The organism is Microbacterium sp. NPDC058342 (assembly GCF_042723935.1).
Classification (GTDB): Bacteria; Actinomycetota; Actinomycetes; order Actinomycetales; family Microbacteriaceae; genus Microbacterium.
In genome coordinates this window covers 633,620-802,143 of sequence record NZ_JBHXID010000002.1, presented here as the reverse complement: position 1 = coordinate 802,143, position 168,524 = coordinate 633,620, and the positions used below count along the sequence as shown (strand labels likewise).

General features: G+C 69.8%; 157 protein-coding genes, 8 tRNA genes and 1 other RNA gene (1 of these 166 cut by a window edge). 57 read left to right on the top strand and 109 right to left on the bottom strand.

Going from position 1 to position 168,524, the window contains the following annotated elements; all coding sequences use genetic code 11:
• Window positions 1–503 precede the first annotated feature (503 nt).
• The 4 genes from ACFWHT_RS13790 to galU all read right to left on the bottom strand — a co-directional run bounded on the left by ACFWHT_RS13790 (window position 504) and on the right by galU (window position 3,059).
• Window positions 504–576, bottom strand: a tRNA-Ala gene (locus tag ACFWHT_RS13790).
• 27 nt (window positions 577–603) lie between these two features.
• Window positions 604–1,473 carry a hypothetical protein gene (locus ACFWHT_RS13785; protein ID WP_378829456.1) on the bottom strand — a complete coding sequence of 290 codons (870 nt, stop codon included), beginning with the start codon at window positions 1,471–1,473 and terminating at the stop codon, window positions 604–606.
• A gap of 66 nt (window positions 1,474–1,539) precedes the next feature.
• The gene (locus ACFWHT_RS13780; protein WP_378829503.1) at window positions 1,540–2,139 is read right to left on the bottom strand and encodes a GNAT family N-acetyltransferase; all 600 of its coding nucleotides are present in this window, start codon (window positions 2,137–2,139) and stop codon (window positions 1,540–1,542) included.
• 38 nt (window positions 2,140–2,177) lie between these two features.
• Window positions 2,178–3,059 (bottom strand): UTP--glucose-1-phosphate uridylyltransferase GalU, encoded by an 882-nt coding sequence (gene galU / locus ACFWHT_RS13775; protein WP_378829455.1) that lies wholly within the window; start codon window positions 3,057–3,059, stop codon window positions 2,178–2,180.
• Window positions 3,060–3,119: 60 nt separating this feature from the next.
• Between galU and ACFWHT_RS13770 the strand changes: the two genes are divergently transcribed.
• Genes ACFWHT_RS13770 through mscL form a run of 3 tightly spaced genes read left to right on the top strand, consistent with a single transcriptional unit; the run spans window position 3,120 to window position 4,436 of the window.
• Window positions 3,120–3,716 carry a 5-formyltetrahydrofolate cyclo-ligase gene (locus ACFWHT_RS13770; protein WP_378829454.1) on the top strand — a complete coding sequence of 199 codons (597 nt, stop codon included), beginning with the start codon at window positions 3,120–3,122 and terminating at the stop codon, window positions 3,714–3,716.
• Between the two features lie 12 nt (window positions 3,717–3,728).
• Window positions 3,729–4,001, top strand: a complete 273-nt coding sequence (locus ACFWHT_RS13765) for an FmdB family zinc ribbon protein (RefSeq protein WP_378829452.1) — start codon at window positions 3,729–3,731, stop codon at window positions 3,999–4,001.
• 27 nt (window positions 4,002–4,028) lie between these two features.
• Window positions 4,029–4,436: a large conductance mechanosensitive channel protein MscL gene (gene mscL, locus ACFWHT_RS13760; protein WP_378829451.1), complete on the top strand. Its 408-nt coding sequence runs from the start codon at window positions 4,029–4,031 to the stop codon at window positions 4,434–4,436.
• A gap of 62 nt (window positions 4,437–4,498) precedes the next feature.
• Here mscL and ACFWHT_RS13755 read toward each other — a convergent pair whose 3' ends face one another.
• Window positions 4,499–4,684, bottom strand: coding sequence for a hypothetical protein (locus ACFWHT_RS13755; protein WP_378829450.1), 186 nt, complete (start codon window positions 4,682–4,684; stop codon window positions 4,499–4,501).
• Window positions 4,677–8,384 carry an AAA family ATPase gene (locus ACFWHT_RS13750; protein WP_378829449.1) on the bottom strand — a complete coding sequence of 1,236 codons (3,708 nt, stop codon included), beginning with the start codon at window positions 8,382–8,384 and terminating at the stop codon, window positions 4,677–4,679. The genes ACFWHT_RS13755 and ACFWHT_RS13750 overlap by 8 nt, the downstream gene beginning before the upstream one ends.
• Before the next feature lie 169 nt (window positions 8,385–8,553).
• Between ACFWHT_RS13750 and ACFWHT_RS13745 the strand changes: the two genes are divergently transcribed.
• The gene (locus ACFWHT_RS13745) at window positions 8,554–9,081 is read left to right on the top strand and encodes a methylated-DNA--[protein]-cysteine S-methyltransferase (protein WP_378829447.1); all 528 of its coding nucleotides are present in this window, start codon (window positions 8,554–8,556) and stop codon (window positions 9,079–9,081) included.
• A gap of 68 nt (window positions 9,082–9,149) precedes the next feature.
• Here the strand turns inward: ACFWHT_RS13745 and ACFWHT_RS13740 are convergent, their stop codons facing one another.
• Window positions 9,150–10,772, bottom strand: coding sequence for a cation acetate symporter (locus ACFWHT_RS13740; protein WP_378829446.1), 1,623 nt, complete (start codon window positions 10,770–10,772; stop codon window positions 9,150–9,152).
• Window positions 10,769–11,116, bottom strand: coding sequence for a DUF485 domain-containing protein (locus tag ACFWHT_RS13735; RefSeq protein WP_378829445.1), 348 nt, complete (start codon window positions 11,114–11,116; stop codon window positions 10,769–10,771). The genes ACFWHT_RS13740 and ACFWHT_RS13735 overlap by 4 nt, the downstream gene beginning before the upstream one ends.
• 115 nt (window positions 11,117–11,231) lie before the next feature.
• On the opposite strand from ACFWHT_RS13735, the gene ACFWHT_RS13730 reads away from it, so the two are divergent.
• The 3 genes from ACFWHT_RS13730 (at window position 11,232) to ACFWHT_RS13720 (ending at window position 12,627) form a co-directional block, all read left to right on the top strand.
• Window positions 11,232–12,080, top strand: coding sequence for a LuxR C-terminal-related transcriptional regulator (locus tag ACFWHT_RS13730; protein ID WP_378829443.1), 849 nt, complete (start codon window positions 11,232–11,234; stop codon window positions 12,078–12,080).
• Window positions 12,081–12,170: 90 nt separating this feature from the next.
• The gene (locus ACFWHT_RS13725) at window positions 12,171–12,512 is read left to right on the top strand and encodes an Lsr2 family protein (protein WP_378829501.1); all 342 of its coding nucleotides are present in this window, start codon (window positions 12,171–12,173) and stop codon (window positions 12,510–12,512) included.
• A gap of 38 nt (window positions 12,513–12,550) precedes the next feature.
• Window positions 12,551–12,627: transfer RNA gene (locus tag ACFWHT_RS13720), tRNA-Arg, on the top strand.
• A gap of 16 nt (window positions 12,628–12,643) precedes the next feature.
• Here the strand turns inward: ACFWHT_RS13720 and ACFWHT_RS13715 are convergent.
• The 3 genes from ACFWHT_RS13715 to ACFWHT_RS13705 all read right to left on the bottom strand — a co-directional run bounded on the left by ACFWHT_RS13715 (window position 12,644) and on the right by ACFWHT_RS13705 (window position 15,227).
• Window positions 12,644–13,141: an HNH endonuclease gene (locus ACFWHT_RS13715; protein ID WP_378829441.1), complete on the bottom strand. Its 498-nt coding sequence runs from the start codon at window positions 13,139–13,141 to the stop codon at window positions 12,644–12,646.
• Between the two features lie 314 nt (window positions 13,142–13,455).
• Window positions 13,456–14,271, bottom strand: a complete 816-nt coding sequence (locus ACFWHT_RS13710) for a M23 family metallopeptidase (protein ID WP_378829439.1) — start codon at window positions 14,269–14,271, stop codon at window positions 13,456–13,458.
• Between the two features lie 254 nt (window positions 14,272–14,525).
• On the bottom strand, window positions 14,526–15,227 hold the full coding sequence (locus ACFWHT_RS13705; RefSeq protein WP_378829438.1) for a metal-dependent transcriptional regulator: 702 nt from the start codon (window positions 15,225–15,227) through the stop codon (window positions 14,526–14,528).
• 119 nt (window positions 15,228–15,346) lie between these two features.
• Here ACFWHT_RS13705 and serC point away from each other — a divergent pair, with 119 nt between their 5' ends.
• Window positions 15,347–16,456, top strand: a complete 1,110-nt coding sequence (gene serC / locus ACFWHT_RS13700; RefSeq protein WP_378829435.1) for a phosphoserine transaminase — start codon at window positions 15,347–15,349, stop codon at window positions 16,454–16,456.
• A gap of 31 nt (window positions 16,457–16,487) precedes the next feature.
• Here serC and ACFWHT_RS13695 read toward each other — a convergent pair whose 3' ends face one another.
• Both ACFWHT_RS13695 and ACFWHT_RS13690 read right to left on the bottom strand, forming a co-directional pair.
• Window positions 16,488–17,003, bottom strand: coding sequence for a DUF3027 domain-containing protein (locus tag ACFWHT_RS13695; RefSeq protein WP_378829433.1), 516 nt, complete (start codon window positions 17,001–17,003; stop codon window positions 16,488–16,490).
• Window positions 16,987–17,367, bottom strand: coding sequence for a cold-shock protein (locus ACFWHT_RS13690; protein WP_378829430.1), 381 nt, complete (start codon window positions 17,365–17,367; stop codon window positions 16,987–16,989). The genes ACFWHT_RS13695 and ACFWHT_RS13690 overlap by 17 nt, the downstream gene beginning before the upstream one ends.
• A 100-nt stretch (window positions 17,368–17,467) precedes the next feature.
• Here ACFWHT_RS13690 and ACFWHT_RS13685 point away from each other — a divergent pair, with 100 nt between their 5' ends.
• The 6 genes from ACFWHT_RS13685 to ACFWHT_RS13660 all read left to right on the top strand — a co-directional run bounded on the left by ACFWHT_RS13685 (window position 17,468) and on the right by ACFWHT_RS13660 (window position 24,218).
• Complete coding sequence (locus ACFWHT_RS13685) at window positions 17,468–17,743, top strand: multidrug ABC transporter ATPase (RefSeq protein ID WP_378829428.1); 276 nt, start codon at window positions 17,468–17,470, stop codon at window positions 17,741–17,743.
• Window positions 17,744–17,746: 3 nt separating this feature from the next.
• Window positions 17,747–19,432 (top strand): helicase-associated domain-containing protein, encoded by a 1,686-nt coding sequence (locus ACFWHT_RS13680; RefSeq protein ID WP_378829425.1) that lies wholly within the window; start codon window positions 17,747–17,749, stop codon window positions 19,430–19,432.
• Between the two features lie 30 nt (window positions 19,433–19,462).
• The gene (locus ACFWHT_RS13675; RefSeq protein ID WP_378829423.1) at window positions 19,463–21,103 is read left to right on the top strand and encodes a DNA repair helicase XPB; all 1,641 of its coding nucleotides are present in this window, start codon (window positions 19,463–19,465) and stop codon (window positions 21,101–21,103) included.
• Window positions 21,104–21,378: 275 nt separating this feature from the next.
• Window positions 21,379–22,071, top strand: coding sequence for a response regulator transcription factor (locus tag ACFWHT_RS13670; RefSeq protein WP_378829421.1), 693 nt, complete (start codon window positions 21,379–21,381; stop codon window positions 22,069–22,071).
• A 14-nt stretch (window positions 22,072–22,085) separates the two neighbouring features.
• Window positions 22,086–23,816, top strand: a complete 1,731-nt coding sequence (locus ACFWHT_RS13665) for a sensor histidine kinase (protein ID WP_378829418.1) — start codon at window positions 22,086–22,088, stop codon at window positions 23,814–23,816.
• A 114-nt stretch (window positions 23,817–23,930) separates the two neighbouring features.
• Window positions 23,931–24,218, top strand: a complete 288-nt coding sequence (locus ACFWHT_RS13660) for a WXG100 family type VII secretion target (RefSeq protein ID WP_378829416.1) — start codon at window positions 23,931–23,933, stop codon at window positions 24,216–24,218.
• 62 nt (window positions 24,219–24,280) lie between these two features.
• On the opposite strand, the gene groL is transcribed toward ACFWHT_RS13660, so the two are convergent.
• The 4 genes from groL to ACFWHT_RS13640 all read right to left on the bottom strand — a co-directional run bounded on the left by groL (window position 24,281) and on the right by ACFWHT_RS13640 (window position 27,921).
• On the bottom strand, window positions 24,281–25,897 hold the full coding sequence (groL, locus tag ACFWHT_RS13655; RefSeq protein ID WP_378829414.1) for a chaperonin GroEL: 1,617 nt from the start codon (window positions 25,895–25,897) through the stop codon (window positions 24,281–24,283).
• A 129-nt stretch (window positions 25,898–26,026) separates the two neighbouring features.
• Complete coding sequence (locus ACFWHT_RS13650) at window positions 26,027–26,611, bottom strand: LytR C-terminal domain-containing protein (protein WP_378829412.1); 585 nt, start codon at window positions 26,609–26,611, stop codon at window positions 26,027–26,029.
• A gap of 62 nt (window positions 26,612–26,673) precedes the next feature.
• Window positions 26,674–26,931, bottom strand: coding sequence for a DUF3263 domain-containing protein (locus ACFWHT_RS13645; protein WP_378829410.1), 258 nt, complete (start codon window positions 26,929–26,931; stop codon window positions 26,674–26,676).
• A gap of 9 nt (window positions 26,932–26,940) precedes the next feature.
• Window positions 26,941–27,921 (bottom strand): DUF2332 family protein, encoded by a 981-nt coding sequence (locus ACFWHT_RS13640; protein WP_378829408.1) that lies wholly within the window; start codon window positions 27,919–27,921, stop codon window positions 26,941–26,943.
• A gap of 50 nt (window positions 27,922–27,971) precedes the next feature.
• On the opposite strand from ACFWHT_RS13640, the gene msrB reads away from it, so the two are divergent.
• Both msrB and ACFWHT_RS13630 read left to right on the top strand, forming a co-directional pair.
• Window positions 27,972–28,376: a peptide-methionine (R)-S-oxide reductase MsrB gene (gene msrB / locus ACFWHT_RS13635; RefSeq protein ID WP_378829405.1), complete on the top strand. Its 405-nt coding sequence runs from the start codon at window positions 27,972–27,974 to the stop codon at window positions 28,374–28,376.
• Window positions 28,373–28,933 carry a nitroreductase family protein gene (locus ACFWHT_RS13630; RefSeq protein ID WP_378829403.1) on the top strand — a complete coding sequence of 187 codons (561 nt, stop codon included), beginning with the start codon at window positions 28,373–28,375 and terminating at the stop codon, window positions 28,931–28,933. The genes msrB and ACFWHT_RS13630 overlap by 4 nt, the downstream gene beginning before the upstream one ends.
• Here the strand turns inward: ACFWHT_RS13630 and ACFWHT_RS13625 are convergent, their stop codons facing one another.
• The gene (locus ACFWHT_RS13625) at window positions 28,934–29,875 is read right to left on the bottom strand and encodes a DMT family transporter (protein ID WP_378829401.1); all 942 of its coding nucleotides are present in this window, start codon (window positions 29,873–29,875) and stop codon (window positions 28,934–28,936) included.
• Between the two features lie 61 nt (window positions 29,876–29,936).
• Between ACFWHT_RS13625 and ACFWHT_RS13620 the strand changes: the two genes are divergently transcribed.
• The gene (locus tag ACFWHT_RS13620) at window positions 29,937–30,590 is read left to right on the top strand and encodes an SOS response-associated peptidase family protein (protein WP_378829399.1); all 654 of its coding nucleotides are present in this window, start codon (window positions 29,937–29,939) and stop codon (window positions 30,588–30,590) included.
• 20 nt (window positions 30,591–30,610) lie between these two features.
• On the opposite strand, the gene ACFWHT_RS13615 is transcribed toward ACFWHT_RS13620, so the two are convergent.
• Window positions 30,611–30,683, bottom strand: a tRNA-Thr gene (locus ACFWHT_RS13615).
• A gap of 57 nt (window positions 30,684–30,740) precedes the next feature.
• Entirely contained in the window at window positions 30,741–31,658 is a 918-nt protein-coding gene (locus ACFWHT_RS13610; RefSeq protein WP_378829396.1) for a DsbA family protein, read from the bottom strand.
• Between the two features lie 267 nt (window positions 31,659–31,925).
• Between ACFWHT_RS13610 and ACFWHT_RS13605 the strand changes: the two genes are divergently transcribed.
• Both ACFWHT_RS13605 and ACFWHT_RS13600 read left to right on the top strand, forming a co-directional pair.
• Window positions 31,926–33,029: an ABC transporter ATP-binding protein gene (locus tag ACFWHT_RS13605; protein WP_378829394.1), complete on the top strand. Its 1,104-nt coding sequence runs from the start codon at window positions 31,926–31,928 to the stop codon at window positions 33,027–33,029.
• Window positions 33,030–33,126: 97 nt separating this feature from the next.
• Window positions 33,127–34,434, top strand: coding sequence for a DUF4032 domain-containing protein (locus tag ACFWHT_RS13600; protein ID WP_378829393.1), 1,308 nt, complete (start codon window positions 33,127–33,129; stop codon window positions 34,432–34,434).
• On the opposite strand, the gene ACFWHT_RS13595 is transcribed toward ACFWHT_RS13600, so the two are convergent.
• The 6 genes from ACFWHT_RS13595 to ACFWHT_RS13570 form a co-directional block, all read right to left on the bottom strand.
• Window positions 34,431–35,138, bottom strand: a complete 708-nt coding sequence (locus tag ACFWHT_RS13595) for an HAD family hydrolase (RefSeq protein ID WP_378829391.1) — start codon at window positions 35,136–35,138, stop codon at window positions 34,431–34,433. The genes ACFWHT_RS13600 and ACFWHT_RS13595 overlap by 4 nt on opposite strands.
• Window positions 35,138–35,938 carry a carbohydrate ABC transporter permease gene (locus tag ACFWHT_RS13590; RefSeq protein WP_378829388.1) on the bottom strand — a complete coding sequence of 267 codons (801 nt, stop codon included), beginning with the start codon at window positions 35,936–35,938 and terminating at the stop codon, window positions 35,138–35,140. The genes ACFWHT_RS13595 and ACFWHT_RS13590 overlap by 1 nt, the downstream gene beginning before the upstream one ends.
• A gap of 46 nt (window positions 35,939–35,984) precedes the next feature.
• Window positions 35,985–36,911, bottom strand: coding sequence for a carbohydrate ABC transporter permease (locus tag ACFWHT_RS13585; protein ID WP_378829386.1), 927 nt, complete (start codon window positions 36,909–36,911; stop codon window positions 35,985–35,987).
• 33 nt (window positions 36,912–36,944) lie between these two features.
• A complete protein-coding gene (locus ACFWHT_RS13580; protein ID WP_378829384.1) occupies window positions 36,945–38,237 on the bottom strand; it encodes an ABC transporter substrate-binding protein in 1,293 nt (430 codons plus the stop codon).
• A gap of 85 nt (window positions 38,238–38,322) precedes the next feature.
• Window positions 38,323–39,168 (bottom strand): hypothetical protein, encoded by an 846-nt coding sequence (locus ACFWHT_RS13575; protein ID WP_378829382.1) that lies wholly within the window; start codon window positions 39,166–39,168, stop codon window positions 38,323–38,325.
• An 11-nt stretch (window positions 39,169–39,179) separates the two neighbouring features.
• Window positions 39,180–40,067 (bottom strand): hypothetical protein, encoded by an 888-nt coding sequence (locus ACFWHT_RS13570; protein ID WP_378829381.1) that lies wholly within the window; start codon window positions 40,065–40,067, stop codon window positions 39,180–39,182.
• A 149-nt stretch (window positions 40,068–40,216) separates the two neighbouring features.
• Between ACFWHT_RS13570 and ACFWHT_RS13565 the strand changes: the two genes are divergently transcribed.
• Window positions 40,217–41,245, top strand: a complete 1,029-nt coding sequence (locus ACFWHT_RS13565; RefSeq protein ID WP_378829380.1) for a LacI family DNA-binding transcriptional regulator — start codon at window positions 40,217–40,219, stop codon at window positions 41,243–41,245.
• Window positions 41,246–41,271: 26 nt separating this feature from the next.
• Here the strand turns inward: ACFWHT_RS13565 and ACFWHT_RS13560 are convergent, their stop codons facing one another.
• Together ACFWHT_RS13560 and ACFWHT_RS13555 are read right to left on the bottom strand one after the other, a co-directional pair.
• Complete coding sequence (locus tag ACFWHT_RS13560) at window positions 41,272–41,973, bottom strand: MgtC/SapB family protein (RefSeq protein ID WP_378829378.1); 702 nt, start codon at window positions 41,971–41,973, stop codon at window positions 41,272–41,274.
• 8 nt (window positions 41,974–41,981) lie between these two features.
• Window positions 41,982–43,016 (bottom strand): hypothetical protein, encoded by a 1,035-nt coding sequence (locus tag ACFWHT_RS13555; RefSeq protein WP_378829375.1) that lies wholly within the window; start codon window positions 43,014–43,016, stop codon window positions 41,982–41,984.
• A 201-nt stretch (window positions 43,017–43,217) separates the two neighbouring features.
• On the opposite strand from ACFWHT_RS13555, the gene ACFWHT_RS13550 reads away from it, so the two are divergent.
• Both ACFWHT_RS13550 and ACFWHT_RS13545 read left to right on the top strand, forming a co-directional pair.
• Complete coding sequence (locus ACFWHT_RS13550; protein ID WP_378829373.1) at window positions 43,218–44,609, top strand: FAD-dependent oxidoreductase; 1,392 nt, start codon at window positions 43,218–43,220, stop codon at window positions 44,607–44,609.
• The gene (locus tag ACFWHT_RS13545) at window positions 44,606–46,087 is read left to right on the top strand and encodes a mannitol dehydrogenase family protein (RefSeq protein ID WP_378829372.1); all 1,482 of its coding nucleotides are present in this window, start codon (window positions 44,606–44,608) and stop codon (window positions 46,085–46,087) included. Before ACFWHT_RS13550 ends, ACFWHT_RS13545 begins: the two co-directional genes overlap by 4 nt.
• On the opposite strand, the gene ACFWHT_RS13540 is transcribed toward ACFWHT_RS13545, so the two are convergent.
• From ACFWHT_RS13540 to ACFWHT_RS13520, 5 genes are all read right to left on the bottom strand, one after another.
• Window positions 46,071–46,712 carry an NAD(P)-dependent oxidoreductase gene (locus ACFWHT_RS13540; protein WP_378829370.1) on the bottom strand — a complete coding sequence of 214 codons (642 nt, stop codon included), beginning with the start codon at window positions 46,710–46,712 and terminating at the stop codon, window positions 46,071–46,073. The genes ACFWHT_RS13545 and ACFWHT_RS13540 overlap by 17 nt on opposite strands.
• 64 nt (window positions 46,713–46,776) lie before the next feature.
• Complete coding sequence (rlmB, locus tag ACFWHT_RS13535; protein WP_378829368.1) at window positions 46,777–47,781, bottom strand: 23S rRNA (guanosine(2251)-2'-O)-methyltransferase RlmB; 1,005 nt, start codon at window positions 47,779–47,781, stop codon at window positions 46,777–46,779.
• Window positions 47,774–49,186 (bottom strand): cysteine--tRNA ligase, encoded by a 1,413-nt coding sequence (gene cysS, locus ACFWHT_RS13530; protein WP_378829366.1) that lies wholly within the window; start codon window positions 49,184–49,186, stop codon window positions 47,774–47,776. Before cysS ends, rlmB begins: the two co-directional genes overlap by 8 nt.
• A gap of 50 nt (window positions 49,187–49,236) precedes the next feature.
• A complete protein-coding gene (gene ispD, locus ACFWHT_RS13525; RefSeq protein ID WP_378829364.1) occupies window positions 49,237–50,418 on the bottom strand; it encodes a 2-C-methyl-D-erythritol 4-phosphate cytidylyltransferase in 1,182 nt (393 codons plus the stop codon).
• A gap of 77 nt (window positions 50,419–50,495) precedes the next feature.
• A complete protein-coding gene (locus ACFWHT_RS13520; protein ID WP_179410198.1) occupies window positions 50,496–50,978 on the bottom strand; it encodes a CarD family transcriptional regulator in 483 nt (160 codons plus the stop codon).
• Window positions 50,979–51,133: 155 nt separating this feature from the next.
• Between ACFWHT_RS13520 and ACFWHT_RS13515 the strand changes: the two genes are divergently transcribed.
• Complete coding sequence (locus tag ACFWHT_RS13515) at window positions 51,134–51,628, top strand: DNA modification methylase (protein ID WP_378829362.1); 495 nt, start codon at window positions 51,134–51,136, stop codon at window positions 51,626–51,628.
• Window positions 51,629–51,697: 69 nt separating this feature from the next.
• Here ACFWHT_RS13515 and ACFWHT_RS13510 read toward each other — a convergent pair whose 3' ends face one another.
• Both ACFWHT_RS13510 and ACFWHT_RS13505 read right to left on the bottom strand, forming a co-directional pair.
• Window positions 51,698–52,381, bottom strand: coding sequence for a response regulator (locus tag ACFWHT_RS13510; RefSeq protein WP_378829361.1), 684 nt, complete (start codon window positions 52,379–52,381; stop codon window positions 51,698–51,700).
• A complete protein-coding gene (locus ACFWHT_RS13505; RefSeq protein ID WP_378829358.1) occupies window positions 52,378–53,604 on the bottom strand; it encodes a sensor histidine kinase in 1,227 nt (408 codons plus the stop codon). The genes ACFWHT_RS13510 and ACFWHT_RS13505 overlap by 4 nt, the downstream gene beginning before the upstream one ends.
• A gap of 185 nt (window positions 53,605–53,789) precedes the next feature.
• On the opposite strand from ACFWHT_RS13505, the gene phoU reads away from it, so the two are divergent.
• Window positions 53,790–54,494: a phosphate signaling complex protein PhoU gene (gene phoU / locus ACFWHT_RS13500; protein WP_378829356.1), complete on the top strand. Its 705-nt coding sequence runs from the start codon at window positions 53,790–53,792 to the stop codon at window positions 54,492–54,494.
• A gap of 103 nt (window positions 54,495–54,597) precedes the next feature.
• Here the strand turns inward: phoU and ACFWHT_RS13495 are convergent, their stop codons facing one another.
• On the bottom strand, window positions 54,598–55,341 hold the full coding sequence (locus tag ACFWHT_RS13495; RefSeq protein ID WP_378829354.1) for a phosphoglyceromutase: 744 nt from the start codon (window positions 55,339–55,341) through the stop codon (window positions 54,598–54,600).
• Window positions 55,342–55,521: 180 nt separating this feature from the next.
• Between ACFWHT_RS13495 and ACFWHT_RS13490 the strand changes: the two genes are divergently transcribed.
• Window positions 55,522–56,343 carry a class I SAM-dependent methyltransferase gene (locus ACFWHT_RS13490; RefSeq protein WP_378829352.1) on the top strand — a complete coding sequence of 274 codons (822 nt, stop codon included), beginning with the start codon at window positions 55,522–55,524 and terminating at the stop codon, window positions 56,341–56,343.
• Window positions 56,344–56,393: 50 nt separating this feature from the next.
• Here the strand turns inward: ACFWHT_RS13490 and ACFWHT_RS13485 are convergent, their stop codons facing one another.
• The 4 genes from ACFWHT_RS13485 to ACFWHT_RS13470 form a co-directional block, all read right to left on the bottom strand.
• Window positions 56,394–57,326 carry a hypothetical protein gene (locus ACFWHT_RS13485; protein ID WP_378829350.1) on the bottom strand — a complete coding sequence of 311 codons (933 nt, stop codon included), beginning with the start codon at window positions 57,324–57,326 and terminating at the stop codon, window positions 56,394–56,396.
• Between the two features lie 64 nt (window positions 57,327–57,390).
• Complete coding sequence (locus ACFWHT_RS13480; RefSeq protein WP_378829348.1) at window positions 57,391–58,485, bottom strand: YgfZ/GcvT domain-containing protein; 1,095 nt, start codon at window positions 58,483–58,485, stop codon at window positions 57,391–57,393.
• A 1-nt stretch (window position 58,486) separates the two neighbouring features.
• The gene (locus ACFWHT_RS13475; protein ID WP_378829346.1) at window positions 58,487–59,089 is read right to left on the bottom strand and encodes an FABP family protein; all 603 of its coding nucleotides are present in this window, start codon (window positions 59,087–59,089) and stop codon (window positions 58,487–58,489) included.
• Between the two features lie 143 nt (window positions 59,090–59,232).
• Window positions 59,233–59,526, bottom strand: a complete 294-nt coding sequence (locus tag ACFWHT_RS13470) for a hypothetical protein (protein ID WP_378829345.1) — start codon at window positions 59,524–59,526, stop codon at window positions 59,233–59,235.
• Window positions 59,527–59,596: 70 nt separating this feature from the next.
• Here ACFWHT_RS13470 and ACFWHT_RS13465 point away from each other — a divergent pair, with 70 nt between their 5' ends.
• The 7 genes from ACFWHT_RS13465 to pstB all read left to right on the top strand — a co-directional run bounded on the left by ACFWHT_RS13465 (window position 59,597) and on the right by pstB (window position 67,614).
• Entirely contained in the window at window positions 59,597–60,274 is a 678-nt protein-coding gene (locus ACFWHT_RS13465) for a DNA-binding response regulator (RefSeq protein WP_378829344.1), read from the top strand.
• Between the two features lie 40 nt (window positions 60,275–60,314).
• Window positions 60,315–62,480 (top strand): RNA degradosome polyphosphate kinase, encoded by a 2,166-nt coding sequence (locus tag ACFWHT_RS13460; RefSeq protein ID WP_378829342.1) that lies wholly within the window; start codon window positions 60,315–60,317, stop codon window positions 62,478–62,480.
• Complete coding sequence (locus ACFWHT_RS13455) at window positions 62,477–63,415, top strand: NUDIX domain-containing protein (protein WP_378829340.1); 939 nt, start codon at window positions 62,477–62,479, stop codon at window positions 63,413–63,415. The genes ACFWHT_RS13460 and ACFWHT_RS13455 overlap by 4 nt, the downstream gene beginning before the upstream one ends.
• 133 nt (window positions 63,416–63,548) lie before the next feature.
• Complete coding sequence (locus ACFWHT_RS13450) at window positions 63,549–64,649, top strand: phosphate ABC transporter substrate-binding protein PstS (RefSeq protein WP_378829338.1); 1,101 nt, start codon at window positions 63,549–63,551, stop codon at window positions 64,647–64,649.
• 95 nt (window positions 64,650–64,744) lie between these two features.
• Complete coding sequence (gene pstC / locus ACFWHT_RS13445; RefSeq protein ID WP_378829336.1) at window positions 64,745–65,722, top strand: phosphate ABC transporter permease subunit PstC; 978 nt, start codon at window positions 64,745–64,747, stop codon at window positions 65,720–65,722.
• Between the two features lies 1 nt (window position 65,723).
• A complete protein-coding gene (pstA, locus tag ACFWHT_RS13440; RefSeq protein ID WP_378829334.1) occupies window positions 65,724–66,806 on the top strand; it encodes a phosphate ABC transporter permease PstA in 1,083 nt (360 codons plus the stop codon).
• A 28-nt stretch (window positions 66,807–66,834) separates the two neighbouring features.
• Window positions 66,835–67,614, top strand: coding sequence for a phosphate ABC transporter ATP-binding protein PstB (pstB, locus tag ACFWHT_RS13435; RefSeq protein ID WP_378829332.1), 780 nt, complete (start codon window positions 66,835–66,837; stop codon window positions 67,612–67,614).
• Between the two features lie 27 nt (window positions 67,615–67,641).
• Here the strand turns inward: pstB and ACFWHT_RS13430 are convergent, their stop codons facing one another.
• The 5 genes from ACFWHT_RS13430 to ACFWHT_RS13410 form a co-directional block, all read right to left on the bottom strand.
• On the bottom strand, window positions 67,642–68,523 hold the full coding sequence (locus tag ACFWHT_RS13430) for an aminodeoxychorismate lyase (protein WP_378829329.1): 882 nt from the start codon (window positions 68,521–68,523) through the stop codon (window positions 67,642–67,644).
• Window positions 68,524–68,677: 154 nt separating this feature from the next.
• Complete coding sequence (locus tag ACFWHT_RS13425; RefSeq protein ID WP_378829327.1) at window positions 68,678–69,307, bottom strand: DNA-directed RNA polymerase subunit beta; 630 nt, start codon at window positions 69,305–69,307, stop codon at window positions 68,678–68,680.
• 21 nt (window positions 69,308–69,328) lie between these two features.
• Complete coding sequence (locus tag ACFWHT_RS13420; protein WP_378829325.1) at window positions 69,329–70,072, bottom strand: anti-sigma factor domain-containing protein; 744 nt, start codon at window positions 70,070–70,072, stop codon at window positions 69,329–69,331.
• Entirely contained in the window at window positions 70,069–70,668 is a 600-nt protein-coding gene (gene sigK / locus ACFWHT_RS13415) for an ECF RNA polymerase sigma factor SigK (RefSeq protein WP_378829323.1), read from the bottom strand. Before sigK ends, ACFWHT_RS13420 begins: the two co-directional genes overlap by 4 nt.
• Window positions 70,669–70,701: 33 nt before the next feature.
• Window positions 70,702–72,405, bottom strand: coding sequence for a cytochrome c biogenesis protein DipZ (locus ACFWHT_RS13410; RefSeq protein ID WP_378829320.1), 1,704 nt, complete (start codon window positions 72,403–72,405; stop codon window positions 70,702–70,704).
• A gap of 151 nt (window positions 72,406–72,556) precedes the next feature.
• Between ACFWHT_RS13410 and ACFWHT_RS13405 the strand changes: the two genes are divergently transcribed.
• The 3 genes from ACFWHT_RS13405 to ACFWHT_RS13395 all read left to right on the top strand — a co-directional run bounded on the left by ACFWHT_RS13405 (window position 72,557) and on the right by ACFWHT_RS13395 (window position 74,354).
• Window positions 72,557–73,213 carry a fasciclin domain-containing protein gene (locus tag ACFWHT_RS13405; protein WP_378829318.1) on the top strand — a complete coding sequence of 219 codons (657 nt, stop codon included), beginning with the start codon at window positions 72,557–72,559 and terminating at the stop codon, window positions 73,211–73,213.
• A 180-nt stretch (window positions 73,214–73,393) separates the two neighbouring features.
• Window positions 73,394–73,466 (top strand) — tRNA-Lys (locus ACFWHT_RS13400).
• A 60-nt stretch (window positions 73,467–73,526) separates the two neighbouring features.
• Complete coding sequence (locus tag ACFWHT_RS13395; protein WP_378829316.1) at window positions 73,527–74,354, top strand: serine hydrolase domain-containing protein; 828 nt, start codon at window positions 73,527–73,529, stop codon at window positions 74,352–74,354.
• A gap of 5 nt (window positions 74,355–74,359) precedes the next feature.
• On the opposite strand, the gene ACFWHT_RS13390 is transcribed toward ACFWHT_RS13395, so the two are convergent.
• Window positions 74,360–74,887 carry a CGNR zinc finger domain-containing protein gene (locus ACFWHT_RS13390; RefSeq protein ID WP_378829314.1) on the bottom strand — a complete coding sequence of 176 codons (528 nt, stop codon included), beginning with the start codon at window positions 74,885–74,887 and terminating at the stop codon, window positions 74,360–74,362.
• A 25-nt stretch (window positions 74,888–74,912) separates the two neighbouring features.
• On the opposite strand from ACFWHT_RS13390, the gene ACFWHT_RS13385 reads away from it, so the two are divergent.
• The gene (locus ACFWHT_RS13385) at window positions 74,913–75,122 is read left to right on the top strand and encodes a hypothetical protein (protein ID WP_378829312.1); all 210 of its coding nucleotides are present in this window, start codon (window positions 74,913–74,915) and stop codon (window positions 75,120–75,122) included.
• A 21-nt stretch (window positions 75,123–75,143) separates the two neighbouring features.
• Here the strand turns inward: ACFWHT_RS13385 and ACFWHT_RS13380 are convergent, their stop codons facing one another.
• From ACFWHT_RS13380 to ACFWHT_RS13325, 12 genes are all read right to left on the bottom strand, one after another.
• The gene (locus tag ACFWHT_RS13380; RefSeq protein WP_378829309.1) at window positions 75,144–75,683 is read right to left on the bottom strand and encodes a DUF1697 domain-containing protein; all 540 of its coding nucleotides are present in this window, start codon (window positions 75,681–75,683) and stop codon (window positions 75,144–75,146) included.
• Window positions 75,680–76,273 carry an isochorismatase family protein gene (locus tag ACFWHT_RS13375; protein WP_378829307.1) on the bottom strand — a complete coding sequence of 198 codons (594 nt, stop codon included), beginning with the start codon at window positions 76,271–76,273 and terminating at the stop codon, window positions 75,680–75,682. The genes ACFWHT_RS13380 and ACFWHT_RS13375 overlap by 4 nt, the downstream gene beginning before the upstream one ends.
• A 74-nt stretch (window positions 76,274–76,347) precedes the next feature.
• Window positions 76,348–76,419 (bottom strand) — tRNA-Thr (locus ACFWHT_RS13370).
• A 72-nt stretch (window positions 76,420–76,491) separates the two neighbouring features.
• Window positions 76,492–78,045, bottom strand: coding sequence for an alpha/beta hydrolase (locus ACFWHT_RS13365; RefSeq protein ID WP_378829304.1), 1,554 nt, complete (start codon window positions 78,043–78,045; stop codon window positions 76,492–76,494).
• Complete coding sequence (locus ACFWHT_RS13360) at window positions 78,042–79,199, bottom strand: DNA polymerase III subunit delta' (RefSeq protein WP_378829302.1); 1,158 nt, start codon at window positions 79,197–79,199, stop codon at window positions 78,042–78,044. Before ACFWHT_RS13360 ends, ACFWHT_RS13365 begins: the two co-directional genes overlap by 4 nt.
• Window positions 79,200–79,255: 56 nt before the next feature.
• Window positions 79,256–79,879 (bottom strand): dTMP kinase, encoded by a 624-nt coding sequence (gene tmk / locus ACFWHT_RS13355; protein ID WP_378829300.1) that lies wholly within the window; start codon window positions 79,877–79,879, stop codon window positions 79,256–79,258.
• Window positions 79,876–82,722, bottom strand: coding sequence for a type I DNA topoisomerase (gene topA / locus ACFWHT_RS13350; RefSeq protein ID WP_378829298.1), 2,847 nt, complete (start codon window positions 82,720–82,722; stop codon window positions 79,876–79,878). The genes tmk and topA overlap by 4 nt, the downstream gene beginning before the upstream one ends.
• A 115-nt stretch (window positions 82,723–82,837) precedes the next feature.
• Window positions 82,838–83,164, bottom strand: coding sequence for a helicase (locus ACFWHT_RS13345; protein WP_378829295.1), 327 nt, complete (start codon window positions 83,162–83,164; stop codon window positions 82,838–82,840).
• A 31-nt stretch (window positions 83,165–83,195) separates the two neighbouring features.
• A complete protein-coding gene (locus tag ACFWHT_RS13340; protein WP_378829293.1) occupies window positions 83,196–83,561 on the bottom strand; it encodes a TadE family type IV pilus minor pilin in 366 nt (121 codons plus the stop codon).
• On the bottom strand, window positions 83,558–83,761 hold the full coding sequence (locus ACFWHT_RS13335; RefSeq protein WP_378829291.1) for a DUF4244 domain-containing protein: 204 nt from the start codon (window positions 83,759–83,761) through the stop codon (window positions 83,558–83,560). The genes ACFWHT_RS13340 and ACFWHT_RS13335 overlap by 4 nt, the downstream gene beginning before the upstream one ends.
• 42 nt (window positions 83,762–83,803) lie before the next feature.
• Window positions 83,804–84,712 (bottom strand): type II secretion system F family protein, encoded by a 909-nt coding sequence (locus ACFWHT_RS13330; protein ID WP_378829500.1) that lies wholly within the window; start codon window positions 84,710–84,712, stop codon window positions 83,804–83,806.
• On the bottom strand, window positions 84,709–85,713 hold the full coding sequence (locus ACFWHT_RS13325) for a TadA family conjugal transfer-associated ATPase (protein ID WP_378829290.1): 1,005 nt from the start codon (window positions 85,711–85,713) through the stop codon (window positions 84,709–84,711). Before ACFWHT_RS13325 ends, ACFWHT_RS13330 begins: the two co-directional genes overlap by 4 nt.
• Before the next feature lie 373 nt (window positions 85,714–86,086).
• Here ACFWHT_RS13325 and acs point away from each other — a divergent pair, with 373 nt between their 5' ends.
• Window positions 86,087–88,054 (top strand): acetate--CoA ligase, encoded by a 1,968-nt coding sequence (gene acs / locus ACFWHT_RS13320; protein ID WP_378829288.1) that lies wholly within the window; start codon window positions 86,087–86,089, stop codon window positions 88,052–88,054.
• A gap of 55 nt (window positions 88,055–88,109) precedes the next feature.
• On the opposite strand, the gene ACFWHT_RS13315 is transcribed toward acs, so the two are convergent.
• Both ACFWHT_RS13315 and ACFWHT_RS13310 read right to left on the bottom strand, forming a co-directional pair.
• Window positions 88,110–88,568, bottom strand: coding sequence for a RidA family protein (locus ACFWHT_RS13315; RefSeq protein WP_378829286.1), 459 nt, complete (start codon window positions 88,566–88,568; stop codon window positions 88,110–88,112).
• The gene (locus ACFWHT_RS13310) at window positions 88,565–88,822 is read right to left on the bottom strand and encodes a hypothetical protein (RefSeq protein WP_378829283.1); all 258 of its coding nucleotides are present in this window, start codon (window positions 88,820–88,822) and stop codon (window positions 88,565–88,567) included. Before ACFWHT_RS13310 ends, ACFWHT_RS13315 begins: the two co-directional genes overlap by 4 nt.
• 79 nt (window positions 88,823–88,901) lie before the next feature.
• On the opposite strand from ACFWHT_RS13310, the gene ACFWHT_RS13305 reads away from it, so the two are divergent.
• The 4 genes from ACFWHT_RS13305 to ACFWHT_RS13290 all read left to right on the top strand — a co-directional run bounded on the left by ACFWHT_RS13305 (window position 88,902) and on the right by ACFWHT_RS13290 (window position 93,426).
• On the top strand, window positions 88,902–91,502 hold the full coding sequence (locus ACFWHT_RS13305; protein ID WP_378829281.1) for a transglycosylase domain-containing protein: 2,601 nt from the start codon (window positions 88,902–88,904) through the stop codon (window positions 91,500–91,502).
• Entirely contained in the window at window positions 91,499–92,437 is a 939-nt protein-coding gene (locus ACFWHT_RS13300; RefSeq protein ID WP_378829279.1) for a metallophosphoesterase, read from the top strand. Before ACFWHT_RS13305 ends, ACFWHT_RS13300 begins: the two co-directional genes overlap by 4 nt.
• 51 nt (window positions 92,438–92,488) lie before the next feature.
• A tRNA-Pro gene (locus tag ACFWHT_RS13295) sits at window positions 92,489–92,565 on the top strand.
• An 87-nt stretch (window positions 92,566–92,652) separates the two neighbouring features.
• Window positions 92,653–93,426, top strand: a complete 774-nt coding sequence (locus tag ACFWHT_RS13290; RefSeq protein WP_378829277.1) for an HAD-IIB family hydrolase — start codon at window positions 92,653–92,655, stop codon at window positions 93,424–93,426.
• 157 nt (window positions 93,427–93,583) lie between these two features.
• On the opposite strand, the gene ACFWHT_RS13285 is transcribed toward ACFWHT_RS13290, so the two are convergent.
• The 6 genes from ACFWHT_RS13285 to ACFWHT_RS13260 all read right to left on the bottom strand — a co-directional run bounded on the left by ACFWHT_RS13285 (window position 93,584) and on the right by ACFWHT_RS13260 (window position 100,466).
• Window positions 93,584–94,843: an alpha-hydroxy-acid oxidizing protein gene (locus ACFWHT_RS13285; protein WP_378829275.1), complete on the bottom strand. Its 1,260-nt coding sequence runs from the start codon at window positions 94,841–94,843 to the stop codon at window positions 93,584–93,586.
• A gap of 25 nt (window positions 94,844–94,868) precedes the next feature.
• Window positions 94,869–95,609 (bottom strand): FadR/GntR family transcriptional regulator, encoded by a 741-nt coding sequence (locus tag ACFWHT_RS13280; protein WP_378829273.1) that lies wholly within the window; start codon window positions 95,607–95,609, stop codon window positions 94,869–94,871.
• 60 nt (window positions 95,610–95,669) lie between these two features.
• Window positions 95,670–96,299 carry a thymidine kinase gene (locus ACFWHT_RS13275; protein ID WP_378829271.1) on the bottom strand — a complete coding sequence of 210 codons (630 nt, stop codon included), beginning with the start codon at window positions 96,297–96,299 and terminating at the stop codon, window positions 95,670–95,672.
• Between the two features lie 10 nt (window positions 96,300–96,309).
• A complete protein-coding gene (gene mqo / locus ACFWHT_RS13270; protein WP_378829498.1) occupies window positions 96,310–97,740 on the bottom strand; it encodes a malate dehydrogenase (quinone) in 1,431 nt (476 codons plus the stop codon).
• Between the two features lie 90 nt (window positions 97,741–97,830).
• Window positions 97,831–98,904 carry an aspartate-semialdehyde dehydrogenase gene (locus ACFWHT_RS13265; protein ID WP_378829269.1) on the bottom strand — a complete coding sequence of 358 codons (1,074 nt, stop codon included), beginning with the start codon at window positions 98,902–98,904 and terminating at the stop codon, window positions 97,831–97,833.
• Window positions 98,905–99,179: 275 nt separating this feature from the next.
• The gene (locus ACFWHT_RS13260) at window positions 99,180–100,466 is read right to left on the bottom strand and encodes an aspartate kinase (RefSeq protein WP_378829267.1); all 1,287 of its coding nucleotides are present in this window, start codon (window positions 100,464–100,466) and stop codon (window positions 99,180–99,182) included.
• A 132-nt stretch (window positions 100,467–100,598) separates the two neighbouring features.
• Between ACFWHT_RS13260 and ACFWHT_RS13255 the strand changes: the two genes are divergently transcribed.
• Both ACFWHT_RS13255 and ACFWHT_RS13250 read left to right on the top strand, forming a co-directional pair.
• On the top strand, window positions 100,599–101,789 hold the full coding sequence (locus tag ACFWHT_RS13255) for an AAA family ATPase (protein WP_378829265.1): 1,191 nt from the start codon (window positions 100,599–100,601) through the stop codon (window positions 101,787–101,789).
• Window positions 101,786–102,439 carry a hypothetical protein gene (locus tag ACFWHT_RS13250; protein WP_378829263.1) on the top strand — a complete coding sequence of 218 codons (654 nt, stop codon included), beginning with the start codon at window positions 101,786–101,788 and terminating at the stop codon, window positions 102,437–102,439. The genes ACFWHT_RS13255 and ACFWHT_RS13250 overlap by 4 nt, the downstream gene beginning before the upstream one ends.
• On the opposite strand, the gene ACFWHT_RS13245 is transcribed toward ACFWHT_RS13250, so the two are convergent.
• The 10 genes from ACFWHT_RS13245 to ffs all read right to left on the bottom strand — a co-directional run bounded on the left by ACFWHT_RS13245 (window position 102,431) and on the right by ffs (window position 114,522).
• On the bottom strand, window positions 102,431–103,354 hold the full coding sequence (locus tag ACFWHT_RS13245) for a DMT family transporter (protein ID WP_378829261.1): 924 nt from the start codon (window positions 103,352–103,354) through the stop codon (window positions 102,431–102,433). The two genes, ACFWHT_RS13250 and ACFWHT_RS13245, sit on opposite strands and share 9 nt — an antisense overlap.
• Window positions 103,351–103,944, bottom strand: a complete 594-nt coding sequence (gene recR / locus ACFWHT_RS13240) for a recombination mediator RecR (RefSeq protein ID WP_378829258.1) — start codon at window positions 103,942–103,944, stop codon at window positions 103,351–103,353. The genes ACFWHT_RS13245 and recR overlap by 4 nt, the downstream gene beginning before the upstream one ends.
• The gene (locus tag ACFWHT_RS13235) at window positions 103,944–106,391 is read right to left on the bottom strand and encodes a DNA polymerase III subunit gamma and tau (protein WP_378829256.1); all 2,448 of its coding nucleotides are present in this window, start codon (window positions 106,389–106,391) and stop codon (window positions 103,944–103,946) included. Before ACFWHT_RS13235 ends, recR begins: the two co-directional genes overlap by 1 nt.
• Window positions 106,392–106,437: 46 nt before the next feature.
• A complete protein-coding gene (locus ACFWHT_RS13230) occupies window positions 106,438–108,930 on the bottom strand; it encodes a glycoside hydrolase family 65 protein (RefSeq protein WP_378829254.1) in 2,493 nt (830 codons plus the stop codon).
• Window positions 108,931–108,972: 42 nt separating this feature from the next.
• The gene (locus ACFWHT_RS13225) at window positions 108,973–109,713 is read right to left on the bottom strand and encodes a beta-phosphoglucomutase family hydrolase (RefSeq protein WP_378829252.1); all 741 of its coding nucleotides are present in this window, start codon (window positions 109,711–109,713) and stop codon (window positions 108,973–108,975) included.
• A 54-nt stretch (window positions 109,714–109,767) separates the two neighbouring features.
• Window positions 109,768–110,991 carry an acetate/propionate family kinase gene (locus ACFWHT_RS13220; protein ID WP_378829250.1) on the bottom strand — a complete coding sequence of 408 codons (1,224 nt, stop codon included), beginning with the start codon at window positions 110,989–110,991 and terminating at the stop codon, window positions 109,768–109,770.
• Window positions 110,988–113,105 (bottom strand): phosphate acetyltransferase, encoded by a 2,118-nt coding sequence (gene pta, locus ACFWHT_RS13215; protein ID WP_378829248.1) that lies wholly within the window; start codon window positions 113,103–113,105, stop codon window positions 110,988–110,990. The genes ACFWHT_RS13220 and pta overlap by 4 nt, the downstream gene beginning before the upstream one ends.
• 41 nt (window positions 113,106–113,146) lie before the next feature.
• Entirely contained in the window at window positions 113,147–113,779 is a 633-nt protein-coding gene (locus tag ACFWHT_RS13210; RefSeq protein WP_378829246.1) for a hypothetical protein, read from the bottom strand.
• Window positions 113,776–114,366, bottom strand: a complete 591-nt coding sequence (locus ACFWHT_RS13205) for a rhomboid family intramembrane serine protease (RefSeq protein WP_378829244.1) — start codon at window positions 114,364–114,366, stop codon at window positions 113,776–113,778. Before ACFWHT_RS13205 ends, ACFWHT_RS13210 begins: the two co-directional genes overlap by 4 nt.
• 59 nt (window positions 114,367–114,425) lie before the next feature.
• An RNA gene (gene ffs / locus ACFWHT_RS13200) (signal recognition particle sRNA small type) lies at window positions 114,426–114,522 on the bottom strand.
• A gap of 87 nt (window positions 114,523–114,609) precedes the next feature.
• Between ffs and ACFWHT_RS13195 the strand changes: the two genes are divergently transcribed.
• From ACFWHT_RS13195 to ACFWHT_RS13185, 3 genes are read left to right on the top strand one after another with little or no spacing between them, the layout of a single operon-like run.
• Window positions 114,610–115,620 carry an AAA family ATPase gene (locus ACFWHT_RS13195; protein ID WP_378829242.1) on the top strand — a complete coding sequence of 337 codons (1,011 nt, stop codon included), beginning with the start codon at window positions 114,610–114,612 and terminating at the stop codon, window positions 115,618–115,620.
• A 10-nt stretch (window positions 115,621–115,630) separates the two neighbouring features.
• The gene (locus ACFWHT_RS13190; RefSeq protein ID WP_378829240.1) at window positions 115,631–116,815 is read left to right on the top strand and encodes a DUF58 domain-containing protein; all 1,185 of its coding nucleotides are present in this window, start codon (window positions 115,631–115,633) and stop codon (window positions 116,813–116,815) included.
• Window positions 116,808–119,018 carry a DUF3488 and DUF4129 domain-containing transglutaminase family protein gene (locus ACFWHT_RS13185; protein ID WP_378829238.1) on the top strand — a complete coding sequence of 737 codons (2,211 nt, stop codon included), beginning with the start codon at window positions 116,808–116,810 and terminating at the stop codon, window positions 119,016–119,018. Before ACFWHT_RS13190 ends, ACFWHT_RS13185 begins: the two co-directional genes overlap by 8 nt.
• Before the next feature lie 30 nt (window positions 119,019–119,048).
• Here the strand turns inward: ACFWHT_RS13185 and ACFWHT_RS13180 are convergent, their stop codons facing one another.
• Genes ACFWHT_RS13180 through ACFWHT_RS13150 form a run of 7 tightly spaced genes read right to left on the bottom strand, consistent with a single transcriptional unit; the run spans window position 119,049 to window position 126,479 of the window.
• Complete coding sequence (locus ACFWHT_RS13180; RefSeq protein WP_378829236.1) at window positions 119,049–120,404, bottom strand: beta-N-acetylhexosaminidase; 1,356 nt, start codon at window positions 120,402–120,404, stop codon at window positions 119,049–119,051.
• Window positions 120,401–121,183 carry a sugar phosphate isomerase/epimerase family protein gene (locus ACFWHT_RS13175; RefSeq protein WP_378829234.1) on the bottom strand — a complete coding sequence of 261 codons (783 nt, stop codon included), beginning with the start codon at window positions 121,181–121,183 and terminating at the stop codon, window positions 120,401–120,403. Before ACFWHT_RS13175 ends, ACFWHT_RS13180 begins: the two co-directional genes overlap by 4 nt.
• Window positions 121,180–122,184, bottom strand: a complete 1,005-nt coding sequence (locus ACFWHT_RS13170) for a Gfo/Idh/MocA family protein (RefSeq protein WP_378829232.1) — start codon at window positions 122,182–122,184, stop codon at window positions 121,180–121,182. Before ACFWHT_RS13170 ends, ACFWHT_RS13175 begins: the two co-directional genes overlap by 4 nt.
• Before the next feature lie 29 nt (window positions 122,185–122,213).
• On the bottom strand, window positions 122,214–123,086 hold the full coding sequence (locus tag ACFWHT_RS13165) for a carbohydrate ABC transporter permease (protein ID WP_378829230.1): 873 nt from the start codon (window positions 123,084–123,086) through the stop codon (window positions 122,214–122,216).
• Window positions 123,079–124,035, bottom strand: a complete 957-nt coding sequence (locus tag ACFWHT_RS13160) for a carbohydrate ABC transporter permease (protein ID WP_378829227.1) — start codon at window positions 124,033–124,035, stop codon at window positions 123,079–123,081. Before ACFWHT_RS13160 ends, ACFWHT_RS13165 begins: the two co-directional genes overlap by 8 nt.
• Before the next feature lie 5 nt (window positions 124,036–124,040).
• Window positions 124,041–125,360 carry an ABC transporter substrate-binding protein gene (locus ACFWHT_RS13155; protein ID WP_378829225.1) on the bottom strand — a complete coding sequence of 440 codons (1,320 nt, stop codon included), beginning with the start codon at window positions 125,358–125,360 and terminating at the stop codon, window positions 124,041–124,043.
• Between the two features lie 36 nt (window positions 125,361–125,396).
• On the bottom strand, window positions 125,397–126,479 hold the full coding sequence (locus ACFWHT_RS13150; RefSeq protein ID WP_378829223.1) for a substrate-binding domain-containing protein: 1,083 nt from the start codon (window positions 126,477–126,479) through the stop codon (window positions 125,397–125,399).
• Window positions 126,480–126,641: 162 nt separating this feature from the next.
• Here ACFWHT_RS13150 and ACFWHT_RS13145 point away from each other — a divergent pair, with 162 nt between their 5' ends.
• Entirely contained in the window at window positions 126,642–127,799 is a 1,158-nt protein-coding gene (locus tag ACFWHT_RS13145; protein ID WP_378829221.1) for a mandelate racemase/muconate lactonizing enzyme family protein, read from the top strand.
• A gap of 152 nt (window positions 127,800–127,951) precedes the next feature.
• Window positions 127,952–129,610, top strand: a complete 1,659-nt coding sequence (locus ACFWHT_RS13140) for an Ig-like domain-containing protein (RefSeq protein ID WP_378829219.1) — start codon at window positions 127,952–127,954, stop codon at window positions 129,608–129,610.
• A 61-nt stretch (window positions 129,611–129,671) separates the two neighbouring features.
• Here ACFWHT_RS13140 and ACFWHT_RS13135 read toward each other — a convergent pair whose 3' ends face one another.
• The 9 genes from ACFWHT_RS13135 to ACFWHT_RS13095 form a co-directional block, all read right to left on the bottom strand.
• Window positions 129,672–130,559, bottom strand: coding sequence for a rhodanese-related sulfurtransferase (locus ACFWHT_RS13135; RefSeq protein WP_378829217.1), 888 nt, complete (start codon window positions 130,557–130,559; stop codon window positions 129,672–129,674).
• A gap of 72 nt (window positions 130,560–130,631) precedes the next feature.
• Window positions 130,632–130,716, bottom strand: a tRNA-Ser gene (locus ACFWHT_RS13130).
• 56 nt (window positions 130,717–130,772) lie between these two features.
• Window positions 130,773–132,026: a GNAT family N-acetyltransferase gene (locus ACFWHT_RS13125; RefSeq protein ID WP_378829214.1), complete on the bottom strand. Its 1,254-nt coding sequence runs from the start codon at window positions 132,024–132,026 to the stop codon at window positions 130,773–130,775.
• Window positions 132,027–132,063: 37 nt separating this feature from the next.
• Window positions 132,064–133,293, bottom strand: a complete 1,230-nt coding sequence (locus ACFWHT_RS13120) for a multidrug effflux MFS transporter (RefSeq protein ID WP_378829496.1) — start codon at window positions 133,291–133,293, stop codon at window positions 132,064–132,066.
• 232 nt (window positions 133,294–133,525) lie between these two features.
• Complete coding sequence (locus ACFWHT_RS13115) at window positions 133,526–134,683, bottom strand: cystathionine gamma-synthase (protein ID WP_378829212.1); 1,158 nt, start codon at window positions 134,681–134,683, stop codon at window positions 133,526–133,528.
• A 104-nt stretch (window positions 134,684–134,787) separates the two neighbouring features.
• Window positions 134,788–136,182: a cystathionine beta-synthase gene (locus ACFWHT_RS13110; RefSeq protein WP_378829210.1), complete on the bottom strand. Its 1,395-nt coding sequence runs from the start codon at window positions 136,180–136,182 to the stop codon at window positions 134,788–134,790.
• 104 nt (window positions 136,183–136,286) lie between these two features.
• On the bottom strand, window positions 136,287–137,255 hold the full coding sequence (locus ACFWHT_RS13105) for a carbohydrate ABC transporter permease (RefSeq protein ID WP_378829208.1): 969 nt from the start codon (window positions 137,253–137,255) through the stop codon (window positions 136,287–136,289).
• Window positions 137,255–138,598 (bottom strand): carbohydrate ABC transporter permease, encoded by a 1,344-nt coding sequence (locus ACFWHT_RS13100; RefSeq protein ID WP_378829206.1) that lies wholly within the window; start codon window positions 138,596–138,598, stop codon window positions 137,255–137,257. The genes ACFWHT_RS13105 and ACFWHT_RS13100 overlap by 1 nt, the downstream gene beginning before the upstream one ends.
• 144 nt (window positions 138,599–138,742) lie before the next feature.
• Complete coding sequence (locus ACFWHT_RS13095; RefSeq protein ID WP_378829203.1) at window positions 138,743–140,071, bottom strand: ABC transporter substrate-binding protein; 1,329 nt, start codon at window positions 140,069–140,071, stop codon at window positions 138,743–138,745.
• A 247-nt stretch (window positions 140,072–140,318) separates the two neighbouring features.
• Here ACFWHT_RS13095 and ACFWHT_RS13090 point away from each other — a divergent pair, with 247 nt between their 5' ends.
• Window positions 140,319–141,326: a LacI family DNA-binding transcriptional regulator gene (locus ACFWHT_RS13090; protein WP_378829201.1), complete on the top strand. Its 1,008-nt coding sequence runs from the start codon at window positions 140,319–140,321 to the stop codon at window positions 141,324–141,326.
• Between the two features lie 101 nt (window positions 141,327–141,427).
• Here ACFWHT_RS13090 and rplL read toward each other — a convergent pair whose 3' ends face one another.
• Window positions 141,428–141,811, bottom strand: coding sequence for a 50S ribosomal protein L7/L12 (gene rplL / locus ACFWHT_RS13085; protein ID WP_094262145.1), 384 nt, complete (start codon window positions 141,809–141,811; stop codon window positions 141,428–141,430).
• Window positions 141,812–141,859: 48 nt separating this feature from the next.
• Window positions 141,860–142,348, bottom strand: coding sequence for a 50S ribosomal protein L10 (rplJ, locus tag ACFWHT_RS13080; protein WP_378829199.1), 489 nt, complete (start codon window positions 142,346–142,348; stop codon window positions 141,860–141,862).
• 323 nt (window positions 142,349–142,671) lie between these two features.
• Between rplJ and ACFWHT_RS13075 the strand changes: the two genes are divergently transcribed.
• A complete protein-coding gene (locus ACFWHT_RS13075; protein WP_378829197.1) occupies window positions 142,672–143,349 on the top strand; it encodes a YqaJ viral recombinase family protein in 678 nt (225 codons plus the stop codon).
• A 78-nt stretch (window positions 143,350–143,427) separates the two neighbouring features.
• Here the strand turns inward: ACFWHT_RS13075 and ACFWHT_RS13070 are convergent, their stop codons facing one another.
• Window positions 143,428–144,315: a LysR family transcriptional regulator ArgP gene (locus ACFWHT_RS13070; protein WP_378829195.1), complete on the bottom strand. Its 888-nt coding sequence runs from the start codon at window positions 144,313–144,315 to the stop codon at window positions 143,428–143,430.
• Between the two features lie 71 nt (window positions 144,316–144,386).
• Here ACFWHT_RS13070 and ACFWHT_RS13065 point away from each other — a divergent pair, with 71 nt between their 5' ends.
• Window positions 144,387–145,061 carry a LysE/ArgO family amino acid transporter gene (locus tag ACFWHT_RS13065; RefSeq protein WP_378829192.1) on the top strand — a complete coding sequence of 225 codons (675 nt, stop codon included), beginning with the start codon at window positions 144,387–144,389 and terminating at the stop codon, window positions 145,059–145,061.
• A gap of 4 nt (window positions 145,062–145,065) precedes the next feature.
• On the opposite strand, the gene ACFWHT_RS13060 is transcribed toward ACFWHT_RS13065, so the two are convergent.
• The 6 genes from ACFWHT_RS13060 to ACFWHT_RS13035 form a co-directional block, all read right to left on the bottom strand.
• A complete protein-coding gene (locus tag ACFWHT_RS13060; RefSeq protein WP_378829190.1) occupies window positions 145,066–145,863 on the bottom strand; it encodes an amino acid ABC transporter ATP-binding protein in 798 nt (265 codons plus the stop codon).
• Entirely contained in the window at window positions 145,850–146,512 is a 663-nt protein-coding gene (locus tag ACFWHT_RS13055) for an amino acid ABC transporter permease (protein ID WP_378829188.1), read from the bottom strand. The genes ACFWHT_RS13060 and ACFWHT_RS13055 overlap by 14 nt, the downstream gene beginning before the upstream one ends.
• Window positions 146,513–146,515: 3 nt before the next feature.
• Entirely contained in the window at window positions 146,516–147,331 is an 816-nt protein-coding gene (locus ACFWHT_RS13050) for an amino acid ABC transporter substrate-binding protein (protein ID WP_378829185.1), read from the bottom strand.
• 169 nt (window positions 147,332–147,500) lie between these two features.
• Window positions 147,501–148,190, bottom strand: a complete 690-nt coding sequence (rplA, locus tag ACFWHT_RS13045) for a 50S ribosomal protein L1 (protein WP_378829183.1) — start codon at window positions 148,188–148,190, stop codon at window positions 147,501–147,503.
• Between the two features lie 11 nt (window positions 148,191–148,201).
• Window positions 148,202–148,633 carry a 50S ribosomal protein L11 gene (gene rplK, locus ACFWHT_RS13040; protein WP_311256703.1) on the bottom strand — a complete coding sequence of 144 codons (432 nt, stop codon included), beginning with the start codon at window positions 148,631–148,633 and terminating at the stop codon, window positions 148,202–148,204.
• Window positions 148,634–148,771: 138 nt separating this feature from the next.
• Window positions 148,772–149,725: a helix-turn-helix transcriptional regulator gene (locus ACFWHT_RS13035; RefSeq protein ID WP_378829494.1), complete on the bottom strand. Its 954-nt coding sequence runs from the start codon at window positions 149,723–149,725 to the stop codon at window positions 148,772–148,774.
• Between the two features lie 126 nt (window positions 149,726–149,851).
• Between ACFWHT_RS13035 and ACFWHT_RS13030 the strand changes: the two genes are divergently transcribed.
• On the top strand, window positions 149,852–150,247 hold the full coding sequence (locus tag ACFWHT_RS13030; RefSeq protein WP_378829180.1) for a VOC family protein: 396 nt from the start codon (window positions 149,852–149,854) through the stop codon (window positions 150,245–150,247).
• A gap of 68 nt (window positions 150,248–150,315) precedes the next feature.
• On the opposite strand, the gene nusG is transcribed toward ACFWHT_RS13030, so the two are convergent.
• From nusG to ACFWHT_RS13015, 3 genes are all read right to left on the bottom strand, one after another.
• On the bottom strand, window positions 150,316–151,335 hold the full coding sequence (gene nusG / locus ACFWHT_RS13025) for a transcription termination/antitermination protein NusG (RefSeq protein ID WP_378829177.1): 1,020 nt from the start codon (window positions 151,333–151,335) through the stop codon (window positions 150,316–150,318).
• A gap of 41 nt (window positions 151,336–151,376) precedes the next feature.
• Entirely contained in the window at window positions 151,377–151,646 is a 270-nt protein-coding gene (gene secE / locus ACFWHT_RS13020) for a preprotein translocase subunit SecE (RefSeq protein WP_378829175.1), read from the bottom strand.
• Window positions 151,647–151,687: 41 nt separating this feature from the next.
• Window positions 151,688–151,760: transfer RNA gene (locus ACFWHT_RS13015), tRNA-Trp, on the bottom strand.
• A gap of 222 nt (window positions 151,761–151,982) precedes the next feature.
• On the opposite strand from ACFWHT_RS13015, the gene ACFWHT_RS13010 reads away from it, so the two are divergent.
• Both ACFWHT_RS13010 and ACFWHT_RS13005 read left to right on the top strand, forming a co-directional pair.
• Complete coding sequence (locus ACFWHT_RS13010) at window positions 151,983–153,797, top strand: HSP90 family protein (protein WP_378829173.1); 1,815 nt, start codon at window positions 151,983–151,985, stop codon at window positions 153,795–153,797.
• Window positions 153,798–153,859: 62 nt separating this feature from the next.
• On the top strand, window positions 153,860–156,655 hold the full coding sequence (locus tag ACFWHT_RS13005) for a hypothetical protein (RefSeq protein WP_378829170.1): 2,796 nt from the start codon (window positions 153,860–153,862) through the stop codon (window positions 156,653–156,655).
• A gap of 115 nt (window positions 156,656–156,770) precedes the next feature.
• On the opposite strand, the gene ACFWHT_RS13000 is transcribed toward ACFWHT_RS13005, so the two are convergent.
• The 4 genes from ACFWHT_RS13000 to gabT all read right to left on the bottom strand — a co-directional run bounded on the left by ACFWHT_RS13000 (window position 156,771) and on the right by gabT (window position 162,600).
• Window positions 156,771–158,132 (bottom strand): NAD-dependent succinate-semialdehyde dehydrogenase, encoded by a 1,362-nt coding sequence (locus ACFWHT_RS13000; protein WP_378829168.1) that lies wholly within the window; start codon window positions 158,130–158,132, stop codon window positions 156,771–156,773.
• Window positions 158,133–158,151: 19 nt separating this feature from the next.
• Complete coding sequence (locus ACFWHT_RS12995; RefSeq protein ID WP_378829166.1) at window positions 158,152–159,621, bottom strand: NAD-dependent succinate-semialdehyde dehydrogenase; 1,470 nt, start codon at window positions 159,619–159,621, stop codon at window positions 158,152–158,154.
• 156 nt (window positions 159,622–159,777) lie between these two features.
• Window positions 159,778–161,166, bottom strand: coding sequence for a flavin monoamine oxidase family protein (locus ACFWHT_RS12990; protein ID WP_378829164.1), 1,389 nt, complete (start codon window positions 161,164–161,166; stop codon window positions 159,778–159,780).
• Between the two features lie 75 nt (window positions 161,167–161,241).
• On the bottom strand, window positions 161,242–162,600 hold the full coding sequence (gabT, locus tag ACFWHT_RS12985; RefSeq protein ID WP_378829162.1) for a 4-aminobutyrate--2-oxoglutarate transaminase: 1,359 nt from the start codon (window positions 162,598–162,600) through the stop codon (window positions 161,242–161,244).
• 98 nt (window positions 162,601–162,698) lie between these two features.
• Between gabT and ACFWHT_RS12980 the strand changes: the two genes are divergently transcribed.
• Window positions 162,699–164,201, top strand: a complete 1,503-nt coding sequence (locus ACFWHT_RS12980; protein ID WP_378829159.1) for a PucR family transcriptional regulator — start codon at window positions 162,699–162,701, stop codon at window positions 164,199–164,201.
• Between the two features lie 47 nt (window positions 164,202–164,248).
• On the opposite strand, the gene ACFWHT_RS12975 is transcribed toward ACFWHT_RS12980, so the two are convergent.
• Complete coding sequence (locus tag ACFWHT_RS12975) at window positions 164,249–165,700, bottom strand: helix-turn-helix domain-containing protein (protein WP_378829157.1); 1,452 nt, start codon at window positions 165,698–165,700, stop codon at window positions 164,249–164,251.
• A 150-nt stretch (window positions 165,701–165,850) separates the two neighbouring features.
• On the opposite strand from ACFWHT_RS12975, the gene aceB reads away from it, so the two are divergent.
• Window positions 165,851–167,521, top strand: coding sequence for a malate synthase A (aceB, locus tag ACFWHT_RS12970; RefSeq protein WP_378829155.1), 1,671 nt, complete (start codon window positions 165,851–165,853; stop codon window positions 167,519–167,521).
• A gap of 39 nt (window positions 167,522–167,560) precedes the next feature.
• Window positions 167,561–168,524, top strand: partial view of an isocitrate lyase gene (locus tag ACFWHT_RS12965; protein ID WP_378829153.1) — the 5' portion only. The gene runs 632 nt beyond the window's last position; the window shows 964 of its 1,596 coding nt (coding positions 1–964); it begins with the start codon at window positions 167,561–167,563; the stop codon falls past the right edge of the window.

The following is a 168,524-nucleotide window of genomic DNA, read 5'->3' as shown; positions in this document are numbered from 1 at the left end:
CAACCCCACAGGGCTGGACGAGGATAATTTGGCATTTGACAAGTGCACGCTGTTGAGTTCTCAAGGATCGGACGCACCCACACACCCACCAACCAGGCAGGACGCGCAGGGCAACTTCACAATCTTATCCGCCCCGGCCAGGCTGTCAAATCGACGCACCGTGAGGACCAGGGCTGGACCGCAGCCCCGCTTCCGAGGCAACCGTTCCATCTTATCCGTCTCGGCGAGCCTGTCAAATCGACGTTCCCGGCGGGACTGCCGCGCTCCCCGGGCCAGAGGCCCGTTCGCATCACCAGGTGATCCGAGGAGTGAGGCTGGTTCGCTGCTTGGAGGGGAGCCAGGCCTTCCGGCCTTCCGCTCAACCGCTTGGGGCGAACAGGTAATAACTTACGCGGATCCCCACCGCCCGGCAAATCACCGGCGCATCCCGGGCGTGTCACGCGGCGGGACGCCCCGGAACGCGCAGAAGCCCCGGGCGACTGCCCGGGGCTTCTGCGATGCTGTGGACCTAAGGGGATTCGAACCCCTGACCTCCTCGATGCGAACGAGGCGCGCTACCAACTGCGCCATAGGCCCGTGAACCTCAGCTAGGTTATCACGCACTCAGCCGGTCGCTCGACGCGCGAGCATCCGGCGCACGTGCTCCTCGATCTCCGCATCGTCGACCACGCCCATCCTCGCGTAGGGCGACTCCGCCGAGCGGGCCGCCTCGGCGCTCGTCGGCAGCGGAGCCGGCGCAGGCGGAGCCAGCTCCTCGGCGCGGCGACGCAGTTCGGCTCCGCGCTCGGCACGCCGGCGCTCCTCCTGTGCGTCGATCTGCGCCCGTGCAGCCTGCGCGCGCGAGCCGGCGACCGCGACCATCGGCTGCGGCAGGGGACGCGGTGTCCACTCGGCCGGGCCCTGGTCGTGCAGCGGCGGCGACATCCGCTCCGCCGTCACGGAGGTGCGCTCCTGCCCGACCCGCAGCCCGGCGCGCTGCGCCACGCGCGCCATCTGGACGAGTGCCGCGACGGCGAGCGCCGACAGGACGATGCCCGACGCACCCAGCAGCCACGAACCGAAGGCGAGGTACTGCCAGAGACCGAGCGCCGTCATGGTCGCGGCGATCACGACGACGATCGAGGCGGTCAGCCGCAGACGTCGACGCGCCCTGGCCTGACGGATGAGCGGGTCACGGCGCGTGGCCGCCAGTTCCCGGCGCAGGCGCTCGAGCTCCGCGTTCTCCTTCTCGGTCTGCATTCTCCGGGCAAGGCGCTGCTGCTGCAGAGCCGTGCGCGTCGTCAGCTCCAACCGCACCTCCTCGGGCGTCTCGCTGGTCTCGGCGAGCACTCGCAGCGCCTGGTTGAGTCGCACGGCGTTGCGCTCGGCGGCGTAGTACTGGTGGCGACCGCGCCAGCTGGGCAGGAAGTACAGCGCCCACAGCAGCACGGCGACGACGACGATCACGCCCCCACTCAGCACCGGCCCGTCCATAGTGACCACGGTAGGCGACCGATCACCCGCGGCGCGGTTCGTCGGACGCGTGTCGCGCCGACGATCTCAGATCCCGGCGGGAACCGCTCCCGCGTCGGGGGGAACGCTGCCCTGCACCCAGCGGGCCAGCACTCCCCCGGGCACGTCCTCCCGCGTCAGTGCGAAAGCGTGGTGGTCACGCCAGTCGCCGTCGATGTGGATGTAGCGACGCCGCAGGCCCTCGTAGCGGAACCCGAGTTTGTGCACGACGCGCAGGCTCGCCTGATTCTCCGGTCGGATGCAGATCTCCATCCGGTGCAGACCGTAGCGCTGGAACGCCGCATCCGTGGCAAGTGCCACCGCCGTGGGGGTGATCCCCCGCCCGGCGAAGCGCTCGCTGACCCAGTAGCCGATGGTCGCCGAGCACAGCGAGCCGCGCGCGACGCCCCAGATGTTGAGCTGTCCGGCGACCTCGCCGTCGTACTCCATCACGAAGGGGAAACCGGTGCCGTCCCGGTGCTGCTGCAGCAGTCGGCGGATGCTGACGCGCATGTCGAAGGTGGAGACGCCACCGGGGATCGTCGCCTCCCAGGGCTGGAGCCAGGAGCGGTTCGTGAGCAGCTCGCGCTGGAGAACGCGGGCGTCGCGTGTGCGGATCAGCCGCACGCCGACGGGACCGTGCTGCATCTGGTCGGACGTGTCGAGAGGCATGGCGTTTCCGTCGGCTAGACGCGGCCGGCGAAGTCCTGGAGCCAGGGCCGCAGCTCCGCACCGAGGTCGTCGCGATCCACGGCGAGCTGGACGATGGCCTTGATGTAATCGACCCGGTCGCCGGTGTCGTAGCGGCGACCGCGGAACACCACTCCGACCACGCCAGGACCGTCAGGGTCGGTGGCGAGCTCCTGCAGAGCATCCGTCAGCTGGATCTCACCGCCTTTGCCCGGCGGGGTGCGCTCGAGGATCGGGAAGACGGCCGCAGGCAGCACGTAGCGGCCGATGACGGCCAGGCGCGAGGGCGCGTCCTGCGCGCTGGGCTTCTCGACGAGGCCCGTCACCCGCACCGTGCCGTCCTCGCCGGCGTCGTCGACGGCGGCGACGCCGTACAGGTGGATGCTCTCCTCCGGCACCTCCATGAGCGCCACGACCGCCGCGCCGGTGCGCTCGTGCGCCGCGATCATCTCCGTGAGCAGCGGGTCCCGCTCGTCGATGAGGTCGTCGCCCAGCATCACCGCGAACGAGCTGTCACCGACGTGGGTGCGGGCGCGCAGGACCGCATGCCCCAGGCCCTTCGGCTCACCCTGCCGGACGAAGTGGATGTCGGCGAGGTCGCTCGACTTCATGACCCGTTCCAGGCGACTGTGGTCGCCCTTCTGCTGCAGCCTGACCTCGAGCTCCGGCACGGAGTCGAAGTGATCCGAGATCGCGTTCTTGTTGCGTCCGATGATGACGAGGATGTCGTCGATGCCTGCGCTGACCGCCTCTTCGACGACGTACTGGATGGCCGGCTTGTCGACGACCGGCAGCATCTCCTTGGGCATCGCCTTGGTCGCCGGAAGGAAGCGGGTCCCCAGCCCCGCCGCCGGGATGACCGCCTTCATCTTCTTCATCCGGTCAGCATAGCCGCGGCGCCCGCAGGGCCGGAGGGATCGCCACCGTATGATCGAGGGATGCCGACCGAAGCAGAGCAGCAGAAGCGGGCGCTTCGAGCAGAGCTGCGCGAACGCAGGCAGCTGCTCTCCGATGCGCAGCGCGAGACGGCCGCCGCGGGCATCGCCGCGCAGCTGGACGATCTCATCCGTGCTCACGACGCGCGCTCGGTGTCCTGCTTCCTGTCGACGACGACCGAACCGGGCACCCGTGACTTCGTGCGCGAGGCGGTCCTCCGCGGCATCCGGGTCCTGCTGCCGATCACGCGGGCCGACGGCCTGCTCGACTGGGCCGTCGCCGACGAGACCGGCGAGACCGCCGAGGGCATGTTCGGCCTGCCGGAGCCCACCGGCGAGGTGCTGGGTCCCATCGCGGTGGGTGACGTGGACCTCATGATCATCCCCGCCGCGGCGGTGGATCGTGCGGGCACGAGGCTGGGCTGGGGTCGAGGCTTCTTCGACAAGACGATCGGATCGATGCAGGGATGCCCTCCCGTGTACGCGGTGATCTATGATTCCGAAGTACTCGATTCGCTGCCGCGCGAGGTCCACGACCAGCCCGTGGATGGCATCGTCACCCCGACGCAGACCATCACGCTGTCGCCCGCGCGGAACTGACAGGAGCGCTCCATGCCCACCTACGCCTACGCCTGCACCGCCTGCGAGCACCGCTTCGACGCCGTGCAGAGCTTCTCGGAGGACTCGCTGACCATCTGCCCCGAGTGCGGCGGCGCGCTGCGCAAGCAGTACGGCGCGGTCGGGGTGACATTCAACGGCTCGGGCTTCTATCGCACCGACTCGCGCGGAGATGCTGGTGCGAAGGCGGGGACTTCGGCATCATCTAAGGCGGATTCTTCGACCGGCTCCAATCCGGCGCCCGCGAAGGCCGCGACCTCGAGCTGAGGCCGCTCAACACCCAAGGGGGAAGTCATGCTCAAAGGTTTCAGGGAGTTCATCACCAAGGGCAACGTCATCGACCTGGCCGTGGCCGTCGTCATCGGCGGCGCGTTCACGGCGATCGTGACGGCCGTCGTCGACAGCATCATCAATCCGCTGGTCGCTCTCTTCTACCAGCCGGGAGACGATGGCAAGGTCGGGCCGGAGCTCACCGGCATCTACGGCCAGTCGGTCACCTTCCCACTCGGGAACCTCATCACGGCCGTGATCAGCTTCCTCGCCGTCGCCCTCGTCGTGTACTTCGTCTTCGTCGTCCCGATGAACAAGTACAAGGAGCGTCAGGCCGCGAAGAACCCGGCCGTCGAGGAGGACACCCTGCCCACCGAGCAGGAGCTGCTCATCGAGATCCGCGACCTGCTCCGCAAGGACGAGGTGGCCTGAGAGGTCGCTCACATTCAGAACGCCCTGCTCCTCCGGGAGCGGGGCGTTCTGTCTTCTGCGCGTCAGTAGTGCGGAGGGACTTCCCTCAGCATCCGCTCGTCGTTGGGCCCGCGATCGCCCTCGGTCGCCGCCGCGACGCGTCGGTCGCGCTCGTGCGGTTCGGCCGTGGTGCCCTCCACCGGCGTCAGCCGGGCGCGGCGAGCGCCCGGAACGCGCACGATCCGCTGCCGTTCCTCCCGGTCAGTCATCGAGATCGAGCGGCTGGGTGTCGTGGTCGGCGCGGACGGCGTCCTCCCCGATTCCGAGCACTGTGGCGATCCGCCTGGCGACCGTCGACGGATCGCTGTACAGATCGAAGGCGTGCACGCGCACGTAATGCCATCCGAGCCGCCGCAGCACCTGAGGACGCAGACGCAGGCTCTCGCGCAGCGATTCGTCCCGCGACTCCGGGTCGGACTCGATGACGACGGCGCGGCCGTCGTGCTGCGCCACGAGAGGCAGCAGGCCGCGGTAGTCGACGTCGACCGAGGCGCCGAGCCGGCGCAGCTCGCGAGCGAGCGCAAGGGTGAGCGGGTCGGCCAGGTCTTCGAGGCGCGCCTCACGGCCACGGGCTGCCAGGCTTCCGAGGATCGACATCAGCGTGGATGCACCGTGCTCGAGACGTCCTTCGTCGAAGGCGGAGGGGCGGATGCAGGAGACGATCACCATCGACCGGCGGGCGCGGGTCATGCCGACCGTCAGCAGCCGCTCGCCGTCCTCCTGCGACAGGTCGCCGAAGTCGCTGAGCACACGGCCGTGCTTGGTCAGGCCGAAGCCCAGGGAGAAGATCACGCGATCGCGGCTCTCGGCCACGGACTCCTCGAGCGTCAGCACCGCGAACGGCTCCGCTGTGGCGCGGCCCACGAAGTCGGCCACGTCGGAGCGCCCGGCGAAGGCCGATGCCACGGCCGCGCGCACGCGCTCCGCGTGCCGCCGGCTGGCCGTGACGACCATGAGGGACTCCGCGGGACGGTTCACGGCGTGCTCGACGACGAGGGTCACCACGCGGGCGACTTCGGCATCCGGGCTCTCCACCGCACCGGTCTCGGGATCGGGCGCGCCCACGCCGCGCTCGACATAGTCGACCGTCAGGCTCCCGCGGCCGAGATACGAGCCCGCCCACGGAAGGGAGACGATCTCCCCACCGTAGAAGGCGTCGTTGATCAGTTCGGCGAGGTCCTCCCCGCCGGCGCGATAACTCCGGGTGAGGGTGCACACCGGGAACAGCTCCGCGAGGCGCTCGAACACCGAGACGTCGTCGAAGGGCACCTCCGCCTCCCACTCCGCATCCGGGAGCGTGGCGACGGTGAACGGTGTCGGCCGCTGCGTGACCGGGTCGCCGAAGGCGACGACCTGACGCGCCCGGCGTATGGCCGGCGTCGCCTCGGTCAGGTTCACAGCGGCGGCATCCACCAGCAGCACCGCGTCGAACTCGATGGAATCCGGGATCTCGGGCACCTCGTACGGCGAGGCGATCCAGACCGGCGCGAGGACGCGCACGAGATCGGGGGCCGCCGACACGATCTCGGCCGTGCTGGCCTCGCCCTGCTTCAGAGCGCGGCGCAGGTTGGTCGCCTGCTCGGGTTCATCGACGATCGCGATGCGCCACTGGTTGGCGAGCGTCCAGGCCAGCAGCGGCCCCGCCATCGCGGTGTGAGCCTCATCGACGAGGCGGAAGTCGCGCTCCAGCCGATCGACCACCGAGGTGTTGGCGCCCAGAAGCGAGCGGTCGTCCTGCAGCGCCCGCTCGAGCAGCGACTGCCACCAGGCGAACTCCAGCTCGTCGGCCACCCGGTCCTCGGGCACGTGGCGCACCGACAGATCCGACAGGAGCGGGCGCAGCCCCATCTCGGTGAGCGAGTCGCGGATCTGGGTGCGCTCGACGAGGTTGTCGAAGACGGCGGAGCGAGCGGCGAGCCCCGACAGCGTGCGCACCAGACGCGCCACCGGCAGCGTCGCCAGCGGCTCCTTGCGCCCGAGCGCGGCATCCAGGTCGGCGAGCTGCGCCGACACCCGCTGCCAGGCGACGTGGACGTCGGAGAGGCCGAGGGGCACCTGCGGCGCGACGCCGGCGTCGACGTATCGCTGCCACTGGGCGCGCTGCTGCTGGATGCGCAGGAGCGCCTCGTGCATCTCCGGGACCTGCGCGCCGGGACGGACGTACTCACGCGCCAGATGCTTGAGCCGGCGACGATTCGCCGACGACATGCCCGGAGCGTCGCGGCGAGACCCGTGTGCCTGGATCAGCTCGCCCAGTGGGCGCTCGAAGACGGTCGGGCTGAAGCGGTCGAGCGAGTCGCGGATGCCGCGCAGGAGCTGCAGATACTCGCCGAGCTCGTCGATCGTCGCGAACGGCCGCATGCGCGTCTGCGCGATGAGCTCGTAGCCGCGCTCGAGCAGCGCGGGCACCGCCGTGCCGTGCAGTTCTCCGGCGAGCGCGTGTGCGGCCTGCGCGGCCTCGGTGCTCTCGAAGCTCACCCCGTACCAGGGCGAATCGTCGGGTCCGAAGCGGAACTCCCCGAGCCTGGCCGCCCGGGTCAGCTCCTGCGCGGCCGCGCCGCGGTCGTCGGCGAGTCGCTCCAGCGTCTGGACGGTCAGCCGGGCTCCGGTGGACGGCGGCACGGGCAGCGAGGCGAGTCTGGTGAGCTGACGCGTCGCGTCGAGCACGGATGCGCCGGTGCGCCCGACCGGTTCGGTCAGCGCCCGGCGATAGTCGCGCAGCACGGTGCGCAGTCGCACCAGAGCCTCATCGACCTCGGTCGCCTTGGGCTGCGTCGACTTCTCGTTGCGCGCGATGGCTCGGATCAGATCGCGTCGTACGCTCATGGGCGAGACGGCGAGCCCCTCCAGTCCGATCCCGGCGAGGCGATGGCGCACCCCGTCGAGCGTGGAGCGCCGGGTCGACACGACCAGCACGCGCTTGCCCGCGCGCACGAATGCGCCCAGCGCATTGATCACCGTCTGCGTGCCACCCGTGCCCGGAAGCGTGGAGACGACCAGCGACTGTCCGTCGGCGATGCGCGCGAGCACCTTCTCTTGCTCGGCGTCCGCATCCAGCAGCAGCATCTCGGCGGCGGGCGCCCGATCGTCCGGACCGCTCACGACGGGCGCCGCACGCCGGGTCGAGATCTGTTCGCGGTCTGAGGCGTGCCCGCCGATCGCATTGAGGACGGGATGATCGAGATCGACCATGTCCCGCACCATCGCCCCGGCGACATCCGCGAACGTCGAGACCACCAGTCGCGGATGCACGGCGAAGGTGTCGATGGAGTGCGTGAGCGCGCGCAGCTGGTCGATCACCGGCTGCGGCTTGAAGATGCCGCCGTCGTAGGCGAGGGCGGCCAGGCCCGACGCGTCGAGGGTGAGGCCGAAATGATCGCGCGCGGCGCGGACCAGTTCAGGATTCACCTCGAAGGCGCCCTGCAGCTTGAGTTCGAAGTCGGCGTGATGACGGCGGATCGCGAGCGGACGCAGCAGGACCGGCGCGGAGAACTCCGCACCGCCGACGCGCCAGCGCGCGAGCCCGACCGCGAGCCGGACCGCGTCGATGCCGCGTACCGTGCGCAGCTCGGTGCTGCGGGCCGTGATCCGCTCGGCGGCCATCCGCGCGCTGCGCAGACCCACCTCGTCCCGGAACAGGTTGGACAGCAGCGTCGAACGGCCGGTGATGAACTGGGGCAGGCTCCCGGGATGCGCCCTGGAGATGTCGATGCCCGATTCGGGGGTGTCGTCGAAGGTGACCAGCGGCGACGCCCCGCCCAGATCCGCCGCCTCGGCCCGCAGCGTGGTGCGTCGAGCCTCCGCAGCGTGAGCGATGTCGATTCCTGTGGACGAGTCGCTCAGCTCTCCGAGGTGCACCGCGGTGTCCTCTCCCGCGTCCTCGGCGCGCTTCGCTTCACGTCGCCACACACTGCAAGCCTAGGCGCGACACGCGCGGCGGCCGGTATTGCCGGGCGGTTTCGCCCCGATTCGGGCGGGCGGTGCCATACGTCCTCCACATCCGCGGTTTCGTCTCGCTTGTCCACGGATGCCGGGATCGGCGGGCCCGCCGCGCGGGGGCACGAAGGATGATGGGGACATGACCTTTCGCCACGACTTCATCCCGACCCCGTTCGGGGACGCTCTGGCCGTCTTCTCGGATGCGGGGATCGTGAGCTTCGATCTGTCGGAGTCCGAGGACCCGAGCGTTCCCTGGCTGCTGGAAGGGGTGAGCCGACGGCTGGGCGAGACTCCGGAGTACGCCCCGGGCACCGCCGACGAGCTGGCGCACCTGCTGGACGCCTACTTCGAGGGCAGGCCGATCCGCTTCGACGAGCAGGTGCCCTTCGACTGGCGGCTGGTCGACGGCTTCGCGCGGGCGGCCCTGCAGGCGGTGTGCGACATCCCGTGGGCGGAGACGATGAGCTACGGCGAGGTGGCCGTCGTCGCGGGCAGCCCCGGAGCCGCCCGGGCCGTGGGCACGGCCTGCCGGCTGACGCCGTTCTCGGTGATCGTGCCGGTGCACAGGGTGATCCGCTCCGACGGGTCCCCGGGTCACTACGGCGCCCATCCGGAGAGGAAGCGCTTCCTGCTCGATCTCGAGCGCGAATCGGCGTCGGGATCGTGAACGAGGCGGAGCCCGGCGAGTAGGCCGCCGGGCTCCGCTGGTGCGTGATCGAGGTGAGCGACGCGCCTCTAGTGCTCCACCGCCTTCTCGGCGCCGTACCCGGTGAGCGAGCGCACCTCCATCTCGGCGGCGAGCGCCTTCGACTCCGCCGACTTCGCCGTGATCGTCCCGATCCAGCCGAGCAGGAACCCCAGCGGAATGGAGATGATCCCGGGGTTGCTGAGCGGGAAGATCGCGATGTCGATCCCCGGGATCATCGACTTCTCCCCGCCGGAGAACACCGGCGAGATGACGATGAGCCCGATCGCGGCGATCAGTCCGCCGTACATGCTCCAGACCGCTCCACGCGTGTTGAAGCGCTTCCAGAACAGCGAGTACAGGATGGTGGGCAGGTTGGCGGATGCCGCGACGGCGAACGCCAGCGCCACGAGGAACGCGATGTTCTGTCCCTGCGCACCGATACCGCCGATGATCGCGAGGATGCCGATCACGATCACGGTCCGTCGCGCGACCTTCACCTCGCCCGCCGAATCGGAGGCGCCCGTGCCGTCCTTGCCCCGCTTGATCACGTTCGAGTAGATGTCGTGAGCGAACGATGCGGCGGCGGTGATCGTCAGGCCGGCGACGACCGCCAGGATCGTGGCGAAGGCCACCGCGGAGATGAAGCCCATCAGCAGCGGTCCGCCCAGGGCCTGAGCGAGCAGCGGCGCCGCGGAGTTCACTCCACCGGGTGCCGCGGCGATCTTCTCGGGGCCGACGAGCGCACCGGCGCCGTAGCCGAGCACGAGGGTGAGCAGGTAGAACAGACCGATCAGCCAGATGGCCCAGACGACCGAGCGGCGAGCCTCCTTGGCGGTGGGCACCGTGTAGAACCGCATGAGCACGTGCGGAAGCCCCGCGGTGCCGAGCACGAGGGCCATGCCCAGCGACAGGAAGTCGAGCGGGTTGGCGCCGTACTGCAGTCCGGGCCCGAGGATCTTCTCTCCGGCGGGCGCGTTCGCCACCGCCTCCTCGAGCAGGCTGTTCAGGCTGAAGCCGTGCAGAGCCATCACCCAGATGGTCATCGCGATCGCACCCGCGATCAGCAGCACGGCCTTCACGATCTGCACCCAGGTCGTTCCCTTCATGCCGCCGATGAGCACGTAGAGGATCATCAGCACGCCGACCACGGCGATGACGATCGATTGACCGACCTTGTTGTCGATGCCGAGCAGCAGCGACACGAGCCCGCCGGCTCCGGACATCTGCGCGAGCAGGTAGAAGAAGCAGACCGCGAGCGTCGTGAGCGCCGCCGCCATGCGCACCGGACGCTGCTTGAGGCGGAAGGCCAGCACGTCGGCCATCGTGAACTTGCCGGTGTTGCGCATGAGCTCGGCGACGAGCAGCAGCGCGACGAGCCAGGCGACGAGGAACCCGATCGAATAGAGGAATCCGTCGTACCCGTTCAGCGCGATCGCTCCGCAGATTCCGAGGAACGACGCCGCGGACAGGTAGTCGCCGGCGATCGCGAACCCGTTCTGGGTTCCGCTGAAGGACCGGCCCGCCGCGTAGTAGTCCGCCGCCGTCTTGTTGTTGCGGCTGGCACGGATGACGATGAACAGCGTCACCGCGACGAACGCGCCGAAGATGGCGATGTTCAGGACCGGGTCGTTCTTGGTGGCCTCCGCCGCCATGGGGACGATGCCGCTCATGCGCCGGCCTCGGCCTTCTCGAGCTCTTCGCGGATCTCGGTGGCGACGGGATCGAGCTTCCGATTGGCGAAGGACACGTAAGCCATCGTGATCGCGAACGTGGTCACGAACTGGCCGAGGCCGAACAGCAATCCGACGGTGATGTCACCCCAGACGCGCTGGCTCATGAAATCCGTCGCGAAAGCAGCGAGCAGGACATAGGCGAAATACCAGAGCAGAAAGAAGACGGCGAGAGGGAAGACGAAAGACCGCTGCATTCGCTTCAGTCCCTGGAAACGCGCCGATTCCTCGACGGATATGTAATCGATCCCCGTCGGGGGCGCACCGTCGTTCAGATGTGTCATGAGGCCTCCTTGCCCGCATGTCCGGTGCCGCGTGAGGACATCACGCGGATGGTAGGGTCGACGCTACGAAAAGGGCGGACGAGGCCGTCACCCCCGAAAGTTGGTAGTCCCGCGCATGACCACGCAGATCGGATCCGCAGAGGAGCTCGTCGCCGATGGTGTGCGCGAGCTGGCCCGGCGCACCCGGTTCCCCGTCGCGTTCGGCGGCCTGATCGAGAACGGCACGGTCCAGGTCACCACGATCGTCGGCAACCGCACTCGTCATCTCGACGGTCTTCAGGTTCGCCCCGAGCGCGGTCTCGGCGGTCGCGCGATGATCGAGTTGCGCCCGCGCATGACGAACAACTACCGCACGTCGCAGCAGATCACGCACGACTACGACGTGTTCGTGCTGGGAGAAGGCCTGCGGACGCTCCTGGCGCTGCCGATCGTCGTGGAGGGGCGCCCTCGAGGCGTCCTGTACGCCGGAGCGTGGGAGGAGTCCCAGGTGGGCGGGGTCACGACAGCGCCGGCGATGAGCGTCGCCCAGCGCATCGCCACCGAGCTGCGCATCCGCGACGAGGTCGAGCGCCGCCTGCGCGAAGCGACGCCGGCATCCGGCGTCCCTGCCCCGCAGCGCGAGGACCTGCGCGAGAGTTTCGCGGAGCTGCGCAGCATCGCATCCGATGTCGCCGACGACGCCCTGCGCGAGCGGATCGCCGCGGTCGAGCGACGTCTGCTCGGCTTCGCCGAGCCCGAGCGATCCCCGACGACCGGCAGCGTCCCCACCGTGCACCTCTCGCCGCGCGAGCTGGATGTTCTCGCATGCGCCGGCGTGGGTGCCACCAACGCCGAGATCGCCGCGCAGCTGGGTCTGCGCGAGGGGACCGTCAAGGCCTATCTCGGCACGGCGATGGCGAAGCTGGATGCCTCCACCCGCCACGCCGCCGTCGCACGCGCGCGCCGCGCGGGCCTTCTTCCGTGATCCCGCCCCCGCTGCGTTTCTGAATGTGACGCCGTCCGTCCGCGAACGCAATTCTTGCTGCGCGGGAATGCAGCACCTATTGTTATGGGCATGGCTCGAAGAATTGTGCACCAGCTTGTTGACGATATCGATGGCGCGTTGCTGGAGGTCGGAGAAGGCGAGACCGTGCATTTCTCGCTGAACGGCACGGCGTACGAGATCGACCTGACGAATGCTCATGCCGAGGAATTGCGCGCGGCTCTCGCGCCGTACATCGAGGCCGGGCGACGCGCATCGGCGAGCACGGCGAAGTCGACGGCTCCGCGCCGCCGCGGCTCGCGCGACTCCGAGGTGGGCGCGATTCGCGAATGGGCCAAGAAGAACGGTCACCAGGTGTCCGAGCGCGGCCGCATCTCGGCAGAGGTCATGGAGGCGTACCGCGCGGCGCACTGACGTTCCTGAACCGGCGCACCGCTAGACTTGTCCGGCAGGCCTTCGTAGCTCAGCCGGATAGAGCAGCCCTCTCCTAAAGGGCAGGTCGCAGGTTCGAATCCTGTCGAGGGCACCAGCGCTCACACCGCACGTCAGGCGGCGAGCGCGAGGTAGGGCTCCCAACGCGGGTCCCCTCGTTCCGCACCACGAACGGTCCAGGCCGTCCCGTGCGGCGGGCGCGGGGTCATCCGCAGCTCCCAGCCCATCTCCTGGGGCGTGCGGTCGCTCTTGATGTTGTTGCACCTCAGGCAGCAGGCCACGAGGTTCTGCCAGCTGTCGGCACCACCGCGCGACCGCGGCAGGATGTGATCGATCGTCGAAGCCTGCTTGCCGCAGTACCCGCATCGGTGATCGTCGCGGCGCAGCACCCCGCGCCGGGTCACGGGCAGGCGACGCGCTGACGGCACCCGCACGTATCTGGTGAGCAGGATCACGACGGGACGCTCGTAGGCGCTGCGCCCCGCCCGGACGGGATCGTCCTCCACGTGCTCGATCACGCTCGCCTTGTCGTTCATCACGAGCACCATCGCTCTTTTGAACGAGACCACCGTGAGCGGTTCGTAGCCGGCATTCAGGACCAGTGTGCGCATCGTCGTCATCCTCTCGATCCGGCCGGGATGGCTTCCCGGCTCTCTCGACTCACACGACGCCGCACGGACAGCAGGCGGTCGCAGGGATGAGAAGAGCGCCGCCTATCGGCAGCGCTCTTCGTGCTCGGCGGCGCCGAGCCGTCCCTGCGGACGGAGCCGTCGGATCCGATGACCGAGCGCATCCATGGTTCGGATGCCCGGTATCAGATCCATCGGCTTCTCCCGCCCGTACGACGACGGGTACAGGCTAGCCCATCCGGCTGAACGGAGAGGGAACCGCGCGCGAACGATCGCGCGACGTGTCTCTTGCGGGTTCAGCCCGCGTTGACGCGCAGCCAGCCGATCGGCTCGACCAGCGACCCGTTCACCTTGACCTCGAAGTGCAGGTGCGCGCCGTAGGAGCGGCCGGTGTTGCCCACCTTGCCGATGAACTGACCCGGCTGCACGACCTGGCCCGCCTGGACGGCGCGGGTCCCGTTGGTCATGTGCCCGTACAGGGTGGAGACGCGCTGACCGCCCACGACGGAGTCGATGACGACGGCGACGCCGTAGCCGAAGTAGCTCTCGGAGGACGTGCGCACCACTCCGCCGGCGGCCGCGAAGATCGGAGTGCCGGCCGGTGCGACCATGTCCGCGCCATTGTGTCCGCTGCCGAGCGTGCGGCTGACGTAATAGGAGCCGCCGGGAAGCGGATAGCGCACCTGTCCGGAGCCGGCCGCGACCAGGCGCAGATCGGCGTCGCTGAGGCGGCTTCCGCTGGAGGCCGCGCGGGCCGCGGCCGCGGCGCGCGCCTTGGCGGCGGCCTCCGCCTTCTTCTTGGCGATCTCCTCCGGCGTGGTGGCGGAGTAGGCGCCGCGCTCGATCGGGGCGGAGGTGGCCTCGGATGCCACGACGATCGACTGGGCGTCGTCGACGGCCATCTGCTGCAGCGTCGCCGCGGCGGCGTCGGTGGGCTTGGTGGCGGCGTAGGCCGGGAGTGCGACTGCGGCGACGAGTGCTCCGACGGCCGCGAAGATGGCGACGGTGCGCATGGGCTTCACGCTGGATCGGGTCTTCGCCGTTCGGGTGAGGCGACGTCGTGCCGGCTTCTTCGGGTCTTCAGCGTTGTCGGTGACGATTTCTGCGGCCAAAAGGGATTCCTCCTGCGCCTCCACGCTCATTCGGGCAAGCGCAGGCTCGTCAGCAATAGTCGATTCTCGGGCACGTATGTCACACGGCACGTTGTGCGAACTTCTCACGGAGGCGACGAGCCAGGGAGGCGATCTCCGTGATCGTCGCCGACGGGCTTCTTCGTCGGCGACCCCCACGACGTTACCGGAAGATAACGATTCTGTCACCCTCCGAACCTGGCAATCGTCCACACGGGTTCGGAATACCGCCAGGATCAGGCGTTTTCACCGACGAGGAAGATGTGCGAGGCGAGCTCGACGGGCAGCTCGAGGCCTTCCTCGCTGCCCTCCATGCGGATCAGCACGTAACCCTCGTTGTAGCGGTAGTCGCCCCGCGCGCCCGGCACGACGCCGGCGTCGCGCAGCTGCTCGAGCAGTTCGGGATCGACCTGCGCCGGCTCGGCGAGGCGTCGGACCGTGCCCTGGATCGGCGCTCCCGCCGCATCCAGCTTCTGCACCAGACCGATGACCCCTTCGTCGAAGGAGCGCGACGCGACGTCGCCCAGCTGGTCCAGTCCGGGGATCGGGTTGCCGTACGGCGACTCGGTCGGATGCCCCAGCAGCTCCACCAGGCGGCGCTCGACCTGTTCGCTCATGACGTGCTCCCAGCGGCAGGCCTCTTCGTGGACGTAGGCCCAGTCCAGCCCGATCACGTCGGAGAGAAGGCGCTCGGCGAGGCGGTGCTTGCGCATGACGTCCACGGCCTTGCGGCGCCCGGCGTCGGTCAGCTCCAGCCTGCGGTCCTCGGAAACCACGACGAGGCCGTCGCGCTCCATGCGCCCGATCGTCTGCGACACGGTGGGCCCGGAGTGCCCAAGGCGCTCGGAGATGCGCGCGCGCAGCGGGATGATGTTCTCCTCCTCGAGTTCGAGGATGGTGCGCAGATACATCTCGGTGGTGTCGATCAGGTCGGTCATGCGTGCCCTCCGAAGGTTCTTAGGCAAGCCTACCTTCCCGGGACTCGACGGGCCTCCGCGCCCTCCCCGCACGCCGTCACACGTCTTCGGGCACTGTGGCCGCCACCTACAATCGAGCCATGGCGATCGAGATCCCCCGAGAACTCCTGCCCGTCGACGGACGCTTCGGCTGCGGTCCGTCCAAAGTGCGCCCGGCGCAGGTCGAGGCCCTCGCCTCGGTCGGATCGAGCCTGCTCGGCACCTCGCACCGTCAGGCGCCGGTCAAGAATCTCGTGGCCAGCGTGCGTGCGCGTATCTCGGACCTGTTCCGCCTTCCGGACGGCTACGAGATCATCCTGGGCAACGGCGGATCGACCGCGTTCTGGGATGCCGCCGCGTTCGGGCTGATCGAACGGCGCAGCCAGCATCTGACCTTCGGCGAGTTCGGCGGCAAGTTCGCCAAGGCGGCCGCAGCGCCGTGGCTGACCGCGCCAGACGTGCGCGAGGCGCCGGCCGGCTCGCTGAGCGCGCCCGAGGTCGTCGAGGGCGTGGACGTCTACGCCTGGCCGCACAACGAGACCTCCACGGGCGTCGCCGCTCCCGTGCGCCGTGTCGCGGCGGACGGCGCGTTGACGGTGATCGATGCGACGAGCGCCGCCGGCGGCATCGACTTCGACGTGAACGAAGCCGACGTCTACTACTTCGCGCCGCAGAAGAACCTCGGCTCGGACGGCGGCCTCTGGTTCGCGGCCGTCTCCCCCGCGGCCGTCGAGCGCATCGAGCGCATCGCCGCCTCCGGCAGGTACATCCCCGAGTTCCTGAGCCTGAAGAACGCGCTCGACAACTCGCGTCTCGAGCAGACGCTGAACACCCCCGCGCTGACGACCCTGCACCTGCTGGACAGCCAGCTGGAGTGGATGCTCGCATCCGGCGGCCTGAGCTGGGCGGCGGCGCGCACCGCCGAATCCTCCGGCCTGCTGTACGACTGGGCTGCGGCATCCGAGGTCGCGACGCCGTTCGTCGCGGATGCGGCTCACCGCTCGCCCGTCGTCGCCACGATCGACTTCGACGACAGCGTGGACGCCGCTGCCCTCGCCAAGACGCTGCGAGCCAACGGCGTGGTCGACACGGAGCCGTATCGCAAGCTCGGCCGCAACCAGCTGCGCGTGGCGACCTTCGTCTCCATCGAGCCCGACGACGTGCGACGGCTCATCGCCTCGATCGACTACGTCCTCGAGCGCCAGGGCTGAGAGCCGCGCCCTTCCGAGCCCGCGGGCCGGATCACTCCTCGTCGGAGTCGTCCTCGGAATCGTCGTCGGAGTCCTCGTCATCGGAATCCTCGTCGAGCTCGTCGATGTCCACCCCGTCGAGGTCGCCCGCGTGCAGCAGGTCGGACTCGTCATGATCGGGATCGTCGTCCGGATCGTCGGAGTCGGCATCGGCATCCGAGTCACCGGCCGCCTCCGCCTGCTCGGCGAGCTCGGCCTGGTGCGCGCGGTACTCGGCCAGACGCTCGGCCCACGGAACCCAGTCGGGGGCGAGCAGTGCGCCGTCGCCGGGCATCAGCTCGACCTCGAGCACGGTCGGCTCGGCGTCGTCGACCTGCGCGACGCTGACGGTCCAGTACCACCCCGGGTAGCCGGAGAGTCGATTCTCGAAGCGCAGCGACACGGCGCCGCTGTCCTCGACGGTGTGGCCGGCAGCAGGACCGACGGTGGATGGCGCGGTGACCTCGTGCAGCGCCGCGAGCGCCAGCTCGCGGGTGGCCGAGGCGAGTTCGTCAGGCGTCGAGGTCATCGGCGACCTTGCGCAGCACGGCGGCGATCTTGCGGCTCTGCCCCGCCGAGGGATAACGGCCACGGCGCAGGTCGCCGCCCATCTCGTCGAGGAGACGCACGAGGTCCTCGACGATGATCGCCATGTCGTCGGCCGGCTTGCGGCTGGCCTTCGCCAGGCTCGGCGGCGCATCGAGCACCCGCACCGAGAGCGCCTGCGGGCCGCGGCGGCCGTCGGCCAGCCCGAACTCCACTCGTGCGTTCTTCTTCACGGTGACGCCTGCAGGAAGGGCAGAGGCGTGCAGGAAGACGTCCTGGCCGTCATCGGATGCGATGAAGCCGAACCCCTTCTCGTCGTCGTAGAACCTGACCTTGCCGGTGGGCATGGGAGAAACCTCGCTGTGTGGGATGTGAAGTCGTCGCGCGGCGGCGCGACACCTCCAGCCTACCCGTCCCGCCGCTCGGCCAGGAGATACGCTGGGACCGATGAGCAAGCATGACGAGAGCCCCCAGCCGTCCGCGGGTCGGCTCGATCGATACCTGGCGTACGCGGCGCTGATCCTCGCAGCCGCCTCCATCATCAGCTTCTTCGCGATCATCATCGGCACGGCCAGTGGCATGGACCAGGCCTCGTTCGGCACCGGCATCTGGCCGTTCGTCGCCGCACTGCCGCTGTTCGGCCTGCCCCTCGCCTTCGTGCTGATCATGGCGCTGCTCATCATCACCTTCGTGCGCAAGGGACGCGCGGGCAGGCGCTCCTAGCCCATGAGCACCCACGCGCGCCCGCTGGCCGACAGACTCGCCGCGGCGAGCGACGCGCAGCTGGAGAGGCTGCTGCGCGTGCGCGGGGTGCGAGCCGATGCGGGCTGGGGGGACTTCTTCGACGCCGCCGAGGCGCTGCTGGAGCCGGGCTCCATCGAGCGCGGGCTCGCAGACCTCACCCGGGACGAGGCCAGGATGCTGCACGACGCGGCGCAGGGCCATCCCGCGCCGGGGGCCCTCCCCGCCCTCGCCGCGCTCGGCTTCGTCGACGGCGACGACCACCTGTCCCCGCCCGTCGCAGCCGCCGCCCTCGCGCATCCGCCCGTCGGCGACGATGCGCAGCGCGCCGATCCCCCCGCGACGACCAGCGAGAGCGCGCGGGCCGCGGAACGCGCTTTCGCCACCGTGGCAGCGCTGGCGGATCTGCTGCTCGCCGCGCGGTCCACGCCGCTGGCGCTGGTCGCCACCGGCACCCTGAGCGCCACCGAGAAGCGCCGCCTGCCCTCCGTCGGCGACCTCGACGATCTTCGCGAGCTGGCCGAGATGACCGGTCTGGTCCGCGCCGTCGACCGCGAACTGCGGGTGACGGCCCGAGCGGAGGATTGGCTGGACGCATCGTTCGGCGCGCGCTGGACGCAGCTGGCCGCAGCCTTCCGCGCGGCGCTGCCCCGCGGCATCCGCTCGGGAGACGGATGGACGCCTCCGGCCGCCTGGGATGACGCCTACCCGTGGAGTCCGCAGTGGCCTGCGCGCGCGGCGCGGCTGCGGGTCCTCGCCGGGCTCCTGGGCCTGCGTACGTCCGAGGACACGGAGCCGGAATGGGCCGCGGACCTGCGGCGCGGCACGCAACCGGATGCCTCCTCACTCACCGTCCTGCTGCCGACGGAGGTCGACCGGCTGTTCCTGCAGAACGATCTCACCGCGATCGCGCCCGGCCCGCTGCAGCCGGCGCTGGACAACAGGCTGCGCGCGATGACCGAGCACGAGTCGGCCGCGCAGGCGTCGTCCTACCGGTTCACGGCCGACTCCCTCTCCCGCGCGATGATCGACGGCGAGAGCGAGCAGAGCATCCTGGAGTTCCTCCGCGCGGTATCGCTGACCCCTCTGCCGCAGCCGCTCGAGTACCTGGTCGCGCAGACCGCGGCCCGGCACGGGCTGGTGCGCGTGGGCCCGGACGCCACCGGCGGCACGACGGTGTCGAGCACCGACGAGCATCTGCTGCAGGCCATCGAGGTCGACCGCAACCTGCGTCCGCTGGGGCTGATCCGCGACGGCGACCGCCTCGAGTCCCGTGTGAGCGCCGAGACGGTCGCCTGGGCGCTGTCGGATGCCCGCTATCCGGCGACCCTCGTCGATCGCGACGGCGCCGCGATCGCCACGCAGCGTCGCCGGCTCGCACCGGCGCCCGAACCCGGCGGAGCGCCCTACGCCGCGCTGATCGCCCGGCTGCGCTCGCACCGCGGCCCGGACGCCGACGCGGCCTGGCTGGATCGCGAGCTGGAGGCCGCGGTGCGCTCTCGCGCGCTGGTGCTCGTCGAGGTCGCGATGCCCGACGGATCGAGCCGCGAGCTGACGCTCGAGGCGTCCGGTCTGGGCGGAGGGCGCCTGCGCGGGCGCGATCGCACCGCAGACGTGGAGCGCACCCTCCCCGTGCGCAGCATCCGCTCGGTGCGCGTGCTGCAGAGCTGACCCGGGGCGCGGCCGGTAGACTGGTCTGCTATGTCCGATGGCCCCCTGATCGTCCAGAGCGACCGCACCGTGCTGCTCGAGGTCGCGCACCCCGACGCCGAATCGGCCCGCCACGAGCTGGCGATCTTCGCCGAGCTGGAGCGGGCTCCCGAGCACATCCACACCTACCGGATCACCCGTCTGGGACTGTGGAACGCCCGGGCGGCGGGGCACACGGCCGACGACATGCTCGCCACTCTCGACCGGTGGTCCCGCTTTCCCGTGCCCCCGTCCGTGGCCGTCGATCTGCGCGAGACGGTCCATCGATACGGCCGGCTGGTGATCGAGCGCGATGACGAGGGCACGCTGATCCTGCGATCCGGCGACCCCGCGGTGCTCACGCAGGTCGCCGGGAACAAGCGCATCCAGCCGCTGCTCATCGGGCACCCCACCCCGCAGACGCACGTCATCGACGCCTGGGCGAGAGGTCAGATCAAGCAGGAGCTGCTCAAGATCGGCTGGCCCGCCGAGGATCTCGCCGGCTACACCCCCGGAACCCCGCACGAGATCGAACTCGACGAGGACGGCTGGGGCATGCGTCCCTACCAGCGCGACGCGGTGGATGCCTTCTCGAAGGACGGATCCGGAGTCGTCGTGCTGCCCTGCGGCGCAGGCAAGACGATCGTGGGCGCCGGGGCGATGGCCGCGACCGGCACCACCACGCTGATCCTGGTGACGAACACGGTCTCGGCCAGGCAGTGGCGCGACGAGCTGCTCAAGCGCACCTCGCTGACACCCGAGGAGATCGGCGAGTACTCCGGTCAGGCCAAGGAGGTCAGGCCGGTCACGATCGCGACCTATCAGATCCTCACCGCGAAGCGGAAGGGCGAGTACGCCCACCTCGCGCTGCTGGACGCCCTCGACTGGGGCCTCATCGTCTACGACGAGGTGCACCTGCTGCCGGCCCCGGTGTTCAAGCTCACCGCCGACCTGCAGGCGCGCCGGCGAATCGGACTGACCGCGACGCTCGTGCGCGAGGACGGGCGGGAGGGCGACGTGTTCAGCCTGATCGGCCCCAAGCGCTTCGATGCGCCGTGGAAGCAGATCGAGGCGCAGGGGTTCATCTCCCCCGCCGCCTGCTACGAGGTTCGCGTGGACCTGCCGCCCGGCGACCGGCTGGAGTACGCCGCGGCCACGGACGACGAGAGGTACCGGATCGCGGCCTCGGCTCCCGCGAAGATCACCGCGGTCAAGGAGTTGATCGCCAAGCATCCCGACGAGCGGATCCTCGTGATCGGGCAGTATCTCGACCAGCTCGAGGAGCTCTCCGATGCCCTGGGTGCGCCGCAGATCACCGGTGCCACTCCGGTCGACGAGCGGGAGGAGCTGTACCGTCAGTTCCGCGAGGGTGAGATCTCGCTGCTCGTCGTGTCGAAGGTGGCGAACTTCTCCGTCGACCTGCCCGAGGCGTCCGTCGCGATCCAGGTGTCGGGCTCGTTCGGATCGCGACAGGAAGAGGCGCAGCGGCTGGGACGTCTGCTGCGCCCCAAGCAGTCGAACCACACCGCGAGCTTCTACACCCTCATCGCCCGCGACACGGTCGACCAGGACTATGCGCAGAACCGCCAGCGCTTCCTCGCCGAGCAGGGCTACAGCTACACGATCATGGACGCGGTGGATCTGGCCGCATAGCCGTATCGCGGCCGGCCTGCCGATCGACCGCGGGCGCCGCGGCGCCCGGCTCGTCGCCGGGCCGCAATCCGCAACGCCAGCACGGTGCTTCGAGGTCGTCGAGCAGGGCGCCGCAGTCCGGACACACCCGCGAGAGCCAGCAGGCGCTGTCTCCGCCGTGATCCTCGTCGTCCATACCCGGATGCTACGCCCCGTCCACCACATCACGGGGGCTTCAGGGACGCATCTCCGACGGCAATCAGCCCGCGCAGGGGTGAAGTCACCATAATGGGGTCATGACTGATGCGCGCATCCTGGTCGTCGACGACGAGCCGAACATCCGCGACCTGCTCTCCCGGGGTCTCAGCTTCGCCGGGTTCAAGGTGAAGACCGTCGCCAACGGGGCGGCGACCATCTCGGCCGTCCTCGAGGAGGAGCCGGACCTCATCATCCTCGACGTCATGCTGCCCGACATGAACGGGTTCAGCGTCACCAAGCGGCTGCGCGGGGCCGGCTTCACCGCGCCCATCCTGTTCCTCACCGCGAAGGACGACACGCAGGACAAGATCGAGGGTCTGAACGCCGGGGGCGACGACTACGTCACCAAGCCCTTCGCGCTCGACGAGATCGTCGCGCGCGCGCAGGCCATCCTGCGCCGCACCATGCAGACCGACGAGGAGTCGCTGATCCGCGCCGGTGAGCTCTCGATGGACCAGGACACCCACGACGTCTTCGTCGGCAAGGTGCCGATCGAGCTGAGCCCGACCGAGTTCAAGCTGCTGAAGTACCTCATGCTCAACCCGAACCGGGTGCTCTCGAAGGCGCAGATCCTCGATCACGTCTGGGAATACGACTTCAACGGCGACGCGGGCATCGTGGAGAGCTACATCTCCTATCTGCGCCGCAAGATCGATCCGCACACCGAGGAGTCGGTCATCCAGACCAAGCGCGGCTTCGGCTACATGCTCAAGGTCGGCAAGTCCGGCTGATCGCGGGAACGGGCATGTCGAGCGGATCCGACTCCGTCACCCGGTGGTGGCGGCGGATCAGCCTGCGTGCCAAGGTCACCGGCGTGACCGTCGCCGTGCTCGCCCTGGGCCTGGTGATCGCCGGGATCGGAACGGTCCCGATCCTGCGCGGCGCCATGATCAACAACATCAACACCCAGCTGCCGGCGCTCACCACCACCGGTCAGGCCGAGCGGTTCTTCGACGTCTCCGTCGTCGACGGCGAACTCGTGTTCCAGCAGAAGGAGGACAGGCCGCGCTCGAGCGACTTCGTCGTGGCGTTCTACACCACGACCGGCAAGCCGCTGGCGCAGGCCGGCGGGCCGGATGCCGATCGTCGACCGGAGTTCCCCGCGACCCTGAGCCTGCAGTCTGCGATCTCGATGGAGGGCCAGGTCATCGCGCTGGGCGCGCCCGGGGGGCAGGAGTACAGCGCGATGGCGTCGCCGCAGCCGCTGCAGAGCGTGACGGGCGTCACCTACGTGCAGGTGGTGGCGTTGCCGCTCGACGAGGCGGATCGGATCGTCGGCACGTATTTCGCGGTCTACACGACCGTTGCGCTGGTCACGATCCTGCTGGCGGCGCTGCTCACGCGCGGGCTGGTCACGCTGACGTTCCGCAGGCTCGGCCACGTGGAGTCCACCGCCATGGCGATCGCCGCCGGCGACTTCAGCCAGCGTCTGACGGACCTGGAGCCGACCACGGAGGTCGGCCGCCTCAACTCCGCGATCAACACCATGCTCGATCGGGTCGACCGGTCCATCGCGCAGAGGGACCGCACCGTGCAGAACATGCGCCGCTTCATCGGCGACGCCAGCCATGAGCTGCGCACACCGCTGGTCAGCGTGCGCGGCTACGCGGAGCTGTACCGGATGGGCGCCATCAGCGGCGACGAGGACACCGCCCGGGCCATGGAGCGCATCGAGAAGGAGGCGATCCGCATGGGCGTGCTCGTCGAGGATCTCCTCGCGCTCGCCCGCCTCGACGAGGAGCGTGAGAGGGAACTCGAGATCGCCCCGATCGATCTGCGCCCGGTGGCCCGCGACGCGGCGCTGGATCTGCGCGTCGCCTCACCCGGTCGCACGATCACGGTCATCGACACCACGGCCACGGAGATCGAGTCGGCGCGCACCCGCCCGGCCGCGCCGGCTGCTCCTCCCGTGACGTCTCCGACGCCGACGGGGCGCGCCACCGGTCCTCTCGGACGACTGCGCCGGCGGGCCCGATCGGTGCCCGTCGCGCCTGCCGCTCCGCTCGTGCCCGCGATCGACTTCACCGAGGCCACGGATGCCCCGGTGCGCACTCCTCCCCTCGTGCTGGGTGAGGAGAACAAGGTGCGCCAGGTCGTGACGAACCTGCTCGGCAACGCCCGCCGCTTCTCCCCCGACGACGGCCCGATCGAGATCGTCGTGGGTGCCGATCGCCGCCGCGGAGTGGGAACCATCGCCATCGTCGACCACGGCGAGGGCATCCCGCCGCAGATCCGCGAGCACATCTTCGAGCGCTTCTGGCGCGCGGACACCTCTCGCGCCCGCGAGACCGGCGGAGCGGGTCTGGGCCTGGCGATCGTGGCGTCCATCCTCGAGTCGCTGAACGGAGCGGTGCGCGTGGAGGAGACTCCGGGCGGCGGCGCGACCTTCATCGTGTCGCTGCCGCTGGCTCCGGCGCGGTCGACGCCGGAGCACCTGCTCGAGGAGACGCAGCCCTTGGACCGGCTCGATCTCTGATCGACTCATCCTGCACATTCGCAGCGCAGGACGAGTTGTGCACAGGCGCCGCGAACCGGAGCATCCGCTCGCCTTGGGGCTTCTAGTGTCGGAAGCCCGTTGAGAGGAGATCCCATGTCCGTCTTCACCGTCGACACCGATGCGGTGCACGCCGCCCACGGCGCCGCGCGCAGCACCATGGAGCGACTGCAGGCCGATTCCACCGCCCTGATGGCGCAGCTGACCCAGCTGCAGTCCTCCTGGACCGGCTCGGCGTCCGCCGCTTTCCAGCAGTGCAGCGAGCAGTGGCGCAGCGCACAGGTGCATGTCGAGCAGGCGCTCGCATCCATCGGCACCGCGCTCGGCTCCGCCGCCAGCCAGTACGCGGACGCCGACCAGTACTCCGCGAGCCTGTTCCGCTGAGCGGGTACGCAGAACGCCCCCTGCCGGAGCAGGGGGCGTTCTGTCTGCCGATCGAGCTGGACTCAGAAGTCCATGCCGCCCGACGGGTCGGCCGGCATGGCCGGAGCCTTCTCGGGCTTGTCGGCCACGACCGCCTCGGTGGTGAGGAACAGGCCCGCGATCGACGCGGCGTTCTGCAGCGCCGAGCGGGTGACCTTGGCCGGGTCGATGATGCCCTGTGCGAACATGTCGCCGTACTCGCCAGTCGCGGCGTTCAGGCCCTGGCCCGCGGGGAGCTCGGCGACCTTGTGCGACACGACACCGGGCTCGAGGCCGGCGTTGATGGCGATCTGCTTCAGCGGAGCCTCGATGGCGACCTTGACGATGTTCGCACCGGTGGCCTCGTCGCCCTCGAGCGAGAGGGTGTCGAGAGCCTTCGCCGACTGGATCAGCGCGACGCCACCACCGGGGACGATGCCCTCCTCGACCGCAGCCTTGGCGTTGCGGACGGCGTCCTCGATGCGGTGCTTGCGCTCCTTGAGCTCGACCTCGGTGGCCGCACCCGCCTTGATGACGGCGACGCCGCCGGCGAGCTTGGCGAGGCGCTCCTGCAGCTTCTCGCGGTCGTAGTCGCTGTCGGTGTTCTCGATCTCGCGACGGATCTGGGTCACGCGGCCCTCGATCGCGGACTGCTCACCGGCACCCTCGACGATCGTGGTCTCGTCCTTGGTGACGATGACCTTGCGGGCGCGGCCGAGCAGGTCGAGGGTCGTGTTCTCGAGCTTGAGGCCGACCTCCTCGGTGATGACCTGGCCGCCGGTGAGGATCGCGATGTCCTGCAGCTGCGCCTTGCGACGGTCGCCGAAGCCGGGAGCCTTGACGGCGACCGACTTGAAGATGCCGCGGATCTTGTTCAGCACGAGCGTCGCGAGAGCCTCGCCCTCGACGTCCTCGGCGATGATGACGAGCTCCTTGCCGTCCTGGATCACCTTGTCGACGACCGGCAGCAGGTCCTTGATGTTGCCGATCTTCTGGTTGGCGATGAGGATGTACGGGTCCTCGAAGACGGCCTCCTGGCGCTCCGGGTCCGTGACGAAGTACGGGTTCAGGTAGCCCTTGTCGAAGCGCATGCCCTCGGTGAGCTCGAGCTCGGTGCCGAAGGTCTGCGACTCCTCGACGGTGACGACGCCCTCCTTGCCGACCTTGTCGATCGCCTCGGCGATCAGCGCGCCGATCTCGGGGTCCGCGGCGGAGATGGATGCGGTGGCCGCGATCTGCTCCTTGGACTCGATCTCCTTGGCGTTCTCGAGCAGGTCGGCCGTGATGGCGGCGACGGCCTTCTCGATGCCCTTCTTGAGGCTGATGGGGTCGGCGCCGGCTGCGACGTTGCGCAGGCCCTCGCGGACCAGTGCCTGGGCGAGAACGGTCGCGGTGGTGGTTCCGTCACCGGCGACGTCGTCGGTCTTCTTGGCGACCTCCTTGACGAGCTCCGCACCGATCTTCTCGTACGGGTCGTCGAGCTCGATCTCCTTGGCGATCGACACACCGTCGTTCGTGATCGTGGGAGCGCCCCACTTCTTCTCGAGCACGACGTTGCGGCCACGCGGGCCGAGGGTCACCTTGACCGCGTCGGCCAGGATGTTCAGGCCGCGCTCGAGGCCGCGACGGGCCTCCTCATCGAAAGCGATGATCTTTGCCATGAGTCTTTCGTCCCTCCCGGACGTAGGCGATGGGATTTAGCACTCAGGGTGATCGAGTGCTAAATCACAGTCTGGCACTCGACCCATGAGAGTGCAAGCTGCGCGAGCCGGCTGTTCGCCCGGCGCGGATCAGCCCGCCGGCGTCTCGGCCCCGTCCGGAGTGGCTGTGCTCGCGCCCGGGTAGTCCAGGCCGATGACGACGGTCATCTGCGGCAGGGTGCTGTCGTTCAGGCTTGCGTAGTGGTCGCTCTGCTCGACCTGCGCACCGCCGAGCACCTCGGCGAGCCCGAGCGCCGCCGCCTCATCGCCCTTCTCGACGTAGAACACCGTGGTCTCGTCGAACTCCGACGTCGATCCGTCGCTGCCGAACACCGCATCTCCGGCCCACCCTTCGGCGAGCAGCTTCTGCCGCGCCGAGTCGACCAGTCCCTCGGTCGAGGTGGCGTTGAGGATGAGCACGCGGTACGAGGTGTCGATCTCGGCAAGCACGCTCGGCGACTGCTGGGGCTCGGGTCCGGCCGCGGGGAAGAGCTCGATGCGCCCCATCAGCACCAGGGCCACGAAGATGCCCACGGCGATGAGCACGACCGCGACCGCGGCCGACCACAGCAGCGCAATGGGTCCGTTGATGCCGGGCTGCTCGGCGCGGTGCGCGCCGACGCGTCCGGAATCGCGGGGAACGTCGTCGAATCGGTCATGTGGGGGCTTTGACACCCCTCGATGCTATCGGCCGCACTCCGGGAATCCACTCGGAGGGCGGCAGCCAGCCGCGCTCGTCAGCCGACGAAGCCCCGCATCCGCGCAGCGCGCCGGTGCGTGCGCTCGTCACGCAGCCGACGCAGCCGACGCACCAGAAGAGGATCGAACTCCAGCGCCTCCTCGGTGTCGATCAGCCGGCCGAGCAACTGGTAGTAGCGAGCCGGACTCATCCCGAGCCGCGCCCGGATCGTCTCCTCCTTCATGCCGCCGTGCCGCGGCCACGCCGCCTCCAGCGTCAGGATCGCGCGGTCACGATCGGAGAGTTCACCGAGCATGCTCTCAGGCTACGCGGCATCCTCCCGGTCTCCGCCGCGCCACTCCCACCAACGCCCGAGTGGATCCGCGGCGCCCCGCATCCGGCCGTCGAGACCGACGGCGAATCCCCGCGCGTCGCCCCCGCCCCAGCCGGCGTGGAGGCCGATCGGGTCGATCGTCACCCAGCGCGCACCGGAGGCCCGGATGCGTGCGATGAGCGACTCGCGCGCCGCGCGCGGCAGGTAGACGAGCATCCCGGGCGTCATGACGACGGGCACGGCCCCCGGCGGCACGAGGCCGAGGAGGTCCTCCAGGCGCTCCTCGGCGTCGCCCGCGAGAAGCAGTGCGGGCTCGTCCGATGCGATCGCCACGGCCCCGGCGATCCGCGCCGCGCGATCGTGCTCGCCGGGCCAGGTGAGCGCCTCCAGCCACGCCCGGCCGTCGCGATCGCGCACGTCGACGGGCGCCAGATCGACGCCGGCCCGCAGCACGACCTCGGGCATCCGCAGGGCCGGCAGCCCGCCGCGTACGACGCTCGTCAGCTCGACGCGGGAGGGCCCGGCGGCCGGATCGAGACGAGAGCGCTCGGCTCCGCGCTCGTCGACGAACCGATACGAGTACCGGTCGGGGTACAGGCACAGGCCCGCAGCGGCGCCGAGCTCCAGCAGTGCCAGCGGCCCGTCGATGAGGCTGAGCGCGGGCAGCAGCGCCGCAAGTCGCAACGGCTCGTTCGTCTGCACAGTGCGGCGCTCGCATTCCGCGATCACGCGCTCGGCCCGATCGAGCACCCATCGGCGCCAGCCCGCGTAGCCGCCGGATCGAGCACCGAGCAGGCGCGTGACGGCGAACACCAGTGGTGGCTGACGGTGCGGAGCGGAGATGCGGCCCAGCAGCTCCTGCATCGCCGGGTCCGCCGCGACGCCGGCGGCCCAGGCCGCGTAGACCGCACTGCGACCAGGCGCCTCGTCACGGGCGAAGCGCGCATAGCGCTCGCGCACGGCATCCGTCATGTGTCCATTCTGACGGCCCCGGATGCCTCGGGACGGTGGAGAATGGAGACATGTCGTACAGCGTGAACAAGACGGATGCCGAGTGGCGCGAAGAACTCGGCGAGGACCAGTACGCAGTGCTGCGCACGGCGGCGACGGAGCGCGCCTGGACCGGCGAGCTGCTCGACGAGAAGCGCGACGGCCTCTATCGCTGCGGCGCGTGCGGCGCCGAGCTCTTCCGCAGCGGCACGAAGTTCGATTCGGGCTGCGGATGGCCGAGCTTCTACGAGTCGGTGCGCCCCGAGGCCGTGGAGCTCATCGAGGACCGCACACTGGGGATGGTGCGCACCGAGGTGCGCTGCGCCGCGTGCGGCTCCCACCTGGGACACGTCTTCCCGGACGGGTTCGGGACTCCCACGGGTGACCGCTACTGCATGAACTCGCTGGCGCTCACCTTCAACCCCGAGGAGTCGTGAGCGCGCTCGAGGCCGTTCTGCGACGCACCTCCTGGTCGAAGGTCACCGAGGACGCTCCGACCCGCGAGCAGCTGCTGCCGCTGGTGGAGGCCGCCGGACGCGTGGCCGACCATTCCTCGCTGCGTCCGTGGCGGCTGATCGAGCTGCGCGACGACGACCGCGTGCGACTCGGCGCGGCGATGGCGAAGGCGGCGGGCGAGCGCAAGCCTTCGAGCAAGCCGCTGCGCGCGTCGCTGCTCATCGCGGTCGTCGCGTCGTATCGCAAGAGCGACAAGGTTCCGCGGTGGGAGCAGCAGGCCGTCGCGTCCGGCGTCGCGCACATGCTCAGTCTGCTGCTGGACGAGGCGGGGTGGGGCGTGATCTGGCGCACCGGCGCGCACACCCGAGCGAAGGCCGTCGCGAAGGCGCACGGGCTGGAGAAGAACGAGGAGCTGCTCGGCTGGCTGTACGTCGGCGGCAGGCCGGCCGGCAAGAGTGCAGGCCGGCGCCAGCAGGTGGATGCCGAGCGGCTCATCACGCGCCTTCCCGAGCGCCGGGGAAAGCGTCACAAGGGCTGATCAGCGACGCCGTCGACGCGGCAGAGCCACCACGACGGATGCGACGGCGACGAGCATCATCGCGATCAGCTGCCAGGGGGCCGGCCCGGACGCCGTGGGCCACATCAGATCGATCACGACCGAGGCGCTGAGCTGACCGAGCACGCTGCCGAGCCCCAGCAGAAGCACGCCGGTGTGCGCGACCAGGGACGCGCCGAGCAGAATGTACGCGAACCCGATGAACCCGCCCGTGTAGAGCCAGGGTTCCGTCGGAAGCGCCTCGGGGACGCCCCTCGCGAGCATGCTGATCGCCCCGGCCACCAGCAGCACCACCGTTCCCGCGATGAAGCTCATCAGCGTGGCGGTGAGGGGCGAGGCGACCTTCCTCGCCAGCCGGCCGTTGGCACCGGACTGCCAGGCGATGCCGGCCCCGGCGAGGAACGGCAGAAGGAGCAGCCACACCGGTGCGTCCGAGAGCACATCGCCGGCCAGGGAGATCCCGACCGCGACCAGCGCGAGCGCCCCGCCGAGCACCCGCCCGGGGGTGACGGCGACGACGCCGGCCGGACCGAACCCGATCCTGTCCAGGAGCAGCCCGTGCAGGGTCTGGCCCGCCACGACGCCGACGGTGAACAGTGACACGCCGAGCACGCCCGCCACGAGCCCCTGCGTGGAGACGGTGAGCGCCCCGCAGGTGCCGCCCAGCAGCATCCACACCGGGATGTCGCGACGGCGGATGCCGGCGATGAGCCGTCCCGCGGCGGCGCGTGTCGCCGGAACCGCGGGGATGACGACGGCGAGGACGGCGAGGCCGACCGCGAAGGAGATCAGCCCCGCGACGATGCCGTCGTCGATGCGCACGCCGAGCACGCCGTTGATGCGCGCCTGCACAGCGGTCATCGCTCCGATCGACACGGCCCCGCCGAGGGCGAGCCAGCTCGGCAGCGATCGGGTTGCGCTCACCCGGGAAACGCTACCGGAGATCGTCTTTCGGGATGTCGGCGGCGCTGGTTAGCCTGTGACCATGTGCGCGAGCTACGGACTCGACCCCCGGTTCACCGATGCAGAGCTGCTGGCCGAGGCGGATGAGGAGATCCTCGAGGGCCTGCGCTCGTGGGCGCAGGACAATGCCGGCGAGACGCTTCGCCCGACCGGCCGCAATCTGCGCAACCTGAACCCGCTGATCACCTCGCCCGCCGGGGCGCCGGCGCTGGAGACCGCGTGGTGGGGCTTCCTCGTCGACGGTGCACCGGCACGCTTCCCCTCGATCAACACCCGTTCGGAACGTCTGCAGCAGCGGCCGGGAGGAGCGCGCTCGCGCGCGATCGTCCCGACCACCGGCTGGTTCGAGATGCAGAAGCCCGAGCGCGTCTGGCACGAGTTCGGCATGGGCCCCGGGGTGCTGTTCGGCATGGCGGCGGTGACCCAGCGCGGACGCACTCCCGACGGGGAGTGGACCACGTGCTACTCGATCGTGATGCGTCCCGCTCCCCCGCAGCTGGCTCATCTGCACGACCGCGTGCCGGCTCTCGTCCCGCCATCGTTCTCGCAGGAGTGGCTGACGGCCGATCCGACGCGGGAGCTGGTCGACGAGGCGCTGCTCGCGGCCGCCTCACTCGATGAGCGGCTGAGTGCGCGGGCGCGGCCCGACGACAAGGGCGACGGCATGCTGTTCTGACCGCCGAGGGCGGAACACGGAGCCTCCTGCCGGACTCGAACCGGCCACCTGCGGTTTACAAGGCCGCTGCTCTACCAGATGAGCTAAGGAGGCGAAACGGCCGAAGCCGTTCACCAGCATAGCGACGCGCGCCGTGCCTGGTGGACCGGGTCAGGAGGCCGGGGTCTTCGTCGCGTCCGGCGCCGGCGGTGCGGGCGTGGGGGTGGGCTCGGTCGAACCGTAGTACTCATCGCTGGCCGTGGTCAGCACGAACTGCGAGAACTCGGCGGGATCGTTCAGCGCACCCACGTACGCCTGGCCGCCGACCACGATCAGCGCCTCGTTGCTGAGCTTGAGGTCCTTCGAGCCGGGCAGCGGACCCTCGAGAGCGCGGGCCGTGGCATCCTTCGCCCAGCCGACGAAGTCCTGGTCCTCGATGCACGACCGCACGCGCTTGGCGTCCTGCACGCCGACGGCCACGGCCAGGTCGGCCAGTTGCACGTCCGACCGGCCGTCGCTGTCGATCTCGGGCTGATCCGTGAGCAGTTCGTGGTTGAAGTCGAAGAACTGGTCGGGCGAGTACGTGACCACGCACGCCGCGGCCGAGGCCGCGCGCAGCGAGTACTTGGTGCCGTTGGAGCTGGCGGTGAGCAGCGCGACCGGGTGGTAGGTGACCGTGACCGCGCCCTCCTTGATCCAACCGGCGAGCTGACGTGCGTTCGCCTTCTCGAACTCCGAGGCACCCGCGGAGAGGTAGTCGACGTAGATGTGGATCTCGGTCGGCGCCGCCATGCCCTCCGTGGCCTCCGGGTCGGGTGTGGCGGAGGAGCCGGCCTCGGTCGGCGTCGGGGTCGGTGTCGCGGCTGCCCCCGCATCCGCGGAGGAGGGCGCGACGACGTCGACCGTGACGCCGTCGTCGACCATGCCGCTCGGGCTCAGCACGGGCTTGGAGAGGGAGGATCCGACCGCATACGCGACCGCCGCACCGATGGAGCCGACCGCGACCGCGGCCACGAGCCCGATGATGATGCGTCGGACGAGGCGGGCGCGCGACTGCTGCGCGTGGAGGCGCTGTGCTTTCTCCCGCACCGCTTCACGCGAATGGCGAGCGGCGGGGACGTTCGGCGTTTCGTCGCTCGACATCGTTCCTCTTGAAGATCGGGTGGGACGGGTGATCCCGCGCCGCGACGGGTGCGGCGCCGGATTCGATGTTAACGAGGCAGTCTGGGAAATACCCAGACGCGTTCAGTCGTGCCATACTGATCCCGACCCGATGACGGGTCACGGCGGGCTCGCAGCCCACCGCTTCCATCACAACGGATCGTCCGGCACGTACCTGCCGGTGAAGGAGAAACAATGGCAACCGTTACGTTCGACGACGCCACCCGCCTGTACCCCGGCGGCACCCGGCCCGCGGTCGACAAGCTGAACATCGAGATCGCCGACGGCGAGTTCCTCGTTCTGGTGGGCCCCTCGGGCTGCGGAAAGTCCACGTCGCTGCGCATGCTCGCCGGTCTCGAAGAGGTCAACGCCGGCCGCATCCTCATCGGTGACCGCGACGTGACCGATGTCCCGCCCAAGGACCGCGACATCGCGATGGTCTTCCAGAACTACGCGCTGTACCCGCACATGACCGTCGCCGAGAACATGGGCTTCGCCCTGAAGATCGCCGGCGTCGGCAAGGAGGAGCGCGCCACCCGCGTGCTCGAGGCCGCCAAGCTCCTCGACCTCGAGGAGTACCTGAACCGCAAGCCGAAGGCCCTCTCGGGTGGTCAGCGTCAGCGCGTCGCCATGGGTCGCGCCATCGTCCGCCAGCCGCAGGTGTTCCTCATGGACGAGCCGCTGTCGAACCTCGACGCGAAGCTGCGCGTGCAGACCCGCACGCAGATCGCGTCCCTGCAGCGCCGCCTGGGCGTCACGACGGTGTACGTGACTCACGACCAGACCGAGGCGCTGACCATGGGTGACCGCATCGCGGTCCTCAAGGACGGCGTTCTGCAGCAGGTCGGCTCGCCGCGCGAGCTGTACGAGACGCCGAACAACGTCTTCGTCGCCGGCTTCATCGGCTCGCCTGCCATGAACCTCTTCGAGGTCTCCCTCACCGAGGGCGGCGTGCAGTTCGGCACGAAGGCCGTCGCGACGGAGTCCTCCGCGGTCGCCAAGGCGCACGGCAACACCGTCACCGTGGGCATCCGCCCCGAGGACATCGTGGTCGCCCCCGAGGACGGCCAGGGCCTCTCGGTCACGGTCGACCTCGTCGAGGAGCTGGGTGCCGACGGCTACCTGTACGGCCACACCGACATCAACGGCAAGCGCACCGACCTGGTCGCGCGCGTCGACGGCCGCCGTCACCCGAACGCGGGCGACACGGTCGTGCTGGCGCCCGTCGCCGGTCACGTGCACCTGTTCGACATCGAGTCGGGCGAGCGTCTCAACGAGAAGCCGATCGTCTCGGCCTGATCGTCACCGACCGCGGCGCGGGCCGACCTCACCGGGTCGCCCGCGCCGCGGCGTTTCCGCACCTGCCGCATCGGCGGCGCACATCCCGGGAGGAAGCATGAGGCGGGAGTCGCTGCGCATCAGCGCGAGCGAGGTCGACCCGGGCCTGCTGTCGCTGCCGTGGACGACGCCGCTGGGCAGATGGCCCTCCGAGAACATCGTGTCGCTGCCCAAGGGCCTCTCCCGGCATCTGGTGCGCTTCGCAGACCTGTCGGGTCGCGTGGTCGCCGTGAAGGAGACCACCGAGGAGATGGCCCGGCGCGAGTACGAGATGCTCGGCAACCTCGCCCGCCTGGACGTGCCCTGCGTGAGCCGGGTGGCGGTGATCGCGGGCAGGGCGGATGCTGACGGCAAGCCGCTGCCCGCGGCCCTAGTGACCTCGCATCTGCGTTTCTCGATGCCTTACCGCGCACTGTTCACCCAGGTGCTGCGCCCCGACACCGCCGACCGGCTCGTCGACGCGCTGGCGCTGCTGATGGTGCGTCTGCACAACGTCGGGTTCTACTGGGGCGACGTCTCGCTCTCGAACACGCTGTTCCGCCGCGATGCGGGAGCGTTCGCCGCGTACCTCGTGGACGCCGAGACCGGCGAGCTGCACGAGGAGGGTCTCACCGACGGGCAGCGCCTCTACGATCTGGACCTGGCCCGCACGAACATCGCCGGGGAGATCATGGATCTGGCCGCAGGCGGGCGCCTGGAGCGCGGCGTGGACGCCCTGGACATCGCCGACGGCATCGTGTCGTCGTACCGGTCGCTGTGGACCGCGCTCACCGACGAGGAGTCGTTCGGCGTCGACGAGGCCTGGCGGATCACCGAGCGCGTCCAGAAGCTGAACGCGCTCGGTTTCGACATCGATGAGATGTCGATGGTCACCACCCCCGACGGCACCGCCGTGCGCATCCAGCCCAAGGTCGTGGATGCCGGGCACCACCAGCGCCGGCTGATCCGCCTCACCGGCCTCGACGTCGAGGAGAACCAGGCGCGTCGGCTGCTGAACGATCTCGACGAGTTCCGGGTCCGGTCGAGGAAGGACCTCGGCGACGAGGAGATCTACGCCCACGAGTGGCTCACCCGAGCCTTCGAGCCCGTCGTGCGGGCCATACCCTACGACCTGCGCGCCAAGCTCGAACCCGCCGAGGTGTACCACCAGGTGCTGGAGCACCGCTGGTACCTGTCCCAGGCGCAGGGCCGCTCGGTGCCCCTCGCCGAGGTGCTCACCAGCTACATCAACGACGTGCTGCGTCACCGGCGCGACGAGGCCACCATCATGGGTCCGCCGACCGAGACCATGGGCCTGCCCGTGGTCACCGGAAGCGTCGACGTCTCCGACGACACCGCCGCGATCGACTGGCGCGACCTGGTCTAGGCCGCGTCACCGCCGGTGCGCGCTCCTGGAGAGGCAGCGGCATGGACGTCGCGCACATCGTCCAGCGACCGTCCCGACAGGCTCTGCCAGCGAACGACCGGACCGGTGACCTGCACGGCGGCAGGAGCGTTCACGGCGATGGTGGTCACTCCGGCGGCGACGGCAGCGGTGATGCCCACCAGGGAGTCCTCCAGCGCCACGCAGGAATCCGCGGCGAGACCGAGCCTGTCCATCCCTGTGAGATAGGGCTCCGGGTGCGGTTTCGGCTGCGCGACGTCACTGCCCGACACGATCACGTCGAAGAGATCCAGACCCGAATCGCCGAGGATGGCTTCGACGGAACGCCTGCCCGACATCGTCACGAGCGCGCAGCGCACGCCTTCGCCGGCGCAAGCCTCCAGCAGCTCCCGGACTCCCGGGAGCCAGACCGGGCTCATGATGATCGCCGACTCGACGGTGTGCCGCTCGATGAGGGCGACGGTCTCCACGGCATCCGTAAGCGTGGCCTTCTTCTGCCGGAATCGCGCGGCCACGGACCACATGCCATGGCCCCGAACGACGGCGTCGTCGGACTCGTCCCACTCGACGCCCATCTCGGCCGCCGCCGCCCGGATCCCCGTGTTCCAGAGCGGGGCGCTGTCGATCGACGTACCGTCCATGTCCCAGAGGATGCCCTGCAGCACGCCCCGCGGCGCGAGGGTCATCACGACTTCACCGCCCCTGCGGTGAGTCCCGAGATGACGTGGCGCTGCGCGAACAAGAACAGGGCGAGCACCGGCAGCACGGACAGCGTGGTGGCGGCCATCTGCACCGACCACAGCGGGCCCGCGAACGGGTCGTAGAACTGGGTCAGTGCCAGAGGCACGGTGAACATCTCGGTGCTCCTGAGATAGATGAGTGGTTCGAGGTACTGACTCCAACTGTGCCACCCGGCCAGCACCATGACCGCCGCCAGGGAGGGGCGTACCAGCGGCGTGTAGATGGTCAGGAAGATCCGCAGGTCGCTGGCCCCGTCCAGGCGAGCGGATTCGCCGAGTTCCTTGGGCAGGCCGAGGTAGGCCTGCCGAAGGATGAACGTAGCGATCGGCGCCGAGTGGAGGAACACCGTGATGATGACCAGCGGATAATACGTATCGATCCAGTTCAGCCACCCGACGAGACGGAACAGCGGGACGATCGTAGCCTCCGGCGGGATGAAGGTCGCGCTGAGGAGCACCAGGAAGAGGATCGAACTGCCCACCGGCTTGACCCGGGCGAAGGCGTAGCCCGCGCACGTGGAGACGATGACGGTGAGCACGCAGACCAGGGCCATCACGAAGACGCTGTTGAAGAACTGACGCGCAAAGGGCTGCAGCTCGAACACCGCGGCGTAGTTGGACCACTGGAATTCGCGGGGGAACAGCGTCGGCGGGTAGCTGAGGATCTCGGCATCGGATTTGACCGAGCCCGTCAGCATCCACCAGATGGGTCCGAGGAAGACTACGGACAGCGCGATCAGCGACACGTAGAGGACTGTCTTGTGGACGCGCCCGCGGCGCGTCGGGCGACGTTCAGTCATTTTCGGCGTACACCAGCTTCTTTCGGAGTGACCACAACAGGCTGCTGACGATGATGATCATCAGTAGAAGGATGACGGCCAGGGCGCTGGCCTCTCCGAAGTCGTGGCGGCGGAACGCCTCGTCATAGATCATGAACGAGAGCACGTTCGTCTCGTATCCGGGACCACCGTCGGTGAGGATCAGGATCACCTCGAAGACCTTGAACGATCCGACGACGGTGAGCAGGAAAACCATGAACAGAGTGGGAGAGACCTGCGGGATGACGACATGGCGGAACCGCGCCCACCAGCCCGCGCCGTCGGTCTCGGCCGCTTCCAGCAGTTCCCGATCGACGGACTGGAGCCCGGCGAGGCAGAGCAGGACGTTGATGCCCACGTTCTTGGTGAGCTGGACGACGATGATGACCGTCAGCGTCACCCACCGCGACCGCAGCCAAGGCGTGTCCTCTACACCCCCGAAGCTCACCAGGAAGTCCAGGAGCCCGTCAGGCTGCAGGATGAACCGGCTCACGAGCGCCCAGGCGACCATTGTGACCAGCGCCGGGATGAACACGGCGGCACGGAAGACGTTCACCCCGCGCAGCCGATTGTTCAACAGCAGAGCGATGCCCATCGCCACCACGATGTTGAGCACGCTGTATGCCACGACGAAGTAGATCGTATTGGCGAACACCAGCGAGAACCGCTCGCCTGCCAGCAGGGTGGCGTAGTTCTTGAGGCCGACGAACTCTGTCGCACCGGAGAGAGCATTGATCGAGTTCAGGCTGAGCCACACGGACTGTCCTGTGGTCAGCAGTCCGAAGACGGCGAAGCCGAGCAGCTGCGGGGTGATGAGCGCGTAGCCGAACGCGTTCGCTCGGAAGAACCGGCGGGTGGCCGACACCGGCGGAGTCTTCACTCCGCCGGTGTCGGAGCTCACCGCAGGCTCGTGCGTGAGCATGGACACAAGTGCTCAGCCCCCCAGAGTCGGTTGGATCGCGGCGCAGACCTGATTCATGGCAGACGTGATGTCGGCGTCGGCTCCGTAGGCGTACTGGTCCAGCGCGGCGTTCAGCGCGGCCGTCGTCTCTGCCGATCGCTCCGCCACCGGGGTGAAGGTGCCGCTCTCGAGCACAGCGTCGAGGATTGGCTCGAGCTGCTCCTCCTCGAGGACCGGAGCCGCGGCGGCCATGGTTTCCGCGTTCAGCAGCGATGTGCGGCTCGGCGGGTAGTAGGCGGACAGCTCCTTCATGTTCTCGGGATTCGTCAAGAAGGCGACCAGGCGAGATGCGGCATCGACGTTCTTACCCGCCGAGTAGGCCACCATCGCCGACTGCCCGACGTGCTGCCCGGCGCCTCCCGGACCCGCCGGCGTGGGTACGACGCCGTAGTCGAAGTCGACCTCGGCGAGACGGCCGTTGCTTCCTAGGTAGGCGATGAGCGTGGCCGCGCCACCGCCCCAGAAGTCGGCCTGTTGACCGGGTCGGGGGGTGACCTTCTCGTCGTAGACCATCTCGTGAAGTGCCTTGTATGCGGCGATGGTCTCGGGTGAGTCCATCGTGCAGGTTTCGCCGGAGGCATCCCACGGCGCGCCGCCGTACGCCCGGATGAGCGGGAGCATGCGCACCCAGTTCTTGAACTCGAACGCGTCGAACACCACGCCGGTCTTGCCCGTCTCCGCGACGATCTTCTTCAGGTCGTCACGGAGCAGGTCCCAGTCCCAGGTGCCCTCCGCCATGGCCGCCGAGGGGTCATCCAGGCCCGCTTGCGCGAACAGGTCCTTGTTGTAGTACATGATCAGCGGCCCGTTCGAGAAGGGAACGCCGTACTGCGCGTCGCCCTCCTTCCAGGGCTCCTGCATTCGCTCGGCGAGATCGTCGTACTCGTAGCCCTCGAACGACGTGAGCGTCGGAGTCAGATCGGCCAGAGCGCCCGCCTTCATGTACTCGATGCTGCTCTCGACAGGCAGCCAGGATGCATCCGGCGGGCTGTTGGAGGCGAGCCAGGTCGGCAGCAGCGTGTTGAGGTCGCTCAGGGTCACGGTCTCGAACTTGACCGCCGAGACATCGTCGTTCTCGGCGACGAACTGCTCTCCCATGCTCTCAAACATCGCCAGCTGATCCGGGTTGGATGCCCAGAGCAGGAAGCGCAGCTCCGCGGGCTCACCCGAAGACCCTGTTCCGCTCGGGCCGGGCGCACCCGAGCATCCGGCGACCAATGCCGCCGTAGCGAGCAGGGCTGCCCCTGCGATGATCCTTCGTCTCACATTTCCTCCTTGAATTGAGTTCGAACTGCAGTGTTCTCAGCCGCACGGATCCGGCCACGGGTGATGGACGGGTGCTGACGGCGCGTCAACGAGCGGACACGAGGTACGCGGCTCGGCGCAGCGCTGTGACAAGGTACGGCTCTCGACCGATCCATAACGCGTCGAGGCCTTCGGTCTCTCCGAATCGCCGGACGTGCAGGGTGTCCACGCGCTTCGTGCTTCGGAGATCGACCACGGTGATCCGCGCCTCCTCTGCGGCGACGCCGTCATTGGCGTTGAGGTAGAGGAAGGATCCCGCCACCGTGCAGCCCTGGGAGTAGGTGTGCACACTCGGAACGGTGAAGCTCTGGATGAGCTCGCGGCCTGCGGCGTCGTAGCGGTTCACCAGGACACGCCGCCTGTCGCCGAGCGGAATGTCCTCCGCGGCAACGGTCAGGATGCCGCCGTCCTCATCGACTGCCACCGAAGCCAACCGCCATCCGGGAATCTCGATCGGAAGACGCTCCTTCACCCGCGCCGCAACGGGATCCACCCGCTTGAGTACGGGCACGTCCTCGCCGGCGTCGCAGACGATCACCTCATCCACCCCTACGGCGCAATCGTTGGGATGGAGGAGGTCGCCTTCGACGATCACCTCGCGGACGAGATCGCCGGTGTCGCTGTACTCCTGCATCACGGAGCCATGGTGGAAGACGAGCCAGGAGGCGCCGTATCGGCAGACGCTCTGCACGTTATCCGTGCCGTTGCTTGGCGGAAGGATGTCGAACGCCTTCTCCAGCCCCCGAGGGCCCCTCTCCCCGTCGACGACCGCGTCGGGCCAATCGGCGTACCGCGAGCGAGATTCCATCGGCTGACCTCCTTCCCTGTGAACGATGAGTATAACGATACACTCGGCGCCTGCTACGTACAAGCCCGATCTCGTCCGCGGCACGGAGGCGCCATTCAGGACGAGAGCGCGGTCTCCCTGCGATCTTCGTACATCTGCCAGAAGAGCAGCCAGGGATCGAGCATGATTTGCTCGCCGCGCTCTTCGACGCGGAAGACGAAATGGCTGTGCTCGGCGAATCCGCCCGCGACGTATACCCCGCCCGACTCCGCGTACCGCACGCCGGCGCCGATCGGTTCGCCCGCAGGGGCGAGCAGGCGGATGACGTGGTGCGATTGGAGGATCCAGTTGGTGTCCTCGCTCCAGCGCCGCACTCCTCTCCACCGATTGTTCTTGTCCCCCGCAGCGAGCGATTCGAAGTAGCCGTGCTCGTCGATGTGGAACGGAGTCCACAGTGGAGTGCCGGCGGGGTGGTTGATGTCGAGGCCCCCGTGCGCATCGACGCCGTCGTAAGGGCCCAGCCACGTGTCCTCGCCGCGATAGCAGTCCTCGACCCGCAGCCCGCCCTCGGGCAGCGGACACCACGGGTGCAGCAGCGTCGGGCAGATCCGCGAGCGCTCGTCCCAGACGGCGAGCCGCGCGTGCCGCCGGGGGAAGCACTCGCCGTGGCGCTCGGAGAGCAGATCGGATATGCCGGCCACGGCATCGAGCCAGATGCGCATGCCCATCACGACCGGCGGCGGGGTGAAGTTCGCCTGATCGGGAATGCGCCGCACCAGCTCCACCCGGTGACCGTCGATCTCGAGCACACACGCGATCGCGTAGGTCAGGAGCCCTTCGCCGTCGGAGTGTCGCAGCCGCCCACGTGTCAGCGCCCAGGCCATCGTCTTGACCAGCCGGATCCGGCGCACCTGACCGTCGACGAGCCGGAAGTGCAGTTCGTCTCCCTCGTCCAGCTCGATGCCCGTCAGCGTCGCCGCGGCGACGCGCTCCTCGGTTCTCATCTTTCATCTCTCCTTACTTGCGGGCGCCGCCGCGGCACATCGCCGCCGTCGGCCGCCAGGTCGACCGGGGTAAGTGTTACGATTGACCGACCGCAGGAGCCGGCCGTCAGCCGAAGACGCTCCGACGAAGCGGAGAGGATTCCCGGCACATGGCGAAGAGTGCGCGTCTCGCTGAAGTCGCGAAGCTGGCGGGCGTGTCCCCGGGACTCGTCTCGCGCCTGCTGAACGAGGACCCGACGCTGAAGATCCGCCCCGAGACCAAGAGTCGCGTAATGGCTGCGATCGAGATGCTGCAGTACACTCCGGATGCCGCGGCTCGTGCGCTCCGCAGCTCCCAGACGGGCCTGCTCGGGTTCGCACTCCATCACGTGACCGACCCGATCTACGCACAGATGGTCGACAGCGCCGAGGCTGCGGCATCGGCCGCCGGGTACTCGCTCCTGCTCCTCAACGCCAGCGAGCTGGTCAGCGAGCCGGCGACGTTCCGGCGTCTCGTCCGGGGCCGCCGGGTCGACGGACTGCTGATCCAGGGAGGGTACGCGGACGATACGACGGGGCTGAACGACGCCAGGTCGATGCCGACCGTGCTGTTCAACTCCGACGCTCTGCCGGGGTTCCGCACCGTTCGTCTGGACGACACCGCGGCCGCCGATCTCGCGACGTCGCACCTCGTACAGCTCGGGCACACCCGCATCGCGTTCGTCGGGGCGGAGGGAAGCTCGTCGGATCGTCGATACGACGGGTACCTCTCGGCGATGACGCGTGCCGGCCTTGCCCCGCACCCTCTGATCGCCGGCGGCTGGGACGCCTCGCCGGCTCGCGAGGTCACGGAGCGATATCTCGCCAGCGGCGGCAGCGCCACGGCGCTGGTCGTCGTCTCGACCACCAGCGCCCTCGGAGTGCACGCGGGCGTGATCGCGAGCGGTCGCCCGATCCCCGAGCAGATGTCCGTGGTCAGCATCCACGACACCTGGTTTGCCGAGCATCTCAGCCCGGGGCTCACAGTCGCCGCGACGCCGCTGGGCGAGCTCGGCCGCCGTGCGGTCGAGATCCTCGTCGACCAGATCCGCTCCCCGCAGCAGGGCGAGGTCGTCATCAACGACCCGGCGCCGGTGCTGCTGCGCCGCGCGTCCAGCGCCCATCCGGCAGGTCGGCAGACCCCGGCAGCAGATCACTAGGCGAACCGCGGTTCGCCCGCGGGCCGTCACTCCGTCTCCTGGTCGTCGAGCCAGCCCACGGAACGCACGCCGTGGATCGAACCGATGGCGTCGAGCAGCGCCGCCGTGCTCCCCCAGCCCTGTGCGCTCAGCGTGACCCGGACGGCTCCGGGATCGAGCTGACCCCGGTGCGCGGAGAGCCTGGACACGGTGAAGCGGTGATCGGTCACCACGCTGATGACGTCGCGCAGGAGTCCGTGCCCGTCGACGTACTCGACGGAGAGCACAGCCTCGGAAGTGCGGCGCAACCTGTTCAGGCGAGGTCCGACCGCGATGATCAGATAGTGGCAGCCGACCACCGCGGCGGCGATGATGAACAGCCGCCCGCCGGCGGCCATGCCGACCGCCGCGACGAGCCAGATCGACGCCGCAGTGGTCAGGCCCCGGACGGCGTCCGAGCGGAACACGATCAGCCCCGCGCCAAGGAATCCGATGCCTGAGACGATCTGGGCCGCAACGCGCGTGGGGTCGACCGTGACCACATCGGCGCCCATCATGTCGAAGAATCCGTACTTGGAGACCAGCATGAACAGACAGGAACCCACTCCGACGAGGGCGTGGGTCCGCACACCGGCGTTCTTCGAGCGCAGCTGGCGCTCGAGTCCGACCGCCATCGACAACACGAGCGCCACGGCGAGCTCGGGCAGCATGTAGATCTGAAGCAGCCAGATGTTCTCCAGCGGACCCACCCCCTTCCCTACTTCTTGGTGATCTTGTGGATGCCGTCGATGTAGGTGACACCGTCGGGATGGACAATGTTCGACCCGACGAAGAGCTTGCCCTCGCTGTCGAGGTCGATCCCTTCGAACTCGAACAGTGAGGCATCGGACGAGGACACGGTATTGTCGATCCACCGCACCGGTGTGTAAACCTTGTTGTTGGTGATGGTGCCCAGCGTCGCGACGATGATCCGGTTTTTCAGGCGGGTCGCGGTCCCGACCGTGTTCTTGCCGTCCCACACCGGGATCAGCAGCTGATCCTTGGCCGCGTTGTAGGCGATGTCCTGACCGATGTTGAAGGTCGTCGTCGTCGGAACGAAGAACTTGTTCCCGAGCTCGAAGTAGTCCCCGACGATAGTCGCCGTATAGTAGGGGCGCCGGATCTGCGTGGGATCGCCGGGGTCGGGAACGCTCTCGCCGGCCGTGCCCACGATCCAGGTTCCGTTGCCGCGATACGTGATGGAGGCGATCTTCTTGTTCGCGCTGCCCTTGCGTGCCTTGAACAGCTTGGTGATCTCGCCCTGGTTGTTGATCTGCGCGATCTGCGGCTCGCCGGGTGCCTTGAGCATCGGGACGTAGAAGGACCCGACGTCGAGATAGTCGGTGCCGGGAGTGCGATAGTAGGCGAGACCGTTCGCATGGCCCAGCGGGTACGGCTCGGAACTTCCCTTCAGGCGTACGGTGTAAGTGCCGGTCGTCGCCCCCGAGGTGTTGAAGTCGTTGATGTGGACGAATGACGCCCAGCCGAGCTGGTCGGCGCCTGAATGGTCCGCCTTCACCGCGTACGCGTCGTCAGCGCCGACGATAGCCAATCCGGTGAAGCTCCCGATCCGCCGCGTCACGCCGTCGTGGGTGATGTACATGTCGGGGACGCGCTGGATGAGAGTCCTCTTCGTAACGGTGATCGGCGGGTTCGTCCCCGCCTGGGCGGTGGCGCCGGCGGTTGTCGCCATCACAGCGGCCAGCGCCAAGGCGAGCAGCGACGTCCTCGTCGCCGCGCGTGTGCTCTTCATGGTCATGCCTCCTTGCATCGTGCGCATCATGGAGATGCCGGTTCTCGAGCGGAACCGCCCGATGGGTGACATTGTGTCAAGTATATCCTTATACTTCAATCACTGGCCCAGAGATTATGCAGATTGCTCCGCAATCCAGGGTCGAAGTCGCAGGACAGCCGCTACGCGGTATATCTATTTAACGAGAGGACGCGATCACATATGGACGAAATGCCCGCGCACGGGAACAGCGGGTTCGTGACGGAGAGGCCACGTGAGGTCCCGCTGGCAGGCGATTACGACGTGATCGTCTGCGGCGGCGGGCCGTCCGGACTGATCGCGGCGATCGCCGCAGCCCGCAGCGGCGCGAGGACGCAGTTGATCGAGCGCTACGGGTTCGTCGGCGGAATGTCCACCAGCGCTCTGGTCACGCCGATCAGCGAGTTCCGCATCAACGGCAGGCAGCACATCGGAGGCATCCCGTTCGAGCTTCTCCAGCGCGCCGCGGAGCTTGGTGGGGCGGATGTGGAACGCGACAGCGGAAACTATCCGGTGAACGACGAGCTGCTCAAGCTGGCGGCGCAGCGGCTCCTGATCGAGAGCGGCGTCACCCTGCTGTACCACTCGTGGTTCTCGGACTGCATCGTCGAGGATGGCCGGGTGACGCACGTCATCCTGCAGAACAAGTCGGGCCGGGTGGCGTACGCGGCTTCGGCCTTCATCGACTGCACGGGCGACGCCGACCTCGTGCGGGCCGCAGGACTGCCGACGACCAAGGGCACGGTTCTCCAGCCTGCGACACTGTGGTTCCAGCTCGCGGGCGTCGACACCGATGCGCTGAGCTACACCTTCGGAGACGCCGTGGGGGGCATCCTCCCGGTGTCTCAGCCGATCCGCGATCGTCTGACCGAGCTGAACGCCCGGAACGAGATCCCCATCTTCGGCGGACCGTGGATCAGCCGGTTCTTCCACGACGGCGTCGTGAGCATCAACGTGCTCAGGGAGCCCACTGACGCCAGCGATCCTGAGGCGTTCACCCGCACCGAATGCAGCCTGCGCGAGAACATGCACCTCATGATCGATGTCTTCCGCCGTGAGTTCCCGGAGTTCAGCAACTGCTGGCTGATGAAATCCGGCGTGCAGACCGGTGTCAGAGAGACCTATCACATCGTCGGCCTCTACCAGCTCACGAAGGACGATGTGATCACGCCGAAGGCGTTCCCCGACACGATCGCCAAGGGCGCTCACGTCATCGACATCCACGACGCGGACAGCAACGATCAGAGCGATTTCACGGTGCCCAAGCAGGAGTACAACATTCCGCTCCGATCCCTGGTGCCACGCGGGAGCGTCAACCTCATCACCGCGGGTCGCAGCCTCAGCGCGGATGGTCCCGGCTTCGGCTCCGTGCGCACGATGGCCACGTGCATGGCGATGGGACAGGGAGCGGGTGTCGCTGCTGCGCTGCACGTGCAGTTGGGTTGCAGCATGTCCGACATGAACGTGCCGATGCTCCGCCAGCGTCTGGAGGAGCAGGGCGCCGTCATCGATTTCGAGAACTGCCGTGACGCATCCGCGGCACAACTACCCGCGCCCGCCGGGAGTGTCCGATGACAGGGAGCGCGGAGGCGTACCTCTCCGCCGCATCGCTCGACCTCGTCGAGCCGGGGATCCCCGTGCCGGACTACCTCGGCGGCTCTGCGCGGATCGGGATGGTCCACATCGGCGTCGGCAACTTCCATCGCTCACATCAGGCGATGTACGCGGATCGTCTGCTGAGCGCGGACGCCGCGACGCCGTGGGCCATCTGTGGGATCGGGACCAGGGATGCAGACAGGGATCTCGTCACCGCCCTGCAGCGCCAGGACGGCTTGTACAGCCTGTCGCTGTTCGGCGGCGACGGTTCGGTCGCGACACGGGTCATCGGCTCGATCCGCGAGGTGGTCCTGTCCGTCGACGACCCGCGGACCGCGCTCGATCGGCTGAGCCATCCCGACGTGCGCGTCGTCAGTCTGACGATCACCGAAAGCGGCTACATCGAGGATCCGTCCGCCGGCCGACGGGCGTCGGACGACGAAGCGCTTCAGGCCGACCTCGCCGACGGTCTCCGAGCACCGCGCAGCGCGTTCGGGCTCATCGTCGCTGCTCTCCGGGCACGACGCGCAAGCGAGATCGCACCCTTCACCGTCATGTCATGCGACAACATCCAGGCGAACGGCACCATCGCGCGCGCGAGCGTGATCGCTGCGGCACGACTCGTCGACGAGGAGCTGGCTGAGTGGATCGGCCTCGAGGTCGGATTCCCGAGCACGATGGTCGATCGCATCACCCCTCAGCCCACTCCGGCGCAGGCGCAAGCCGTCCGACGGATGCTCGGACTCCGCGACGACGCGATCGTCGTCGCCGAGCCGTTCACCCAGTGGATCCTGGAAGACGACTTCCGTTCGGGACGACCGGCCTGGGAGGCGGTAGGCGCCGTCTTTGCGGAGAACATCGGCGCCTACGAGGCGATGAAGCTCCGGCTGCTCAACGGCGCACACCAGGTGCTCGCGTACGTTGGGTCCCTGCGCGGACACGCTCTGGCGCACGAGGCGATGCGCGATGATGTCGTCCGTGGCTGGCTGGAGGCCTACTGGCGCTCTCTCGCGCTGCCCGACCTCGATCTCCCGGTCGGCGTCGACGGCGACGGATACGTCCGAAGCCTCGTCGAGAGATTCAGCAACCCTGCGATCGCCGACACCCTCGAGCGGCTCGCATCGGACTCCAGCGCCCGCATGGCGACCTTCGTCCTTCCCGTCCTCGTCGACGCGCGCGACAGGCACGGCTTCGCCGATCTCGCCGGCGTGCTTCTGGCGAGCTGGGCGGCATCCGTCGGCGCCAGCACCTCCTCCGCTGTCACCACGGGCGTGTCGGCACGGCTGCTGTCCGCCATGCGTGACGCCGACCCATGCGCCTTCCTCGCGGCGACCGACTGGCTCGCGCCGCTCGCCGATGACGAAAGGCTGCGCGCGTCCGTATCACGGACGCGCGACGCATTCGCGTCGTTGGGCGCCGCCGAAGCGCTCGAACGGCTTCTCAGTAGCCGACGGTGAATCGCCCGCGGCGATGCTTCGGATCCTCGATCTCGTCGACCACGGCGATGGCGAAGTCCGCGCCCGAGATGGTGGAGGTGCCGTCGGCGGCGCGCACCAGCACGTCTCCGCCGTCGCGGTAGGACCCGGTGCGCTCGCCCTCGGCCCACGGACCGAACACCTCGGCAGGGTGGATGAAGAACCAGTCCAGGCTCTCGTCGGACGCCTGCAGCAGCTCGAGGGAGTCGATGCCGACCTGCGCCTCGTGCCGGTACTCCTCGGGGAAGTCCTGATCGAACAGGCGCGGACCCCCCGGTGCGACAAGGCTGCCGCCGGCACCGCCGATGACGCCCAGGCGCGTGGGCGTTCCGGCGAGTTCGCCGACCAGCCCGCGCAGAGCGTCGAGCACCGCGTTCTCCATGTCGCCGCGGGGCGAGAGCGAGGAGACCACGGCGTCCGCGCCGTCGAGCACGTCACCGAGTGAGCCGATCTCGAGCGCAGAGCCCTGCACGTACCGCACGCCGTCGACGGCGGCATCCGGAACCGAGCGGGAGACGACGGTCACGTCGTGACCCCGCGTCACCGCCTCGCGGGCGATGTGGCTGCCGGCGTAGCCGGTTCCTCCGATGACGACGATGCGTGCCATGAGCGATCCTTCCGTGGGCGCGTGTGCGCGGCTGACGTCAGGTGTAATCCGGTATCGCGCCCGCCTATTCCCGACCGGCGCGGACGGTGGACACCTGGTAGAGCGCGACGGATGCCGCGATGCCGGCGTTCAGGGACTCTGTCGCCGCCGAGATCGGGATCGACACGATCTGGTCGCAGGTCTCGGTGACCAGGCGCGAGAGTCCCTTGCCCTCGGACCCGACGACGATCACGACGGGACGGTCCGCCAGCTCGAGCGCGGGCAGCGACACGTCGCCTCCCCCGTCCAATCCCAAGACGAACACACCCTGCTTCTTGAACTCCTTGAGCATGGACGTGAGATTCGCGGCGAGCGCGACCGGGACGCGCGCGGCGGCGCCGGCACTGGTCTTCCAGGCTGCGGAGTTCACGCTCGCGGAGCGGCGCTGAGGCAGGATGATGCCGTGCCCGCCGAACGCGGCCGTCGATCGGATGATCGCGCCCAGATTGCGCGGGTCGGTGATGCCGTCCAGTGCGACGAACAGCGGCGTCTGACCGCGGTCGATGACCTGCTCGAGAAGGTCCTGCGGGTGCGCGTACTCGTACGGCGGCACCTTCAGCGCCACACCCTGATGCACGCCGTCGAACCCGGCCATCCGGTCCAGCTCCTGACGAGTGACCTCGAGCACCGGGATCTCGCGGTGGCGGGTGATCGCCAGCATCTCCTTGACCCGGTCGTCCATCTCCACGCGCTGCGCGATGTAGAACGCGGTCGCGGGGATCTTCGTGCGCAGTGCCTCGAGCACCGAGTTGCGCCCGGTGACCGTCTCGGTGTCGTCCGCCGCCTTCGCGCGGCCCTGCCGGTTGGGGTTCGAGGCCTGCTGCGGACGCTGCCCGGGTTTTCCCCGGCCTCCCGCGGCGGCGAACCGCTCCTGAGCGGCCTTGCGCTTGCCCGCGACGTGCCAGCTGCGGTCCTCGGCCTTGGGCGTGGGTCCCTTGCCCTCGAGTGCCTTGCGGCCGAGGCCGCCGCTGCCCTTGGTGGCGCCCTTCTTCTTGCTGTTGCCCGCTCCGGGGCGGCCAGGCTTAGCCATCGATACTCCAATGCGTTCCGTCCGGAGTGTCCTCCAGAGTGATTCCTGCCGCCGCGATCGCATCGCGGATGCGATCCGCCGCGGCCCAGTCCTTGTCGGCGCGCGCCTGCGCGCGCTGCTCGATCATGGTGCTGACGAGCGTGTCGAGAGCGGGTGCCTCGGCGCCGGCGCTCCCCCCGGTGCTCCAGCTCGGGGAGCGGGGGTTCACTCCCAGCATCTCGGTCATGAGGAACACGGCGCGCAACGCCTCGAGCGAGGCCTCCGCGTCGCCACTGTCCAGTGCAGAATTGCCGGCCCGCACCGTCTCGTGCAGCACCGCGAGCGCCTGCGGCACGCCGAGGTCGTCGTCCATCGCCGCAGCGAACGTCTCGGGCAGATCCGTGGCCATCCAGCCCAGGTCAGCGGCGTGCGTGCGCACCGCCCGGTCGAGGAACGTGCGGATGCGCCCGAGTGCGGCGTCCGCTTCGGCGAACGACGACTCGGTCAGGTCGAGGCTGGAGCGGTAGTGCGCCGCGGCGAGCGCGTACCGCACCACCAGCGGGTCGTGCTCCGCGAGCACGTCGGCCGCGGGGGTGAAATTGCCCAGCGACTTCGACATCTTCTGTCCGCCGACCGTGACCAGGCCGTTGTGCACCCAGTACCGTGCGAAGCCGTCGCCGGCCGCGGACGACTGAGCCAGCTCGTTCTCGTGATGCGGGAAGCGCAGGTCGAGCCCGCCGCCGTGGATGTCGAACTCGGCTCCGAGGTAGCGCTTGGCCATGGCCGAGCACTCGATGTGCCAGCCAGGGCGTCCGGGCCCCCAGGGAGAGGCCCACACGGCATCGGCCTGCTCGCCGGCCTTCGCGCCCTTCCACAGGGCGAAGTCTTGCGGGGCGCGTTTACCACGCGGGTCGGCGTCGGCCGCGGCCTCCATGGCGTCGACGGACTGGTGGGTGAGTTCGCCGTACGCGGGCCAAGATCTCACGTCGAAGTACACGTCGCCGGACCCGTCCGGTGCGGCGTAGGCGTGCCCGCGGCTGATGAGCGCGGCGATGAGCTCCTGCATCTGGGGGATGAAGCCGGTCGCACGGGGCTCGTAGGTGGGCGGCAGGATGCCGATCGCCGCATACGCCTGCGCGAACTCCCGCTCCATCCGGTAGGCGAGCGCCCACCACGGCTCGGCGGCGCCGGCGTTCGCGAGCACCTTGTCGTCGATGTCGGTGACGTTGCGCACGAACGTGACGCGGCCGTACCGGTGACTCAGCCAGCGCCGCAGAAGGTCGAAGCTGAGCGCCGCGCGGACGTGGCCGATGTGCGGCCCCGACTGCACGGTCGGCCCGCACACGTAGATCGTCACGTTCGAGGGGTCGAGCGGGACGAACTCGCGCAGTTCCTGCGCGCGCGTGTCATGGAGCCGTATCGTCACCGCACAAGACTACCGGGCGCCCCGTCCGCTTTCCCGAGAGGTCACCGGCGTCACGTGCGTGGGACGATCAACGCGACGGCGGTCACCGCGACGCCCTCCCCCCGGCCCGTGAAGCCGAGTCCGTCCGTCGTGGTGGCGGAGACCGACACGGATGCGCCGCCCAGTGCCGCCGACAGCGCCGCCTCCGCCTCCGCGCGACGGGCGCTGAACCGAGGCCGGTTGCCCTGGAACTGCACCGAGACGCTGCCGATCGCGAATCCGGCTTCGGCCAGCATCCGCTCGGTGCGGACGAGGAACGCGTCCGCGTGGGCACCGGCGTACTCCGGATGCGCGGTGCCGAAGTGCTGGCCGATGTCGCCGAGGCCGGCAGCGCTCAGCAGGGCGTCCACGATGGCGTGCGCGACGGCGTCGCCGTCGGAGTGGCCGGACAGCGGCTGCTCCCCCGGCCACTCGATGCCCGCCAGCCACAGGTCGCCCTCACCGCCGAAGGCGTGCACGTCGGTGCCGACCCCGATGCGCGGCAGCGGCGGGTTGCCGGAGCCCAGCAGCATCCGTGCCCGCTGCAGATCGGCGGGCGTCGTGATCTTGAAGGCCCGTTCGGATCCGGTGATGCAGCGAACGGGGCCGCCCGCGGCGGCGAACAGCGCGGCATCGTCGGTGTACTCCTCGCCGGCGTCCAGCGCGCGGGCGTAGGCCGCGTCCAGCGCGGCACGCGGAAAGCCCTGGGGCGTCTGAGCCGCGGCGAGTGTCGATCGATCGACGGCCGCGGCGACGACGTCACCGTCGAGGCGCTTGAGGGTGTCTACCACCGCGAGCGCGGGGATCACGCCGGCATCGGAGGTCACCGAGGCGGCGACCGCCTCGACCTGCGCGGGCGGCGTCAGCGCACGGGCCGCGTCGTGCACGAGCACGATCTCCGCTCCGCGATCGACAGCGGCGAGACCGGCGGCCACCGACTGCTGTCGCGTCTCGCCCCCGGTCACGACCGAGGCTCGCCACCCACGCCCGCGGTTGGCATCCGCCAGCTCGTCCGCCACCGACTGCTCGTGGCCGGCGGGAGCCACGACGATCACCTGCATCCGTCGCGCCCCGAACACCCCGTCCAGCGCGTGCCGCAGCACGGAACGGCCGTCGAGGGCGACGAGCGCCTTCGGTGCTCCGGCGCCCAGTCGGGTGCCCGAGCCGGCGGCGACGACGATGATCGCGATGGATGGAGTCTGCTGCACAGTCACACGCTATCGGCTCCGCAGACGCGGAAGAGGGCGGATGCCGCAGCATCCGCCCTCTTCCGGAACTCCGTCGATCGGGCTCAGGAGGCGAGCACCTCGTCGAGCAGTGCGCCCGCCTTGTCCTCGTCGATCTTCTCGGCGAGCGCCAGCTCCGAGACGAGGATCTGCCGGGCCTTGGCCAGCATCCGCTTCTCTCCGGCGGACAGCCCGCGGTCCTGATCACGGCGCCACAGGTCGCGCACGACCTCGCTCACCTTGATGACGTCGCCCGAAGCCAGCTTCTCGAGGTTCGCCTTGTAGCGACGCGACCAGTTGGTCGGCTCCTCGGTGAAGGGCGCGCGCAGCACCTCGAAGACGTGGTCGAGCCCCTCCTGGCCGATGACGTCGCGAACGCCGACCAGGTCGACGTTCTCGGCGGGGACCTCGATGATCAGATCGCCCTGCGTGACGTTCAGCTTCAGGTACTTCTTCGTCTCCCCCTTGATCACCCGGTCCTTGACCTCGATGATCGTCGCAGCCCCGTGGTGCGGATAGACGACGGTTTCGCCAACCTCAAAAAGCATAAAAACGTGTCCTTTCGGCAATCTCCAGGATACCACAGCCGTTATGTACTAAGGTTCGCGCCGACGCCCTTCCTGACCGCCCCTCCGCCGTCCCGTCCACGGGGCGCCGACCCACTAGACTTGCAGCGGACACCCGTCGCACCTCAGGAGGATCCGTGAACTCGCGCTCTGCTGCGTCCATCGCTCCGCGCCTCATCGCCGCCGTCTCGCTCGGCGCCGCGATCACCCTCGGCGCCACCGGCTGCACGTTCATCACCCACCAGGCGACGACCAACGTCTACCCCGCTTCCGACGGCGTCAACGTCGAGTCCACCGGCGGTCCCGTCGTGGTGCGCAACGCGCTGATCGTCGCCACCGACGACGGCTCGGCCGGCAACCTCGTCGCCGCCCTCATCAACGAGAGCGACGCCGAGGCCACGCTCTCGATCGACGTGCAGGGCCGCCAGCTGAGCGTCGACGTCCCCGCGAACCAGCGGATCAGCCTCGGCGCCGACGAGGACCCGCTGCTCATCGAGAACCTCGACGTCAAGCCGGGTGCGACCGTCGAGATCCTGTTCCGTTCGGGCGACGAGAAGGCCGACCCCCTGCAGGTGCCGGTGCTCGACGGCGCATTGCCGTCCTACGAAGACCTGGTGCCCGCCGCGGAGTGATCCGCCCGCAGCACACGAGAGGAGGCCGGTCCCCGCGGGGGCCGGCCTCCTTCTCGTTCTGGCGGCCGTTCAGCCCTCGAAGCGGTAGCCCAGGCCGCGGACGGTGACGAGCATGACGGGTTCGCCCGGGTTCTGCTCGATGCGCGAGCGGATGCGCTTGATGTGCACGTCCAGCGTCTTCGTGTCGCCGAAGTAGTCGCTGCCCCAGACGCGGTCGATCAGCTGCCCCCGGGTGAGCACGCGTCCGGCGTTGCGCATGAGCAGCTCGAGCAGCTCGAACTCCTTCAACGGCATGTTGATCTCCGCGCCGTCGACGGCCACGGTGTGCCGATCGATGTCGAGCGTGACGCGGCCGCCCTCGAGCACCCGCTCGTCCACGTCGGCCTCGGCCTGCGCCACGCGCCGCAGCACCGCGCGCATGCGGGCGAGCAGTTCGCGGGAGGAGTAGGGCTTGGTGATGTAGTCGTCGGCACCGAGCTCGAGTCCCACCACGATGTCGACCTCGGAGTCCTTCGCCGTCAGCATGATGATGGGAACGCCCGATGACTGACGCACCTGACGGCAGACCTCCGTGCCCGGCATCCCCGGGAGCATGAGGTCGAGCAGGATGATGTCGGCGCCTCGCTCGCGGAAGGCCTCGAGTGCGCCGGGGCCGTCCTCGGCGATCTCGACCTCGTACCCCTCCCTGCGCAGGAGATAGGCGAGGGGATCGGCGAGGTCGGGTTCGTCCTCGACGAGCAGGATGCGGGTCATGCGTTCTCTCCGTCTCGACCGGCGCCGAGCGGACGGTCGTCCGCCCGCGTGCGCGCCTTGTCCTTCTTCTTGTTCTTCTTTTTCTTGGAGCCCTGCGCCGCAGGTGCGTCGATGCGCGGAAGACGCATCGTGAAGGTGGATCCCCGCCCGGGCCGAGACCACAGCCGCACCTCGCCGCCGTGCCGCTGCGTCGCGTGCTTCACGATCGACAGCCCCAGGCCTGTGCCGCCGGTGCGACGCGAACGGGCGTCGTCGGCGCGGTAGAAGCGCTCGAAGATGCGCTCACGGTCGGCCTCGGCGATGCCGATGCCCTGATCGGTGACGGCGATCTCGACCACGTCGCCTTCCGTCTTGACCCCGATGCCCACTCTCGATCCGGACGGCGAGTAGAGGATGGCGTTCGCGATGAGGTTCCCGACCGCCTCGACGAGCACCTGCGCGTCGCCGCGCACCCAGACGCCGCGGTCGCCGCCGCGCTGCAGCTCCACGCCGGCGGAGTCGGCCTGCACGGTGTGCGCTTCGATCGATGCCGTGACGACCTCGTCGATGGCGACCGGTTCGATCCGGGCGAGGCTCTCGGCGGCCTGCAGCCGGGAGAGACTCATGATGCGGCCGGTGAGCTGGCCGAGTCGCCCGGCCTCGGCCATGATGCGAGACGCGAAGATGCGCACCTGATCGGGGTCGTCGGCGGCCGATTCGATCGCCTCGGCCAGCAGACTCACCGAGGCGACCGGGGTCTTCAGCTCATGGCTGGTGTTGGAGACGAAGTCGGTGCGCATCTGGTCCAGGCGCTCCCGCTCGGTGACGTCGCGGATGACGAGCAGCGTCAGGCGAGCGCCGACCACGCTGGCACGTGCCGACACCAGCCGGGGGTCCAGCGCGCTGCCCGCAGAGATCCGCAGCGTCTCCGTCTCGCTGATCGCGCTGGCCCGCACGCCGCGCACGAGCTGCCGCAGCTCGGTGTTCTCCAGCACCGACCCCGTGCGGATGTCGAAGCGTGCGGCCGCCCGGGTGGTGGCGACGACCAGCCCGGACGCGTCGAGCACGCAGGCCGCATCGTCCATGCCGTCGAGCACCTCGGTGATGCCAGTGGGGATCGAGGACGACGTCTCCTGCAGCACCTGCGCGCGCACACGATAGGCCCACGCGACCACCAGCACCACGCCGGCGCCGATCACGACGCCGACGGCGAGCGCGAACAGCGCGAGCTGGGGCGACGGCATGCCTCCAGCGTAGGGCCCGCCGATGCCGCATCCCGCCGTTCAGGGACCCGTCACGCGTGCGTCGGGCTAGTATTCACGTTCCCGGCACCATTCGTTAACCTTCGGTGACGAGAATCGACGCTGGCCCGCGGGAGCGTGCCCGATCGGCCCCGGATGCCGACCCCACGACGAAAGGTTGCGCCGACATGCGCGAAGTCTTCCACCAGTCCCTCGAGGAGCTCCAGTCGCGCCTGGTCGAGATCGCCGATCTCGTGACCGCGGCCATCGAGAAGGCGACCACCGCGTTCGCCGAGAGCGACGTCGCCCTGGCCGAGGAGGTCATCGCGAACGACGCGCAGATCGACGAGCTCGCGGTCGCGCTCGACGAGCAGGCCATCGAGATCCTCGCGCGCCAGCAGCCGGTCGCCCGCGACCTGCGGATCGTGATCACCGCGCTGCGGGTCAGCGCGTCGCTCGAGCGCATGGGCGACATGGCCGAGCACATCGCGCAGCTCGCCCGCCTGCGCTTCCCCGAGCGCGCCATCCCGAAGGGGTTGAAGGGCACCTTCCGCCGCATGGGTGAATTGGACGTGGAGATCTCCCGCACACTCGCCGAGCTCCTGCGCACGCAGGACCTGCGCTTCGCCGATGCCATCCGCAACGCGGACGACGACGTCGACGAGCTGCACGCCAGCGTCTTCGAGAAGGTGCTCAGCGACAATTGGAAGGGCGAGGCGACCGCGACCGTCGACGCCACCCTCGCCAGCCGTTATCACGAGCGATTCGCCGACCACGCGGTGGCCGTCGCCAAGAAGGTCGTGTACCTCGCCACCGGCGACTGGGCGATCGAGGAGGCCGACATCGCCCTCGCCGCCGAGGCACAGGAGGAGGCCGGCGCCGGCCACGCGTGATGCGCAGCATCCGCCCCTCGCATCGCGACCCCCGCTGAACATCGAGGCCCCTGCCGATTCGCGCGAATCGGCAGGGGCCTCGATCTGACGAGGGGCCTCGGCGTTACTTCTTGCCCTGTGCCGCCACCGCGGCCGCACCCGCGGCGGCGGCCTCGGGGTCCAGGTACCGCCCGGCACCGGTGGGAACGTTGTTCTCGTCGAGCTCATAGACCAGCGGGATGCCGGTGGGGATGTTCAGCTCGGCGATGTCGTCGTCGCTGATGCCCTCCAGGTGCTTCACGAGGCCGCGGAGCGAGTTGCCGTGCGCGGTGACGAGCACGGTCTTGCCGGCCTCGAGGTCCGGGACGATGGCGTCGTTCCAGTAGGGCAGCAGGCGGTCGATGACGAGCTTGAGCGACTCGGTGCGGGGCACGTCGCCGTCGATCCCGGCGTAGCGCGGGTCGCCCACCTGGCTGAACTCGCTGTCGTCGTCGAGCAGCGGCGGCGGGACGTCGAACGAGCGACGCCACAGCTGGAACTGCTCGGGGCCGAACTCCTCCAGCGTCTGCGCCTTGTCCTTGCCCTGCAGCGCGCCGTAATGACGCTCGTTGAGCCGCCACGACCGAGCCACGGGGATCCACAGGCGGTCAGCCGCGTCGAGCGCGAGGTTCGCGGTCTGGATGGCACGGCTCAGCAGCGAGGTGTGCAGCACGTCGGGCAGGATGCCGGATTCGGCGAGCAGCTCCCCTCCGCGTCGCGCCTCGGTCTTGCCCTGCTCGGTGAGGCGGACGTCCACCCAGCCGGTGAAGAGGTTGAGCTGGTTCCATTCGCTCTGGCCGTGACGCAGAAGAATCAGAGTGCGGGTCATGGGTCCAGCCTAGCTTTCGGATGATGCGGGGCGGGCTCCGTGACCTTGTCTTCGTTCGCAGAGCGGGTGCCCCTCCCGCTGCGCGCGTCCCTCCCCGATGCTCACTCCGACAAGGTCACTCCGCCCTCACGCCTCTGACGGGGGACCCGAGCGACCTGGAAGAAGGGGAAGAATAGGGGGATGGCCTCTCCTGTCGGACAACCCACCCGGGGGACGACGGGGACGAACCGGCTGAGGCGGAACGACCGGTGGATCACCGCATCCGACGCCTTTCTGAAGGCGGGGGATCCGCTGGTCGTCGATCTCGGGTACGGGGCGAGCGGTGTCACCGCGTTCGAGCTCGCGCAGCGGCTGCGGCAGAAGAGGGCGGATGCCGAGGTGATCGGCCTCGAACTCGATCCCGCCCGCGTGCAGACCGCCCGCGCGCAGCTGGAGGACGTGCGCGCAGGGCGAACGGCGTTCGCCGCCGACCTGCCCGTATCGTTCGGCCGGGGCGGCTTCGAGGTGCCGCTGCCGGGAGGCCGGCGACCGGCCGTCATCCGCGCCATGAACGTGCTGCGCCAGTACGACGAGGGCGATGTGGCGGATGCCTGGAACCGCGTGGCCTCGCGACTGGCGCCGGAAGGGATGCTGTTCGAGGGCACGTGCGACGAGATCGGCCGCGTCACCAGCTGGATCCATGTGGCCTCCGACGGCCTTCCGGTCTCCTTCACGATCTCCCTGCGCCTGGCCGGACTCGAACGCCCGGGTGTCGTCGCCGAGCGTCTGCCGAAGGCTCTGATCCACCGCAATGTGCCCGGGGAGCGCATCCACGACCTGCTGACCGCGCTCGAGGGAGAATGGGACCGCGCCGCGTCGCTCTCGGCCTTCGGACCCGTGCAGCGCTGGCTCGCCGCCGTATCCGCTCTCAAAGCGCAGGGCGTCGCCGTGCAGGGAGACCGCCGTCGATGGCGTCTGGGCGAGCTCACCGTCCCCTGGTCCGCCGTCGCCCCGCGCCGCTGATCGCCGCCTCCATCGCCCTGAGGACGACATCGCGCTGACGTCGCGCCGGGTCAGCTCCAGCGCTGCTGGAGCCACTCCATGCCCGCGACCCCCTCGCGATGCTGGAACGCGCGCAGAGTGGGCATCCCGGGCGGTGGGGGCAGCTGCGCCTTCACGAAGAAGTGACCGGTGACGGCCGCGAGCACGGAGTCGATCGCGGCCGCGGGCACGCCCTCGAACAACCCGTGCCGCCGCAGCACGGCCTCGACGTCGACGTCCTCCCCGCGCACCCTCACGTCGAGCAGGTAGAACAGACCGTCCAGCCAGTGGGCCCCCGACGCGGCCCACGGCCAGTCGATGATCCATGCCTCCCCGTCAGCATCCACCAGCACATTGTCGGCGCGTCCGTCGAAGTGCTGCAGATGTTCGCCGGCCACCACGTCACAGACCTTCTCGCCCGCTCGGCGCAGCCGATCACGGTTCACGCCGGCCCAGTCGGGCACTTGCACAGCATCCGCGGCGATCACCCGCCAGCTGTCCTGATCGGCGACGAACTCGTCGGCCGCCCTCGGCAGCGACGCCCGTGCTTCCCCCGTGAGCCGCGGAAGAGTTGCGAAGGCATCGAGCACGGCCTCGACGTCGGAGCCGTCGCCGGCCTGGCCGGGGTGGCGTCCTTCGATGTCCTGGAGCACCAGGACCGCCCAGTCATCGGAGATCACGGATCCGAGCAGTGCCGGCGCGCTCACACCGGTGGGAAGCAGGCGCATCACCTCGATCTCTCGGAGATGCAGGTCGTAGGCCCCCTCGTTGTGGTCTCGATGCACGGCCTTCACGAACGCCCGAAGTCCGCCCGCAGTGACCACGCGATCCGCGCTTCCCGGTGAGAAGCCCTCCGTCTGGCTCGTCGCCGAGACCACGGCTCCGTCCAGGATCCCCTCGATCCGCTTCACCAGCCCGGACGGCAGATCGGTCCATTGCCTCCGGGTCTTGACCGCGTCCATCATCCGATGACCCTACCCGCTCCCGTCCCCTGCCGTCGCGCTCCTGAGCGCGGAACGACGCGGATGATCAGCGGGCGCCGCGCGGATCTTCGCCGAGCGGGCGACGGGACAGGCGCGTCAGCCGGGGGACGTCGGCGGTGGCGCCGGCATCCGCCGGCACGATGACCTGCTGCGCGGCCGCGATCTCGACGTCCTGCGAGCGGACGATCAGCTCGCCCACCGGTGCGCGACGGGAGAGGATCGCCAGGGCGATCGGACCATCCTCGTAGTGGATCGCCGACGAGGTGATGCGCCCCACCTCGACGTCGCCCGCCAGCACCGGGTCGCCGTGCGCCGGCAGCACGACGTCGCTGCCATCGAGGAGCAGCGCCGCGAGGCGGCGGGGCGGATGTCCGAGGTTGTGCACCTTGGCGACCGTCTCCTGTCCGCGGTAGCAGCCCTTGTCCAGGTGCACGGCGCTGCGGATCCAGTCCGGCTCATGCGGGATCGTGCGTTCGTCGACCTCGGTCGCCCAGCGCGGTCGCCAGGCGGCGACGCGCAGCGCCTCCGCCGCGAGCGCCCCGGCGAACGGGCCGGCCAGCGTCGCAGGGTCGTCGATCACGGCGACGCTCCACGCGAATCCGGCGCCGGGATGATCGTCCACCTGCGCGTACTGATGCCCGCCGGGCTGCACTCGCTGCCACGGGTCGCGCCAGACCAGCGGCACTCCGTTCGGGGCGGATGCCGCGATGCGGCCCTCGGCCTCGCCACCCGCGAAGAATCCTGCGAGCGCCGCGTCCGTGCGCACGGTGACCACGACGCGCGAGCGGAACACCATGCGCTTCAGCCAGGCGGCGAGCGCTTCCGCGTCACCGGCATCGGCGATCAGCCACGCCGCGGCGCCGTCGTCGAGCACACCGGCCGCGTGCTCCACCCGGCCCTGCGGGTCGAGCACCAGGAGCTCGGTGCTCTCGCCGGCCCTGAGCCGCCCGAGGGACTGCGAGGTGATCGAGTCGAGCCAGCTGAGCCTGTCCTCCCCCGCCACCTCGATGAGCGTGCGATCGGAGAGCGGTACGATCGCGCTGCCTGCGGCGAGCGCGCGCTGCTCGGTCATCGGGTTCCCGAAGTGCGTGATCAGGTCGCCGTCGCGCACGGCGCCGGGCAGAGCGTCGAAGGATGCCATGTCACACCTTCGCGAGCCGGGCCGACGCGTGCGACTTCAGCGGCTCGCCGAAGGCGGCGATGTCCCACGCCCACAGCAGATGGCCGTCGACGAGTCCGTACATGCGCGATGCCGCCGTGTACGGCTTGGCGCCGGCGGGGCGCACGACGGCATCCGTGGCGATGTCGATGCGCGGGCCGGCGATGCGGCCCAGGTACAGCTCGAGCGTGCCGTCGGCGTGCGACACCGACACCTCGATGGGGAATCCGTCGGCCGTGCGCAGGGCCTCCACGTCGTCGACCGTGCGCGCGGCACCCCGCACGAGCGGCGGCAGCAGCGCCGGGCCGGGATCGGCCTCGGTTCGGGGGCGGGCGAGCCGCCAGAAACCGGTCTCGGCGAGCAGCGGTACCGGCACGTCGGTGCCGTCCTCGCCCAGGAACGATGCGGTCGCGGCGTAGTTCAGGAACGGACCGCCGTCATGGCTGAAGCTCACCCGGTGCGAGAACTCGCCCTGGTGCCGGTGCTCCCCGGCTGTGTACTCGACGACGCCGGTGCCCTCCCACACGCCCAGCAGCCAGGACAGCGGCGCCAGGTCGGCGGGGAGGTCCGAGGGCAGCTCGATCACGACGGACGTCGGATCAGCGCTGACCGCGGAAGAGGTTGACGAGCACGGCACCGGCGACGAAGGCGATCGCGAGGCTCGCCAGTCCCAGCAGGCCGAGGAAGAAGATTTCGAGCGCGACGGGATCCATGACCACCACTCTAGTCCTACAGTGCGGCGGCCAGCGCGGAGAGTCCGAACGCCGCCGAGACGAGCCCCATCACGATCAGAGCACCCGCCACGCTGCCCGCCACGCGCACGATGAAACCCTGTGCGCGGCCGTAGCCGAGCTGCACCGCGAAGGCGAGCAGGATGACGCCGCCGAACGCGATCAGCAGCCCCGTGACCCGGTCGCCTTCGGGGAGCACGAGCCCGAGCACCACCGCGACGATCAGCGACGCGGCCCACACGGCGACGACCCCGTGGAACGCGTTGCGCGGCGCGAGGGCTGGTTCTACCATGTGGCCATCGTACTCGCCGGACCGGCCCCGGGCGCCGACCGGCGCCCCGGCGGCCAACTAACATGGTCGCGTGGCCCTGCTGCTCGCGCTCAGCCCCGCTCCCGACGCGGAGTCGCTGCTTCCCGCGCTCGGGCTGCTCTCGCACAGCATCCGCCGGCATCCGCTCGATCCGGGCCACCTGGTGTCGCTACCCGAGGCGGACGCCCTGCTCGTCGACGCGCGCACCGACCTCGTGGCCGCCCGCACCGCGTGCCGCCTGCTGCGCACCGCCGGCACCGAGACCCCCGTGATCCTCATCGTGACCGAGGGCGGACTCAGCGCGGTCGCGGCCGACTGGGGATTCGGCGACGTGATCCTCACCACGGCCGGACCGGCCGAGATCGACGCCCGTCTGCGCCTGGCCATGTCCCGAACGGGCGACGACGAGCCGGCACGGGTGCAGGCGTCGGGCATCACGATCGACGAGCAGTCCTACTCGGCGCGGCTGCACGGGCGCCCGCTGGATCTCACGTACAAGGAGTTCCAGCTGCTGCACTTCCTCGCCACGCACCCGTCGCGGGTGTTCACCCGCGAGCAGCTGCTCAGCGACGTGTGGGGCTACGACTACTTCGGCGGCACGCGCACCGTGGATGTGCACGTGCGGCGCCTGCGCGCCAAGCTCGGCGAGGCCGAGCAGATCATCGGCACCGTGCGCAACGTCGGCTACCGTTTCAATCTCCAGGACGACGATCACCGGGCGGTCGACTGAGTTCACCCGCCGGACACCGCCGGATGCGAGGATGTACCCCATGATCGAACGCGCACTTGTCGACGCAGGCCTCGGGGACGCCGAAGACGATGACTTCGACGCGCATGAGCTGCCGGATGCCGAGCTGCCCGACCACCGCTATCTCGATCGCGAGCTGAGCTGGCTGGCCTTCAACCAGCGGGTGCTGGAGCTGGCCGAGGACTCCAGCCTGCCCGAGCTGGAGCGCGCGAACTTCCTGGCGATCTTCGCCAGCAACCTCGATGAGTTCTTCATGGTCCGCGTCGCCGGCCTCAAGCGCCGCATCCTCACGGGGCTGGCCGTGCCGACCAACGTGGGCCGAGCGCCCACGGACGTGCTCGCCGACATCTCCGCCGAGGCGCATGCGCTGCAGCTGCGGCATGCGGATGCGTGGACGAGCCAGGTGAGGCCGGCGCTGGCGGATGCCGGCATCGAGATCACCGACTGGGCCGATCTGACCGACGCCGAGCGGGGCGCGCTCGGCGAGTACTTCCAGGCGCAGGTCTTCCCGGTGCTCATGCCGCTGGCCGTCGATCCCGCGCATCCCTTCCCCTACATCTCCGGGCTCTCCCTGAACCTCGCCATCCGCATCCGCAACGCCCGCACGGGCCGGCAGGACTTCGCGCGGTTGAAGGTGCCGCCCATGCTCCCGCGCTTCGTGGAGGTGCCCGGCACCGGGGAGATCACGCGCTTCATCCGCCTCGAGGAGCTCATCGCCAACCACCTCGACGACCTCTTCCCGGGCATGGAGGTGCTGGATCACCATGCGTTCCGCCTCACCCGCAACGAGGACGTGGAGATCGAGGAGGACGAGAGCGAGAACCTGATCCAGGCGCTCGAGGCAGAGCTGCTGCGCCGCCGGTTCGGGCCGCCGATCCGCCTCGAGATCACCGACGACATGGATGATCTCACGCTCGAGCTGCTGCTCAAAGAGCTCGACATCACCGGCCAGGAGGTCTACCGCCTCCCCGGTCCCCTCGACCTGCGCGGCCTGTTCGACCTGGGCCGCGTGGACCGGCCCGACCTGCGCTACCCGCCGCACCTGCCCACCACGGCGGTGGCGTTCCAGCCGGGCGACAGCAACGAACGCGCCGACATCTTCAAGGCCATCGGCCGGGCCGACGTGCTGGTGCACCACCCGTACGAGTCCTTCGCGACGAGCGTGCAGGCGTTCCTGGAGCAGGCCGCGCGGGATCCGCACGTGCTCGCCATCAAGCAGACCCTGTACCGCACCTCGGGCGACAGCCCGATCGTGCAGGCCCTGATCGACGCCGCAGAGGCCGGCAAGCAGGTGCTGGCGCTCGTGGAGGTGAAGGCCCGCTTCGACGAGGCGAACAACATCGTCTGGGCTCGAAAGCTCGAGAAGGCCGGCGTGCACGTGGTCTACGGCCTGGTGGGACTCAAGACGCACTGCAAGCTCGCCCTCGTGATCCGCGAGGAGGACGGCGTGCTGCGCCACTACTCGCACGTGGGCACGGGTAACTACAACCCCAAGACCAGCCGCATCTACGAGGATTTCGGCCTGTTCACCGCCGACCCGCAGATCGGCAAGGACCTCACCCGCCTTTTCAACGAGCTGTCCGGCTACGCGATCGAGAAGAAGTTCAAACGGCTCCTGGTCGCACCGCTGCACCTGCGCAAGGGCCTGCTGCGACACATCGACAACGAGCGCAAGAACGCCGTCGCCGGGCGCCCCGCGCACATCCGCATCAAGGTCAACTCCATGGTGGACGAGGAGATCATCGACGCGCTCTACCGCGCCAGCATGGCCGGGGTGAGAGTCGAGGTGTGGGTACGAGGCATCTGCAGTCTGCGCGTGGACCTGCCGGGCGTCAGCGACAACATCACCGTCCGCAGCATCCTGGGCCGCTACCTCGAGCACTCGCGGATCTTCTCGTTCGACAACGACGGGAGCCCGATCGTCTACATCGGCAGCGCCGACATGATGCACCGCAACCTCGACCGTCGCGTCGAGGCGCTGGTGCGCCTGTCGGAGGCGACGCACATCCAGGAGCTGCACGACCTGTTCGATCTGGCCATGGATCCCGGCACGAACTCCTGGCACCTCCAGCAGGGCGGCGCGTGGGTGCGCGCCGAGGGCTCGGACGACCATCCGCTCGTGGACCTGCAGGATCGCACGATGTCGAACGTGCAGCGACGCCGCCGCCGCAAGCGACAGGTCCGATGACCGACACCGCCGTCTTCGCCGCGGGCGCCGTCGTCTGGCGTCTGGTCGAGGGCAAGCTGCGGGTGCTGCTCATCCACCGCACCAAGTACCGCGATGTCACGCTGCCCAAGGGGAAGGTCGATCCCGGGGAGATGCTGGCCGAGACGGCCGTGCGTGAGGTGCACGAGGAGACGGGCATCCGCGTCGCGCTGGGCGTGCCGATCGGCGTGAGCCGGTACTGGATGCGCCCGAAGCGGCAGAAGGTCGTGCACTACTGGGCCGCGGAGGCCACGGATGCCGCGATCCGGGCATCCGCCTTCGTTCCCAACAGCGAGATCTCCGGCGTCGAGTGGGTCAGCCTGAAGAAGGCCCGCGCACGGCTGAGCTATCCGGTCGATGTCGAGATCCTCGACTGCTTCGCCGGTCTCGTCGACGACGGGGTGCTGCGCACCTTCCCCGTCATCGCGCTGCGCCACGCCAAGGCCGTCGGGCGCCGCGACTGGGACGGGCCGGATGCCGCCCGTCCGCTGACGGACCGCGGCCTGCGCCAGGCCGAGGCGCTCGTCGCCCCGCTGCGCGCGTTCGGCGTGCGGCGCATCGTGACCAGTGACGCGACGCGGTGCCTGCAGACGATCACGCCGCTGGAGCGCGCACTGGGCCGCAGCTCCCGCGTCACGGCGAAGCTGAGCCAGGACGCCTGGGACGACGGCACCGCCGACATCCGGTCGGTGATCGGCCGCCGAGTGCGCGTGCGCCGGCCCGCCGTGGTGTGCAGCCACCGCCCCCTGCTCCCCACGATCCTGTCGGAACTGGCGCTGGCCACCGGCACCGTGCACGGATCGTACGTCGACAGCGCCAGCGCGCTCGACGCCGCGGCGTTCTCGGTGGTCCACCTGTCGGCGACGAATCCCGGCTCGGGGATCATCTCGATCGAGACGCACGCACCGCGGTTCTGACCCGGCACCACGTTCTCCAACCGCTGTTCACCTTCCGTTCACCCGCGGGGGAGAGTCTCGTTAACCGGCCCTCCTAACGTCGCTGTGTGCCCTGCACCGGGCAGCACACATTCCCCGATCGAACGGACCCACAGTGAAGATCTCCCGCATCGCTCGTATCAGCGCCGTCGGCGCTGTCGCCGCCCTCGCACTCGCCGGCTGCGCCGCGAACGAAGCCCCCGCTGACAACGGGAACACCGACTCCCCGGCATCCACGCTGGAGGGCACGCTCAAGGCCACCGGCGCCTCCTCGCAGGGCTCGGCCCAGGAGGCCTGGGTCGCGGCGTTCCAGACCGCCAACACCGGCGTCACCATCAACTACGAGCCCACCGGATCCGGCACCGGCCGCGAGAACTTCATCGCCGGCGCCAGCGACTTCATCGGCTCGGACCGCGCGTTCAAGCTCGACGAGTTCGCCGACGGCTTCGAGGTCTGCGCCTCGGACGCCATCGTCGAGGTGCCGCTGTACATCTCGCCCGTCGCCGTGGCGTTCAACCTCGAGGGCGTGGACGAGCTCAACCTCGACGCGAAGACCATCGCGGGCATCTTCGCCGGAACCATCACGAAGTGGAACGACCCGGCGATCGCCGACCAGAACGCGGGCGTCGCGCTGCCCGACCTGGCGATCTCGCCGGTGCACCGCTCCGACCCCTCGGGCACGCAGGAGACCTTCACCAAGTACCTCAGCGCCACCGCCGGAGACGTCTGGACCTACGAGGCCGCTGACGTGTGGCCGATCAACGGCGGCGAGGCCGCACAGGGCACCTCGGGCGTCGTGCAGGCGATCAAGGCGGGCAACGGCGCGATCGGCTTCGCGGACGCCTCGCAGACCGCCGACCTCGGCCAGGTCAAGGTCGGCGTCGCGGGCGAGTACGTCGCCTACTCCGCCGACGCCGCTGCGGCGCTCGTGGAGAACTCGCCGCTGGAGGAGGGCCGCGGCGCCGGCGACCTCGTCTTCGCCGTCGACCCGGCCGCCGCTCCCGCCGGCTCGTACCCGATCGCCCTGGTCAGTTACCTGATCGGCTGCGAGGAGTACAAGGACGCGGCCGTGGCGCCCGTCGTCAAGGCGTACTTCGAGTACGTCGCGAGCGAGGACGGACAGAACGCCGCAGCCGACAACGCCGGCAGCGCGCCGATCTCGGCGGGTCTGCGCGACAAGGTGCTCGCCGCCATCGACACGATCAAGGTCGGCTGACATCCCGACCGCCTGACTGTGGTGCCCCCGCGTCCGATCCGGCGCGGGGGCACCACCACTCACCCCGCAACCCGAAACCGGAGATCATGAGCTCGATGACCACGACGGCGCCGCCCGAGACCCACGCGCCCCGCGACTCGCGTCCTGCGCCGATCAAGGCCAGGCAGCGACTGGGCGACCGGCTCTTCTCCGGTTCCGCACTCGGCGCCGGGATCATCATCCTCGTCGTCCTCGCCGCGGTGGCCACGTTCCTCGTGGCGCAGAGCCTGCCGGCGTTCTCGCCCGACACCACCGACAATCACATCCTCGAGGGCCGCTCCTTCTGGGAGTACGTCGGGCCGCTCGCCTTCGGAACCGTCTGGGCATCGCTCATCGCCCTCGTGATCGCCACGCCGATCTCGATCGGCATCGCCCTGTTCATCTCGCACTACGCGCCCCGCCGCCTCGCCGGGGTGCTCGGGTACATCATCGACCTGCTCGCCGCCGTGCCGTCCGTGGTCTTCGGTCTCTGGGGCGGCCTTGTGCTCGCCCCGCTGATGCAGCCGATCTACGCCTGGCTGAACGCGAACGCGAACTGGATCCCGCTCTTCGGCGGTCAGGTGTCCTCGACCGGCAAGACCATCATGACCGCCTCACTCGTGCTGGCGGTCATGGTCATCCCCATCATGACCGCGATCTGCCGCGAGGTGTTCCTGCAGACGCCGAAGCTGCATGAAGAGGCGGCGCTCGCCCTCGGCGCGACCCGCTGGGAGATGGTGCGCATGGCCGTGCTGCCCTTCGCCCGCGGCGGGATGGTCTCGGCCGTCATGCTCGCACTCGGCCGCGCGCTCGGCGAGACCATGGCCGTGACCATGGTGCTCTCCCCCGCAGCGGTCTACAGCTTCCTCGTGCTCACGGCCACCAACCCGACGCCCATCCCCGCGAACATCGCTCTCGCGTTCCCCGAGGCGCACGGCACGGGCGTGAACACCCTGATCGCCACCGGTCTGATCCTGTTCATCGTGACCTTCGCGGTCAACGCACTGGCGCGCTGGATCGTCGCGCGCCGCGCCGAGTTCTCTGGAGCGAACTGACATGACCACGCTCACCGCTGCCGCACCGGCTGCGTCACTGACCTCGGGCCGGCTGGCCCGCTGGGCGCCGTGGGCTCTGCTCGGCGCATCCCTGGCCGTGTCGTTCATCGTCTTCGGCCTGGCGTCGACCGGCGGGGACATCGCCGACTTCAACATCGCCGGGGCCGTCTTCTCCGGCGTCGTGCTCTACATGGTGCTCATCACCGTGATCTCCTCCATCGCCGAGAGCCGCCGCAACGCGGTGGATCGCCTGATGACCGCGCTCGTCGCCACCGCCTTCACCGTCGCGCTGCTGCCGCTGGTGTCCCTGCTGTGGACGGTGGTCGCCAACGGCATCGGCCGCTTCGACGCGGAGTTCTTCAGCTACTCCATGCGAAACGTGGTCGGCGAGGGCGGCGGCATCGTGCACGCCGTCTGGGGAACCGTGCTGATCACACTCATGGCTGCCGTCATCGCGGTGCCCGTCGGTCTGATGACCTCCATCTACCTCGTCGAGTACGGCCGCGGCCGTGTCGCCAAGGGCATCACGTTCTTCGTCGACGTGATGACGGGCATCCCCTCGATCGTGGCCGGTCTGTTCATCTACTCGGTCTTCGCGCTGCTGGTGCGGCCGGGGATCTCGATGGGCTTCATGGGCGCGCTCGCGCTGGCGGTGCTCATGGTGCCGGTGGTGGTGCGCGGCAGCGAGGAACTGCTGCGCATCGTGCCCAACGAACTGCGCGAGGCGTCGTACGCGCTGGGCGTGCCGAAGTGGCTGACGATCCTGAAGGTCGTCCTGCCCACCTCGATCGCCGGCATCACGACCTCGGTGATGCTCGCCATCGCCCGCGTCATCGGCGAGACCGCTCCCCTGCTGCTCACGGCCGGCTTCACCGCCAGCCTGAACACGAACCTGTTCAGCGGCCAGATGATGACCCTGCCGGTGTTCGCCTACAACTCCTACATGAACCAGGGCACCAGCGCCGACGCCTCGGTGGCCCGCGCCTGGGCGGCCGCGCTCACCCTGATCCTGATCGTCATGCTGCTGAACCTGCTCGCGCGCCTGATCGCCAAGTGGTTCGCCCCGAAGACCGCCGGCCGCTGAGCCGCATCCGACCCGAAGGAATCCCGACATGTCCAAGAGCATCGAAGTCAACGACCTGAACGTCTACTACGGCGACTTCCTCGCCGTCGAGGGCGTCTCCCTCGAGATCCAGCCGCGCAGCGTGACCGCCTTCATCGGTCCGTCGGGGTGCGGCAAGTCCACCTTCCTGCGCACGCTGAACCGCATGCACGAGGTGATCCCGGGTGCCCGCGTGGAAGGCGAGGTGCTGCTGGACGGCAAGGACCTCTACGCTCCCGGCGTCGATCCCGTCCTGGTGCGCCGTCAGGTGGGCATGGTCTTCCAGCGCCCGAACCCGTTCCCGACGATGTCGATCAAGGAGAACGTGCTGGCGGGCGTGAAGCTCAACAACGGACGGATGTCCAAGAGCGATCAGGATGCGCTGGTCGAGAAGTCCCTGGTGGGGGCGAACCTCTGGAACGAGGTCAAGGACCGGCTCGACAAGCCCGGCTCGGGTCTGTCCGGCGGTCAGCAGCAGCGCCTGTGCATCGCCCGCGCCATCGCCGTCTCACCCGAGGTGCTGCTGATGGACGAGCCGTGCTCCGCCCTGGATCCGATCTCGACCTTCGCGATCGAGGAGCTCATCCAGGATCTCAAGAACGAGTACACCATCGTCATCGTGACCCACAACATGCAGCAGGCGAGCCGCGTCAGCGACAAGACCGCCTTCTTCAACATCGCGGGCACGGGCAAGCCGGGCAACCTCATCGAGTTCGACGACACCGCGACGATCTTCACCACTCCGTCCGTGCAGGCGACCGAGGACTACGTCTCCGGCCGCTTCGGCTGACCGGCTCGGCACCGGCCTCCGGCCGGCTCAGCGCGGTGAGAGCAGGAAGGCGTTCAGGTCGGCGGTCAGGTCGGGGTCGGATGCGAGCGGTGCGCCGTCGACAGCGGTGATCGCGACGGCGAGGCGGATGCTGGACACCAGCCACGCCGCGTCGGCCTTGACGAGGTCGGATGCCGTCAGCGTGGCGTAACCGGTGCGCAGACCCTGTGCGGCGAGATGCTCGTAGACGCTCAGCTGGGTGGTGCCGTGCAGGATGCCCGCCGACGGCTCCGGCGTGACGAACTCGTCGCCCCTGCGCAGGATCAGCGAGGCGGTGGGAGCCTCGAGCACGAAGCCGTCACGGGTGACGAACACCGCGTCGTCGGCACCGCGGCGGCGCGCCTCGCGCAGCGCCGCCATGTTCACGGCGTACGAGAGGGTCTTCGCGCCCAGCAGCAGCCAGGGCGCCCGCTCCCCCGCCCCCAGGTCGTACCCGCGGTCGAGGGTGACGATTCGCACCCCCTCCCGGCGCACCGTCGCGAAGTCGGGCGCCGGAGCCACGGTCGCCCAGGCCGTGGGTGCCGGGCCGTGCTCGACGCCGCGACTGAGGATGAGCTTCACGACCGCCTCCCCGGACGGAGCGAGAGCCGCTGCGGCGGCCACCGCCTGCCGCCACTGCTCGAGGTTCGGCGCCGGCAGATCGCACAGCGAGGCTGAATGGGCGAGGCGCTGCACATGCGCCTCGACCTCGTTGGCATGCCCGTCGATGACGCCGATCGACTCGAACACGCCGTCGCCGCGCTGGGTGCTCAGCTCCCCCACGCTCAGCGCCGGGGCCGTGACGTCCATGGGCGTGAAGGTCCCGGAGTAGTCGTCACGCGCGTCCGTCGTGTCGACCGGTGCGATCATCAGGGCGTGGCGCTGGGGCATGTCCACAGCTTAGGGCGACCGGGAATACGTGCGCACGGGACGCGTTACACTAGATCGGCCGGGCCGCATAACCCCGGGCTCCAATATTCGCCGCTGCGAGCGGCCTTCCGCCGAGAGGCGTTCTTGCGGCCCGGCTTCTTCGTGCCCGCTGGTCTCAGACGAGCGCGCCACGGCGCCACGCCGTCGCGGACGCCGAGAGGTCGTCGGCGTAGCCACTGAGGCGCAGCGCGCGCCTGGTCAGCTCGGTGGCGCGCTCCGGCTCGGTCGCCTCGTCGTCGTCCGCCGTGTGCGTGGCCCCGGAGGCCTGCACGCGGCAGTATGCCGCGGCACGGTCGAGAGCGACCGCGAAATCGCCGCGGAACACGCCCCGCAGGATCGCATCGACGAGTTCGGCCAGTTCTCCGGGGCTCGCCGGGGCGGGCGCGCCGGCGATGACCGCATCCGCCGAGCGCAGTTCGACGCGACCGCGTTCGTAGAGCAGAGCCGTCATGGCGGCGTCGCGGCGGATCGAGAGCTGCAACAGGTACAGCCGCCAGAGGGCGCCCGGCAGCGATCGGGCCGGTGCGTGCGACCACAGCTCGGCGATCTCATCGATGCCGTTCTCCGCGGCGAAGGCGATCAGCCGCTCCGCCGCCTGCCCCGTCTCATCCGCGCGTGCCCGCTCGAGCAGGGCGGATGCCGTGGCGTGCGCGACGCGCGACTGCTCAGCGGGGTCCGCCGCTCCCACGAGGCTGTCGAAGGCGGCGGGCGGACGACGGACGGGACGATGGAACTGATCGGGCACCCGATAAAGGGTACGCCGGTGTCACGCCGTCGGGATGACGATGATGGGGTTGCTGGTCGGCTGTCCGTTCGGCGATCCGCCGGCGGCTTCGACCGTGACCGCGATCACGTCGCCCTCCTGCATCGCTCCCTCGAGCAGCGCGGTGGCGCGGCCGTCCTCCGGGCGGAATGTGCCGGCGGCCACAGGCGCTTCACCGCGGACGTACCAGAGTTCGTAGGTCTGCTCTTCGTCGAGAGCCTCGAGGCCGCTGGTCACGAGCACCACGTCACCCAGTGTGGCCGACCAGTGCGCCGTGGCCTCACCGCCGGACGGAAGCTCGATGGTCGCCTGCCTGGCGTCTTCCGCCGAGCGGATCTGCTCCAGCGCGGAGACCGCCTCCGGTCGCAGGAGCTGCGGAATGGCGACCACCGCGCCGACGCCGAGGGCCACGAGCAGCACCAGGCTCGCGGCGAGCGCGAAGAGACCTCGGCTCCAGCCCCGCTGCTTCACGGGAGCGCCGGCATCCGGTCGGTCCGTGCTTCCCGATTCCGCTTCGCGCTGCGGCGGCTCGGCGATCGAGGCGAGCAGGCGATCGCGCAGAGCGGGAGGCGGGGTCACGGGAGCCAGCGCATCGGCGAGCGCGGCGGCCGTCTCGGCATCCTCGTACACGCGTGCGGCCCACTCGGGGTGCGCGGAGAGCGCCCTCTGGAACCGTCCTTCGTCCTCGACCGAAAGCGCGCGCAGGGCGTGCCCTGCCGCCAGTTCGGCGAACTCCTCGTCGTTCATGCGATCACCCCCAGTTCCGTGCGCAGCCTCGACAGCCCGTCTCTCATCCTCGTCTTGATCGTCCCCAGTGGCGCTCCGACCAGAGCGGAGATCTCGCTCTGGCTGTAGCCCCCGTAGTACGCCAGCATCAGCGCCTCGCGCTGACCCTCCGGAAGGCTCCCCAGCGCAGAGACCACCCGCTCACCGTCCATACGCGCCTCGACCGTCTCGGCGACGACGTCGAAGCCGGCCTCCAGATCGCGCATCCCGATGCGGTTGTCACGGTCCTCGCTCGCCTGCGAGGACCGCACCCTGTCGACCGCCCGACGGTGTGCGATCGTGAGCACCCACGACCTTCCCTGCCCTCTGTTCGGAGCGAACCGCTGTGCGGATTGCCAGATCTCCAGAAAGACCTCCTGGAGGACTTCCTCGCTCTGCGAGCGGTTCACGAGCACACGCAGGATCAGGGCGAACACCCGAGGCGAGAGCATGTCGTACAGCTCGGCGAACGCGCGCTCGTCGTGCTGAGCGACGCGGACGAGGAGGTCGGCGGCGAGATCACCCGCCGATCCGTCCTCCGGCACATCCACACCGTCGATCACCATCTCCACAAGCATGCCGCATCCGTCCTCCCTCGTGGCGCAACGCGCTCACCCGAAGGTGAAGGAATACACCTGCACACCGGCCGGGACCTCGACGGTGAGCACGCCCTCACCCGGTTCGCCGTCGATGAGTCCGTAGGAGCGCGGTGTGCCGTCGACGGAGATCGTGCGCTCCGTCCCGTCGTCCCGGCGCACCGTGATCTCGCCGCTGCCCGCCAGGACCATCCGCACCTCGGACGCGTGGTACGACAGCCGCACATCGCCGCCGTCGTCGGCCGGGGTGGCGTACTGCGTCTCGATCCGCCACCGGCCGTCGAGCGCGAAGCTGTCGGCGGGCTGCGGGTCGGGATGCGAGAAGTCGGATTCGCCGGCGCGATATGCACCCTCTCCGCCGTAGTTGACGTCCTTCGCCGATCCCAGGAAGGTCTCCCGCGTGGTCGACCCCAGCTCAGGGGTCACGTCCTCGACCTCGGTCGCGTCGGGCAGGGAGACGGAGGGGTCGGCGTCGGCCAGGAGTTCGCGGATGAGCTTCTCGGTGGCGGCGTAGTTGCCCTCTCCGAACGCGATGTGCCGCACGCGGCCCTCGGCGTCGATGAGGTAGTGGGCGGGCCAGTAACGGTTCCGGTAGGCCGTCCACGTCGACAGCGAGTTGTCCAGGGCGACGGGGTAGTCGATGCCGAAGTCGCGCATCCCGGCGCGGACGTTGCCGGCGTCCTTCTCGAAGGCGTACTCCGGCGAATGGATGCCGATCACCTGCAGCCCTGCATCGCGATACGCCTCGTCCCAGGCGACGACGTGCGGGATCGAGCGCTGGCAGTTGATGCAGGAATAGGCCCAGAAGTCCAGGAGGACCACCTCGCCGCGCAGGTCGTCGAGGTCGAGCGCCTCGCCGTCGGGCGTGTTCAGCCACGCCTCGATTCCCCGCAGATCGGGCGCAGGGCCGCAGTCCTCGAGCATCGTGGCGCCGTTGGTGCAGTTGTCGAACGCGCGGTTCTCGTCGGTCACGAGTCCGCCGAGGTCGAGCGCGTCGCCCTGCTGCTCGGCCAGGCCCTTCTGCAGCTCGGCGGTGTAATCGGGCACGAGTCGCTGCAGCAGCTGCGGCACGTTGAAGGCAAGCCCCACGGCCAGAGCGATCATCGCGATGCCCGCGGCGATGCGCAGCCCGCGCTCCCGGGAGCGGAAGGCGCGGATGCGCTCGACGAGCCCGCGTCCGGCGAGCGCGAAGACGAGCAGCGGCAGAGCCACGCCGATGCCGAAGGACACGGTCAGCAGCACGGTGTCGATGCCGATCCGTCCCGTCGATCCGGCCACGATGATCGCCGCGAGGACGGGGCCGGCACAGGGGACGAAGACGGCGCCGAGGGCCAGGCCCACCCCGAAACCGCTGCCGCCGTTGCGGACCTCCTTGCGGGGGATCCACTGGAACGGCTTCTCGAGCAGCTGCTCGAAGCGCGGAATGAGCAGCGCGACTCCCAACAGGATCAGCACGGCGATGCCCGCCCAGCGGATGACGTCCTGCGGCAGGTTGAGCAGTCCGAGCAGCAGCGAGCCGGCGAGCGTCACGAGGCTGAAGCTCAGGACGAGGCCGGCGATCACCAGATACGGCCGTGCTCGCGATGCGGGCGCCACCTCTCCCTCGAACCGGGCCGACTGCGCGCCTCCGGTCAGGAAGATGACCGGCAGCACCGGCAGGATGCACGGGGAGATGCCCGTGATGAGACCGCCGAGCAGCCCGATGATGATCAGATCCATGATCCGCCTTCCGTCGCACCTTCTTCGACGCGGGCGGTCGATTCGGATTGGTCCGGGCCGTCTTCGAGATTCGTCCAATCCGATCCGCGGGGCATCCCGAACAACCTCCGACGCCGCGGGAGGTCCGCGGCTCCGAACTCCGGAGGTTGACATGCTCAGCACCAAGAAGAAGATCACCGCAGCTCTCTCACTCGGTTTCGCCGGCATCCTCGTTCTGGCGGGATGCACGATGAACGGCGAGTCGAGCTCTCCGTCCGAAGAGCCCAAGGCACCCGAGGCGTCGGAGCCGGCGCCCGACACGATGGACCCCGCGGCCAACCTCGTGGGCCCTGGCTGCGAGGCCTACGCCGAGCAGGTTCCCGACGGAGACGGCTCGATCATGGGCATGTCCCAGGACCCGGTCGCCGTGGCGGCGTCCAACAACCCGCTGCTGACCACGCTGGTCTCGGCGGTCAGCGGCGAGCTGAACCCCGACGTGAACCTCGTCGACACGCTCAACGGCGACGAGTTCACGGTGTTCGCACCGGTCGACGACGCGTTCGGCAAGATCGACCCGGCCACGATCGAAGGCCTCAAGACCGATGCGGACACGCTCTCGTCGATCCTGACCTACCACGTGGTGCCCGGCCAGATCGAGCCCGCGGACATCGCCGGCATGCACGCCACCGTGCAGGGCGCCGAGGTGGAGGTCACCGGCTCGGGCGACATGCTCAAGGTGAACGACGCCAACGTCATCTGCGGCGGCGTGCAGACCGCCAACGCCACGGTCTACCTGATCGACTCGGTGCTGATGCCCCCGGCTCAGTGACCGTCGGCGGGCGGGTCGTGGGGACGCACCGCCCGTGACACCCGAGGCGTGGGGGGCGACGCGACGGGAGAAGCGCGCACACCGGATCATCCGGGGTGCGCGCTTCTGCGTGTGCCGCGGTCGTCGACACTCCTCCGACGCCGGATAGGATGGATCGGTCGGGCCGCGAGCCCGTCGGACGGGCCTCTAGCTCAGTTGGCAGAGCATCGGACTTTTAATCCGCGGGTCGTGGGTTCGAGCCCCACGGGGCCCACCGTCACCGCGTCGGCAGGATGCCGGACCGTCCGCATCCCGCCGTCGCCACGGAGGAATCATGACGCCCTGGCACGACGTCCTCGCCCGCATCGACGCCTGGCCGGTGGCCAGCGCCTCGGCTGCCGTCGTCGCAGCGGATGGCACCGTCCTCGCCTCACACGGTGACATCGACCGTCCCTTCCGCCTCGCTTCCGTCACGAAACCGCTGACGGCGTACGCGGCGCTGGTCGCCGTCGAGGAAGGCGTCTTCGAGCTCGACGCCCCGGCCGGACCGCCCGGGTCGACCGTGCGCCATCTGCTGGCGCACACCTCCGGCCTCGACTTCGCCGAGGACCGCGTGCGGGCCGAGCCCGGCACACGGCGCATCTACTCCAACCGCGGCTTCGAGGTGCTCGCCGAGACGCTCGCCCTGCGGTCGGGCATCGGATTCGCACAGTACCTCGAAGAGGCCGTGCTCACCCCGCTGGGCATGAGGTCCACTCGGCTGGAGGGCTCGGCGGGCGCCGGCGGCGTCTCCACCGTGTCCGATCTCATCCGCTTCGCTGCGGAGCTGCAGCATCCCGCGCTCCTGCACCCGCAGACCCTCGCCACCGCGACCGCCGTCGTCTTCCCCGGGTTGGACGGTGTTCTCCCCGGGTACGGCATCCAGCGGCCGAACGACTGGGGCCTCGGGTTCGAGGTGCGCGCCGCCAAGAAGCCGCACTGGACCTCGACCGCGAACTCACCCGCCACCTTCGGCCACTTCGGGCAGAGCGGCACGTTCCTGTGGGTGGACCCGGCGGCGAAGGCCGCCTGCATCGCCTTGACCGACCGCGACTTCGGCCCATGGGCGATCGAGGCTTGGCCCTCGCTGTCCGACGCGGTGCTCGCAGCCCTGCGCGGGTAGTGCTCTCAGCGCGCTTCCGCACCGCGGGCGCGATGACGGCGCACGGCGTCACGGTTGGCGCAGCGCACCGAGCAGTAGCGCTGGCGGCCGTTGCGCGTCACGTCCACGACGACGCGCTGGCAGGGCGATGCGGCGCAGCGGCTGAGCCGATGCATGCCGCGCTCGGTGAGATGCAGTGCCGTGCCGACGCTGAGCACGCCGCTGAGGACGTCGGGCAGAGATCTGGTGGGATCGCGATAGTGCAGGTGCCAGCCCTCCCCGTCGTGGTCGGTGAGCTGCGGGTAGGCCGCGGCCGCCGCCATCTGCGCGTTGAGGGCCGACGCCCGCGCCGCGTCGTCCGGGGCGTCCACCACGCCCAGCCAGGCATCGAGCACCACGCGCGTGCGCGCGTGATCGTCGGGCGCCCTGTCGAACGCCATCGTCATCCCGTGCTCGCGGGTGCGCTGCTCGATGCCGTCGCGGTCAGCCGGCCAGTCGTTCGCCAGTGACGCGCCGAGCATGACCGCGTACTCACCGTAAGGGTTGAGATGCATAACGCCATTACATCATCGTGGAGGCATGACCGCATCGCAGACTCTCCCGATCCGCATCCCGACGCAGCCGCCCCTGCACGAGCACGCCTGGTCCGTCGAGTCCGCGCATCGCACCTCCCAGGGCGAGATCGTGTACGTGCGGTGCGACGGGTGCGGCGTGCGGCGCGTGGATCTGCGGACCGTCGCCGGGACGCCGCCGACGGCCCAGAGCAGGACCACGGCCGCTGCCCGCTGACTCGCGCCGCAGAGCGGACGCTCAAGCGGTGAGCTCCACCAGTTTGCGAAGCGTGAGCAGGTTGCGCGCCGTGCCGGCGACGCCGAGTGCACGATCGAGCACGGGACGGGTGAGCTTGGTGTTCCCGGCGCCGACCGCACCGTAGTCCAGCCACAGGTCGTGGCCGGCCAGTGCAATGCGCTCCCCGGGCTGAAGCCGAGGGCGCAGCGCCTGCTCGGCACCGGGCGAGGGCGCACCCTCCAGGAACATGATGTGCAGCATCTTGTCCGCCGGGGCATCCGGAAACGGGTTCGCAGCGAGCGCCGCGACCAGAGCCTCGTGACGGCGCGCGATCACCGGCGTATCCACGCCGAAGGCCTCGTGGATCAGCTTCCGCACCTGGGTACATGCTTCGTCGGGATCGCCCTCGATCCCGCAGATCACGTTGCCGCTGGCGATGTACGTGGAGACGTCCGTCAGCTCGGTGCGCTCGGCGAGGAGCCCGCGCAGCTGAGCCATCGGTACGCGGTTGCGCCCCGAGACGTTCACGGCGCGCAGCAGCAGCGCGAAACGCCCGGTCACGCGTCGCTCGGGCCGGCCGACCCGCCCTCGGCGAGGTCGGCGCCCGCGTGCGCGAGCTCGGCCAGCGCCGCAGCGCTCGACTCGGCGCCGACGCCCGCCACGAGGTCGGTGAGCACCCGCACCCGGATGCCGTGGGCAATGGCGTCGAGCGCGGATGCCCGCACGCAGTGGTCCGTGGCGATGCCGACGACGTCGGCCTGCGTCACCCCATGGGCTGCGAGGATCTCGCCGGTCGTCGCGCCGTCCGCGGCGCCTTCGAACATCGAATAGGCAGGTCGCCCCTGCCCCTTGAGCACGTGGTGCGTGATGGCATCCGTCGTCAGCAGCGGGTCGTAGGCGGCGCCGGGGCTGCCTGCGACGCAGTGCACCGGCCAGGTGTCGACGTAGTCGGGGTCGGGGGCGAAGTGCCCGCCGTTGTCGCCGTCGGCGTCATGCCAGTCCCGCGACGCGACGACCACGGCGTAGTCCGTGGCGTGACGCTCGAGGAAGGCGCTCACGCCCGACGCGACCGCGTCTCCACCGGCGACGGCGAGCGCGCCGCCCTCGGTGAAATCGTTCTGGACGTCGACGATCAGAAGCGCTCTGCTCATGCTTCGAGACTACGACGTCCGGTGGATGACGAGACGGCGAAGGGCCCGGGACTGTTCATCCCGGGCCCTGTCGGAGCCACCTGTCAGGATCGAACTGACGGCCTTCCCATTACGAGTGGGATGCTCTACCACTGAGCTAAGGTGGCGTGCGCCGCGGACTGCGGCACAAGCAAAGATCCTACTACGACGATCCGGCCACCGCGAAACCGGCCCGCGGTTCACTCGCAGCGCAGACCGTCCTCGGGCACCGTGCCCTGCAGCAGGAAACCCTCCACCGCGTCGTCCACGCAGCCGTTGCCCTTGTTGTAGCCGGTGTGGCCCTCCCCGACGCGGGTCACCAGCACACCCTCCTCGAGCTGCTCGGCCAGGGACTCCGACCACGCGTACGGCGTGGCGGGATCGTTGGTCGTGCCGACGACGACGATCGGCCCGGAGCCGGAGGCGGCGATCTCCTCCCGCACGCCGACGGCCGGGTAGGGCCAGACCTCGCAGGGATCGGGCCCCTGCCAGTACGGGGCGAACGTCGGCGCCTTCTTCTCGATGGTCCGCATGGCGGCGTCTTCGGCGGCCTGATCGTCCTCGACCGGATAGTCCATGCAGTTGTACGCACGGAAGGCTTCGGCCGAGTTGTCGATGTACGTGCCGTCGGGGTCGCGCCCGTTGTAGCTGTCGGCGAGCGCCATCATCACCGAAGCATCCCCCTGCAGCGCAGCGGTCAGCCCCTGGGTCAGGTAGGACCAGCTGGCCTCGCTGTACAGCGCCGAGATGACCCCGGTCACCATGGTGTCGACCGTGAGGCTGCGTCCGTCGGAGTTCTCCAGCGGCGTCCGCGCGACGCTCGCCAGCAGCGCACGGAGATCGTTGAGCGCCTCGTCGACGGTGCCGTTGAACGGGCAGCCGTCCGAGGAGAGGCAGCCCTGCATGTAGGCGCGCAGCGCGGATTCAAAGCCGACCGCCTGGGTCGTGCCGACGTCCAGCCCCGGCACGGCCGGGTCGATCGCGCCGTCGAGCACCAGCCGCTGCGCGCGGTCGGGGTAGAGCTTGGCGTACGTGGCGCCGAGGAACGTGCCATAGGAGTAGCCGAGGTAGTTCATCGTCTTGTCGCCGAGCACCCCGCGGATGAGGTCCATGTCGCGGGCGGAGTTGACCGTGGTGATGTACGGCAGGATGCCGTCGCTGTTCGCCTCGCAGGCATCCGCGAAGTCCCGGTTGCGCTCGGCGAGCGCGGCCTCCCACTCCGGGGTGTCCCGCGGCGCCTCGACGACTCCGTAGTTGTACTCGTCCATCGCCTCGGGATCGAGGCAGGCGACGGCACTGGAGCGTCCCACGCCCCGCGGATCGAAGCCGATCACGTCGAAGCTCTCGATCAGCTTCGTACCGACAGCGAACTCGAGGCTGCCGGCCACGAAGTCGTGACCGCTCGCGCCCGGGCCGCCCGGGTTGATCAGCAGCGAGCCCCGGAACTCACCGGTGGCCTGGTGGCGCACGACGGAGAGGGTGATGTCGTCGCCCTCGCCCGGTGCGTCCCAGTCCCGGGGGGCGGCGATCTCGGTGCAGTCGAACGCGCCGCCGCACTGCTCCCAGCTGATCTCCTGCGAATAGTACGACAGCAGCTCCGGTGCCACGCCGCTCGTGTCGGGTTCGCGGGTGATCGAGAAGGGCGCGTCGGGTATCTGCGCATAGAGGCATCCCGAGAGCGCGAGGGATGCCACGGCGAGCCCGGCTATGACGGCGATGGTGCGGCGCAGTCCGCGCCCTGCTCGGTGGATCACGGGGTCCTTCCGCTGGAGATGGTGACGAGGAGGCTTTCGACGGCCAGCAGAGGCGAGACGTTGCGTTCGAGGGACTCGCGCGTCGCGGCGATGGCGTCGAGGACGAGGATGCTGCGCTCCACCGGCCAGGCGGCGGCCAGCGCGTCCAGTTCGTCTCGCAGTTCGAGGTTGATCAGCCCGCCGTCGCGGCCGTACTGGAGCATGACGACGTCGCGGTACAGGGACTGCAGGTCGGTGAGCACGCGGTCGATCCCATCGCGCAGGCTCCGCGTCGCGCGCTTCTTCTGATCGTCTTCGAGGGCGGAGATCTGCGATCGCAGCGCGGGCGGCACTGCTTGCCCCTCGGCGACGCCCACCGTGCGCAGCAGCGCGGCGCGCTCGGCCGCGTCGCGCTCGGCCGTCAGCGCCTTCGCGTCATCGGTCGCAGCCTGGATGATGCGCCCGGCCACCTCGACCGCGGTGCTGACGCCGCGCACGCCGAGCACGGCGCGCAGGGTCTCGTCCCGACGACGGCGCGCGCCGTCGTCCGTGGCGAGACGCTGCGCCATGCCGATGTGCCGTTGCGCATGCCGGGCCGACTGCTCGGCGGTGGCGTCGTCCAGGCCCGTCCTGAGGGTGATCAGCCGGGCGACGTCGGCCACATCGGGCTCGCGCAGCCGGAGGGGACGCACCCGCGACCGGATCGTCGGCAGCAGATCGGCCTCGCTGGGTGCGCACAGCACCCAGACCGTCTGCTCCGGCGGTTCCTCGAGAGCCTTCAGCAGCACGTTGGAGGTGCGCTCGACCATGCGGTCCGCATCCTCGACGACGATCACCCGATATCGCCCCACGGACGGCGCGAAGTAGGAGCGCTCGACCAGCGAGCGCGCCTCGGCGATCGTGATGATCACCTTGTCGGTGCGCAGCGCCGTCAGATCGGGGTGGGTTCCGGCGAGCACCTGACGCATCGTCTTCTCGTCGTCGGGGCTGTCCGAGATCAGCGCCGCGGCGAAGGCGTAGGCGAGCGTCGAGCGGCCCGAACCGGGCGGCCCGGTGATGAGCCAGGCGTGCGAGAGGGCGGCCGGATCCTCCGCGGCCTGCCGCAGCGTCTCGACCGCGGCGTCCTGACCCCACACCTCACCCCAGGGGAAGGGCGCGAGGGCGGTCGAGGTCATGGTGTCCAGCCTAACCGCGGCGTCGACATCGGCCGTGACGTCGCGTTCGCGACGTCTCAGAGGTCGACGGCCACCCGCGCGCGGATCAGGGTCGCGATGTCCTCCGGGTCGCGGGTCGCGTCCACGACGAGGAAGCGACGCGGCTCGGCGGCCGCCAGCCCCAGGTACGACTCGCGCACCCGGGCGTGGAACTCCTCCTTCTCGGCCTCGAGACGATCGAACGGCTTGTCGGCGGCGTCGAGGCGACGCCGCGCGACGAGCGGATCGATGTCGAGGAGGACCGTGAGATCGGGCAGAGCGCCTTCGGCGGCCCACAGCGACAGGTCGCGCACCTCGGTGGCGTCGAGCACGCGCCCGGCCCCCTGATACGCGACGGACGAGTCGAGATACCGGTCCTGGATGACGACCTCGCCCCGCTCGATCGCCGGACGCACGACCGTGGCCACGTGGTGCGCCCGATCCGCGGCGTACAGCAGCGCCTCCGCGCGGGGTGCGATCTCGCCGCGGTGGTGCAGCACGATATCGCGGATGAGGGTCCCGACCTCGGACCCGCCCGGCTCGCGCGTGCGCAGCACGGTGCGGCCGCGGGCGCCGAGCCATTCGGCGAGGAGCTCCGCCTGGGTGGTCTTCCCCGAGCCGTCACCACCTTCGAGGGTGATCCAGCGCCCCTCCGACGTCACGAGCCCGCCTTCGCCGCGGCGTTGGCGGCGCGCGTCGCCGCGGCCTTCTTCGCTGCGGCTGAGCGGGCGGCGGCCTTCTCGGCGTCGGTCGCCGGCGACTTCTTCGCAGACGCCTTCTTCGCCGGGGTCTTCGCGGCGGGTGCCTTCTTGGCGGGTGCCTTCTTCGCGGGTGCCTTCTTGGCGGCCGCGCGACCCCGCTTGGGGGCCGGGCCCTTGGCGCGCTTGTCGGCGAGCATCTGCACCGCGATCTCGAACGTGATGTCGTCCGGGGTCTGGCCGCGCGGAATCGTGACGTTCGTCTCGCCGTCGGTCACATAGGCGCCGAAGCGGCCGTCGCGGATCCGGATCAGCTTGCCGCTGACCGGGTCGGCCTCGAACTCCTTCAGCGCGCTGCTGGCACGGCGTCCGCCGTACTTGGGCTGGGCGTAGAGTTCGAGGGCCTGCTCGAGGGTGACGTCGAAGATCTGCGACTCGCTCTCCAGCGAGCGCGAGTCGGTGCCCTTCTTCAGGTACGGACCGAACCGGCCGTTCTGGGCCGTGATCTGCTCGCCCGATTCGGGATCGGCGCCCACCACGCGGGGCAGGCCCAGCAGCTTGAGCGCGGTTTCGAGATCGATCGTCTCGACCGACATGGAGCGGAACAGCGAGGCGGTGCGCGGCTTGGGCGCCGCCTCCTTCTTCTTCGCGCCTTTCTTCCTGGGCGCGTCGACGACCTCTCCGGTCGCCTCGTCGACGGTGTCGTCGTCGGCGACCGGTTCGTTCTCCTGCACGTAGGGTCCGAAACGGCCGTCCTTGACGACGATGACCCTGCCGTTCTCCGGGTTCTCGCCGAGTACGCGATCACCCGCGACGGGTGCGTCGATGAGCTCCTGAGCCTTCTCGGCCGTGAGCTCGTCGGGAGCGAGGTCCTCGGGGACGTTGACGATGCGCGGCTTGGCATCCGGGTCCGCGGATTCGGCGACCTCGAGGTAGGGACCGTACTTGCCGAAGCGCAGCGTGGCCGTGTCGGTGATGCGCGTCGAGTTCAGCGCACGGGCGTCGATCTCGCCGAGATTGTCGACGACCTGCCGCAGGCCGACCTGCGATTCCGAGCCGTAGTAGAACGACTTCAGCCATTCCACGCGGTTCTGCTCGCCGCGGGCGATGGCATCGAGGTCGTCCTCGAGAGCGGCGGTGAAGTCGTAGTCGATGAGGTCGGCGAAGTGCTGCTCGAGCAGGCGCACCACGCTGAAGGCCAGCCACGTGGGCACGAGCGCCTGTCCCCGCTTGCTCGCGTAACCGCGGTCGATGACCGTGCCGATGATGCTCGCGAACGTCGACGGTCGGCCGATGCCGTGCTCCTCGAGCGCCTTCACGAGCGACGCCTCCGTGTAGCGGGGCTTCGGGGTGGTGCGGTGGCCCTTCGGGGTGGCGTCCGAGATCGCCAGCTCGTCGCCGACGGCGACGGCGGGCAGTGACTGGTTCTCGGCGGAGTCCTGCGCGTTGCGCTTCTCGTCGCGCCCTTCCTCGTAGGCCTCGAGGAAGCCCTTGAACGTGTACACGGTGCCGGATGCGGTGAACTCGACCTTCCGGCCGTCGGCATCCGCTTCGAGGGTGACGGTGGTGGTCTCGTACTTGGCATCCGCCATCTGGCTGGCGACGGTGCGCTTCCAGATGAGGTCGTAGAGGCGCTGCTCTTCGCGATCCAGCCCGGAGGACACGGATGCCGGCGTGCGGAAGGTCTCACCCGAGGGCCGGATCGCCTCGTGCGCCTCCTGCGCGTTCTTGCTCTTCGACTTGTACACGCGGGGCTTGAGCGGAACGGCGGCGTCGCCGTACAGCGCGACGGCCTGGCTGCGCGCGGCCTGGACGGCCTGCGTGCTCAGCGCCGTCGAGTCGGTGCGCATATAGGTGATGTACCCCTTCTCGTACAGGCGCTGCGCGACGCTCATCGCCTGCTTCGCGCTCATCGAGAGCTTGCGCCCGGCCTCCTGCTGCATGGTGGAGGTCGTGAAGGGCGCGTAGGGACTGCGCGTGCCGGGCTTGGCCTCCACCTTGCCGACGGTCGCAGAGCCGACCGCGTCGACCGCCGCCGCCAGCGTCGAGGCCTCCGCCTCGGAGAGCACGACGACGGCCTTCTTGAGCTTTCCGGTGTCGTCGAAGTCGGTGCCACGGGCCAGCTGACCGCCGTCGATGCGGACCAGGCGCACGCCGAACGCCTGACCGGTGGCGGATGCGCTCGCCTCGACGTCCCAGTACTCGGCGGAGACGAACGCCATGCGCTCGCGCTCGCGATCGACGATCATCCGGGTCGCGGCGGACTGCACGCGTCCGGCGGACAGGCCGGACTTGACCTTGTACCAGAGCACGGGCGACACGTCCCAGCCGTACAGCCGGTCGAGGATGCGGCGGGTCTCCTGCGCGTCGACGAGCGCGAGATCGAGATCGCGGGTGCGTCCGACCGCCGCCTGGATGGCGTCCTTGGTGATCTCGTGGAACACCATCCGCTTGACGGGGACCTTCGGCTTGAGAGTCTCCAGCAGGTGCCACGCGATGGCCTCGCCCTCGCGGTCCTCATCGGTGGCGAGCAGGACCTCGTCGGCGCTCTTCAGCGCGCGCTTGAGCTCCGCGACCGTCTTGGTCTTGCGATCCGAGACGACGTAGTAGGGGTCGAAGCCGTTCTCGACGTCGATCGAGTACTTGCCGTACGCCTCCTTGTCGGCGGCGGGGATGTCCTTCTTGTCGGCGAGGTCGCGGATGTGTCCGACGGAGCTGAGGACCTCGTAGCCGTCACCGAGATATCCCTGAATCGATCGCATCTTCGTCGGGGACTCGACGATGACGAGCTTCTTGCCTTGTGCCAAGAGTGCGTCCTTTCTCCGAAGCACACCATACACACCGCTCTCCTGGGCGGGGCACAGGGTCGCGGCGGCACGCGGTGAGCCGGCTGCCCGCGGCGGATGCGCGGTGTTCGTCGCGTCATCCCTCGGGTCGCCCGGCTCGGGCGCGGGAGATCGCGACCAGACCAGCGTACGCGGATCTGACCTCGACGGTCGCCGTGAGCTCGTCGATGCGGCACGCCGACAGCGCGGCATCCGACGCCCCGGCGACCCGGGCGGCGACCGCGCACGGCTCCTGGCCGGTCGGCACGGCGCCGGAGGCGGCATCCGCGGCGGCGAGCGCGGCCGCATCGGCGGCGCCTGCCGTGCGCTGAGCCGTCACGGCCGCCCCGCCGACGGCCGCCAGCCCGAGTGCCAGCGTCGCGGCGACGCTCAGCACTCCGGCTGCGAGCGATGCACCGGCCATGACGGCCTCCTCCTTCCGGCGAACGCGGACATCAGAGTCCTCCGTGAAGAGCACAGCTGCGTGCCCGCAGCGGGATGCTGATCACCCGGCCCACGCCCAGCTCGGCGGTCGTCGTGACGCAGACCAGGTCGCCGGATCGGCTCGACGTCATCCGCGCCCCGGCCACGGCCGTGCGGACCACGCCGGCGGCGCGCGCAGCGTCCTCGCCGCGGCCGAGCAGGCGGGCGGCATCGGCCGCGGCATCCTGCAGCGAGACCTGGGTGGCTGCGGCGCTCAGCGCCCCGACGCCGAGCAGCAGGGCGATCAGCACGGCGGGCAGGGCGACGGCCAGCTCCGCCGCGACGGACCCCCGCTCGTCGCCCGCCCCCGCGTGGCACCGCACCGCTGCGTTCCTCACGACACCGTCAGCGCCCGCCGGACCAGATCGGTCAGGATGCCCCTGACCTCGTCGGAGCGCATGATCACCACCAGCAGCCCGGCGAAGGCGACCGCCGCCATCGTCGTGATCGCATACTCGGCCGTCGCCGCGCCCGACTCGTCGGCGAACAGGCGTGCGGCCCGGTGCCTGGTCAGCTCGGGCAGGTCGTTCTCGTTCATCTCATTCCTTCTCTCTTACAGGGGACGGCTCTCGTCCCGGGTCTAGATCGGCAGCGGTGCGGAGCCGAGCACGCTGAGCATCAGCGGTGCGACACCGAGCAGCAGGAACGCGGGCAGGGTGCACGCGCCCAGGGGCAGCAGCAGCGTCGAGGACAGCCGCGCCGCGCGCAGACGCCCTTGCACCCGCGCCTCCTGACGCTGCTGCGCGGCGGATGCCCGCAGCAGTGCACCCGCCGGCACGCCGGCACTGCGAGACAGCTCGAGCACGGCTTCGGTCGCCTCCCGCTCGTCGAGCACGGCGGCGGAGCTGTGCTCGACCAGACGCAGAGCACGCGGGATGCCCACGCCGCCCGAGAGGGCGACGCCGACGAGCTCCGCGTGCATGCCCGGTGTACCCGGCCGCGGGCGAGCGCCGCGCACCAGGCGGGCGGTCCACATCCTCGCTGCGAGCACCAGCACGGCACCGCCGATCACGCAGGCGATCCCGATCGGGTTGGTGACCAGCACGCCCACGGTGTCGAACCCCAGCGCGAACCCGAGGAGCAGTCCGGCGAAGGGCAGCCACAGCAGCAGCCGAGCGGTGCCCATGGGCTCGGCCAGCGCGATGCGCACGTCGTCGGCTGCGGTCGCAGCATCCTGGAGCGATTCGGCCAGCGACCGCAGCACATCGGCCAGCGGCGCCCCCACGATCGTGGCGATCTCCCACGCGGCGCCGACGTCGGTCCATGCGCCGCCCTCGGCGTCGATCGCAGCGGGCAGCACCGCGCCCGCCGCGCAGCGCTCCGTCACCCGAGCGGCACGGGCATCGCCGGTGTCGGCGATGTGCTGCCAGGCCGCCGTCGGACGTGCTCCCGCCTGCAGCATGACCGCCAGGGTGCGCACGGTCGCCGCGGCGGCGGCCGCCTCCGCCCCGGCATCGCTCTCGGAGGAGCGGCGCCACGGCATCCTCATGACCACGGCTGCACCTCCTCGATGCTCAGGCGCTCGTCGACGAGGATCAGCCGGCCCGCACGGGCGATGCGCCGGCGCCCGTCCGGCGCTCGCTCGAGATGCAGCACGACGGTGAAGGCGCTGACGGCCTGCCGGGCGAGGGCGACCGCATCCATGCCGGCGAGCGCGCCGAGCGCTTCCAGCCGCGCGGGCACATCGGTCAGTCCGCTGGCGTGCAGCGTTCCCGCGCCGCCGTCGTGCCCCGTGTTCAGCGCGGTGAGCAGCTCGCGGACCTCCTCTCCGCGGCACTCGCCGACCACGAGACGATCGGGCCGCATCCGCAGCGACTCGCGCACCAGCATGGCGAGTGTGATGCGACCGGCACCCTCCAGGTTCGCCTGCCGTGCCTCGAGGGAGATGTGGTGCGGATGCCGGAGGCGCAGCTCGGCGACGTCCTCGATCGTGACGATGCGCTCCCTTTCGCCGACCTCGGTCAGCAGGGCCGACAGCAGCGTCGTCTTGCCCGTGCCGGTGCCGCCGGTGAGCAGCACGTTCGCGCGCTCGCGCACCAGCCGCGACAGCCAGGAGCGCTGCGCCGGCGAGAACGTGCCGGATGCGGCGAGCGCGTCCAGATCGGCGCGCAGCGCCCGCGGCACGCGGATGGACAGCGCCGTTCCCGAGGTCGAGACCGGCGCGAGCACGGCGTGCACCCGGATGCCGTCGTCCAGACGCACGTCGACGCAGGGCGACTGGTCGTCGAGATGCCGCCCGCCGGCGGCGACCAGGGCGACGGCCAGGTCGCGCACTTCGCGCTCGGATGCCCGCCAGTTCGCGACGGGCTCCGCACCTTCGCCGCGGTCGACGTACAGCCCGTGCATGCCGTTGACGAAGATGTCGGTCACCCGCTCGTCGCGCACGTGCTCCGTGAGCGCACCGAATGCCGGGTCGACGCTCAGCGCGGTCGCCGGCTCGGAGAAGGGCGCGGAGTGGATGCGGGGCTGGAGGACGAACGGTTCGGGCATGCGACGACGCTAGGTCGATGTGGGCAGGCCCGGATGCCGGTTTCCCGGCGGCTGTGCACAATCCGGCGGAAACCGTTTCTGTGCAGGACGAGCGCGTCGGCGCCGTGCCTGCTGCAGGAAGACCGAAGGGCGGCACCTCACGGGGGGAATGAGATGCCGCCCACGCGCATGCCCGTATTCGGGGGGGGTGTCGGGCGCGCTGAAGCCGGAATGAGATTCGGCTGAGGTCAGTGTATGCAGGCGCGAAGTTCGACGCAAACGAGACCCACTACCGACTTTCGACAGTAGGCCGCCGGCATGCCCGCGACTAGATTCGCCGTGTCACGGACGTGCCCCGACACGTTTCCCAGCCCGCGCAAAGGAACGAATTGCCATGAGCAGCCAGATCGACCACCTCCTCGATGAGTCGCGGAAGTTCCCGCCGTCCTCGGAGTTCGTCGCCCAGTCCATCGACGACCCGGCCCTGTACGAACGCGCCGAGACCGACCGTCTCGGCTTCTGGAGCGATCAGGCCCGGGAGCTCGTGCACTGGCACAAGCCGTTCACGCAGGTGCTCGACTGGTCGAACCCGCCGTTCGCGAAGTGGTTCGACGACGGCGAGCTCAACGTCGCCTACAACTGCCTCGACCGTCACGTGGAGGCCGGGCTCGGCGACCGCGTCGCCCTGCACTGGGAGGGCGAGCCGGGCGACTCCCGCCGCATCACCTACGCGGAGCTCACCGACGAGGTCAAGCGCGCCGCGAACGTTCTCGCGCAGATGGGTGTCGGTCACGGGGACCGCGTCGCGATCTACCTGCCGATGATCCCCGAGGCGGTCGTCTCGATGCTCGCCGTCGCCCGTCTCGGCGCCATCCACTCCGTGGTGTTCGGCGGCTTCAGCGCCGACAGCCTGCGCTCGCGCATCGACGACGCGGGGGCGAAGGTCGTCATCACCGCTGACGGCGGATACCGCAAGGGCAAGGTCTCGGCTCTCAAGCCGGCCGTCGACCAGGCGCTGGGCGACCGCGGCGAGGGCGAGCAGCAGACCGTGGAGCACGTGCTCGTCGTCAAGCGCGGGGGCAACGACGTGGACTGGAACGACGCGCGCGACGTCTGGTGGCACGACGCGGTGCCCTCGGCGTCGGCGGAGCACGAGGCGCAGGCCTTCCCGGCCGAGAACCCGCTGTTCATCCTGTACACCTCCGGCACCACCGGCAAGCCCAAGGGCATCCTGCACACCTCCGGCGGCTACCTCACCCAGGCCGCGTACACCCACAAGTACGCCTTCGACCTGCATCCCGAGACCGACGTGTTCTGGTGCACGGCCGACATCGGCTGGGTCACCGGGCACTCGTACGTCACCTACGGTCCGCTCGCCAACGGGGCGACCCAACTCATGTACGAGGGAACGCCCGATGCCCCGCATCCGGGCCGCTGGTGGGAGCTGATCCAGAAGTACGGGGTGACGATCTTCTACACCGCCCCGACCGCGATCCGCTCGTTCATGAAGATCGGCCGGCAGGTCCCGCAGCAGTACGACCTCTCGAGTCTGCGCGTGCTGGGGTCGGTCGGCGAGCCCATCAATCCCGAAGCGTGGATGTGGTACCGGGAGGTGATCGGCGGCAACCGCACCCCGATCGTCGACACCTGGTGGCAGACCGAGACGGGGGCGATGATGGTCACGCCCCTGCCCGGCATCACCGCGACCAAGCCGGGATCGGCTCAGGTGCCCCTCCCGGGCATCTCGATCGACGTGACCGACGACGACGGGAACGCCGTGGGCAACGGCAACGGCGGTCTGCTGGTGATCACCGAGCCCTGGCCGTCGATGCTGCGCGGCATCTGGGGCGACCCGGAGCGGTTCAAGGAGACCTACTGGGAGAAGTTCCAGGACAAGGGGTACTACTTCGCCGGCGACGGCGCGCGCCTGGACGAGGACGGCGACCTGTGGCTGCTCGGCCGCGTCGACGACGTCATGAACGTCTCCGGCCACCGCCTGTCCACCACCGAGATCGAGTCGTCGCTGGTCGCACACGAGGCCACGGCCGAGGCGGCCGTCGTGGGCGCATCGGACGAGACCACGGGCCAGGCCGTGGTGGCGTTCGTCATCATCAAGCAGAGCTACCTCGACGAGCACTCCCCCGAGGGCCTCGCGGCGCTGCTGCGCGCCTGGGTCGGCGAGCAGATCGGGCCCATCGCCCGGCCGCGCGATGTGTACATCGTGAACGAGCTGCCGAAGACCCGCTCGGGCAAGATCATGCGGCGTCTGCTGCGCGATGTGGCCGAGGGCCGGGAGGTCGGCGACACCACGACCCTGGCCGACACCATGGTCATGAGCACCATCACGCAGCAGGTCAAGTAGCCCCTGCGCGAAGCGGCCCCTCTCCGGATTCCGGGAGGGGCCGCTTCGTCGAAGGTCAGGCCAGGATGAACGCGACCTCGACCTCGACGGGAGTGTCCAGGGGCAGCACGGCCACGCCGACCGCGGCGCGGGCGTGCTTGCCCGCGTCGCCGAAGATCTCGCCGAGCACTTCGCTGGCCCCGTTGATCACACCGGGCTGGCCCGTGAACGACGGGTCGGATGCCACGAAGCCGCCCACACGCAGCACGCCGGCGATGCGGTCGACCCCGCCGGCGGCGGAAGCGGCGGCGGCCAGCGCGTTCAGCGCGCAGGTGCGGGCGTAGCCCTTTGCGGCATCCGCGTCGACCTCCGCGCCGACCTTGCCGGTCTCGGGCAGCGCGCCGTTCACGAACGGCAGCTGACCCGAGGTGTACACGACGCCACCGTGCACGACGGCGGGGACGTACGCGGCCACGGGGGCGACGACGGCGGGAAGCTCGATGCCGAGCTCCTCAAGGCGGGTGGCGATGCTCACTGGGTGTCTCCCTTCGACTCACTGCGTTCGCTCAGGACATCGCCTTCGAACTGACGAGCTGCTTCAGCAGCGGCGGCGAGGCCGGCATTGGCCGTGGAATCCTGGGTGACCGGCCGCTTGAAGTAGGCGACGAGGCCGCCCTCGGGGCCCTGCACGACCTGCACGAGCTCCCAGCCCTGCTTGCCCCAGTTGTTGAGGATCGCGGCGGTGTTGTGAATCAGCAGCGGCGTGGTCAGATACTCCCACGTGGTCATGGCACTCCTGCGTGTCGTCGACGGCGGCGAGGCCGGACGTCGAGGCTTCTATTCAGGGAACTCCCCTAGCATCAAGCGTATGCCTCAAACGAAACGCACGGTGAAGGGTGTGCTCGGCGGGCTGCTGGGCCTGGTCGGCCTGAGCGCCGTCGCCGGTGTGCTGGCGACTGCAGCCGTCACCCCCGCCATCGCCATCGCCGGGGTCACCGGCTCCCAGGCCCTGTCGATCTTCGAGGACCTGCCCGACAGCCTCACCCCGGGCACTCCGATGGAGCCGACGATCTTCTACGCGACCGGCGACAACGGCAAGCCTTTCCAGCTCGCCAAGTTCTACGAGCAGAACCGCGTTCCGGTGACCTTCGACCAGGTCTCCCCGCTGCTGTACGACGCACTGCTGTCCAGCGAGGACAAGAGCTTCTACGAGCACGGCGGCATCAATCTGGGATCCACCGCGAGCGCGCTCCTCGACTACGTGAAGGGCACGTCCTCGCGCGGCGCGTCGACGATCAGCCAGCAGTTCGTGAAGAACGTGCTGATCCAGGAGTGCGAGCAGGAGACGTCCCCCAGCGATCCCGACTACTCGGAGAAGCTCAACGCCTGCTGGACCGATGCGACGCAGGCGAGCGGCGCGGAGGGCATCGAGCGCAAGCTGCAGGAGATGCGCTACGCCATCCAGATCGAGAAGGACTACTCGAAGAACGACATCCTGCTCGGCTATCTGAACGTCGCCAACTTCGGAGGCCAGACCTACGGCATCGAGGCCGCCTCCAACTACTATTTCGGCACCACCGCCAAGAAGCTCACCCTCGACCAGGCCGCCACCCTCGCCGGCATCGTGCAGAACCCCAACCGGTTCCGCTTCGACAAGAAGAAGGGCAGCTGGACCGACAGCACGGGCAAGGTGCGCAACACCGAGGAAGACGGCTACGCCGACACCAAGCTGCGCCGCAACTACGTGCTCGACCGCATGCTGGCCGACGGCAAGATCACGGAGAAGCAGCATGAGGACGCCACGGCACTCCCCATCACGCCGAACATCAAGCCGAGCACGCAGGGATGCCAGGCGGCCGGAGATCAGGCGTACTTCTGCCAGTACGTGAAGGAAGTCATCGAGAACGACGAGGCGTTCGGCAGCAGCGACGCCGAGCGGGCCGACACGCTGCGTCGCGGAGGCCTGAGCGTGTACACCTCGCTCGACATGCGCGTTCAGCGCCCCGGCAACGAGGCGATCGACTTCTACGCCCCCGTCTACCTCGAAGGCAAGAGTTTCGGCGCAACCGGAGTGACCGTCGAGGCGGACACGGGGCGCATCATCGCCATGGTGCAGAACACCAAGTTCAATGAGACCGACCGGGCCAACAAGGCCAAGGGCGAGACCGGCCTGGTCTACGCCGCTGACAAGGCGCACGGCAACTCCATCGGCGTCCCCGGCGGATCGACGTACAAGATGTTCACCCTCGTGGAGTGGCTCAAGCAGGGGCACTCCGTCAACGAGGTGCTCGACGGCCGCACGCGCATCTTCAAGGAGTTCACCGTCTGCGGTCAGCCGTTCACGAACAGCGAGCTCGTCAAGAACTTCGGCAACAACCGCGGACGCGTCTCGAACGTGATGGACTTCACGCGCACCTCGCTGAACACGGGCTTCCTCGCCATGGCGCAGCAGCTCGATCTGTGCGAGATCAACAAGACCGCCGCCTCCATGGGCGTTCACCTCGGCAATCTCGCTCCCGTCACGGGAACCCCGACCGACAGCGAGCCGTACAAGGGCAACTACCCGTACGAGACGACTCTGGGGTCCAAGTACATCGCGCCGATCCAGATGGCCGGCGCGTACGCGACAGTCGCCAACAAGGGCATCTACTGCACGCCGCGGGCGATCGACAAGGTGATCGGGCCGGACGGCAAGGAGATGACCCTGCCCGACTCGTCCTGCAAGCAGGTGCTCTCTCCCGAGGTCGCAGCGACGGCGGCGTACGCCCTGCAGGGAGTGATGAACGGCGGAACGGGAGGCCCGGCCAACCCGTACGACGGCACGCCGCTCATCGGCAAGACGGGTACGCACCAGAACGCGGGCACGGCCATGGCCATGTCCAGCACGAAGGCTGCGACCTTCGTCTATGCCGGCAAGATGGATGGCAAGGACTACTACCTCAACCGCGAGTACTTCAACGGCAGACCACTGAACACGGTCCGCTACAACGTCTCGAAGGCTCTGCAGCGCGCCGCGGACAGGCTCTACCCCGGTTCGCGTTTCCCCGAGCCCGACCGCAACCTCATCCGTCGCGTGCTGAAGGATCTGCCCGACGTCGTGGGCAAGTCGGTCGAAGAGGCGACGAGCATCGTCGAAGGCGCCGGCTTCTCCGTGCAGGTGGGCGATCCGGTGGACAGCACCGTCGGCGCCGGTCTCATTGCCGCGCAGACACCGGGCGCAGGTCAGGTTCCCAGCGGCACCACGGTCACGCTGAGCCCGAGCACCGGCAAGGCGCCCGAGAAGACGGTGCCGAACGTCACGGGCGCGAAGTTCAACCAGGCGCGCAAGGCGCTCCAGGACGCCGGGTTCGACGTCTCGGGCGACGGCTGCAACGGGGGCGCCACCGTCACCGGGCAGGACCCGGGTGCCGAGTCGAAGGCGCAACCCGGCGCGACGGTCACGCTCACCTGCCAGCAGGAGGACGATTGAGTTCCCGCAGGTCTGCACACCCGGCCCTCATCGCGCTCGGCGCGGTGGGGGCCGCCGGTGTCGCGGCGGCGGTGTGGGGCATCGGCATCGAACGGTACCTGTTCACCGTGCGCGAGGTCATCGCGCCCGCACTCGCGCCCGGCAGCGCTCCTGTGCGCGTGCTGCATCTGTCAGATGCGCACATGGCGCCCTGGCAGCACCGCAAGCAGGAGTGGCTGGCCTCTCTCGCCGAGCTCGAGCCCGACCTCGTGGTGAACACCGGCGACAACCTCGGCCATCAGGACGGCCTGCGCGGCATCCGCCGGGCCTTCGCTCCCCTGGCCGGCATCCCCGGGGTCTTCGTGCACGGCTCCAACGACGTGCAGGCGCCGTCACCGCGCAATCCGCTGAAGTACTTCGGCGGTCCCTCCCGGCACGTGCGCGGCGCGGTGCTGCTCGACACGGATGCCATGGACGCCTTCTTCACCGATGAGCTCGGCTGGAATGACCTGAACAACGCCGCCGCACGCCTGCAGATCGCCGGGAACACGGTCGACTTCCTCGGCGTGAACGACGCCCATCGCGACTGGGACGAGCTCGATGCACTCCCGGGAGCCCTGTCCGCCCTCGGGAAGCGCCCGGCAGGTGCATCCGCGATCGGCGTGACCCACGCGCCCTACCGCCGCGTGCTGGACCGCTTCGTGGATCTCGGTGCGGATGTCGTCTTCGGCGGTCACACGCACGGCGGGCAGGTGTGCCTGCCGGGATACGGCGCGCTGGTCGCGAATTGTGACATCCCGCTGAAGCAGGCCAAGGGCCTGAGCACGTGGAGCCACGGCGGACGTACCGTGCCCCTGAACGTCAGCGCCGGATGCGGGCACTCCATCTACGCGCCGGTGCGCTTCGCCTGCCGCCCCGAGGCGACGCTGCTCACGCTGACGCCGCGCTCCGCCTGACGCCGATTCGTCGTTGCGCGGCTGCGCATGTAGACTTGAACGGTTGCAAAACGGGGTGTGGCGCAGCTTGGTAGCGCGCTTCGTTCGGGACGAAGAGGCCGCAGGTTCAAATCCTGTCACCCCGACCAGATGTGAGAAGGGACCCGCCTGAGGCGGGTCCCTTCTCACATGTCCGAGGCAGTCCCACAGCCTGCCTCCGATACCCTGGAGCCATCATGAACTCGCCTCGCCTGGTCGCCTTCGATCTCGACGACACGCTCGCCCCGTCGAAGGGGCAGATCGACGATCGCATCGCCGATCTGCTGTGCGCCCTGCTGCAGCGCGTCGAGGTCGCGATCATCTCCGGAGGCAACGAGGAGCAGTTCCGCACCCAGGTGATCGCACGGCTGACCGGTGCCTCGGCATCCGATCTCGCCCGCCTGCACCTGCTCCCCACGTGCGGCACCCGTTACCTTCGCCATGACGGCACGTCCTTCGCCACCGTGTACGCGCACGACCTCACCGATCAGGAGAAGCGCGACGCGCTCACCGCCCTCCGCGAAGAGGCCGAGGGGCTGGGCCTGTGGGAGCGCGAGCCGTGGGGCGAGATCCTCGAGGATCGCGGTTCCCAGATCACCTTCTCGGCACTGGGCCAGAAGGCTCCGCGCGACGCCAAGCACGCGTGGGACCCGACGGGTTCGCGGCGCGCCGCCCTGCGCGATGCGGTCGCCGCCCGTCTGCCCGGACTCGAAGTGCGCTCCGGCGGCTCGACGAGCATCGACATCACCCGCGCGGGCATCGACAAGGCCTACGGCATGCGGCAGCTGACCGAGCACGCCGGCATCCCGCTGGGTGACATGCTGTTCTACGGCGACCGGCTCGATGAGGGCGGCAACGACTACCCCGTGCTCGCGATCGGCGTCCCCTCCGTGGCCGTCGAGGGCTGGGAGGACACCGCCGACCGGCTCGATGGTCTCCTCGCCACGCTGCCCGCGCCCGTCACGCGCTGACCCGCCGCGAAGCCCGCTCTCTGGGCCGGCATCGGGATTCCTGCGGCATCCGTGCTCCCAGAACAGGACGATCCGCGAGGACAGGACGATTCTCAGAGGAAACGTCATGTTCTCGACGTCTGTCCTGTCCTGGGGACGGGGGTCGGATGACGAGGCGTCAGCTCCCGACGACCTCCGACGCCGCTTCCGCGACCGGCACCAGCCGCGAGAGCTGCGTGACGTGCTGGGGCTCCAGCTCGGCGAGCGACGAGACGCCGAGCAGGCGCATCGTGCGCTCGATCTCGGTGCGCAGGATCGCGATCGTGCGGTCCACACCCTGCCGCCCGCCCGCCATCAGGCCGTAGAGATACGCGCGGCCGATGAGCGTGAAGTCCGCGCCGAGCGCGACGGATGCCACGATGTCGGCTCCGTTCATGATCCCGGTGTCGACCATGACGGTGAAGTCGTCGCCGACCGCCTTGCGGACGTGCGGCAGCAGGCGGAACGGGATGGGGGCGCGGTCGAGCTGGCGCCCGCCGTGGTTCGAGAGCACGATGCCGTCGACACCGGCATCCTTCAGTCGCACCGAGTCCTCGACGTTCTGCACGCCCTTGATGACGATCTTCCCGGGCCACAGGTCGCGGATGACGGCCAGGTCGTCGTAGCTGATCGTGGGGTCCATGGCGGCATCGAGCAGCTCTCCGACCGTGCCGCCGGTGGTGCTGAGCGAGGCGAACTCGAGCTTGGGCGTGGTGAGGAAGTCGTACCACCACCACGGCCGCGGGATCGCGTTGATGATCGTGCCCAGGGTGAGCTGCGGCGGGATGCTGAAGCCGTTGCGCTTGTCGCGCAGGCGCGCGCCGGCGACCGGGGTGTCGACGGTGAACTGCAGGGTGTCGAAGCCTGCAGCCGCGGCGCGGCGGGTGAGCTCGTAGGAGATCTCGCGGTCGCGCATGACGTACAGCTGGAACCAGTTGCGGCCGTGCGGGTTCGCGGCCTTCACCCCCTCGATGGAGGTCGTGCCGAGCGTCGAGAGAGTGAACGGGATGCCCGCGGCGGCGGCGGCCCCGGCGCCCGCGGTCTCACCCTCGGTCTGCATCAGCCGGGTGAAGCCGGTGGGCGCGATGCCGAACGGCAGCGCGGACGGCCCACCGAGGATCTCGACCGTGGTGTCGACGGTCGGTGCGGGCTTGAGGATGCCCGGGTGGAACTCGACGTCCTCGAATGCCTGGCGGGCGCGCGCCAGTGAGAGCTCGCCCTCGGCTGCGCCGTCGGTGTAGTCGAAGGCGGCCTTCGGCGTGCGGCGCTTCGCGATCGTGCGCAGATCGTAGATCGTCAGGGCCGCGTCGAGCCGGCGCTTGCGTCCGTTGAGCTCGGGCTTCTTGAACCTCATGAGCTCGAGCAGCTCGACGGGGTTGGGCAGCTGGCGCTGGACCATGTGCGTTCCTCTCTGGACCTTCGGGTCAGTGCTCGCCGGACACGAGCCCGGCCGCGGTGTAGTAGCCGGTGATGTGGGTGCGCACGAGCGCGCGAGCGGCGACGGAGCCACCCGCCTCGATCGCGTCGACGATCTCGTGATGTTCTGCCCGCAGACGCGAAGCCATGGCATCCCAGTCCTCGATGCGGGCCGATCCGTCGAGCACGTACGACTCGATGGCGGTGCGCAGTCCCGCCATCATCGCGGTGATGACCGTGTTGCCCGAAGCGGCTGCGAGCGCGTAGTGCAGCTCGGCGTCGAGAGCGAGGAACTCCGGTGCCGTGAGGCCGTCGTCGTCCATCGCGCGCAGGATGCTGCGCACGCCGCCGAGGTCGCGATCGGGGTCTTCGCTGAGGCGCGCCGCCACCGCGTCCTCCAGCACGAGCCGGGTCTGCACGACATCCGAGAGCGGGAAGCCCTGTGCGGCGACCTGCAGGCGCAGCAGCGCCGACATGCCTCCCGAAGGCGCTGCGATCACGATCGCTCCCGCCTGCGGGCCCGACCCGGTCGAGGTGCGGATGAGTCCCATGACCTCCAGCACACGCAGCGCCTCGCGGACGCTGGAGCGACCCACACCGAGGTCGGCGGCGAGTTCGCGCTCCGCCGGCAGCCGGTCGCCGGGACCGAGTGCCCCTTCGATCAGGTCGCGCTCGATGCGGGCCAGCACGGTGCGCCAGGCACGCTGCGTGCCGGTGCGCGCATCGGCTCCCGTCGGCTGCTCGAGCATCCGTCCTCCTGTGGTCTGACCACAGATTACGCCGTGTGGTCAGACCACGCAAACGCACGCTCAGGCGAGGACGCCGTCGGACTCCTCGAGGTAGCAGTTGCCGCACAACGACTCGTAGGTCACCGCAGCCCCGTCGATGGCGACCTGATCCCCGTCGAACACGAAGCGCCCGTCGGCGACACGGCCGTTGAAGACCGCCTTGCGCCCGCACCGGCAGATCGTCTTCAGCTCCTCGAGGGAATGCGCGATGGCCAGCAGCCGGGCGGAGCCCGGAAAGGCGTGCGTGCGGAAGTCGTTGCGGATGCCGTAGGCCATCACCGGGATGCCGTCGAGCACCGCGATGCGGAAGAGGTCGTCGATCTGTGCCTCGGAGAGGAACTGCGCCTCGTCGATCAGCAGGCACGCGACGTCGGCGGGCTCCGTCGGCAGCAGTTCGTCCTCGCTCTCGCGGCGGACGCGCTCGCGCTGCTCGGCGAAGAGGGCCCGGGCGTCGTCGTGCGGGCCGATCAGGAAGTCGACCTCACGGGTCACGCCCAGACGGCTCTCGATCTGCGAGGCGCCCTTGGTGTCGATCTCGGGCTTGGCCAGCAGCACGCGCTGACCGCGCTCCTCATAGTTGTAGGCGGCCTGCAGCAGAGCGGTCGACTTGCCCGAGTTCATCGCGCCGTAGCGGAAGTACAGCTTCGCCACGGTCGCCTCGTCAGGCCGAGAGAGCCAGCGTCGACGCGGTCTCGTCCATGGACTGCGCCGCGACCTCCGGCTTGTCGTTGAGGGTGTCGCCCATCGTCGGGATCAGCTCGCGCAGCGCCGGCTTCCAGCCCGCGTACTGGTCGGGGAAGCAGCGTTCGAGCAGCCCGAGCATGATCGGCACCGCGGTCGAGGCGCCCGGCGATGCTCCCAGCAGCCCCGCGATCGTGCCGTCCTGCGACGCGATGACCTCGGTGCCGAACTGCAGGACGCCACCCTTCTCCGGGTCCTTCTTCATGACCTGCGCGCGCTGGCCGGCCTGGATCAGCGTCCAGTCCTCGTCCTTCGCCGTGGGCATGAACGTGCGCAGGCTGTCGACCTTCTTGCCGTGATTCTTCACGAGCTCACCGAGCAGGTAGGTGATCAGGTCGGGATTCGCGAACGCGACCCGCAGCATCGGCCACAGGTTGTGCGGACGCACCTGCGAGACGATGTCGAGCATCGATCCGTTCTTGAGGAACTTCGGGCTGAACGTCGCGAACGGCCCGAACAGCAGCGAGGACTCGCCGTCGACGACGCGGGCGTCGAGATGCGGCACCGACATCGGCGGGGCTCCGACCGACGCCTGCGAATAGACCTTCGCCCTGTGCTGGCCGACCACGGCGGGATTGCTGGTCTTGAGGAACTGCCCGCCGATCGGGAAGACGCCGTAGCCCTTGATCTCGGGGATGCCGCTGTTCTGCAGCAGCTTGAGAGCCCAGCCGCCCGCGCCGACGAAGACGAACCGCGCCTTGACCTCACCGGGGGTGCGTCCGATCGCCTGACGGTACCTGACCCGCCACGTGCCGTCGCTCTGCCGCTTGAGCGAGCGCACCTCGTGCTCGGTGCGCACCTGCACGCCCGACTCGGCGAGGTGGCTGAAGAGCTGATGGGTGAGCGCACCGAAGTCGACGTCGGTTCCCGAGGGGACCCTGGTCGCGGCGAACGGCTCGCCCTTGCGGCGCTTCTGCATGAGCAGCGGCGCCCACTGGTTGATGACTCGGGAGTCCTCGCTGTACTCGATCCCGGCGAACAGCGGCTGCTTCTTGAGCACCTCGTAGCGCGCCTTGAGGTAGGCGACGTCCTTCTCACCGCGCACGAAGGTCATGTGCGGGGTGGAGTTGATGAAGGTGGACGGCGCGTCGAGCACGCCGCGATCGATGAGCGTGGACCAGAACTGACGGCTCTGCTGGAACTGCTCGTTGATCCCGATCGCCTTGGCCGGATCGAGCGAGCCGTCCTTGCCCTGGGGCATGTAGTTCAGCTCGCACAGCGCGGCGTGACCCGTGCCCGCGTTGTTCCACGGGTTCGAGCTCTCCTGCCCGACGTCGCTGAGTCGCTCGTAGGCGACGATCTTCCAGTCCGGCTGCAGCTCGTGCAGCAGGGTACCCAGCGTGGCGGACATGATGCCCCCACCGATCAGAACGACATCGACGGTTTCGGTCACCCGACCAGTCTAGTCGCCGGGGCGCGGCCCCGATCCCGCGGGAGGGGCTCAGGCGGATGCGGGGACGAGTCGCCTCGTGAGCTCCTCGGCGATCTGCACGGCGTTCAGCGCCGCACCCTTGCGCAGGTTGTCGTTGCTGATGAAGAGCACGAGGCCCTTGCCCTCCGGTGCCGACCGGTCGGCGCGGATGCGGCCCACGAAGCTCGGGTCCTTGCCCGCCGCCTGCAGGGGGGTGGGCACCTCATCGACGACGACGCCGGGAGCGGATGCCAGCACCTCGTACGCCCTGGCCGGGCTGATGTCGTTCGCGAACTCGACGTTGATCGACAGCGAGTGCCCGGTGAAGACGGGAACCCGCACGCAGGTGCCGGCGACACGCAGGTCGGGAAGGCCGAGGATCTTGCGGCTCTCGTTGCGGAGCTTCTTCTCCTCGTCGGTCTCGTTGTCGCCGTCGTCGACGACCGAGCCGGCCAGCGGGATGACGTCGAAGGCGATGGGGGCGACGTACTTCTCCGGCTGCGGGAAGTCCACGGCCGAACCGTCGTGCACGAGCCGGAGCGTGTCACCCTGGGCGAGCACGCCCTCGACCTGGCCGAGCAGCTCCTGCGCTCCGGCGAGGCCCGAGCCCGACACGGCCTGGTAGGTGCTGACGATGAGCCGCTCGAGGCCGGCCTCGGCATGCAGCGCTTTCAGCACCGGCATGGCGGCCATGGTCGTGCAGTTCGGGTTGGCGATGATGCCCTTGGGTCGCTCGTCCATCGCATCCGGGTTGACCTCGCTGACCACCAGCGGGACGTCCGGATCCATCCGCCACGCGCTGGAGTTGTCCACCACGACGGCGCCGGCCGCGGCGAACGCGGGCGCGTACGCGCGGCTCGCGGTCGCGCCGGCCGAGAACAGCGCGATGTCGATGCCCGAGGCATCCGCCGTCTCCACGTCCTCGACGATCACGTCCACTCCGCCGAACTCGATCGCCTTCCCGGCCGATCGGGCGGACGCGAACAGTCGCAGCTCGCGGATCGGGAACGAGCGCTCGGCGAGGATCTCGCGCATGACCGTGCCGACCTGGCCGGTCGCGCCGACGATGGCGATCGAGAATCCTGAGTCGGAGATACGGGTCATGTGGGGTCCTTGGCGTGGAGACGGGTGCGCCAGGCTCAGCCCCAGGTGCGGATGCTGCGCCTGGCGCCGATGTCAGGGTTGCGGTGAGTCTACCCGTTCGCCGCGGGACGCGGATCCGCCGTGACGTCGGCCGTCCCCGGGCCCCACTCACGGATGTCGGCGCAGACCACGGATGTCGGCGCAGCGCACAAATCTGCGCCGACATCCGTTGGACGAGCCGACATCTGTCGTTGATCCGGCGGGCCGAGACCCACCGGCAGGCTTCCCGGGTCGGATCAGCGCCCGGTGCCGGCGTGCACGACGGCCTCGATCTCGCTGTCGAGACCGTAGGCGGCGTGCACGGTGCGGGCGGCATCAGCGAGGTCGTCTCCGCGGACGACGACGGAGATCCGGATCTCGGATGTGGAGATCATCTCGATGTTGATCCCGCCCTCGCTGAGCGCCTCGAAGAGGATCGCCGAGACGCCGGAGTGCGTGCGCATGCCGGCGCCGACGACCGACAGCTTGCCGATCTGGTCGTCGTGCAGCAGGTTCTCGAATCCGACCTCGGACTGCTCGGCGGCGAGCGCCTTGAGCGTCGCGGGGGCGTCTGCCTTGGGCAGTGTGAAGGAGATGTCGGTGCGGCCGGTGGATGCCGCCGACACGTTCTGCACGATCATGTCGACGTTCGCACCCGACTTCGACACGATCTTGAAGATCTCGGCAGCCTTGCCGGGCACGTCGGGCACGCCCGCGACCGTGATCTTGGCCTGGCTGAGGTCGGTGGCGACGCCCGCGACGATGGGTTCTTCCATTGCTGCTCCCTCGGATCCGCGGGGGTTCTTCATGCCCTCGCCCAGAACGTAGGTGCCCTCGGCCGACGAGAACGTCGAACGGGCGTGTATGAGCACGCCGTGGCGGCGTGCGTACTCGACGGCGCGGATGTAGAGCACCTTCGCGCCGTTGGCCGCGAGCTCGAGCATCTCCTCACTGGAGACGTGGTCGAGCTTGCGCGCTCGCGGGATGACCCGCGGGTCGGCCGTGAAGATGCCGTCCACGTCGCTGTAGATCTCGCACACGTCGGCGTTGAGAGCCGCCGCGAGCGCGACGGCGGTGGTGTCGGACCCGCCCCGGCCGAGGGTGGTGATGTCGCGGGTGTCGCGGTTGAAGCCCTGGAAGCCGGCGACGATGACGATCGCGCCCTCGTCGAGCGCCTCGCGCAGTCGCACGGGGGTGACATCGACGATGCGCGCCTTGCCGTGATGCGAGTCGGTGATCATGCCGGCCTGGCTGCCGGTGAACGAACGCGCCTCGAAGCCCATGGAGTGGATGGCCATGGCCAGCAGCGCCATCGAGATGCGCTCACCGCTCGAGAGCAGCATGTCCAGCTCGCGGGGAGCCGGGATCGGGGCGACTTCGTGAGCGAGGTCGAGCATCTCGTCGGTGGTGTCGCCCATGGCGCTGACGGCGACGACGACGTCGTGTCCGGCACGACGGGTGTCGACGATGCGCTTGGCGACGCGCTTGATGCTCTCCGCGTCGGCGACGGACGAACCGCCGTACTTCTGCACGATCAGGGCCACGATCACTCCCGGGTACGGTGGGCGGATCCGCCCACGCACATTCTACGGATCGGGGCCATTCCGTTCCGGACATGTGACGCGCTCTGAGGCACACCACCGGGCGACTCGAGAGACGAGAGGTAGTGTGCTTCTATGTCGAATGCACTCCGACGAGTCGTGGCAAGCGGTTTTCGTTCTCTTCAGAAGGTCGATGTGAGGTTCGGTCCGTTCTCGGTGCTCGTCGGCCCTAACGGCTCGGGCAAATCCAACCTTCTGAAAGTGCTCTCCTTCATCCGCGACAGCGCTCGGTTCGATCCGTCGCAGGCGATCAGTCTTCTCGGGGGGTTCTCGCACGTTCTTCGCCAGGACGGTCGGCAGGGAACCGTGAGCCTCTCCATCGAGGCGGTGGTCAGCGAGTTCGCCAGCAGCAACGCCCTCGACAAGTACACGCTCAACCTCACGGAGTCGGCCGACGGAGACATCGAACGAGACGAAGAGCTGCTGTACAAGAGCGTGCGCGGCCGGGGCCGACGCCAGATCATCCGCGCACAGGGTCTGGACGTGTCGATCGACGACTTGCAGCAGAAGGCGGGAACTCGCCAGCAGTTCCTTCGCCTCGCTTCGGACAGCGTGTCCGCGCTCGGGACGATTGCCCGCCTCGACGAAGGCGGGCTGGGATCAGGACCTCGTGACTTCTTCGAGTTCCTCTCGACTGTTCGCTACCTCGATCCCGATGTGAATGCCGCACGCACGCCATCGCGCATGAATCGTGCCGAGCTTCACGATGACGCGAGCAACCTGGCAAGCGCTCTCTACGCATTGTCGGAGGCGTCCCCGGATGCATTCGATGCCCTGCAGCGCGACCTCGCGCGGTGCCTTCCCGGGATGGAGTCCCTCGGGTTCGGCGTCATCGGAGGTGCGGCTGCTTCCATCGTGGTTCAGTTGCAGGAGCGGGGAGTCATCCAGCCGATCGAACTCGCTGACGCCTCTTTCGGCACGGTTCGCCTGCTCGCCCTGCTCACGGCGCTGCATGATCCCGCACCTCCCCAGCTCACGATCATTGAGGAGATCGACCACGGGCTGCATCCTTACGCGCTGGATGTGCTCGTCGAACGCATGCGCGAGGCCTCGTCACGGACGCAGATCATCGTCGCCTCGCACTCTCCGACGCTTGTCAATCGGCTGCGTCCGGAAGAGATCATCATCTGCGACCGCGACCCGGACACCGGGGCTTCGATCATTCCGGTCGTCGATTCCGCGGACGTCGCCGACGCCGTCGCCGACTCGGAATGGCGACTTGGCGAGCTCTGGTTCTCCGGGGCTCTCGGAGGCGTGCCGGCTTGAGTCAGAAAGCGCGCCAGAACGCGTCGGACCGAAACAGGCAGCCCGAGGTTCTGATCTTCGCGGAGAACAAGAACGACTCCGATGCGATTAAGTGCCTGGCGGAATCGTTGAACCCGTCAATGCGTGTGCGGCTTGTCGTGCAAAGAGACCCCACCTCGCTGACTCGTCATGCCCAGGAACGAGCTGTCAGGAGCTGGATAGACCGGATCGCGGGTGCGGTTCACGCCCGCACAAGACTCGCGACGGTCGTCGGGGTGCTCGTGCATCAGGATTCAGACGGTCCAGATCCTGACGGCAGGGTCGCGAAGGCGCTGGGAGAGAAGCTCAATGCGCTGCTGAAGACGACCAGTCATCCCGTCGTCCCCGTGCAGGAGACCGAGAGCTGGTGGTTTCTTTATCCGGACGCATTCCGCTCGGTCAACCGGATCGCATGGAAGGGTCTGAAGCTGCCGTCCAAGCAGGACACCGACGGCATCATCTCGCCGAAGGAGAGACTCATCCGGCTGACGCGGCCGACAAAGCGCACATACGCGGAAGCCGACTCCCTCGCCGTCGCTCAGCAGATGGCTGACGCCGTCCGACGAGGCGAATCTCCGCTGAACCATTCAGCTTCTTGGTCAAGATTCGTGGCACTGGCGAGATCACTCTGACATGAGGCCGGCGTCCGCGGCGCGGGCCCGAACCCGTCCGCCCGTGGCCGCGAGCCAGCATCCGATCAGCACGATCGGGAACCCGATGAGCAGGCCGGGCGTGACCGGCTCGGCGATCAGGGCGGTGCCCAGCACGATCGCGACGATCGGGTTGATGTAGGTGAACAGCGGAGCACGCACGGGCCCGACCTCGCGGATGAGCGCGAAGAAGGCCACGAAGGCCAGCGCGGTGCACACGACGCCGAGGAGCCCGAGGGAGATCGTCGAGCGCAGGGTGGGGACGTCGTGCTGGGTGAGCAGGGCCGCGGGCAGGTATCCGATGCCGATCGCGAACAGGGCGAGGGTGATGGTGCCCAGGGACGGTACGTCCTTGAGCTTGTGCGCGATGATGAACGGCGCGATCGCGTACATCACCGCGGTGAGCAGGATCTCGCCGATAGCGAGCATGCTCGCCGGTTCGTGCGGGAACAGCCCGGGTCCGGCCACGACGACGCCGACACCGGCGAAACCGAGGAGCAGGCCGCCCAGGCGCACGGGCGCCAGGGCCGAGCGGTCGCCGCGCAGCAGTGCGATGACCACGGCGAACAGCGGCACCGTGGCCACGAGCAGGCCGGTCAGCCCGGAGGGCAGCTGGGTCTCGGCGTGGCTGAGCAGCAGGAACGGTCCGGCCATCTCGACGAGGCCGAAGGCGAGCACCCAGGGCCAGTGCTTCCACGCGGCTCTGAGTGCACCACCGCGCAGGGCGAACGGCAGCAGCAGCAGCGCCCCGAGCAGCGTGCGGCCCGCGACCACGGCGGGAGGCGAGAAGGAGGCGACCGCCTCTTTGATGAACAGGTAGGTGATGCCCCAGACGAACGCCATGACGGCGAAGAGGATCCAGCCTTTGCGCCCGAATCCTCCGTGCTCCGCGTTCACAGCCGCCGGCGGCCCTCGAAGGCGCGCCCGAGGGTCACCTCGTCGGCGTACTCGAGATCGCCACCGACGGGCAGTCCGGATGCCAGCCGCGACACGGTGATGGACATGCTGGTCAGCAGCCTGCTGAGGTAGCTGGCGGTGGCCTCGCCCTCGAGGTTGGGGTTGGTGGCGAGGATGACCTCCTGCACGGTGCCGTCGGCGAGGCGGGTCATCAACTGCGCGATGCGCAGATCGTCGGGGCCGATGCCGGCGATCGGGCTGATGGCCCCGCCGAGCACGTGGTAGAGGCCGCGGAACTCGCGGGTGCGCTCGATGGCCGAGACGTCCTTGGCGTCCTCGACCACGCAGATCAGCTCGGCGTTGCGCCGCGGGTCGCGGCAGATCGCGCAGCGGTCCTGCTCGGACACATTCCCGCACACCTCGCAGAATCGCACGCGCTCGCGGACCTCGGTGAGAAGCTCCGACAATCGGGCGACGTCGAACGAGGGCGTCTGCAGGATGTGGAACGCGATGCGCTGCGCGGACTTCGGTCCGATGCCGGGCAGCCGGCCGAACTCGTCGATCAGCTCCTGGACGATGCCGTCGTACATCAGTTGAACCTCGTCGGGGGCTGGTAGGGCTCTTCGCGCAGGAACTTCGCACCGAGCACCTGGCGGATCACGGCCTCGCCTCGGCGCTCCACCCCGTCGGGCGCGGATGGCCGGGAGGAGGCGACCGGCGGCCCCGGCGGCGTCGCCGCGGTCGAACGGGGTGCGGCCGCGGGTCGTCCGGCGTCCCGCGGGGCCCGCGCGGCCACGGTTGCCGGCTGCGGTGCGGCCGCCCCGTCGTACATCGGGTCGTAAGGCGGCTCATCGTCGAACGGCGGGTACTCGTCGTCCGGCGGTGCGTCGATGCCGCCGTCGTACGGCGTCCGAGGCGCGGATGCCGCCGCCTCGACCTCGGTCGGCTCGTCGTCGACCGGGAACTGCGGCTGCACAGCCACGGCCACGGCGACCGCGGTCGCGGTCGCGGATCCGGTCGCCGCGGGCGTCTCGGGCGGGGATGCCGGGATCGGGGCGACCGCCCACTCCGTCACCGCGGACGCGGCCGGGCGCGACGCCGAGGACGAAGCCGCATGCGGGGAGGATGTCGCCGCCCCGCCCGCGCGGCGAGCGCCGGACTGTCCGCTGAGCTGCTCGGGGCCGCTCATCGGATTGGCCCATCCGGATGCCGGCGCATCGTCCGCCGGCCCGGAGGCCGCGCGGGGTGCGGGGCCCGAGGGCGGGGAGCCCTGCGGCGGCGCGGCGCCTCCCCCGCCCCCGGAGGGCGGAAGCGGGGCCGGCCGGTACTTCACGGTGACGCCGAGCTCCTGCTCGATCGCCGCGCGCAGGTGGTCCGAGGGGCCCTGACCGGGTGTGGTGCCCTTGAACTTCGGCACGTCGGCGGGGCTGGCGAACCCGAGAGTCAGCACTTCGCTGTCACGGTCGTAGGCGAGGGGCTGCGTGCCGGTCGCGATCAGCCAGGACGCCCTGCTGATCGACTCGAGACGGGTGAGCACAGCGGGCCAGGATGCCGCGAACCGGTCGAAGTCGACCGGTCCGGCGGGAGCCTGCGGCGCGGTGCTCGCTTCGGCGGACGGCTCGACGGCGGGGCGTGAGCCGGAGCCGGATGCCGTGGCCGCCGTCGCGGGGGCCTGACGCTCGGGATCCTCAGCCGCGACGCGCGGCGCCGAGATGCCCGAAGCGGCTGCGGCGGACGCCGGGTCGGCGCCCGACGCCGGCGCAGTGGCCGCGGCAGGGCCGGCGCCCGCGGCAGCGCCGGTGTCCGTGGCCGGAGCGGTGCCCGAGACCGGAGCGGCGGCCGGGGCCACCGGGGCGCCGGAGGTCGCGGGCTCCCGGGACGGCACCGCCGCGGACGCCGTCGCCGCCGTCGACGATGCCGGCACGGAAGCCACGGCGGGAGCCCCGGCGAGCACACGGGCGACCATCAGCTCCAGGTGGAGCCGGGGCGAGGTCGCTCCGGTCATGTCGTCGAGCGCCTGGCTGACGAGGTCGGCGGTGCGCGAGAGCCGCGCGGCGCCGAAGGTGCTCGCCTGCGACAGCATCCGCTGCAGCTCGTCGGCCGGCAGCCCGCGCAGCACGGCGGATGCTCCCTCGCCGACCGCTTCGATCACGATCAGGTCGCGCAGGCGCTCGAGCAGATCGTCGACGAAGCGCCGCGGGTCCTGCCCGGTCTGCACGACGCGGTCGACGGCGGGGAACGCGGCCGCGGCGTCGCCCCCGGCGAGCGCCTCGACGATCTCGTCGAGCAGCGCGGCGTGCGTGTAGCCGAGCAGCGACACGGCCCGCTCGTAGGTCACGTGGCCGTCGTCGGATCCGGCGATGAGCTGATCGAGCAGCGAGAGCGTGTCGCGCGGCGAACCGCCGCCGGCTCGCACGACGAGCGCGAGCACGCCCTGCTCGACGCGGACGCCCTCCTCGGCGCAGAGCTTCTCGACGTACTCGAGCATGGCGGCCGGGGGCACCAGCCGGAACGGGTAGTGGTGCGTACGCGAGCGGATGGTGCCGAGCACCTTCTCGGGCTCGGTGGTCGCGAAGATGAACTTGACGTGCTCGGGCGGCTCCTCGACGAGCTTGAGCAGAGCGTTGAACCCCTGCGGGGTGACCATGTGCGCCTCGTCGAGGATGAAGATCTTGAAGCGGTCGCGGCTGGGGGCGAACGTCGCCCGCTCACGCAGATCGCGAGCGTCGTCGACGCCGTTGTGGCTGGCCGCATCGATCTCGACCACGTCCAGCGAGCCGCCGCCCGCACGAGACAGCTCGACGCAGCTCGGGCACGTGCCGCACGGGGTGTCGGTGGGGCCCTCCGCGCAGTTCAGGCAGCGCGCCAGGATCCGGGCCGAGGTGGTCTTCCCGCATCCGCGCGGGCCGGAGAACAGGTATGCGTGGCCCACGCGGTCTCCGCGCAGTGCGGTCATGAGCGGATCGGTCACCTGGGACTGGCCGATCATCTCCCCGAAGGTCTCGGGCCGGTAGCGGCGGTAGAGGGCTGTCGTCACCCGTCCAGCCTACGGCGTACGGCCGACATCGCGCGGGCCGCCGGGATCAGTCCTCGTAGATGCCCAGGATCGGGATCGACGTCGTCGTCACCGGCACGGTCGGCGACATCAGCGTGCCGTCGTCGCGGCGTGCGTCCTCGAACTGGCGCAGCGTCGGACGCCCCTCTCGAACCGGTCCCTGTCCGGCGAGTGTCGCCACAACCGGCTCGCCGACGGCCGCCCGGTACGCGTCGCCGCGCACCGAGAACTCCACCGGCTCACCGGCGCGCACCTCGAGGTGCAGCGCGTGCGCGGTCACGGTGACCGCGACCTGCGAACCGCGCCACTGCAGCGAGTACGACAGCTCCGGCCAGTCGGCCGGCAGCCGCGGGTCGAAGCTCAGCTCACCGTCGTGGTCGCGCATGCCTCCGAAGCCGCTCACCAGTGCCGTCCACACGCCGCCCGCGGACGCCACGTGCACGCCGTCGGAGGCGTTGTGGTGCAGGTCGCCGAGATCCACGAACAGCGCCTGCTCGAAGTACTCGCGAGCGAGGTCCCGGTAGCCGACCTCTGCCGCCATGATGGACTGCACGACCGCCGAGAGGGTCGAGTCGCCCGTGGTCAGCGGGTCGTAGTAGTCGAAGTCGGCCAGCTTCTCCTCGGCGCTGAAGTGGTTGCCCTGCAGGAACAGCGCCAGCACGACGTCCGCCTGCTTGAGCACCTGGAAGCGGTAGATCACCAGCGGGTGGTAATGAAGCAGCAGCGGCCGCTTGTCGGCGGGGGTGCCTTCCAGGTCCCACACCTCGCGCTCGAGGAAGAGCGAATCCTGCGGGTGGATGCCCAGCGACTCGCTGAAGGGGATGTGGATGGCCTCGGCCGCCCGCTCCCACGCATCCCGCTCCCCCGCATCCAGCCCGGTGCGCTCGACGAGCGCGGCGTACGCCGCCGGGTCCTCGTGAGCCATCTCGCCGACGATCCGCGCCGCGAAGCGCAGGTTGTACCGGGCCATCACGTTCGTGAAGAGGTTGTCGTTGACGACCGTGGTGTACTCGTCGGGCCCGGTGACGCCGTGGATGTGGAACGTCGAGTCGCCATTGGTGCCTCGCCAGAAACCCAGCGTCGCCCACAGTCGCGCGGTCTCCACCGCGATGTCGGCGCCCTCGCGGCGCAGGAACTCGTCGTCTCCCGTCGCACGCACGTACTTGCCCAGCGCGAAGCTGATGTCGGCGTTGATGTGGTACTGCGCGGTGCCGGCGGCGTAGTACGCCGACGCCTCCTCGCCGTTGATCGTCCGCCACGGGAACAGGGCACCGGCCTCGTTCAGCTGCGCCGCACGACGCCGCCCGGCCGGCAGCATGAGCACCCGCGCGCGCAGCGCGTTCTTGGCCCACTGCGGCGAGGTGTAGGTGAGGAAGGGCAGCACGTAGATCTCGGTGTCCCAGAAGTAGTGCCCGCTGTATCCGGATCCGGTGAGCCCCTTGGCCGGCACCCCCGTGCCGTCCGCGCGCGAGGCCGCCTGCGCGAGCTGGAACAGGCACCAGCGGGTCGCCTGCTGCAGGTCGTCATGACCGGGGATGCGCACATCGGAGCGCTCCCAGAAGGCGGTGAGCCACTCCGCCTGGGCGCGGAACATGGCATCCACCCCTTCGACCCCGACGCGGTCGAGGGAGCGGCGGCAGCGGTCCACCAGCTCGCGCGGCGGCACGCCGCGCGAGCTGTGGTAGCTGACGATCTTGCTGATCCGGATCGGGACACCCGCCTTCGCCTGCACGCGGAAGACGTTCTTCGCGATGTCGGGCTCGATCAGGGTGCGCATGCTGTAGTCGTTCTCGGTCTCGACGACGTGGTCGGCGACGACGGCGACCGTCATGCCCGAGTCGGTCACGCGGTACGACAGCGCGGAGCGCAGTCCGTCCTGCCAGTACTCCACCGGCTGCAGCACGCGCTCGGTGATCCTCTCCGCCTTGCGGGGATCGAAGCCCGCCTTGCGCTCGGACTTCGAGGCCATCGGGTCGCCCGCGTAGATGCCGGCGCCGTCCTGCCGGTTCAGCAGCTGGCAGCTGATGGTGACGGGAGCGTCGGCGTTCTCCACCGTCACCTCGAGCCGGAGGGTCGCGAGGTGACGTTCGTCGAAGCTCACGATGCGCTCGTCGCGCATGCGCACGCGCTTGCCCGAGGGCGTGACCCACACGACCGTGCGCTCCAGCACGCCGGTGCGCATGTCGAGCACGCGCGAGTACTCGTGGATCTCCGTCTCGTCGAAGCTCAGCGGCTCGTCATCGATGTAGACGCGCATGACCTTCGCGTCCGGCGCGTTCACGATGGTCTGGCCGACCTCGGCGAAGCCGTAGGCCTGCTCGGCGTGCCGGATGGGCCACGTCTCGTGCAGCCCGTTGATGAAGGTGCCGTGCTCGTGCGCACCGCGTCCCTCGATGTGGTTGCCGCGCAGGCCGAGATATCCGTTGCCCACCGAGAAGATCGTCTCGGAGACGCCCTCTTCGTCGTAGGCGGTCTCGATCAGGCGCCAGGGATCGGCGGGATAGCGGTCGCGGTCGATCATGCGTTCTCCGGTGCGGTCGGGTGAGTGCAGAGTGAAGGGATGTCAGTGCGAGGCGCCGGCGAGCAGACGCGAGAGATCATCGACGATACCGGTCGCGCCGGCGGCGCGCAGGGCCTGCGGACCCGCACCGCGATCGACGCCCACGACGACGGCGTATCCGGCCGCCGCGGCCGAGGCGACTCCCGCGACGGCATCCTCGACGGCGACCGCGACGGAGGGCTCGACGCCGAGCATCCGGGCGCCTTCCGCGAACATGTCGGGCGCGGGCTTGGAGGCCAGGTGATCGCGCTCGGCGACCACGCCGTCGACGACGACCGTGAAGAAGTCCCGGATGCCGGCGCTGCCGAGCACCTCCTGAGCGTTCTTCGAGCTGGAGACGACTCCCATCGGCACCCCGGCGGCGCGCAGCTGCTCCAGCAGCGCCAGCGATCCGGGAAAGGGCGCGATGCCCTCGCTGCGCAGCGCGGCGGCGAAGGCGGCGTTCTTGCGGTTGCCGATGCCGCAGACGGTCTCGGCCTGCGGCGGGTCGGTGACCTCGCCCCAGGGGATCTCGATGTTGCGGCTGCGCAGCATGCTCGCCACGCCGTCGTAGCGCTTCTTGCCGTCGACGTACGCGAAGTAGTCGGCATCGCTGTACGGCTCGGTCACGCCCCAGCGCGCGAGGACGTCGTCGAACACGTGCTGCCAGGCGCGCATGTGCACCTCGGCGGTGGGGGTCAGCACGCCGTCGAGATCGAACAGCACGCCGGCGGCGCGGTGCAGATCGGGAAGTGTTTCGGACACGGAACCTCCAGGAGCGGGTCTCCAGCCTAATGAAGATGCGGCGTGCGCACGGGCTCAGATCACGGCGAGTGTCTGCCGGGCGATCTCGAGCTCCTCGTCGGTGGGAACCACGAGCACCTCGACCGCGGAGTCGTCGGCCGAGATGCGCCGGATACCTGCGGCGCGCTCGGCATTGCGAGCGGGGTCCAGCCGCACGCCCATGAAGCCCAGCGTCGACAGCGCGTCGGCGCGGACGTCGGCGGCGTTCTCACCGACGCCCGCCGTGAACGAGATCACATCGACCCCGCCGAGCTGGGCGATGTACGCGCCGGCATAGGCGCGGAGCCGGTGGATGTAGACGTCGTAGGCGAGGGTCGCCGCGGTCTCCCCCGCCGCCCTGCCCGCGAGGATGTCGCGCATGTCGCTGTGGCCCGCGAGTCCCAGCAGACCGCTGCGCTTGTTGAGCAGTGCGTCGAGCGCGTCGGCATCCATCCCCGCACGCCGGGCGAGCTGCAGCTGCACGGCCGGATCGATGTCGCCCGAGCGCGTGCCCATCACCAGCCCCTCCAGAGGGGTGAAGCCCATCGAGGTGTCCACCGATCGCCCGCCGTCGACAGCGGTCGCCGAGGCCCCGTTGCCGAGATGGAAGACGATCTGCCGCAGCCCGGCGGCCGGGCGGCCGAGGAAGCCGGCGGCGGCCTCGGAGACGTACTTGTGGCTGGTGCCGTGGAACCCGTATCGGCGGATGCGGTGCTCGCGGGCGATCGCGGCGTCGATCGCGTACGTGTACGCGGCCGGCGGCAGGGTCTGATGGAAGGCCGTGTCGAAGACGGCGACGTGGGGGATGCCGGGGAATGCGGCCTTCGCGGCGCGGATGCCGGCCAGGTTGGCGGGGTTGTGCAGCGGCGCGAGCACCGCGAGGTCCTCGATGTTGATCTCGACGAGCGGGGTGATCGGGGTCGGCTCGAAGAAGCGGGCGCCGCCGTGCACGACGCGGTGCCCCACGGCGACGGGCGGATGCTCGGAGAGCTGCGGCCCGTGCTGCGCGAACTGGTCGAGCATGACCGCGAACGCCGCATCATGATCGGCGATCGGGCGCTCCTCGGCGTGCGTGGCGGCGAGCAGGGTCGGTGCCGGCTCGCCCGCCTCGGCGACCACCCGGACGGTATGGCCGACGGAACCGGATTCCTGCGCGATCCGCTCGATCAGACCGGACGCGAGCTCGGCTCCGCGGTCGGGGTCGATGAGGCTGTACTTCAGCGAAGACGATCCGCTGTTGATGACGAGCACGACGCTCATGCCTGCGCTCCCTGCGCCGCCTGGATCGCCGTGATCGCGACGGTGTTGACGATGTCGCCGACCAGGGCGCCGCGGCTGAGGTCGTTGATGGGCTTGTTCAGGCCCTGCAGCACGGGGCCGATCGCGACGGCGCCGGCGGAGCGCTGAACCGCCTTGTAGGTGTTGTTGCCGGTGTTCAGGTCGGGGAAGACGAACACCGTCGCCCGCCCGGCCACGGCGGAGCCCGGCAGTTTGGCGGCGGCGACCGCGGCATCCGCGGCGGCGTCGTACTGGATCGGGCCTTCGACCGGCAGCCCGGGCTCGCGACTGCGCACCAGGGCCGTCGCCTCGCGCACCTTGTCGACATCCGCTCCGGTGCCGGACTCGCCCGTGGAGTACGACAGCATCGCCACCCGCGGATCGATGCCGAACTGCCGCGCGGTCGCCGCGGAGGAGGTGGCGATGTCCGCGAGCTGCGCACTGGTGGGGTCGGGGATCACCGCGCAGTCGCCGTAGACGAGCACCCGGTCGGCCAGCGCCATGAGGAACACGCTGGAGACGACGTCCACGCCCGGCCGCGTCTTGATGATCTCGAAGGACGGGCGGATCGTGTGCGCGGTCGTGTGCGCGGCGCCCGAGACCATGCCGTCGGCGAGGCCCAGGTGCACCATCATCGTGCCGAAGTACGACACGTCGGTGACGGTGTCGGCGGCCTGCTGCAGGGTGATGCCCTTGTGCGCGCGCAGCCGGGCGTACTCCTCGGCGAAGCGCTGGACGAGCTCGGGATCGGTGGGGCTCAGCACCTGCGCCGCACCGAGATCGAGACCGAGGGTCGCCGCACGAGAGCGCACCTCGTTCTCGTCGCCGAGGATGGTGAGATCGGCGACGCCCCGGGCGAGCAGCACGGCCGCGGCGCGCAGGATGCGGTCGTCGTCGCCCTCGGGCAGCACGATGCGCCTGCGATCGGCGCGGGCGCGCTCGATGAGCCCGTACTCGAACATCAGCGGCGTGACGACGGTCGACTCGGCGAGGCCGAGCTCGATGGTGAGCTCGGTGATGTCGACATGGGTCTGGAACAGACCCAGGGCCCGCTCGTGGCGCTGTGAGGACTCCGCGCTCATCCGGCCGCGGGTGTTCATGATGCGTGTGGCGGTGTCGAACGTGCCGAGGTCGGTGGCGATGATCGGGATGGCGGAGGAGATGCCCTCGAGCAGACGCCCGATCGGCTCGGGTAGCGCGAACGGCCCGTTCAGGACGATGCCGGCGACCTGCGGGAAGGTGCCGGATGCGGATGCCAGCAGCGCGGCCAGCAGCACCTCGGTGCGGTCTGCGGCGATGACCACCACGGCGCCCTCGGTGATGCGCGGCAGCACGTTGACCATCGACATGCCAGAGATCACGACGTCGAAGGCCTCCCGATCCAGCAGTGCGGCGTCGCCCTTCACCAGGCGTCCGTCGACCGCGTGCAGGATGCCGCGCATCGACGGCGCCACGAGGGTGCGGTCCTCGGGGATCGCCCAGACCGGTGTCCTGCGATGCTGGGCGGCCTCGACCTGCTCGATCGTCGCGGCCAGGAAGTCCGGATCGGCTCGGTTGACGACCACGGCGAACAGCTCGGCGCGCTCCCCGGCGAGCTCGGCGAAGGCGAGCGCGGCCAGCTGCCCGACCTGCTCGGGCGTGCGCGCGGTCGTCGTGCCCAGCTGCTCCGCCTGTCGCTGCTGGTCGCGTCCGGAGATCACGAGCATCACCGGTGCGCCGAGATTCGCCGCGATTCGGGCGTTGTAGCCGAGCTCGGCGGGGCTCGCGACGTCGGTGTAGTCGCTGCCGATCACGACGACGGCGTCGCACTGCGCCTCGACGGTCTTGAACCGAGCGACGATCGTCGACAGTGCCGCATCCGGGTCGACGCGCACGTCGTCGTAGGTCACGCCGACGCACTCGTCGTACTCGAGCTGCACTCCGTCGTGGGCGAGCATCAGCTCGAGCACCTCGTCTCGCTCGCCGGAGGAGCGGGCGATGGGCCGGAACACGCCGACGCGCGACGAGACGCGCATCAGCGCGTCCAGCACGCCCAGCGCGATGGTCGACTTGCCCGTGTGCCCCTCGGCGGAGGTGATGTAGATGCTGCGAGCCACCGTCCCAGCCTAGGCGCGCCGCGATGCCGGCGGTGGGCCGTTCATCGCGCGCATTCCCCCGACAGTGCGTCGACGACCTCGCTCGCCTCCTCTTCGAAACGCGCGTAGTGCTCGCGGTCGGAGTTGATCTGCACCCTGTTGATGGCGTGCGAGGGCGACAGCTCCCGCCAGTCGGGAAGCCGCTGCAGACGCGCGAAGAAGCGAGCGGCCGCCGTCTCGGGGTCCATGCGCTCGTCGACGCTGCCCCACCACGCCTGCTGCTGGAACAGTCCGATGCTCGTGGTGCGGCTGCCGTCGGGGTTGGTCGCCCCCGAGGTCTCCCAGTCCCCGTGGTCGATGTTGTGCAGCGAACTCTCCCCCATCGCCGCCATCACGCCGACCACCTGGGCCTCGCGGTCGAGGCCCATCCCCCGGGCGGTGCGGATGATCACGACGGCGTTCTCGAGCTGATCGCCCCGCCAACCGCTGATCCCCTGCCCGGGAAGCTGCGCGGATCGATCGATGCAGGGCACCGTGGGGCGCGGCGCCGTGAAGACTCCGATGATGACGAGGACGGCCGAGAGGGTCACCGCGGCGGATGCCGTGATCGCCGCGACCTTCAGCATCCGCCTGCGCTCCCGGCGACGGCGGGCTCGGCGGCGCATGGTCGCAGCGCGGCTGCGACGCCCGCTCACGCGGGCCGCTCCGCCCGCCTGCCCGGGAACGCCATGAGGCCCCCACCGACGGCGCCGAACAGGTGCGCCTGCCAGGACACCCCCGGGCCGGCGCCGAAGATCCCGGTGAGCATCGTCGCCCCGTACAGCGCGACGACGACCACGGCGATCGCCGCGTAGGCGAGGCGATGAGCGACCCGCCCGGGCGCGAACACCCGCAGCACGACGTATCCGAAGTAGCCGAACACGAGCACGGACGCGCCGACGGTGAGGGTCCCGGGCGCGTTCACCAGCCAGGTGCCCGCGCCGCCGACCAGCGCGATCGCCGCCGTGACGACCCAGAACCGGGCCGCTCCCTCGACGGCGACGAGGCAGCCGAGCACGAGGAACGGCACGGAGTTGCCGATGAGGTGCGGCCAGTTCGCATGCAGCAGCGGTCCCAGCACGAGACCCTGCAGGCTCCCCGGATCCCAGGACCGCAGGCCCCAGCCGGTGAAGGAGCCGGGCAGCACGGCATCCGCGATCTGGATCGCCCACATCACGGCGAGCAGCGAGATCGGCGCGAGCAGGCGCGGGATCGAGGCGGTGCGGGTGGCGGAAGCGGTCACAGCGACGATCCTGTCAGGGGATCCGGTGAGGATGCCGAGGAGCCGACCCGTCCGGGCAGAGAAAAGACCCTCCGCGCACCCGACAGAGCCCGGTTACCCTTGCTACGTTTCCGTCCTGGGGGAATTGGCCTGGATGCCGTCACGCGGAGAGCCGTCGAACAGTCTACCCGACCGCACGCGGGCCGCCGCACGCCTGCGCGGGTTACGATCGAGTTTCGCACCGTCGCGCGGAAGGGGCAGCGCATGCAGGAGCAGACCACCGAGCGGATCGGCGCGGCGCCGGCCGGGCCCGAGCAGATCGACGCGGCACGGTTCGCCGACCAGACGACGCGGATCATCGCCTCGGTCTCGTCAGTGATCGACGGCAAGCCCGAGGCGGTGCGCAGCGCCCTGACCTGTCTGTTCGCCGAGGGGCACCTGCTCATCGAGGACGTGCCGGGGGTCGGCAAGACCATGCTCGCCCGCGCCCTCGCCGCGAGCGTCGACGCGACCGTGCGCCGCATCCAGTTCACGCCCGACCTGCTGCCGGGCGACGTCACCGGTGTCGCCGTCTACGACCCGGTGGCGCGGGAGTTCGAGTTCAAGCGCGGCGCCGTCTTCGCGAACATCGTGATCGCCGACGAGATCAATCGCGCATCGCCCAAGACGCAGTCGGCGCTGCTGGAGGCGATGGAGGAGCATCAGGTCACCGTCGACGGCACGACACACGCTCTGCCGGATCCCTTTCTCGTCGTCGCCACCCAGAACCCTCTCGAGATGGAGGGCACCTACCCGCTCCCCGAGGCGCAGCGCGACCGATTCATGATGCGCATCTCGATGGGGTACCCGGATGCGGCCGCCGAGACCCTGATGCTTCGCCAGCGCGAGCTCTCGAACCCCCTCGCGGCGATCACTCCGGTCACCGATGCCGCCACCGTGCGGCAGCTGATCGCCTGGACCCGGCGGGTGCACGTCGCCGAATCGCTCGAGGAGTACGCGGTCGCGATCGCGCAGGCGACCCGGCAGGATCCCAACCTGCACCTGGGTGCGAGCCCGCGTGCCACCCTGCAGCTGGTGCGCGCGGCCAAGGTGCGCGCAGCCCTCGACGGCCGCGAGTTCGTCATCCCCGACGACATCGCGGACCTCGTCCTGCCCGTCTTCGCGCACCGCCTGCTCGCCGCGCGCGGCGTGCACCGCGCCGGGACGCAGCCGGTGGAGGCGGCCCTCACGCAGATCGTGGCCCGCGTGCCGGTGCCGTTCGCCGGCTCTCGCTGAGGCGCACCGGATGAAGCGCCGACCGCTCACCGCCCGTGGATGGGCGTGTCTGCTCTGCGGTCTCCTGCTCCTCGTCGCCGCCAACGTCGTCTCGGCGCGCCCCCTGCTCTATCCCGCCGTGCTGCTGCTCGCACTGCCGCTGATCTCCCTCGCGATCGTCCGGGTGCCCCGTCGCCGCGGCGCGGTGTCGCGGCAGATCTCCACCGACCTGCTCGCCGTCGGCGAGACCTCGCGCGTCACCGTGCGCTTCGACCTGGTCTCCATCGGCGTCCCGCGCGGCACCTGGCACGATGTGCTGCCCTCGTCGGTGCGCGGACTGGCATCCGGAGAGTACCCGGGCGACTCACTGACCCTGCGCTACGACCTGGACGGCGTGCGTCGCGGCGTCTCGACACTGGGCCCGCTGATGCTGCGCACGGTCGATCCCTTCGGGCTCGCCCAGCGTGAGCAGGCATTCGGTGAGACCCGCACCATCACGGTGATCCCGCAGAGCGTCGCCCTCGCCCCGCTCCCGACCCGCGTCGGCGCCGCTGGAGGCACGGCGCAGACGCGCTCGAGCCGGCTCGGTCAGGGCGCGGACAACCTCATCCCCCGTCCGTACGCCTCGGGAGACTCGCGCCGGCGCATCCACTGGCGGGCGACGGCGCACCGCGGCACCCTGATGGTGCGGCAGGAGGAGGAAGAGGCCAGTCCTGACGCGATGGTCGTGCTCGACCGCGGAGCAGACCGCTGGGCGCGGCCAGGCGACGAGCCCGACCCTGCGTTCGAGACGGCCGTGTCGCTGTGCGCCTCGGCCGCCCTGCGCCTCGAGCACGACGGTTACAGCGTCGACGTCGTGGACAGCGCCGGCATCCTGCTGGGTGCGCTGCGCGGGCATGAGGATGACCGTGAGGAGCTCATGATCGCACTGGCCTCGGTGACGCCCCGAGGCGGGGAACGGGACCTGCGCACCGTCGTCGGCAGCACCCCGCCGGGCCCGCTCGTCGTGATCACCGGCCACCTGACCGTCGAAGCCTCGGAGCGCCTGCACACGGCGGGCGCCGCCGCTCCTCTGCTCTTCGCCGTGACGGCGGACGACGGCGCGCTGGACTCCGCCGCCGCCCGCGGCTGGCTCACCGCAGCGCTGCCCGCGTCGGGCGACATCCCCGCGGCGTGGAGCTCCGCACTGCCGATCTCGACGGCGCGCCATGGCTGAACGCGCACGAGAGGAACGGGGCGCGCGGGAGCGCCGGCGTCCGGTCCGGCCCGCCGGTGCGGCCGCCCTTGCCGGCGTGACGACCCTCGTTGCGATGTCGCCGTACACGGGCACGATCACTCCGGGGGTCTGGACGTTCGTCGTGTGCGCCGTCGTGATCGTCGTGGCGGCCGCGGGCCTGCTCGCCCGGCTCTGGCTGGACCGGGCGCGACCGATCGTGCGCGGCACGCTGGTGCTCGTCGTGCAGCTGACCGCCGCGACCCTCGCGTGCACCGCTCTGCTGGCCGGCGAGAGCGCCGCGTTCGGTCTGGTGCCCACCGCGGCATCCGTGCGCCTCATCGCTGTGCGCGTGGGGAGCAGCTTCCAGGAGATCGCCGACGGGGTCGCACCGATCGCCGCCTCGCTCCCGCTCGCCGCCCTGCTGGGTCTCGCCTTCGCTGTCGTGGCGATCACGATCGATCAGCTGATCGCGCACCGGCTCGTGATCCTCGCCGTGCTGTGCTCGTCGGTCGTCGGCGTGGTGCCGATGCTCGTCTCCTTCGGCGCGGTGAACATCGCCTGGTTCCTGATGCAGGCGATCGTCATCCTGGTGATCCTGCGCTTCGGTGCACGGCACGACCCCCAGGCGCCGCGAGAGGCGTCGTACCTGGTGGCCGGCGCCACCGGGGTGGTCGCTGTCCTGATGTCGCTGGCGCTCGCGCCGGCGCTGCCGGTGGCATCCGCTCTCCCCGGCGCGGGTCCGGTGCTGACGGTCAGCGCCGATCTGCGGCTCGGCGACGACCTGCGCCGGCCGGAGGGCATCGAGGCGCTGACCCTCGTCACCTCGGGCACCGCCGCGCCGTACCTGCGCATGGCGACCCTGTCCCGCTTCGACGGGGACGTCTGGCGGCCCGACCGCCCCGACCGCGTACCGCTGGGTGAGGGGTTCGGCGAGCGCGACTGGGATGAGCGGATCGAGACCACCGAGACCGAGGTGTCCGTGCGGGTGCTGGGCTTCACCAGCGACCGGCTGCCCGTGCCCTACGCCCCCGAGCGTCTCTCCGGTGTGGAGGGATCCTGGTCGGCGGTGCCCGAGAACCGCACCGTGCTCAGCCGCACCTCGGATGCCGCAGGTGCCGACTACACGGTCCGGGCCGCCACCCCCGTGCCCACGCTCGAGCAGATCCGGGCCGCCCCGGCATCCGGCGTCCCTCGCTCCACGCCGCCGGACGACCTGCCGCCCGTCATCGCCGACCTGGCGCGCGAGGTCACGGCCGACGCCGACACCGATTACGACCGGCTGATCGCGCTGCAGGACTGGTTCCGCAGCGAGTTCTCCTATTCGCTGGAGGCGCCCGTCGAAGAGGGCTTCGACGGCACGGGCGCCGAAGCCGTGGCCACCTTCCTCGACAAGCGCACCGGGTACTGCGTCCACTTCGCCGGCGCCTTCGCGCTCATGGCGCAGACGCTCGACATGCCGGTGCGCGTCGTCGTCGGCTACCTGCCGGGGACGGCCACCGACCAGAAGCGCGGCGACGACGTCGTGTACTCGGTGTCGAGCGACCAGCTGCACTCCTGGCCCGAGGTGCACTTCGAGGGGATCGGCTGGGTGCCTTTCGAGCCGACCGCGACGCTGGGCGTGCCGACGTCGTTCGCGGCGTCGTCCACCGACGGAGGCGACGGCGACGGAACGGATGCGCCGACTCCGACGACCGCACCCACCGGCGGCCCGTCCGCCGCGCCGACGAGCACGGCCGGCCCCGACGAGGCCGATGGCGGCGCCGGCACCGCCCCGCAGCAGCGGCTCGACCCGACGCCCGTGATGCTGACGGTGCTCGGCATCCTCGCCGTGCTGCTCCTGCCCGCGCTGGTGCGCGAGGCACGGCGGATGCTGCGGACGGGGCGGGCGCGCTCGGGCGACGCGATGGCGGCCTGGCGTGAGCTGTCGGATACTCTGACAGACCTCGGGCTCGCCGCGGGCGAGGCGCAGACCGCACGTGTGCGGGCGGCGTCGCTGGTCGCCGCCCGCGGCGCCGATCCGGAAGCGCTCGCGCTGCTCGTACACGCCGTCGAGGGTGCCAGCTACGCCCGCAGCGCCACGGATGCCGGAGACCTGGCCCGGCCCCTGCGCGTCGTGCTCACGCAGCTGAGCGCCGTCGTCGACGGCCGGCAGCGGGTGATCGCCCGGCTGCTGCCGGCGTCGCTGCTGCGCCGTGGGGACTGAGGCGAGTCCGACCGGAGCCCGCCTGCGCTCTCACGGGTGGCTGCCTCCGTTCCACAGGGCCTCCGCGATGAGGTCCAGCCGGGGGAACAGCAGGCTCTCGCGCGCCTCGCGGTGCGGCGCGTACTCCGTCCACAGCTGCGCCTGTCCGCCGAGGAAGGCACCGGCGAGCTCGTCGTCGGTCATCTCCGGCACGGCGCGAAAGCGGGCCGCACGCGCCTCGTCGAGGACGATGCCGCAGGCGAAGGGGTTCGTGTCGTCGTCACGCGCGAAGTAGTTGAGGTACGTCCGGGTGTGGTCGGCGGTGATCACCTGCGCCCCTCGACGCGCGGCGGCCACCCCGCCGTCGTCGGCGAGCCAGGAGACCGCGATCGCCTCCTCCGAGAGCACCTCGCCGTCGTACCAGTACAGCGCGGTGCGGCCCCGCCCGCGAAGGCGGGAGGCCGCGATGTCGACGAACCATCGCCGCAGCGCGTCGGTGTCGGGCAGTCCGAGTTCAGCGGCGCGCGCGATGCTGACCGGGTCCTGACGCCAGGTCTCCAGACGCGGCTCGTCGCCGCCGACGTGCACGTGCGTGCCGGGGAAGATGTCGCAGACCTCGTCGAGCACGTCCCCGATGAAGCGCTCCACCTCCGTGGTGGGCGCCAGCAGGTTCGGACCGAGGCCGAACCTCGTCGCGACCGGCAGATCAGGAGCACCGACGCCCAGCTGCGGATACGCGGCGATCGCCGCCTGCATGTGACCCGGAAGATCGATCTCCGGGACCACCGTGACGAACCGCTCGGCCGCGTACGCGACGACGCGCTCCAGATCGGCGCGCGTGTAGTGACCGCCGTGCCGTACGCCGTCATGCCGGTGGCCGTGTCCCCAGTCGTCGTCCGCCCGCGGATCGGGAGCGCCCTCGATCGGCGCGCCTCGGGTCGTCGTGCCGTCGCGCCACGCGCCGATCTCGGTGAGCCTGCTCCACCCGGGAATCGGGATCCGCCAGCCCTGGTCGTCGGTGAGATGCAGATGCAGCACGTTCAGGCGCCGTGCGGCGAGCTGATCGATCAGGACGATCAGCTCCTCGACGGGCACGAACCAGCGTGCCACGTCCAGCATGAGGCCGCGCCACGGGTGCGCCGGTGCGTCCCGGTAGACGTCCGCGGGGTGATCGCCACGACGGATGCGCGTGAGCGCCCGGAACGCTCCCGCGGCCGAGCCGGCCCTGACGACCGTCACGCCGTCCTCCTTTCGGAGCACGTACTCCTCCGGCCCGAGCGCGATGTCCGGACCGAGGACGCAGACGGTGCCGTCCGAGTCGCGCCGAGCGCCGAGCACACCCGACGCGGCGGCCCCGAGCGCGTCCCAGATCTCATCTCCCGCCACGATGGTGAGGTCGGTCGTCATCGCCCGGCCCCGTCCAGAAGCCGCCGGAACGGCACGAGCGCGTCCTGGACGTGCGCCGCCTCGGGGTACCAGACGCGCTCCCACTCCAGCGCGATCGCCCCGGCGTAGCCGATCCTGTCGAGCTCCGCGAGCACTCCCGGCAACGGCACGGCGCCGTCTCCGAGCATGACGGGGGCGAGCTCGGTCGGACTCGCCGCATCCTTCAACTGAACGTGACGCAGCCACGGCGCCAGCGCATCGGCCGTCTCGCGCGGGGACTCGCCGGCGCGCCACGGGTTCACCACGTCCCACAGCGCGCCCGTGCCCGGCGAATCGGCACGATCGAGGATGCCGGCGATGGCCGCTCCGGTGAGGAAGACGTCATGGGTCTCCATCACGATCGTGACATCGGTGCCGTTCACGCGGTGCGCGGCATCCGCGAGACGGGCCGCGGCAACGTCGCGCGACTCGGCGACTCCTTCGACCCCGCCGAACACCCGCACGAACGGCGCGCCGAGGGCTTCTGCGAGCCGCACGTGCTCGACCACCTCCGCCACGGGATCGCCCTCGTCCCGCGCGATGCGCACGTAGGACGCGACGACGAGCGGGGACACCCCGACCGATCGCAGGTCACGGCCGAGTGCCTCGGCATCGGGGATCGACGTCTGCGGGGCGAGCAGCTCGCCGGAGGCGCAGCGGAGCTCCACCACGTCGACGCCCGTGCTCGCGGCGATGCGTGCCAGCTCCTCGACGGAGGCACCGGGAGCGCCCAGAGTGCTGAAGGCTCGAACGCCGGTCATGCCGCGACCCGCTCCGGCAGGGCGATGGCCGCGCCCGCCGCTGAAGCGTCGTACACCGCGAGCGCTGCATCGAGCACGCCGACCGCGTAGTCGACGCCGATGCGCGGCTCGCGCCCGCTGCGTGCCGCCTCGACCAGGTCCTCGATCTGTGCGGTGAAGGCGTGGGCCATCTCGTCCGGCTCGATCGGCACGTGCCCGGTGCGTCGTCCGTCGGTGAACACCTGCACCCCGTCGGTGCGGTCGACCGTGAGCGCTCCCCTGTCGCCGACGACGGTGATCTGCTCCGCGAACCCCAGTCCGGTGCCCGTGACCGTGAGGGAGGCGTGCACGCCGCCGTCGAGCTCGAAGAGCGCTGCGGCATCCGTCTCGACAGCGCTCCCGGGCCGCGCGCTCACCGCCCCGCTCACACGACGGATCCGCGCGTCGGCGAACCACTGGATGCGGTCGATCGCGTGGGTGCCGACGTTCAGCACGATGCCGCCACCTGCTATCGCGGTGTCGAAGAACCATCCGGGGCGCGAGCCCTCGCCGTAGTCGGAGGCGCGACGCTCGATCACCAGGCGGATGTCGCCTATCGCGCCCGCGCGCAGCAGATCGTGAGCGGCGACATGGCTCGGGACGAAGCGCAGCACGTGGCCGACGGCGAAGGTCACAGAGGCCGCCGCGGCGGCCTCGACGAGCGCGGCGGCGTCAGCGCGCGTGGTGGCGATCGGCTTCTCCAGCAGCACGTGCTTTCCCGCTGCGAGCGCGTCGAGGGCCAGCGGCGCATGCAGCGCGTGCGGGACGGTGATGATCACGCCGTCCACGGCAGGGTCTTCGAGAAGGGTCCGGTAGTCGGTGCTCACAGCGGCGCCGTACTCGCCCGCCAGGCGTTCGGCCGCCTCGCGCCGCACGTCGCAGACCGCGGCGACACGATGACCGGCGGATCGAATGGCACGGGCGTGGAGCCCTGCGATGGTGCCGGCGCCCACGATGCCGAACCTGAAACTGTCGATGGCCACGGAGTGTGGTCCTTTCTGGATCATGGGCGTCAGCCCTTAAGCCCTGCGCCGGCGGCTCCGCGCACGAAGTACCGCTGGGCCAGCAGGAACACGATGAGGATCGGCACCAGGCTCATCAGGGCAGCGGCGGTCACCAGCTGCTCGTCGCCCGCGAACTGGCCTTTCAGGCTCTGTACGCCGATGGGCAAGGTGAAGTTCTCCGGCGAGGTCAGATAGATGGTCGGTTCGAGGATCGCGCCCCACGTGGCCATGAAGGTGAACACCGCGAGGGTCGCCACGGCCGGTTTCGCGAGCGGCAGGTGCACACGCCAGAACACCTGCCAGGGGTTGGCTCCGTCGAGCGTCGCGGCCTCCTCGAAGTCCTTCGGGATGCCGAGGAACGTCTGTCGCATGAGGAAGATCCCGAACGGCGTCGCCAGCCAGTAGGGCACGATCAGCGGAAGGAGGGTGTCCAGCCAGCCGAAGGAGTTGAAGAGGATGAAGCTGGGCACGATCGTGATCACGGCCGGAAGCATCATGGTCCCGAGTGCCAGCGTCAGCAGCAGATTGCGCCAGGGAAGCACCATGCGGGCCAGGGCATGGCCCACCATGGAGCTGGTGAGCACGCAGCCCACTACGGCGGCGACGGAGACGATCGTGCTGTTGAGCAGGTAGCCCGCGAAGGGCGCGCGCTCCCAGACCTCGGCGTAGTTCTCCCACACCACGGGACTGGGGATCCACGTCGGAGGAACCTGGATGTACTGCTCCCAGGACTTCAGGGAGTTGCTGAACGCGGCGAGGAACGGCAGCACCATGATGAGCGCACCGGCGATGACGAACGCGTACGCGGGAAGCTTGCGCAGCGCGACACGTCGGCGACGCGCACGCAGCGCGGGACGGGAGAGCACCGTGGAGTCAGGCATAGTGCACCCACTTCTTCTGCAGCCGGAACTGGACCAGGGTGAGCAGCATGATCAGCGCGAGGAGCACCCAGGCGATCGCCGAGGCGTAGCCCATCTGGAAGTACTCGAATCCCTGCCGGTACAGGTACAGCACGCTGAGCTCGCTCGCACCGTTGGGGCCGCCATCGGTCATGACGAACACCTGGTCGAACGACTGCAGGGTCTGGATGATGGTGAGGATCAGCACCAGGAAGGTCGTTCCCGAGATCCACGGAAGCGTGATGTGACGCAGCCGCTGCGCGGCGTTCGCGCCGTCGAGGGTGGCGGCCTCGTACTGCTCCTCGGGGATCGACTGCAGGCCGGCCAGGAAGAGCACCGCCATGTAGCCGACGCCCTTCCACACGGCGACCGACACGAGGACGGGGATGACGAGGTTCGGATCCTGCAGCCAGTCCTGCCTGGGCAGGCCGAGCCACTGCAGCAGCTGGTTCGCGACGCCGAAACGAGCGTTGAAGATCGCGTCGGCCACGAACGCGACCACCACCCACGACGAGATGACGGGGACGAAGTACGCGCCGCGCAGCAGCGCCATTCCCTTGAGCTTCTGGTTCAGCGCGATCGCGAGCAGCAATGCCAGGCCGGTCTGGAGGGGTACGAACAGCACGGCGAAGTACGCGGTGTTCCCCAGCGTCCGCCAGAACATCGGATCGTTGGCGAGACGCACGAAGTTGTCGACGCCCACCCAGCGCGGGGCGTTCACCATGTCGTACGAGGTGAACGCGAACGCGAGGGACGCCAGCAGCGGCCAGGCGGTCAGAGCGATCAGGTGCAGCAGGTAGGGAGAGGCGAACAGCAGCCCCCAGCCCATGCCGCGGCGGCTGCGCCGCCGCGGCTTCGCCGTCGAGGACCCGGGGGCGGGGACGCCAGGAGGCTGTGCCTCCACCCCCGAGTCTGCGATGGTCACGGTCATCGGGATCAGTCCTTCTTGCCGGCCTGGAATCGGTCGATCGACTCCTGCGCCTTCTGCTGCGCATCGGAGAGCGCGTCGCCGACGCTCATCGAGCCCGAGAGCGCGGCCGTGATGTTCTCGCCGATGAAGCCGGTGTACTCGGACCACACGGCGTTCTCGCCCATGTCCTCGGCCTCCTCCATGGCATCCAGGAACGCCTGTCGATTCGCCGGAGCCGTCCCGGCGCTGAGGAAGGTGCTCGAATCGGCGACCTTCGCATTGATCGGGATGCCCTCGCCGAGCGCGGCCCACGCGGTCTGCGGCTTCTCACCGGAGAAGAACTGGATCCACTTCCAGGCTGCTTCTGCTTCGGCATCGCTCGACTTGGCGTTCACCGCCCACGCGTTGACGATCGCGGCCTCGCCGCGGTCGCCGCCGGGGCCGGTGGGCATGCGCACCACGTCGAAGTCGACGTTGCCGGCGATCGCCGACTGCGCGCGAGCGTAGATGCCGAAGGACATCGCCACCGTCTGGTTCGCGAACAGCTCGTGGGGGCTCCCCAGCGACGAGGTGGTCACGACATCGGGCGCGAACCCGGTCGCCGGGTCGATCGCCTCCTGCACCCATTCGAGAGCGGCTGCGGACTCCGGGCTGTCGACCGTGACCTCGGTGCGGCTCTCGTCGACGACGTGGCCGCCGAAGGCCCGGATCTGCGGCCACCAGCTCTCGGTGAATCCCGGAGAGAACGCGCGGAAGCCCCACACCTCCGGAGTGCCGTCGCCGTTCGCATCCACGGTGAGCTTCTTCGCCGCCGCGGTGAGATCGTCGTAGGTCCAGTCGTCGGTCGGCGCGTCGAGGTCGGCCTCCTCGAACATGGCCTTGTTGTAGTAGAGCACGGGCACCTGCGCCGCCTGCGGGAACGCCCACAGCCGGCCGTCCGCATCGCGGTGATGGTCGAGGCCCACGTAATCGGCGGCGTCGAGGTCGGCGGCGTACTCGCTCAGGTCCCGCAGGCTCCCTCGCGCGGCGAACTCCTGCACCAGCACGCCGTCCGACAGCCAGACGTCGGGTGCGTTGCCTCCGGCGACCTGCGTGCGCAGGCGCTTGAAGAAGTCGACGTACGGCGCCGCCTGCACCGTGACGTCGATGTCGGGGTTCGCCTTGCTGAACTCGTCGACGAGCGCTCGCATGGTCGTGTCGGCCTCACTGCCGGCGGCCGCGTAGAAGCCGATGGTCAATGCGTCCTGACCGTCGCCGCCGGTACCGGCGGCGCAGCCGGTGAGCGCGAGCGCGGCGACGGTGCCGAGCGCAAGGGTGCGAACGACCCTGGACCGTGAAATGGACATGAGAATCTCCTGTCGGGTGGATGGATGTGAAGCGGATCAGCCGCGGAGGCGGCTGGAGTCGCGGACGGTGATGCGTGGCTGGAGCAGGGTTCGGACGGCTGCGGTGGCTCCCTGAGTCGCGATGCGCCGAAGCAGAGTGTGCGCGGCGAGCCATCCGACCTCGAACTTCGGCGGGGAGACCGCGGTGAGCGGCACCTGCGCGAGGTCGGCGACCTCGTCGTCGTAGCAGACGACGGCGAGATCACCCGGCACGTCGATGCCCTGGGCACTGAGCCTCGGCAGCAGCGCCGTGGCCTCCCTGTCGCCGAGGCAGAAGACGCCGTCGAGCTTCTCGTCCCGCGCGATGCGCGCGTACTCCGCGAGCTCGTCCGGACCCCAGGTCGCGCGCCGCATGACCGCATCGGGCAGAGGCAGGACGCCGAGGTCCGAGATCGCACGCTGGTACCCCCGGAACACCTCCTCGGCGGTGGCGGTGTCGCTGCGACCCATGAAGCCGATGCGTTCGCAGCCCTGCTCCACGAGGTGACGGACCGCGGCGAAGCCGCCGCCGACGACGTCGGTCGCGATGTAGGACAGACTGTCGTCCGGCGCCGCGTCGACGGGGCGCCGCTCGACCAGCACGGTCGGGATGCCGAGACCGCGGATCGCGTCGAGCTGCGCCTCCGCGTCGCCGGAATGCAGGGTCGGCGCGACGAGCAGCCCGGCGACTCCCGAGTCGATCATCTCGGCGATCCGCATCAGTTCGCGATCGTGGTCGTAGTCGCTGGAGGCGAGCATCATCCGCACCCGCGCGGAGCCCGTCGCGCGCTCGATACCGCCGATGATGCTCGGGAAGTAGTAGCTCGTCGACGGCACGATCACGCCGAGGACTCGGGAGCCGGCGTCATCACGGCGAGCCGTCACGTACGTGCCGGACCCCTGCCGGCGCGCGACCAGCTCTTCATCGGCGATGATCTCGATCGCGCGACGGACGGTATTGAGCCCGACCGAGAACTGCTCGGCGAGCGCCTTCTCGGTGGGCAGCCGATCGCCGACGCCCCACTCGCCGGCATTGATGCGAGTGCGCAATTGCGCCGCGACGCTTTCGAAGAGCGTGCGAGCGATTGGGAATGAATTCATTCTCTTTCCTGGGTTCAAAGCGTCGTCGATTCGGAAGGATTCTGTGACCATATTGAGCGCCTCCCTGGAATGTCAACCCGTGATCGGGATATGTTTGCCGAAGTCCCGGAATTCTCCGGGAACATGAATGCCAATTCATTCCCTTTCAAGGAAGGTCTTCTGATGCCCGACATCCCCCTGCGCCGGACAGTCATCGACCGGATCGAGACCTTCGCGGTCCGGCTGCCGACGAAAGGCGCCTTCTCGATCGCCGGCGGCACTGTGACGGCGGCCGGCGAGTCCACCACCCGCGTGCTCGTGAAGGTCAGCGCGGGCGATCACGTCGGCTGGGGGGAGGCGACTCCGACCCCGGCGTGGACGTATGAGACCACCGAGACGATCGTGTCCACCATCGACCGGTATCTCGCCCCTGCGATCATCGGGCTGCCCGCATGGGACCTCGACTCCGTGCATGCGAGGTTCGACCGCGCCATCAACCGCGGTATCAGCATCGGCTCGCCGATCGCGAAGGGCGCGGTGGACATCGCCCTGCACGATCTCATCGGCCGCGCGCTGGGCGTGTCCGTCGGCGTCCTCTGGGGTCAGCGTCGATGCGACACCGTCCAGCTGGGATGGATCGTCAACGCCGACGACCCCCAGCAGGCGGCGGATGCCATCGCTGCCGGCCGCGAGGCGGGCTACGACGCGTTCAAGATGAAGGTCGGGATCCGCGAGCCGTCCACGGACCTCGCCGTGGTCCGTGCCGCTCGGGAGCATGCTCCGCAGTCGCAGCTGTGGATCGACGGCAACCAAGGCTTCACGCTCGACGGTGCGCTGCGGCTCGCACGCGGGATGACCGAGCTGGACGTCGTCGCGTTCGAGCAGCCTCTGCCCGCGAATGCTCTGCCCGCGCTCGGTCGACTGCGCGCGGCCTCGCCCGTGCCGATCGCGCTGGATGAGAGCCTTCGCCACCCCAGCGACCTCATCACCGCGATCCAGCTGGATGCGGTCGACATCGCGGTGGCCAAGGTGCAGCGCAGCGCCGGGCTGCACCTCTCGCGGCGCATGGCGCAGACGGCGGAGGACGCCGGCTTGACGATCATGGGCAGCGGACTGACCGACACCGAGCTCGGTTTCGCCGCGTCGCTGCACCTCTTCTCGGCCTTCGGGATCGGCACCGCAGTCGATCTCAACGGACGGCAGTTCGTTGAATCCGAGTACGTCTCCGGTGCGCCGATCCAGGTGCGCGACGGGATCGCCTCGGTGCCCAGCGGGCCGGGCCTCGGTGTCGACGTCGACGAGTCGACCGTGCGCGCCCGTGCCTACGATCCCTTCGGATGAGATTCATTCCGTCATCGACATGAAGCATTGACTTCCGCGGCGCGAGCGGGCGAAGGTATCGATCGCCGGGGATCTCCGGACCGCGCCGCCGGGAGCACCGGCGCGACGGCGCGGACTTCACGCCGCCGGTGCCGCTCGAGGAAGAGGAAGACATGAGACACCGGCGATGGCGCTGGCTGACCGCAGTGACCGCATTGCTCGCACTCACGGTGAGCGGCCTGGCCCCGACAGCGGCCTCAGGCGCCGCCGACGACTCGCCCTGGGTGAGCATCGACGATCCGCTGGAAGGGAGCACGCTGCCCGGTGACACCCTCACCGTCTCCGGCCGGTACCACCGGGTGGACAGGATCGAGCTCGTCGTCGGTGCGCAGCAGATCCTCCCCACCGATGTCGACGCGTCGGCGGGCACGTGGAGCGCCGACGTCGACCTGTCGGCGACGCACGGAGACCTGGAGCTCGTCGTGCGCGGCCGCGATCTGGACACGCTGTACACGACCTGGTCCCCAGCCGTCCGCGTGCAGGTGGACAACCGCCGCGCCGCGGTGCCGGTCGTCTCCATCGTCTCCCCCGACGAAGGATCCGTCGGCGGCAAGCACGTCTCGGTGAGCGTGCGGGTCGACAGTCCTACGCCTGTGCGGCGGGTCGAGGTCGCGATCAACGGCCAGCACTGGCGCGTCGCCGCGCGGGATCCGCACACCGGGCTGTACCGCGTGAAGATCAACGCTCGCGAGTGGCTCGGCGATTTCGCTGCGATCCGGGCGCGTGCGACCACGCGGGCGGGCATGACCGGCGAGTCACCCTCCACGTACGTCGCACTGGGCGGTGCGAGCGCGCAGCAGCCCATCGCGACGAGTCAGGATCGCGCGATCTGGATCTGGGAGCGCGCGTCCTACGCCGTGGTGTTCGACGAGACCGAGCGGGACAAGCTCGGCGCCGTCATGGACGACACCGCCACGTTCGACTCCGACCCGATCCGCACCATCTACCTCGGCGTGGATCGCTACCGCGACACCGACATGCTGCGCGACAGTCGTGCAGAGGTCGCCCGGTTCGTCCGCTGGGCCAAGGACCGCGGCTATCAGGTGCAGGCGACCATCGCCGGCGGCACGCGGCCTCCCTACTTCGGGGCCCTCGAGCAGTACGAGCACTTCGCGGTCGCCGAGATGGAGAAGGTGCTGGACTACAACCTCGCGGTGCCTTCCGACGCCCGCTTCGACGGCGTGAATGTGGACATCGAGCCGTACATCCTGCCGCAGTGGAAGGAACCGGGCACGACCCTGCCGACCCGATGGCTCGAGGTGCTGGACGCGCTCATCCAGCGGCGCGACGCCTCGGGTCAGCCGCTGCTGTTCGGGCCGGCCGTCCCGCGCTGGCTGGACACTTCGGCCTGCTGCACCCAGGTGACCTGGAACGGGACGACCAAACCTCTCAGCGACCACGTCCAGGACATGACGGACTACATCGCGATCATGGACTACCGCGACTCCGCTGACGGCGGCGCGGGCATCATCGCGCAGGCCCAGCATGAGATCGAGTATGCGCAGCGGATCGGCAAGCCGAACTCGGTGGTGGTCGGTGTGGAGACGAAGGACCTCACCGGCGGAGGCGATCCGGAGACGGTGACCTTCTACGAGGAGGGGCGGACCCACATGGAGGGCGAGCTGAAGAAGGTGTACGCCGCATTCGCCGACAGCCCGGCCTTCGCCGGCGTCGCGATGCACCACTTCGACTCTCTCGTCTCTCTCCCGTCGGTGTGGGGCGACGACGCGGTCTGGTACCCGATCGACCGCTCGACCATCCCGAAGGGATGACGTTCAGGCATCCCGCGCCCGCATCCGAGCGGCTGCATCGGCGCGGGATGCCTGCGGACGTTCACGCGTGGGCGGGGCACGCCACGCGGTCGCACTCCGCACAGACGACGAGCTGCCGACGGCACGACTCGTCGGGGCAGTTCGCGGTGCGGCTGGTGGGTGCGCCGCATCCGGCGCACCGGCCGATGATCGCCGCGTGGTCGGAGAAGTCGACGGATCCGCGCTTGTCGAAGACGTACAGCGAACCCTCCCAGAGTCCGTCGTCGCCGTAGGTCTCGCCGTAGCGGGCGATTCCGCCGTCGAGCTGATAGACCTCGCCGAAGCCGCGCGAGAGCATCAGGCTCGAGAGGACCTCGCAGCGGATGCCGCCGGTGCAGTACGTGACCACCGGTCTGCCCTTGAGGTCGTCGTACGCGCCCTCGTCGAGCAGGCGCACGAAATCGCGCGTGGTCTCGGTGCCGGGGACGATCGCGTCGCGGAAGCGACCGATCTCTGCCTCCAGGGCGTTGCGTCCGTCGAAGAAGACCACCTCGTCACCGCGCTGCGCCATCAGTGCGTGCAGCTGCTCGGGGCTCAGTCTCTCGCCGCCTCCGACCACGCCGTCGGCGTCCACCCGCAGCTCGCCCGGAGCGCCGAAGGACACGATCTCCTCGCGCACCTTCACGCTGAGCTTCGGGAAATCGACGCTGAGGCCCTCGGCGTCGATGCCCGTGCCCTCGCTCCATTTGATGTCGGCGCCGCGGAACGCCGGGTAGTCGCGGAAGCGACGCACCCACTTCTTCACCGCGGGGAGATCGCCGCCGAGCGTGCCGTTGATGCCGTGCTCGGAGATGAGGATCCGACCACGCAGTTTCAGCCCCTCGCAGAGGTCGCGCTGCCACAGTCGGATCGCGTCCGGATCCGGCAGCGGTGCGAAGGCGTAGAACAGCACGATCTTGGGGGTGGGCACCACGAGATTCTACGTGGCTCGCGGGCCCAGACGATCGAAGGCCCCCGCGATGCGGAGGCCTTCAATCTTCGGCGGTGACGGCGGGATTCGAACCCGCGGTTGCTTGCACAACACACGCTTTCCAAGCGTGCTCCTTCGGCCGCTCGGACACGTCACCAGGAAACAACCTGTCCATCCTATCCGATGCTCCGGCACCCAGCGGACAGCGCGGCCTCAGTCGAAGCGGATGCCGTAGGTCGTGGTGTCGGGGGTCGTCTCGAGCAGGCTCATGCCGACGCGCTCGTAGAAGGCGCCGGCGGCCGCGTTGGCGGAGTTCATACTCAGGTGCAGACCGCGGACACCGCGCCGGCGGAGCTCGTCGAAGAGCGTCTCGATGAGCCGGCGACCCAGCCCCTGGCCCTGGGTCTCCGGCAGCAGATCGATGTGCAGGTGCGCGGGGTGATCGGCCGAGTGCCGCGTCAGACCGGGGCCGCGCCGGGACGCGAGACCGATCAGGGCATCCTGCCTGCTCGGCTCGGAACCGCCCGAAAGGCGGTAGCGGTCGCCCACCGCCGGCCACCATTCGTCACGGAACCACGCCTCGAATGCGTCGGTGTCATCGGTCCCGACGACATAGCCGATCGTGCGTCCGTCGGCCGATTCCACCACCCAGGCGAGATCGGGATGGCGCTGCACGTACGGCGCGGCGAAGAGGTCACCCCACAGGCGGTCGTCGGCGAGGATGCCAGTGGCGTCGCGGCCCACGTCCGCGGTTCGCAGGCACACGTCGTACACGGCCTCGCGGTCGGAGGGGCGGTAGGGCCGGATGCGGGACACGGCGGACTTCTCCTTCACCGCCGCCGCTGCGGATGCGGTGGCGCTCCTCCAGCCTAGCGACGCCCACCGGCCCAGCAGCGCTGCGACCAGCACCGCGGCCCCCGTGCCGACCAGGGCCCCGCCGACGGTGTCGGTGAGCCAGTGCACGCTGAGGACTGTTCGCGACAGCGCCATGGCGAGGATCCACGTGAATCCGGCGACGGCCACCCACCGTCGGCGGAAGACCAAGAAGAGCAGCACGGCGACGGTCGCGGCGTTCGCCGTATGCCCGGAGGGGAATGAACCGTGATCCGACGCGACGAGCAGGTCCTCCGGACGCGCACGGCCGAAGACCTCCTTCAGCAGCTGAGTCAGCCCGACGCTCAGCAGCAGCGCGAGGGCCGCATACACGGCGGCGCGCCACCGTCCGAGCGCCGCGAGCAGCACCAGGATGGCGGCCGGCACGAGGAAGGTCGCCACCCACCCGCCGCCGATCACGTTGAGCGCATGCGCCACGGCCAGCATCCACGGCTGGCGGATCTGCGCCATCAGACGGTTCCAGCCCGGGTCGAGCCCGTCCACCGGGTCTCCCACGGCGACGACCAGCCAGCCCAGCAGCACGGCCGCCGCCACGAGGGCGGCTCCGGCGATCAGCATCCGGGTCCTGGTCATCGTCCCATTCTGCCGGCACGCTCGCCGCGCGGCACGCTCAGGGGGCGAGCATGGCGACCGTGCGCGGGCGCACGACCAGCCACAGCGCGAGAATCGCGATCACCGCGCACCCGACCATCACGACGGCCATGGTCGTGGCGGTGATGCCCGAGCCGGCGGAGATCAGACCGACCGCCGGGGAGATGATCGCAGCGACGCCGTTGTTGCATGCCCCCAGCACGGATGCCGCGGTGCCGGCCGCCTTGCCGTGCCGATCGAGGGCCAGCACCTGCACGCACGGGAACGTGAAGCCGCACGCCGTCATGAACAACCACAGCGGGATGACGGTGCCCCAGAAGCCCGCGCCCGCCTGATCGCACACGATGATGGTGGCGCCGGCGAGCAGCAGCAGTCCGGTGGAGAACGCCATCACCCACTGCGGACCGAAGCGGGCCGCCAGGCGGGAGGCGGCCTGCACACCCCCGACGACGCCCAGCGAGTTCACCGCGAAGAGCAGCCCGTACGCCTGCGGGTCGAGTCCATGGGTCTGCTGGAACAGGAACGGCGAGGCCGACAGGTAGGAGAACAGGCCCGAGAACGTCATGCCGCCGATGATCAGCACGCCCACGAACACCCGGTCGGAGAACACGCTGCGGTAGCGCTGCAGCACGGTGCTCGACCCGCGCTCCTGCCGACGCGCCTTCGGCAGCGTCTCGGGCAGCAGCACGATCGCTGCCAGCAGCATGACGGCGCCGTAGGCGGCCAGCACGACGAAGATGCCCCGCCACGGCATCACGGTCAGCAGGCCGGAGCCGATGATCGGTGCGACCACGGGCGCGACGCCCGACACGAGCGCGAGCCGGGAGAGCATCACGACCAGACGGCGCCCGCCGAACAGGTCCCGCACGATCGCCATCGCGACCACGCCTCCCGCCGCCGCACCGATGCCCATCACCACGCGAGCGGCACCCAGCAGCACCAGGTCGGGCGCGATCGCGGCCGCGACGCTGGCCACCACGTGCAGCGCGGTGACCGTGATGAGCGGCATCCGGCGGCCGACCTTGTCGCTCAGCGGCCCGACGACGAGCTGCCCGATGGCGAACCCGATCATGGTGCCGGTGAGCGTGAGCTGGATCATCGCCGCTGAGGTGGCGAAGTCCGCCTCCAGCTGCGGGAAGGCGGGGAGATACAGGTCGATCGTGAACGGCCCGAGGGCGGTCAGCGCGCCCAGCAGGATGATGTACAGCACGCGCCGTCCCGCGGGGATCGCATCCCCGGGGTGCAGCATGATCGGCGCGGTCGCCGGGTTCGCGCCGATCGCGCGGATGGCACCGGTCGGCGTGGAGGTGCGGATGGTTCCGGTGATGGCTCGGATGCTGCCGGTGGGAGTGCGTTCGTCGGTCACGCGGGACTTTCGAGAGAGGGCGGATGCGGACGCCGAAACGTTTCGACGAGGGAATCCGTCCATGTTACTCCCCGCCTCGGCGCCGCGCGGACGAGGCCCGCGCCCGCAGCGGCGGTCAGGACATGGCGATGCGCGCGAGCCCCTCCTCCAGATCGCCGATCAGGTCGGAGACGTCTTCGATGCCGACCGACAGGCGCACCACGTTCTCGGGCACGGCCAGCGCGGTACCGCGCACCGACGCGTGCGTCATCTCGGGCGGGTAGCCGATCAGCGACTCCACGCCGCCCAGCGACTCCGCGAGCTGGAACAGCGTGGTCGACTCGGCGAGCGCGCGAGCGGCTTGCGGTCCGGCGGCGAGGCCGAGCGAGAGCATCCCGCCGAACCCGCTCATCTGCCGCGCGGCGATGTCGTGGCCGGGGTGCGAGTGCAGGCCCGGGTAGAAGACCTCCGAGAACTCGGGGCGGCCAGACGCCCACTCAGCGATCGCGAGAGCGTTCTCGCTGTGCTGACGCACCCGGACCGAGAGCGTCTTGATACCGCGGGTGGTCAGCCAGGCGTCCAGTGGAGCGGAGACGGCGCCGACGGCGAACTGCTGGAACGCGACCGCCTCGGCGAAGCGGTCGTCTCCGAGCACCACGGCGCCGCCGAGCACGTCGGAGTGGCCGCCCAGATACTTGGTCGTGGAGTGCACCACCACGTCGGCGCCCAGCGCGAGCGGCTGCTGCAGCGCGGGCGACGCGAAGGTGTTGTCCACCACCAGCACCGCACCGGCCGTGTGGGCGATGTCGGCCAGCGCTGCGATGTCGACGATCTTCAGCAGCGGGTTGCTGGGCGTCTCCAGCCAGACGACCTTCGTCTGGGGCCGCAGCGCGGAGCGCACCGTCTGCGCATCCCGCAAGTCGACCGTGGTGGTCTCGATGCCCCACGGAGCCAGCACCCGGGTGAGCAGACGATACGTGCCGCCGTACACGTCGTTGCCGAGCAGCACGTGGTCGCCGGGGCGCAGGATGCCTCGCAGCAGCGCGTCTTCGGCGGCGAGCCCCGACGAGAACGACAGCGCCGAGGCGCCGCCCTCCAGAGCCGCGAGCTGGGTCTCCAGCGACGAGCGGGTGGGGTTTCCCGCGCGGTTGTACTCGTATCCCTCGCGGAAGCCGCCGATGCCGTCCTGCACGTGCGTGGACGCCTGATAGATCGGCGGGATGATGGCGCCCGTGGTCGGGTCGGGGGCCTGTCCGGCATGGATGGCGCGGGTGGCGAAGGCACGGTCGGTCATGGCTCTCCTCTGCTGCGGCGGTTCCCCCACGGTACGCCCGGGGCCGCCCGCGAGAGGCATCCTGTTACGTCGGGAGACGATGCCCCGGCGCCGGCGCCCCGGCGTCAGCGCGCGAGGTAGCCGAGCAGGTCCTGGCGCGTGAGCACCGTGTGGGGCCGGCCGTCGGCCGTGACGAGCAGGGCATCCGCATCCGCCAGAGCCTCGCGCGCCTGCGCGACGGAGGCGTGGATGCCGATCAGCGGCAGCCGCTCCCCGACGTGGGCGCCGACGGCGTCGCCAGGCTTCGCCTCGCCCCGGAACAGCAGGTCGAGCAGTCCCTTCTCGTCCACGGCGCCGACCACCTCGCCCATCATCACGGGCGGCTCCGCGCTGAGCACGGGCAGCTGCGACACGTCGTACTCCGCCATGATGCCGATCGCCTCGAGGACGGTCTCGTCCGGGTGCGTGTGCACGAGTGGAGGGATGCTGCGTCCGGTGCGCTGTCTCTGCCGAATGATCGTGTCGCGTGCCGCGAGCACATCGGCCACGGTCTCCTCGGCCTCGACGTCGCTGAATCCGTAGGAGCGCATCCAGGAGTCGTTGAAGATCTTGCCGAGGTACCCGCGTCCGCCGTCCGGCAGCAGCACGACCATCACGGCATCCGCCGGCAGCGCGCGTGCCACGCGCAGCGCACCGACGACGGCCATCCCGCTGGATCCGCCGACCAGGATCCCCTCCTCGCGCGCCAGCCGCCGGGCCATCGCGAACGCGTCGGCGTCCGTGACAGCGACGATCTCGTGCGGCACCTGCGGGTCATAGGCTCCCGGCCAGATGTCCTCTCCCACCCCCTCCACGAGGTAAGGCCGCCCCGTGCCGCCGCTGTAGACGCTGCCCTCCGGGTCGACGCCGATCACACGCACCCGGTCATCCGAGACCTCGCGCAGGAAACGGCCCGTTCCGGTGATCGTCCCGCCCGTTCCGACACCGGCGACGAAGTGCGTCACCTCGCCGTCGGTGTCGCGCCAGATCTCGGGCCCGGTCGTCTCGTAATGACTTCGCGGGCCGTTCGGGTTCTCGTACTGGTCCGGCTTGAAGGCGCCGGGGATCTCGCGTGCGAGCCGGTCGCTCACGCTGTAGTACGACTCGGGGCTGTCGGCGGCGACCGACGTCGGGGTCACCACCACTTCCGCACCGTATGCGCGAAGCACGTCGATCTTGTCCTCACCGACCTTGTCGGGCACGACGAACACGCAGCGGTAGCCGCGCTGCTGCGCCACCAGCGCCAGGCCCACCCCGGTGTTGCCGCTCGTGGGTTCGACGATCGTGCCTCCCGGGCGCAGCGCGCCCGACGCCTCGGCCGCGTCGACGATGCGGGTGGCGATGCGGTCCTTCGCCGAGCCACCCGGGTTCAGGTATTCGAGCTTGACCAGCACGGTGCAGGCGATGCCCTCGGTGACCCGGTTGAGCCTCACCAGGGGCGTGTCGCCGACGAGGTCGACGATGTTCTCGGCATAGCGCATGCGTCTCAGGCTAGACGCGCGAAAGCCGGATGCCGCGACTGTGTCGGCATCCGGCTTTCCTCGCCGAGGCGATCAGCGCACCGTGGAGCTGCGGCCCTGGCCGGTCAGCCCTTCGTCGCGCCGGCCAGCAGGCCGCGCACGAAGAAGCGCTGCAGCGCGAAGAACACGATCAGCGGGACGATGATCGAGATGAAGGTTCCCGCCGACTGCAGGAACCACCGGTTGCCCCAGGTTCCCGACAGCGAGTTCAGCGCCTGCGTGATCGGCAGCGCACCGGGCGAGGCGAAGATGGTCGCGACCAGCAGGTCGTTCCACACCCACAGGAACTGGAAGATGCCGAACGAGGCGATGGCCGGCATCGCCAGCGGCAGGATGATGCGGAAGAACACCTGACCGTGCCCGGCGCCGTCCACGCGCGCCGCCTCGACGATGTCGCCGGGGATCTCCGAGATGAAGTTGTGCAGCATGAACGTCGCCAGCGGCAGCGCGAAGATCGCGTGCGCGATCCAGACGCGGGCGAAGCTGAACTCCACGTCGTTCAGGCTCAGCCCCGGGAACACCTGCACGTCGCCGATGGTGAGGCCGCCGGAGAACAGGCTCAGCAGCGGCACGAGCGCCATCTGCAGCGGCACGATCTGCAGCGCGAACACGAAGACGAAGAGCATGTTGCGGCCCTTGAAGTCGATCCACGCGAAGGCGTACGCGGCCAGTGACGCGATCACGATCGGGAAGACCGTGGCCGGGATCGTGATCGCGAGGGAGTTCACGAACGCGGTGGCCAGGGTGGTCGAGGTCCCGCCCGAGTTCAGCGCCTCGATGTAGTTCTCGAGGGTGAACTCGGGGTTCGTGAACGCCGTCCACCAGCCGGTCGACTGGGTGTCCGCGCCGGGGCGGAACGAGGTGACGAACAGACCGAACGTCGGGATCGTCCAAAAGAAGGCGATGATCACCGCGGCGATCGTCGCGCCCTTCGACGTGAGCTTCTTGTGGGCGATGGCCTCGTTGCGGCGGGTGTCGCGGGCGATCTGCCGCTTGGTGCGGTTGTCGGCGACGACGGCTTGCGTGGCGCTCATCAGCGGATCTCCCTCTGCTTGCTCAGCGACCGGGCGTTGTAGACGATCAGGGGCAGCACGAACAGGAACAGCACCACGGCGAGCGCCGAGGAGTGTCCGTAGCTCTGGAACCGCTGCTGCTGGTTGACCATCTCGAAGCCGAGCACGGTGGTGTCGTCGCGCCCGCCGGTCATCACCGCGACGATGTCGTACACCTTCAGCGAGGCGATCGTGATGGTGGTGAGCACGACGATCAGCGAGGAGCGGATGCCGGGCACGGTCACGTTGGTGAAGCGCTGCCAGGCGTTGGTGCCGTCGAGCTCGGCCGCTTCGAGCTGCTCGGCGGGCACGGCCTTGATGGCTGCGGAGAGGATCACCATCGCGAAGCCGGTCTGTGTCCAGATGAAGACGATCAGCAGCATCAGGGTGTTGATGACGGGCTGCACCGCGAGCCAGTTCACCGGGTCGCCGCCGAACATCGTCACGATGGCGTTCAGCAGGCCGAGCTGGTCGTCCTGGCGGTAGTCGTACATGAACTTCCAGATGATGCCGGCGCCGACGAACGAGATCGCGACGGGCATGAACACCAGCACCTTGAGGATCTTCTCACCGCGCGCCCGATCGATGAAGACCGCGTAGGCGAGGCCGAAGGCCACCGAGATCGTGGGCGCCAGCAGCGCCCAGATGAGCGTGTTGATGACCGATGCCGCACCCACCGGGTTGGTGAACACCCAGATGTAGTTCTCCAGGCCGACGAAGTCGGTGCCCGTCTTGTCGAAGAACGACTTGAAGAAGGTGGAGATCGCCGGGTAGATCAGGCCGAGCAGCAGCATGATCGCCGCCGGGGCCATGAAGAGGACCAGCTGGAACAGGTAGCCCGCACCCTGCCGGGAGCGGTAGTCGGCGAAGAACAGCAGCGCGCCGACCAGGAGGGCGATCGCGACGACGTAGAGCACCGCGTTGGCGTACGGGCGCAGCAGCATGAAGGCGAGCACCGGGATGACCAGGCAGGCCACCAGCCGCATGATGAAGTATCCGCGTCCGGGTCGCGGGGCGTACTCGATGAGCACGAGCACGACGCCGACGACGGCGGCGAACACGAGCAGCACGGCGGGGATCTGCACCAGCGGATGCAGGCCGCCCAGCCACAGGAAGAAGGTGTTCAGCGAGACCGGCCCGAGGGCGATGCGCGCCGGGTCCTCGACAGGAGTCGAGAAGATCAGCAGGAACAGCAGTGCGGCGATGAGCACGAAGCCGACGATCACGACGATGCGGGTGATGGCCCGCCCCTTCGCGTCGACCCCGTGCGTCGTCTGCGGCAGCTCGTCGGTGCGCTGCTGTTCGTCGACAGAGACTAGTGACATGGGTTCCCCTTATGAGTACGGCTCCGGACTCATGCGATCCGGTGGGCCGTCGCCGACGGCCCTTCGTCGATGCGGGTGCGGGGCCGGGCCGTGAGGCCCGACCCCGCACCTGTCAGCGGGTTGCGCTCAGACTAGCGCCACCGGTCAGTTCTCGTAACCGGCCTGGATGTCGCTGAGCACCTGCTCGGTCGCCTTGCCGTCGACCCAGTCGACCATGCCCTTCCAGAACGAGCCCGAGCCCACCGTGGACGGCATGAGGTCGGAGGCGTCGAAGCGGAAGACCGTGGCGTCGTCCTGCATGATGCCCATGGCCTCCTGCAGGAACTCACTGCTGGCGAGGGTGGCATCGGCGTTCTTGTTGGCCGAGATCACGCCGCCGAGCTCCACGCGAGCGTCGGCGAACTCGGGCGATGCCATGAACTCGAGAACCTTGACGGTCGCCTCGTCGTCGTTGAAGGCCGCGACGAACTCGCCGCCGCCCTCGACCTGCAGCTCGCCCTCGGTCATGCCCGGCATGATGAACGCGTAGACGTCACCGTCGGGAGCGACCGTCGGGGTCTCGCCGTCGGCGTTCTTCACGTCGAGGAAGTTGGCCGACAGGAAGGACGCCTGGTGGGTCAGCGCGCAGCTGCCGTCGGCGACCTTGGCCGCGACGTCGGCGAACGCCGTGGAGTTGATGCTCTTCACCCCGCCGAAGCCGGCGTTGACGTAGTTCTCGTCGAGCAGGATGGTGCCGACGGCGTCGAAGGCGCCCTTGATCTCGGGGTCGGTGAACTTCACGTCGCCCGCGATCCAGTCGTCGTACACGTCCGGGCCTGCCTGGCGGAGGACGAGGTCCTCGATCCAGTCGGTGCCCGGCCAGCCGGACGCCGCGTCGGATGCGAAGCCGGCGCACCACGGTGCCTCGCCGGTCTTCTGGCGGATCGTGTCGGTGAGGGCGAGCATGTCGTCCCAGGTCTTGGGAACCTCGACGCCCCACTCCTTGAAGCTCGCCGGGGAGTACCAGACGTAGCCCTTGAGGTTCGCGAGCATCGGTGCCGCGTAGAAGGTGTCGTCGAACGTGCCGTAGCTCTTCCAGTCCTCGGACCAGTTCTCGTCGACGGCCTTCTCCACGCCCTCCGGTGCGGCCTGCACCTTGCCCGTGTCGACGAGCGTCTTGAGCAGACCGGGCTGGGGCACGATCGCGATGTCGGGAGCGTCGCCACCGGTCACCTTGGTGACGATGTTGCCCTCGAAGCTCTTGTCGCCCGTGTACTCGACCTTGATGCCGGTCTCGTCCTCGAAGGCCTCGAAGGACTTGTTGAGGTCGTCGGCCTCGATTCCGGTGATGCCTCCCGAGATGCGGACGGTCGCGCCCTCGGTGCCGCCGCCTCCTCCGCCGGGTTCGGCCTCCGCGCAGCCGGTGAGGGCGAGTGCCGTCGCCCCGACCAGCGCGAGGGGAGCAAGCAGGCGGTATCGCTGTGACAGAGCCATGTGTTTTCTCCTCTTCGGGTGGATCCCGGTCCTCCCCGGCAGCGATCGCCGCGACCGTTGAGGAACCGATTCCAGGACAACCTACTTGCCCCGGGCGCCCCGGCACAATGCCCTCACCGGACAACCTCACAACCGTTGTCCAGACGTGATGAGACGAATGGGAGCGCTCCCATAGCCTATCTTGTGGAACCGGTTCCCTTCGACTCGGGATGTCGGTACGCTTTCGGGAGCCCGACCGGAGGGAACCATGAGCACGATCGCCGACGTCGCCGCACGCGCCGGGGTCTCCAAGGCCACCGCCAGTCGCGCGCTCAGCGGCGGCGGCTACGTGTCGGATGCGGCGCGGGCGAAGGTGCAGGCGGCGGCCCGGGAGCTCTCGTACGTCGCGCACTCCTCCGCCACCAGCCTGGCGACCGGCCGCACCCTCTCCGTCGGGGTGATCATGCCGTCGCTGCACCGCTGGTTCTTCGCAGAGCTGCTCTCGGGCATCCAGCAGGGGCTTCTGGCCTCCGGCCAGGACCTGGTTCTCTACGGCGTGCAGGACGAATCCTCGGAGCGGTCGCGGCTCTTCGAGGAGGTGCTTCCCCGCCGCCGGCTCGACGGGATCATCGCGATCGGGATCCAGCCCCGCGCCGCCGAGCTCGAGCGCCTGGTGCAGGTGGAGTCCCCGCTCGTGTGCGTCGGGGCGTACAGCCACGGCGTGAGCGCGGTGGCGATCGACGACGAGGGGGCCGCGCGCCTCGCGACCGAGCACCTCATCGACCTCGGCCATCGCGACATCGTCTTCCTCGGCGGGCGGGCGGATGCCGCCACGCACGCCTTCGGCGACGACCGACGACGCACCGGATACCGAAGCGCGATGACCGCGGCCGGCCTGGAGTCGCGCATCCGGCATGCACCGGGACCCCCGACGATGCCGGGCGGGTACGAAGCCGGGGTGCGGATGCTCGGCGACCGCCAGCGGCGGCCGACGGCGGTCGTCGCGGTGTGCGACGAGGCGGCGATCGGCGGCATCATCGCCGCGCGGCGGCTCGGCCTGTCGGTGCCGGCGGAGCTGAGCGTGGTCGGCATCGACGATCACGAGCACGCCGAGATGTTCGCTCTCACCACGGTCAGGCAGCGGCCGCACGCCCAGGGCCTCGCCGCCGTCGAGCTGTTGCGCCGCCGGATGGAGGAGCCTGACGCCGAGCCCCTGCGGCAGGTGCTCCCCGCAGAGCTCGTGGTGCGCTCATCCACCGCCGGGCCACGGGGCTGACGTCCGCGCCGGCATCCGCACCGCCTCCACGAGGGATCGTCCGCAGACGACGGAAGGCCCCGGGATCCCGGGGCCTTCCGCGTGACGCTTGTGCAGCGTGATTACTTGAGGGTGACCGTCGCGCCGGCCTCTTCCAGAGCGGCCTTCGCCTTCTCGGCGGTCTCCTTGTTGGCGCCCTCGAGGACGGCCTTCGGAGCACCGTCGACGACGGCCTTGGCCTCGCCGAGGCCCAGCGAGGTGAGCTCGCGGACCGTCTTGATGACCTGGATCTTCTTGTCGCCGGCGGCCTCGAGGATGACGTCGAACGAGTCCTTCTCCTCCTCGGCCTCCGCAGCACCAGCGCCACCAGCAGCGCCGGCGACGGCGACGGGGGCGGCAGCGGTGACGTCGAACTTCTCCTCGAACGCCTTCACGAAATCGCTGAGCTCGACAAGGGTAAGACCAGCAAACTGCTCCAGCAGCTCCTCAGTGGAAAGCTTCGCCATGATGTTTCTCCTAATAAATGGGGTTTGTTCGGGAAGATCGCGGGTCGCTCACGCGGCCTCGGCGGTCTCCAGCTTTTCGCGAAGCGCGTCGATGGTGGCGGCAGCCTTGCCCATCGTCGCCTTCATCATGCCCGCTGCCTTCGCCAGCAGAACCTCACGGCTCTCGAGCGAGGCGTACTTGTTGACCTCGTCGGCGTCGAGGGTCTTGCCCTCGAAGACGCCGCCCTTGATCACGAGAAGCGGGTTGGCCTTGGCGAAGTCACGCAGAGCCTTGGCGGTGGCGACGAAGTCACCGTGCACGAACGCGACGGCCGACGGACCCTTGAGGTCGTCGTCCAGCGTCGTGATCCCCGCGTTGTTCGCGGCGATCTTGGTCAGCGTGTTCTTCACCACGGCGTACTCCGCGTCCTGACGGATGTCGTTGCGCAACTGCTTGAGCTGGGCAACCGTCAGACCGCGGTACTCGGTCAGCAGGACGGCGTTCGAGTTCTCGAAAGACTTCGTGAGCTCGGCAACCGTTGCATCCTTCTGCGCCATGGTCACTCCTTACGTGTACGGACGCCACGCGGCTGCGGGGCGTCGACCTCGACCATCCGCCGCTGCAACAAAAAAGCTCCGGCGCAAGCGCACGGAGCATGTTTCCCGGGAGAGACTCTCTATGACACCTGCGCGGGCCCCTGCTGAGCAGTGCTTCGATCCCCGTGTTCGCACACGACGATGACCGGCGGTCTTCGGTTGAGACAACTCTACGGCATCCGCCCCTCTCCCCCAAATCCCGCGTCTCGGCGGCGAGCGGGAGGAGCGGGGCGGATGCGGCGTGGGGAGTCGGGGATGGGGGATGCCTGGCGTATGGTCGATGGGTGACCCCGGAACTCGAAGCTCGCATCCTCGCGGACTCCCGCGACCGGGTGGCATGGTTGCGAGCGCGGGCTCGGGGGATCACCGCGACCGATGTCGCCGGACTCTCCGGAGAGGCCTCCATCGCGCGGGCGGCCGACGCCAAGCTCGGAGCGGGGCCTCGCTTCGGGGGGAACGCCTATACCGATCACGGGCGGCGCCGCGAACCCGAGATCGCCGCCTGGGTCGCCGCGACCCACGGCATCCTTCCCTCCTCCGCCCTGTTCCATGCCGAAGTGGAGAAGCGCCACCTCGCCACTCCCGACGGCATCGTGCAGGAGGCATCGGGGCGCGTGCTGCTCGCCGAGATCAAGACCACGAACAAGTCGTGGCGAACGATCCCCCGCACCTATCTCCGGCAGGTGTGGTGGCAGCAGCATGTGCTAGGCGCCGACCGGACGCTGTTCGTCTGGGAGGAGCACGATGACTTCCAGCCGATCCACGACGAGCCCAAGTGCGTCTGGATCGATCGCGACGAGCGCGAGATCACCCGGCTCGTCGGCATGGCGAATCGGCTGATCGACGAGCTGTACCACCGGACCACCGGCCAGGTTCCGCCGAGCAGGGCGCCCCTCGCATCCGCACGCCGCGACTCCCTCCGCGAGCGGGACATGTTCCGCGCGCTGGCGCTGGCGGACTGACCCCCTTCGCGCACTGTCGCCTGATCGTCACTGCGGCCTTCGCCGTCGGCGAGGAAGGGCGCTTCCGGGGCCGGTATGTCAGAACGGGGCGAGCACGCGGTGCGCCTCGGCGGCCACCTCGGCCGCGATCGCGTCGAGCAGGGGCGAGCGCAGATTCCACTGCTGCCAGTACAACGGAACCCGAGTGGTCGGCCCGCCGAGGTCGACGAGGTCGTCGCCGGCCTGAGGAGCGGGGATGAGACCCCAGCCGAGACCGAGGCGCACGGCCTGCGAGAAGTCGTGCGATGCAGGGACGTAGTGCCGCGGCACCGGCCACGGATCGACTCCCCGGGATCGCAGCCAGTCGTGCTGCAGGGAGTCGCGCCGGTCGAAGTCGACGAACGGCGCCGTGCGCAGGGCCGCGTCCGTCACACCACCGGCGAACCACCGCGCGACGTACTCGGCCGTCGCCATCGCGCGGTACTCGAGCACACCCAGGCGCGTCACCGCGCTTGCGCCCACCGCCTCCGCCTCGCTCGTGACGGCCGCCATCACCTCGCCCGACTCCAGCAACCGGGCGGTGTAGTCCTGGTCGTCGCGATGCAGGTCGACGTCGACTGGATGCCGCTGCGCGACGCGCGCGATCGGCGCGAGGAACCACGTGGCCATCGAGTCGGCGTTGACCGCCAGCGGCACCCGGATGCGCGGCGCGTGCGCGGCATCGGCATCCCCCAGCCCGAACGCGGCGACCGCGTCGTGCTCGAGGAGCGCCACCTGTCGCGCGAGCCGCACCAGGGCCTCACCGGCCTCCGTCGCCACCACCGGCCGCGAACGGATGACGACCACGCGTCCGAGCTGCTGCTCGAGCGCCTTGATGCGCTGACTGATCGCCGACGGGGTGACGTGCAACCGGCGAGCGGCTGCGTCGAAGCTGCCCTCGTCGACGACCACGGCGACGGTCGCAGCGAGCTGGGCATCGATCCTCACATAAGCGATACTAATGCTGGTGCAGTTCTCTTCGCTGGTGCTGATGTTGCTCCTTGCGTAGCGTGAACCGCGTGCTCACTTTCCTGCCCGGCCTCGGCCTCGGTCTGTCGCTCATCGTCGCCATCGGCGCGCAGAACGTCTTCGTGCTGCGCCAGGGCCTGCGCCGCGAGCACGTCCTGACGGTCGTCGCGATCTGCGCCCTGTCGGACGCGGTGCTGATCGCCGCCGGCGTGGCCGGCCTGGGCTTGCTGATCGAGACGGCACCGTGGCTCATCGTCGTCGCCCGCTTCGCGGGCGCGGTGTTCCTCATCGCATACGCGCTTCTGGCGGCGCGGCGCTCGTGGCGCGGCGAGGATCAGGGCCTGTCCGCAGAGGCCGCCGAGCCCGCGGGTGCCTCCGCGGGCGGCGGGACGACCGCGCCCGTCCTCACTCGCGCCGCGCCGTCCACCCGCCTGGCGCCCGTGGTCGCGACCGTGCTGGCACTGACCTGGCTGAACCCCCACGTCTACCTCGACACCGTGCTCATGCTCGGCTCGGTGGCGGGCACGCACGGCAGCGGGCGGTGGATCTTCGCCGCCGGAGCCGTCCTGGCCAGCATCCTGTGGTTCACCGCACTCGGCTTCGGCGCGCGTCACCTCGGACGGTGGCTGCGCACGCCCCGGGCGTGGCGGATGCTGGATGCCGCGATCGCGGTGATCATGACCGTGCTCGGGGTGGGCCTGGTGCTCCCCGTGTTCACGGGCTGACCGCTCAGCTTCGCGCGTCGCCGTCCAAGGGCCGCAGGATACGGGCGAGGAACCTCCGCGTGCGCTCGTGCCGCGGTGCGGTGAACAGCTCGTCGGGTGCCCCCTCCTCGACGACGGCACCGCCGTCGAGGAACAGCACGTGATCGGCGGCCTCGCGGGCGAAGCCGAGCTCATGGGTGACGACGATCATGGACCAGCCCTCGTCGGCGAGCTCCTTGATGACCAGCAGGACCTCGCCGACGAGTTCCGGATCGAGAGCACTGGTCGGCTCGCCGAAGAGCAGCAGCTCCGGTCGCAGCGCCAGCGCGCGCACGATGCCGACACGCTGCTGCTGCCCGCCAGAAAGCTCGTGCGGGTAGGCACCCTCGCGCTCGTCCAAGCCCACACGGGCCAGCAGGTCCCGTGCCTCGGCGATGACCTCGGCCTTCGGCCGCCCCTGTACACGCCAGGGCCCCTCGATGACGTTCTGCAGCACCGTGAGATGCGGGAACAGGTTGTGATGCTGGAATACCATGGCCGAGCGATCCCGCAGCGCGAAGCGCCCGCGGGCATCGATGCCGGCGCCGAAGTCGGCGGGCGGAGCGCCCTGGATGCTCAAGATGCCGGCATCCGGGGTTTCCAGGCCGTTGAGCGACCGCAGCACGGTGGTCTTGCCTGAACCGCTGGGACCGATGAGCACCACGACCTCGCCGCGATGCAACGTGAGGTCGACCCCGCGCAGCACCTCGGCGACTCCGAAGCTCTTGCGCAGACCGCGGGCGGTCAGCAGCGGCTCCGCTCCAGTGGTCCTATCGGGCGACATAGCGGTCCAGCCTCTTCTCGACGATGTTCTGGAGCCCCGACAGCACGAGGCAGAAGAGCCAGTACACCAGCGCCGCCGCCAGATAGACGAGCATGAACCGCTGGGTCGCCGCCGCGATCTGCTCGCCGACGCGGAAGAGCTCGGTGACGAGGATGAGTGAGGCGAGTGAGGTGTCCTTGACCAGCGAGATGAAGGTGTTCGACAGTGGCGGCACCGACACGCGTGCCGCCTGCGGCAGGATGATCCGTCGCAGCGTGCGGGCGTTCCCCATGCCCACCGTGTACGCGGCCTCCCACTGGCCCCGCGGAACGGACAGGATGGCCGCGCGGACGATCTCGGCGGCATAGCCGCCCACGTTCAGCGAGAACGCGATGATGGCACTGGGCCATGGATCGACCAACAGGCCGATCGAGGGCAAGCCGTAGAAGATCACGAACAGCTGCACCAGCAGCGGGGTTCCGCGGATCACCGAGATGTAGCCGCGCGCGATGCCCGACAGGACGCCGTTCTGCGAGATGCGCAGCAGCGCGATGCCCACGGCGATCAGCAGACCGAGCGCAAACGAGACGATCGCGAGGGGAATGGAGGCAGTCGCCCCGGCCAGCGCGAGCGGCCCGAGCGAGCTGAGGAAGAGCGCCCAGCCGTCCATCGGCTATTTCGAGACGTCGGCGCCGAAGTACTTCTCGCTGATCTCGGCGAGAGTGCCATCGGCGCGCAACTCGTCCAGCGCGCCGTCGACGGCCTCCACGAGCGCGGCGCGATCCTTCGCGAACACGAAAGCCTGCTCCCCCGCCTGGTCGGTCTCCGCGGCGATCTTCAGCCCGGTCGGGCCGTCGGTCTTCTCGTAGTCGAGGAAGGTCAGCTTGTCGTTCACTGTGGCATCCACGCGTCCTTGCTGCAGCAGTGCGACAGCCTGCGCCCACCCCTCGACGGACTCGACCTTCGCGCCTGACTCGGTGGCGAGCTCGTACCAGTTGCTCGTGAGCGATTGCGCGGTGGTCCTGCCGTCGAGATCCTCGAATGAGGAGATCGAGTCGTCATCATCGGCGGTCACGATCACGCCGGGCGAGACCGTGTATGGCTGGCTGAAGAGGTACGACGCCTCACGCTCGTCATTGATCGTGACCTGATTGGCGATCACGTCGAAGCGGCCGGCGTCCAGGCCGGCGAAGATCGCATCCCACTGCGTCTCCTGGAAGACGACCTTCAGGTCGAGCCGTTCGGCGACGGCCTCGATGATCTCGACGTCGTAGCCGACGAGGTCGCCGGTGCCCCCACCCTCGTGGAAGCTGAAGGGGCGGTACGTGCCCTCGGTCGCCACCGTCAGGGTGCTGTTGGCGACCAGACCGAGGTCATCCTGCCCTCCGGCCGACGGCGCCGCGTCCGGCTGCGGCGCGCTGCTGCACGCGGTCAGGACTGCGGCGGTGAGTGCGACGGCCGTGATGACGACAGGAAGGCGGCGGATCATTCGGTGATCTCCAGGTGGTCGGGGCGGCGCCGGGTCCGGCGCTCGGCCCACAGTACGTCGCCACGAAGGCGCGCACGACTTCTGTGACGCTCGATGTCGCCTCCGGCGGGCCGGACGCAGAAGACCCCCGTCCCGGAGAACCGGGCGGGGGTCTTCGTGAGCGTCAGGCTCAGATGGCGTTGACGTCCAGCGGGATGCCGGGGCCGAACGTGGTCGACACGGCGCCCTTCTGGATGTAGCGGCCCTTCGAGCTCGACGGCTTCAGACGCACGATCTCCTCGAGAGCGGCCGAGATGTTCTCGTCCAGCTGCTCGGCCGAGAACGAGGCCTTGCCGACGATGAAGTGCACGTTGGCGTGCTTGTCGACGCGGAACTCGATCTTTCCGCCCTTGATCTCCTCGACGGCCTTGGCCGGATTGGGCGTCACGGTGCCGGTCTTCGGGTTCGGCATCAGGCCGCGGGGGCCGAGCACCTTTCCGAGGCGACCGACCTGGCCCATGAGCTCAGGGGTCGACACGGCCGCGTCGAAATCGGTCCAGCCGCCGGCGACCTTCTCGATGAGCTCGGCGCCGCCGACCTCGTCGGCGCCCGCGGCGATGGCCGCCTCGGCAGCCGGGCCGTTGGCGAACACGATGACGCGGGCGGTCTTGCCCGTGCCGTGCGGGAGCATGACGGTGCCGCGCACCATCTGGTCAGCCTTGCGGGGGTCGACGGAGAGCTTCAGCGCGACCTCGATGGTCGAGTCGAACTTCGCCGAGCCGGTCTCCTTCGCGAGGGCCACGGCCTCGGTCGGGGTGTAGAAGCGGTCTGCCTCGATCTTCGCGAGCGCAGCCTGGTAAGCCTTGGACTTGGTAGCCATGATTATCTCCCTCAGCCCTCGACCGTGATGCCCATGGAGCGGGCGGTTCCGGCGATGATCTTCGACGCGGCGTCGATGTCGTTCGCGTTCAGGTCGGCCTGCTTCTGCTCGGCGATCTGACGGACCTGCTCGGCGGTGATCTTGCCGACCTTGACGGTGTGCGGGGTGGCCGAGGCCTTCTGCACGCCCGCGGCCTTCTTGATCAGCTCGGCTGCCGGCGGGGTCTTCAGGACGAACGTGAAGCTGCGGTCCTCGTAGACGGTGATCTCCACGGGGATGACGTTGCCGCGCTGCGACTCGGTCGCGGCGTTGTACGCCTTGCAGAACTCCATGATGTTGACGCCATGCTGACCGAGCGCGGGGCCGATCGGCGGCGCCGGGTTGGCTGCACCGGCGTTGATCTGAAGCTTGATCAGGCCGGTCACCTTCTTCTTCGGTGCCATTCTCTTTCCTTTCATCGAGCGGATGCCCGGGGCATCCCTCTCCCGCAGATCCGGCATCTCCGGACCGCGGTTGCGTTCGCGCGCACGCCGGAGCGGCACACAAACCACACAAGTCTACCGGATCGGAGCGGATGCCGCTCACGCGTACCGCTCGACGATCCGTTCCCCGAGACGGCGCAGCTCCTCGCGCACCTCGGGCGGCGCGATCACCTCCGCGACGCTCGTCCAGCCCGCGAGCTGCTCGGCGAGCGCATCGAGCCGGTGGGCGCTGACCTCGACGGCTGCGCGTCCCGCGGCATCCGGCTCGTCCTCCAGCATCCGCGCCTGCGCGCCGAACCGATCGATCAGCGCGCGCACCGCCCACGGCTCCACGCGCAGGGTCGCACCCACGGCCCCGCGCAGGCCCTCGACGCGCTCCACCATCCGAGCCCACTCCCCTGCGAGGTCGAAGCCGGCCGGCGCCGCGCCATGGGCCGGCAGGGCGGATGCCGAGAGCATCCGGTCCACCCGGTAGGTGCGCAGTCGTTCGCCATGCACTGTTCCGTCCTCGGCCGCCGCGGGAGCGGCCAGCAGGTACCAGCGTGCCCCGCGGCTGCCGACGACGAGCGGCACGAGCTCGTGGATCGCCGTGCCCTGCGATCCGTCGTACTCGATCCGCACCTGTCGTCGCGCGGCGATGGCCCGCTGCAGTGTCGTCACGGTCTCGGAGACGGATGGCGGCTGCACCTCGCCCCACGGAACGTCGCGCACCGTGGCATCCGCCACCCGCTGGGCGCCCTCCCGGAACGGTGCCGGCACGGCGCGCACGAGCTTGCGCACCGCAGCGACGCGCTCGGGCTCGGCGCCCAGACTCTGCGTCAGGCCGATGAGCAGGGAGGTGACCTCGCCCTCCGTGAGGCCGGTCAGATCAGTCCGCGCCCCGCCGATCAGACGCCACCCGCCGCCTCGACCGCGGGTGGGGTAGATCGGCACACCCGACATCGCCAGCGCCTCGAGGTCGCGCCGCGCGGTCGGCACCGAGACCTCCAGCTCACGCGCGAGCTCCGCAGCGGTGATCCGGGTTCGCCCCTGCAGCAGAAGGAGGGCCTGGATGAGGCGGTCGGCGCGGATGCGGAAGCTCGTTTCGGAAGATTCTTCAGAAGATTTCTTAAGTGATCAGAGGATGGTCACTTCAGTCTCGAGCATAGAAGAACAAGCACCTCAGCAGAAGGAGAAGTCATGTTCCGTGGACTCGCCAACCTCAACCTCGTCGCCGTCGACATGGATGCAGCCGTCGAGTGGTACTCGACCGCGTTCGAGTCGGCCCCCTACTTCGTCCGACCCGAGCAGGGTCCCGCCCAGTACGCCGAGTGGCGCTTCGGCGACGACGAGGACGAGTTCGCGCTGATGGACGCCCGCTTCCGCCCCGCACTCCCTCAGCCCGGCGGCGCCCTCGTCAGCATGCACGTCGACGACATCCAGGCGTCGTTCGACCGGCTGATCGGCCTCGGCGCCGTGACCTTCGACCCGGTGACTCAGCGCGGCGATGGCTGGTGGTCGGCATCCGTCAGCGACCCGTTCGGCAACCTGATCGGCCTGATCCAGAGCCCGCACTGGGCCGCGCAGCACGCGTGACCCCGGCCCGCTGGAGACGAAGAACGGCCGCCCCGAAGGGGGCGGCCGTTCATTCTCAGCGCGAGGCGTCAGACCATCTTGGTGACCTGCTCGAAGGAGAGCTCCACCGGTGTCTCCCGCTCGAAGAGCGAGACGAGCACGGTGAGCTTTCCGCTCGCGGCGTTGATCTCGCTGATCGTGCCGGGCAGGCCCGCGAACGAGCCCTCCTTGATCGTGATGGTCTCGCCGACCTCGAAGTCGACCTCGGCAGCCATCGGGCGGGCCACGGCGACGCCGCCCTTCGAGGCGATGGACTTCGCGGTGGGGACGTCCTTGACCTCGACGAGCGCCTTGAGCATGTTGAAGGCCTCTTCGAAGCGCAGCGGCGTCGGGTTGTGGGCGTTGCCCACGAATCCGGTGACGCCGGGGGTGTGACGCACGACCGACCAGGTGTCCTCGTTGAGCTCCATGCGCACGAGCACGTAGCCCGGGATGCGCACGCGGGTGACCATCTTGCGCTGGCCGTTCTTGATCTCGACGACGTCCTCCATGGGGACCTCGATCTGGTAGATCTCCTCCTCGACCTCGAGCGTCGACTTGCGCTGCTCGATGTTGGCCTTCACCTTGCGCTCGAAACCGGCGTAGGAGTGGATCACGTACCACTTGCCCGGCAGCATCCGCAGCTCCATGCGGAACGCCTCGTACGGGTCCTCGTCGGCCGGGGACGCCTCGGCGTCCTCCGCCGGGTCGTCGTTCGCTTCGGGGCCGTCGTAGGGAGTCACCTCGGAGGCCTCCGCGGCCTCCGCCTCGGCGGTCTCCTCTGCCACAGCGTCGTTGAGGACCTCGGCGGCTGCTTCCGTCTCAGCCGCTTCGTCCAGGTTGAGAGCGTCGTTCACGATCGCGTCCGCCTCCGGGTCTTCGATGTCGATGTCGTCGGTGTCGTCGTATTCCTCGTCGGCGCTGCCCTCAACATGCAGGGCGACGTGCTCGGCCGACGCGGACGACTGCTCCTGCTCGGCCAGGACGTTGCCCTCCTGGGCCTCGTCCTCCTCGCTGGACTGCTCGGCGGCCGTGGCCCAGTCTGCATCGTCGGAATATCGTTCAGACACGTTGCTTCTTTCCGTTCACTGCGACGGATGTCGCAGGTGCGTCAGTTGCCGGGAACCCCGAACACGATGTGCGTCACGTAGCCGAACAGCGAATCGAACCCGTAGACCAGGCCCATCACGATCAGCACGAAGACCAGGACCACCAGGGTGAACTTGATCAGCTCCTTGCGGGTCGGAGTGACGACCTTGCGCAGCTCGCTGATGACCTGACGCAGGAACAGCGCGATCCGGCCGAAGAAACCCAGCTGCTTGTCACGCAGGGAGTACGAGCCTGCTGCGACGGCATCGCCGCGAACGTCGTCCTGATCCATCCTGCAAGCACCTTTCGTGAGTCAGCGTGTGCGCTGACGCGCAGGGCGGACAGGAATCGAACCTGCAACCTGCGGTTTTGGAGACCGCTGCTCTGCCAATTGAGCTACCGCCCTAGAGACCGTCGGCCTCTGGGTCCGCGTCCTCCGGATGCCGATCAAGGCACGGCGAAGGATGCAGACAACTGCCCCTCAAGTGTACGGCATCCGATCCCCCCGGCCGAACCGGGCCGTCTCCCGCGTGAGTCGCAGCGCCGCGCACCCGGTCCCCCGCGCGCGTGTCGGCGGGTTCGGGCAGACTGGAGCTCACAGATTTCCCACACGGCCGGAGGGGGCCCCGTGAGCTCGGACGTGCAGCAGTTCCAGGTCGACCTGCGCGGAGTGGTCGACCTGCTCAGCAGGCACATCTACTCGAGCCCGCGCGTGTACCTCCGCGAGCTGCTGCAGAACGCCCGGGACGCCATCGCCGCCCGCGGCGAGGTCGACGGGGCAGGCGGCAGCATCCGGATCGTCCCGCTCACCGACGAGACGGGCGAGTTCGTCCTGCGCGACGACGGCGTCGGCCTCACGGCCGCCGAGGTGACCGACCTGCTCGCAACCGTCGGCCGCAGCTCCAAACGCGACATCTTCGATCTGCCGCGCAGCGACTATCTCGGGCAGTTCGGCATCGGCCTGCTCAGCTGCTTCATGGTGTCCGATCGCATCGTGATCCGCTCCCGCAGCGCCAGGGGCGGCGCCGGCGTGGAGTGGATCGGCAGCTCCGACGGCACGTTCCAGGTGGCCGAGCTCGACGAGGAGCTGCCGGTGGGCACCAGCGTGCACCTGACGCCCCGGTTCGACCAGGCCGATCTGCTGCGCCCGGCAGCCGTGCGCGAGCTCGCCCGCACGTTCGCCGAGTTCCTTCCGGTGCGCGTCCTCGTCGCCGAGCCGGACGGCGACGTCGAGATCACCCGCGCCGCACCCTTCCTCGGCGAAGGAGGCGACGACGCCGCGCTCGAGTACGGACGCGACCTCATCGGCGCCGCACCCCTGGACGTCATCGAGATCACCGAACCGGGCACCGGTACGCGCGGGCTCGCCTACGTGCTGCCCTTCGCTCCGCCGCCCAACGTGCGTCAGACCACCCGGATGTATCTCGGCCGGATGCTGCTCTCCGAGCGCGCCCCCGAGGTGCTCCCCGACTGGGCGTTCTTCGTGCGCGCGGTCGTCGACTCGACCGGCCTCTCCCCGACGGCCAGCCGCGAGTCCCTCGTCGAGGACGGCGCTCTCGAGCACGTGCGCGAGCAGCTCGGCGCGGGCATCCGGCGCTGGGTGCTCGAACTGGGGCTCACGGCGCCTCACCTGCTCACGCAGTTCGTCGCGGTGCACGAGCTCGGCCTGAAGTCGCTGGTGCGTCACGACGAGGAGCTCGCCCGCTTCATCACGCGCTGGTTGACGGTCGAGACCACGCACGGCAGCATCCGCATCGGCGATCTCGTCGAGCGCCACTCGCACGTGCGCTACGCCCGCACGGTCGACGAGTTCCGCCAGATGGCGGGCATCGTGCCGTCGTCCGAGATCCTCGTCAACGGAGGCTACCTGTACGACGCGGATCTCATCGCCGCGCTGCCGGAGCTGCATCCCGAGGTCACGGTGGAGCAGATCGACGTGACCGCCGAACTGGATCGCCTCGATCCGCCGCCGCTCGACGACCGCTCGGCCGCCATCGCCCTGGAGGACCGCGCGAGCGCCGTGCTCACCGCATCCGGATGCGCCGTGGTGGTGCGCTCGATCGACCGGGCCGACCTCACCGGCCTGTACGTCGCCGATCCGTCCGTGCTGCGGGCGATCGACCGCAACCGCACCAAGGGGATCGCCGGCGGGCTGTGGGGCGGCGTGCTCTCGCGAATCGACGACGCCGTGGGCGCCGCGCGCGACGACGACCTCTCCGCCCGGCTCTGCCTGAACTGGACCAACCGCGTCGTCCGCACGCTCGCCGGCGTGACCGACGACGCCGTCTTCGGCCGCACCGTGCAGCTGCTGTACATCCAGGCATTGCTCGCCGGCCACCATCCGCTCTCGGATGCCGACCGCACCCTGATGACCACGGCGCTGTCCGACCTGGTCTCGCTCTCGGCGGGCATCCCCGACGACGGTTTCCCCTTCGAGCTCTGACCTGTCCCCCTCGACCCCTGGCCGACCCCTCCCGGGCGGCCCACCCTGTGAAGGAGCCCGTGATGGCCCGACCGAAGAAGCGCTTCTCGCAGCTGCTGGAGGAGATCGACAGCACGGCGTGGGGCCCCGCCGAGCAGGCCCTGGTCGCAGAGGCCGTCGCGCTCGCCCAGGAGATCGGCGACGAGCGGCTGGAGTATCAGGCCCGGATGCGTCAGACCGCCTCCGCGAACATGGGCGGCCTGACCGATGTCATGCTGAACTCCTTCGCCTGGTGCCTGGCCAGGCACGACGCCGATCCGAACCGCTTCCCGCTCGACATCGAAAACGGCGCCGCCGACCTGATGTGGCAGTTCAAGTGGATGGCGGCGTCGCTGCGCGGCTCACCGGCGTTCTCGGCCGAGCAGGTGGCCGCGGTGCTCGACGACATGGAGGCGCACTACCGCAAGGCGGGCCTGGGCATGAGCGGCGTGCTGACCGCGCGCTTCGAGGACGCCTGGGACTCGGGACGCTTCGACGACGCCGAGGCGCTGCGCGTGCAGCTGGAGACCACGCCGCGCGACGACTACAGCCACTGCGACGCGTGCGGCCGCAGCCAGATCGCCGGCTTCTTCGCCGACACGGGCCGTGACGCCGAATCCATCCGCCTGGTCGAGGAGATGATCGAGGGCGGGTTCTCGTGCGGCGAGGAGCCGGAGCACGCCCTGTCGCGCGTGCTGCTGCCCTACCTGCGCGCGGGCCGGCTCGACGAGGCCCGGTCCGCGCACCTGCGCAGCTACCGGCTCGCGAAGGACAACCCCGACAACCTCACGATCGTGGCGAACAACATCGTCTTCGCCGCGGTCACCGGCAACGAGGCCAGGGCGCTGGCGCTGGTGGAGCGGCACCTGCCGTGGCTGGCGCACGATCAGCTGAACGTCGACGGCCACTTCACCGCCCTGTCGGCCATCGGACTCGCCCTCGACAGGGTGACCGAGACGGGCCACGGGGATGCCCGGGTGCGCGGCGCCGATGCCCCCGCCCTGGAGCGATTCTTCGGTGCGCACGACGGGCCGTGGACGGCATCCGACCTTGCGGATGCCGCGAACGCGGCCGCGGATCGGATCGGCGCCGAGTTCGACGAGCGCGACGGCACCGACGGCCACGCGACCCGCCGCGCCCGCCTGCGCGCGCTGCGCGGCGGGCGGTGGGACGTGCCGATCCGCTCGGACGCCTTCGTCTCGGCCCCCGCGGCCGCGGAACCGCGGGATGCTCAGGGATGGTACGACCGCGCCGTCGCACTCGGCAGCTATGGCTCCGAGGCCGATGCGCTGACCGCGGCCGCACGCGCGACCGGCCTGGACGACCCTCTGAAGCGCGCACGTCTGGTCGGTCTGCGCATCGGGGCTCTCGCGTCGCTGGAGCGCTGGGAGGAGGCATCCGCTCTGCTCGCCGAGCGCGCCGACGCGCTGGCCGAAGCGGGAAAGCACGAGCAGGTCGCCGTCGAGTCGCGGCTGGGCCTTGCTCTGTTCGGACGCGGTGAGGACGCCGATGTCGCGGGCCTGGAGCGCGAGTGGGCTGATGCCGCAGCGCTTCCCGCCTGGACGCGAGGCGACCTCGCTCTCACCCTCGCGTCGATGCGGTTGCGGGCGGATGACGTACCCGCTGCGCTGGAGCTCGCCGAGCAGGCGGCTCGCGCGTTCGGCGAGGCGGGCGACAGCCGCCTGGTCGCCGGCACGTCGCTGCTGGCGATCATGGCACTGGTGCGCACCGGCGACCTGGAGCGCGCCTCGGCGCTCGTCGACGGGATGCTCGAGGACGAGACCCTCAACCCCGGGCAGCGGGCGCGGCTGCTGGAGACCCGCGCGCGGATCCGCGGCGGCGCGGGCGATCTCACCGGTGGCGCGGACGACGCCGACGCGGCGACGGCGGTGCTCGCGTCCCTGGGCGGTGCGCACTCGCTCGCCGGAGCGCACATGCTCGCCGGCGCGCTGTGGGAGGACGCGGGCGAGACAGACAGGGCGCTGCTGCGCTATCGAGTAGGCGCGCGCCTGATCGCGCAGGAGGGCGGCGATCTCGCCGGGGCGAACTTCCGTCTCGCCAGGGCCCTGCTGGGCGCCGGCCACGCGGCTGAGGCGGCAGAACTGTTCGGCGAGGTGCTTCAGAGCGAGGAGAAGAACGAGGTCTCAGCGTCATCCCGCGCACTCACCGTGGCCATGCTCGCGCGCTCGCTGGCGGCCTCCGAGGAGTTCGGTCAGGCCGTCGGCGCCTTCGGCTACGCGGCCGATCTGCATGCTCAGGGCGAGGAGCCCGCCGAGCAGGCGGTGATGCTCACCGAGCAGGCGAAGATCCTGGCCCGGTTCGGAGAGGGCGAGGATGCCCGGGGCCTGCTGGAGCAGGCCGCGGAGATCGTGCGGCCCACCGGCGCGGTCGGAGCGATCGTGGAGGTGCTGCACAACCTCGGGCAGGCCTACGGTGGTGCGGGCGATGAGCGCGCGCTCGCGCTGTTCGACGAGGTCGCCGCGCTGGCAGCCGAGAATGACGCGGAGTGGCTGCTGGCCGATGTGACCGACTCCCGCGGGCGGGCGCTGACGGAGCTCGGACGCATCGACGAGGCGGTCGCGGCGCTGCTCACGGCCGCCGACGGCTTCGCGGCGATCGGCGATGACGGGTCCGCCGGCGGCTCGGAACTGTTCGCGGCGCGCACGCTCGTGGCGGCGGAGCGCCTGGACGACGCCGTGCCGCTGTACCGCAGCGTGATCGATCGGGCGGAGGCGTTTCCCCCGCTGCTGCAGGTGGCGGCACTGGAGCTGGGCGATGTCTTCGAGAAGCTCGGCCGACCCGCCGAGGCCGGCGAGGTGCGGGGCCTGCTGGAGGACTGAGCGCAACCGCGGATTGCGCGCCGCGGCTCAGAACGAGAACAGGGATTCACCGAGAACAGGACGGATGCTGCGGCATCCGTCCTGTCCTGTTCCGGTGCGAGCGGCGGGCGAGGCGTCAGGCCTTGCGGATGAGCTTCTTGTTGACGAACTCGTCGGCGGCCAGCAGACCCATCTCGCGCGAGGTGCCGCTGCGCTTCACACCGCCGAAGGGCAGCTCGGGGCTGTCGGCGAGGACGACGTTGACGTAGACCATGCCGGCCTCGATGCTGTTCGCCACGCGCTCGGCCTGCTCGGCGTCCGTCGTGAACACATAGGAGCCGAGGCCGAACGAGGTGTCGTTGGCCAGCTCGACCGCGGCGGCCTCGTCGGCGACTCGATAGACGACCGCAGCCGGCCCGAACAGCTCCTCGCGATACACGTCCATCTCGGGCGTCACGTCGGCGAGCACCGTCGGCGCGAAGAACGCGCCCTCGCGGGTCCCGCCGGTCAGCACGCTCGCGCCCTGGGCGACCGCGGTGTCGATCTGCTCCTGCAGACGCTCGGCGGCGGCGAGCGACGACAGCGGTCCCAGCACGGTGTCCTCCTGCGTCGGGTCCTCCGCCGAGACGCCGGCGAGCGACGCGACGAACTTCGAGGTGAACTCCTCGTACAGGTCGTCGACGACGATGAAGCGCTTGGCGGCGTTGCAGGACTGTCCGTTGTTGTCCAGGCGGGCGTCCACGGCGTTCTGCACCACGGCGTCGAGGTCGTCGGTCGAGAGCACGATGAACGGGTCCGAGCCGCCGAGCTCGAGGGCGACCTTCTTCAGGTTGCGCCCGGCGACCTCGGCGACGGCGGCGCCGGCGCGCTCGGAGCCGGTGACCGAGACGCCGTGCACGCGCGGGTCGGCGACGATCGACGCCGCCTGCTCGTTCGTGGCGTACACGTTCACGTAACCGCCGTCGGGAAGCCCCGCCTCGCGGTAGATCGCCTCGATCGCCTCGGCCGATTCGGGGCACTGCGGAGCGTGCTTCAGGATGATCGTGTTGCCGATCGCCAGGTTCGGGGCCGCGAAGCGCGCCACCTGGTAGGCCGGGAAGTTCCACGGCATGATGCCCAGCAGCGCCCCCAGCGGCGCCCGGCGCACCACGGCGGTGCCGTCACCGAGGATGTCCAGCGGCTGGTCGGCCGTGATCTTGTCGATGTTGTCGGCGTAGAACTCGATGATGTCGGCGGCGAACTCGACCTCGCCGACGGCGGCGGCGATCGGCTTGCCCATCTCGCGCACGATGATGGCTGCCAGTTCGTCCGTGCGCTCGCGGTGCAGTTCGGCGATGCGCCGGATGACGACGGCGCGGTCGGAGGGCGAGGTCGCCGCCCAGGTCCCGGCCGCGGCGGCGGCGCGCGCGACCGCATCCTCGATCTGTGCGCCGGTGAAGGTGTCGTAGGTGGCGACGGTCTCCCCCGTGGCCGGATTGACGACGGCGTAATCGGTCATGTCGGTTCCTTTCGCTGAGTCAGTTGGGGATCAGGGTGTACTTGGTCGACAGGTACTCGTGGATGCCCTCGGCGCCGCCCTCGCGGCCGATGCCGGACTGCTTCACCCCGCCGAAGGGAGCCGCGGCGTTCGAGACGACGCCCACGTTGAGACCCATCATCCCGGTCTCGAGCGCGTCGATCATCCGGTGGCCGCGACCGAGGTCCTCCGTGAAGACGTACGACACCAGGCCGTACTCGGTGTCGTTGGCCAGGCGCACGGCCTCGGCCTCGTCGGCGAACGTCGCGATCGCAAGCACCGGGCCGAAGATCTCCTCGGTGAGGATCGAACTTCCCGCGACGACATCGGTGAGCACGGTCGGCTCGTAGAAGGTGCCGGTTCCCTGCAGCGCGTTGCCGCCGGTGAGCAGGCGGGCTCCGCGCTCCACGGCGTCACCGACGAGCTCCTGCGCCTTGGCGACGGCGTCCTCGTCGATCAGCGGGCCGATGGCCACGCCCTCCTCGGTGCCCCGGCCGATCTTCATCGCCTGCACGCGCTCGGTGACCCGGCGGGCGAACTCCTCGGCGATGTCGCGGTGCACGATGAAGCGGTTGGCGGCCGTGCACGCCTGGCCGATGTTACGGAACTTCGCCGCCATCGCGCCGTCCACCGCCTTGTCGAGGTCGGCGTCCTCGAACACGACGAAGGGCGCGTTGCCGCCGAGTTCCATCGAGACACGCAGGATGCCCTCGGCCGACTGGGCGATGAGCTTGCGGCCCACCTCGGTCGAGCCGGTGAACGACAGCTTGCGCAGTCGCGGGTCGGCGATGATCGGGCCCGACAGCGCACCGGAGCGTGAGGTCTGCACGACGTTGACGACCCCGGCGGGAAGCCCCGCCTGTTCGAGCAGCTTCGTGAAGAAGATGGTCGTCAGCGGCGTGAGTGCCGGCGGCTTGATCACCACGGTGCAGCCCGCGGCGAGCGCGGGGGCGATCTTGCGCGTCGCCATCGCGAACGGGAAGTTCCACGGGGTGACGAAGAACGACGGGCCCACCGGGCGCTGCGAGACGACCATGTGCCCGGTGCCCTCGGGGTTGCTGCCGTAGCGTCCGCCGATGCGCACGGCCTCCTCGCTGAACCAGCGCAGGAACTCGCCGCCGTAGACGACCTCCCCGCGCGCCTCGGCGAGCGGCTTGCCCATCTCGAGGGTCATCAGCAGCGCGAGGTCCTCCTTGTGCGCCTGAACGAGGTCGAAGGCACGGCGGAGGATGTCGCTGCGAGTGCGCGGTGCGGTCGCGGCCCAGTCGTCCTGGGCGGCGACGGCCGCATCGAGCGCCCGGATGCCGTCCGCAGGCGTCGCATCCGCGATCGAGGCGATGACGTCGCCCGTCGAGGGGTCGCGCACGTCGAACGTGCGGCCCTCCTCGGCGTCGATCCACTGGCCGCCGATGAAGAGGCCGCCGGGCACGCTCGCGAGGAGCGCCTTCTCGTCGGATGCGGTTGTGCTCATGATTCGTCTCGATTCTGTGGGGATGTGAGAGGGGTCAGGGGTGGCGGATGCGGAGCGGGGCGTCCCCGTCCAGCGTCTCACCTCGGGATCGCACGCCGGAAGCGGGCGCGTCCGCGCCGGCATCCGTCGCTGTGTGCCCGACGACGATCGCGGCGCTCATGAGCCGCGGACCCCGGAGACGGAGGCACGCGCCTTCTCGACGATCTGCGCGGCGGCGAGACGGCCCATGCGGATGGCGCCGTCGACGTGCTGGTAGCCGGCGCCGGCCATGTCGCTGCACGCGAAGTGGATCGGACCGACAGCACTGCGCAGGTCGGCGCCGTAGCGGTGCAGCCCGCCCAGGTCGAAGCTGGCGGCGTAGGCGCCGCGCGTCCATTCCTCGCTGCCCCAGTCGCTCTCGTAGTACACGACGGGATCCTTCGCCTCGGGACCGTAGTAGTGCGACAGGGATTCGAGGATCCGCTCCCGGCGCTCCTGGGCGGACAGTTCGAAGACGTCGTCCGCGTTGCGGTCGCTCACGAAGCCGACCAGGGTGCCGCGCTCGTCGCCGTGGTTCGTGTTGTCGTACGCCTCGTGCGCGAGCTCGTACGGGCTGAAGGCCGTCCCGCTCAGGCCGCGATCGCGCCAGAACGGACGCTCGTACACGGCGTGCACCTTGATGACGAAGCCCATGGACAGGTGCTGGTGCAGCTGGTGCTGGCGGCGCGGCAGCGGCGGGACGAACGAGATGCGGCTGTAGAGCACGGGAGCGTGCGCAAGGATCGCGAAGCGCGCCCTGACAGTGGTGCGCTCGGTGGTGACGACGACGCCGGATTCCGACCATTCCAGCGCGCGCACCGGCTGGTTCAGCAGCACGTCGTCGCCCAGCCGCTCGGCGAGCAGCTGCGGAACCTGCTGCAGGCCGCCGACGACCCGCTTGTCGAGGATGAAGTCGGCGTCGACCAGGTTCGAGTAGGAACCGGCGGAGGCCGCCATCAGCAGCGACTGCAGCAGGGAGAAGGCGTGCGTGGGCTTGGTGAGCATCGCGGACCCGGTCGCGAAGGCGAGGTTGCGGATCGCCTCGTCGTCGTCGGTCTGGGCGTGCAGCCAGGCGTCCCACGAGATCGCGTCCCACTCGGCGGCGTTCGGATGCTCCCAGGGCCGGTCGGGGTCGATCTCGGCGACCATGGCGTCCAGGCGCTCGGTCACCTCGGCGATGACGTTCTCGGTCTCGGCCGAGACGGGGAACATCTCGCCGGTGAAGCGGTGCACCTCGCCGTCGGGGCCGACGTAGACACTGTCGCCCTCCCGGTAGCGGCTGAAGGTCTCCAGACCCAGCTCCTCGATGGTCTGCTTCAGGGCCTCCTGGTCGGGCGAGACCCACTGGCCGCCGATCTCGAGCATGGCACCGTCGATGACGTCGGTCCACAGCCGACCGCCGACGCGGTCGCGGGCCTCCACGACGGCGACGGACAGCCCCGCCCTGCGCAGTTCGTTGGCGGCGGTGAGCCCGGCCGCTCCGGCGCCGACGATGACGACGTCGCGGCTGATCTCCTGCTCGGTCATGGTGATCTCCTTCGATGCGGAAAGTGTGGGCAGGGTGTCGGCCGCGATCCCCGGCCGGGGTCGCGGCCGACGGCCTCAGACGCGGGCGAGCGCGGCGGCGACGACGTCGAGGCCGTCGTCGAGCAGCTCGTCGCCGATCGACAGCGGCGGCAGGAAGCGGATGACATTGCCGAAGGTGCCGCAGGTGAGCACGATCACGCCCTCGGCGATGCAGGCCCTGGCGACGGCGCCGGTGAGGGCGGCATTCGGCTCCCCGGTCTCAGGGTTCACGAACTCGGCGGCCACCATGGCGCCGTGACCGCGCACATCGCCGATGCGCGGATCGTCCGCGGCGAGGGCGCGCAGGCGGTCCAGCAGGATGCCGCCGATCTGCTGTGCGCGCTCGACGAGGCCCTCGTTCTCGAAGGCGTCGATCGCGGCGAGCGCCGCAGCGCAGGCCACCGGGTTGCCGCCGTAGGTGCCGCCCAGACCACCGGCGTGCGCGGCGTCCATGATCTCGGCGCGACCCGTGACGCCCGCGAGCGGCAGACCGGCGGCGATGCCCTTGGCTGTGGTGACGAGATCGGGCTCGATGCCGAAGATCTCGCTGGCGAACATGGCGCCGGTGCGGGCGAAGCCGGTCTGCACCTCGTCGGCGATGAACACGACCCCGTTCGCGCGGCTCCAGTCGACGATCGCCTCGAGGAAGCCGTCGGCGGGCACGATGAACCCGCCCTCGCCCTGGATGGGCTCGATGATCACGGCGGCCAGGCTGTCGGCGCCGATCTGCTTCTCGATGAGGGTGATGGCGCGCTCGGCGGCCTCGGCACCGGTCAGCCCGTCGCGGTAGGGGTACGAGCCGGGCACGCGATAGACCTCGGGCGCGAACGGACCGAAGCCGGCCTTGTAGGGCATCGACTTGGCGGTGAGCGCCATGGTGAGGTTGGTGCGGCCGTGGTAGCCGTGGTCGAAGGCCACGACGGCCTGCCGCCCGGTGTGCTTGCGGGCGATCTTGACCGCGTTCTCGACCGCCTCGGCGCCGGAGTTGAACAGGGCGGTCTTCTTGGCGAAGTCCCCGGGTGTCAGGCGGTTGAGCGCCTCGGCGACGTCGACGTAGGACTCGTACGGCGACACCATGAAGCAGGTGTGAGTGAACTGCGCGGCCTGCGCGGCGACGGCCGCGGCGACCTTGGGGTGCGCGTTGCCGACGCTGGTGACGGCGATGCCCGACCCGAGGTCGATGAGCGAATTGCCGTCGGCGTCGAGCACGACGCCGCCGCCGGCGGCGACGACCGACACGGGCATCGAATGGGCCACTCCTGCGGCGACGGCATCCGCCTTGCGCGCGAGGATCGCGGCCGACCGCGGTCCGGGCAGGTCGGTGACGACGCGACGGACCTGCTCGAGGGCCGGTCCGCCTGCGGGGTGAGTGGAGGTCTCGTCGATGAGGGTCATGAGGCGAGGCTAGAACCCCGCCTCCACCGGATGCACTCGCCCGGACGTACAATCGTGGGACGATCTTCGCCGCCGCGTACAATCCGAGAGGAGCATCCGTGGAGCCCGTCGTCGCACCGACCCTGCGCACCCTGCTCGCCAGGGCCGAACTGCGCCTCGAGCTGGTCTCCGATCCGGCGTCCCTCGCCGAGGGCGCGCTCGATCTGCCGGTGCGCTGGGTGCACAACTCGGACCTCGTCGACCCGACGCCGTTCCTCGCCGAAGACCTGGTGCTGCTCACCACCGGCGCCCAGCTTTCGGATCAGGACCAGAGCGGCGCCGAGGAGTACGTCGCACGTCTCGTGCACCGCGGCGTGCTGGCGCTCGGGTTCGGCTCCGGGGTGCACCGAGTGGGCGTTCCCGCCGAGCTCGCCGCAGCCTGCTCCGCTGTGGGGCTGGCGCTGTTCGAGGTGCCCTACGACATCCCGTTCCTCGCGGTCGCGCGCGCTCATGCGGAGGCCATCGCCGCCCAGGCCTACGCGCGGCGCACCTGGGCCCTCGAGGCTCAGCGGGCCCTGGCGATCGCCGCGCTCCGCCCGCGCGGGCTGGAGTCCACGCTGTCCGAACTGTCCAGACGCCTCGGATGCTGGGTGGGCATGTACGACGCCTCGGGCGCGATGGTGCACGAACACCCGGCCGCCCTCACCCGTGAGGCCGACGGCGTCCTCGACGGGGTCGCGGAGATGCTCGCCCGCGGCGGCGCGGCCAGCCGCACTCTCGAGGACCGGGATGGCGGTTTCACCCTGTTCACCCTCGGCCGGACGGGCCGGCTGCGGGGTGTGATCGCGATCGCGGCCGCCGCGCTCGACCCCGAGACGCGCGCGGTCGTGACGTCGGTCATCGCGATGGCGGGACTGGCCCTCGAGCAGAACGAGCGGATGTCCCGGGCACGGCGGCGCCTGCACAGCCAGCTGCTCGCGTCGCTGCGCACGGACGATCCGGCGCTGGCCCGCCGCGTGCTCGGCTCGCTGCCGCCCGCCCCGGTGGCGGTGGCGGTCGCGGCCGACGTGCCGCGCATCGCCGCGATCGCGGACTGGTGGGAGCGCCGGCGAACGGATGCCGGGACCGCATCCTTCATCGCGGAGGACGCCGACGGCCTGACGATGATCGTCGGCGCCGATGACGACTCCCTCTTCGAGGAGCTGGCCCTGCGCTTCGGCATCCGCATCGGCGTCTCAGGCCCTCAGGACTACTCCGCGTTCTCCCAGGCGCATGCCCAGGCACGGACAGCGCTCCGGCGGGGCGCCCCCGGCGTCACGCGGTACGCCGTCGCCGCCGGAGGGGTGCTGGACGCGCTCGCCGGCGAGGAGGCGCGACTGCTCGCCCGCACCAGGCTCGACCCGCTGCGCCGGCACGACCAGGCCACCGGAGCCGAGCTCGAACGCACGCTCGGCATCTGGCTGGAGCACGACACGCACAGCGAGCGCGCGGCGGCGGCGCTCGGCATCCATCGTCACACTCTGCGCACCCGCATCGCGCAGGCCGCCGATCTGCTCGGCGTCGACCTGTCTTCGTTCCCCGCACGCGCGGAACTGTGGGCGGCGCTGCGGGCGGCGGGCTGAGGCCCCGACCGCGGCGGGCGAGATCGCGACCCTCGCGAGCGGTCGGGCTAGCCGGGCGAATGCGCCTCGAGGAACTCGTACACGTCGGTGGTGTCCACCCCGGGGAAGGAGCCCGTGGGCAGAGTGGCGAGCAGCGTGCGCGGGGTGCGCACGTTGGGCCACGAGTGCTCGCGCCAGCGCTCCTCCAGTTCGACCGGGGCGCGCCGGCAGCAGGTCTCGACCGAATGCTTGGAGACGCCGCGGTTGCCGGTGTCGCGCCCGACGAACCATTTCGTGTCGTCGAAGCGCACGCCCACGCTCAGCGAGTGCAGGCCTTCACTGGAGGGCTCGACCCTGGCGGTGCACCAGTACGTGCCGTTGCCCGTGTCGGTGTACTGGTAATAGGGGTTGAAGCGGTCCTCGACGTCGAACACGACCCGGCTCGTCCACCGCCGGCAGCAGAGCTGACCCTCGATGGAGCCGAGCCGGTCGGTGGGGAAGTTCACGTCGTCGTTCTCATACGCCTTCGTGATCGTGCCCGACTCGTGCACCTTCAGGAAGTGCACCGCGATGTCGAGGTGCCGGGTGGCCAGGTTCGTGAACCGGTGTGCGGCTGTCTCGTACGAGACCGAGTAGGCGTCGCGCAGATCCTCGATCGAGATGGCACGGCGGTGCTTGGCATCCTGCAGCACGGGCACGACGTGCGCCTCCGGCACCAGGAGCGCACCGGTGAGGTAGTTGGTCTCCACGCGCTGCCGCAGGAACTCGGCATAGCTGTGGGGCTCGCCGTGGCCGAGGATGCGGCTGGACAGCGCCTGCAGCACCGCCGTGCGCGCATCTCCCTTGGCGTGCACACCGCTGGAGAGGTACAGGCGGCCGTTGGCGAGATCGGCCACGCTGCGCGTGGTCTGCGGCAGGTCGGAGGCGTAGTGCAGCGTGAACCCGAGGTACGCGGCGATCTCCGACGCCGTGCGCTGGGTGAGCGGGCCCCCGGGGTGACGGACCGCTGCGAGGATCTCGGCGGCCTTCGTCTCGAGCTCGGCGAAGTGGTTGTCCTGGGTGCGCATGAGATGGCGCAGCTCGACGTTGGCGCGGCGCGCCTCCTCGGGGGTGGCGGCGCGCTCGTCGCGCAGCCGCTCGATCTCGCCGTGCAGCGCCAGCATCGCGGCGAGCGCCTCGGAGGGAACGGTCTTGGCGATGCGGAACGGTGCGATGCCCAGAGCCTGGAACGTCTGCCCCTTCATGGCGCGTTCCAGCGAGATCTCCATGGCGCTGCGCTCGTCGAGCGGCCCGCCCTCGAGCAGTGCGTCGATCGTCGTGCCGAGCGCGCGCGCGATCGCCTGCAGCAGGGTGAGCTTGGGCTCGCGCTTGCCGGTCTCGAACATCGACAGCTGACTGGGCGCCCTGTCGATGCGCGAGGCCAGCTCCTCGAGGGTCATGCCCCGACCGGTGCGCAGCTGCCGGATCCGCCGCCCGATCGTGAGGGCATCGGAGTCTTCTGGCGCGTCGGCGGTGACCATGGCCGTGATTCTGTCACGAATGCAGAAATTTCGCCAAACTTCTCCTCGTGATCCGCCAGGAGGAGTGCCGAACTTCACTGAGAGTGGATGCCAAGCCACCCGGCCGCATCGGCGCTCCCGCCGACCGACACTTCACGGAGGAGACAGATCATGACCGTTCCCACTGCGGCACCGACCGCCCCGACCCGCACCGTCGAGGACACCGTCTCCGCCGGCATCGGTCCCGCGCTGCGCATCACCGCGCCGCTGCACGACCGTTTCGACGAGATCCTCACCGCCGAGGCGATGGCGTTCCTCACCGAGCTGCATCATCGCTTCGCCGGGCGCCGCCATGACCGGCTCGCCGACCGGATGCGCCGCCGCTTCGAGATCGGCAACGGCCACGACCCCCGCTTCCGCGAGGACACCGCGCACATCCGCGACGACGCGGACTGGCGCGTCGCCGGTGCCGGCCCCGGTCTGGAGGATCGTCGCGTGGAGATCACCGGCCCCACCGATCCCAAGATGACCATCAACGCCCTGAACTCCGGAGCACGGGTGTGGCTGGCCGACCAGGAGGACGCCGTCAGCCCCACCTGGCGGAACGTCATCGGCGGCCAGCTGTCGTTGCGCGACGCCGTCCGCGGCGAGCTGACGCACACAGGCACCGACGGCCGGGAGTACCGCGTCACGGCCGAGCGCACGCCGACGATCGTCATGCGCCCGCGCGGCTGGCACCTCACCGAGCGGCACATCGAGTTCACCGACCGGACGGGGCGGACGCTGTCGGCATCCGGGTCGCTGATCGATTTCGGCCTGTACTTCTTCCACAACGCGCAGGCGCTCATCGATGCCGGGCGCGGCCCGTACTTCTACATCGCCAAGCTCGAATCCAGCGAAGAGGCGAAGCTGTGGGACGACGTGTTCTCGTTCAGCGAGGAGTACATCGGGATCCCCCACGGCACGATCCGGGCCACCGTGCTGATCGAGACGCTCCCCGCCGCCTTCGAGATGGACGAGATCCTCTACGAGCTGCGCGAGCACTGCGCAGGGCTCAACGCCGGCCGCTGGGACTACATCTTCTCCATCATCAAGAACTACCGCGGCCGCGGCGCCCGCTTCGTGCTTCCGGACCGGAGCGAGGTGACCATGACCGTGCCGTTCATGCGCGCGTACACCGATCTGCTGGTGAAGACCTGCCACCGACGCGGTGCCCACGCCATCGGCGGCATGAGCGCCTTCATCCCGAACCGCCGCGACCCCGAGGTCACCGCGCGGGCGCTGGAGAAGGTGTCGGCCGACAAGAAGCGCGAGGCCGGCGACGGCTTCGACGGCACCTGGGTGGCGCACCCCGATCTGATCCCCGCCGCGCAGGCCGAGTTCGACGCCGTGCTGGGCGAGCGCCCGCACCAGCTCGACCGCCAGCGAGACGACGTCGAGGTGACCGCCGCCCAGCTGCTCGATCTGCGCATCGGCCGCCCGATCACGGCCAAGGGCGTGCGGGAGAACGTGTCGGTGGCGATCCGGTACATCGAGGCCTGGCTGCGGGGCCTCGGCGCCGTGGCGATCGACGATCTCATGGAGGACGCCGCGACGGCTGAGATCAGCCGCTCGCAGGTATGGCAGTGGATCCACCAGGACCGTCGCACCGACGAGGGCGACCCGATCACGGCCGCGTACGTCGAGCGCTTGATCGACGAGCTGCTCGCTCGGACGCCGCGATCCGCCGGCGACCGATTCGACGACGCCGCCGAGGTGTTCCGCCAGGTGGCGCTGCGACCCGAGTTCCCGGCATTCCTGACCGTGCCCGCGTACGCCCGCTTCCTCGTCGAGACCGACTGACCGCCGCCCCGCCACCACGAAGGACACGAAGGACACGACATGACCCACTACCAGGACGACATCGCCGCCATCCAGGACCTGAAGGATGCGAACGGCGCAGCATGGCACGCCATCGATCCCGAATCGGTCGCGCGCATGCGCGCGCAGAACCGCTTCCGCACCGGACTGGAGATCGCTCAGTACACGGCCGACATCATGCGACGCGACATGGCCGAGTACGACGCCGACTCCTCGGTCTACACGCAGTCGCTGGGCGTCTGGCACGGCTTCATCGGGCAGCAGAAGCTCATCTCCATCAAGAAGCACCTGAAGTCCACGAACAAGCGCTACCTCTACCTGTCCGGCTGGATGGTCGCGGCCCTCCGCTCGGAGTTCGGCCCGCTGCCCGACCAGTCGATGCACGAGAAGACCTCGGTGCCGGCGCTGATCGAGGAGCTATACACCTTCCTGCGCCAGGCCGACGCGCGCGAGCTCGACCTGCTGTTCACGCAGCTCGATGCGGCTCGTGCGGCGGGCGACGAGACCGCGGCGGAGTTCATCCAGTCGCAGATCGACGGCCACGAGACCCACGTCGTCCCGATCATCGCGGACATCGACGCCGGCTTCGGCAACCCCGAGGCGACCTACCTGCTCGCCAAGAAGATGATCGAGGCCGGCGCCTGCGCGATCCAGATCGAGAACCAGGTGTCGGACGAGAAGCAGTGCGGGCATCAGGACGGCAAGGTCACGGTGCCCCACGAGGACTTCCTCGCCAAGATCAACGCCGTCCGCTACGCCTTCCTCGAGCTCGGCATCGAGAACGGCATCATCGTCGCCCGCACCGACTCGCTCGGAGCCGGACTCACCCAGAAGCTCGCCGTCTCGCGCGAGCCCGGCGACCTCGGCGACCGGTACAACTCCTTCCTCGACGTCGAGGAGATCGCGTCGGACGGCCTCCGCGACGGCGACGTCGTCATCAAGCGCGAGGGCCGGCTGCTGCGCCCGAAGCGGCTGGCGAGCAACC

Coding starts and splice junctions, on each gene's coding strand:
- ACFWHT_RS13785 (WP_378829456.1), bottom strand. CDS start 1,473: ATGGACGGGCCGGTGCTGAGTGGGGGCGTGATCGTCGTCGTCGCCGTG.
- ACFWHT_RS13780 (WP_378829503.1), bottom strand. CDS start 2,139: ATGCAGCACGGTCCCGTCGGCGTGCGGCTGATCCGCACACGCGACGCC.
- galU (WP_378829455.1), bottom strand. CDS start 3,059: ATGAAGAAGATGAAGGCGGTCATCCCGGCGGCGGGGCTGGGGACCCGC.
- ACFWHT_RS13770 (WP_378829454.1), top strand. CDS start 3,120: ATGCCGACCGAAGCAGAGCAGCAGAAGCGGGCGCTTCGAGCAGAGCTG.
- ACFWHT_RS13765 (WP_378829452.1), top strand. CDS start 3,729: ATGCCCACCTACGCCTACGCCTGCACCGCCTGCGAGCACCGCTTCGAC.
- mscL (WP_378829451.1), top strand. CDS start 4,029: ATGCTCAAAGGTTTCAGGGAGTTCATCACCAAGGGCAACGTCATCGAC.
- ACFWHT_RS13755 (WP_378829450.1), bottom strand. CDS start 4,684: ATGACTGACCGGGAGGAACGGCAGCGGATCGTGCGCGTTCCGGGCGCT.
- ACFWHT_RS13745 (WP_378829447.1), top strand. CDS start 8,554: ATGACCTTTCGCCACGACTTCATCCCGACCCCGTTCGGGGACGCTCTG.
- ACFWHT_RS13740 (WP_378829446.1), bottom strand. CDS start 10,772: ATGAGCGGCATCGTCCCCATGGCGGCGGAGGCCACCAAGAACGACCCG.
- ACFWHT_RS13735 (WP_378829445.1), bottom strand. CDS start 11,116: ATGACACATCTGAACGACGGTGCGCCCCCGACGGGGATCGATTACATA.
- ACFWHT_RS13730 (WP_378829443.1), top strand. CDS start 11,232: ATGACCACGCAGATCGGATCCGCAGAGGAGCTCGTCGCCGATGGTGTG.
- ACFWHT_RS13725 (WP_378829501.1), top strand. CDS start 12,171: ATGGCTCGAAGAATTGTGCACCAGCTTGTTGACGATATCGATGGCGCG.
- ACFWHT_RS13715 (WP_378829441.1), bottom strand. CDS start 13,141: ATGCGCACACTGGTCCTGAATGCCGGCTACGAACCGCTCACGGTGGTC.
- ACFWHT_RS13705 (WP_378829438.1), bottom strand. CDS start 15,227: ATGACCGACCTGATCGACACCACCGAGATGTATCTGCGCACCATCCTC.
- serC (WP_378829435.1), top strand. CDS start 15,347: ATGGCGATCGAGATCCCCCGAGAACTCCTGCCCGTCGACGGACGCTTC.
- ACFWHT_RS13695 (WP_378829433.1), bottom strand. CDS start 17,003: ATGACCTCGACGCCTGACGAACTCGCCTCGGCCACCCGCGAGCTGGCG.
- ACFWHT_RS13690 (WP_378829430.1), bottom strand. CDS start 17,367: ATGCCCACCGGCAAGGTCAGGTTCTACGACGACGAGAAGGGGTTCGGC.
- ACFWHT_RS13685 (WP_378829428.1), top strand. CDS start 17,468: ATGAGCAAGCATGACGAGAGCCCCCAGCCGTCCGCGGGTCGGCTCGAT.
- ACFWHT_RS13680 (WP_378829425.1), top strand. CDS start 17,747: ATGAGCACCCACGCGCGCCCGCTGGCCGACAGACTCGCCGCGGCGAGC.
- ACFWHT_RS13675 (WP_378829423.1), top strand. CDS start 19,463: ATGTCCGATGGCCCCCTGATCGTCCAGAGCGACCGCACCGTGCTGCTC.
- ACFWHT_RS13670 (WP_378829421.1), top strand. CDS start 21,379: ATGACTGATGCGCGCATCCTGGTCGTCGACGACGAGCCGAACATCCGC.
- ACFWHT_RS13665 (WP_378829418.1), top strand. CDS start 22,086: ATGTCGAGCGGATCCGACTCCGTCACCCGGTGGTGGCGGCGGATCAGC.
- ACFWHT_RS13660 (WP_378829416.1), top strand. CDS start 23,931: ATGTCCGTCTTCACCGTCGACACCGATGCGGTGCACGCCGCCCACGGC.
- groL (WP_378829414.1), bottom strand. CDS start 25,897: ATGGCAAAGATCATCGCTTTCGATGAGGAGGCCCGTCGCGGCCTCGAG.
- ACFWHT_RS13645 (WP_378829410.1), bottom strand. CDS start 26,931: ATGCTCGGTGAACTCTCCGATCGTGACCGCGCGATCCTGACGCTGGAG.
- ACFWHT_RS13640 (WP_378829408.1), bottom strand. CDS start 27,921: ATGACGGATGCCGTGCGCGAGCGCTATGCGCGCTTCGCCCGTGACGAG.
- msrB (WP_378829405.1), top strand. CDS start 27,972: ATGTCGTACAGCGTGAACAAGACGGATGCCGAGTGGCGCGAAGAACTC.
- ACFWHT_RS13620 (WP_378829399.1), top strand. CDS start 29,937: ATGTGCGCGAGCTACGGACTCGACCCCCGGTTCACCGATGCAGAGCTG.
- ACFWHT_RS13605 (WP_378829394.1), top strand. CDS start 31,926: ATGGCAACCGTTACGTTCGACGACGCCACCCGCCTGTACCCCGGCGGC.
- ACFWHT_RS13600 (WP_378829393.1), top strand. CDS start 33,127: ATGAGGCGGGAGTCGCTGCGCATCAGCGCGAGCGAGGTCGACCCGGGC.
- ACFWHT_RS13595 (WP_378829391.1), bottom strand. CDS start 35,138: ATGACCCTCGCGCCGCGGGGCGTGCTGCAGGGCATCCTCTGGGACATG.
- ACFWHT_RS13570 (WP_378829381.1), bottom strand. CDS start 40,067: ATGAGAACCGAGGAGCGCGTCGCCGCGGCGACGCTGACGGGCATCGAG.
- ACFWHT_RS13565 (WP_378829380.1), top strand. CDS start 40,217: ATGGCGAAGAGTGCGCGTCTCGCTGAAGTCGCGAAGCTGGCGGGCGTG.
- ACFWHT_RS13555 (WP_378829375.1), bottom strand. CDS start 43,016: ATGAAGAGCACACGCGCGGCGACGAGGACGTCGCTGCTCGCCTTGGCG.
- ACFWHT_RS13550 (WP_378829373.1), top strand. CDS start 43,218: ATGGACGAAATGCCCGCGCACGGGAACAGCGGGTTCGTGACGGAGAGG.
- ACFWHT_RS13545 (WP_378829372.1), top strand. CDS start 44,606: ATGACAGGGAGCGCGGAGGCGTACCTCTCCGCCGCATCGCTCGACCTC.
- ACFWHT_RS13540 (WP_378829370.1), bottom strand. CDS start 46,712: ATGGCACGCATCGTCGTCATCGGAGGAACCGGCTACGCCGGCAGCCAC.
- rlmB (WP_378829368.1), bottom strand. CDS start 47,781: ATGGCTAAGCCTGGCCGCCCCGGAGCGGGCAACAGCAAGAAGAAGGGC.
- ACFWHT_RS13520 (WP_179410198.1), bottom strand. CDS start 50,978: ATGCTTTTTGAGGTTGGCGAAACCGTCGTCTATCCGCACCACGGGGCT.
- ACFWHT_RS13510 (WP_378829361.1), bottom strand. CDS start 52,381: ATGACCCGCATCCTGCTCGTCGAGGACGAACCCGACCTCGCCGATCCC.
- ACFWHT_RS13505 (WP_378829358.1), bottom strand. CDS start 53,604: ATGCCGTCGCCCCAGCTCGCGCTGTTCGCGCTCGCCGTCGGCGTCGTG.
- phoU (WP_378829356.1), top strand. CDS start 53,790: ATGCGCGAAGTCTTCCACCAGTCCCTCGAGGAGCTCCAGTCGCGCCTG.
- ACFWHT_RS13495 (WP_378829354.1), bottom strand. CDS start 55,341: ATGACCCGCACTCTGATTCTTCTGCGTCACGGCCAGAGCGAATGGAAC.
- ACFWHT_RS13490 (WP_378829352.1), top strand. CDS start 55,522: ATGGCCTCTCCTGTCGGACAACCCACCCGGGGGACGACGGGGACGAAC.
- ACFWHT_RS13485 (WP_378829350.1), bottom strand. CDS start 57,326: ATGATGGACGCGGTCAAGACCCGGAGGCAATGGACCGATCTGCCGTCC.
- ACFWHT_RS13480 (WP_378829348.1), bottom strand. CDS start 58,485: ATGGCATCCTTCGACGCTCTGCCCGGCGCCGTGCGCGACGGCGACCTG.
- ACFWHT_RS13470 (WP_378829345.1), bottom strand. CDS start 59,526: ATGGTAGAACCAGCCCTCGCGCCGCGCAACGCGTTCCACGGGGTCGTC.
- ACFWHT_RS13460 (WP_378829342.1), top strand. CDS start 60,315: ATGATCGAACGCGCACTTGTCGACGCAGGCCTCGGGGACGCCGAAGAC.
- ACFWHT_RS13455 (WP_378829340.1), top strand. CDS start 62,477: ATGACCGACACCGCCGTCTTCGCCGCGGGCGCCGTCGTCTGGCGTCTG.
- pstC (WP_378829336.1), top strand. CDS start 64,745: ATGACCACGACGGCGCCGCCCGAGACCCACGCGCCCCGCGACTCGCGT.
- pstA (WP_378829334.1), top strand. CDS start 65,724: ATGACCACGCTCACCGCTGCCGCACCGGCTGCGTCACTGACCTCGGGC.
- pstB (WP_378829332.1), top strand. CDS start 66,835: ATGTCCAAGAGCATCGAAGTCAACGACCTGAACGTCTACTACGGCGAC.
- ACFWHT_RS13430 (WP_378829329.1), bottom strand. CDS start 68,523: ATGCCCCAGCGCCACGCCCTGATGATCGCACCGGTCGACACGACGGAC.
- ACFWHT_RS13420 (WP_378829325.1), bottom strand. CDS start 70,072: ATGAACGACGAGGAGTTCGCCGAACTGGCGGCAGGGCACGCCCTGCGC.
- sigK (WP_378829323.1), bottom strand. CDS start 70,668: ATGCTTGTGGAGATGGTGATCGACGGTGTGGATGTGCCGGAGGACGGA.
- ACFWHT_RS13410 (WP_378829320.1), bottom strand. CDS start 72,405: ATGGATCTGATCATCATCGGGCTGCTCGGCGGTCTCATCACGGGCATC.
- ACFWHT_RS13405 (WP_378829318.1), top strand. CDS start 72,557: ATGCTCAGCACCAAGAAGAAGATCACCGCAGCTCTCTCACTCGGTTTC.
- ACFWHT_RS13395 (WP_378829316.1), top strand. CDS start 73,527: ATGACGCCCTGGCACGACGTCCTCGCCCGCATCGACGCCTGGCCGGTG.
- ACFWHT_RS13390 (WP_378829314.1), bottom strand. CDS start 74,887: ATGCATCTCAACCCTTACGGTGAGTACGCGGTCATGCTCGGCGCGTCA.
- ACFWHT_RS13385 (WP_378829312.1), top strand. CDS start 74,913: ATGACCGCATCGCAGACTCTCCCGATCCGCATCCCGACGCAGCCGCCC.
- ACFWHT_RS13375 (WP_378829307.1), bottom strand. CDS start 76,273: ATGAGCAGAGCGCTTCTGATCGTCGACGTCCAGAACGATTTCACCGAG.
- ACFWHT_RS13360 (WP_378829302.1), bottom strand. CDS start 79,199: ATGACCTCGACCGCCCTCGCGCCCTTCCCCTGGGGTGAGGTGTGGGGT.
- ACFWHT_RS13345 (WP_378829295.1), bottom strand. CDS start 83,164: ATGGCCGGTGCATCGCTCGCAGCCGGAGTGCTGAGCGTCGCCGCGACG.
- ACFWHT_RS13335 (WP_378829291.1), bottom strand. CDS start 83,761: ATGAACGAGAACGACCTGCCCGAGCTGACCAGGCACCGGGCCGCACGC.
- ACFWHT_RS13330 (WP_378829500.1), bottom strand. CDS start 84,712: ATGAGGATGCCGTGGCGCCGCTCCTCCGAGAGCGATGCCGGGGCGGAG.
- ACFWHT_RS13325 (WP_378829290.1), bottom strand. CDS start 85,713: ATGCCCGAACCGTTCGTCCTCCAGCCCCGCATCCACTCCGCGCCCTTC.
- acs (WP_378829288.1), top strand. CDS start 86,087: ATGAGCAGCCAGATCGACCACCTCCTCGATGAGTCGCGGAAGTTCCCG.
- ACFWHT_RS13310 (WP_378829283.1), bottom strand. CDS start 88,822: ATGACCACGTGGGAGTATCTGACCACGCCGCTGCTGATTCACAACACC.
- ACFWHT_RS13305 (WP_378829281.1), top strand. CDS start 88,902: ATGCCTCAAACGAAACGCACGGTGAAGGGTGTGCTCGGCGGGCTGCTG.
- ACFWHT_RS13290 (WP_378829277.1), top strand. CDS start 92,653: ATGAACTCGCCTCGCCTGGTCGCCTTCGATCTCGACGACACGCTCGCC.
- ACFWHT_RS13285 (WP_378829275.1), bottom strand. CDS start 94,843: ATGGTCCAGCGCCAGCTGCCCAACCCCGTCGAGCTGCTCGAGCTCATG.
- ACFWHT_RS13280 (WP_378829273.1), bottom strand. CDS start 95,609: ATGCTCGAGCAGCCGACGGGAGCCGATGCGCGCACCGGCACGCAGCGT.
- mqo (WP_378829498.1), bottom strand. CDS start 97,740: ATGTCCGCCACGCTGGGTACCCTGCTGCACGAGCTGCAGCCGGACTGG.
- ACFWHT_RS13265 (WP_378829269.1), bottom strand. CDS start 98,904: ATGACCCGTATCTCCGACTCAGGATTCTCGATCGCCATCGTCGGCGCG.
- ACFWHT_RS13255 (WP_378829265.1), top strand. CDS start 100,599: ATGTCGAATGCACTCCGACGAGTCGTGGCAAGCGGTTTTCGTTCTCTT.
- recR (WP_378829258.1), bottom strand. CDS start 103,944: ATGTACGACGGCATCGTCCAGGAGCTGATCGACGAGTTCGGCCGGCTG.
- ACFWHT_RS13230 (WP_378829254.1), bottom strand. CDS start 108,930: ATGATCGACCGCGACCGCTATCCCGCCGATCCCTGGCGCCTGATCGAG.
- ACFWHT_RS13220 (WP_378829250.1), bottom strand. CDS start 110,991: ATGAGCGTCGTGCTCGTCATCAACAGCGGATCGTCTTCGCTGAAGTAC.
- ACFWHT_RS13195 (WP_378829242.1), top strand. CDS start 114,610: ATGCAGGAGCAGACCACCGAGCGGATCGGCGCGGCGCCGGCCGGGCCC.
- ACFWHT_RS13190 (WP_378829240.1), top strand. CDS start 115,631: ATGAAGCGCCGACCGCTCACCGCCCGTGGATGGGCGTGTCTGCTCTGC.
- ACFWHT_RS13185 (WP_378829238.1), top strand. CDS start 116,808: ATGGCTGAACGCGCACGAGAGGAACGGGGCGCGCGGGAGCGCCGGCGT.
- ACFWHT_RS13180 (WP_378829236.1), bottom strand. CDS start 120,404: ATGACGACCGACCTCACCATCGTGGCGGGAGATGAGATCTGGGACGCG.
- ACFWHT_RS13175 (WP_378829234.1), bottom strand. CDS start 121,183: ATGACCGGCGTTCGAGCCTTCAGCACTCTGGGCGCTCCCGGTGCCTCC.
- ACFWHT_RS13165 (WP_378829230.1), bottom strand. CDS start 123,086: ATGCCTGACTCCACGGTGCTCTCCCGTCCCGCGCTGCGTGCGCGTCGC.
- ACFWHT_RS13160 (WP_378829227.1), bottom strand. CDS start 124,035: ATGACCGTGACCATCGCAGACTCGGGGGTGGAGGCACAGCCTCCTGGC.
- ACFWHT_RS13155 (WP_378829225.1), bottom strand. CDS start 125,360: ATGTCCATTTCACGGTCCAGGGTCGTTCGCACCCTTGCGCTCGGCACC.
- ACFWHT_RS13150 (WP_378829223.1), bottom strand. CDS start 126,479: ATGAATTCATTCCCAATCGCTCGCACGCTCTTCGAAAGCGTCGCGGCG.
- ACFWHT_RS13145 (WP_378829221.1), top strand. CDS start 126,642: ATGCCCGACATCCCCCTGCGCCGGACAGTCATCGACCGGATCGAGACC.
- ACFWHT_RS13140 (WP_378829219.1), top strand. CDS start 127,952: ATGAGACACCGGCGATGGCGCTGGCTGACCGCAGTGACCGCATTGCTC.
- ACFWHT_RS13125 (WP_378829214.1), bottom strand. CDS start 132,026: ATGACCAGGACCCGGATGCTGATCGCCGGAGCCGCCCTCGTGGCGGCG.
- ACFWHT_RS13120 (WP_378829496.1), bottom strand. CDS start 133,293: ATGCTGCACCCCGGGGATGCGATCCCCGCGGGACGGCGCGTGCTGTAC.
- ACFWHT_RS13115 (WP_378829212.1), bottom strand. CDS start 134,683: ATGACCGACCGTGCCTTCGCCACCCGCGCCATCCATGCCGGACAGGCC.
- ACFWHT_RS13110 (WP_378829210.1), bottom strand. CDS start 136,182: ATGCGCTATGCCGAGAACATCGTCGACCTCGTCGGCGACACGCCCCTG.
- ACFWHT_RS13105 (WP_378829208.1), bottom strand. CDS start 137,255: ATGAGCGCCACGCAAGCCGTCGTCGCCGACAACCGCACCAAGCGGCAG.
- ACFWHT_RS13100 (WP_378829206.1), bottom strand. CDS start 138,598: ATGTCACTAGTCTCTGTCGACGAACAGCAGCGCACCGACGAGCTGCCG.
- ACFWHT_RS13095 (WP_378829203.1), bottom strand. CDS start 140,071: ATGGCTCTGTCACAGCGATACCGCCTGCTTGCTCCCCTCGCGCTGGTC.
- ACFWHT_RS13090 (WP_378829201.1), top strand. CDS start 140,319: ATGAGCACGATCGCCGACGTCGCCGCACGCGCCGGGGTCTCCAAGGCC.
- rplL (WP_094262145.1), bottom strand. CDS start 141,811: ATGGCGAAGCTTTCCACTGAGGAGCTGCTGGAGCAGTTTGCTGGTCTT.
- rplJ (WP_378829199.1), bottom strand. CDS start 142,348: ATGGCGCAGAAGGATGCAACGGTTGCCGAGCTCACGAAGTCTTTCGAG.
- ACFWHT_RS13060 (WP_378829190.1), bottom strand. CDS start 145,863: ATGTCGCCCGATAGGACCACTGGAGCGGAGCCGCTGCTGACCGCCCGC.
- ACFWHT_RS13055 (WP_378829188.1), bottom strand. CDS start 146,512: ATGGACGGCTGGGCGCTCTTCCTCAGCTCGCTCGGGCCGCTCGCGCTG.
- ACFWHT_RS13050 (WP_378829185.1), bottom strand. CDS start 147,331: ATGATCCGCCGCCTTCCTGTCGTCATCACGGCCGTCGCACTCACCGCC.
- rplA (WP_378829183.1), bottom strand. CDS start 148,190: ATGGCTACCAAGTCCAAGGCTTACCAGGCTGCGCTCGCGAAGATCGAG.
- rplK (WP_311256703.1), bottom strand. CDS start 148,633: ATGGCACCGAAGAAGAAGGTGACCGGCCTGATCAAGCTTCAGATCAAC.
- ACFWHT_RS13030 (WP_378829180.1), top strand. CDS start 149,852: ATGTTCCGTGGACTCGCCAACCTCAACCTCGTCGCCGTCGACATGGAT.
- secE (WP_378829175.1), bottom strand. CDS start 151,646: ATGGATCAGGACGACGTTCGCGGCGATGCCGTCGCAGCAGGCTCGTAC.
- ACFWHT_RS13005 (WP_378829170.1), top strand. CDS start 153,860: ATGGCCCGACCGAAGAAGCGCTTCTCGCAGCTGCTGGAGGAGATCGAC.
- ACFWHT_RS13000 (WP_378829168.1), bottom strand. CDS start 158,132: ATGACCGATTACGCCGTCGTCAATCCGGCCACGGGGGAGACCGTCGCC.
- ACFWHT_RS12995 (WP_378829166.1), bottom strand. CDS start 159,621: ATGAGCACAACCGCATCCGACGAGAAGGCGCTCCTCGCGAGCGTGCCC.
- ACFWHT_RS12990 (WP_378829164.1), bottom strand. CDS start 161,166: ATGACCGAGCAGGAGATCAGCCGCGACGTCGTCATCGTCGGCGCCGGA.
- gabT (WP_378829162.1), bottom strand. CDS start 162,600: ATGACCCTCATCGACGAGACCTCCACTCACCCCGCAGGCGGACCGGCC.
- ACFWHT_RS12975 (WP_378829157.1), bottom strand. CDS start 165,700: ATGGTCACCGCCGACGCGCCAGAAGACTCCGATGCCCTCACGATCGGG.
- aceB (WP_378829155.1), top strand. CDS start 165,851: ATGACCGTTCCCACTGCGGCACCGACCGCCCCGACCCGCACCGTCGAG.